187 protein-coding genes, 10 tRNA genes, 1 pseudogene and 2 riboswitches (1 of these 200 only partly in view) are annotated in these 230686 nt (G+C 49.8%); of the genes and pseudogenes, 93 read left to right on the forward strand and 105 right to left on the reverse strand.

Annotation, left to right across the window (positions count from 1 at the left end; translation table 11 throughout):
* The 3 genes from V5J35_RS01850 to V5J35_RS01860 form a co-directional block, all read right to left on the reverse strand.
* Positions 1-175: the 5' end (the start) of a NupC/NupG family nucleoside CNT transporter gene (locus V5J35_RS01850; protein ID WP_354009635.1), read on the reverse strand. It extends 1076 nt beyond the left edge of the window; only the first 175 of its 1251 coding nucleotides appear in the window; its start codon is at positions 173-175; the stop codon falls past the left edge of the window.
* A 293-nt stretch (positions 176-468) separates the two neighbouring features.
* Positions 469-633 carry a putative signal transducing protein gene (locus tag V5J35_RS01855; protein WP_354009636.1) on the reverse strand — a complete coding sequence of 55 codons (165 nt, stop codon included), beginning with the start codon at positions 631-633 and terminating at the stop codon, positions 469-471.
* 59 nt (positions 634-692) lie between these two features.
* A complete protein-coding gene (locus tag V5J35_RS01860) occupies positions 693-1295 on the reverse strand; it encodes a hypothetical protein (RefSeq protein WP_354009637.1) in 603 nt (200 codons plus the stop codon).
* A gap of 236 nt (positions 1296-1531) precedes the next feature.
* On the opposite strand from V5J35_RS01860, the gene V5J35_RS01865 reads away from it, so the two are divergent.
* The 3 genes from V5J35_RS01865 (at position 1532) to V5J35_RS01875 (ending at position 5444) form a co-directional block, all read left to right on the forward strand.
* Positions 1532-3940: an ATP-dependent helicase gene (locus V5J35_RS01865; RefSeq protein WP_354009638.1), complete on the forward strand. Its 2409-nt coding sequence runs from the start codon at positions 1532-1534 to the stop codon at positions 3938-3940.
* A 63-nt stretch (positions 3941-4003) separates the two neighbouring features.
* On the forward strand, positions 4004-4270 hold the full coding sequence (locus V5J35_RS01870; protein ID WP_354009639.1) for a hypothetical protein: 267 nt from the start codon (positions 4004-4006) through the stop codon (positions 4268-4270).
* Between the two features lie 142 nt (positions 4271-4412).
* Positions 4413-5444, forward strand: coding sequence for a metal-dependent hydrolase (locus tag V5J35_RS01875; RefSeq protein WP_354009640.1), 1032 nt, complete (start codon positions 4413-4415; stop codon positions 5442-5444).
* Positions 5445-5483: 39 nt separating this feature from the next.
* Here V5J35_RS01875 and V5J35_RS01880 read toward each other — a convergent pair whose 3' ends face one another.
* From V5J35_RS01880 to V5J35_RS01900, 5 genes are all read right to left on the reverse strand, one after another.
* The gene (locus V5J35_RS01880; protein ID WP_354009641.1) at positions 5484-6170 is read right to left on the reverse strand and encodes an NYN domain-containing protein; all 687 of its coding nucleotides are present in this window, start codon (positions 6168-6170) and stop codon (positions 5484-5486) included.
* Between the two features lie 128 nt (positions 6171-6298).
* The gene (locus tag V5J35_RS01885) at positions 6299-7108 is read right to left on the reverse strand and encodes a DNA-binding domain-containing protein (protein WP_354009642.1); all 810 of its coding nucleotides are present in this window, start codon (positions 7106-7108) and stop codon (positions 6299-6301) included.
* On the reverse strand, positions 7105-8070 hold the full coding sequence (gene bufB, locus V5J35_RS01890) for an MNIO family bufferin maturase (protein WP_354009643.1): 966 nt from the start codon (positions 8068-8070) through the stop codon (positions 7105-7107). Before bufB ends, V5J35_RS01885 begins: the two co-directional genes overlap by 4 nt.
* A 3-nt stretch (positions 8071-8073) precedes the next feature.
* Positions 8074-8712: a hypothetical protein gene (locus V5J35_RS01895; protein WP_354009644.1), complete on the reverse strand. Its 639-nt coding sequence runs from the start codon at positions 8710-8712 to the stop codon at positions 8074-8076.
* Between the two features lie 41 nt (positions 8713-8753).
* The gene (locus tag V5J35_RS01900; RefSeq protein WP_354009645.1) at positions 8754-10340 is read right to left on the reverse strand and encodes a ferritin-like domain-containing protein; all 1587 of its coding nucleotides are present in this window, start codon (positions 10338-10340) and stop codon (positions 8754-8756) included.
* 301 nt (positions 10341-10641) lie between these two features.
* On the opposite strand from V5J35_RS01900, the gene V5J35_RS01905 reads away from it, so the two are divergent.
* Complete coding sequence (locus V5J35_RS01905; protein WP_354009646.1) at positions 10642-10968, forward strand: hypothetical protein; 327 nt, start codon at positions 10642-10644, stop codon at positions 10966-10968.
* Between the two features lie 167 nt (positions 10969-11135).
* Here the strand turns inward: V5J35_RS01905 and V5J35_RS01910 are convergent, their stop codons facing one another.
* Positions 11136-12242, reverse strand: coding sequence for a Fic family protein (locus V5J35_RS01910; RefSeq protein WP_354016249.1), 1107 nt, complete (start codon positions 12240-12242; stop codon positions 11136-11138).
* A gap of 314 nt (positions 12243-12556) precedes the next feature.
* Entirely contained in the window at positions 12557-13801 is a 1245-nt protein-coding gene (locus tag V5J35_RS01915) for a hypothetical protein (protein ID WP_354009648.1), read from the reverse strand.
* Positions 13802-14190: 389 nt separating this feature from the next.
* Between V5J35_RS01915 and V5J35_RS01920 the strand changes: the two genes are divergently transcribed.
* Positions 14191-14397, forward strand: coding sequence for a hypothetical protein (locus V5J35_RS01920; RefSeq protein WP_354016250.1), 207 nt, complete (start codon positions 14191-14193; stop codon positions 14395-14397).
* 77 nt (positions 14398-14474) lie between these two features.
* Here V5J35_RS01920 and V5J35_RS01925 read toward each other — a convergent pair.
* A tRNA-Val gene (locus V5J35_RS01925) sits at positions 14475-14551 on the reverse strand.
* Between the two features lie 74 nt (positions 14552-14625).
* Complete coding sequence (gene uvrB / locus V5J35_RS01930) at positions 14626-16632, reverse strand: excinuclease ABC subunit UvrB (protein WP_354009651.1); 2007 nt, start codon at positions 16630-16632, stop codon at positions 14626-14628.
* A gap of 262 nt (positions 16633-16894) precedes the next feature.
* Between uvrB and V5J35_RS01935 the strand changes: the two genes are divergently transcribed.
* Positions 16895-18043, forward strand: a complete 1149-nt coding sequence (locus tag V5J35_RS01935) for a pyridoxal phosphate-dependent aminotransferase (RefSeq protein ID WP_354011350.1) — start codon at positions 16895-16897, stop codon at positions 18041-18043.
* Between the two features lie 212 nt (positions 18044-18255).
* Positions 18256-19542: a peptidoglycan DD-metalloendopeptidase family protein gene (locus V5J35_RS01940; RefSeq protein ID WP_354009652.1), complete on the forward strand. Its 1287-nt coding sequence runs from the start codon at positions 18256-18258 to the stop codon at positions 19540-19542.
* A gap of 81 nt (positions 19543-19623) precedes the next feature.
* Here the strand turns inward: V5J35_RS01940 and V5J35_RS01945 are convergent, their stop codons facing one another.
* Positions 19624-20946 carry a hypothetical protein gene (locus V5J35_RS01945; RefSeq protein WP_354009653.1) on the reverse strand — a complete coding sequence of 441 codons (1323 nt, stop codon included), beginning with the start codon at positions 20944-20946 and terminating at the stop codon, positions 19624-19626.
* Positions 20947-21176: 230 nt separating this feature from the next.
* Here V5J35_RS01945 and V5J35_RS01950 point away from each other — a divergent pair, with 230 nt between their 5' ends.
* Positions 21177-21680: a glycine zipper 2TM domain-containing protein gene (locus V5J35_RS01950; protein WP_354009654.1), complete on the forward strand. Its 504-nt coding sequence runs from the start codon at positions 21177-21179 to the stop codon at positions 21678-21680.
* A gap of 343 nt (positions 21681-22023) precedes the next feature.
* Here V5J35_RS01950 and cysG read toward each other — a convergent pair whose 3' ends face one another.
* Positions 22024-23415: a siroheme synthase CysG gene (gene cysG / locus V5J35_RS01955; protein ID WP_354009655.1), complete on the reverse strand. Its 1392-nt coding sequence runs from the start codon at positions 23413-23415 to the stop codon at positions 22024-22026.
* 141 nt (positions 23416-23556) lie between these two features.
* On the reverse strand, positions 23557-24444 hold the full coding sequence (locus tag V5J35_RS01960) for a hypothetical protein (RefSeq protein ID WP_354009656.1): 888 nt from the start codon (positions 24442-24444) through the stop codon (positions 23557-23559).
* 273 nt (positions 24445-24717) lie between these two features.
* On the opposite strand from V5J35_RS01960, the gene V5J35_RS01965 reads away from it, so the two are divergent.
* Together V5J35_RS01965 and V5J35_RS01970 are read left to right on the forward strand one after the other, a co-directional pair.
* Entirely contained in the window at positions 24718-26124 is a 1407-nt protein-coding gene (locus V5J35_RS01965; RefSeq protein WP_354009657.1) for an MATE family efflux transporter, read from the forward strand.
* A 158-nt stretch (positions 26125-26282) separates the two neighbouring features.
* On the forward strand, positions 26283-27161 hold the full coding sequence (locus V5J35_RS01970) for a cupin domain-containing protein (protein WP_354009658.1): 879 nt from the start codon (positions 26283-26285) through the stop codon (positions 27159-27161).
* Here the strand turns inward: V5J35_RS01970 and serS are convergent.
* Positions 27106-28389, reverse strand: coding sequence for a serine--tRNA ligase (gene serS, locus V5J35_RS01975; RefSeq protein WP_354009659.1), 1284 nt, complete (start codon positions 28387-28389; stop codon positions 27106-27108). The genes V5J35_RS01970 and serS overlap by 56 nt on opposite strands.
* 164 nt (positions 28390-28553) lie before the next feature.
* Complete coding sequence (locus V5J35_RS01980) at positions 28554-29795, reverse strand: Fic family protein (protein ID WP_354009660.1); 1242 nt, start codon at positions 29793-29795, stop codon at positions 28554-28556.
* Between the two features lie 202 nt (positions 29796-29997).
* Positions 29998-30083: riboswitch (Fluoride riboswitch) on the forward strand.
* 74 nt (positions 30084-30157) lie between these two features.
* On the opposite strand from V5J35_RS01980, the gene V5J35_RS01985 reads away from it, so the two are divergent.
* Positions 30158-31339 carry a cation:proton antiporter gene (locus V5J35_RS01985; RefSeq protein WP_354009661.1) on the forward strand — a complete coding sequence of 394 codons (1182 nt, stop codon included), beginning with the start codon at positions 30158-30160 and terminating at the stop codon, positions 31337-31339.
* A 61-nt stretch (positions 31340-31400) separates the two neighbouring features.
* Here the strand turns inward: V5J35_RS01985 and V5J35_RS01990 are convergent, their stop codons facing one another.
* The 5 genes from V5J35_RS01990 to V5J35_RS02010 form a co-directional block, all read right to left on the reverse strand.
* Positions 31401-32870, reverse strand: a complete 1470-nt coding sequence (locus tag V5J35_RS01990) for a calpain family cysteine peptidase (RefSeq protein ID WP_354009662.1) — start codon at positions 32868-32870, stop codon at positions 31401-31403.
* A 138-nt stretch (positions 32871-33008) separates the two neighbouring features.
* Positions 33009-34337 carry a replication-associated recombination protein A gene (locus tag V5J35_RS01995; RefSeq protein ID WP_354009663.1) on the reverse strand — a complete coding sequence of 443 codons (1329 nt, stop codon included), beginning with the start codon at positions 34335-34337 and terminating at the stop codon, positions 33009-33011.
* Between the two features lie 6 nt (positions 34338-34343).
* Complete coding sequence (gene lolA, locus V5J35_RS02000) at positions 34344-35039, reverse strand: outer membrane lipoprotein periplasmic chaperone LolA (RefSeq protein ID WP_354009664.1); 696 nt, start codon at positions 35037-35039, stop codon at positions 34344-34346.
* A 46-nt stretch (positions 35040-35085) separates the two neighbouring features.
* A complete protein-coding gene (locus V5J35_RS02005; protein WP_354009665.1) occupies positions 35086-37569 on the reverse strand; it encodes a DNA translocase FtsK in 2484 nt (827 codons plus the stop codon).
* A 144-nt stretch (positions 37570-37713) separates the two neighbouring features.
* Positions 37714-38922 carry an ADP-ribosylglycohydrolase family protein gene (locus tag V5J35_RS02010; RefSeq protein ID WP_354009666.1) on the reverse strand — a complete coding sequence of 403 codons (1209 nt, stop codon included), beginning with the start codon at positions 38920-38922 and terminating at the stop codon, positions 37714-37716.
* A gap of 142 nt (positions 38923-39064) precedes the next feature.
* Between V5J35_RS02010 and V5J35_RS02015 the strand changes: the two genes are divergently transcribed.
* Positions 39065-39304: a YecH family metal-binding protein gene (locus V5J35_RS02015; protein WP_354009667.1), complete on the forward strand. Its 240-nt coding sequence runs from the start codon at positions 39065-39067 to the stop codon at positions 39302-39304.
* A gap of 426 nt (positions 39305-39730) precedes the next feature.
* Entirely contained in the window at positions 39731-40036 is a 306-nt protein-coding gene (locus tag V5J35_RS02020) for an RNA recognition motif domain-containing protein (RefSeq protein WP_354009668.1), read from the forward strand.
* A gap of 50 nt (positions 40037-40086) precedes the next feature.
* Here the strand turns inward: V5J35_RS02020 and V5J35_RS02025 are convergent, their stop codons facing one another.
* From V5J35_RS02025 to gyrA, 12 genes are all read right to left on the reverse strand, one after another.
* Entirely contained in the window at positions 40087-41409 is a 1323-nt protein-coding gene (locus tag V5J35_RS02025) for a Gfo/Idh/MocA family protein (protein ID WP_354009669.1), read from the reverse strand.
* 149 nt (positions 41410-41558) lie between these two features.
* The gene (locus V5J35_RS02030) at positions 41559-41840 is read right to left on the reverse strand and encodes a ComEA family DNA-binding protein (protein ID WP_354009670.1); all 282 of its coding nucleotides are present in this window, start codon (positions 41838-41840) and stop codon (positions 41559-41561) included.
* 92 nt (positions 41841-41932) lie between these two features.
* Entirely contained in the window at positions 41933-43111 is a 1179-nt protein-coding gene (gene lapB / locus V5J35_RS02035) for a lipopolysaccharide assembly protein LapB (RefSeq protein ID WP_354009671.1), read from the reverse strand.
* Complete coding sequence (locus tag V5J35_RS02040) at positions 43111-43371, reverse strand: LapA family protein (RefSeq protein WP_354009672.1); 261 nt, start codon at positions 43369-43371, stop codon at positions 43111-43113. Before V5J35_RS02040 ends, lapB begins: the two co-directional genes overlap by 1 nt.
* A 136-nt stretch (positions 43372-43507) precedes the next feature.
* Entirely contained in the window at positions 43508-43792 is a 285-nt protein-coding gene (gene ihfB, locus V5J35_RS02045) for an integration host factor subunit beta (RefSeq protein ID WP_354011351.1), read from the reverse strand.
* Positions 43793-43997: 205 nt separating this feature from the next.
* A complete protein-coding gene (gene rpsA, locus V5J35_RS02050; protein WP_262567221.1) occupies positions 43998-45674 on the reverse strand; it encodes a 30S ribosomal protein S1 in 1677 nt (558 codons plus the stop codon).
* A 268-nt stretch (positions 45675-45942) separates the two neighbouring features.
* The gene (cmk, locus tag V5J35_RS02055) at positions 45943-46611 is read right to left on the reverse strand and encodes a (d)CMP kinase (protein WP_354011352.1); all 669 of its coding nucleotides are present in this window, start codon (positions 46609-46611) and stop codon (positions 45943-45945) included.
* Positions 46612-46718: 107 nt separating this feature from the next.
* Positions 46719-48974: a bifunctional prephenate dehydrogenase/3-phosphoshikimate 1-carboxyvinyltransferase gene (locus tag V5J35_RS02060; RefSeq protein WP_354009673.1), complete on the reverse strand. Its 2256-nt coding sequence runs from the start codon at positions 48972-48974 to the stop codon at positions 46719-46721.
* Complete coding sequence (gene hisC, locus V5J35_RS02065) at positions 48974-50089, reverse strand: histidinol-phosphate transaminase (protein WP_354009674.1); 1116 nt, start codon at positions 50087-50089, stop codon at positions 48974-48976. The genes V5J35_RS02060 and hisC overlap by 1 nt, the downstream gene beginning before the upstream one ends.
* 49 nt (positions 50090-50138) lie before the next feature.
* Positions 50139-51224 (reverse strand): prephenate dehydratase, encoded by a 1086-nt coding sequence (pheA, locus tag V5J35_RS02070; RefSeq protein WP_354009675.1) that lies wholly within the window; start codon positions 51222-51224, stop codon positions 50139-50141.
* A 135-nt stretch (positions 51225-51359) separates the two neighbouring features.
* Positions 51360-52463: a 3-phosphoserine/phosphohydroxythreonine transaminase gene (serC, locus tag V5J35_RS02075; RefSeq protein WP_354011353.1), complete on the reverse strand. Its 1104-nt coding sequence runs from the start codon at positions 52461-52463 to the stop codon at positions 51360-51362.
* A gap of 139 nt (positions 52464-52602) precedes the next feature.
* A complete protein-coding gene (gene gyrA / locus V5J35_RS02080; RefSeq protein ID WP_354009676.1) occupies positions 52603-55233 on the reverse strand; it encodes a DNA gyrase subunit A in 2631 nt (876 codons plus the stop codon).
* A gap of 379 nt (positions 55234-55612) precedes the next feature.
* On the opposite strand from gyrA, the gene V5J35_RS02085 reads away from it, so the two are divergent.
* The gene (locus V5J35_RS02085) at positions 55613-55738 is read left to right on the forward strand and encodes a hypothetical protein (RefSeq protein ID WP_354009677.1); all 126 of its coding nucleotides are present in this window, start codon (positions 55613-55615) and stop codon (positions 55736-55738) included.
* A 28-nt stretch (positions 55739-55766) separates the two neighbouring features.
* On the opposite strand, the gene V5J35_RS02090 is transcribed toward V5J35_RS02085, so the two are convergent.
* The 6 genes from V5J35_RS02090 to V5J35_RS02115 all read right to left on the reverse strand — a co-directional run bounded on the left by V5J35_RS02090 (position 55767) and on the right by V5J35_RS02115 (position 61784).
* On the reverse strand, positions 55767-56297 hold the full coding sequence (locus V5J35_RS02090) for a hypothetical protein (RefSeq protein WP_354009678.1): 531 nt from the start codon (positions 56295-56297) through the stop codon (positions 55767-55769).
* Between the two features lie 310 nt (positions 56298-56607).
* Positions 56608-57477, reverse strand: coding sequence for a Brp/Blh family beta-carotene 15,15'-dioxygenase (locus tag V5J35_RS02095; RefSeq protein WP_354009679.1), 870 nt, complete (start codon positions 57475-57477; stop codon positions 56608-56610).
* Positions 57465-58613 (reverse strand): lycopene cyclase family protein, encoded by a 1149-nt coding sequence (locus V5J35_RS02100; protein ID WP_354009680.1) that lies wholly within the window; start codon positions 58611-58613, stop codon positions 57465-57467. The genes V5J35_RS02095 and V5J35_RS02100 overlap by 13 nt, the downstream gene beginning before the upstream one ends.
* A gap of 11 nt (positions 58614-58624) precedes the next feature.
* Entirely contained in the window at positions 58625-59530 is a 906-nt protein-coding gene (locus tag V5J35_RS02105) for a phytoene/squalene synthase family protein (protein WP_354009681.1), read from the reverse strand.
* Positions 59531-59560: 30 nt separating this feature from the next.
* Positions 59561-61033, reverse strand: a complete 1473-nt coding sequence (gene crtI, locus V5J35_RS02110; RefSeq protein ID WP_354009682.1) for a phytoene desaturase family protein — start codon at positions 61031-61033, stop codon at positions 59561-59563.
* 52 nt (positions 61034-61085) lie between these two features.
* A complete protein-coding gene (locus V5J35_RS02115) occupies positions 61086-61784 on the reverse strand; it encodes a bacteriorhodopsin-like (RefSeq protein ID WP_354009683.1) in 699 nt (232 codons plus the stop codon).
* 451 nt (positions 61785-62235) lie between these two features.
* Here V5J35_RS02115 and ubiG point away from each other — a divergent pair, with 451 nt between their 5' ends.
* The 8 genes from ubiG (at position 62236) to V5J35_RS02155 (ending at position 70939) form a co-directional block, all read left to right on the forward strand.
* Positions 62236-62985: a bifunctional 2-polyprenyl-6-hydroxyphenol methylase/3-demethylubiquinol 3-O-methyltransferase UbiG gene (gene ubiG, locus V5J35_RS02120; protein ID WP_354009684.1), complete on the forward strand. Its 750-nt coding sequence runs from the start codon at positions 62236-62238 to the stop codon at positions 62983-62985.
* Between the two features lie 75 nt (positions 62986-63060).
* Entirely contained in the window at positions 63061-63804 is a 744-nt protein-coding gene (locus V5J35_RS02125) for an HAD family hydrolase (protein ID WP_354009685.1), read from the forward strand.
* The gene (locus tag V5J35_RS02130; RefSeq protein WP_354009686.1) at positions 63797-64558 is read left to right on the forward strand and encodes a YciK family oxidoreductase; all 762 of its coding nucleotides are present in this window, start codon (positions 63797-63799) and stop codon (positions 64556-64558) included. The genes V5J35_RS02125 and V5J35_RS02130 overlap by 8 nt, the downstream gene beginning before the upstream one ends.
* A gap of 92 nt (positions 64559-64650) precedes the next feature.
* On the forward strand, positions 64651-66351 hold the full coding sequence (locus V5J35_RS02135; protein ID WP_354009687.1) for an HAD family acid phosphatase: 1701 nt from the start codon (positions 64651-64653) through the stop codon (positions 66349-66351).
* Between the two features lie 29 nt (positions 66352-66380).
* On the forward strand, positions 66381-67916 hold the full coding sequence (locus tag V5J35_RS02140; RefSeq protein ID WP_354009688.1) for a hypothetical protein: 1536 nt from the start codon (positions 66381-66383) through the stop codon (positions 67914-67916).
* Positions 67917-68044: 128 nt separating this feature from the next.
* A complete protein-coding gene (locus tag V5J35_RS02145) occupies positions 68045-69586 on the forward strand; it encodes a hypothetical protein (protein ID WP_354009689.1) in 1542 nt (513 codons plus the stop codon).
* 421 nt (positions 69587-70007) lie between these two features.
* On the forward strand, positions 70008-70550 hold the full coding sequence (locus V5J35_RS02150; protein ID WP_354011354.1) for a sulfatase-like hydrolase/transferase: 543 nt from the start codon (positions 70008-70010) through the stop codon (positions 70548-70550).
* 23 nt (positions 70551-70573) lie between these two features.
* A complete protein-coding gene (locus tag V5J35_RS02155) occupies positions 70574-70939 on the forward strand; it encodes a hypothetical protein (RefSeq protein ID WP_354009690.1) in 366 nt (121 codons plus the stop codon).
* 85 nt (positions 70940-71024) lie between these two features.
* On the opposite strand, the gene V5J35_RS02160 is transcribed toward V5J35_RS02155, so the two are convergent.
* On the reverse strand, positions 71025-72626 hold the full coding sequence (locus tag V5J35_RS02160; RefSeq protein WP_354016251.1) for a BCCT family transporter: 1602 nt from the start codon (positions 72624-72626) through the stop codon (positions 71025-71027).
* Positions 72627-72764: 138 nt separating this feature from the next.
* Here V5J35_RS02160 and V5J35_RS02165 point away from each other — a divergent pair, with 138 nt between their 5' ends.
* From V5J35_RS02165 to mukB, 4 genes are all read left to right on the forward strand, one after another.
* Positions 72765-73115 carry a hypothetical protein gene (locus tag V5J35_RS02165; protein WP_354009691.1) on the forward strand — a complete coding sequence of 117 codons (351 nt, stop codon included), beginning with the start codon at positions 72765-72767 and terminating at the stop codon, positions 73113-73115.
* A 426-nt stretch (positions 73116-73541) separates the two neighbouring features.
* Entirely contained in the window at positions 73542-74912 is a 1371-nt protein-coding gene (locus tag V5J35_RS02170) for a hypothetical protein (RefSeq protein ID WP_354009692.1), read from the forward strand.
* Positions 74902-75714, forward strand: a complete 813-nt coding sequence (locus V5J35_RS02175) for a chromosome partition protein MukE (protein WP_354009693.1) — start codon at positions 74902-74904, stop codon at positions 75712-75714. The genes V5J35_RS02170 and V5J35_RS02175 overlap by 11 nt, the downstream gene beginning before the upstream one ends.
* Entirely contained in the window at positions 75711-80135 is a 4425-nt protein-coding gene (gene mukB, locus V5J35_RS02180) for a chromosome partition protein MukB (RefSeq protein WP_354009694.1), read from the forward strand. Before V5J35_RS02175 ends, mukB begins: the two co-directional genes overlap by 4 nt.
* A 172-nt stretch (positions 80136-80307) precedes the next feature.
* Here mukB and V5J35_RS02185 read toward each other — a convergent pair.
* The 9 genes from V5J35_RS02185 to V5J35_RS02225 form a co-directional block, all read right to left on the reverse strand.
* Positions 80308-80384 (reverse strand) — tRNA-Arg (locus V5J35_RS02185).
* Positions 80385-80407: 23 nt separating this feature from the next.
* A tRNA-Ser gene (locus V5J35_RS02190) sits at positions 80408-80500 on the reverse strand.
* 217 nt (positions 80501-80717) lie between these two features.
* Positions 80718-80921 carry a carbon storage regulator CsrA gene (gene csrA / locus V5J35_RS02195; RefSeq protein WP_354009695.1) on the reverse strand — a complete coding sequence of 68 codons (204 nt, stop codon included), beginning with the start codon at positions 80919-80921 and terminating at the stop codon, positions 80718-80720.
* A 458-nt stretch (positions 80922-81379) separates the two neighbouring features.
* The gene (locus V5J35_RS02200) at positions 81380-82621 is read right to left on the reverse strand and encodes an aspartate kinase (RefSeq protein ID WP_354009696.1); all 1242 of its coding nucleotides are present in this window, start codon (positions 82619-82621) and stop codon (positions 81380-81382) included.
* Positions 82622-82751: 130 nt separating this feature from the next.
* Positions 82752-85373 (reverse strand): alanine--tRNA ligase, encoded by a 2622-nt coding sequence (gene alaS / locus V5J35_RS02205; RefSeq protein ID WP_354009697.1) that lies wholly within the window; start codon positions 85371-85373, stop codon positions 82752-82754.
* Between the two features lie 129 nt (positions 85374-85502).
* The gene (locus tag V5J35_RS02210; protein ID WP_354009698.1) at positions 85503-86126 is read right to left on the reverse strand and encodes a tRNA-uridine aminocarboxypropyltransferase; all 624 of its coding nucleotides are present in this window, start codon (positions 86124-86126) and stop codon (positions 85503-85505) included.
* A 66-nt stretch (positions 86127-86192) separates the two neighbouring features.
* A complete protein-coding gene (locus tag V5J35_RS02215; protein ID WP_354009699.1) occupies positions 86193-86663 on the reverse strand; it encodes a regulatory protein RecX in 471 nt (156 codons plus the stop codon).
* Positions 86663-87706 (reverse strand): recombinase RecA, encoded by a 1044-nt coding sequence (gene recA, locus V5J35_RS02220; protein WP_354009700.1) that lies wholly within the window; start codon positions 87704-87706, stop codon positions 86663-86665. The genes V5J35_RS02215 and recA overlap by 1 nt, the downstream gene beginning before the upstream one ends.
* 110 nt (positions 87707-87816) lie before the next feature.
* Entirely contained in the window at positions 87817-88311 is a 495-nt protein-coding gene (locus tag V5J35_RS02225) for a CinA family protein (protein WP_354009701.1), read from the reverse strand.
* Between the two features lie 124 nt (positions 88312-88435).
* On the opposite strand from V5J35_RS02225, the gene V5J35_RS02230 reads away from it, so the two are divergent.
* Positions 88436-89236 (forward strand): hypothetical protein, encoded by an 801-nt coding sequence (locus V5J35_RS02230; protein WP_354009702.1) that lies wholly within the window; start codon positions 88436-88438, stop codon positions 89234-89236.
* Between the two features lie 364 nt (positions 89237-89600).
* Here the strand turns inward: V5J35_RS02230 and V5J35_RS02235 are convergent, their stop codons facing one another.
* The 5 genes from V5J35_RS02235 to V5J35_RS02255 all read right to left on the reverse strand — a co-directional run bounded on the left by V5J35_RS02235 (position 89601) and on the right by V5J35_RS02255 (position 99557).
* Entirely contained in the window at positions 89601-90362 is a 762-nt protein-coding gene (locus V5J35_RS02235; RefSeq protein ID WP_354009703.1) for a hypothetical protein, read from the reverse strand.
* Positions 90363-90812: 450 nt separating this feature from the next.
* Positions 90813-94103: a hybrid sensor histidine kinase/response regulator gene (locus tag V5J35_RS02240; RefSeq protein WP_354009704.1), complete on the reverse strand. Its 3291-nt coding sequence runs from the start codon at positions 94101-94103 to the stop codon at positions 90813-90815.
* 81 nt (positions 94104-94184) lie between these two features.
* Complete coding sequence (locus V5J35_RS02245) at positions 94185-97793, reverse strand: OTU domain-containing protein (protein ID WP_354009705.1); 3609 nt, start codon at positions 97791-97793, stop codon at positions 94185-94187.
* Between the two features lie 963 nt (positions 97794-98756).
* Positions 98757-98978, reverse strand: a complete 222-nt coding sequence (locus tag V5J35_RS02250; RefSeq protein ID WP_354009706.1) for a putative signal transducing protein — start codon at positions 98976-98978, stop codon at positions 98757-98759.
* Positions 98979-98990: 12 nt separating this feature from the next.
* Entirely contained in the window at positions 98991-99557 is a 567-nt protein-coding gene (locus V5J35_RS02255; protein WP_354009707.1) for a tetratricopeptide repeat protein, read from the reverse strand.
* A 273-nt stretch (positions 99558-99830) separates the two neighbouring features.
* On the opposite strand from V5J35_RS02255, the gene V5J35_RS02260 reads away from it, so the two are divergent.
* Both V5J35_RS02260 and V5J35_RS02265 read left to right on the forward strand, forming a co-directional pair.
* Positions 99831-100976 carry a 1-acyl-sn-glycerol-3-phosphate acyltransferase gene (locus V5J35_RS02260; protein ID WP_354009708.1) on the forward strand — a complete coding sequence of 382 codons (1146 nt, stop codon included), beginning with the start codon at positions 99831-99833 and terminating at the stop codon, positions 100974-100976.
* Between the two features lie 32 nt (positions 100977-101008).
* Entirely contained in the window at positions 101009-101341 is a 333-nt protein-coding gene (locus V5J35_RS02265; protein WP_354009709.1) for a YqfO family protein, read from the forward strand.
* Here the strand turns inward: V5J35_RS02265 and V5J35_RS02270 are convergent.
* Entirely contained in the window at positions 101307-101912 is a 606-nt protein-coding gene (locus tag V5J35_RS02270; RefSeq protein ID WP_354009710.1) for an NUDIX hydrolase, read from the reverse strand. The two genes, V5J35_RS02265 and V5J35_RS02270, sit on opposite strands and share 35 nt — an antisense overlap.
* A 213-nt stretch (positions 101913-102125) precedes the next feature.
* Here V5J35_RS02270 and V5J35_RS02275 point away from each other — a divergent pair, with 213 nt between their 5' ends.
* On the forward strand, positions 102126-102770 hold the full coding sequence (locus tag V5J35_RS02275) for a CoA pyrophosphatase (protein ID WP_354009711.1): 645 nt from the start codon (positions 102126-102128) through the stop codon (positions 102768-102770).
* A gap of 118 nt (positions 102771-102888) precedes the next feature.
* Positions 102889-104502, forward strand: a complete 1614-nt coding sequence (locus V5J35_RS02280; protein ID WP_354009712.1) for a hypothetical protein — start codon at positions 102889-102891, stop codon at positions 104500-104502.
* Positions 104503-104585: 83 nt separating this feature from the next.
* On the opposite strand, the gene V5J35_RS02285 is transcribed toward V5J35_RS02280, so the two are convergent.
* The 4 genes from V5J35_RS02285 to V5J35_RS02300 all read right to left on the reverse strand — a co-directional run bounded on the left by V5J35_RS02285 (position 104586) and on the right by V5J35_RS02300 (position 108320).
* The gene (locus V5J35_RS02285) at positions 104586-105308 is read right to left on the reverse strand and encodes a hypothetical protein (RefSeq protein ID WP_354009713.1); all 723 of its coding nucleotides are present in this window, start codon (positions 105306-105308) and stop codon (positions 104586-104588) included.
* A 20-nt stretch (positions 105309-105328) separates the two neighbouring features.
* Positions 105329-105814, reverse strand: a complete 486-nt coding sequence (locus V5J35_RS02290) for a GNAT family N-acetyltransferase (RefSeq protein ID WP_354009714.1) — start codon at positions 105812-105814, stop codon at positions 105329-105331.
* Between the two features lie 184 nt (positions 105815-105998).
* Positions 105999-107249 carry an HlyC/CorC family transporter gene (locus V5J35_RS02295; RefSeq protein ID WP_354009715.1) on the reverse strand — a complete coding sequence of 417 codons (1251 nt, stop codon included), beginning with the start codon at positions 107247-107249 and terminating at the stop codon, positions 105999-106001.
* A 249-nt stretch (positions 107250-107498) separates the two neighbouring features.
* On the reverse strand, positions 107499-108320 hold the full coding sequence (locus tag V5J35_RS02300; protein WP_354009716.1) for a cytochrome C assembly family protein: 822 nt from the start codon (positions 108318-108320) through the stop codon (positions 107499-107501).
* A gap of 548 nt (positions 108321-108868) precedes the next feature.
* Between V5J35_RS02300 and V5J35_RS02305 the strand changes: the two genes are divergently transcribed.
* The 3 genes from V5J35_RS02305 to ffh all read left to right on the forward strand — a co-directional run bounded on the left by V5J35_RS02305 (position 108869) and on the right by ffh (position 112558).
* The gene (locus V5J35_RS02305; RefSeq protein WP_354009717.1) at positions 108869-110563 is read left to right on the forward strand and encodes a hypothetical protein; all 1695 of its coding nucleotides are present in this window, start codon (positions 108869-108871) and stop codon (positions 110561-110563) included.
* Positions 110564-110569: 6 nt separating this feature from the next.
* Positions 110570-111037, forward strand: coding sequence for a hypothetical protein (locus tag V5J35_RS02310; RefSeq protein ID WP_354009718.1), 468 nt, complete (start codon positions 110570-110572; stop codon positions 111035-111037).
* A 114-nt stretch (positions 111038-111151) separates the two neighbouring features.
* Positions 111152-112558 carry a signal recognition particle protein gene (ffh, locus tag V5J35_RS02315; RefSeq protein WP_354009719.1) on the forward strand — a complete coding sequence of 469 codons (1407 nt, stop codon included), beginning with the start codon at positions 111152-111154 and terminating at the stop codon, positions 112556-112558.
* Between the two features lie 64 nt (positions 112559-112622).
* On the opposite strand, the gene V5J35_RS02320 is transcribed toward ffh, so the two are convergent.
* Complete coding sequence (locus V5J35_RS02320) at positions 112623-113819, reverse strand: S1 family serine peptidase (protein ID WP_354009720.1); 1197 nt, start codon at positions 113817-113819, stop codon at positions 112623-112625.
* Positions 113820-114143: 324 nt separating this feature from the next.
* On the opposite strand from V5J35_RS02320, the gene rpsP reads away from it, so the two are divergent.
* The 14 genes from rpsP (at position 114144) to V5J35_RS02390 (ending at position 129248) form a co-directional block, all read left to right on the forward strand.
* The gene (gene rpsP / locus V5J35_RS02325; RefSeq protein ID WP_354009721.1) at positions 114144-114392 is read left to right on the forward strand and encodes a 30S ribosomal protein S16; all 249 of its coding nucleotides are present in this window, start codon (positions 114144-114146) and stop codon (positions 114390-114392) included.
* 24 nt (positions 114393-114416) lie between these two features.
* Positions 114417-114974 (forward strand): ribosome maturation factor RimM, encoded by a 558-nt coding sequence (rimM, locus tag V5J35_RS02330; RefSeq protein ID WP_354009722.1) that lies wholly within the window; start codon positions 114417-114419, stop codon positions 114972-114974.
* 42 nt (positions 114975-115016) lie between these two features.
* The gene (gene trmD, locus V5J35_RS02335; RefSeq protein WP_354011355.1) at positions 115017-115769 is read left to right on the forward strand and encodes a tRNA (guanosine(37)-N1)-methyltransferase TrmD; all 753 of its coding nucleotides are present in this window, start codon (positions 115017-115019) and stop codon (positions 115767-115769) included.
* A gap of 46 nt (positions 115770-115815) precedes the next feature.
* A complete protein-coding gene (gene rplS, locus V5J35_RS02340) occupies positions 115816-116169 on the forward strand; it encodes a 50S ribosomal protein L19 (RefSeq protein WP_262568205.1) in 354 nt (117 codons plus the stop codon).
* A 203-nt stretch (positions 116170-116372) separates the two neighbouring features.
* Positions 116373-117278 (forward strand): site-specific tyrosine recombinase XerD, encoded by a 906-nt coding sequence (gene xerD / locus V5J35_RS02345; RefSeq protein ID WP_354009723.1) that lies wholly within the window; start codon positions 116373-116375, stop codon positions 117276-117278.
* Positions 117279-117408: 130 nt separating this feature from the next.
* Entirely contained in the window at positions 117409-118257 is an 849-nt protein-coding gene (locus tag V5J35_RS02350; protein WP_354009724.1) for a DsbC family protein, read from the forward strand.
* Between the two features lie 148 nt (positions 118258-118405).
* Positions 118406-119863, forward strand: coding sequence for a hypothetical protein (locus V5J35_RS02355; protein ID WP_354009725.1), 1458 nt, complete (start codon positions 118406-118408; stop codon positions 119861-119863).
* A 133-nt stretch (positions 119864-119996) separates the two neighbouring features.
* The gene (locus V5J35_RS02360) at positions 119997-120431 is read left to right on the forward strand and encodes a hypothetical protein (RefSeq protein ID WP_354009726.1); all 435 of its coding nucleotides are present in this window, start codon (positions 119997-119999) and stop codon (positions 120429-120431) included.
* Between the two features lie 231 nt (positions 120432-120662).
* On the forward strand, positions 120663-121964 hold the full coding sequence (locus tag V5J35_RS02365) for a homoserine dehydrogenase (RefSeq protein ID WP_354009727.1): 1302 nt from the start codon (positions 120663-120665) through the stop codon (positions 121962-121964).
* A 46-nt stretch (positions 121965-122010) separates the two neighbouring features.
* Positions 122011-123432, forward strand: a complete 1422-nt coding sequence (gene thrC, locus V5J35_RS02370; RefSeq protein ID WP_354009728.1) for a threonine synthase — start codon at positions 122011-122013, stop codon at positions 123430-123432.
* Between the two features lie 143 nt (positions 123433-123575).
* Positions 123576-125102 (forward strand): hypothetical protein, encoded by a 1527-nt coding sequence (locus V5J35_RS02375; protein ID WP_354009729.1) that lies wholly within the window; start codon positions 123576-123578, stop codon positions 125100-125102.
* A gap of 94 nt (positions 125103-125196) precedes the next feature.
* Positions 125197-126915 carry a single-stranded-DNA-specific exonuclease RecJ gene (gene recJ, locus V5J35_RS02380; RefSeq protein ID WP_354009730.1) on the forward strand — a complete coding sequence of 573 codons (1719 nt, stop codon included), beginning with the start codon at positions 125197-125199 and terminating at the stop codon, positions 126913-126915.
* A gap of 109 nt (positions 126916-127024) precedes the next feature.
* Positions 127025-127642: a paraquat-inducible protein A gene (locus V5J35_RS02385; RefSeq protein WP_354009731.1), complete on the forward strand. Its 618-nt coding sequence runs from the start codon at positions 127025-127027 to the stop codon at positions 127640-127642.
* Between the two features lie 109 nt (positions 127643-127751).
* Entirely contained in the window at positions 127752-129248 is a 1497-nt protein-coding gene (locus tag V5J35_RS02390) for a hypothetical protein (protein WP_354009732.1), read from the forward strand.
* Between the two features lie 70 nt (positions 129249-129318).
* Here the strand turns inward: V5J35_RS02390 and V5J35_RS02395 are convergent, their stop codons facing one another.
* Positions 129319-129711 (reverse strand): DUF2721 domain-containing protein, encoded by a 393-nt coding sequence (locus tag V5J35_RS02395; protein ID WP_354009733.1) that lies wholly within the window; start codon positions 129709-129711, stop codon positions 129319-129321.
* Positions 129712-129797: 86 nt separating this feature from the next.
* Positions 129798-130919, reverse strand: coding sequence for a DNA polymerase IV (gene dinB / locus V5J35_RS02400; protein WP_354009734.1), 1122 nt, complete (start codon positions 130917-130919; stop codon positions 129798-129800).
* Positions 130920-131305: 386 nt separating this feature from the next.
* On the opposite strand from dinB, the gene V5J35_RS02405 reads away from it, so the two are divergent.
* Positions 131306-131950, forward strand: a complete 645-nt coding sequence (locus V5J35_RS02405) for a lysophospholipid acyltransferase family protein (RefSeq protein ID WP_354009735.1) — start codon at positions 131306-131308, stop codon at positions 131948-131950.
* 96 nt (positions 131951-132046) lie between these two features.
* Positions 132047-132769: a response regulator transcription factor gene (locus tag V5J35_RS02410; RefSeq protein WP_354009736.1), complete on the forward strand. Its 723-nt coding sequence runs from the start codon at positions 132047-132049 to the stop codon at positions 132767-132769.
* Here V5J35_RS02410 and V5J35_RS02415 read toward each other — a convergent pair.
* The gene (locus V5J35_RS02415) at positions 132751-136230 is read right to left on the reverse strand and encodes a PAS domain-containing hybrid sensor histidine kinase/response regulator (protein ID WP_354016252.1); all 3480 of its coding nucleotides are present in this window, start codon (positions 136228-136230) and stop codon (positions 132751-132753) included. The genes V5J35_RS02410 and V5J35_RS02415 overlap by 19 nt on opposite strands.
* A 370-nt stretch (positions 136231-136600) precedes the next feature.
* On the opposite strand from V5J35_RS02415, the gene acs reads away from it, so the two are divergent.
* The 11 genes from acs to V5J35_RS02470 all read left to right on the forward strand — a co-directional run bounded on the left by acs (position 136601) and on the right by V5J35_RS02470 (position 142187).
* The gene (gene acs / locus V5J35_RS02420) at positions 136601-138562 is read left to right on the forward strand and encodes an acetate--CoA ligase (RefSeq protein ID WP_354009739.1); all 1962 of its coding nucleotides are present in this window, start codon (positions 136601-136603) and stop codon (positions 138560-138562) included.
* A gap of 217 nt (positions 138563-138779) precedes the next feature.
* Positions 138780-138856, forward strand: a tRNA-Met gene (locus tag V5J35_RS02425).
* Positions 138857-138975: 119 nt separating this feature from the next.
* Positions 138976-139052 (forward strand) — tRNA-Met (locus V5J35_RS02430).
* 119 nt (positions 139053-139171) lie between these two features.
* Positions 139172-139248: transfer RNA gene (locus V5J35_RS02435), tRNA-Met, on the forward strand.
* A 105-nt stretch (positions 139249-139353) separates the two neighbouring features.
* Positions 139354-139430, forward strand: a tRNA-Met gene (locus V5J35_RS02440).
* Between the two features lie 105 nt (positions 139431-139535).
* A tRNA-Met gene (locus V5J35_RS02445) sits at positions 139536-139612 on the forward strand.
* A gap of 105 nt (positions 139613-139717) precedes the next feature.
* Positions 139718-139794 (forward strand) — tRNA-Met (locus V5J35_RS02450).
* 64 nt (positions 139795-139858) lie between these two features.
* A tRNA-Met gene (locus V5J35_RS02455) sits at positions 139859-139935 on the forward strand.
* A 46-nt stretch (positions 139936-139981) separates the two neighbouring features.
* A complete protein-coding gene (locus V5J35_RS02460) occupies positions 139982-140872 on the forward strand; it encodes a patatin-like phospholipase family protein (RefSeq protein WP_354009740.1) in 891 nt (296 codons plus the stop codon).
* Positions 140873-141024: 152 nt separating this feature from the next.
* Positions 141025-141606, forward strand: coding sequence for a DJ-1 family glyoxalase III (locus V5J35_RS02465; RefSeq protein ID WP_354009741.1), 582 nt, complete (start codon positions 141025-141027; stop codon positions 141604-141606).
* Between the two features lie 179 nt (positions 141607-141785).
* Positions 141786-142187: a hypothetical protein gene (locus V5J35_RS02470; protein ID WP_354009742.1), complete on the forward strand. Its 402-nt coding sequence runs from the start codon at positions 141786-141788 to the stop codon at positions 142185-142187.
* A 144-nt stretch (positions 142188-142331) separates the two neighbouring features.
* Here the strand turns inward: V5J35_RS02470 and V5J35_RS02475 are convergent, their stop codons facing one another.
* Positions 142332-144032, reverse strand: a complete 1701-nt coding sequence (locus V5J35_RS02475) for an AMP-binding protein (RefSeq protein WP_354009743.1) — start codon at positions 144030-144032, stop codon at positions 142332-142334.
* 344 nt (positions 144033-144376) lie between these two features.
* Here V5J35_RS02475 and sctD point away from each other — a divergent pair, with 344 nt between their 5' ends.
* The 4 genes from sctD to V5J35_RS02495 are packed head-to-tail and all read left to right on the forward strand — an operon-like array spanning position 144377 to position 146789.
* A complete protein-coding gene (gene sctD / locus V5J35_RS02480) occupies positions 144377-145870 on the forward strand; it encodes a type III secretion system inner membrane ring subunit SctD (RefSeq protein WP_354009744.1) in 1494 nt (497 codons plus the stop codon).
* On the forward strand, positions 145848-146105 hold the full coding sequence (locus V5J35_RS02485) for an EscE/YscE/SsaE family type III secretion system needle protein co-chaperone (RefSeq protein ID WP_354009745.1): 258 nt from the start codon (positions 145848-145850) through the stop codon (positions 146103-146105). Before sctD ends, V5J35_RS02485 begins: the two co-directional genes overlap by 23 nt.
* Before the next feature lie 22 nt (positions 146106-146127).
* On the forward strand, positions 146128-146394 hold the full coding sequence (locus tag V5J35_RS02490; protein WP_354009746.1) for an EscF/YscF/HrpA family type III secretion system needle major subunit: 267 nt from the start codon (positions 146128-146130) through the stop codon (positions 146392-146394).
* 20 nt (positions 146395-146414) lie between these two features.
* Positions 146415-146789, forward strand: coding sequence for a tetratricopeptide repeat protein (locus V5J35_RS02495; RefSeq protein WP_354009747.1), 375 nt, complete (start codon positions 146415-146417; stop codon positions 146787-146789).
* Positions 146790-146795: 6 nt separating this feature from the next.
* Here the strand turns inward: V5J35_RS02495 and V5J35_RS02500 are convergent, their stop codons facing one another.
* The 6 genes from V5J35_RS02500 to V5J35_RS02525 form a co-directional block, all read right to left on the reverse strand.
* Entirely contained in the window at positions 146796-150197 is a 3402-nt protein-coding gene (locus V5J35_RS02500) for a glycosyltransferase (RefSeq protein WP_354009748.1), read from the reverse strand.
* A gap of 11 nt (positions 150198-150208) precedes the next feature.
* Positions 150209-150637 carry a CesT family type III secretion system chaperone gene (locus tag V5J35_RS02505; RefSeq protein ID WP_354009749.1) on the reverse strand — a complete coding sequence of 143 codons (429 nt, stop codon included), beginning with the start codon at positions 150635-150637 and terminating at the stop codon, positions 150209-150211.
* A 128-nt stretch (positions 150638-150765) separates the two neighbouring features.
* Positions 150766-152361 carry a Na+/H+ antiporter NhaC family protein gene (locus V5J35_RS02510; RefSeq protein WP_354009750.1) on the reverse strand — a complete coding sequence of 532 codons (1596 nt, stop codon included), beginning with the start codon at positions 152359-152361 and terminating at the stop codon, positions 150766-150768.
* A 172-nt stretch (positions 152362-152533) separates the two neighbouring features.
* A riboswitch (Lysine riboswitch) is annotated at positions 152534-152725 on the reverse strand.
* 300 nt (positions 152726-153025) lie between these two features.
* Entirely contained in the window at positions 153026-154603 is a 1578-nt protein-coding gene (gene guaA / locus V5J35_RS02515) for a glutamine-hydrolyzing GMP synthase (protein ID WP_354011356.1), read from the reverse strand.
* Positions 154604-154742: 139 nt separating this feature from the next.
* A complete protein-coding gene (guaB, locus tag V5J35_RS02520; protein WP_354009751.1) occupies positions 154743-156212 on the reverse strand; it encodes an IMP dehydrogenase in 1470 nt (489 codons plus the stop codon).
* Between the two features lie 182 nt (positions 156213-156394).
* Positions 156395-157711, reverse strand: a complete 1317-nt coding sequence (locus tag V5J35_RS02525) for an anaerobic C4-dicarboxylate transporter (RefSeq protein ID WP_354009752.1) — start codon at positions 157709-157711, stop codon at positions 156395-156397.
* A gap of 173 nt (positions 157712-157884) precedes the next feature.
* Between V5J35_RS02525 and xseA the strand changes: the two genes are divergently transcribed.
* Positions 157885-159273, forward strand: a complete 1389-nt coding sequence (gene xseA, locus V5J35_RS02530; protein ID WP_354009753.1) for an exodeoxyribonuclease VII large subunit — start codon at positions 157885-157887, stop codon at positions 159271-159273.
* A gap of 20 nt (positions 159274-159293) precedes the next feature.
* On the opposite strand, the gene V5J35_RS02535 is transcribed toward xseA, so the two are convergent.
* From V5J35_RS02535 to V5J35_RS02580, 10 genes are all read right to left on the reverse strand, one after another.
* Positions 159294-159614 carry a cupin domain-containing protein gene (locus V5J35_RS02535; protein WP_354009754.1) on the reverse strand — a complete coding sequence of 107 codons (321 nt, stop codon included), beginning with the start codon at positions 159612-159614 and terminating at the stop codon, positions 159294-159296.
* A gap of 85 nt (positions 159615-159699) precedes the next feature.
* On the reverse strand, positions 159700-161175 hold the full coding sequence (gene der / locus V5J35_RS02540) for a ribosome biogenesis GTPase Der (protein WP_354009755.1): 1476 nt from the start codon (positions 161173-161175) through the stop codon (positions 159700-159702).
* Positions 161176-161426: 251 nt separating this feature from the next.
* Positions 161427-162578 carry an outer membrane protein assembly factor BamB gene (bamB, locus tag V5J35_RS02545; protein WP_354009756.1) on the reverse strand — a complete coding sequence of 384 codons (1152 nt, stop codon included), beginning with the start codon at positions 162576-162578 and terminating at the stop codon, positions 161427-161429.
* 3 nt (positions 162579-162581) lie between these two features.
* Positions 162582-163256 (reverse strand): YfgM family protein, encoded by a 675-nt coding sequence (locus V5J35_RS02550; RefSeq protein ID WP_354009757.1) that lies wholly within the window; start codon positions 163254-163256, stop codon positions 162582-162584.
* A 75-nt stretch (positions 163257-163331) separates the two neighbouring features.
* Positions 163332-164603: a histidine--tRNA ligase gene (gene hisS / locus V5J35_RS02555; protein WP_354009758.1), complete on the reverse strand. Its 1272-nt coding sequence runs from the start codon at positions 164601-164603 to the stop codon at positions 163332-163334.
* A 107-nt stretch (positions 164604-164710) separates the two neighbouring features.
* Entirely contained in the window at positions 164711-165739 is a 1029-nt protein-coding gene (locus tag V5J35_RS02560) for a RodZ domain-containing protein (RefSeq protein ID WP_354009759.1), read from the reverse strand.
* Positions 165729-166499: a type IV pilus biogenesis/stability protein PilW gene (pilW, locus tag V5J35_RS02565; RefSeq protein WP_354009760.1), complete on the reverse strand. Its 771-nt coding sequence runs from the start codon at positions 166497-166499 to the stop codon at positions 165729-165731. Before pilW ends, V5J35_RS02560 begins: the two co-directional genes overlap by 11 nt.
* 75 nt (positions 166500-166574) lie before the next feature.
* Complete coding sequence (gene rlmN, locus V5J35_RS02570) at positions 166575-167720, reverse strand: dual-specificity RNA methyltransferase RlmN (protein WP_354009761.1); 1146 nt, start codon at positions 167718-167720, stop codon at positions 166575-166577.
* A 47-nt stretch (positions 167721-167767) separates the two neighbouring features.
* The gene (gene ndk / locus V5J35_RS02575; RefSeq protein WP_354009762.1) at positions 167768-168199 is read right to left on the reverse strand and encodes a nucleoside-diphosphate kinase; all 432 of its coding nucleotides are present in this window, start codon (positions 168197-168199) and stop codon (positions 167768-167770) included.
* A gap of 237 nt (positions 168200-168436) precedes the next feature.
* Positions 168437-169774 carry a CAP domain-containing protein gene (locus tag V5J35_RS02580; protein WP_354016253.1) on the reverse strand — a complete coding sequence of 446 codons (1338 nt, stop codon included), beginning with the start codon at positions 169772-169774 and terminating at the stop codon, positions 168437-168439.
* 209 nt (positions 169775-169983) lie between these two features.
* On the opposite strand from V5J35_RS02580, the gene V5J35_RS02585 reads away from it, so the two are divergent.
* Both V5J35_RS02585 and V5J35_RS02590 read left to right on the forward strand, forming a co-directional pair.
* Positions 169984-171462 (forward strand): coiled-coil domain-containing protein, encoded by a 1479-nt coding sequence (locus V5J35_RS02585; protein ID WP_354009764.1) that lies wholly within the window; start codon positions 169984-169986, stop codon positions 171460-171462.
* 83 nt (positions 171463-171545) lie between these two features.
* A complete protein-coding gene (locus tag V5J35_RS02590) occupies positions 171546-172796 on the forward strand; it encodes a DNA polymerase Y family protein (RefSeq protein ID WP_354009765.1) in 1251 nt (416 codons plus the stop codon).
* Between the two features lie 7 nt (positions 172797-172803).
* Here V5J35_RS02590 and V5J35_RS02595 read toward each other — a convergent pair whose 3' ends face one another.
* Both V5J35_RS02595 and V5J35_RS02600 read right to left on the reverse strand, forming a co-directional pair.
* Positions 172804-173139 carry a VOC family protein gene (locus V5J35_RS02595; RefSeq protein ID WP_354009766.1) on the reverse strand — a complete coding sequence of 112 codons (336 nt, stop codon included), beginning with the start codon at positions 173137-173139 and terminating at the stop codon, positions 172804-172806.
* A gap of 72 nt (positions 173140-173211) precedes the next feature.
* Positions 173212-173799 (reverse strand): helix-turn-helix domain-containing protein, encoded by a 588-nt coding sequence (locus V5J35_RS02600; RefSeq protein WP_354011357.1) that lies wholly within the window; start codon positions 173797-173799, stop codon positions 173212-173214.
* A gap of 338 nt (positions 173800-174137) precedes the next feature.
* Between V5J35_RS02600 and V5J35_RS02605 the strand changes: the two genes are divergently transcribed.
* Positions 174138-175520: an alanine/glycine:cation symporter family protein gene (locus V5J35_RS02605; protein WP_354009767.1), complete on the forward strand. Its 1383-nt coding sequence runs from the start codon at positions 174138-174140 to the stop codon at positions 175518-175520.
* A gap of 46 nt (positions 175521-175566) precedes the next feature.
* Here the strand turns inward: V5J35_RS02605 and V5J35_RS02610 are convergent, their stop codons facing one another.
* Positions 175567-177030, reverse strand: a complete 1464-nt coding sequence (locus V5J35_RS02610) for a sodium:solute symporter family protein (RefSeq protein ID WP_354009768.1) — start codon at positions 177028-177030, stop codon at positions 175567-175569.
* A 269-nt stretch (positions 177031-177299) separates the two neighbouring features.
* On the reverse strand, positions 177300-178502 hold the full coding sequence (locus V5J35_RS02615; protein WP_354009769.1) for a hypothetical protein: 1203 nt from the start codon (positions 178500-178502) through the stop codon (positions 177300-177302).
* A gap of 469 nt (positions 178503-178971) precedes the next feature.
* Here V5J35_RS02615 and V5J35_RS02620 point away from each other — a divergent pair, with 469 nt between their 5' ends.
* The 4 genes from V5J35_RS02620 (at position 178972) to V5J35_RS02635 (ending at position 186401) form a co-directional block, all read left to right on the forward strand.
* Complete coding sequence (locus V5J35_RS02620) at positions 178972-180351, forward strand: L-serine ammonia-lyase (protein WP_354016254.1); 1380 nt, start codon at positions 178972-178974, stop codon at positions 180349-180351.
* A gap of 128 nt (positions 180352-180479) precedes the next feature.
* Positions 180480-183392, forward strand: coding sequence for an aminomethyl-transferring glycine dehydrogenase (gene gcvP, locus V5J35_RS02625; protein ID WP_354009772.1), 2913 nt, complete (start codon positions 180480-180482; stop codon positions 183390-183392).
* Positions 183393-183501: 109 nt separating this feature from the next.
* Entirely contained in the window at positions 183502-185793 is a 2292-nt protein-coding gene (locus V5J35_RS02630; RefSeq protein ID WP_354009773.1) for a hypothetical protein, read from the forward strand.
* Between the two features lie 11 nt (positions 185794-185804).
* The gene (locus V5J35_RS02635) at positions 185805-186401 is read left to right on the forward strand and encodes a glutathione S-transferase family protein (RefSeq protein ID WP_354009774.1); all 597 of its coding nucleotides are present in this window, start codon (positions 185805-185807) and stop codon (positions 186399-186401) included.
* Between the two features lie 11 nt (positions 186402-186412).
* Here the strand turns inward: V5J35_RS02635 and V5J35_RS02640 are convergent, their stop codons facing one another.
* The 3 genes from V5J35_RS02640 to pepT all read right to left on the reverse strand — a co-directional run bounded on the left by V5J35_RS02640 (position 186413) and on the right by pepT (position 190384).
* Complete coding sequence (locus V5J35_RS02640) at positions 186413-186718, reverse strand: antibiotic biosynthesis monooxygenase family protein (protein WP_354009775.1); 306 nt, start codon at positions 186716-186718, stop codon at positions 186413-186415.
* A gap of 458 nt (positions 186719-187176) precedes the next feature.
* Positions 187177-188754: an AbgT family transporter gene (locus tag V5J35_RS02645; protein ID WP_354009776.1), complete on the reverse strand. Its 1578-nt coding sequence runs from the start codon at positions 188752-188754 to the stop codon at positions 187177-187179.
* A 412-nt stretch (positions 188755-189166) separates the two neighbouring features.
* Positions 189167-190384, reverse strand: coding sequence for a peptidase T (pepT, locus tag V5J35_RS02650; protein ID WP_354009777.1), 1218 nt, complete (start codon positions 190382-190384; stop codon positions 189167-189169).
* Between the two features lie 212 nt (positions 190385-190596).
* On the opposite strand from pepT, the gene V5J35_RS02655 reads away from it, so the two are divergent.
* The 3 genes from V5J35_RS02655 to V5J35_RS02665 all read left to right on the forward strand — a co-directional run bounded on the left by V5J35_RS02655 (position 190597) and on the right by V5J35_RS02665 (position 193521).
* Positions 190597-191499, forward strand: coding sequence for a DMT family transporter (locus V5J35_RS02655; RefSeq protein ID WP_354009778.1), 903 nt, complete (start codon positions 190597-190599; stop codon positions 191497-191499).
* A gap of 98 nt (positions 191500-191597) precedes the next feature.
* Positions 191598-192737, forward strand: a complete 1140-nt coding sequence (gcvT, locus tag V5J35_RS02660; RefSeq protein ID WP_354009779.1) for a glycine cleavage system aminomethyltransferase GcvT — start codon at positions 191598-191600, stop codon at positions 192735-192737.
* Positions 192738-192810: 73 nt separating this feature from the next.
* Complete coding sequence (locus V5J35_RS02665; protein ID WP_354009780.1) at positions 192811-193521, forward strand: putative adhesin; 711 nt, start codon at positions 192811-192813, stop codon at positions 193519-193521.
* 97 nt (positions 193522-193618) lie between these two features.
* Here the strand turns inward: V5J35_RS02665 and V5J35_RS02670 are convergent, their stop codons facing one another.
* Positions 193619-194872, reverse strand: a complete 1254-nt coding sequence (locus V5J35_RS02670; RefSeq protein WP_354009781.1) for an MFS transporter — start codon at positions 194870-194872, stop codon at positions 193619-193621.
* Between the two features lie 327 nt (positions 194873-195199).
* Between V5J35_RS02670 and V5J35_RS02675 the strand changes: the two genes are divergently transcribed.
* On the forward strand, positions 195200-198094 hold the full coding sequence (locus tag V5J35_RS02675) for an ankyrin repeat domain-containing protein (protein ID WP_354009782.1): 2895 nt from the start codon (positions 195200-195202) through the stop codon (positions 198092-198094).
* Between the two features lie 78 nt (positions 198095-198172).
* On the opposite strand, the gene V5J35_RS02680 is transcribed toward V5J35_RS02675, so the two are convergent.
* Positions 198173-199690 (reverse strand): fumarate hydratase, encoded by a 1518-nt coding sequence (locus V5J35_RS02680; RefSeq protein WP_354009783.1) that lies wholly within the window; start codon positions 199688-199690, stop codon positions 198173-198175.
* Between the two features lie 304 nt (positions 199691-199994).
* Between V5J35_RS02680 and V5J35_RS02685 the strand changes: the two genes are divergently transcribed.
* From V5J35_RS02685 to V5J35_RS02695, 3 genes are read left to right on the forward strand one after another with little or no spacing between them, the layout of a single operon-like run.
* Positions 199995-200966 carry a 2Fe-2S iron-sulfur cluster-binding protein gene (locus V5J35_RS02685; protein ID WP_354009784.1) on the forward strand — a complete coding sequence of 324 codons (972 nt, stop codon included), beginning with the start codon at positions 199995-199997 and terminating at the stop codon, positions 200964-200966.
* Between the two features lie 33 nt (positions 200967-200999).
* A complete protein-coding gene (locus tag V5J35_RS02690; RefSeq protein ID WP_354009785.1) occupies positions 201000-201314 on the forward strand; it encodes a BolA family protein in 315 nt (104 codons plus the stop codon).
* A gap of 30 nt (positions 201315-201344) precedes the next feature.
* Complete coding sequence (locus V5J35_RS02695) at positions 201345-201803, forward strand: hypothetical protein (protein WP_354009786.1); 459 nt, start codon at positions 201345-201347, stop codon at positions 201801-201803.
* Here the strand turns inward: V5J35_RS02695 and V5J35_RS02700 are convergent.
* From V5J35_RS02700 to V5J35_RS02745, 10 genes are all read right to left on the reverse strand, one after another.
* Complete coding sequence (locus tag V5J35_RS02700; protein WP_354009787.1) at positions 201788-202423, reverse strand: phosphoadenosine phosphosulfate reductase domain-containing protein; 636 nt, start codon at positions 202421-202423, stop codon at positions 201788-201790. The two genes, V5J35_RS02695 and V5J35_RS02700, sit on opposite strands and share 16 nt — an antisense overlap.
* Positions 202424-202604: 181 nt before the next feature.
* A complete protein-coding gene (locus V5J35_RS02705; protein ID WP_354009788.1) occupies positions 202605-204374 on the reverse strand; it encodes a ShlB/FhaC/HecB family hemolysin secretion/activation protein in 1770 nt (589 codons plus the stop codon).
* Entirely contained in the window at positions 204328-210519 is a 6192-nt protein-coding gene (locus V5J35_RS02710) for a beta strand repeat-containing protein (RefSeq protein WP_354016255.1), read from the reverse strand. The genes V5J35_RS02705 and V5J35_RS02710 overlap by 47 nt, the downstream gene beginning before the upstream one ends.
* Positions 210470-211837, reverse strand: coding sequence for a two-partner secretion domain-containing protein (locus tag V5J35_RS02715; protein ID WP_354016256.1), 1368 nt, complete (start codon positions 211835-211837; stop codon positions 210470-210472). Before V5J35_RS02715 ends, V5J35_RS02710 begins: the two co-directional genes overlap by 50 nt.
* Before the next feature lie 206 nt (positions 211838-212043).
* Positions 212044-213243: an ABC transporter permease gene (locus tag V5J35_RS02720; protein ID WP_354009791.1), complete on the reverse strand. Its 1200-nt coding sequence runs from the start codon at positions 213241-213243 to the stop codon at positions 212044-212046.
* Complete coding sequence (locus V5J35_RS02725; protein ID WP_354016257.1) at positions 213237-213962, reverse strand: ABC transporter ATP-binding protein; 726 nt, start codon at positions 213960-213962, stop codon at positions 213237-213239. Before V5J35_RS02725 ends, V5J35_RS02720 begins: the two co-directional genes overlap by 7 nt.
* A 20-nt stretch (positions 213963-213982) precedes the next feature.
* Positions 213983-214501 carry a ZrgA family zinc uptake protein gene (locus V5J35_RS02730; RefSeq protein WP_354009792.1) on the reverse strand — a complete coding sequence of 173 codons (519 nt, stop codon included), beginning with the start codon at positions 214499-214501 and terminating at the stop codon, positions 213983-213985.
* A gap of 2 nt (positions 214502-214503) precedes the next feature.
* A complete protein-coding gene (locus V5J35_RS02735; protein WP_354009793.1) occupies positions 214504-215025 on the reverse strand; it encodes an ATP-dependent zinc protease family protein in 522 nt (173 codons plus the stop codon).
* 102 nt (positions 215026-215127) lie between these two features.
* Complete coding sequence (locus tag V5J35_RS02740; RefSeq protein WP_354009794.1) at positions 215128-215442, reverse strand: DUF4286 family protein; 315 nt, start codon at positions 215440-215442, stop codon at positions 215128-215130.
* A 40-nt stretch (positions 215443-215482) separates the two neighbouring features.
* The gene (locus tag V5J35_RS02745; RefSeq protein WP_354009795.1) at positions 215483-216118 is read right to left on the reverse strand and encodes an O-methyltransferase; all 636 of its coding nucleotides are present in this window, start codon (positions 216116-216118) and stop codon (positions 215483-215485) included.
* Between the two features lie 181 nt (positions 216119-216299).
* On the opposite strand from V5J35_RS02745, the gene V5J35_RS02750 reads away from it, so the two are divergent.
* On the forward strand, positions 216300-216578 hold the full coding sequence (locus tag V5J35_RS02750) for an Rdx family protein (protein ID WP_354009796.1): 279 nt from the start codon (positions 216300-216302) through the stop codon (positions 216576-216578).
* Between the two features lie 62 nt (positions 216579-216640).
* On the opposite strand, the gene V5J35_RS02755 is transcribed toward V5J35_RS02750, so the two are convergent.
* From V5J35_RS02755 to ispZ, 3 genes are read right to left on the reverse strand one after another with little or no spacing between them, the layout of a single operon-like run.
* Positions 216641-217330 (reverse strand): TIGR04211 family SH3 domain-containing protein, encoded by a 690-nt coding sequence (locus V5J35_RS02755; protein WP_354009797.1) that lies wholly within the window; start codon positions 217328-217330, stop codon positions 216641-216643.
* 29 nt (positions 217331-217359) lie between these two features.
* Complete coding sequence (locus tag V5J35_RS02760; protein ID WP_354009798.1) at positions 217360-217659, reverse strand: YciI family protein; 300 nt, start codon at positions 217657-217659, stop codon at positions 217360-217362.
* Positions 217660-218304 (reverse strand): septation protein IspZ, encoded by a 645-nt coding sequence (gene ispZ, locus V5J35_RS02765; protein WP_354009799.1) that lies wholly within the window; start codon positions 218302-218304, stop codon positions 217660-217662.
* A gap of 186 nt (positions 218305-218490) precedes the next feature.
* Here ispZ and V5J35_RS02770 point away from each other — a divergent pair, with 186 nt between their 5' ends.
* The 10 genes and pseudogenes from V5J35_RS02770 (at position 218491) to V5J35_RS02815 (ending at position 227310) form a co-directional block, all read left to right on the forward strand.
* A complete protein-coding gene (locus V5J35_RS02770; RefSeq protein ID WP_354009800.1) occupies positions 218491-219408 on the forward strand; it encodes a PHP domain-containing protein in 918 nt (305 codons plus the stop codon).
* Positions 219409-219426: 18 nt separating this feature from the next.
* Positions 219427-220176, forward strand: coding sequence for a pseudouridine synthase (locus V5J35_RS02775; RefSeq protein WP_354009801.1), 750 nt, complete (start codon positions 219427-219429; stop codon positions 220174-220176).
* A 76-nt stretch (positions 220177-220252) separates the two neighbouring features.
* Complete coding sequence (locus tag V5J35_RS02780; RefSeq protein WP_354009802.1) at positions 220253-220876, forward strand: L-threonylcarbamoyladenylate synthase; 624 nt, start codon at positions 220253-220255, stop codon at positions 220874-220876.
* A 192-nt stretch (positions 220877-221068) separates the two neighbouring features.
* Positions 221069-222244, forward strand: a complete 1176-nt coding sequence (locus V5J35_RS02785) for a tryptophan--tRNA ligase (protein WP_419095786.1) — start codon at positions 221069-221071, stop codon at positions 222242-222244.
* A 108-nt stretch (positions 222245-222352) separates the two neighbouring features.
* Positions 222353-223297 carry a segregation and condensation protein A gene (locus tag V5J35_RS02790; protein WP_419095775.1) on the forward strand — a complete coding sequence of 315 codons (945 nt, stop codon included), beginning with the start codon at positions 222353-222355 and terminating at the stop codon, positions 223295-223297.
* A 15-nt stretch (positions 223298-223312) separates the two neighbouring features.
* Positions 223313-224140: an SMC-Scp complex subunit ScpB gene (gene scpB, locus V5J35_RS02795; RefSeq protein ID WP_354009804.1), complete on the forward strand. Its 828-nt coding sequence runs from the start codon at positions 223313-223315 to the stop codon at positions 224138-224140.
* Positions 224141-224226: 86 nt separating this feature from the next.
* Positions 224227-225139 (forward strand): annotated as a pseudogene (gene rluB / locus V5J35_RS02800) (23S rRNA pseudouridine(2605) synthase RluB).
* A 293-nt stretch (positions 225140-225432) separates the two neighbouring features.
* Entirely contained in the window at positions 225433-226203 is a 771-nt protein-coding gene (locus tag V5J35_RS02805; RefSeq protein WP_354009806.1) for a hypothetical protein, read from the forward strand.
* Positions 226188-226898, forward strand: a complete 711-nt coding sequence (locus V5J35_RS02810) for an AbgT family transporter (RefSeq protein ID WP_354011360.1) — start codon at positions 226188-226190, stop codon at positions 226896-226898. Before V5J35_RS02805 ends, V5J35_RS02810 begins: the two co-directional genes overlap by 16 nt.
* A complete protein-coding gene (locus V5J35_RS02815) occupies positions 226801-227310 on the forward strand; it encodes an AbgT family transporter (protein WP_354011361.1) in 510 nt (169 codons plus the stop codon). Before V5J35_RS02810 ends, V5J35_RS02815 begins: the two co-directional genes overlap by 98 nt.
* Positions 227311-227417: 107 nt before the next feature.
* On the opposite strand, the gene V5J35_RS02820 is transcribed toward V5J35_RS02815, so the two are convergent.
* Positions 227418-228254, reverse strand: a complete 837-nt coding sequence (locus tag V5J35_RS02820; protein ID WP_354009807.1) for a hypothetical protein — start codon at positions 228252-228254, stop codon at positions 227418-227420.
* 164 nt (positions 228255-228418) lie between these two features.
* Positions 228419-228958, reverse strand: a complete 540-nt coding sequence (locus V5J35_RS02825; RefSeq protein WP_354009808.1) for an FGGY-family carbohydrate kinase — start codon at positions 228956-228958, stop codon at positions 228419-228421.
* Positions 228959-229113: 155 nt separating this feature from the next.
* On the opposite strand from V5J35_RS02825, the gene V5J35_RS02830 reads away from it, so the two are divergent.
* The gene (locus tag V5J35_RS02830; RefSeq protein ID WP_354009809.1) at positions 229114-230043 is read left to right on the forward strand and encodes a hypothetical protein; all 930 of its coding nucleotides are present in this window, start codon (positions 229114-229116) and stop codon (positions 230041-230043) included.
* A 119-nt stretch (positions 230044-230162) separates the two neighbouring features.
* Positions 230163-230441, forward strand: a complete 279-nt coding sequence (locus tag V5J35_RS02835) for a YebG family protein (protein ID WP_354009810.1) — start codon at positions 230163-230165, stop codon at positions 230439-230441.
* Positions 230442-230686: the final 245 nt, after the last annotated feature.

Genomic DNA, 230686 nt, shown 5'->3' on the forward strand with positions numbered 1-230686 from the left:
TGCCAGACAGGACATCCTGACCAAATGGGATATAAAGTACGAAAGCACCCAGAAATGCCTGTATGGCAAAGGCACCACCAACAGTACGAAGGTTAATCGCTTTACGGTTGTCGGAAAGCAGGTAAGCAATACCGAGTATCGCCACCATACCAACCAGGCTCATAAGAACTTGCATGGGGAAAAAACACCTTGAAGGAGGGCAGAAACTGGCTGCGCATTATACTCAGGAGGCCAAAATTGAACAGAAAGTACTTTCCGAATGGCCTGACAGTTCGTTCAAACGCTTCGAACATTCAACAAAACCAGCCAGTTGCACCAAATACTGCCAACTTTTCCCATGTTAAAAAATGTTCAGGTACGTAGTAACAACCTGCAGATCAGCACATCCAATACTACTTATCAGTTAACCGAATCAGGATAGCACCTCCACCTCCCTTCAGCGCAATCCGACCCGCACCCTTCCCTAAGCTACCGCTGTAAATTACACGACACTGGAATCAATCCTGCATTGGAGTAGAGCCAGTTCATTGTGATCAGATGCTCATCGAAAACAAACGCAGGAATACCATGACCATCCAGCAAACCTTTTGCCAGCCGGGCGTCGTAGGGGAATGGATATCGGGCAATAGTCACAAGCAATAATCACAAGCACCAGGCAGACCTCCTCGCTTACCTGATGCTGGCAGGCCAGATTACCACTCAGCGTGTTTACGCAGGAAGAGAGACCCGGCCACAGGATTATCAATTGAGGAACTCAGCCCCTTGTGCCGGGCTTCAGGATGGGTGGTGGCCATTGTGTCCAGGACAAACAGCTCTTTGCCCAGGGTAACATCAACAATAATGACACTACCACCCGCCGCGATATGATCGTGATAGGGCTGAATCCTGTAATTGTCGCTGCTGGCACCAATCATTCCTCCCAGCCAGGTACAAAAACCCATAGCGACCAGCCCGGCAAAAACACTGACCATCGCCACTATTTCATGACCAGCCATCAGCTCCCAGACGATAAAGGCCACCAGCCCGGCTGCAAACATACCGATCAGCAAGCCACGTTCTCCCGCATGAAGGATATCCAGCTCACTGATAAAGCTGGCATCATTCAAATTGCGCTTCTGCATGGCCAGATGATCATTGTGGAAAACATGAATCTGCTTGGGCCGGATGCCGGCATTTTCCAGCGTTATAACGGCATCTTCTGCCGCCCTGAGGTCTTCTAACAGGTAGTGGTGCTGTTTCATTTCTGAGCCTCCCTGCTCCGTACTGCTTTTACCTGCTGCCACTGAGTGTGACATGCAGTATCAGGCAATCTCAGTCAATAACCCTAATACTATGACATTCCAACTGCTTCGGAGAACAATTGCCCTGACAAGTCGCTTTTTATAGCGAAAAAGTATTTCTAATTTATTTTTATTTCATTGAATTTTTATTAATTGCCAGACGGTGCTGTAACGCTGCCATTAAGATTCTGTTACGATAAACAGACTACTCAGTTTTACCCCGGTCTCTCTTTCAATCGTTATCACTCTCTATGGAACTGACGCCTCATCAGCATACTGTTGCCAGCCACCAGAATGGTCACGCCCTGTGCATCGCCGTTGCAGGCTCTGGCAAAACCACCACCCTGGCACATCTGATCAAAAATCTGCTGACATCCGGCGCAGATGCCCGGCGAATGATGGTAATGATGTTCAACAAATCGGCCCAGCTGGATTTCAGCGACAAACTGGACAGACTGGTCAGACAGTCACTGCCAGCTGAAACGCTCTCGCCCGAAGTAAGAACCTACCATTCAACCGGCCTGCGCCTGTTAAAGTCCCTCGAAAACTGGGGACTCAGAACACCCTGCGAGCGCCAGCCAATGGGAGACAAAGAGACGGAGTTGCTGATCAAGGACCTGATATTCCAGTTTGCCCCCGGCAGCATGAAAGACCGTCTGAAGAGTGATACCGCCAAATATATCGAAAGCGCTATCCAGTTTATTGATTCGGTCAAAGCCTTTCTGACAACACCAGAACAATACTTCAGGGATAATGATTACCCTGACGAATTCCGTTTTTATCAGCAGGTATTCTACGCTTTTGAGCAGTGGCGACATCAGCATCGCCGCATCACCTTCACCGACATGCTGTACGACCCTGTCTGTCTGATTGAACAGCACCCGGAAATTCTGCCGCGCGTGACCAACAAGATGGACTACATTATTGTCGATGAGTATCAGGACACCTCCACCCTGCAGCACCGGTTTACCCAGATCATTGCCGGAGACAGAGCCCGGGTGGTCGCCGTGGGCGATCCTGATCAGACCATCTACGAGTTCGCCGGAGCGAACATTGACAACATCCTCCACCATTTTGAAAATGACTTTGGCCAGCAGGCTGATGTTGACCAGCTGACCCTGCCTCACACCTTCCGCTATGGCCACAGCATTGCCATGGCTGCCAGCCATCTGATCGCCAGAAACAGAGCCCGTAAAAACGTTATCTGTCAGGCCCATCATGATAACGCTCCCTCAAACATTGAAGTTACACAGAGCCAGGATGAAACCGACAGCCTGATTAAAGCGCTGATCAACCATCTGCAACAGCCCGCGCCGGAAGCTCTGGCGATACTGGTCAGGGTCTGGGCGCAGGCGGTTCCCATTGAACTGAGCTTGCTTGAACGGGGAATACCGTACCGCCACGACGGCCCGTCACTGTTTGAACGCCCCGAGATCGACGCATTAATGGCAGCACTGGAGCTAAACAGCGGACAGTTCCATTTTATGAGCATTGATCAGCGACAGAAGCGTCTGCAGCGATTGTTGACTCTGCCTCATATCGGGCTGAAAACCCATCTTACTGAACAACTGGTCAACAATCTTAAAAGGCTTGAAGAAGGCTATGGCAAAGCATTGTCCCTTTATTCGGAGCATATCACCGGCATCTCGGACTATCAGCGAAAGAAACTGGCTATCCGGGGAAAAGTCTGGAGCTATCTGGAAAAAAGTGGCGACAGTGAAACAACAGTCAGGTTGCTGAATAACTACATTATTCAGACAGAGTTACGCGAAAGCCTGCAATCCATGAGCCTTAATGACCAGCGTACAGAAGAACAACTGCTGGCCATTGACGGGCTGCTTGCCTACATCCGGCAGTTTAATGCGTCACCATCCGAATGCTATCAGCATATTGTTTCGTTGAAGCAGAAAAACCGGGAACGATCCCGCAGCCGTTCAGACAACCAGCTGATTACCCTCAGTTCCAGCCACCGGGCCAAAGGACTGGAGTGGCCTGTCGTTTTTATTCCGGGACTGACCGGCAGGTACTGGCCCTTTGTCCGCGAAGACGATCTTGCCGGACCAACAGCCAACGACCTTGAAGCTGAACGACGACTTCTGTACGTTGCCATGACCAGAGCCAGAAAGACATTACACCTGTTCACCTGCCCGGGCGATATTAATACTCTGTCATCCAACTGGGCGCAGGATAAAAAAGTCACCCCCAGTCGTTTTCTGGCAGAGATGGCGTTACCTGCGGCTCAGACCTTCAGCCGACATCTGCATGAAAACGACAACGCTTCTCTGATAAAGGCCATGGAACAGACCGGCCTGACCCGACAAAGCCGCCTTTATCTGGAAGCGGTACGTCCGGAGCTGGCAGAAGCTATTGCCAGAATACCGTCCCGTAAAGACATTCTGAGTCAACAAAAAAAGCAGTCCTACAATAAAGCCCGGTCTCATCCTGCCAGACAGGCGGTACTGTCTTCCCTGAATCAGACAGGCATGATCTCAGACAATGAACCCTGGCAACCTGACGCAAGAGTTAGACACAGCATTTTTGGTGTTGGCAAAGTGATCGAAGTGAATGACAGCAACTTTGTCATTCTTTTCGACAGCCAGCATGGCGTAAAGCGATTTGCACGAACGGAACAGGTCAGGCACCTGTTTGAAAAAGCCTGACCAGCGAATTATTTATTGAAAGACATTGTTATACTCACTCATTTTTTTCAAGCAGTAAAAAACATGACAGATAACCAAACCCTTTTCACCGGTGACATGCTGATCGACGTTGTCCGCAATCAACTGAATGAAGGCAACCCGATAAAAGTAAAAGAAACCATGATGCGCCTCCGCATGACCGGCTTTTCAGAACAGGAAGCACTGGAGTACATCGCCTGCGCACTGGGACAGGAGATGACCCATGTGGTTGAAGACGGCATGAGTTTTGATGAAAACCGTTACGGACAGTACCTCGACACCCTGCCTGAACTTCCCTGGGCAGACGAGTAACCCGTCTCGTATGGCCCACTTTGTTTCTGGCAAAGTGAGCCATGTAGCAGCCGCTAATGCCACCTGAACCCACCGTAAATATGGCTAAAATGAGCCTGAATAAGTTACTCTTTCCCGACATCACTAACGTAAGAGATATTCTGTGGATTCAATTACACAGGCAGCCCTGGGGGCAGCGGTTGCCGGAGCCATAGCTGGCAAACGATGTAATGGCAAAGTGTTGCTGGCTGGCGCTCTTCTGGGTACCCTGCCCGATCTGGATGTCGTTATCAGTTACGGTGATGACGTCAGTAACATGATCAAACACCGGGGCTTCTCGCACTCGCTATTAACTCTGCTCCCTTTCTCCCTGTTGCTGTCCTGGTTGATTAACAGGTTCAAACCATTAGCTGGCTGGTCTTTTACACGACTATGGCTGCTGATTGCCACAGTTCTTATTACCCACCCATTACTCGATTATTTCACTAGCTACGGCACGCAGCTGACATGGCCCATTCCCGGGTATTACTCCTTATCCAGCATCTTTATTATCGATCCCCTTTACACCCTGCCCCTGCTGGTCGCTATTGGTTTCAGCCTGGTAAAACGCAGACAGGCAGCGCGGTTCTGCTCTATAGCTCTGATCGTATCAACCGCCTATCTGGGCTGGAGCCTGGTTGCCAAACAGATCATAGAGCAACGCACCCTCGATAGCCTTACAGCACTGGGCATTCCACAGGACAAGCTGTTTATAACGCCAACCCCCTTAAACACTATACTCTGGCGCATCGTGGTACTGGACGGTGACACTTACTGGGAAGGTTCGGCGTCACTGCTCGACAAGAAACGGGAAGTTCGCTTTATCCCACAAGAGCGAGGCCACTGGCCATTAGCAGAAACACCCGAACGCCTGAAAGACTTTCAGGCTTTCACACACGGCTTTCTCAGTTACCGGGTTGAGGGCAACAAACTCATTGTTTCAGACTTGCGATTAGGTATGCCAGGTAATCTGGCATTTCAGTTCCAGTTCGCCGAAAGAGACAACGACCACCAGTGGGTAGTCCACACTCCGGAGAGGGTTGGGGGAATCAGAGTACAAACCGATTTGAACAAGATGATCGACAGACTCGCCGGCAACCAGAATATTGATCCCCTGCTGGGCAACTGCAGGCTGTGTACGTCACATTCACCATAAGCCCCTGAATCACATGCCCCATAACCATCATGGGGCATATCAGAGACACAGCCTTGCCAGTGTATTATTTTCCAGCAGTTCAAAACGTCCGGTTTGAGCCAGCAATTTAGAAAACTTGGCGCTTTTGCTCAGGGCTATATCAGACTCAACTTTCAGCTGCCCCACAGGAACCGTTCCATTCTCACTTTTACTCATACCCGCGTAGGCTTTAAGTATTTTATTGACGACGGAGTCAGGGATACCCGAGCACTCTTTATCTGAAGCCAGGTCACTCAGACCAAGCCAGCTGAACTGGTTACAACATTGCACCAGTAACTTTTGCGCACGCCCATGATTTCCCATTCCGTGAACATAAGCCCCGGACTGGCGCAAGAGCTGGATAGGCGTAATAAAATCACTGTCATTTGTAACAATTACGAACGTATCAATTTTGCCACTATGGATCAGCTTGAACGCATCATGCATCATCAAAAAATCGCTACTGCTGTTTTTGCTGTTGTAGCTGAACTGATGGATTGTCCTTATCCCATGAGTCAGTGCCGGCTCCTGCCAGCCCTTGGTTTCGGGTCGGGAAAAATCAGCATAGGCACGAAGAATAGGCTTGCCATGGATACTGGCCAGAGAAAGCACCTGCTCAACGTGCTGCCAGGAGATATTTTCTGCGTCAAAAAGAATAGCGGTTTTGGGTTTCTGGTGAAGATTTGGTTGAATTTGATGTTCTCGCATTCATCAACTTCCTGTCGGACCGGGTCCTGAACGTCGTTATTAGGCTTTACTCTACCAAGCCATGTACGACAGGTACAACTCAACACCAGAAAGGGGTGAAGTACTGTTCAGTTAAGCAGATTACAGCCTTATATATTGAGTTCAACAAACACCCCAAACGACAGCCAGCGATTTCGTACACCGTCTCTGTGTTGCCAGGAACGAGTTACCCTCTCTAATGACAGGTTGAGTGAAATAGCTGTGTGTTGCAATGCGCCTGATACATCCATACCCGACTGCATGGCCTGCAGAAAAACATAATGCGCTTTAGTCAGTGACAAAATATGGGTCTGGTAGTTTTTACGAACCATCATCAGGCTAACGGGTTGGAAAGGTGGTAATTCAGGTTCCTCTTTACGGCGAACTGCCTGATAAAAATCCATCACAGGAAAACTGAAATGACCAAGCTTTATGGCTGGCTGCAGTTGCAGGTGCTGGTCATCCGTCTCTTCTGATGCACTGATCATTCCCTCAGCGCCCGGTTCATCAAATAAAACAAACAACTGTCGTTCAAACGTTGCCAGTTCCACCATAAAAGTAATCCAGGCTTCCTTGACTGAACTGTTTTTATCGGGTCGGGAGCCTGCCAGATAGGAAGGAAAACGGCTGCCTAATTCGTAGAGGGTATAACTCTGAGAAGGGTTTTTACGCAAATATTCCAGACTGAAATCATTAAAGAGCCTCTCACCCAGCGCATAACACAAAGCTGGAAACTGTTCTCTCATGCACTTCAGTAATCTGGCGTAGTAACTGCGTTGATAAATAGCCAGCCGTGCCTGTGGTGACTGTCGGGATGAAGCGGCAATTTTAGTACCCGCTGTCTGGACAGAAGTGTCGGATGAATTAATCAGCACTTTCTGCATCCAGCTCTGAAACTGGTCAAGATCAGTGACCGTCATGAGTTCTCCACTTCTTTCTCCACAGCCGTCGCTGCCATAATGTCAGGCACCATAAAATCGACGGGTGTCGATAGATAAGCAGATCTGGAAACAGCTGAACCGGAGGTTTGAAGATTGTCCGGTTGACCCGACATATACTTCCTGGCTTTCAACAGCTCCGACTGACAGACTTCAAACTCCGGTATATTGCCATCCCACTCAAGCAGGGTTGAAACCCCTCCGGTCATTTGCCAGGCCATGCGATACAACTCCCAGACTGCATCAGTAACGGGCTGATCATGGGTATCGATAATATGACTACCACAGTGAGTGTGGCCAGCCAGATGCATCTGTACCACCTTATCCATTGGGAAGCTCCGGAGGTACTGAACAGGATCAAGTTCGCTGTTAAAGCAGGTAACAAATACATTGTTCACATCCAGCAATAAACGACACCCGGTCGCCTCACTGAGATGCCTGAGAAAATCAGGCTCTGTCAGCGTAGACTCCGTAAAGCTGATATAAGAACTTGGATTCTCAAGCATCAGTGGCTGCTCAAGGTAGTCCTGAACCTGGTAGACTCTGGAAATAACATGTTCCAGAGTCTTTTCTGTCATGGGTAATGGCAACAGATCATGAGTCTGCAGGCCATTAACGCCAGTCCAGCAAAGATGGTCACTGATCCAGACCGCTTCTACCTCTCCAGCCAGTTTCTTAAGCTTGCGAAGATAATCAAAATCCAATGGGTCCGTACTGCCAATGGACATGGATACACCATGAAGAACCACCGGATAACGTTCAGCGACTGACCGGATAACGTACCCGGGACGTCCGCCGGAATCCATAAAATTTTCAGAGATGGCTTCGAACCAGTCCACTTCTGGCCAGTGGCTGAGAATGTAGTCAAAATGACAGTTACGAAGCCCCATCCCAAGTCCAAGATCAGGCATCCGGTCAGGGGAGGCGGAAAGATGATTATTCATGCTTTATGCACAACCACCAGCGCCACTCATACCACTGGCACCGCAGGCCGTCATATTCCCACGCTCCCTGTTATCATCCGATATCCATAAATAAGAAGGTCCTTCCCTGAAGATATCACCATTCTCAACAACAAAATTTTCACCTCCAACCGGAGGCAGGTTTTCAGGCAGGTCCTTATTTTTCTCCCGCAGGACTGGCCATACTTGTTCATGGAAAACAGCGCGAGCACGCTTCCAGACACTGGTTCCCTGATATTCACCATTAGTAATAAAACGCTGGGAATTAATAGGGGTTGCACAGGAGCCCAGAGACTGACAGGCATTCATGCCCGGATTGCTCATTTCTTCCGCTGTTCCATAGAGTCCGCATCCTCCCTGTCCTTTACAGTCATTCTGTACATGACAGTTGTGGTCTACAGCTGTCGAACAGAAGCCCTGTCCTGCACAGGCATTAGGATCATCACCATTAGGCCCAGCAATACCAAAACGGTCCTGACCGGCACACTGATTGAGCCCCATGCAGGCATGCAACTCAGCTCCAGGCGGCTGCTGACCAATCTCTTTTGGGAAATCAGGGGCATTATTAAATGGGTAACACTCCGGCACCGGATAACCCGGGCCTTTTTTTATGCTGTTTGACATTATCACTCCTCCATCCATAGAAAAGACGCAAAAATCATCGCTTACTTTAAGTAGTCAGCAACATCAGGAAGGTGCAGAGGGTTATTATCGCCCCCTACAGCAATTCCAACGTAGTATTCTATATCGCTGGAAACACCTGTATTTTTTCCTGCATTAATAGCAGCCTGCCCCAATCCAGTCAGTTTTTTAAATGCTTCTTTAGCATCTCCTAAACATACAAATTCGAAAGTGGGCGCCATCTTTTGCCCCGCCGTTTCGGGAAGATCAATTTTACGCATAGTCTGAATATATTTATCCAGAACCCAGATCATGGAACGGTGCAGTGAAATATTAAAATAGTGCTTTTGCTCCTGTAATTCATCATCAAGATTTGGATCGGCATACACCTGAAAAATAGTCTCGGTCATAATCAACATATATTGAAAAAGGCCATTACAGAATTGCGATATAGGTTGAAGCTCTTCCGGATAGTCCTCCGTCTTTGGATTATCCGGAAAATTAAAAACAATCTGCTCTAACACTTTCTTATTAATAGTTGGCTTAACCGGCAGGGGAGGAATGGGCTTTACGGGTAACTCTTCATCGTGATGATGAGACTGATATTCTTCAAACTGAGCCTGTAATTTCAGGAATTTATAATAATGAGATATTTCATAGTGCGATGAAACATCCCATCTTGAATGGCCCAGCCCTTCACCCTGCTCACAAATAGTATCAATGGCTTGTAATGCATCATCCCGGCAACCGATGGTCATTAACTGAGGCTCGGCATCATTGTGATGAGGACAACCCTGAGGATTTGCCGAACCCGGTTCTGATTCTGATACATAGATGTTATCGTTAGCAAACCGGGCCACCTGTGCCGCACTGTGCGCCTGCCCCGGATTTTTCCATTCATTAAAACGGGATCGGGGGCTGGCAGTATCAATATTATTGGCTGAATAATTGTATGACTGAATCTGATAGTTTACAGACCCTACTCGAAAATCACTGTCTGTCAGCTTTGGTGAGCGCAACATACAGCGAATATACGAGTAAAACTGACCAATGGATTCCCAGTCAGAATCTTTAGGTAGCAACGGTCCCTTTCCTGGCGTCTCAATCTGCAGAAAATGCCATAACTGATCATAGCTCAGCTTTCCCAGAGGAATAGATACATCCCCCTTACCATCAGGACCTAAAGGGCCAGTATATTTATGATTAGGTAACGCTGTCGGATAGCTTTGAGGTGCTTTACCATATAGCTTTGGAGATTCCCCAAAAAGAGCAAAATAAATATTGGCAGAAAGCGACATATGTAGCATTTCTTCAACAGCCACACTCATAATATTGCTACCCGCTTTGTTGGCGAATAAATTAATATCTCTGATTTGTTCGTCACTACTATCAATTGTCTTAGTGCGCGAAATAGAGTAGTAAGTAAACAGGTAAATGGGAATAGTCGCCAGCTCAATCTGGCAGGCTGTTTGCAAATCTTCCTTCAGCCGTCGTCTAATTTCAGAACGTGACCATTTACTGACCGTGTTAGCAACAAACTCATCCTCTGCTTTCTGGATAACCTTATTGATCGCCAGCTTTGCCTGATTTTCTATTATTATTGCCACGCTTCCATGCTTTAAGCTTTCCACTACCTGCTCTCCTGCTAAGTATTAGGAATCAAAATCGCACTATAAATTTTCTACTGATTATTCATGTAGCGGTCAAGTGGAACAGAAGCTTAGAGGTTAATGTGCCAGTCTGCTGACTGCGGGACAAAGAATTGAAGAGCGACATTAAACTCACGTATTAGTTTTTAGCTGATTCATCAAGCTCCTGAAAACACTCAACTCTTTGAGAAAATACGCTTTCTGCAGGAAAATACTCCAGATCCTTTCATGCCCTCACTGCTATATTTAGAGTCCTGATAAACCAGCATGGGAAATTTAAACCATGTCAGAAGATATTGCATTCAAGATCCAACTGGGCTTAATCCTTCCAAAGCTGAAAGATAAATTATCTTCAGATTTAACTGACATTGTCAGAGAACTCGTTCAGATCGTTTCCGCAGGAAGCATTGAGGACGATGACGCTCCTGATATCGATTCTGTTAAAGAAGTCATCATGAAAGACCTGGAAATTTTTCTGGATAAAGAAATATTCCCTGTTATCGAAGCTGAAATGAAGCCAGCACAGGAAGACGAGCAGGCAGAGGAAGCGACAGAAGAAGCAGAAGAAGCGACAGAAACAGAAGAAGAACCAGAGCCGGAAAGCAGCTAAAGTCAGTTTTCAGACTCGCCTTTATCACTCTAACACGGATCACCCGGCAAAGCGTAAGTTTTTTGCCCGGGTGATCCACGCAAAATGATACATAAAAGGGGGACTTTAGTATTCGGGCAAATGGCGGTTTTTTAAGGTAAGGTTTGCTGGGCGCTCACATATTTACCTCAATGGCAGAGCGATGAAAGGAGAAGCGTGCTCCTTCTGTTGGCCAACGGGGCTGATGGTCTACTTTCAGCTGCTTTAAGCGCTGACTGTTGCCGCTGCCTCTGCTGATGAAATATTTTCGCTGTCGACTTGAAAACACTTTTTTCTGAGCCTTTTGCCTGATAACCATGCAGGTAAAAACTCTTCTGGCCACCACATTCAAGTACTATCCGGGAAGCCTCGACAGAACGCTCCAACTCCTGAAGCTGCCGATCATGACTACCATAAGCAAAAATTCCGGGGCTGTCGAAAGTAGCTGGCGGGAAACCATATGCCATTAACAGATACTGCATCAGCAGACAAAATGTACGACCATTTGCTGAGTCAAACGGATGGAGGGCAATCATTTCGGAGATATGAGAACAAATCACCTTAAACAGCTGCTCCCGGCTGTTAACCTCTGACAGCGCTTTGTTCAGGCTCTTAAGACAAGCCGCCATCAAAAGTTCTACACCCTCCGAAACAGACATTGATAAAACAGTCTGACCGCCACGCTGTCTGATATGTTCTGCCCACTGGTTCAACCAATACTTCTCTTTATCTCCGTCGCCTGAGCCGCCCCCATAAAGCCTTTCCAAACGCCTGGAAATATCCACATCACGCTGGTCATATTTAAGGTGGTAAAAAATGTCCTGAAGCACTTTGAGCAAAGCTTCGGGCTGCTCTCTGTTTTCAAGCAGCGCCCTGGCCTTCCCTTCTGGCAGGGGTATAAAAACAGGCGCTCCACTACCGACCTGAGCGCTGGAGGCAAAGCAAAAAACATAGGGCAAACCACGGCTTTTTTTCTGACTCCAAAGAGTCTCCATCTGCCTTGAATGGCGTGTTTCAGCTTCAGTGAGACCGTCCAAATCGTAGAATTTAACACTCTCCAGCTTTTGATGAGCCAATGGTACATATATTGTCGAAGGCTCACCCGGTGACATTTCACTAAAAAAAATCCCTGGATTAAATCTGCTGTCATGCTCTGCGATGTTTCTATGTATCTCCTTTATAAAGGCGATATCAACCTGTGGAGTACCTTCAAGCTGGCTTAATTTTTCAGTCACATATATCCAGCCGTTGATCAAAGTCCCAAGACATCCCGGCTCTCTTCTTTCATACGCCTCAGCCCCTTTTTCCTCCCTGAGCAGGATACCGTCCACCAAAAGACGCGTCAGCTGCTTCTTTGGGTATTGCCAAAAACAGTGCAATCCCCTTTTCGGGTCTGCCGAAAGTGGCACCTCTGACGACTTGATCTTTTTCTGGGCAATACTTGTTGTTGCCTGAAGCGTCTCTGGTTGATCTGCAGCCTCTTCCGGGCGGCTGGATGTCCTTCCGGCAAAAAGAAGCTGCGCACTATTATGGGGGGTTACATTCATAGATTTCCCTCTCGTTCTCCTGTTTAATCCGTTTCATCATAGCGGTCAGGAATATAACCTTCGGTGTAATAACTGCTGAAATCGTTCATGGCGTTCCAGGCTGCATAATGCTTTTTCCAGGCTTTCAGATACCAGTGGAGCAGGTACTCATCAACAGGGTAGGGGTGCTTTCCTGTCGGTTTTGAGTAATTGACCGGGTTAACCGGGCTCATGCGGTTTAATGGCCACAGCACATAAGAGAGAACCCCGTAGCAGCGGGTGTGATAACAGACCTGTGCACTTTCCGGACGGTTTAACCACTGGGTGAGTAACTTGAATGACGTGATTGACACGTATCCGGAATACCGGGCAATGGACTGTTCAAAGCTTTTCTGTTTTGTGTTGGTATCATTAAGCCAGCGAATATACTGGTTTTCCAGCCATGAGTATTGATAAGCAGTCAGCACATAAGTGATAAACCGGATCAGGCTGTGTAAGTCACCCTGATCAACAAACTGACCCTGTTCCTCATCCAGAAACCGGTTTCTCAGCTTTATGTAATTTTTCAGGTCTAAACGGGCATTGCGGTAGAAAAAATTGGCCGTTGATATTGTGTCGTAAGTGGCTCTGTAACTTAAAGAGCTCCCCCAGCCGTGGGACGTCCTGATCAGCTCATAGATGGTGTGAGCTTTCTGATCCAGTGGCTCTTTTTCTGGAGGGTTGCCCGGCAGAAGGGCGTACAGTTCGACCGGATAAGTGCTCCACTGCCAGGGGAAAATAGCGAACTCGTTAAACAGGTTGTAGGTGTATGTTGTTTTTTTTAATGTTTCGTAAATCCTTGAGCTGATGGCTTCGGACAACAACCTGATCGCACCATTATCGTCGCTTTCCTCTATTTTTTGCTCCAGATTTCTGGACAGTCCGGGCATCATTCCGGAGAGCCCGGAGCTGACTTCTGAAGCTATGATGTAGTGTTTTAGCTGCCAGTGTGTGACCGGCATTCTTGCAGGCAGGGAGTCCTGAAGCTTCTTAAGGAAAAAGTCTATCTGCTCACGTGCATGGTTTTTGTAGGAGTGGCCTGATTGTCCGCCTCCCCGGGACTCTTTTCTGCTTTCTGCTTCTATCATGGCCATGATGCCGTTGCAGACTATTCCACCAGAGCCGACGCCATAAATGCACTCATAGAAGGACTCTTCAAAATCTGCCTGTACCAGCAGGGCCCGGCTAAGCAGTAGCAACGCAATTATAATACTGTACGGATAGTTTTTGAGCCTCTTGTTCTTATTCATTGGCACCTCGTTACTACGATTGATAGCGCAGGGTTACTGGTTGAAATACTTCCCGAAAACTGGCGGGTAATTTTTTGCACCTGAGGTCAGGTACTAAGGTTTGAAGTTTTTTTATACAAATAGTTCCTTTGTCTCAGGTTCAGTTTGAAAAAAGAGGTGGACGGGGTAAGCGGCTGGTGGGGACTATTTTGTTAACCACAAAGATCACGAAGAGCACAAAGGGAAGACTTTCTTAACGCCGTACCGGCAAGCCAGCCCTTTAGGAACCCCATCCGAGAGGACGCAAAATCAAGGAGTCATGCTCCACTCCGGAGCATGGGAGCTGAACTTAAGGCTGTAGTTCAGGAATGCCTTAAAAAGCCAGAACAGCATCTGATGCTTACCCCGGATTGAGCCCCGGAGAACTTCCCACATTGCATGAAATCCGGGCGTTGGGTTCATGGATTTATGAGTACCGGGCAGAGTTTAATCATAACTATGTACAATTACTCCCGGGACACTCAACAGGAAAAATGGCGACTGAGTATCAAGAGGGGCATGAGATAAAGTATCAGGAAGTTGAGGCAGGTTTAGCCCTGAAAGGGCTGGATATTTAAAATTTTTCCATTTTTTCCACTAACAAAAAAGCCCACCATGAAGGTGGGCTTTTTTGTTAGTGCCACAAGGGCTTGTCTGGTAGGCGATAGCAGATTCGAACTGCCGACCTCCACGATGTCAACGTGGCGCTCTAACCAACTGAGCTAACCGCCTGAAGTTGGGTGTATATTATCAACAGGAATGAAAATTTCAAGCCCTGATTACTCCAAAATGATAATTCAGTGCTTTTATTTCAATGCTTTATCCCGCAAACGGCTGATCTGGTCCCTCAACGAAGCTGCTTCCTCAAACTCAAGATTACGGGCGTGTTCCATCATCTGGTTTTCCAGCTTAGTGATCCGTTTCGTCATAGCTTCCGGTGTCAGGGCGACATCATAAACAGCCTCAGGCTCTGCCACCTTACGGGTTCTGGCTCCCTTCTTCTTACCCGGTGTCACGGCTCCTTCAAGAATATCTGACACCGATTTCTGCACGGACTTTGGCACAATGCCATGTTGCTCATTGTGGGCCAGCTGTTTCGTACGACGGCGTTCAGTCTCCTTCATCGCCCGGTCCATTGAACCTGTCACCTTATCCGCGTAAAGAATAGCCCGTCCGTTTACATTTCGTGCCGCCCGGCCAATGGTCTGGATTAAAGAGCGATCAGAACGCAGGAAACCTTCTTTATCCGCATCCAGTATTGCCACCAGCGACACTTCCGGCATATCCAGACCTTCCCGCAACAGGTTAATGCCCACCAGCACATCAAATGCGCCAATACGCAGATCCCTGATAATCTCGACCCGTTCAACCGTATCAATGTCCGAGTGCAGATACCGCACCCGAACCCCATGTTCACTCAGGTATTCGGTCAGGTCTTCCGCCATACGTTTTGTCAGCGTAGTGACTAATACTCGTTCGCCTTTCTCAACCGTATGGTTAATTTCAGACAGCAGGTCATCCACCTGGGTCGTCGCCGGACGGACCTCAATAACCGGATCAACCAGGCCGGTTGGTCGAACTACCTGATCAACGATCTGATCCTGATGCTCTTCTTCATACTTGCCGGGAGTCGCCGATACAAAAACGGTCTGTGGTCGTCTGTCTTCCCACTCTTCAAACCTTAGTGGCCGGTTATCCAGAGCCGACGGCAGACGGAAACCGAATTCCACCAGAGTCTCTTTGCGGGAACGATCGCCTTTATACATCGCCCCGATCTGTGGAACCGTGACATGGGATTCATCAATCACCAGCAGGGCGTTATCAGGAATGTAGTCAAACAGGGTCGGTGGCGGAGTCCCCGGTGGCATTTTAGTCAGGTGTCGTGAATAGTTTTCAATCCCAGTGCAATAACCCAGCTCCAGCATCATCTCAACGTCATAGCGGGTTCGCTGCTCCAGTCTCTGTGCTTCAACCAATTTGTTATTATCGCGTAATACCTGCAGACGCTCTTTTAACTCCGCCTTAATTGCATCCGTAGCATCAATAATGGTCTGCCTGGGAGTCACATAGTGGGTTTTCGGATAGATGGTGACTCTGGGCAGTTTCTGCAGTACTTCTCCCGTCAATGGATCAAACAGGCTGATCGCTTCCAGTTCGTCATCAAACAGCTCGAGCCGAACCGCTTCTTTTTCCGATTCCGCCGGGAAAATATCAATCACATCACCACGTACCCGATAGGTGGCGCGTCTCAGTTCTGTATCATTACGGGTATATTGCAGCTCCGCCAGATTGCGCAACACCTGACGTTGATCAATCTGATCGCCACGATCCAGGTGCATCATCATTTTTTTATACGACTGCGGATCACCCAAACCGTAAATCGCTGATACCGTCGCCACAATGATCGCGTCTTCACGCTCCATCAACGCTTTGGTGGCTGACAGGCGCATCTGTTCGATGTGTTCATTCACCGATGCGTCTTTTTCGATAAAGGTATCAGAGCTGGGTACATAGGCTTCCGGCTGGTAATAATCGTAGTAAGAAACAAAATACTCAACGGAGTTGTCCGGAAAGAACTCTTTGAACTCGCCGTACAACTGCGCAGCCAGCGTCTTGTTATGAGCCATTATGATGGTGGGTCTCTGGATCTTCTCGATCACATTCGCCACGGTAAAGGTTTTGCCCGACCCGGTTACCCCCAGCAACGTCTGGCATGCCAGTCCTGACTGAACCCCTGCCACCAGCTTTTCTATCGCCTCAGGCTGATCACCGGCCGGTTTGAACCCGGCTGAAACTCTAAATTCTTTTCCCATATAAACCCGACATGCAGACTTCTGAGTCCTGCGTTAAACCATTGACTCTATTATACGAAGCAAATGCTTTGGTAAGGAAACGTATGCCTGCCAAAAAACAAGCCCGTAGCATCCCCTGCGCTGGTTGTGTATTATGCGTAGCGTCAGTAGCACATAAAAAGCATAAACACCCGCATAATAAAGCTACAACGTCATTCTACATCGATATAAAGAACGATAAACGAGGAACATCGTGACTGGTCAACCTTCCCAACGCGTTCAAATGGTCAAGCCATCCCCTACTCTTGCGGTGACTGCCCGTGCTGCCGAATTAAGAGCAGCCGGTAAGGACATCATCGGACTGGGTGCCGGCGAACCTGACTTCGACACACCTGTGCATATTAAAAACGCTGCCCTGAAAGCTATCGCTGAAGGTAAAACCAAGTACACCGCAGTCGACGGCACCCCTGAACTGAAACAGGCCATTATCAATAAATTCAAGCGCGACAATGATATCAGCTATACACCGGAGCAGATTCTGGTCTCCTGCGGTGGCAAGCAGAGCTTCTTCAACCTTGCGCTGGCACTGATTAATCCCGGCGACGAGGTGGTTATTCCTGCTCCATACTGGGTGTCCTATCCTGACATGGTGACCATTGCAGAAGGCAAGCCTGTTATTGTCAAAGCGACGCTGGAAAACCGCTTCAAGCTGACTCCGGAACAGCTGGACGCTGCCATTACCGATAAAACCCGGCTTGTAGTACTAAACAGCCCGTCCAACCCCAGCGGAACCGCCTATACCCGCCTGGAGCTGGAAGCCCTCGGTGATGTACTGAGAAAATATCCGGAAGTACTGGTCGCCACTGATGATATGTACGAACACATTCTCTGGAGCGATGAGCCGTTCTGCAACATCCTGATGGCATGCCCTGATCTGTACGACAGAACCATTGTACTGAACGGTGTGTCCAAGGCTTACTCCATGACCGGCTGGCGTATTGGCTACTGTGGCGGCCCTGCCTGGCTGATCAAAAACATGAAAAAAATTCAGTCTCAGAGCACCTCCAATCCATGCTCTATCGCCCAGGCTGCCGCAACGGAAGCCCTGGACGGCCCTCAGGATTGTGTCAAAGTCATGCTGGCTGCCTTCAAAAAACGCCATGACTATGTCGTTGGTCGCCTGAACGAACTGCCCGGAGTAACAGCCATTGAAAGCGACGGCACGTTCTACGCTTTCCCGGATTTCAGTGAAGCCATGCAGAACCTCGATATCGAAAAAGATACGGACCTGGCAGAAATGCTGCTGGAGAAAGGCGTTGCCCTGGTACCCGGTTCTGCATTCGGTGCTGAAGGCTGTATGCGCCTGTCCTATGCCACCAGCGAACTGGCACTGGAGACCGCTCTGGATCGCCTTCAGGATGCCCTGTCCTGATTATTGTCTTTTAGTACCCGGGGAACACTATAGCGTTCCCCGCTTCCTGCCCTGCCAGAAACGCATGTTCATGCGTGTAATTCTCAATAGTGTACAGTTGTACCAGCTGCAATACTGAGCGCAGATCGAGCCAGCTCCCGTTCGAATTTTATCGACGCTCGTATATCTCCGACGCTCGCATCTTACCAACATAGTTAACACCCGATGCCTCCATGCTACGAAAAATAACACTGCCGTTACGCCCCTTTGCAACAGGGTTGTTACTGATTTGCAGTGGCCTGACAGCTGCACAAACTACCTATGACCTGTACGATCATGACATCCTCGGCGCTCCTGTACAGGAGTCCGTGCCAGAAGACAGTGATCACCAGGACACAGACTGGCACCAATATAACGTTAAAAACAATGACAATATCTGGACCCTGTTTAAGCACGAAAGGCTGTCTGAGTTTGACCTGATTGACCTGTTCAGTGCTTCTGGAGCCGGAAAACACCTTAGCCAACTGGAGTTGTCACCGATAGTTCACTATCGGGTCGATGAACAGAGACGACTGCTGCAACTGAAGCTCATGATGGTGACCGGAGAAAACATCATCTTTGACCGTTACCAGGACAAGTTCCTGATGACCGTTTCAGAATCCAAACAGATCGACGATGACAAACCCCGGAAGAATACACTCTACCAGCGGGTATCCGGTGAAATTTCAAACAATTTCTATAAGAGTGCAAAAGCTGTGGGACTAAGCACTGAAACCATTTTGCAGTTTTCCAGTATTTTTCAGTCGGACATCGATTTTAACCGCGCAATACAAACCGGCGATCGTTTTAAAATTCTGCTGGAACCCGGAGACAGTAGCGACTCACAAGATCAGAATACGATTGTTGCCGCCCAGTTCATACAGAGCCATCGTACCCTAACCGCCCTGCTAAGCGACGACGGGAATTATTACACGCCGACAGGCCAGCTGATTGGCGGTACCTTTTCAAGAGATCCGTTAGGCAACAGTGCGCCCATCAGTTCAGGTTTTAGCCTTAGCCGCATTCACCCCATCACTGGCGTCAAACAGCCACACTTAGGCACAGACTGGGCAACGCCTGTGGGTACGCCAGTCTATGCAGTAGCCGATGGTCGTGTAAAAAAGGCTGTCAGGGGACACCCGGCGGCAGGCAACTATATCGAGCTGCAAAATGGCGGACGCTATGTAACTCGCTATTTACACCTTGATCGCCTTAGCGTGGCGGCTGAACAACAGGTCAGAAAAGGGGACCTGATTGGTTACAGTGGCAACACCGGCCTTTCGACCGGCCCCCACCTGCACTTTGAGCTGTATATTGATGGGCAGGCTGTCGATATCATGACCGCAAAGCTGCCCGACCAGAAACAACTCAAAGGCCCGTCTCTGCAACGCTTCAGAGAAAACAGCCAGGGGCGACTGGCACAACTTCAGCAAAATTCTGACAAAAGGCTTTTGGCTTCTTTGTCCAATGCACAGGATTAACGACAGAAGGTTGGCCTGAACTCTCTTACCTGACAACAGCCAGCCTTGTTCTAAGCCCAAAATGCTATTCATAGGATTACACTAATCATCCTCCTCAGCGCTACCAGAGTTTTCTTCGGACTCATCAGATGAGGGCTTCTGTTGCTCTCGCCAGTCAAACTGTTTTTCATATTCAGATGGTACTTCAATCCCGAAAGCTGCCTGACAATCGCTGAAACCAGGCATTACGACAATTTCTTTCCAGTCATCGTCTGTAGCTTTGGCAAGCTCTTCATTAATGGTATTCCTGTCAGCAGCACCCTTACCCCTCCTTCTCGAACGTCCTACTTCATGGCTAATACGTCGAAATACGCGCCGCAATTGTTTCAGATTGGCTGACGACGTTACTGCCACTGTTTTCATTCGCCTCCCTTTTACTTTGGTATTCTTTTTAGATCCATTACCTTTATCTTCTTCCTCTTTATTTTCATCGTCTTCTTCTGCCTCATCCGGCTTCGAAGTATCGTCTTTATATCTGCGCTTGTCCTTATCCCCATCCCCATCATCACCACCTGCAGCACCGGCGCTACCTCCAGATGGCGGTGGCGGAGGTGGCGGTGCAGCTCCCCCACCTGAGGCCTTCTTATTGTTTTTTCTGGCATCACTTGCCTGACGGATTTTAGCCCTGTTAGGCCGCCCTCCTTTTACGACCTCCTGCATTGGTACCCTACCATCAGCCAGCAAGCCTGAACCGTTATAAGAGGGACAAACCGGCTTCTGGAGATTAAGTACTTCAGGGATGATCCAAGAATCGTACTCAACACCTTCGAACTCAACCTTTACGACCTCTTGGAGATAGCATCCACCGGGAGTCGACGGCAGATTGGAGGCATCCACTCGCAGATGACTCAGATTGACCACCTTTTCATACACCAGAATCAGAAAAGGATATTCAAACCCCGGTCTGGCTGAAAAAGTTAAACGGGAAGATGACTGCAAAGGAAAGCTGTTTACAGGCAGCAACCGATCCCGGGAGAGAGAGTTCCTGCCAAACCCGACCAATTGACCACTAGCCTGAACCAGGTCAGCCGGGATAAACCAGCTATTCAAGCCCTCTTCGTTAGCCACGATAGCATCTTTCAGCATTCCGGCTTCTGCTGCACTGAGCTTAAGAGGCTTATTCAGTTCCAGGGAACCCGAACCGGCAAACTGGATCTGCTTCTGGTTAATATCCGTTTCACTGAGCCTGGGGCTGGCAGGTGTAAGGTGCCGGTTTATTTTTCTGGAAAGTTCATAAGGCGACTTTGCTACCCAATTCTCAATTTCAGGGTAGTTAAGAAAGTCCACCTCTGCTGCCAGTACAAATGAAGTAAAAAAGAGCGATAAGATACAGCACCACTTCATAAACCATCGCGCAATTATCATTTCTGATTTATCCGGTTCAAAATAAGGGGCCAGTATAGTTCAGCCATCAGGCAACCCCGCCAATATCAGCCCGGTGTTTACGGAGAAATTGGTAAATGATTGTTAAAGCTTCTACAGCTTAATGCGTTTTTTTGATAAACATACCAGCAAAATGCAAGAGGTCTCCTGCACCCGAAAGGTTAAACCTTAACCTGCATTGCAGGATAAGCAGTATGCAAAAAGGATAAGATATGAAAAAGTCCATCATTGCTCTTGGCAGTTGCCTGTTAATGTCCAATATAGCGGTAGCCAGCAGCTTTTCAGATACTGCCGAGATCGTCTCGGTAAAAGAAATTTTCCGGACAGAAACCATTCGCACCCCCTATCAGGTCTGCGAAGAAAAAATGGTGATTGTTGAGGAACGAACCGGTTCCAGCCCGGTATCAACCGTGGCAGGTGCTATCGTGGGTGGCGTTGTCGGCAACCAGTTTGGCAAAGGTTCAGGCAATGTTGCCATGACCGCCGCAGGTGCCGCCCTGGGTGGGGCAATCGGTTCCGAATCCAGTGGTAACACGACCAGCTCTGCACAAACCGTTAACCAGTGCCGGACAGAGTACAACGTCGAACATCGCAATGTTCTGGACCATTATCAGGTCACCTACAATTACAATGGGCAGGTACGAACATGGGGAACCCCAAACAAACCATCCGGGAACACATTGCGGGTTAATGTGAATGTCACACCGAGCGGATAAGGCGAAAAATGCACAGTCTGACTAACAAGTTCGGAAAATAATGTCAGCATCCCTAACAAACCGAACTTACAGAGCACAGGACTGCAACTTTGTCTCACCCTCCCGGTCTTACGTTGTGAACGTCAGGCGATTATCCAGGACCGGATAACCAGGCAAAACCTTGCAGCCTGGCTTGCAACGGACTGCAGTCACTGCGTTATGCTGACAGCATTGATACCAGAAACAGGAACAAAGAGGTATTAAAGTCCATGCAAACTGTCGTTCACGTCGAAAAAGGGGCACTTTCCCTTCGATCCCTGTGACCCCTTTTTCGACACCTTTAACCATCAGGTAACCTCAAAATTCACTCATTGCCCCCCGGATGATACCAGCGCAGCTTCTCATGCAGCCTGACCACGTCGCCAACAATAATCAACGTGGGCGCACGGACATTTTTTTCTTTCAGTTCATTTTCAATGCTGCTGAGCGTTGCAGTAAATACCCTTTGTTTCTGAGTGGTACCCTGTTCGATCAGGGCAATGGGGGTAGTGGACGAACGACCATGTTTTATCAATTCAGAGCAGATGCGTGGCAGCCCCATTAAGCCCATATAAAACACCAGCGTCTGGCCGGGGTCGAGCATTTCCTGCCAGTTAAGCTGATAAGAGTCGTCTTTCAGATGACCGGTAACAAACCGTACCGACTGGGCATAGTCCCTGTGCGTCAGGGGAATACCGGCATAAGTAGAGCAGCCCGATGCGGCGGTAATACCGGGAACCACCTGAAAAGGAATGTTCTCCTGAGACAATGTATCAATTTCCTCACCACCCCGGCCAAAGATAAAGGGGTCACCGCCTTTCAGCCTGAGTACCCGCTTTCCCTGTCTGGCCTGATCCACCAGCAGCTGGTTAATATCACCCTGCGGCACTATATGCCGGTCGCGTTTCTTCCCCACATAAATGTAATCCGCGTCACGGCGACACAAATTCAGTACATCTTCAGAAACCAGACGGTCATAAAGCACAACATCGGCCTGCTGCATCAGGCGTACTGCTTTAAAGGTCAACAGGTCAGGATCCCCCGGACCACCGCCAACCAGGTACACCTCACCGATACTGGCAGGTTGTGATGCCTGCAACGTCTCCATCAGTAATTGCCCTGCTTCTTTCAGATCGCCGGACAGGGCTTTTTCAGCGACAGGCCCTTCCAGTACCCGCTCCCAGAAATAACGACGATCATTAATATGACTGAAGTGTTCTCCCACCGCGCGCCTGAACTCCCCCGCCAGTTCTGCCAGACGTCCAAAACCGGCAGGCAACAGAGATTCAAGGCGGGTGCGCAACAGTCGGGCCAGTACCGGTGCCTTTCCTCCCGTTGAAAAAGCCACCATCACCGGAGACCGGTCGACGATAGCCGGCATAACCGCAGACCCGGCTTCTGCATCGTCCACCACATTAACAAACAGATGACGGGCATTGGCTTCCGCAGCAACTCGGGTATTGATAGCCTTATCATCGGTTGCGGCAATCACCAGATAAACGTCGTTCAAATCTTCTGATTCATAGCATCGGGTTTCCAGCTGATGCCTGGAATCCTCAAGCAGCGTATACAGTTCGGGCAGAATATCAGGTGCCACCATGCGAATAGTCGCACCGGCACGGTGCAAAAGTCTGGCTTTGCGCAGGGCGATATCACCACCACCGACAATCAGGCAACGGCGCTGCCGCATCTCCAGAAACAGGGGAACATAATCCAAAGAAGTTCTCTCTTATTTATTATCTCAGTAATGCTCAAGCAGCATTCTATCAGCAGTGAATTAACTGGAGAAATGAATTATCGGCTTAAGGAAATAACACCTACCTTAAAGAGCTTTCCTATGTTTCTTATCATCAGTCAATTAACTCTGACAAAATAAAGACTGGTATGCCAACAAAAAAAGGATACTTAAACACTCCACCATTACCGCAGGGAAACTTAAACTTCCGACCCGGTCTCTGTCAGAATCTATAACGGCCTGGTTAAAACGCTCAATATGCAACCAGAGTGTTTCGAGATCAATATCACCGCTCATCTCGAACTGTTGCGACAAGTGCCCATACCGTTCATAAAAACGACTCAACGCCGGATCAATATGGCGGTTTCGTCGTAATTCACCCGTTATAAGCAAGGCTGTACCTACTTGATACCAGCCAAAGTTATACATATTTCTCGATTCCAAAGCCTTCCATGCATTATTTATGGCTCCAACAATACCTGTCAGTTCGTACGAGGCAGCATTAAACCCCAGAATAGCGGTAAAAACGTATAAACGACGAGAGTCTGTAGAAAGACGCATGCAGCAATGCCAACTGGAATAGTTTTGGATGTCCGGGTGCAGTTCATGAAAAGAACTCCAAAACTCAAATGTTGCCGGATTTGATGCCAATAGATTCTGGATATTGTTGTAAATCTCCGCAACCTGCTCGCTGCTCAGAGTATTGGTTGTCACTTGCCAAATCTCTGTTGTGCCAGCATTCTGCCCATCAGGTTGCTCTGACTCATCTTCAGCCGCAGGCTCCTCAACAGCAGGTTGCCCTGACTCATCTTCAGCCGCAGGCTCCTCAACAGCAGGTTGCCCTGACTCATCTTCAGCCGCAGACTCCTCAACAGTAAGAACATCAAATCGGTTACTGACTTGTACGTTATATTCAACAACCTCATCATCACTACCCGGTAGTCCATAACTAAATAAAAGACCCCAGAACAGGAATAAAAATAAATAACTAGAGGTTACGACTGTTTTCATAGGTATGTTGTGTTGAGTGAATGAACAAGTTTCAGCTTTATAGAATGTTTTTTTGGCAATTAGTTCAATTCAAAGCACGCCGATCTGGCACCCAGTCTACGGACAACCCCACTCATTCTGCGGCAAGCAACCAGATTATAAATTCAGCTCCAGTTCTTATAATACCCGCCGACAACCTTTGTCCGTGCGCATACTGCCCTACTGATTTATGGCTGTATTAAAACGATTAACAACGATTCATAGTCCATTCAGGGCAACCCGCAAAGGATCTGCATGATTCAGGCATTAACATCACACCCGGCTGAAAATAAGGCCTTCTTCCGTAAACTCTGGAGCCTGGCGATTCCTGTATCCATTCAGGCAATGATGTTCTCGTTGCTTGGCCTTATCGATATCATGATGGTGGGCCGTCTGGGTGAAGCCTCTGTTGCTGCGGTTGGTCTGGGTAACCGCATATTCTTCTTCAACCTGGTTCTGACCGCAGCCCTGGGCAGCGGCATGACCGTACTGGCATCCCAGTTCATTGGTGCCGGTGATAAAGGTGGCCTTCGTCGTACATTGGTTCAGGCGGTGTTTACTTCGCTGGCGGTCAGCCTGCCTTTTATTGCCATATACATGTTGTTTACTCAACAGATTCTCGGACTTGCCAGCCAGGACCCGGAACTGCTGGAACTGGCCAGCAGTTACCTGCTTATTACTGCGCCATCCATTATTTGTACGGCTATCGTCGTTCCTCTGGAATCGGCATTGCGTGCAGCAAATGATGCCAGAACACCAACACGTATTGGTTTTATTGCCATACTGGTGAACATTGCCCTGAACTATATTCTGATTTTTGGCGAACTGGGCTTTCCTGCACTGGGTGTTGCTGGCTCGGCCTGGGGAACCACTCTGTCTCGCCTGTTCCAGACCCTGTTACTGGTCAGCTATATCTACTCCAAACGGACTTTCCTGCTACCCTCATTAGACGATATCCGTCAGGCATTAAAGAGAGCAGAGCTGCGCCGCTATTACCAGATTTCCGTTCCTATCATCTTGCAGGACGGTCTCTGGGCTTTTGGTACCATTCTTTATAACCTGATTTACGCCAGCATGGGCGTTAACGAGCTGGCAGTGATGAGCGCTGTGTCCTCCATAGAAGCCATCCTGATGTCCCTGTTCATCGGTTTTGGCGTGGGCTGCTCAATCATTATCAGTCAGGACCTGGGAGCCAGCCGTTTTCAAAGTGCATGGCGACAGGGCTGGCTGGTACTGATCCTGGCTCCCATCGCAGCACTCTGTATCGGGTTACTAATGGTGGTGTTCCGGCATGATATTGTCAGCCTGTTTGGCGACTTTAATCAGACGACCATGCTGATCGCCTCTCAGGTGATGATCGCCTCCGGTCTGGCCCTTATGCTGAGAGTGATTAACTTTACCGGAATTATTGGTTTGTTACGTTCCGGCGGTGATGTTAAAGCCACCATTTATATCAATGTAGCTGGCATGTGGGGGGTTGGTTTACCCCTGGCTTATTGTGCCGCTAACTGGTGGGGCTGGCCGCTTTACCTGGTGTTTATCTGCAGCCTTGGTGAAGAGATCACCAAATCCATACTGGTGCTTGCCCGGATTGTATCCAGACGATGGCTGAATAATCTCGTTCAGGAAAAGCCCTCAACAGAACTGGTGACTCAAGACTGAAATTCATCCCCTCATGGCACTCTGGCATCGCCAGAGTGCCTGAACACCGTCCTTCAGGAAATCTGAAACAACTCACAGCCTCTCCCTCATTACGGAACCAAACCCTGTAAATGCAGTCAATATCTGACAGAGATTTCAAGAATTACAGGGCGATTGATATGAATATGAATATGATAAAAAAATGGAAGCTCCCCTGCCTCCTGCTAATGAGTAACGCAGTGTTTGGTTACAACTTTGAGGAAGTAACACCAGAAAGCTTTATGCAGGGCCTGGATCAGCTATTTACAGGCTATAGTGTCAACCCAGATATGGTGACCCGCTACCTGACCGGATTGTCTCATCTATCCAGCGGACTGGTTGACCACCCGGAAACACAAAAGATCCTGAATGCTTTTGAGCAGAAAAAAAGCGCCACACAATGCGAACAATATGATAGCCAGACCACTTATAAAGATGATGAACAAACTTACTGCGACAAAATCCTAAATGAAATCGCCGGGAATTACCTGACAATGTTTGGCCTTGATAGCTTCAAAAACCCTTATATAGCCGCCACGCTTTCTTACATTACTCCCAATGACAAGATGTCCCTTCACAACCATCTGAATAACAATGCAGTCATGGTCGTATTAAAAGGTGAATTGAGAAGCCTGAACTTTGATATTGTCTCTCCGGAGAGACAATCAAAGGTGACAGTTCAAAAGAATAAAGACATGTGGCTTCGTGAGGGCGAGGTGTCTTATTTTAGTGTCGCCAGGGATAATCTCCATGAAATCCATACGGCTGGCGAAAGTGCTATTTTTCTCTCAATTTATACTGACATCAGTGATTCTTATGACTTTGATACCCCGAAAGGCTCCTTAAAACGCAGTCAGGTACCCACCACCCATGGTTCAAGAGAGCGCTACGATGCAGGCTGGTCAGGCAATCAAAGCCAGAAGCAACCGCAGCTGCTTCGGCTTATTATCGACGAATCAGGCGCTATGCTAGCAGTTCCTTTCCACCCAGATACGGACGCAGAACTTCCGGCACAGTAATAGAACCGTCTTCATTCTGGTAGTTTTCCAGAACCGCCACCAGCGTGCGACCGACCGCCAGGCCTGAACCGTTCAGAGTATGCAGCAGTTCAGGCTTACCGGTTTCAGGGTTACGGAAACGCGCTTTCATACGACGGGCCTGGAAGTCCATGCAGTTGCTGACAGAAGAAATTTCGCGGTACTTCTCCTGAGCTGGTACCCATACTTCCAGATCATAGGTCTTGGTGGCACCAAAGCCCAGGTCACCACCGCACAGGGCCACCACTCGGTATGGCAGTTCCAGCTTCTGCAGAATCGCTTCAGCGTGCCGGGTCATTTGTTCCAGAGCTTCGAAAGAGTGGTCCGGATGAACAACCTGCACCATCTCCACTTTTTCAAACTGATGCTGACGAATCAAACCACGGGTGTCGCGGCCGTGACTGCCCGCTTCACTGCGGAAACAGAGGGTGTGGGCAGTGAACTGCATCGGCAGCTGATCAGCATCCACAATAGAGTCGCTGACAATGTTGGTCAGGGTCACTTCAGACGTTGGGATCAGGTAGAAAGGCTTGTGGCCTTCTTCAGACACTTCCGTTCTGAACAGGTCCTCACTGAACTTAGGCAGCTGACCAGTACCCAGCAGGGCTGTATCATGTACCAACGCCGGAGTGTTCACTTCTTCATATCCATGCTCAGACGTCTGTACGTCCAGCATAAACTGGGCAATAGCGCGGTGCAGGCGGGCGATCTGACCGCGCATCAGGGTAAAGCGCGCTCCTGACAGCTTGGTGCCGGTTTCAAAATCCAGCCCCAGAGGTGCGCCCAGATCCACATGATCTTTAACGTCAAAGTCAAAAGAGCGAGGAGTACCCCAGGTGCGCACTTCAACGTTATCGTCTTCATCCCGGCCTTCCGGCACAGAGTCGTGCGGCAGGTTTGGCACTTCCAGAAGCAGCTGATTGATCTCAACCTGCAGGGAAGCCAGCTCCTGTTCGGACTCTTTTACTTCCGCAGCGATTTTGTCCATTCTGGCTTTCAGTTCGGCAATGTCACCGCCCTGAGCCTTGATTTTGCCGAACTCCCTGGAACCCGACTTACGTTCACTCTGCAGCTGCTCGGTGCGAACCTGCAGGGACTTCCGACGCTCTTCCAGTGCGCTCAGTCGTTCAACATCCAGCTCGAAGTGCTTTTTACGCAATATCGCAGCGACTTCTTCAGGATTGCTACGAACGTACTTGGGATCTAACATCTCTAATCCTAATTTCAATATTCAATGAAATTATGCTCTATCCAGCGAAACTTAAAGGTTGAAAGCCATCAACCCTGAACAGAATTAAGCATTAAAGCGGAATAATACACCATGCCAGCGTGACATTCGATAATGGGGTAGGTTTCAAACAGACTAGGGTAACTTTAAACCTGCTGGCACTGTTTTTTACGAGGTGGTGCAGACTCGTCTTCTTCTGGCTCAAAGGCTTTTCTGCTTAGCTCATGGTCTTCTGCTGTACTTTTATATCTCCCCTTACCCACGACCTTGCCTGACTGCAGCCCCAATATGAAACTTTGTGTTTTACTGACAGAAGATGCCATGACTTTAGATAACTTGCCGGAGTCGTACAGATCAATAATATTCGGGTCATCCCAGACAATCGGGCAATAGCCATAATACATAAGGATTGAATCAACCAAACCTCTGATAACACGAATATTGCCATCTTCAAAGGGATGTATCTGGTCGACCTTCGAAGCAAGCTCGGACAACAGTAAAAATAGCGTTTTTTCATCCGTCACAGAAGTCAGTCTGTCCTGATACTCTGCCAACACCTTTTCTATGGCCACCTCAACCTGTTTGTGCTGAACCGGCGCAAAGTCAACCGTATATTTCTCATCTTTCAGATAAGCATACAGTTTGCTGGCAGCGGGTTTGCATCGACGAATAATCCTGCTGGACATAGGGCTGGCTGTATTATATTCATCGACATGAAAGCAGCCTTTTGTCTGCCCAGAAATGGAACGCAAGAACATTTCAGCCTGCTGTAATCCTTTCCGGGTATAGTTGGTTTTCACTCTGAAAAATACTCTTTTTTTACGAAACTCTCCTTTAGAGCCAAGCTTGATACCCAATCTGGAAGATCGTGAAGGTCTGCGAATTGTATCAAACAACTTACTGTGCAACTGCTTCAGGTAATCAGCTCTGGTCAGTTCTCCAGCATTCCGGGTACAGGGAAGCTGTTCAATAATAAATTCATACATGGACGCTCCACCCCGGAGACAGCCTGGCTCCCTGCTTTCAAACGCTTTAGCACCCTTTTCCGTCTTTAACAGCTTTTCATCAACGAGCAATCGGTAACGCTCTTCAACGGGTATCTTCTGGTACCATTTGATGCCTGCTTCCGGAGCCGGTTTCAACGTGGTCGCTGGTAAGGTTTCAGCTGGAAGAGCGACCAAAGCATCAGCCCTCCGGCTTGCCAAAGGGTTCAGAAATACCTCAATGCCGGGTAATGGCAAACTCTTACCCTGCTGACACTCTTCTGCGCCTTTGCCTCGAAAAACGCCCTTCGCCCTTTCAAGACGGCTGCTCTCATACACAGGTACAAGGACAGGTCTCCATAGAGCTTCAAGCTGTGGAAAAGGTGATTCAAAAAGTGGCCCCATAAACGTCCTCTGGTTTGATTAAGCAAGGTTATTACAGTCTGAACATTCTTTAATTGGATCAATACCTGACTGATAAGTTTCTCTCACCTGTGACAAAGTGGTCAGAAAGACTGACTTTTTACTGCTGAAGCGAACCGTACAGATTTAAACTCATGATGAAAAACCAGAATTTTATGGTAAGATTTGCCCCGGTTTGAGCCATACGGCTCAGGGTGATGGAGTTCCACCTGTTAACCGCTCCCTTAGCTGATTAACAAAGCTATGGCAGCTGATGACTCCTGTGTATTGATTCCCGACCGGGGATGGCACAGGATACTTGTAGCTGTACCTTCCCGGTCTTCGACTGACACCACGGAGACCTTATGAATCTCGGTATTCTCTTTTTCCTGATCCTGTTTGGCGGCTGGGCGGCTGGCAGGCTGACTCAGCGCATCAAACTGCCTGCCGTTCTGGGCATGGTTCTGGTGGGAGTGGCCATTGGCTATTTCTTTGGTAATAACCTGCCTGCGTCGCTTAATGAAAGTTCCAACTTTCTTAAAACCCTGGCACTGATCATTATTCTGCTTAAAGCAGGTCTGGGCATCAGTCGCTCCACACTTAACCGGGCTGGACTGTCGGCCCTGCTGATGACGTTTATCCCCTGTATTTTTGAAGGCGCTGCCCTGACGGTGATCCTGAATTACCTGTTCGGCTTTGACTGGGCGGTGGCTGGCCTGACCGGCTTTATGCTGGCAGCGGTTTCCCCTGCCGTGGTCGTTCCTTCCATGCTGGAGTTGCAGTCAAAAGGCTATGGGCAGAAAAATGCCGTACCGACGATTGTGCTGGCAGGTGCTTCGGTAGACGACGTGTTTGCCATTACCTTCTTCTCAGTCTGCATGGGGCTGGCAACCGCTGAAGAGAGCATCAGCATCGGTTCTGCGCTGCTGGCCATCCCTGTTTCCATTATTACCGGATTGCTGCCGGGTATTATTGTTGGCCTGTTTCTGGCCTGGCTGTTCAAACGCAGCAAAATGCCCGTGGTCGAAAAAGTGCTTATTCTTCTGACCGTAGCCGTTGCGATGGTGGAAATCGGTGAAATGATTGAAAGCGCCGCTTTGCTGGGCGTTATGACCGTGGGTTTTCTGTTGCTTGAACGTGCAGAAAGCAGCGCGGTTGAACTCTCCGGACAGTTTGGCAAAATCTGGTTCTTTGCCCAGATTCTTCTGTTTGTCCTGATCGGGCTGTCCGTCAATATTGAAGTGGCCCTGGGTGCAGGTTTCACGGGTCTGATGGCTATTGCCGGTGGCCTGGTATTCCGTTCCATCGGGGTATTAATCGCTACTCAATTCTCCAGCTTGTCATTTAAAGAGCGGATTTTCTGTGTGATTGCCTATTGTCCAAAAGCCACGGTTCAAGCGGCACTGGGCGGTGCGGCACTGGCGGCAGGTTTGCCGGAAGGGGAGCTGATTCTGGCTTTAGCGGTGCTTGCCATTGTGTTCACGGCACCAATGGGGCTGATCGGTATCAATGTCTTTGGAACAAAACTGTTAAGCAGGGACTATTAATACCCAGCAAAGTCATTGAAAGGGCAGTCACAGATCAACTGCCTTTTCAGGTGTTTTTCTATTAATCAGCTCGACAATAGTTGAGTCCACACTGACTGATATACAGTTCGTTAAACGTTAGCGCCAGCTCCTTTATGGTCATTTTATGCACGCCCGTTTTTATGGGTGCAGACTCACCAAAATCTTCAAAGTGTTTTCTCTTTGCTGCTACAGCCACTTGATTTTTTGATTCCATGACGACCTGAAATGCTGAGCGTACACGTACAAACGGATAATACGGATAGCCTGTAACATCTGCAAAACGGAACGGATAGCCTGCTGTAACATTGGCGAAGCTAGCTGCAAAACGCTTCGCTCCGACTGTTGAAAAACCGAATGCTTTATTATCGCCACGACCATAATCGAAATGCTCCATAAACTCAAAAACAGTCCCTCCCTGTGGTAATGCCTCGTCCTGGTGTTTGATAATGCTGAATGCACTTTTAAGGGCAGAAGACTCTCCACGAGGGTCACGGATATAAACGACTCCTTCCTGTTCATCATAGCCGATCACACTGTATGCATGATACCTGCTGACATCTTTAAAGGCTTCAAATGAAATGGGGTCAGAGTATCTGTACGCAATTCCTAAAACAGCGGCTTTTCCCTCCCGGACAAAAGAACGCAGCGCACTTTTTAACCGCTCCTCTGACTCGAATTGCGGGTTGTAATTCACAGAAGAGGAGCCTGCAAGCATTTTAAAGGCATCTTGAGGCTTTATTCCAACCAACTCTGAATATTGATGATACCACCACGACTCAGGATCGTTACCATTATGGTTGAAATGGTATTTCGACAGGTGAGCATAGGCTGCTTCCAATATTGCTACCCACTTCCCGCCATCCCGGCTGGTAGCAAAGTCTGATTTACCCTCTACTTCGCTGAAGTGAATATAAGCGCGGTCATTGGGTAACCCCGGGAACAAAACACTGACGCTTGACTTATCACTGTACTTAAAATAATTGAATATCCGTCTTTTGCCGGTTTCAGAATTGGCCATGGAAGCCAGGGTTGCAATCAGCGTGCAATCAGGAAAACGACGCTGCAAGATGTTATCCGGAGTAATGCTCGTCAGCCCTTGGGGAAATATCAATCGATAGGTAGTGGCAAAAGGCTCTCGTTCAGGCGCTGCCAGCCAGGCTTCCCAGAAAGCATTGTCCTGCTCGTGATGGTAACTTAAGGCATGCCCGGAGAGTTCCGCCAACTCAATGCTGGCCTGGTTCAGGGTAGCAGTAACAGGATCTTGCAATGCCTCAAAATTAACCAGATAAAGTCGCACTACCTGATAAAGTGTCTGGTTCAGATGGGGTGCGTGATAACCTTCAATGAGTTCCTGATAGGAAAGCCGCTCATCATTATTGGTGTCGATTGTAGCTGCCAACTCACCGTAGTAGCGGTTAGCTGTAGCGTAACCGGGAGTAAGCTCACCGCTCTCAGCGTGAACCGCAAACACACACAGAATCCCCAGCAGTAAAGTACATAACAGCTTCATGAATACCTCCTTTTACGTCTTTGAATCAGCGCCTTCCATAGCGCGGTATCAAGCCAGATAGGGCTAAATGCTTTATTGGGTTAGAACATAACAACATTCAAAAGTTCAAAAGGCCTGAACACTCTTCACATTTTCGTTTCAACGTCGCTGCTTAGGACTCCTGGCATCCAGATCTTTCAGGAAGGCCAGTTTATCCCTGATTTTAATTTCAAGACCCCGGTCGTTCGGCTGATAATACTGCCTCGGCTCCATGCTGTCCGGAAAATAGCATTCGCCCGCCGCATAAGCGCCTGTCTCGTCATGGGCATAACGGTATTCAGCACCGTACCCCAGCTCACCCATCAGCTTTGTCGGCGCATTGCGCAAATGCAGAGGCACTTCATGGGAAGGGTTGCCACGCACATCGTCCAGCGCCGCTTTCCAGGCGAGATACACGGCATTACTTTTTGCCGCACAGGCACAGTACACCGTTGCATGAGCCAGAGCCAGAAGCCCTTCCGGCGCGCCCAGCCGTTCAAAAGCCTGCCAGGCGTTCATTGTGATCTCAAGGGCTCTTGGGTCAGCGTTGCCGATATCCTCACTGGCAATCGCTACCAGACGACGAATGATGTACAAAGGATCAGCGCCACCGTCGACTATTCTTGCAGCCCAGTACAGTGCCGCATCCGGATTAGAACCTCTGACCGATTTATGAAACGCAGATATCTGGTCATAAAACACCTCTCCGCCTTTATCAAACCGGCGCCCACTGTCTGCCAGAATATCAGTGACGCTTTCAGACCTTATAACACCGTCGTCACTCAGGTCGGCAGCAACTTCCAGAATATTCAGAACCCGTCGTGCATCACCGTCGGCATAACGAATGAGGATCTGCTCCGCTTCCGGTTCCAGGGTAATATTCCGTCCCGCCAGACCTCGCTCATCATTCAGCGCCTGCTGAATAACCTGCCTGAGATCGTCCTGCTGCAATGACCGCAGAACATAGACTCTGGCGCGGGACAAAAGTGCGTTATTCAGCTCAAACGAAGGATTTTCGGTGGTCGCGCCAATAAAGATAATGGTGCCGTCTTCAATATGCGGCAGGAATGCGTCCTGCTGAGACTTGTTAAACCGATGCACCTCGTCCACAAACAGGATCGTTTTACGGTTGTGCATCAGCTGTTCATCTCTTGCCCGGTCAACCGCTGCACGTATATCTTTCACGCCCGACAACACTGCGGAGAGCGTTTCGAAGCGGGCATCACACAAACCGGCAATCAATTTAGCCAGTGTCGTTTTTCCCACACCGGGCGGCCCCCAGAATACCATCGAGTGAATAGCCCCCTGCTCCAGGGCTTCACGCAGGGGCTTACCCCGGGCAAGGATATGGGCCTGCCCAAGGTATTCATCCAGATTCCCGGGTCTCATGCGAGCCGCGAGCGGCTCGAAACGGGCATGGGTGTTTGGAGTATCAAAAAGTGATGCCATAGTAACTTATTGCTCAGTGTTACCGGTTTGATCGATTACATCATAGCCTTTGGGAATCTCAACCCTGAAATCACTGTCGCTGATCATCCCGTTGACATTGACATCGCTCAGCTCTACACGACGCCGACCACCCAGGGAGTCCCGCAACTCGATACTGTTGAGTACACCATCACGAAAGATAATATCCAGTTTTTCAAACAGGTCTGAACTTCCGGCAGGTGTCAGGGTGAACCGCTCCTGTTTGTCATCACGATACAGACCAATCTGGTAATCTTTCAGAAATTCCTTAACATCACCACTCAACAGTTGCGCTGGTGTATTGGACATGCGCTGATCCTGAATCTGAATAATGACCTGCTGCAGGTCACGATCAACCAGCCATATTTTTTTGTCGAGGGCGACGATTTCCTGCTCAAAAGGCGACGCTGTGTCCCAGCGAAACTTGCCCGGACGTTTGATCTGCATGGAGCCGGACTCAGTACGTATCCGGCCATCAGAGCCTACTGATTCCTGTTTGAACTTCGCAGAAATCGTGCGGATTTTTTCCAGCTTTCGGGTCAGCTTTTCAGCCGCTTTGGCATCATTATCCTGCACAGCGGTCGCAGCAACCGGTTTGACCGGGGCTGCCAGAACGTTGACAGGAGAACCAGCAGACAGCGCAACAGCAGAAAACAGGGCAATGACTTTTAAATGCTTAAACATAGAACTTAGCAGCAACATCAACAATAAAAACTATAAAAACAAAAGGTTAATTTTTAACCGGCGGCGGAGCGATCACTTCCCGGGTACCATTGGTTCCCGCAGGGCTGATAACCCCCGCCTGCTCCATGGCTTCAATAATATTGGCTGAACGGTTATAACCGATTTTAAACTTGCGCTGTACCGAAGAGATCGACACCCTGCGGCTCTCCGTCACAAAAGCAACGGCTTCGTCGTATAACGGATCCTGTTCGCTGTCTCCGTCCAGTCCTGCACTGAAAGCACTACCGTCGGATGAACCCGCTTCGACACCGTTAAGAATGTCATCAATGTAATCCGGCGCGCCACGTTTTTTCCAGTCAGCCACCACCCGGTGTACTTCATCATCACTGACAAAGGCGCCATGAACACGAATCGGTACACTCGTTCCCGGAGGCAGGTAGAGCATATCACCATGTCCTAGCAGTTGCTCAGCCCCACCCTGGTCAATGATGGTACGGGAGTCAATTTTACTCGATACCTGAAAACTGATACGGGTCGGAACGTTGGCCTTGATCAGGCCGGTAATGACATCCACGGAAGGCCGCTGTGTTGCAAGAATCAGGTGAATACCGGCTGCCCGGGCTTTCTGGGCAATCCGGGCAATCAGCTCTTCCACTTTTTTACCAACAATCATCATCATGTCGGCAAATTCATCCACCACCACGACGATAAATGGCAGGGTATCCAGTTCTGGCGGTGCTTCTCCGCCCAGAGACAAGGGCTCAAAGAACGGGTCTCGCAGTGGCGCCCCCTGACTGCGGGCTTCCTTTACCTTCTGGTTGTAGCCAGCAATATTACGAACCCCGAGAGCCGCCATCAGCTTATAACGACGCTCCATTTCAGCCACACACCAGCGCAGGGAGTTGGCCGCTTCTTTCATGTCGGTCACAACCGGTGCCAGCAGATGCGGAATGCCGTCATAGATAGACAGTTCCAGCATTTTCGGGTCAATCATGATCAGCCGCACATCTTCAGGACCTGCTTTAAACAGCATGGACAGAATCATGGCGTTAACGCCCACGGACTTGCCCGAGCCGGTAGTACCCGCCACCAGCAAATGGGGCATTTTTGCAAGGTTAACCACCACAGGCTGACCACTGATATCGTGACCCAGGGCAAGGGATAAGGGAGACTTGGCCTGGTCGAAGGCTTTTGCTGAAACCACTTCGCTGAAGTAAACAATCTCCCGGTCATCGTTGGGAATTTCAATACCCATCACAGATTTTCCGGGGATCACTTCCACCACACGGACACTGATCACTGCGAGAGACCGGGCCAGGTCTTTTGCCAGATTACTGATTTTGCTGGCTTTGGTACCCGGTGCCGGCTGAATCTCGTAACGGGTAATCACCGGCCCGGGGTGGGCAGCCACAACCTCAGCATCAACGCCAAAGTCTTTAAGCTTAAGCTCTAATAAACGGGATACAGCATCCAGGTCATCCTGACTGATGCCTCCGTTTGAGTTAGCCACTTCGTCCAGCAAGCCAACTGTTGGAAAACGACCTTCCGGCAGCTCTTCAAACAGAGTTTCCTGTCGTTCCTTGCGAGGGCTGTTATCGACGCTACTGTTTTCGGCGTTATTGTTTTCGGCGCTACTGTTTTCGAAGACGGTGAAAGGTTGTGGCTTTATTTTAACTTCAGGTTCCGGAGCTTCGATAACAGGCAATAAGGTTGGCTCAACCTTATCATCACGGTCTGCTGCTTTGGCTGTCTCCTTTGTCAGAGCCTTCTGCGCCCTGACTTCTGCCCGATGGTCCCGCCATTGATCCAGTGCATTCTGCAGGCGGTGGTAAGCAACCGTAGCCCAGCGACGTCCAGCCGTCAGACAGGCAGTCAGCACCCAGATCACCAGCCTGCCCACCAGGTCAATCACACGGAACCAGGAAATATCGGTATAAAGCGTTAATCCGGTGATAAACACGGCTAACAGCAACAGGCTGCTGCCCACCGCACTAAACACGGGCATAAACTGCTGCAGGATAATATGGCCGACGATCCCCCCCGTAGACGATGGCAGATCAGAGATCCCCGGAAAGTACAACCCGGCCAGTGCCGCCCCGGCACAAAGTGCCAGCACCAGACCAAAAAAGCGTACAGCAAACAGGCTGAGACTCCACGGCCAGGTTTCGTAACGGTAGCGGATAACCAGTGCCACCTTGCCAAACAGGACCAGCGGAATCATCCACGCAAAGAGTCCAAACAGAGAAAACAGAAAATCGGCAAACCAGGCTCCGGCACGTCCTGTGGCATTAATAATTTCACCGTCAAAGCCAGCATAATTCCAGCCGGGATCAACTGGCGCATAGGTCATCAATGCCACAGACAGGAAACCCGCCATGACCAGCAGCACCAGCATGCCAGCCTCCCGCAGACGCAATGCAAGGGCGTCATTCAGCGAATCACGAATGGATGACTTCACAAACTTTTTTTTGATGCTCGCCGGTTGTGAACGTGCCGTACTACTGCGTTTTTTGCTCGAATTCTCAGACATTCCCAGTCTATTAAAAAATAGCCTCGCAAGGGTCCCGGCCAGAGGGACTGTTTATATATACATTAAACGATAACACGAGGGATTCATCGGTTGCCATCCAACAGGTCAATGAAAGCTGTATCAGATTGTTTTGAGCGCATCGTGTCAGGGCAGTGAAGCCAGTTTCTCCGCCAGACGCATGTACTGCTCCGTGTGATTCAGGTCCCGTACAAAACGTTCAGGAATGCCCTGGATACCATTCATTGCACCCAGCAATGCCCCTGTCAGCGCGGCCCTTGCCATATTATTACCGCCGCCATTGGTAGCAGACAAAACCCCTTGTTCAAAGTTATCCGGGAAGCGGTGCATCAGGTAATAACTCGCTGGCAACAGGTGTGTTAACTGACAATCCATACCGTACACCTGACTGACATGCAGCGCCGGTTCAATTCGCACCACTTCCGGCTGCCAGGCAATAGCGCCATTAACCACCGTATGGACATTGTCATAACCACCGATTAAAGAACGGATCATTGGGTTCTTCAGCTGTTTGTACAGATAATCACGCAGATCTTCCAGTTGCACCCCTTTCATAAGAGCCTGAAGGGTCAGGGCATAAACCACCTGATTACCGCGGATAAAGTCGCTGCTGAAAAATGGCTGCATCATGTTATCCGCTTCAATAGCCAGAGTTTCCGGGTCGTCATAAAGAAGGGCCAGAACCACTGCCATTTGCGCACCATCACTGCTATCTGCACTGGATGCCAGCTTACGGTCCTGCCAGCTGATGCCATCATTTCGCTGCTTAACCATATGCCTCACAATGGATTCCGTGTATCGACCGGAAAAGCTCTCTCCAGACAGCTTACTGAAAAAGCCATCCAGCCGGTCATGGAAATCTGTTTCGTTGTACTGCCCCGTTGCAACGACCGATTCCAACAATAGGGTAAACAGCTGTCCGGTCTGGGAAATATCGCCAGCCCTTAAACCCTGCTCATAGCGATAGCGGCTGATATTGGCGAAACTATGACTACCGTCCGGCCTGGGGTCCTGATAACGGTCAATCCAGCTACCAAAATCCTTCTGTAGCTCACTGAGATCGTAATACCAGTGGGTACCCAGGCCCAGTGCGTCTCCGGCGAGATAACCAAAAATAGCGCCCTTGACGCGGTCGCTGCGACTGATGTTATCCGGATAGTGTTTCACAACAGGTTGAGTGGAATCGATGCGGTTCATGCTCTGATCCTCAGTAGTTGCTCCTGTATTCTGATCTTGTAACACCGGGTTGTCACACCCTGCAAGCACCATGACCCACCCTGACAATACAATGACCCTGGACAGCTGGCATAACAGCCAGTTTCCGGCAATTCTCATAGCAACTCCCGACTCACGAGTAAGCGACCGAAAAGAACTGAGCATAGAACATCCGGCAAAACTCAGTATTAGTACTTATGTTTTATTTTTAAGCCAGAGGTATGTTTACCGGTTTGATTGACTATTTCATCAGGAACGCAAGATGCAAGAATCCATTCACGGCCACAATGTTCTTAATCTGATTCGTGAGCACAACCAGCCTGCGAGCAAAGACGAACTGCTGACAGCCATTGCCCAACATTTTGGTACTGACAGCCTTTTTCACACCTGTTCTGCCGAAGGGTTGAACGCTGACCAACTGGTAGAGCTGTTTCTCGCCAAAGGGAAGTTAACACTGCAGAATGAACAGGTGCATTTTGTTGGCTGCCGCTGCAAACACTAATTGACCTGCGTCAGAAGTTCCTGCAATTACACTAAAGGCTGAAATAATAACCGGCCGGGCTGTAATTCATTGAAAAACAATAAAAAACATAAAATAACTTATTCAATTACCACCGTTGGTTCCAACACACCGCGAACCAACTCCTGCTTATGCCCTTGACATAAGTACTACAGGTTATAATCTGGTGTCATACCCAGACAGTTTAGGGTACAACTCACTAGAGCCCTGCTATGGTGCGTTATTGGATCTGTAGACAGACTCCTGTCTGGATACCGGTCAATTTAGTCCTGAGCAAAAGACTGCCAGGGTTATTTTAATAACACTCTGACTTACTGATGCCCCAGAACGACGTAATCCTGTTGACGTTCGATGTTTCTAAGGCAAATGGTCGAGTTAAAAAACGTCATTATTGGAGACCTTCTTACCATGCAACAGAACAAACTGTTTGTAGGTAACCTGCCTTTTAGCGCGAATGAAAACGACCTGCAGATTGCTTTCGAGCAATTTGGTGAAATTGATGAGATCCGTGTGATTATTGACCGCGAAACCGGTCGGTCCCGTGGTTTTGCTTTTGTCACATTTGCTGAAAAAGAATCCGCAGATTCAGCACTCAGCATGGACGGCAAAGAACTCAATGGCCGTAACATGCGGGTTAATTTTGCTACTGAAAGAAACGGTGGACGCAGAAACAACAACCAGAGCCACAACAACAATCGCCGTTTCAATCAATAATAACCCGTTGCGGATTATTAAATTGAGGGAAGGTAGCCATGAATTACGGGCTATCTTCCTGCCTCTTTTTCATCAGCATTTAACAGACTGATGACACGATTTTCCCGACGCGCCCGCTCTGCGGCAAAAACCATCTGATGACTCTCAAGGGTTTCATCAGGGCCGCTCAGAATATGTGAGGCATCATTACTGGCAACAGCAGCTATAAATGCCTTCATCACGGCTTGGTCACCGCCTGCATGCCCTCCAGCCGCAGAGCTGTCAACAAAGGCGTGAGTATCGTAAACCGTTTCCGTGCGGGAAAGAAAATCATACCTGTACAGCTTTCTGCCATCACCTTCAATCATGCCCCTGCTGCCAAACACACTGGTTTTACGGTTCGTCATGGGAGTGAAAGCGGTCATGGTAAATGAAGCAGTCATGCCGCCTTCAAACTGCATATTCACCACCTGATGATCCACAACATCGTTATCACAGGCGTAAACGCACCGGCCATAAGGACCGGTACGCAAAGCTTCAATAATCGTCTCGTAAGAAGGTTCTGGTGTCAGCACATCCCATGGCCACTGGTTAACAGAACCTTCAGTGAATAGTTTTTCCTGAGTATTTTCGCCACCGCGAGGCTGATAAACATTGCAAAGGTAAATATTCTGGGCCGAGTAGGGGCAGGTTTCGGAAAGTCTGCAATCCAGGCACCGGTCGCTGCTGCCTTCCGGTTTCTGTTCCTTGCGAAAATGACTTAGCCGTCCAAATGAAGAAATCTGCTGGCAGGGCTTACCGGCCAGGTATCTCAACCAGTCGAGGTCGTGGCAGGCCTTTGTCATCAGCATGGGAGCACTGGCTGCTTCATTGGCCCAGTTCCCTCTGACAAAAGAATGTGCCTGGTGCCAATAGCCTACGGGCTCAAGGTGTTGAATAGAGCAGACATCCCCAATAACACCACTGTCTAATAAGTTTTTCAGGCGCATGGTATAAACGGTATAGCGCAGAAGGTGACAGACACTTAACATGACCTTGTGGGTTTTAACCGCTTCAACAATCGCCCGGCAACTGTCGGGGTCAGGTGCCATGGGTTTTTCCAGAAGCAAGTGATAACCCTTCTCAGCCAGTGCCACCGCCGGCTCTTTATGCATTTCATCCTGAGTGCAAATACCAGCAGTGTCAGCCAGCTTTTCACACTCTGCCAGCGCCCGCCAGTCCCTATAAACCCGGTCCGGTCTGATATTATGCTGTTCTGCCAGATACGCCCGGTATTCTTCTCTTGGCTCCGCAACTGCCACAATTTTCAACTGTTCAGGATGGTCCAGGGCATAGCGGGCATAAGCTCTGCCGCGACTACCGGCACCAACGATAACCATGGTGACAGGCTCCATTTGAACTCTCCATTGTTCAATCTACTTATACTGTCGACTCATCAGATCCTCGACATAAGCCGTTGACCGTTTGGTTTTCAAAAGAGCCCAAAAAAAACGCCATACTCATTCATCTGAACATGGCGCCTGATATTGAATCACGATTTTATTTAATCAAATACAATTTTATCTTTATTTTTTTCTAATAATACCGAGCCTATGTATTTCACCTTATCGAGATCTTCCATTGAATGGAATGCCCCATGAGATTCACGATGATTAACAATTTCCCGGGCTATTTTCGGACCCACACCAACCAGCGATTCATTAAGCTGTTGAACCGTTGCCTGGTTAACATTAATTTTCTCGAATTTAACCGACTGTTCAGCAAAAGCAGGAATTGAAAAGGAAAGAAACAGTGAAGTAAGAAATGCAATTATTGTCTTCCTCATGGCGATACTCCTTTGATGCCTGGAAAAGAAACGAACTCATAAGCAAGTTCTTACTTAAAGGTTTAGATTAATTTAATCGACAGTGCAAAGCTTCACTCTCCTTCAATTCCCTGCACTGGTGCAATAGCTCCCCACGAATGACAACCCGGACACATCCAGTGCATTTCCTTTCCGGAAAAACCGCAGGAATTACATTGATAAACCGGCTTCAGTTCGAGCATTTTATCCGTCATCTCTTTCAGCAGACGAATACTCTGCAGACTCCCGACAGCAGGATTTCTCAGTTGCAGAGTCATAAGGGCATTCAAACCTTTCAGAGAAGGATTTTTACCCAGCTGATCGGTCAGAAACCTTAATGCCTGTTCATCTCCCCGGTCACTGGCCAGAACTTTTGTCATGGCAAGGATGACTGCCCCACCTGGTCTCTCACTGAGACAGCGTCCAAGAAAAGCAGTAAAGCCGCGAACATTACCCAGCCGGTTATAAGCCTGCTCTAATAACTCCAGAGTCAGCGGAACATACTGGCTATTCTGCAGCGCAACTTTTTCGAGCGCTTTTATACAATCCCGGTAACGACCATCATCGAACTCCATCCGTGCCAACAGCAACGAAGCCCTGACACAGTTTTTATCCCGTGTGAACGCCTGACGGATGGCCTTTCTGGCAGACATCCGGTCGTTGCGATCCAGACAGATCTGCGCGCCCTCACAGTAAAAATGTGCCAGCACCACAGCATACTTATCGCCACCGGTTTTCCGCAACTCTTCACCCACGGCAACAGCCTTAGACCACTCCCGTTCCTGCTCATAGATTTTGAGTAACTGCTGCAAAGCCTCAGGCCGATACTCATGATTATTTTTGGCCACGTCAGCCAGCATGGCTTCGGCCCGATCCAGCAAGCCGGCCTGCATAAAATCTTTTGCCAGCTCCAACTGAACCCGAAGGGATTGCGAAGAGGTAAGGCTTGGTCTGGCAAGAAGATCCTGATGCACACGAATGGACTTTTCTACTTCACCGCGCCGGGCAAACAGACTACCCAGTGCCAGATAAGTATCAACCGTGTCGTTATTCAGATCCAGCGCTTTGATAAACGTTTCAATCGCCTCATCCGTCTGTTCATTCAACAGATAATTCAGTCCAACAAAATATTCTTTGGAAAGAGGCTGGCCGGATGACTGGGATTGATTCTTTTTCCGAAGATCCCTTCGACCCAACAGATAACCTGCCAGCATGGCTACTACAATAAGAGCCAGCAGTGCAACATCAGGCATTAACTCAGTCCCTTGAGGGCATTCGCTCTCAGCTTCTGCAACTCTGCATCCCGGCGTCCCAGTTTGCGCTGGAAGCTGGCATTCGCCAGGCGCAGCCTTCCAATCGCGACCATTGATGCCAGCAGACCACAGACTCCACCAACAATGAATGCAGCAATGACGGCTGTTGAAGCCTTAAGTTCGGGCAGCTGCATACCAGCCAGTTGAAAATCAACCAGCTGCGGATTACTAATCACAAAGTTGACCAGTATGACCAACATAATAATCAGCAGAAATAATACCAGTAAGCGCTTCAGCCAAGCTCCAAGCACTGAAACCATAGTAACAACAAACTCCAGATTAAGTGACCAGTAACGGATGAACCAGTTTACTCCGGTCATACCGGTGAAAAAACGATTAAACGGAATTATTCACCCTGTCACGCATTTCCTTGCCAGGCTTGAAGTGCGGGACATATTTTCCTGCCAGAGAAACCGACTCTCCGGTTTTTGGATTTCTGCCAATTCTCGGCGCTCGATAATGAAGTGAAAAGCTGCCAAAACCACGTATTTCAACGCGTTCTCCGTTGGCCAGCGACTGTGACATTTGTTCTATTATTGCCTTGATGGCCAGCTCGACATCTTTTACAGCCAACTGCTGTTGCTGTTCTGCAAGCTGCTCAATCAATTCAGACCGGGTTATTGCCATGGTTCCTTTCCCCTGCCACTCCCTGATGGTATCCAGTACAGACGATTCCTACCCTAGCTAACCCAAATCAAGAAATCAAGCAAGCTATTGATAAGCCTGCTGAAAATCATGCCCTGCATTTTCAGCAGGCGAAAAAAAACCGCAGAATTTCTCCTGCGGTTTTTCAAGCTTTATGGCTTAACAGTCAGATCATTTGATCTTACTTGTTTTCCATCTGAGCTTTGATCAGGTCACCGATAGTGGTAGGACCGGAAGCTTCAGGAGCAGTGCTGCGCAGCTCCTTGATAGCCGCTTTATCTTCAGCTTCGTCCTTCGCTTTGATGGACAGGCTGATGTTACGGTTCTTACGATCGATGCTGATAATGCGAGCTTCTACTTCTTCGCCTTCCTTCAGAACGTTAGTCGCGTCTTCTACGCGGTCACGGCTGATTTCAGAAGCTTTCAGAGTAGCCAGTACGTCTTCGGCCAGTTCAACGGTAGCAGCCTTAGCGGTTACTTCCTTGATAACACCCTTAACGATAGAGCCCTTCTCGTTCAGACCAGCGAAGGCATTGAACGGATCTTCAGACAGCTGCTTGATACCCAGGGAGATACGCTCACGCTCAGCGTCGATAGCCAGGATAACAGCTTCAACTTCGTCACCCTTACGGTACTGACGAACAGCTTCTTCACCAGCTTCGTTCCAGGAGATGTCAGACAGGTGAACCAGGCCGTCGATACCACCGTCCAGACCGATGAAGATACCGAAGTCAGTGATAGACTTGATCTTACCAGCCAGCTTGTCGCCCTTGTTAAAGGAACCGGAGAAGTCTTCCCATGGGTTGGTCTTGCACTGCTTGATACCCAGGGAGATACGACGACGCTCTTCGTCGATGTCCAGAACCTGAACTTCAACTTCGTCACCCAGAGCAACCACTTTGGATGGGTGGATGTTCTTGTTGGTCCAGTCCATTTCGGAAACGTGTACCAGACCTTCAACACCTTCTTCCAGCTCAACGAAGCAGCCGTAGTCAGTCAGGTTGGTTACGCGACCGGAAGCACGGGTGCCTTCTGGGAAGCGGTTAGTGATAGCTACCCATGGATCTTCACCCAGCTGCTTCAGACCCAGAGATACGCGGTTGCGCTCACGGTCGAACTTCAGAACCTTAACGTTGATCTCGTCACCAACATTAACGATTTCGCTAGGATGCTTGATGCGCTTCCAGGCCATGTCAGTGATGTGCAGCAGGCCGTCAACACCACCCAGATCTACGAACGCGCCGTAGTCGGTCAGGTTCTTAACGATACCTTTAACTTCCAGACCTTCCTGCAGAGTACCCAGCAGTTCTTCACGCTCAGCGCTGTTTTCAGCTTCCAGTACGGAACGACGGGAAACAACAACGTTGTTACGCTTCTGATCCAGCTTGATTACCTTGAATTCCAGCTCTTTGCCTTCCAGGTGAGCAGTGTCACGTACTGGACGAACGTCAACCAGAGAACCAGGCAGGAACGCACGGATAGTGTTAACGTCAACAGTGAAGCCGCCTTTGACTTTACCGGAGATAACACCTTTAACAATTTCTTCAGCTTCGAAGGCTTTTTCCAGCTCGCCCCAAGCTTCCATACGCTTGGCTTTTTCACGAGACAGACGAGTTTCACCGAAACCATCTTCAACAGCGTCCAGAGCAACCTGAACTTCATCGCCAACAGCGATGGTCAGTTCGCCCTGTTCGTTCAGGAACTGAGCTTTAGGGATAACGCCTTCAGACTTCAGACCAGCGTGTACAGTCACCCAGTCGTTGTCGATATCGATTACCTGGCCGCTAACAATAGCGCCCGGCTTCATTTCGATTTCTTGCAGGCTTTCTTCAAACAGATCAGCAAAGCTTTCGCTCATGGTCATTCCTATCAATTCGACAGTGCAGTCAGAGCACCCTGGTACCAGGATGTTGTTCTACCTGCCGGCCACACCGCCAGTCAGTGTGGGTTAGTTTCATTCAGTCCGGAGCTGGAAACACTGGCATTCAGCCAATTCCGGACTCTTTGGGGTTAATACAGACAACAACCGGTCGTCTGTATTTGAAAAGTAACAGGCTGTCTGACATTGTCAGACAGCCTGTCGTTATTATCTAATGCCTGATTAAGAGCTGACTGACAGCAAAGCGTCAGATAAGACCTTTCTGTCGCATACCATCCAGAATGCGGCTAAACACTTCCTGAATCGTCAGGCGGGTGCTGTCCAGTTGCAGAGCGTCTTCAGCCGGTTTGAGCGGAGCCACCTTACGGTTCATATCCCGTTCATCCCGTGCCTGAATGTCAGCTAAAAGCTGATCAAAACTAGCATCAATCCCTTTCAGTTGCAACTGATTTCGTCGGCGCTTTGCCCGTTCTTCTGCACTGGCCGTCAGGTAAACCTTGAAGTCCGCGGCAGGGAACACCACTGTTCCCATATCACGACCATCAGCTACCAATCCCGCTCCGTGAGCAAAGTCACGCTGACGCTTCAGCAGCGCAGCACGAACTTTTGGCAGAGCCGCCACTTTTGACGCTTTGGCTCCCACCTCTTCCGTTCGCAGGTTGGCACCTACGGTTTCACCTTCGAGGATAATGGTCATCCCTTCCCCATCCTGCCCCGGCTCAAACTGGACATCAAGATGACCAGCCAGCACTTCCAGGGAAGACTCGTCAGCAAAATCCACACCATGGTTTATTGCCGCCAGCGCTGTCAGTCGGTACAGAGCGCCACTGTCCAGCAGGTGCCAGCCCAGCTCCTTGGCGAGCAGAGCTGCGACCGTACCTTTACCTGAACCGCTGGGACCGTCAATGGTCACCACGGGTGCATTCGCTTTGTATACTGCTCTATCATCAGCATTACGGCCAGCGTTACGGTCAGAGTTCTGATCAGAAGCCTGTACGCCCAGTCCAGGGTTTTCAGAGTTACTCACTCGTCTTGTCCTTCAACAGATAACTTCAGGCCGGCATGACTGGCCAGCCTGACAAAATTCGGAAATGAGGTGGCAACATTGGCACAGTCTTTAATACGGATTGCGCCTTGCGCCCGCAATGAAGCCACCGCAAAGGCCATGGCGATGCGATGATCCCCATGACTCTCAACCGTACCTGCCATAAATGGCTTACCGCCTTTGACGATCATACCATCAGGCAACGCCTCCGCATCAATGCCCAGCACCTGCAGACCATCAGCCATAGCCTGAATCCGGTCACTTTCCTTGACCCGCAACTCTTCAGCGCCGCGCAGAACAGTTTCACCTTCAGCGCAGGCTGCCGCGACAAACAGCACCGGAAACTCATCAATTGCCAGAGGTACAAGATGCTCAGGGATTTCAATACCTTTCAAAGGCGCGTATCGCACACGAATATCCGCAACAGGTTCACCACCTACCAGCTTCTCGTTGGACAGGGTGATGTCAGCACCCATGAGACGCAGAATATCCAGCACACCGGTTCGTGTTGGATTAATGCCAACATGAGGAAGCATCAGGTCGGAACCTTCGGCAATACTGGCTGCCACGAGGAAAAACGCGGCTGATGAAATATCCGCAGGTACGTCAATTCGCGTTGCCGTCAGCTTACCACCGCCCTGCACGGCCACCCGGTCACCATCAACGGCAACAGGATACCCGAACCCGGACAACATGCGATTCGTATGATCACGAACAATTCCCGGAGCAACCGTAGAGGTTTCCCCTTCAGCGTAAAGACCCGCCAGCAACAGACAGGACTGCACCTGCGCTGAAGCCACCGGCAAATCATAATGAATGCCGTTCAGTGCCTGACCGCCTTTAATCACCAGCGGTGGACGACCACCCTCTGCGGTTTCAATGCTCGCTCCCATTTCAGCAAGCGGTTTAACCACCCGGTTCATCGGGCGCCCGGACAATGACGTATCACCGGTCAGGGTTACGTCAAAAGACTGCGCTGCCATCAGCCCTGCCATAAGACGCATAGCCGTACCGGCATTACCGAGATAGAGCGGTCCCGGCGGCTGTTGCAGCCCGTGCATACCCACTCCGTGAATAGTAACCCGACCATCGTGTGGACCTTCAATATCCACACCCATATCACGGAAGGCCTGCAGCGTTGCCATGGCATCTTCACCTTCCAGGAAACCATCAACAACCGTTTCACCCTCTGCCAGAGCACCCAGCATGATGGAGCGATGGGAAACCGACTTATCTCCGGGAACGCGCAGCTCACCGGTTACTTTGCCACCCGGCTGGGCAACAAAGGTTTGTTGTACTTCATTCATAGTTTTAGAGTCATTCAGCGTGGTCATATAGGCTCTTCTTTCCAGCATACTGGTAAAATGTCGTCGAGCGGTGGATGCCCGTTCAAAAATACCCAGCATACGTTGACTGTCTTTATTTATAATGGCGTTTCGAAGCCCTTCAAGACCTTCTGTAAAACGATCCAGCGCCTGTAAAACAGCGTCCCGATTACCCAGGGCAATATCATGCCACATGGTCGGGTCACTGCCGGCAATTCGGGTAAAGTCCCGAAAACCTCCAGCCGCATAACGAAATATCTCCTGATTTTCTCGGTTACCGGCCAGAGTATCGACCAGGGAGAAAGCCAGAAAATGGGGCAGATGACTGGTCAGTGCCAGTACCTCATCGTGATGCCCGATATCCATACTGTCAACATGCGCACCGCAGGCCTGCCAGAGCGCCTTAATTAATGCAGTAGCATGAGCATCGGTGTGCGACAGTGGTGTCAGAATCACTTTATGACCTTTAAAAAGATCAGGTCTGGCTGCTGTCACACCGCTTTTTTCAGAACCAGCGATAGGGTGTCCCGGTACCAGACAGGCAGGCACTTCACCAAACAACTGTCGTGCAGATTCAACCAGTGACCCTTTGCAGCTACCCACATCAGTCACCACCTTACCCGCCAGCGGCACTTCCACAAGCTGCTGAAGCACCGCAGGCATAGCCAGCATGGGAACGGCCAGCATAACGACATCAGCGCGGGCTACACCGTCGGGCAAATCATAACAGGGGCTGTCAATCAGGCCATTCTCAAAGGCGATATCAACAGAATCGCAGCTACGGTCATAACCTGCAATCTCATGACAAATTCCTTTCTCTTTCAGTGCCGCAGCAAAAGAGCCACCAATCAGCCCCAGACCGACAACAAGCACCCTGATTCTGTTTATCTGCAATCCCTGAGCGTTCACTACGACACCACTTCTTTTACTTCTTTCAAAGCCTGCAGGAAACGTTCATTTTCTTCCGGCAGGCCAATGGATACCCGCAAATGCCCTGGCATTCCATAATTAGCAACCGGGCGAACAATCACCCCTTTTTCCAACAGTTTCCGGTAATACACCATGGCATCGCCACTGGTATCAAAGGTAATGAAGTTCCCCATGGACGGAATGTATTCAAAACCCATTGCCTGCAGACCAGCCGATACTGTTTGCAGCCCCTGAGTGTTCACATCACGGGAACGCTGCAGGTATTCATCATCATTCAGGACCGCAACCGCTGCACACTCACCCAGATTGTTGACATTAAACGGCTGACGTAGCTTATTAAGCACACCGGCAACCTCTACACTGGAGACGGCGTAACCAACCCGACTCCCCGCCAGACCATAGGCTTTGGAGAAAGTACGGGTAACCACCAGATTTGAATACTGCTTAAGCAAAGCGATACCATCCGGATGACGTTCGTCCTGCACATACTCAAAATACGCCTCATCCAGAACCACAATGACATCACTGCGCACCTTATCCAGAAAGCCTGTCAGCTCATCCCGGGGAAACGCCGTTCCGGTTGGATTATTCGGGTTTGCCAGAAACACCATTCGGGTATCATCCCGCACAGCGTCAGCCATGGCATCCAGATCATGCCCCCAGTTTCTGGCAGGCACCACAATACTCTCCGCACCCGCCGCTGTGACAGCGATCGGATAAACAACAAAGGCATACTCTGAAAAAACGGCAGACACCCCGGGCTGCAACCATGACTGAGCCAGAAGCACCAGCACGTCATTTGATCCATTCCCGAAGGTAATCTGCTCAGGCTGAACCGCCAGTTTCTGACTTAGCGCATCACGCAGGTTGAACAGATTACCATCCGGATAACGCGCCAGCTCTGACAGATGTCGCCCAATAGCATCCAGTGAAGACGGTGCCGGACCAAGCGGGTTCTCGTTACTGGCCAGCTTGACAATGGCATCCACATCAAGCCCCTGCTCTCTTGCCAGCTCTTCGACAGGCTTACCAGGCAGATAAGGGCTCAGCGACCTTACACCCGAAACGGCCAGCTCGACAAAATCACATCCCATAAATCACCTGTTATATTGTTTTACAGCACAGCTTTTTATAGCTCAGTATTTACAGCACACCCTTAGGATAAGAACCAAGCACCTTCAGGTCATTGGCCCGCTCTCCCAGCCTTTCCAGCACAATTTTGATCACCGGGTCATCAATATGCCCGGAAAAATCGATAAAGAACACATAGTTCCAGGTGCCACTGCGGGAAGGGCGCGTCTCAATTCGGGTCAGGTCGATATCATGTACCTGAAAGACTTCGAGAATAGCGTGCAGGGCGCCAGGCTGGTTACGCATACTAACGACAATAGACGTTTTATCAGCACCGCTGCTCTGCACATCCTGATTCCCAATGATCAGGAATCGGGTGGAGTTGTCAGGCTGATCCTCAATCTTCTCGGCAATCTTTTCCAGGCCGTACATTTCTGCAGCCATATCACCGGCAATCGCCGCCGAATTCCATTCACCCTTGATTCTGCGGGCGGCTTCGGCATTGGAGTTAACAGCAACACGCTCGGCCATTGGCCAGTGGGCATCCAGCCACTTACGACACTGGGCCAGTGACTGGGCATGAGAATAGATACGGGTAATATGATCCCGGCGGGTATTTTCTGATACCAGCATGTTCTGATGAATCCGCAGCACCACCTCACCACAGATTTTCAGGTTGGAATCCATAAAACTGTCGAGCGTATGACTAACGACACCTTCCGTAGAATTTTCAACCGGCACCACACCATAATTCACCGCACCGGCAGTCACCTCACGAAATACCTCATCAATGGCTGACATGGGGACGCAAACGGCCGAATGCCCAAAATGCTTTATCGCCGCCTGCTGCGTAAAGGTACCCTCAGGCCCCAGAAACGCTACATTGACAGGCTCTTCCAGTGCCAGGCAGGCCGACATAATTTCCCGAAACAGGCGCGCCATTTCTTCATCGCCCAGAGGCCCGTCGTTACGCTCCATAACACGACGCAGAACCTGCGCTTCACGCTCCGGGCGATAGTAGACAGCATCTCTGTCTTCCTGCTGCTTAACCTGCGCAACTTCCTGAGCGCACCTGGCTCTGTCACTGATCAGCTTCAGGATTTCACCATCAAGCTTATCAATACTCTTGCGCAGTCCTGTCAGCTTGTCATCTGTCATAGTTATTCTCAGCTCTTTACACTGCAATCAAAGGCCTTCAGGCAGCCCGGTTCTGCTACCCGAAAGCCGGTTAAATAGTCACGTCAGCATTCGCTTAGCCTTGTTGACCAACCACTTTTCCATCAACCTTTTTTATTAACCATAACGCCGTTCAAATTCCTGCATAAAGCTGACCAGCGCATCAACATGAGCTTCCGGAACCGCATTATAGATACTGGCCCTCATGCCTCCCACTGCCTTATGCCCTTTAAGGTACATAAACCCCTCTTTCCCGGCTTCAGCCAGAAAGACAGAATCCAGTTCCGGGTCAGCCAGGGTAAACGGCACATTCATGCGCGAGCACCAGCAGGGGTCAATATTATTGTGATAAAATCGGGTGCTTTCTATCTGACCATACAATTTACGGGCTTTACGCTCATTAATCTTGTCCATTTCTGCCAGCCCACCCTGGCGCTTCAGCCATTTAAACACCAGGCCAGCCAGATACCAGGCAAAGGTGGGCGGCGTGTTGTACATGGAGTCCTTGCCTGCCTGAGTCGCATAATCCCAGACCGCAGGACAGGCTGAAGAGTGATGCTCCAGAAGATCATCACGAACAATCACCACAGTCAGACCAGCAGGTCCAATGTTCTTTTGCGCACCGGCATAAATCACGCCAAACTTACTGACATCAATAGGCCGGGACAGAATGTTTGAAGACATATCCGCCACCAGTGGCACGTCGCCGGTTTCAGGTATAAACGGAAATTCCAGACCACCAATGGTCTCGTTCGGCGTGTAATGGACATAGGCGGCATCGCTGCTGAAGCGCCACTGTTCTTGGGAAGGCATCTGCCGGAATCCGGACAGCTTGCCATCAGCAATGATATTCACATTCAGATAACGCTGGGCTTCTTTAATGGCTGACTGCGCCCAATATCCGCTATTCACATAATCCGCACTTTTTTTACTGCCTTTCAGGTTCAGGGGAACCGCCGCGAATTGACCACGGGCGCCGCCCTGTAGAAACAGCACCTTATAGTTGGCAGGAATATTCATCAGCTCACGCAGGTCTTGCTCAGACTCTTCTGCCACCCTGATAAACTCCTTACCCCGGTGGCTGATCTCCATCACCGAAGTACCCAACCCCTGGAAGTCGAGAAGTTCTTCCCGAGCCTGCTCCAGCACCTCCCTCGGTATAGGTGCAGGGCCAGCAGAAAAATTAAATACTTGTTTATCTATCGCTGCAGGTTTATCCATCGCTATAGGACCAATAATATTGTTCACAATTAACTCTCCAGACTGACAGCCTTCTCAGGCTGTGGTATCCGCCACCTCCCCTGCGGCGACAGACAAAAACGCCAGCATTATGCGCTGGCGTTTTATTCAATCAGACCCTTCAGTCATCCTGCTCAGTAGCGTTGACATCGGCAGTGTCAGTAGCACTGCCTTCAGTTTTCACTTCGGCGTCTTGCTCTTCAGCCTCCGGGACGTCACCTTCTTCAGGCTCCTCAACCCGGGCAACCCCTACCAGCTTCTCGCCTTCCTGAACCTTAATCAGGGTAACACCCTGTGTATTACGGCTCATCACAGAAATCTCATCAATACGGGTACGAACCAGAGTACCCTGATCAGAGATCAGCATCACCTCTTCACCGTCCTGCACCTGAATCGCACCAATGAGATGTCCATTCCGGTCCGTACACTGCATGGAGATTACACCCTGACCACCTCGACCGGTAACCCGGAAGTCCTCAACACAGGTTCGCTTACCAAAGCCATTTTCACTGGCTGTCAGGATCTGGGCGCCTTCCTCCGGAATGATCAGGGAGATCACCCGTTGACCGTCCTGCAGTTTTATACCACGAACGCCACGGGCTGTACGCCCCATCTGGCGCACATCGGTCTCTTCAAAACGAATAGCTTTACCGGCGTTGGACAGCAACATGACCTGCTTTTCACCATCGGTAATCTGGGCGCCCACCAGGGTATCACCCTCTTCAAGCCCCAGTGCGATCAGGCCACTTGTACGTGGACGGGAGAACTGTTCCAGCGGCGTCTTTTTCACCGTCCCCTGGGACGTTGCCATAAAGACATAGTGACCTTCGGTGTATTCTTCCACTGGCAGCATAGCGGTAATGCGCTCACCTTCTTCCAGCGGCAGAATATTCACAATCGGACGACCACGGGACGTGCGACCCGCTTCCGGAATCTGGTACACCTTGAGCCAGTACACCTTACCCTTGCTGGAGAAACACAGTATCTGGGTATGGGTGTTCGCCACCAGCATGTGTTCAACGTAATCTTCTTCCTTTACGGAAGCCGCTGATTTACCACGACCACCACGACGCTGTGCCTGATAGGTATCCAGTGTCGTTGTTTTCGCGTAACCGCCATGAGACAGGGTCACCACCATGTCTTCTTCATCAATCAGGTCTTCAACGGTCAGGTCGCGACGGGAGCTGGTGATTTCAGTACGACGTTCATCGCCATACTCTTCTTTCACCTTCTCCAGCTCTTCACGAATCACTTCGAGCAAACGGGCAGGACTGGCAAGGATATGCAACAGTTCAGCAATTTTTTCGATAAGCTCGCGATATTCAGCCAGCAGCTTTTCGATTTCCAGACCGGTCAGGCGATGCAGGCGCATTTCCAGAATCGCCTTAGCCTGAGCCGGAGACAGATAGTACTGACCATCACGCAGACCAAACTGTTCAGGCAGATCTTCAGGGCGACAGGCGTCAGAACCCGCACGCTCTGCCATCTCCATCATATAACCCGGCTCCCAGCCTTTCGCCATAAGTTTTTCCTGGGCTTCAGCAGATGTCGGCGAGGCTTTGATCATCTCAATCATCGGGTCGATATTGGACAAGGCAACCGCCAGGCCTTCTACCAGATGACCTCGCTCACGTGCCTTACGCAGTTCATAAACGGTACGGCGGGTGACCACTTCACGGCGATGACGAATAAAGGCTTCCAGCAGTTCTTTCAGATTCAGAATTTTCGGCTGACCGTCGACCAGAGCCACTGTGTTGATACCAAACACAGATTCCAGCTGAGTCTGGGCGTACAGGTTGTTCAGAACCACATCGGCGTTTTCGCCCCGACGCAGCTCAATAACAATGCGCATACCGTCCTTGTCGGACTCATCGCGCAGTTCACTGATGCCTTCAATTTTCTTGTCTTTTACCAGCTCGGCAATCTTTTCGATCAGTCGGGCTTTGTTCAGCTGATAAGGAATTTCGGTAATGATGATGGTGCTTTTATTGCGCTTTTCATCATGTTCAATATCCGCACGGGCGCGAATATAAATCCGTCCGCGGCCGGTACGGTAGGCCTGCAGAATCCCGGCACGACCATTGATAATGGCAGAGGTCGGAAAATCAGGACCCGGGATGTACTGCATCAGGTCATCAACCGACAGCGTTTCGTCATCAATCAGTGCCAGACAGCCATTGATCACTTCGGTCAGGTTGTGAGGTGGAATGTTGGTCGCCATACCCACCGCAATACCCGCAGAACCATTGACCAGCAGGCTCGGGATGCGGGTTGGCATAACGGCAGGGATCTGCTCACTGCCATCGTAGTTGGGTACAAAATCAACGGTTTCCTTGTCGAGATCGGCCATAATGTCATGACTGATCTTCTGCATACGGATTTCCGTATAACGCATGGCCGCTGCGGAGTCGCCGTCAACGGAACCAAAGTTACCCTGACCATCCACCAGCATATAGCGCATGGAAAATGGCTGGGCCATACGAACGATGGTGTCGTATACCGCACTGTCACCGTGTGGGTGGTATTTACCAATTACATCACCCACCACACGGGCGGATTTTTTGTAGGGCTTGTTCCAGTCGTTGCCCAGTTCGTTCATCGCGAACAGTACGCGCCTGTGTACGGGCTTAAGGCCGTCACGCACATCAGGCAAGGCTCGCCCGACGATAACACTCATGGCGTAGTCCAGGTAGGACTGCTTGAGTTCGTCTTCGATGTTTACCGGAAGAATCTCTTTAGCGATATCTGTCATGGAAACCCAGTCGTCCTTTTGCTTGCGCCTGCCTGTCACCTGTTGGCATCCGTTCCGAACCCAGCTCACCCGGCAGCTCAGAGCTGTTGAGTGAAAGAGGTCTTATGCGCGGCAGACTTGAAACCCTGAGATCGAAAGATGAAAACTGCTTAACCCGGTGTTTACCCAACTGTTTATCAACAAGAGAGGCATCACGATAAAAACGGTGCAGTTTTGTGAATCTGTCGGTACTCCGGTTCCGATTCATTCGGTCATCGGGGTTTCAGAGGTAAAACCCGACCTGGATGACCGGCAACAAAATTTGGTGTCAATAAAGGCGAAATAATACCACAGACCAGCCTGAAACTGCGAGTTAAACCCACTTTAGAGCAGCTTTCAAATGAAAACTTACGTGCGACTTTCCACTGCAATGTTGGAAAACAAGGAATCTGCTGAGAGTTTTGAAGACAAAACTCTTATCGATGGCGTAGTTTTGGCTACAGAAACGCTGCCAGGTATTGAATGAACAAGCTTCAGCCCCTGAAAACAGGTTATTACCATTCATCATTCATGACCTCTTGCATAAGCTGTTGCCTGCGTCGGTGCATTGCCGCAATGGGATCAACAAACAAATGTTCGGGTAACAACCGTTTAACATTAGGCGTCAGCTGAGTATGGCGTTGCTCCACTGAAGGAAGGAAATGCCCTGAAACATGGTTCCAACTGACCAGTTTTCTATCGCTGAAGACCAGTTCTCCAGCGTATAACGCGTCAGCCCCAAGGGTAATGGAGACATGCCCCCTGACCCTCTGCACACTCCTGTAATTTTCGTTTGTACGGCCTGGCCCAACCATGACCTGTTGTGGAAAGCTTGCCAGAATGGCGTACATAAATGAACCATCCAGCAGCGGGGGAGCGGCTCTGCCAGAGTTAGCAATAAAAGGACACGGCATCAGAAAATAGTATTCACCACTTTTTTCCAGCTGAAAAATACTGTTCTCATCGCCGTGCAATTGAGACCCCAGTGCTCTCAGAGGGATAATCTTGCTTAAGTCGCTGAATAGTTTTTCTAAATCAGGATACATAACCGACTTCACCTCTTGGAACAGCAACTCAATCTGCCACCTGAGCCGATAGCTCTGAAGTACTTCGCACAAGCTGAACTCAGCACTAAAACCTATAACGAAGTATCTTCGTCGTTCCCGCGCCACCAGAAACAGTGGATCCCCGCCACTGCGGGGATGAAGGCTGTATGGTTATCATGGTTTGGAAGCACATTTTTACCCCCAAAGCGGTGATCAGAGACAGGATAAAATCGAGGAGCATGATGTTTTGCAGTCGGATGGTGAAACCAACCTGCTCCGCTATTAGCAGTCAGTTGATTATGATGCCAATTCACTCGACCAGATAAAAGCTTGAAAGCCGAGTTAACACAAAATGCAAAATAATATGTGGCATCGTCAGGGAGAACAGTCCTATAAATAACGAACTCAACTCTACTTGCAGGGTCTGTAATTTCGCCAGATAGATATATGCAACAAGGAATAACAGCGTTGTAAAAAACATCGATAAAGCCAGATAAAAGATCAATGACTTCGACTGCCCCTGAAACTGCTGAAAGGTCCTTATCATATTCACTATGGCATGCAAACCACAAAAATAGCTCGCAAAATACAATATAGGAGAGAGCAGTAAACCACCCACAACCATCATGGAAGCAGGGCAAGCAACCTCTTTCCTTAATTTCCCCATGACTACCTGTATAAGGAGTATGCAGAGCATGATAAGTGCCAGATACTGCATCCCAAGAGCAATAATGCCTGCAGCCTCACAAGGCAATAATAGCCATGCGAAAATTTGCCCCGTTTCCTCTCGATGCGTGATGGCTGGAACCACTACTGCCAGTAACCCGAGCATCAAACGCTGACATCTGCTGCTTTCAGGCTGCCAATCGCCGGAAAAGTGCCAGGCTGAGGCGACAAGAAATATGACCATACTGATAACTGGTAATTTCAGCCAGACCATAAAACTCAGCACAACAAGACCGGTATAAGACGCGATAATGACCAGTTGCTTCCCTGCTTCTTTATGGAAACAGCGGCGAATATAGAGCAGGTCAAGCCCTCCATGAGGAACACCGAAGAGGTATATCCAGAGTAAAACGATCAGGGTTGTTGAATGGGACTGTCCTAGCGAGTCAAGCAACAACATGAGCCCGGCGGTGAAACCGAACAGGTAAACGGGAACATTCTTTAAACGAGGCATTGAAACAAGGCTTTCAGGAACTGTTTTTTTTGGGGAATGGCATAGATGATGCGCAACAAATCCGTGAAGGACGCAGCTTCTGTCATAAAACGGGCAAACGGGTCTGCGTGACAACGCCGGGCAAGATTCTGAAACAAGTCCGGCGCGATAGACATATCCTTGCGCAGTACACTCAAAAACAGTCGGTCCATGAGCTGGTAACGCCAGACAATCGGGGAGGCAGATGATGGGCGTTTGCCATGCCGTAATGCGGAGGCTGCCATCTGGCTCCAGCGTTGCACCGGCAAAAAACCATACCCTGTGGATGCCCGAAGATGTCCCGCTGCTATTCCGGCTTTTAACCAATGTGACCGGGTGGCGCTGCGCTCAGAAACCTGCATGGGCAAAATACCTTCTTCTAACGACTGAATGGTCCAGAGACCCTCTGTGAACTGGCTGCCCAGATAGAGGTCGAGGTATCTGCGAAGCTGGCCCGGGTTGACTGGCGTGATCCCAAACCGGGTCACTTCAATCAGCGATAACGACGAACTTAAAGGCAGACGATAGATAAACTGCAAATCACCATCAATTACCGTCATCTCTTCCATGAGACCCACGACATCGGCATTAAATACGTTCTTTTCTGATAATACCCAGGCACCATAAAAACTTTGGAAAAGACCGCTATTGTCTGGTTCACAAACATCAATGCTGCTGTCTACGCCGTATCGGGCGTGGATTTGCCCGCCGCATGCAGAAACTCTTGCACCGAAGGCGGTATTGCCTGATAGCCCGCCCTCAATGCAGGTCGCCTGACTGTTGAAACGCACATCGATATCGCTCCGGGAAAAACACGCCTCTGCGAAGCTGAAGAAGTCCTCAGCCCGGATACAACAGTAGGGCGTGTTTTGTGACAGGGCGATATGCTGCTCTGTGGGCGTTGATACCTGCCAGTGGTTCCAGTGCCTGACGCACAACGGCCTGAGATAATCGGGAAGCGCGCCAGTGTCCCAGAAACACCAGGTTTTGTGCGTATTAAAACAGTCGCTGGCTTCCAGCATAACGATCTGCCCTCGCCAGCCGTTGTTCACCAGCGCCAGTGCCAGCGATGTACTGGCCAGCCCGGCACCAATCATCACGATATCAACCAACTCCACAAATCCACCACCTAAACCGGATAGAGTCCGGTTAATGGTTTATGAAGCTCAGGGTCATGTTCTGCAGGTTGCCCGACAGAAATACATTGCAGGGGTAACCTTGATAAAGTCAGCATGACTTTTCGCCTGACGGGTACCACCACTCGCCCCTGCCAGTAAGCGTAATTGTGATGTTCAAGACGCAGACCGATCTCCCTGTAAATTGCAAGTGCGGCGGCAATAGCCAGCCGGCTTCGGAAAGGAAGATATGCCAGCCCTACAACCGCACTGGCATAGTAGCGCTCAGCCATTTGCAACACATTCTGGATGGCTTGTTGAACCGTTGAACGGTCGTCGTCATCAAAGCGAATCAGTCGTTGTGCAGGGAAGGGACACCATATTTCTGGCAGGTAACGCCGCCCCATGGCAGCATCCTCTGCCACATCTCTGGCAATATTGGTCAACTGCATGGCAATACCCAGGTCAACACCATGAGGCCAACCGGCTTCTGCGGCACCAAGAACAGGACACATCATCAGACCAACCGTACCGGCGGCTCGATAGGCATACCGAACCAGATCCTCTTCGGACTGTACCGCCACCTTTCCCAAATCACTGCGCATACCATCCAACAGGGCAAAGGGGGCAGCATTATGAATGCCCACCTGCTTTTGCAGCGCAATAAAGTCGGACACTATGGGTTTGTCACTCCGCTGATCCGTCAATGCACGCTCGATGCTGTCCAGTTGTTCCAGAGCCAGCGGATGATCCGCGCACTGGTCTGCGAGATCATCGACCCACCGACAAAACCGGTACAGTCTGGCAGCGTCATCCAATCGTTCTTTTGATAACAGGGCTCCTGCAAACCGGAAAGACTTGCCGTGTTTCGACAGAACCTCTAATGGTTCTGAGGGAGTGGATGAGAGTGGTACCGTCATTAAACAATCTGATCAATCAATTTTGGCTAATCACGCAGAGTCTGGCAGAAGATGTTCAAGCACTTTTGCCGAACAGAGTACGCCCGGCAGACCTGCGCCCGGATGGGTTCCTGCACCCACCAGAAAAAGATTTTTGGGTCCTTCGCCCTGATTGTGATACCGGAACCAGGCCGACTGCCGAAAAGTCGGTGCAATCGAAAAACCATCACCGGCAGGGCTCATATAATCATTATGAAATTCGTTGGGTGTCATATCAAAGCGCTCGACAATGCAGGCACTGAGTTCCGGCATGATTGACGTCTCCAGGGCATGAATGATCTTGTTTCCATAGCTCCATCGCACCGTATCCCAGTCCACATTCCCCAACAGGTTAGGCACCGGAGCCAACACATAAAACGCGTCACACCCTGCAGGAGCCAAACTGGGGTCGGTTGCTGTAGGCCGATGAAGGTAGAGTGAAAAATCATCCGCCAGAATTTTTCGTTTAAATATATCATCCAGCAATGACCGGTATCGCCTGCCCAGCCAGATCGTATGATGAGCCAGGCTTTCATACTTTCTGTCTGTACCCAGATAGAGTACGAAAAGCCCCATGGACCGAGCCGCCAGATGTCCTTTCAATCGTGCGCTGAATCGCACAGACTCCCGTGGTAACAGATCACTATACAGATGGAGGGGATCGCAGTTGGCGACAAACAACTCTGCATCAAACTGCCTGCCATCGGTGGTTTCAACATGGCGGATGACCTGCTTTTCTACGGTACAGCGTTTCACTGTGGCATTGAGGTGAAGCCTCACCCCCTGCTCTTTCAATAGCCTGTGCAGGGCCACCGTTAAAGCACCCGTCCCACCCATAACAAAATGAACTCCCCATTGTAATTCCAGATAATGAATAAGACTGTAAATACAGGTGGTATCAAATGGATTGCCGCCAACCAGCAGCGGCTGGATAGAAAAAGCCTGGCGCAACTTTTCATGCTTCAAGTGTTGCGTAACCAAGTCCCATACAGAGCGATGGCAGCGCAGCCGCATCAGGTTGGGAATCTGGCGAATCATCTCGTTAAGCTGATGAAACGGTTTATCAGCCAGCAGGCTGAAACCAATGTCAAAGATCGCTTTCGATTCGGCAACCAGATCAAGATATCCCGTCCTGTCTTCCGGTGATATACGACTGATTTCCTGTAAAATTTCCTCCTGACTCCCTCCGTAATCGAAGGTATCACCATCCGGAAAACAGAATCGATACCAGGGCTTAAGTGGCACCAGGGCAACGTAGTCACTCAGTCGTTTATTGAACAGGCCAAATAACTCTTCAAACAGAAAAGGCGCTGTAATCACCGTGGGACCAGCATCAAACACATAGCCATTACGGTGGAATACCTGCGCCCTCCCGCCCGGCTCCCTACATCGGTCGATGATTTCCACCCTGTAACCTCGGGCTCGCAGCCGCAGAGCAGCTGCCAGACCTCCCAGACCGGCTCCAATCACGATGGCTCTATTCATGGACAAAAGTCACACATCAACCGTGAATCGAGACAGTTGGGCTTGAAGGAAATCACTTAGTGGATTCTGTATATGAGGTGGCCGCAGCCCAGATCACCACGCCAAAGGCAATCTTGTTCACAAAATCAGCAAGGTTATAAATACTGTTCAACCACTCTTCACTGCCAGCGCCGGTGTAACCCACCACATAGCCAACCGGATAAATTGCCCAGCCAAAGGTGACAATGGCTCGCAGCGCTGCAAATGCTTTTTGGCTAGCCCGGGACCCTTTGTTAGCATTGATCCGGCCAGCTTCCCCGGCAAAAATCTCATAAATGATATAAAGCCATGCACTGGTACTTAAAATAAATGCCAGCCACACATTCATGATATGGATTTCACCGAAGTAGCCCAGAAGCAACATAGCCAGTGATGCAAAAAGCAGCTTCCAGAACAAGGCTCCGCGTACTGTTGTGACAGCGCTGAGAATAAGAAAAAACTCAGTTATCTGTAACGGTACGGTCAGGAACCAGTCAATGTACCGATAGGTTGTAGGACTTTCACCGGTAACAACCCAGACGTTCCTCATATAAAAATAGTGGATAGCGGATATCCCGGTAACCAGCGCCGCGACCGACAGAGAAGTTTTCCATTTACCAACCGCCCTGTCACGCTCCATAAAAAAGAACAATGTCGCGGCACTCATCGCAGCCGACAGTAACCAGAAAGACACACCGACATAGTCGTTTGGTTGAAGCAAAATATCTTTCATAGCAAAACCCTTACATCTGACACCAAAGCCATTAACGATGCCGCAAGCATTCACTATCAAATTAACTCGTCGCTAAAACAGTAAGTCTCTCGGGCAGTTCAGGAACAGCTAATGCCTGATATCGACACAGCCATTGATAATCGTGTAAGCATGCAGCATTACCAAACACTTAAAGGATGACGCTTTTCAAAAATAATAAGCGTGGTTCATAAATAGTAAGAAAGCAAACTTTGTTGACATGCTCCAACTGAAGTAGAAAGCTCCTTGCTTCACAAGCTACAGGCAGCCCAAGACGACTGGGCTTACGGAGAAAATGGATAAATACTGTTCTGATCAAACCAGTACATGAACTATCACGCCAGCGTAGGTATAATCCCCAAAACAGAAATAATGACGCCCTGTAGAGCTTCTCAACACAATAGATAGCAATAAAACCGGGATCAGGAATACTATGACGCATCCTTCAGATCACTGTTCAGCCAAATCAGTAAGCCATTCATCAAACAATGTCGATCCGGCCGAGATCGCCAAGTTTGAAGAACTCGCCAGCCGCTGGTGGGATATGGAAGGAGAGTTCAAACCACTGCATGAGATCAACCCGCTGCGCCTGAATTACATCGACGAACGCGTAGGACTGGCGGGTAAAAAAGTACTGGACGTTGGCTGCGGTGGCGGCATTCTCAGCGAGTCCATGGCGCTGCGCGGTGCTGACGTTACCGGTATCGATATGGGGGAGGCACCGCTTTCGGTAGCACGCCTGCACAGCCTGGACAGTGAAGTACCCGTTACCTATCGCAAAGTCACCGTGGAAGAACTGGCCGATGAAATGCCCGGCACCTTTGATGTTGTCACTTGCCTGGAAATGCTGGAGCATGTTCCGGACCCGGGCTCGGTCATTCGCGCCTGCAATAAACTGCTGAAACCCGGCGGCCAGGTTTTCTTTGCCACCATAAACCGCACGCCTAAAGCCTGGCTGTTTGCCATTGTCGGGGCAGAATACGTGCTGAACCTGCTGCCAAAAGGTACTCACGAACACGGTAAGTTCATCAAACCCTCAGAACTCCACGCCTGGATGCGAAAAGTACAATTGCAGCTGCATCATATCACCGGCATGGTGTACAACCCATTGACAAAAACCTACCGGTTAAAAGATGGCGACACGGATGTCAACTACCTGATGTACGGCAGTAAACCCGCTTAATGTCATCAGCAGCACTGATTCCAGACTCCTGGATAGTATCAATGCAATGAAGCAGCTACCTGCACTGGAGAGACTATGCCACACACCGAATATGCCATTGAAGGCGTATTATTTGACCTTGACGGAACATTGATGGACACCGCCAGTGACTTTGTGACGGTTGTTCACCAGATGCAAACCGACGACCAGCAACCTTTACTGGACGCCAGTATCATTCGTAACAATGTTTCAGCCGGTTCCCGCCGACTGGTACAGCTGGCTTATCAGCTGGAGCCGGGGTCTGAAGAAACCGAGTTTCAGCGCAACCGCTTGCTCGACTACTACGACCGGCTGATCAAACAGGCCAATCGCAGTAATCCGGCACAATTGTACCCGGGTATTCCCGCCCTTCTGGACGAACTGGATAACAAAGACATTCCCTGGGGCATCGTCACCAACAAGCCCGAGCCCTACGCCCACATACTGGTTGAACAGAACCAGCTGATGCAGCGCTGTCACACGCTGATCTGTCCGGAGAATGTCAGCCAGGCCAAACCAGATCCCGAAGCCCTGTTGCTGGCAAGCAAACAGGCCAGATGCTCACCGAAAGCAACTATTTATGTAGGCGACCACGAGCGGGACATTATTGCGGGCAGGCGTGCAGGTATGTTTACCGTCACTGCTCATTACGGCTACATCACGCCTCAGGAGAAACCGTTCAGCTGGCAGGCCGACCTGGATATCCAGCAGGCTGACCAGCTGCTGCCCTGGCTGAACAACCATCAGTGGCACATTCCACGCCATCGATCACCCCACCCCGGAGTTACTACGGATGTTTAAATACGACGCTCCTGCTGACTTATTACAGAACAAAGTCGTACTGGTTACCGGCGCTGGCAGCGGCATAGGCCGGACAGCCGCCCTGACCTATGCCAGACACGGCGCTACGGTCATTCTTCTGGGGCGAACCACCAGCAAACTGGAAGCCGTATACGATGAAATCGAAGAAAATGGCTGGCCACAGGCGGCCATTTACCCGATGAATCTTGAAGGTGCCAGTGAACAGGACTATGCCAATCTTGCCGCCACACTGGAACAGGAGTTTGGTCATCTGGACGGACTGCTGAACAATGCTGCCCTTCTTGGCGAGCTGAAACCGGTTGCTCAGTATGATGCGGAAACCTGGAGACGGGTAATGCAGGTCAACCTCACAGCCCCCTTCCTGCTGACCAGAGAGTTGCTGCCACTGCTGCGTAATACTGAACAGGCGTCGGTCATTTTCACCTCTTCAACCGTTGGTCATGAAGGTCGTGCCAACTGGGGCGCCTACAGCGTTTCCAAATTTGCTACAGAAGGGCTGATGCAGACCATGGCTGACGAAGAAGATGGCATCAGCCATGTACGCGTTAACAGTCTGAACCCCGGTGCTACAAGAACCACCATGCGTGCTACCGCTTTCCCTGCGGAAGCACCAGACGCCAGCGCCAACCCTGAAGATATTATGCCCCTGTACCTTTATCTGATGGGTAAAGACAGTCTGGATGCAAATGGCAGGGCTTTCCACGCCCAGCGCCAACCAGGAAAGAGTCAGTAAAACCAGCTAAATATCTGACTGACCCAGGAACCCTCGACTAGTTTTATTCGTCTAACGCTTATCTCAAACGAATCAAAACTGTCGAGGCTCTTATGTTCAACACAAGGCTCAACAAGAGAACAGCGCCTTTATTCCTGCTATATATAGTCCTGTCCAGCCTGTGCTGCTATTTTCAGGCCAGCGAAGTTCAGGCCAGCGAATACTCCCAGAAAGACCTGAACGAGGAAATCGTTATTGCCGGCAACTGGCAGCAACATGCCCCGGAATACGACGCCCTGTTTTACCAGGTTTTTAATACAGCCCGACAAAACCTGCCAGCAGCCCTACAGAAAGCGCCTGAAGGTAAAAAGCTCGCTATCGTCACTGATATTGACGACACCCTGATAGACGGCACCATCTATTTCACCAGCCTTCAGGGTACTGACCAGAGCCGCAGCACAGAACGCTCTATCCGGTGGTGGAGCAACCAGACGACCTTTGCGCTGCCGGGAACCGTCCGTTTTTTCAACGATGTACACAAGCAGGGCATTGAAGTCTTCTATATCAGCGGCCGGTTTAATGAAGTCAAAGAGGTGACATTCAACAGGCTTAAAGAGTTTGGCTTCCCGGTCATCGACAAAGAGCATATTCTGCTGCAGGAAACCACCAACACAATCCTCAGCAAAGAAGGGAAGCGACAGTCCATCCGCGACCGTGGTTATCATATCCTTATGGCCTTTGGCGATCAGCTGTCTGATCTTGGTGAAGCACCTGACCACGACTATCGGCTGCGACGTCAGTGGGTTATTGATAACAAAGCCCATTTTGGCAATGACTGGTATCTTTTCCCCAATACGGTCTATGGAGCCTGGGAAGATTCGCTGGCACCCGGCTACAGCAGGATGACACCTCAGGAAAAGCATGAACGTCGCCTTGCGGCTCTGGGCGCCACCCGCTTTCATGCCATTACCGATAAAGACTATGCCCAACACCTGACCCTCGCCAGTGTCTGGACACACACTTCAGCCGATTTCACCGCCCTGTGTTACCAGGCCTACAACAGGGCTGAGCAGCTGATTAACAGAATGCCCGCAGGCAGTTACAACAATCCGGCTATCATTGCGGATATTGACGGAACGGTACTTGATTTCACGACCATCCGGGCGAACCTTACCGATGCAAACGATAAAATGCCTGTCCGGTTTGACCACAACTGGTTCCTGACTGAACACCAGCATTCCAGACCGATCCCGGGCGCTGCAGAGTTTCTTAATTCTGCCAGCCAGAAGGGTTATGAAATTTTTTACGTCTCCTCACGCCCGCTTTCAAAAATTCCGGACAGTGAAGACACCGATGTAGAAAGCGCTACGATCAAAAAGCTTACAGACTACCATTTTCCCTATGCGGACCGTCAGCATGTTCTGCTGAGGGAAGAACATTGCTCTACCCGCCACAAAAAGCACTGCGGCAAAGAGCTGAAACGAGCCGCCATCCAGAATGGCGATATCGACAATAAAAAGCACGACATTGTATTGATGATTGGCGACCTGCTATCGGACTTCAGCCTGACTGAGCAGCAACTTGACCCCCGCCTGAAAGAATCAGCTGCGACTGCAGCATCCCAGTTTGGCAACAACTATATTATTCTTCCAAACCCTTTAAATACCGTCTGGATGTGGCAGCTTTACAGCAGAGAGGCACAAAAACAGAATCAGGAACTCACTCAAATGAGCTGGAAAGAGCAGGCTGAACTCAGGCGCTCCCTGCTTCTGGACTGGCCTGAAAAGTGGTCACATGACCGTCATTCTAATTAAGCAGTCCTCATTAACGTCAGGCTTTCGAAATGAATCGTCCAAAAAAGCTTTCCCTGATTATCTGCCTGCTCCTGTCCCTGAATTTCACCCGGGCCCTGGGGCAGACAGAGGTAAGATTTACCAGTAGCAAAGATTTTCTGAATCATGATCTGACAATCAATCAGACTCTCATAAAGAAGCACTGGTTTCTCTACTACCCTCCAGAGTCTTCGAATAACAGGGAGAGCGTGAAGGATATGCATGCCGCACAGATTAACTGCATACCATCTTCCAGGGTAACAGGCCATCTGCGTTGCTCCGTGATTTACTATCTTCAGGGGCGCAATGAAGACCAGTTTTCCGGAAAAGGTTACGCTTATGAGGTCACAACAGAAATAGACCCCAATATCAGCTCTGAATCCGTGACTGTTGAAGAAGACCTTAACGCATCCAGGGTTCATAGCAGCAAACTGACAGACCCTGTTTTAATCCGATATAAAGGCTATAGCTTCGTTATCGGAAGAAAGTCCCGCGATACTGACACAATAAGTGCGGTAGAAGGCCAGACTCAGGAATCTGCCGATAAACGCAAACTCTTATTCAATGGTGTTGGGCTGAGCATGAAAAGTGACCAGGAGTCGGATGACTTGAACAGCTGGGCAGTGCTTGACGACATATCATTCTCAGAATCCGGCGATATTATCCCCGAGGTGTTCTGGAAAATTCGCGGCAATCATTTAGTGCTAGGAGGGCGCCAGTGGCATCAGGCAAGCAGCTCTGAAGAAAGCTATGAAGTCAGTACTGCAACGTATATGAAAAAGACCAACTGGGTACCGCAGATTGACAGTGCAATAAGTCTGTATAACGAGCAAAAACATGACAGCAATGCCCTGAGTGAATTCAAAGCCAGTATTTCAGAAGCGTTCAGCGATTTTGAAATTTCCTATATAACCTGGAAGGAAAGGTCATCCTCTGCTGGCAGCATTATGGACTCCACTAATTATGTAGCCCTTCAGCCGGATATTATTTTCTATGAGGACACGCCTGACCTGACCATGATTCACCTGCGTACACGCATTCAATTTCCCGGCAACAGCGCCAGAAAACAGGCACCGGCCATGTTTGCAGAACGTAATGGCATCGCATATTCAGTGATCCTGAAGTGCGATATTTACTGGGGTAGAACAATCTGCAAACCACTGTCTGTTTTTGACAATCCGTGGACTAAAAACACCCTGCAGACATTTAACGGCGATAATAAACAGCTTTATTTTATCGGCAACATAGCTCCGTCCGGAGTTTTTAAACCCGGCGACAGGAGCCAGCTCTTCTTATATAAAACCGATTTATACAAAAAATTCATTGCTAATGAGTTTTCATCAAACATCATTCATCAACACTACACCCCGGCTTTACTGAAGGTTCCCTCCGCCACCTCACAGTTTGCTTCTGATACCACCTACCCGTTTTTTGACCCACTGACGGCCAATGACCCTGAACAGAAATGCGCCCTGTTTGTGACCACTGTCAGAACAAATACACAGTCCACAATTGCCATCCTCTGCCTGGACAAAGACGCACTGTAGCCTCTGCCGCCTGCCCGGAACCACCGCAGAACCAACCCCTGAATACACAGGGCAACGCCAAGCCCTGTTGCTATCATATATAAGAGCCTGAAAAGAATATCTTTAATATCATCGAGTTATAGACCAATATGGCACAAACCATTCAGTCAGCGGGCATCTCGCCGGGCATTCAAGGCTTAAGCCCTGAAGTATCGCCCTCACCTGTAAAAAACACTTATGCACCTTCAATAAACCGAAATGTGCGACCTGTAACTGGCAAACGCATCCAGCGTCCTGCACCACCCCCTTCCGACTCTACCGGGCCTAAAACACTGAGTCAGCGACAAACAGCCAGGCTACCTGATGATCAGGTAGAAACCGTATTGCCGCGTCCACAGTCAGCTATTCAGCCAAAAGCTGAGCCCTCTTCTCAGGAACGTCAACTTTCCAGCAAATTGGATGCACTGAATACCCGGCTTGAACAAATACATGATAAATCCATCAATGTTCAAGACAAAGAAACCGTCTCTGAACACAGAAGCCAGATAAAAGCTCTGAAAGCACAGGTTAAAAGTGCCAGGTCAACGGTTAGCGACCTTCATGGCCTTATCAAGGAAATGGAAGCCTCTCAGCCACCTCCTTCTCAGGACACAGTACTGAGGGCAAAAGGAAAAGCTCTGACTGCCAGAAAAACCCTGACAACAACAGAGTTCAAATTAAAAAATGCAAAAGCAAAACTGGCATTTTTTACCTACAAGAACAAGCAGCAATCAGAGCTCAGTAAAAAGCGCCAACATTTACAACACGATTTTGATCAGTTAAACGCTAAATTAGACACAAATGCCACTTCATCAAAAGCACACAAGGTCATCGTAAAGTTCTTTGAAAAGCAAGTATCCATCGCAAAGTCTGCTATAAAAAATGCGGACAAGTTAACTAAGGCTGAAAACAAAGCACACAAAAACAAAGTCGATATGGGCAATACATTCAGAAGCGATGTGCAGAACATACAGACTGATATTAAGAACAGGAAACTGCCGCAGCTAACAAGGGAGCTAAAGAGAGCTAAAAAGAATCTGCATGAAGCCAAACACCGGGAAAACAATATAAAGCAGGAGGAGGCACAACAAAAGAAAGAGCAGAAAAAACTAAAAGCGGCAGAGAAAAAAGCAAACGAACAGCAGAAGGCTGAGCAGAAAAAAGCAACACGGCAACAGCAAGCTGAAGTAAGAAGCAGCCCGAAGCCACCGCAACAACCAAAACCGAAAAGCACTGAAAACATTGAGACACCAGTAGTGCATGCCACCAGCAATGATTCACCTGAAAAGCGCTCTGTCAGGGCGATACAACCAAGCATGAAGATTTTTTTGAGAGGTACAAACGGAATGTCTGCAACCTACGAGCCGTTAAAAGCCGTGATAAAAATTGCACGAACCCCTAATAATTTCAAGCAGGTCCTGGCCGATATTCGAGAGTCTGAAAGAACAAACACCATAAACAGTCAAACCGCTGGACGGTTACGTGACGAGCTTTGCCAGGCGGTCGCAAAAAAAATGGCAAACCCGGATTTTGTGGCGAAGATTGATAATACATTTGCAAGACACATGATGTACGGCCGGCATCAGGAAACGATGCTCGACAACTACGCCAACTCTGTACAGGAACTGGCCAACAGGATTGACAGAGAATAATTACCGCTCAGCTACCACTGATCCAGACAGAAATAAACCTGCCCCAGACTTCAAAGTAGTCCGTTTAAGCATTGCACGCAGACACGCACTTTTATATTTTTACTGCCAGAGACTCAAACAACAATAATAACAACAAGCAGGAGCAGCCCTGCAAATAACGCTTATTTTTGCAGGCAGATGAAACAACGATGAGCGATTTTCTGAACAAGGCCTTCAGCCCTGCGCGACTTCCACAAACAACTCTGCAACGGCGGTATTGGCATGACCACCCTCGCTTACTGCGCAACAGAAGCAGATGGTCGTATTAATAATAAAATGATGTATATGGGTGACCATATTTGACCACAACTGACTGACATTATTGCCGACCTGAAATGAAGGTTATTCCACTTACCTGCTGGCAGACAAAAGCTTCGAATGGATCAGGGAACGGGACAAAAGCAAACCCTTTTTCCTCTACCTGCCCTTCCTTGCGCCCCATGAGCCACTGAAAGCACCACAGGAGCTGATTGATAAATACGCCGGACTGAAAGATGAACGGGACCCTGCACGCAGCCCTTCCGATGAAATTTCCAAAGTCGCAAAAATGACCGGAAGAGAAAGCCGCAGACCACTTTATGCTGCCGTCGTTGATGCCATGGATCAGGCCGTTGGTAGGGTTCTAACCACACTGGATGAAGAAAATATTGCTGACAATACCATTGTCATGTTTTTCTCTGATAACGGTGCCACCCGGGTTCATGGTCGTGGCGGTGGCGATAATGCTCCCTACCGGGGTGGCAAGGGCGAAGTTTACGAAGGCGGTATCCGTGTGGTTTCAGTGATGCGCTGGCCGGCATTAATATGCTGCCAGCACTTACCGACGGTTCACAGGCCAGACGCAGAGAGCCGGTTTTCTTCGCTTCTGAAATACCGCTCTATAACTCCTTTGGCTTCACCTCCATCGATGGTGGCTGGAAGCTGATCCAATGGATTACCCAGGAGCCTATGTCAACGACGGTGATTCAGGAGCTGTACAATCTGGCGGATGATCCGGGCGAATACAACAACCTGTCCAGCCAGGAACCAAAACGTGTAGCAAAAATGAGTCAGCAGATCCTTGCCCGCCGAGCGCTTCATCCTGTTAACGGAGAACGGGCCCGAATATCTTCGCCTCCGGGCTGGCGCCCTCCGCTGGACTGGGCAACTTACCCCAGACCCTCAAAAGAGCTGCAGGACATTCCGGCAACCAGCATGGCTCCGACCAGAACCTCGGAGCATATGCTGGACTATCTGCACGGTGAACGTGGGCGATTGATCTACAACTGCGAACCAACCAATATTCCGTTTGTGGGTGGTGTGTGCATGCCATGATTTAAACATCAGCCTCTGACAGATAACACTCGTTGTCCACAGAGTATACGACTGAGTGTGGACAACGAGCATGTTTTCAGTCTTTTCAGCTGACCGTCGCACCAACGCTTTTTAAGCCAGCCGGACAAAGCCCCTGCTCTCTCGCCATCTTCCTTGCAATCATTGGTGCAGACCATAATGAAGGTAATAACACCAGCGACACAGGAACGGCTGTTACCACAATAAACGACTGAAGTGCAGATACCCCGCCATCGCCCACTGAAATCAGCAATGCAGCAACCACCCCCATGATAATTCCCCAGAACACCCGGACAGAAGACTGTGGACTATCATGCCCCGTCATGACCATAGAGATTGAATAAGTCATGGAGTCACCGGTGGTAGCAACAAACAGGGTAGTCAGGATCAAAAAGAGTACCGAGATCAAAGTTCCCAACGGCAGTTGCTGGGTAATGGCTATCAGTGCCGCTGGCATGTTCAAACCGGTAAAAGGCTCGGAAATCACGCCCGGGTCCAGCATCTCAAACTGCAAACCACTGCCGCCAATGATTGTGAACCAGAAACAGGTAATAACGGGAGCAACAAGGGAGATCATCAGAACCATCTGGCGAATGGTTCGACCACGGGAAATCCGGGCTACAAACATAGCCATTAACGGACCGTAACCCAGAAACCAGCCCCAGAAGAATACTGTCCACCAGCTTAGCCATTGTGGATCTTCGCGGAAGGTAGCCATCTGGACAAAATTCTCCAGATAGAGGGCAAACCCGTTAAAAAAGCCCTTGAAAATAAAAGCAGTAGGGCCAAAAACCAGTATGTAAGTGATCAATAAACCCGACAGAATAATATTCGTACGGCTCAGCAACTGGATACCCTTGTTTACACCACTGATCGCCGACAATGTGTAAATAGCAATCAGAACCGCCAGAATCATCAACTGTGTAGCAAAGGTATCAGGAATACCAAACAAAGCCTCAAGCCCGAAACTGACCTGCAAACCCAGAAAGCCAATAGGACCTACGGTTCCTGCCACCACGGCTATCACACACATGGCATCCACCGCTGAGCCTAACCAGCTGGTCATAACTTTGTCACCAAAAACAGGATAGAGCAGTGTACGGGGTTTCAGAGGCAGGCCTTTTTCATAATGGAGATACATATAAACGATCCCCGTGAGGCTGCCCAGTATTGCCCAGGCCAGAAAACCCCAGTGCATAAAGCTTTGTGCCAGTGCGTTATAAGCGGCATCGGTCGTTCCTGTGTCGCCACCAAACAGCGGTGGTGGAGAAACAAAGTGCGCCATAGGCTCTGCTGCCGCCCAAAATACGCCACCCCCAGCCAGCAGAGTACACATCAGGATAGAAAGCCATTTAAAGGTAGGTATTTCCGGAGTTTTCAGCCCTCCCAGGACCACCGGGCCGGTACGTCCAACGGCAAGCACCAGGGCAATAACAAACGTTAACAGTAGCAGTGCCTGCCAGTAGGCTCCAAAATACCGGGTCGCAATAAAGAAGGCATCATTAACCCAGCCAGTTACCAAACCAAGGTCGTACAGCGCCAGAACGGCAAAGAGCAATAACGCACCACCGCTTATCATGAACACTGACAGGTCGACACCTTCCAGCCATTTAGGTGTCGCCGGTTTGTCTATACAAACAGCAGTAGAGTTTAAAGCTATATCGCTCATATTTTCTCAATGGTTAACATTATTCAAAAGATCGACCGGGCAGAAACCGGGCCTTGTGCTGCGCAGATTATTTTCAATCGTTTATGATCAGACACACTGATACTTCAGCAGTAAACGATTAACCTCGGGGGTATGGCAGTGATCAATAATTCAGGTTGGATAGCAACGTCTGCAGGCTGCTCAGCCTGGCAGGAGGAGTTAGAGTCAGGAAGGGGTAATATACGACAAAAGCTCGGTTCAACTGATTTACGTGAGATCGAAAATACAGCACCGTCAATGGTATATAGAAGTGAGCAACAGCAGTCAGGATTAGAAATTAAGATAAAAATGCGCCAGCAGCCACACAAAATAATTCAGTCTTCATCGTTCTACCACCTTAAATTTCTGGCCAATATCAGCAGGGATTCCGGATACCAGACAGGTGTTAAACAATCTCTGGCACAATCAAAGTCGTCAATATTTCACAGTCAGAACATCAGAAAATTCTGACCCAGAATGCTATTTGACGTAATTTCAGGCGGGGTATCTTAAAGGATTTGCTTCAAATAAACAAAGCGGTCTGCTCGAAAAAAGAGTGGCTCGATACCTACCACAATATCGAGCTACTCTCACACCGTTACCGGTCGTGGTACTGCCTGCGAAGAGGCAGCTGTAAAACCCGGAGCCCATACTACCATCAGTCTTTAAATCGCCCATCGCCAGAAACCACAACCCGATGAGTTAAAAGCAACCGACAGACACGGATTTTCCCCCAGAACCCTCCGGCATCCTTCTATTAATGTGAAACCTGCCAGCCTGACAACAGTAAAAAAACTTTACGCCTCGATAGCTGTTTTTCATAATCAACTATTAACCAACATTCATACCACGTAAGCCGCTATAACAATGAGGCTTACCTGATTATCGGAGTCAGGATTGAACCCCACCCGAGACATTCCCGCGCTGGTCAGCGAAATTCTGGCCAGTGGTCAGAAGATTCTTCTTCAGCCTGCGGATATTGCCTATCTGGCTGCACTCAAATTCTGGAAAGATCAGGAATCCCAGCCCGAGTTCAGTGAAGAAGAGTTGCACCTGGTGTTTGAAACCGTTGACCGACAGAATACGGACAATCTCGAAGACAGCCGTCAGCGACGTTGCAACGACACGATTCGTCGTCTGCTGGAGCAGCATCTGCTGATCTGTCTGGAAAGTGGGGGACGGCGCCCACACGCTTATCTGCTTCCCCCGGTGTCGGAACAGATTGTTGAATCCATCTGCATCGGCTTTGATGCCTCACAAACGGCTCTGCGCACGCTGTTTATGACCATTTCCGGACATTTAAAGGAAATTCGTGATGCAGCCAGAACTGGCGGTAACGACCAGTTCTGGAAACTCCAGATCGAAGCCCCGCTGGATGTTACCGTCCGCCAACTGGTCACAGCCATCGACCACCGCCAGCGCCAGCTCGACACCGAAGCGATTGACACTCGCAAAGAGGTCGTATCACTGCTGAAGCACGACTGGCAAAACGCCATTTCGCGCTGTGAAAACCTGCTGGTTGATACCCAGGAGCGGCTGCAGGATTTACAGCAACTGCTGCTGGCTTCCTGTCACGAACTCCGGCAACTGCTCGAAAGCATTGGTCAGCAGTGTGAGCAGGCACAACGCCTGTCCGCCGTTCAGTCCGTTGTTCGACTGGAGCATCATCTTGACCGTATTGAGCACTGGAGCAGCGAGCGACTGGAACACTGGGAAAACTTCCATCAGCGTACTCACCAGTATCTGCGTCAGTTTATCAATATGGATGAGCGCAAGGCGCTGATGGAGCGCACACTGGACGCCCTGCAACGTTTCGGGCAGCAGCCCTGGTTTTTGCGCTGTGCAGGTGATGAGCCGTTAATCCGCCTGCGGGAAATTGAAACCCTCAGCCGCCAACAGGACAACACAGGCATCATTGATGAAGACGATATCATTACCGAAATGGATGACCTCGACGCCCTGAAAGAAGAAGTGGTCAGCTGGCTCAAAGCCCTTGTAAACGACAAGGGCTATCTTCCCAGTTATGAAGAAGCCATGTCCCAGCTGGCCAGTGAGGTTCCCGTTTACCGTCTGCATCAGTCCGCAGGCTGGCTGTTTGAAGCCATGACCCGACTAGGGAACCAGCAGGACAGAAAAAAAATACCTGATACCGTCTGGCATGAAATTCTAACCGGCTTTGAAGTAGAGAGCCTGACGCTGGACAGCACTATGCACCCAGCCAAAACAACGTCAGAACACGAATACAGAGAGTTCGCCCTTGAACACTGAGCACCCTATTCCTGAAACACACATTGCCGAAACACACAGCACGGAAATGCTGAACAATACGCCCTACAACAGCCTGGCTGACATTATTAATGACGACCAGTTTGCGGCGCTGGACAGTCGCCTGCGTCGTGGTGAACACATAGACAGCCGCCATACCCATTTTTATGCGATGCTACAAAATGGTGAACACTGGCTGACCCTGCATTATCGACGCTACGGCGTCGATCTGGTCAGGGCTCAGGAAGATTTTTATTACCTGCGCCCCAACCTGGGCAGCAAAAACCTTATTCGCTCCCGGAAAATAGACGAACTTGGAATGGTAACAGGTCAGCTGCTGGCGCTTTATCACCTCGACCCGGAACAACTGGAAGGCAGTGGCTGGATAACGGCCGATGCGATCTATGAACGGCTTCGTATGCTGATAGACGAAGAACGACTGGCAAAACTGCTTGATCGAAAAAAACTGGATACCCAGCTGGACCGGGATAAAGGCATGGAGGTCCTGAAACGCACTCTGCGCCAGCTGGCAAGACTCGGCATGATCCGCCTTGAAGGCATTCGTGCTGACCAGATTCAGACTCAAGCTCCCCTGATGCGCTTTATAGAGCCTGTACGCTCAGCAGCCATTACAAAAGAAGCGCTGGAGAAACTGGTAGCCACTGGCAGCGCCTGCCTTGAAGCTGACGATGAAATAGCAGACGACGAACACTCTGTATTGCCCAGCCAGAAACAGCCTCACTCTGATCAGAAGACAACAGAGCCGGAACAGAAGAAGGAAGCTATTGAGGATACCCACGCATGAGTCAGAGCAATAAACGCACAACGATCAAAAGCCTGACACTGGTCAACTTCAAGGGTATCTTTTTCAAAACCCTCTCCATGCACCATCTTATGAGCAACCTGATTGGTCACAATGGCGCAGGCAAAACCACCGTCATGGGCGCTCTGCTGATCAACCGGGTACCAGACAATCGCCTTATACGTCTGCGCAACAACTCTGATAGCGGCTCTGACCGCAGCGATAATGGCGTCTGGGGACGTATTGACCAGGGCGTCTGTTACACCGTCGTTGATTATGAGCGTTACGACGGCAAACGGGTCACTGCCGTCGTCCAGCTTAAACGTCTGGGCAAACCCAGAGTAGAGATCAAACTCTCGGCCATTACCGGTATCGACCATGATATCCCTGTCCGCGACCTGTTGATGAAACCAACCGGAGAAGGTCGTTACGAACCCATCGAAGGCAAGACCCTGAAAGGCCATATTGCACGACTGGGCGGCACTCTGGAAAACTTTAAATCGCTGGGCCTGTACATGGCCTGGCAGTTTGAGAACCGCGTACTGCCCCGCCGCATGGACAGCAGCCAGGATCGCCAGCGTTATTATCGCATGCTGGAAACCAGCCTGTATGGCGGTCTGTCCTCAGAACTGCAAAAAGGTCTGCGGGATTATCTGCTGCCTTCAGACAACAATGTTCGCACTTCTGTCAGCTCCATGCAGAATGCCCTGCAGGAAACCCGCAACACTCGACAACAGATTGATTCCAGCCGTGGCAAACGGGAGTTTATTAAAACCGTTCTCGAATCCAGCTACGCTCTTGGTGAAAATACACTGGCCCTGGCAGAGCAGCGTCATACCCGGTTACAGCAGCAGTTGCGTCATACCCTGCAGCAACAGGAGACAATGAAGCTGGAACTGGAAGCCGGTCAGCAGCAGGTCGACGCACTGGAACACCAGCTGGAGCAGTTGAATACAACCCGCGATCAGCTCAGCCAACAGGAACAACAAACCCGAAGCAGTCTTGATCAGTCCCGGGAGCTTGACCGGCTGCACAGTGAACAGCAACAGTTGACTAACGAAATAACCAATCTCAGAGAGTTCCTGAAAGAACAGCACGGCCATCAATCTCTGCTGAAAGAACAGAAAGCCCGTCAGGTGAACGTGGTTGCGGAGCTGGATGAAGACCTGAATGGCCTGGTAAAACAACTGTCTGATGCCAAACAGGCATATTCCGAAGAGCTGCGAAAAGCGGGCCTGTATCAGGAAGCTATTCGGAGTCTGGAAGAATCCCGCCTGCTGTTAAATGAGCCTTCGCTGGACAGTGATAACCTTGCCCGTTTTGTACAGGATATTACAACTGAGCGTGAAAGCCTGCAGGACAGTTATTACAGCCAGAAACCCATGCTGGAACAAATGGAACTTATTCGTCAGCGGTTTGATCAGGCTCAGGCTATTTTAGGTTCTTTTGCTGATATCGACGGACAGTCCATCACCGACGACAAAGTGGCACAGATGGCAGACCAGTGGTTGAATGCTGGCCGGGAAAAGCGGCATTTTGCCAGCAAGCTGCCACTGCACAATCAGCAACACAGGGATCTGAAACAACAATTACAGCGTCGTCAATCTCTGGCCAACGAGATAAAACGCCTGCCTAAGCCCTGGCGAGGTTCACTGAATAGCGCAGAGAGCTGGCTGACCACGCTTGCACAAGCCTGCGAACAACTGGCAGAACAGACTGCCCTGAAAGAAACCTGTGAGTTTCAATTGCAGGATAATCGCGTAAGGGAGATGCAGCTTCGTAATGACCTGAAGCGGGCAATAGAAGATCATCGTCAATGGTCAGACTTTCAGCAACTGAGTGACGCTTTCCTGAATCTTCTGCCTGAACAGCGCCTGACACAGGCAGAAGACCTGAGTCATGCCCGCCAGACCATCAGCTCGGATCAGCTCAACCTTAACCGGCTGGATGTAGAACAGGAAGAACATTTAAAAACCACCCGCAACCGTTTGCGAGGGCTGGAACAGCTGGAGTCAGAAGACGACTCGCAACTGCAACGTCTGGCTGAGTTGACAGGAGGAGAAATTGTCAGTCGCTACTTTGACGATGACGATATTTCCATTGAGGAAGCCGCCTGGCTCGAAGCAAAAATGGGACCTCTGCGGCAGGCTCTGATGGTCCGGGATATTGAGACTGCCACTGCCATTATTCGCAACGAAGCAGAACGCCCGGAACATGTCTGGCTAATGCAGGGCGCTCCCGGAAGCAGCCTCAGTGAAGACGATTTTATCAATGCCCCACTGAACCAGCCGGAAGACGGCAGTGTACTGGTTACCCTGTCTGACAGTATTGCCCGAATCAGTAAAGAACCAGAATTCCCCACCATTGGTCGCCTGGCCAGGGAGAAAGAACGACAACGACTGATTGATCTGGAAGAAGAACTGCTGGATAAACGACAGGCTATGGCCGTAAAACGCAAACAGCTTCAACAGGCCAGTGAAATCCTTGATAAGCTGGCAGCGGTTGGTCGCTGGCTGGGCGAAAGTGAGCCTCCGGTTCGTGAGCTGGAAGAACAGCTCCAGACACTTGAAAACAGGCTTCACTCCCTCACCCAGCAGCAAAACCAGTTGCAGCAACAGTTGAGCAGCCTGTTACCAGTCATTCAATTTCTGGAATATCGCCAGTCCGACGCCAGCCTGCTGGAACTGGATCAACTGGAAGAACAGATGACGACGACAGAAGAACAGATGGAACTGGCGAAAACAGCGTGCGAATGGTTGAAGCAGTTTGAGCAGCCACTCAACCAGCTTGAACAGTTGCGACTATATCTGGACAAACCTCCGGTCACTGACCTTGAGCAGTTACGTCAACAACTGAACGATATGCAGCTAAAAATCAGCCTGCTGGGCAAGCAGAAAGATCAATTGCAAAACACCGAACATAAACTGCCCTATCTGCGCTTTAAAGAATCTGAGTCGCGCAAACACCAGACCAGCGACCTGCAACAGCAAATCAGGCAGGAATGGGAAGAAAAAGACTCCCGTAAGCGCTTTCAACAACAGGAGCTGGACCAGCTGAGCGACCAGCTTCAGGCACTGGACAAGAATATTGCGACCGACGAAGAGATCATTAAACGCAATGAAGGTCAGATTCTGCTTAAACAGAATCAGATCAATGGCATCCCGCTGGAATGGTCACCCTCTCTGGTGGATGAGCATCAGGAAGCCCTTGAACAACTGCTCACCAGAAAAGACGAACACGACCGCTCTGCACAGACCCTTTCCACCACCCTGGCAGATCAGAAGCTTCAACAGAAGCAGCGGGAAGAACAGGCTTCGGTCAACGACTCAAAGCTGGCAACCCTTGAGCCTGCGAGTCAGTCCGCAAGTCAGGACTGGGCAGAGATCCTCCGGCATGCACAGGACACCAGCCTTTACACCCGCCTGTATAAACAGCATTTACAGAAAAACGACGCGGATCTTCTGGTCAACCACATCGCCAATGCCCGGGCCGCATTGCAAAATGCATTGAAGTCAGAAAGTCATTCGACGCTGTATCAGCAAATCCGTGACGCAGAAACCAGCAACCTGCCACTGCTGTTCCATCTGGTATCAGCAACACAGGTACTGCTGAATGAACGCATGGATAAAAGTCTGGCTACCGCTGATGACCCCTTGCAGGCACTGAATCAGCTGGAAGACCATCTGACCAAGCTGGAGACACGTCTCGCCGATGCCGAAAGTCGCTTTCTCACCGAGTCCGACAGCATGGGTCGCAACATTGAGCAGAAAATCAATATGCAACGGCGGCAGATTATGCAGCTGAACTCTGCCCTGTCGAGCGTCCATTTTGGAACGATCAGGGCGATTAAAGTGGAGCTGGAGGTTATTGAAACCCATGAAAAGGTGTTAAATGCCCTGCAGAACCGCTTTTATGGCGACCTGTTCAAACAGTCAGACCTGAGTATTGAAGACGCGCTGGCAGAAGTCTTTAAAAAAGAGACCGGCGGCAGCATAACCGGTGAGCGTCTGCTGGATTACCGGGAGTACATTCGCCTTAAGGTGCTGATCAAGCGTGCTGGCAGTACGCAGTTTGAACCCGCTAACCCGACCAACCTTTCCACCGGTGAAGCGATTGGTACTGGCCTTGCCGTTCTGACAATGGTTCTGCACTCCTGGGAAGTGGCCACCCAGCGCAACCACCAGAAAGGTCACTGCGCTAACCGGCTGCTGTTTCTGGATGAAGCTGCACGTCTGGATGCCAGAGCGCTTGCCACCCTGGAAGAACTGTGTAAAAACCAGTCTCTGCAACTGTTGATCGGCGCACCGGACAATGTTCAGCCAAAAAATGGCGTCACTTATCGTATGGTTCGGCTAATGGAACCCCGTGAGCATGTTATTTTCTCTGCTGTCAGAGGAAAGCTGCCTGCCGGCGAAGCAGCTTGATAACAGCCTTTCCAGCTGGCAGTTCAACTGCTGGCTGGAGAGAGCAACAAACGTCTTTAGCCGTTTTTTTACCGTGAAAAATTTTTCTTGTGCTCATGGCTGCCTATAAGAGCTTTTACAATCTGGCATAACGGAAAAAGCCCTGCTAATTCCTTAGCAGGGCTTTTTAATATGGCGCGCTCGGGAGGATTCGAACCTCCGACCGCCTGGTTCGTAGCCAGGTACTCTATCCAGCTGAGCTACGAGCGCGCAAAATCTTTTTTAAAACTGTATGGCGGTGAGGGAGGGATTCGAACCCTCGATACGGCTACAAACCGTATACTCCCTTAGCAGGGGAGCGCCTTCAGCCTCTCGGCCACCTCACCGGGAACGCTGGCTATATTACCTTCAACATCCTGAAATGCAAGCTTTTTATTAAGAAAGCTATTAAACGACAATCGCTATCTGTTTATCATCAAGGTCAATCAAATCATCAATGATTGATGTGCCAAATCCACAAACAAAAACACCTGACTAAAAAGTCAGGTGTTTTTATCAAACCGCAAATTCTCTGCCATTCGAATTGACTGTCTTTTTTAAGTATCAGTAATTCTCAGGGGTGGAAACAGGAACTCCGTGCTCTTTTTCCTTCTGGATTCGCTGGTATATCTCTTCGCGGTGAACGGCGACTTCTTTAGGGGCATTCACTCCAATACGCACCTGGTTACCTTTTACGCCCAGTACAGTGACCGTGACCTCGTCCCCAACCATCAGGGTCTCTCCTACACGGCGAGTCAGAATCAGCATTACAATCTCCTTATTTACATCTCTGTAAGTCAACGACCGTCAATCCTGAGCACGGCGGTGCAATGGCTGTATCCCCGAGCGACCCGATTTGTGGAAGAATCGCTTTGACATCACCAGACAGAGGCGAAATGACAGGGGCGGTTAGCCCTACCCTGGTTTCTACTCTTATGACTGTCTTGTTATCAGCCCGGGCATAAGTTATGCCTATCCACCGATTTATGCTTAAGAATTACTCAGCACAACAAGTCTAGTCGCCGAACTCAATATTTCCATGCGTATTTTTACTAGCAGAGAAATGTAGTCATAAATCATTCAAATTAAAACAGCATGTTTGAGCACAGACAGTCTAGTTGATATATCTGCGCCCGTTGGGAATGACGGTAGTTTTTTTCCTATCGACCTTCAGGACCGATAATACCCCGACACCATCACACCCCAGTCAAGGTATGTTCGGATGATTAGACACTGTTTTCGGCTGCTGGTTCCTTATCCAACTCAAAAACGGAGTGCAGAGCACGCACAGCCAGCTCCAGGTACTTCTCGGCAATAATCACAGACACCTTGATTTCAGAGGTGGAAATAATCTGAATATTAATCCCTTCAGAGGCCAGCGCCTGAAACATACTGGTAGCCACGCCAGCGTGAGAACGCATGCCAACCCCCACGATAGAGACTTTCGCAATTTTGCTGTCGCCATCATGCTCCCTGGCACCCAGTTCTTCACAAATCTGTGCAACAACATCCATGGTACGCTGGTAATCGTTGCGATGTACGGTGAAGGTAAAATCAGTGGTGCGATCGTCTGCCACGTTCTGTACGATCATATCGACTTCAATATTGGCAGCGCTTACAGGCCCCAGTATACGTGATGCCACACCCGGAATGTCCGGTACTCCCTTGATGGTGATTTTGGCTTCATCTCGGTTAAAGGCAATGCCGGATACAACCGGTGATTCCATGGCGACGTCCTCCTCCAGCGTGATCAATGTACCAGGTCCTTCCTGGAACGTGTGCAACACTCTTAAATTAACATTGTATTTTCCGGCAAATTCCACGGCACGAATCTGCAGCACCTTTGAACCGAGGCTGGCCATTTCCAGCATCTCTTCAAAAGTAATCTGATCCAGTCGGCGCGCACTGTCGACCACTCGCGGGTCAGTGGTATAAACACCGTCAACATCGGTGTATATCTGGCACTCATCCGCCTTCAGTGCTGCCGCCAGGGCAACAGCCGTGGTATCCGAGCCACCCCTTCCCAGGGTGGTGATATTTCCGTCTGTGTCGCAGCCCTGAAAACCAGCCACAACCAGCACACGACCTTCTGCCAGGTCGCGCTGCATGCGTTCAGTGTCAATGTTCCTGATACGGGCTTTGGTGTGAGCATCGTCGGTGGTGATGCGAACCTGCCCTCCGGTATAAGACCGGGCCGGGCAGCCTCTCTCTTCCAGAGCCATAGAGAGTAGTGCAATCGTGACCTGCTCTCCGGTGGACAGAAGGACATCCATCTCTCTGGGTGAAGGTTGCTTCTGAATGGTGGTGGCAAGATCGGTCAGACGGTTGGTTTCACCGCTCATGGCGGAAACCACCACGACAACGTCATGCCCTTTATCCCTGAATCCTTTCACCTTGTCGGCCACCCCCTGAATGCGATCCAGATCGCCCACAGAGGTGCCGCCAAACTTTTGTACTAACAGCGCCATTTTTATTTCTTTCTTACATCATTGTGCCGAGTCAGGAATTTAACACGAATGGTCATAGGTAAAAAGCTATCCGTCACAATAGATCCGGTCAGACAAGCCCCTTACCGGAGTAAGGGGCTTGCTGCTCCTGTTACAGCTTCGCTTCCAGCCAGCCCGGAATGGATTCCAGCGCGACGTTCAGGTTTTCAGGCTGAGAACCACCGCCCTGGGCGAAATCAGGTCGGCCACCACCTTTACCGCCGACCTGCTCTGCCACCATTTTCAACAGGTCGCCCGCTTTCACCTTGCCGGTCAGGTCTTTGGTGACACCTGCAGCCAGAGGGAATTTACCTTCTGCCGGTACAGCCAGGAAGACGATACCAGACCCCAGCTTATTCTTGAGCTGGTCAACCATATCGCGCAGGGATTTCGGATCAACGCCTTCCAGCACAGTAGCCAGCACCTTCACGCCATTCACTTCCACCGCCTTGCTCAACAGGTCCGCGCTGCCAGCAGACGCCAGCTTCTGCTTGAGCTGCTGCATCTCTTTTTCCAGCTTGCGGTTCTGTTCCAGCAGCCCTTTCACCTTATCCAGAACCGTGTCCTGAGAACCTTTAACCAGTGCAGCCACCGACTTCAGGGTGTCTTCCAGACTTTCCTGACGAACATCGGCATTCTGGCCAGTGACCGCCTCAATACGACGAACACCCGCAGCAATGCCCGATTCAGCCAGAATACGGATGGAACCGATATCACCCGTGCGAACAACGTGGGTACCACCACACAGCTCCACAGAGAAGTTGCCGGAGCCCATGGACAATACGCGCACTTCATCACCGTATTTTTCACCAAACAGTGCCATGGCACCTTTAGCCTGGGCCGCTTCCATATCCAGCAATTCCGTGGTGACTTCGGTATTCGCGCGGATCTGATCGTTCACCATGCGCTCAATCGTACGCAGTTCTTCCGGCTTCACCGCTTCAAAGTGGGAGAAGTCAAAGCGCAGGCGTTCCGGGTCAACCAGAGAGCCTTTCTGAGTGACATGGTCGCCCAGAACCTTACGCAGTGCTGCGTGCAGCAGGTGGGTAGCCGAGTGGTTCAACGCCGTAGCATGACGTTTTTCAGCGTTCACTTCCGCTTCTACCTTGTCACCAACTTTCAGTTCGCCAGACAAAATTTGGGCGATATGCAGATGACTGTCACCCTGCTTGAGGGTATCCAGCACCTTGATGGAACCGCCCGCAAACGTCAGGCTACCGGTATCACCCACCTGACCACCGGACTCTGCGTAAAATGGGGTCGCTTCCAGCACAACCGTTGCTTTCTGGCCTTCAGAAACAGACTCGACTTCCTGACCTTCCACAAACAGGGCTTGCACCGCTGAACCACCCTGCAGGGACTGGTAACCGGTAAATTCGGTCACACCGTCAACCGTCAGCTGTTCGTTATAGTCCATGCCAAACTTGCTGGCTGAACGGGCGCGCTCACGCTGGGCTTCCAGCGCCTGGTTGAAGCCTTCAGTATCCACCGTCAGTTCACGTTCACGGGCAATATCTTCGGTCAGGTCAACCGGGAAACCATAAGTATCATAGAGTGTGAAGACCACATCGCCCGGAATCACAGCACCTTTCAGGGTAGACAGTTTGTCTTCCAGCAGGCGCATGCCTTTATCCAGAGTCCTGGTAAACTGCTCTTCTTCCTGCAACAGGATACGTTCGATCTGGGCCTGGTTAGATTCCAGCTCCGGATAAGCATCGCCCATCTCGCGCACCAGAGATCCCACCAGCTTGTAGAAGAAAGTCTCGGTGGCCCCCAGTTTATGACCATGACGACAGGCACGACGAATGATTCGACGCAGGGTGTAGCCACGGCTTTCGTTGGATGGCATCACACCATCAGAGATCAGGAAAGCACTGGAACGAATGTGGTCAGCAATAACACGCAGGGAGCCAACCGTTGTATCAACGCCACCCAGCACCCCGGAGGCGTCTTTCAGCAAGCCCTGGAAGATATCAATATCGTAGTTGCTGTGGCCGCCCTGCAGAATGGTGGAGATACGCTCCAGCCCCATACCGGTATCGACAGATGGTTTTGGCAGAGGCTCCATGGTTCCGTCAGCCTGACGGTTGTACTGCATAAATACGATGTTCCAGATTTCAATGAAACGGTCGCCATCTTCTTCCGGAGTACCGGGACGCCCACCCCAGATGTGTTCGCCATGGTCGTAGAACACTTCGGTACATGGACCACACGGACCGGTATCGCCCATTTGCCAGAAGTTATCCGATGCGTAAGGTGCGCCTTTGTTGTCACCAATACGGATGATGTTTTCAGCCGGCACACCGACTTCATTCAGCCAGATGTTATAGGCTTCGTCATCGGTTTCATAAACTGTGACGCACAGCTTTTCAGCAGGCAGGTTCAGGGTGCCAGTCAGGAAATCCCAGGCGTAGCGGATGGCATCCTGCTTGAAGTAGTCACCAAAGCTGAAGTTACCCAGCATTTCAAAAAAGGTGTGGTGACGAGCGGTGTAACCCACGTTTTCCAGGTCATTGTGTTTACCACCGGCACGAACACATTTCTGGGAAGTGGTCGCCCGGGTGTAAGCCCTGTTTTCACGTCCAAGAAATGCATCCTTGAACTGATTCATCCCGGCATTGGTGAACAGCAGGGTTGGATCATCGTGAGGCACCAGCGAACTGCTTGGCACAATTTCATGCCCTTTTTCCTTAAAGAAGTTAAGGAAGGCAGATCGTATCTCAGAGCTTTTCATACAGGTCTTCCGTCAGGGAGGTTCAAATAGCAATAGTAAACCGGTCATTATATAGAAGCAGACGATAGAATCAGCAGGAAATATCAATCTATGCGTGCATTTTCTTTAAAGAACCTGATAAATACGCACTTATTGGTTTAGCTTTCCCGCCAGCTGAAGTTGCTGGTAATGGTTGCAAAAGTCAGACACTGATTGATGAAGCCTGCGTGAAGCCTCGGGCATCCCTACATTTTTCAGGACTTCAGCCGCCACCTCTGCGGTACAAAGATGTCCCGCCTGCTGATTTCTACGCAAACTGTAACCCGATTCTGGCACATTATTCAGCGATATCAGGGGTAAGCTGTGCAGATAAGGGCTTTGTCGGTACATTTTCCGTGCCTGCTGCCAGGTAGCGTCTAACAGAATAAACAGCTTTCCGGAGGACGTTGCCTTTTCTTCAGTCCCTTTTTGCGGATAAATAGTTTGCGGATAAGCAGTTTGCTGATAAATAGCGTAAGCTTCAGGCATCAACAGAACCGGCTCCCATTGTGGGTCATCCAGCAATGTCAGTAACTCTTCTGAAGGTTCAACCCGGCTCCAGTTCACCACCAGCGTGTCCGGGAGCATCGCCCTGACCAGTTTTCCGGTATTGCTGATTTTGGCAAACTCTACCGGATGAGTTATCAGGCAAAATCGATGCTGACAACTGAGTACAGGCAGTGACGGGCAGAAACAGCAGGACGGTTCAAAACCACAGCGGGAACAACAGGACATGGATCAACTCTCAAATACAGCCATGAGCAAAAAAAGGATATGAGCAAAAAAATGGATCTGCACATTTTATCCCAGGCAGGCATTGATATGACTGGATAAAAAGCCTCTTTGTGCAAGGAAGCGGTATACTTTCATACGATCTTTTGGTGAAAGTTTTTTCTGTTCTCCAATTTTTTTATCTTTTAACCGACTCGCTTCAGAAAACCATTTCTCATCGTCGTCAAACAGATAGTTCGCCAGCAGATTCTGTGAAACGCCTTTCTGTATCAATTCATTGCGGATACGTGCCGGACCATAGCCTTTATTACTACGGGAATAAACATAGGCTTCAGTAAAGCGTTCATCACTCTGCAAGCCTTCATCAACCAGCCTCTGCAGGGCATTTTCAATACGCTCAGGAGGAAAACGTTTTCGAAGCTTATAAGACAGCTCGGCATAGCTATGTTCACGCCGGGCCAGCAAATCCATTGCTGCCCGACGAACATCCTGTTCAGCTAGCCCTTGTTCAGCTAGCGCCTGTTCAGAGAATTCCTGCATTATTCTGCTAACAGTTGTTCCTGACCTGCCTTTTCTGAACCTTTTGTCTCGGGATCTGTATTCAGGAGTTCAGCCCGAATCTGCGTCTCAATTTCATCCGCAATTTCCGGATTTTCTGTCAGGTATTTGCAGGCGTTTGCCTTACCCTGACCAATCTTGGTGCCTTTATAGGCATACCAGGCACCGGACTTTTCAACCAGCTTCAACTTCACACCCAGATCAATCACCTCACCCATGTGGTAAATACCCTGCCCATAGAGAATCTGGAATTCCGCCTGTTTGAACGGAGGTGAAACCTTGTTTTTAACCACCTTGACCCGGGTTTCATTACCAATAATCTCATCGCCCTGCTTCACTGCGCCGGTACGACGAATATCCAGTCGCACAGAAGAGTAGAATTTCAGAGCATTACCACCGGTGGTGGTTTCCGGGTTGCCAAACATCACTCCAATCTTCATACGAATCTGGTTAATGAAGATCACCATGCAGTTGGTCTGCTTGATGGAACCGGTCAGTTTCCGCAGTGCCTGGGACATCAGGCGCGCCTGCAGGCCTACATGAGAATCACCCATATCGCCTTCAATCTCTGCTTTTGGCACCAGCGCCGCAACAGAGTCTACAACAATGACATCAACCGCTCCGGAACGAACCAGCATGTCGGTAATCTCCAGAGCCTGTTCACCGGTATCTGGCTGGGATACGTACAGGTCATCAACATTAACCCCAAGTTTACCGGCATACTGAGGATCAAGGGCGTGTTCGGCGTCAACAAAAGCACAGGTGGCACCCTGCTTCTGGGCTTCGGCAATAGCACTAAGAGTCAGAGTCGTTTTACCGGAGGACTCCGGTCCGTAAATTTCAACAATCCGGCCTTTGGGCAAACCACCAATACCCAGAGCGATATCCAGCTGCAGAGAGCCTGTAGAAATGGCGGGAATGGCCTCCTGCTTCTGGTCACCCATTCGCATGACAGCACCTTTACCAAATTGGCGGTCAATCTGGCTCAGAGCCGCTGCCAGTGCTTTCTTTCTGTTCTCATCCATTGTCTGATTCCATCCTCAGTGCTTGCCTGCGCAGGGCATGGCGAGTATAAACGCTACACATACTGTATATTTAAACACTATATGTATATTTGTCCAGTATATTTATTGATTTAAGTAGCTGATTGTTGCAGAAGCCTTATAAGCTCGGACAGCGCAACCTCTACAGATTGCTCTCGCACCTGCTGCCGGTCACCTGCAAACCGGAAGGCTTCGGAAAAGGTTTTTTCCCGACAATACCATGCGATATGAACAGTGCCTACCGGTTTATCCCGGGAACCTCCACCAGGACCGGCAATACCACTGATGGCAATACTGACGGGAACGTCCAGGTTCATGGCAACACCACGCGCCATTTGTTCAACAACAGGCTGGCTGACCGCACCGTATTTATCCAATAGCTCACAGGGAACATCGAGAAGCCGGTGTTTCATGGCATTGGAATAACTGACCACTGCGCCTTCAAACCAGTCTGAGCTGCCCGGAATAGCCGTTAATACCTGGCTGACCCATCCGCCGGTGCAGGATTCAGCCGTTGCCATTTTCAATGACTGTCTGCCTAACTCAAGCGACAGTTGCAGAGCCAGATCGGATAATTTGTCAGTCACTACCATCTCCTGAGTCCTGTTGTGAGAGACAGTTATACTATGCCTGTTGTGCAGATAACAGAAGTTGTACGCATTGTCTGCAGAACCTGAAACGTCTGACTTCTCAGAATCAACTTCTGACATAATGCCCATAACCAGTTCGACTGAACCTGCTCCGCTGCAGGCTGAAACAGAAGATTTATCAGACTCTGCTAGTGCAAGTGCTAATAGTAGAGCATCAGGCGGTGAACATCTGGCTCCGGCCATTACCGAAGCCTTAACCGCTATCGAGAACGGCCAGCCACTCAGTAAAGTTTCAGATATTCTCAATCCATTAATCGAGAGCCCAACAGCCAGCCGGATGGATAAGGCTCAGGCTCATTATGCTAAAGCCCTAACAATAAAAACTCTATTACATAATCAGGTAAAAACCATTGGCGGGCATGTATGCTCTGTCTATAACTATGGACAATTAATACGACAGTACGCAGTTTTGGAAGAAGCAACAGGACAATTACAGTTACCGGATATTGAACAACTAAGAGAATATACCAGAGCGATCGAAGAGCTTTCCACCATTCAGCCTCTGTATGCATCCATCCAAAATATGACAGCATCCTATGCCAAAACACTGGATGCCATAGCTGATGAACAAAATACAAACCCCGCTTTTATGCAACAACTCAATCAGCTTCGGGAAGACATTAAACAACTGAGCTCCAGTACCCGCCTAATTTACAATGGCTGCATGGACGCTCAGATTATTTATGGTGAAAGAGGGGCGCTTCTGCAAAAAACCCAACAAAAAACGGGGAAAGACCGAAGAAAGAATAAAATCGTGAGAGAACACCGGCATATCCATAAAGATATACAAAGCCTGAGAAGTGTTGGCAATGAACTCAAACGTTACCTGAAGCCATTAGATGAAAGGCTCACATCGTCCTAATAGTATTCCCAATCAACAACCATGCTCTGAGGGGCCGAACATTCGACCCACAGAGATTAAGCTGTGTGAAAGAGCATGGAGTAGCGTAAGCATTGCCTCTTAGGGTAGACATTAAGCACAAAAAAACAGTTTTCCCAGCAGCAGAACTCACCTTGAACAGAAAAGCGGAACCCATTTATTTGGCAATATGATTTCATCTTTGATGGAGTCTGGAAAACGGCTGATGCCCTGTATCAGAAAGCTCCTTTTATTCTGCGAACAGAACGCTAAACAAGAACACCCTACACGGGACGTCTATTCTGGGCGTACACGGCTGGGATTATACTTACTGGGTGGGGCTTAATGTCTACCCTAAGAGCATTGCCTAAGGACCAGCGACTTCAATAAAATCGTGATTGTGATTGGGATCAATATAAAGATGATCAAATGTTAACGGCCCCACAACTCCCCTTTGCTCAGGTATAAAGTGCTGTTCCAAATCATGCGTGCCATAACTAAAGCATTTTTCCCCCTGCGCTAATAACGAACCGGGAATTGCCATATCACATAATAATAAATAGTTATTTATAGTTTGGATGCACCGACCGGACAGTGTATTCTGGTCGTCAATCGTCTCTACAAACACTGTATTCACATAGGGTATTAAGGCTCTCCAGACAAACCCTTCCGGAATTTTGTCAACTTCTGTTGTCGCTGGACAGTCTTTTAAACTCAGCATTTTCTTAGCTCTGGGCATTGCAGCCCAAAGCCCTAAAACAATTAATTGAAGACTTGCAACCCCACACAACTTACTTTCAAATCCAACTGCGCAGACTAAATTGACAGTCGCTGCGGCCATGGCAGAAAAGTAGAGCTTACCAGCATGGGGGTGGTAGCTGTAATAGTTGTCTACGTAGAGACACTGCCCGGTTAGCTCTCCATCTTCAACAGACTTTTGTTGTAAAAGAAAAGGATGCTGGCCGTTTATCCGACCTGTTTTCCGGATAGTTCTCTGAAAGGCAGCGCCATCAGCGGGGCAAGTTAGTTCGGTTGTGTTTGCGGGGCAATAAAGAGTTTGAGGACTTGCCGGAAGCGAGGTCAAAAGCACCAATAAGCTCATTGATTGCAGACACAACTGGAATTTCATTATTTTGTCTTTGCACTTTATTTATAAATTAACGAGCAAGCATAGTACAAAAAATTAAGTTATTCACAACAGATGACGTTGCACCGAAAATAATTAGCACAGTCCGATCATTATAGAACGAACTCATGCACGTGTCCTTTTCACTGCGTTACACGTTATTAAGGTAGTTGATGGCAGTCCTGATAATTTCAGTGCCCTGTAATCCGTCAATGTTATCAGGCTGATACGATACACTTTTTAGCCGCTCTTTCAATGAACTCAGCTGTTCGTCAAGAGATTTCTGAGGCATATCAGCATGACTCGAACCTGCCATCTGGGAACGACGGAATCGCCGGTATGCTGCCTGAGTGATGTGAGTGACGGATTCTTTCCACTGGCTTATATAAATATAATACTCCGCCGCAATAAAGGCTCTTAATGGTGACTCTCAATGGTCGCTTTTCATGAGAACTACGCTTTCACATTCAACTTATTAAGCAGACATTCCAGCTGTTCAAGATCCATTGCTTCACACAGCTGCACTATATATTGATTCAGTTCGTCAAAATCCGGATTCTCACCAAACGGCTTAACCCGCTCCTGCAGGGATTCCAGATCTCCCATCTCAACCGCTTCACGAATGCACCGGGTGAACTCCTCTCGCTTGTCACTGTCCAGTTTTGCAATCAACTCATCAAGGTCAGTAGACAACATCTGTTTACTGCGAGTCAGCTTGAACTCTATTCCCAGCTGCCTTTCAATCAGCTCGTACAGCTCTGCTGCATCAAAAGGTTTACCGATAAAGCCGTCAAACCCTTTCATGATCAGCCCTGAGCGAGCTTCCTGACTAACACTGGCGGTAACAGCAACCACCTTTATACGACGCCCATGCGGTCTTTGCCTGATACGACGCAACGCCTCAATACCATCCAGTACGGGCATACGAATATCCATAAGCACCATAACGAAGTCATTCTGATCAAGCGCTTCCAGTGCTTCTGCGCCATTACAGGCCAGCTGCACCGAAAATCCGGGGATCTCCAGCAAACGCGCCAGCATGTCCCGGTTGCTGTCGATATCGTCCACCACCAGGATTGACTGCCCCTTCCAGCTTTCCGGCAGTTCCGGACAATAGGAATCGCGATGTACCCTGTAACGTCCCTGAAGGTCTTCAACATTTCCAGCTTCCAGAGGAATGGCAAACTCAAAACAACTGCCTTTGCCCACCTCACTCGATACAGTCAACTCTCCCCCCATGGCGGCTACCAGGTGTCGGCTGATCGCCAGCCCCAGCCCGGTTCCTCCTGCCATATATTCAGATTTCAATTGCCTGAAAGGTTCAAATACCCGCTGCAAACCCGATTCATCAATACCAATACCCGTGTCTTCTACGGCAAAATGCAAACTCTCACCGCTTTGTTCAACCAGCATTCTGACCCAGCCCGACTTCGTATATTTCACTCCGTTACTCATCAGATTAAGCAAAACCTGTCGTACTTTTATTTCATCCGCCACGATAACCGATGGTAAATCAGATGCCGATTCAACCTTTAATACCAGTCCTTTGCTGTTTGCTTTTTCCAGCAACATGTTCCGCACATCGGTTAGCATTTCCCGCAAGTCCATAGTTACCGGATGCAACTCAATCTGGCTGGATTCGATTTTGGTCAAGTCAAGGATGTCGTTTATTAAAGACAACAGATGCCTTCCACTTGATTCGATGGTTCGCAGGCTTTTCTCATGCCCTTCCCGGACTTCCCGATCCTGCAGCAACACTTGCGTGTACCCCAGCACACCATTGAGCGGTGTCCGGAGTTCGTGACTCATATTGGAAAGAAACAAGCCTTTGGCGCGGTTGGCACGCTCAGCCTGTTCCTTTGCTTCCGTCAGTTCGCGCTCTATACGCTTGCGCTCGGTAATATCCCTGACCACCATAGAAATCAGTAGTCCATCATCGGTTTCCAGTGGATTGCTGGTGATATCGACAGGAAAGACCCTGCCCCCCCGGTCAATACCATGAGACTCAAAGCCCGTCAGGCAAAACTGCTCCCAGCTGACGGCTCCAAGGTCCCCCAGCAAGGGGTGAGTAGCACGAAAGTTCAGCGGGGTCAGTAAACGCAGAGGCATATTGACCAGTTCCTGCTGCTCAAAACCAAACATGGTTTCAGCCCGGCCATTAATCATGCTGATAATGCCTTCCGGCGTGGAAATCACCGTCGCATCCGGTGCTGAATCCAGCAAAGCCTTGAATTTGCGCGTATCGTTAATGCGTTCGGTAATGTCGTTGGCCATGCCTTCTATAATCGAGTAGCTGCCTTTGACATCGAACATATCACTCCAGAAAATTTCCAGGCGGCGGTGCCGGCCATCGCTGTGTAACACCTCCAGCTCAAAAGTAGAGGCATTGCCCGACAACACGCCCTGAAGCTGCTCCTTGAACAGGGTTCGCTGTGAGGCATCGACAATAAAGCGGTTTAAAGGGCCTAAGAATTCAACGGGCTTATACCCCAGAATCGATTGAATTGACGGGCTGACATGGATGATTCGCCCCTGCTCATCCAGATTAAAATAAAAGTACTGTCCCCTGAGTTTCTGCACCAGATGCCCGATGTTATTCGCCCGCATGTCATGAAGCGTCTGATCCCGGTCAGCCAGCTTCTCCAGCAACTCCTGAAAGCTTTCCGCCAGGCTTCCCACTTCATCATCAGACATTTTGGCAATCACCGGATAACTCTGCCGGTAGGTAAATTCATCCATCGACTGTTTTAACTGCGTCAACGGTCTGGTAATACGGTCAGAAACCAGGCAGGCACAGGTAAAAATCAGCAACAGGGAAACCAGCATCACCAGGGCATCGACCTTGGCCTGCTCCCTGACCATCCCAAGAGCGACATCCCGCCGGATATGAGTAATCAGCCACCAGGGGCCTGCCCTGATCGGGGCTCCAAAAAACCAGTACTCATGCTCGCGCATGGGAATCCAGGATTTGCGCAGAACCGGCTTGCCTTCATCAATAAGCTCAGACAAATCATCCCATAACCCCGGAGTTCCGTAGATCTCAAGTGTTTCAAATATCTTATGGTGATGGGCTCTTCTCGCGGTTTTGCTGTCGGTATGCAGGTAATTCCCCTGCCGACTGATAATGGAGAACTTCGGCTGCCCCATCTGGGTGTCAATGACCCGGACCCGCAGGTCACTGAGACAAACATCCAGCTTTAAAACACCCAGTCGCCTGCCTGCTTTATACAATGGCAGGACATGGCTGATGATTTTTTCACCGTTCTGCAACGAGCCGGACTCGAGCCATATACCTTGCTGGCTGTCATTCACTCCTGGCCAGGCTTTTACCATTAACGGGCCAAAGGTTTCGACACCCTCCACTATTTTTATGGATTGTCCATAACGCAATGCCTGAGTACCTTCCAGCTGTCTGGAACTGTGGTCATACCAGACCAGGCCAATACCTCTTAACAACGTGTTGCTTTCCAGTGTTTCCAGCAACAAATCCGCGGGGAGCCAGTTCAACCCATCACTGTTAGACCCGATCACGCCTGCTACGATGTTAGCCTGCTGCATAAGGTTGACGATGTAAGCGTCAACTTCATTGGCATAGTGCCAGACCTGCTCAGTCAGACGTTTGGCCACCGTATCCGTTGCATGCCGAATGGATAGATAAAGATGGATGCCAAAAATCAGGTTATAAAGCAGCGTGACAGGAACGACCGTAAAAAATATGATTTTTTTGCGAATTGAGAACAGCACAACTCAACTGTCACGTCATTAGATTTGAACGCTAAGAATAGACCATATTTCTATGGATAAAACGCTTCAAGCCCTTGTGCGCTATTGCTTAGGCAGTATTGATGTGGACTTACCCTGAAGGAGAGCCAGTACAGCAGCCAGACCATGTTCCCTGACTATTTCCGGTAAAGCCACTTCCAATATAGAGCTGCCCACTGGAGCATGCGGTTCAGCAGCTTCCCAGTGTGGCGCTCCCGTAAAAAACACGACGGACTCATAAGGTAACATCGACAGAACCTGGGTATCCTGAGCCGGATACACCTGCACAATATGCGGTGCCGCATCTTCAGTGGTCTGAACAGGTGCAGTGTAAGGTACAACAAAAGTCAGGTCAGTCTGAAAAGCATTGGCTGCAATAATAATCATACTGTAATCGTTCCAGACACCTTCGACATTTATCTCTGCGTCCAGCAAGTCAAGCTGAGGGCCCAGCATATTCAGCAGGTACAGCTCTTCACTGGTATAAGGCTCAACAACATGAGGGTCCTGATTATTGTTGGCACCGAGATTAAGCTGAAACTTGTGTTTCAGAGTTGCCAGAAATCGCCTGATTCTCGATTTCACTTCATCAGCACCCACCGGCCTGCCCAGCTTGCGTGTCAATACTTCAGCAATGGCGTGATACAGGCAGGAGTTATCGCCAGGTGTATGGATCATTGTGAAACTGGCAGCAGTAAATAATGTATTCAGATTTTGAACATATTCTTCAAGATGAACAGGGTTGTGCGCGACAGCCTGGTTTAACCGGGCCGGATCAACCGAATACTGTGCATCAGGCACGTCCATAGGGTCCTGATCCTGTATCCCATCAATATCCGGGTCGGCTTGCGAGGGGGGCTGATGTATTCCAACACTGTACCAGTTTTTCTGAGGCTTCTGCCCCGGTACTTTTTGAGGAATATTGTGAAATAAAATATACGTCTGTCTCTGTTCCCGGGGAGCGAACAATGAGAGATCGACCTGCCCGGGGGGAATAAAGTGATTGTGTTCAACCCACTGCTTGTTTTCGTTATAGCTCATCCCCAGTTCCCTTATTCCGGCAAACTGACCTTTTATAAATTCAAAAACATGAATCCTCTCCTTCAGGAAAAGTCCTGAAAACAAAGCTAATAGCCTGTAATCATTATCATCAGTCACCACACCCGGATCAAACCACTGTTGCAGCTCATAAAGCCACTGAGTGGCCAGCTCAGCCCCGCCGCCCTGCACTGTGAACAATAAACGGTGTATCAATGCCCTGGTACGGCTAAAGCTCAAACCAAACAGTTGCGCCAAGGCTGGCTGTGGGTGGTGAAAGCTACTAAATTCTAACGTACTTTTCCAAGGAGCATTCAGAGTACGGAATAACTCTTCCATACCCTTCCCTCTGGCAGTCTTGCCTATGGCAGCTTTCGAGGGTGGTGTATTTTTGCGTCCTGATGCCGTTCCACACTGTAACCGCACTTGCCTCCAGGCGTCCCACCAGCTATGGAAAAAGGCATGCTCGACTGTATTTAAAAATGGCAGTCGGGCCCATAGGCAGTAAGAGGCGTAAGCATCCTTAAAATCCTGCTGCGAGCGTTCCGATGAATGGAGAGAGTCTTCCACTTTAAAATTTTGTCTGAGCAAGCTTTCCGATGTATGAAGAAATTCATCGACCATCGCATCCAGGGCCGATACTACAGGATGACCGGCATACAGCCGGTTCATGTAATCGGAAAAGCGGGAACCAGCCCACTCATCCAGCATCCGCATACGAGCCAGGAAATCCAATAACCAGGAATCTGAAGTTAACGGTATATCAGAAGGACTGTCCGTTTCGTGGTTAAGAATCGACTGCAGAAGCTGATCCAGCTTATCAAACCGATTCTGCAGAATCAGACCGGCTACAACATGCCTGTATTTATTCTGAATGCCCTCAAGCCACTCTTTCTGGTCATGATTCACCGGAATAAAGGCGGGGGGCACATTAACGCGCCCGGGCTGCAGTTGAGCCGCCATCTGGCACGCCCAGACGTAGAGTCGGAATGCCCTGTGAGATTTCTTGCTTTTTTGCATGTATTGTTCAATCTCACTCCAGGTGACAGGTGTTTCACTCACTTCCTGACTTTTAGCTTCATAATTAATCAAGTCAATAAACCACTGTAAATCGACTTTCGCAGTTGCCTGAACTTTAAAATAATCTGCTGCAATACTGGCCAGAAGTTTTTTCAGCAAGCTGCGAAATACCGTTATTTTTTGTATCCGGTCTACAAAGTCTTCCTGTAAACGGGATTCCGGGAACAATCTGGAAATAAGGTCGTATAATGGCCCCCCGCGATACAGTGGCTCACCTCCATTCAGCAGCTTGAGATTGGGTGGTTCATTATCAAAATTTTTAAGGTCTGCCCTCAGCGAGCCATCCAGCCCCAGATAAAAAGACACATAATAATTGGGCAACTTGGAGTCAACACCAATACTGACGGGGATATTCCTCAACGACCTGAAGTCCTCCAGCGTACCGGTAAACTGAGCCAGCTGACTGATCAGTGCTTCAAAAATTTCAGCCAGAATGTCTCTCAGGGTATATTGCATTAATTCAGTTCTTAGTACCGACCAGGTCTCCTTAACTGGCTCACCATAGAAGCTCGGAACAGTCATCACAGCTTCATCTCTGTAAACCACAGGAATCTCAACTCTGTGATCCAGCCCGTGGGTCAACGCCAGCCTGATATAAGTCTGGGCAAGATGTTCAGGCTGTATTCGGTGCTGTATTTCCACAACCGTTATCAAATCGTCCGCAGCCGGAATAAGGCGGTAAACTGAGGGCATTCGGGTAGAATCGATGCTTTTATGAGCCGGTTTTTTAATCTGGTCGGTATCCACCAGAGTCCCGGTTCTTTGGTTCCAGCCCATGGCCAGCTCTTCATAAACGGTCAGGCTTGCCCCCTGAAGCCCTTCAAGCAGCAGGGCACTTTCCATTGAATGTCCGCGCTGCCAGGAAAATGCCAGTCCGGGAAACAGCTCAGGAAACTCAAAGACCGCTTTACACTGCCCCCGCCCAATACAACGCACTCGAACTTTACCGTAAGGCGCTACGTCAACCCTCAGCTCGTCATGCTCGTTGCACATTTCGAACTTTGCAGCCGCTTCAAACGCGCGTAGAAAACTATCCACCTTTTCATCAAAAGCTTTATCGTCGCTGCTGGCATTATCAACCGGAATAAACTCATTTCTGGCCAGTGCTGAGAGGCTGTAACGGTCGTACCGCTGAAACCTTACACACAGCTCAAAGGTCATGGGCATCACCGGATCGTTGACAGGCTTCACAATACACAACAGGTCATCATGGATATAAGCTCTTTCGGTCTGGAAACTGGTTCCATCAATCGCCCTGACAAACACCTCGATAAAATCAGCCTGCCGGTCTGATGGCAGAGGAGAGCCATGAAAAAATCGACACTGACGTGCATATTCCTCATATGAACTGCCAAATTTAGCCGGATTAAACAGATCAACCGTATTACAGTCAAAAACGGTTTGCCTGCCGCCCGGCCGAATAAACCAGCCAGGAGCGGAGTGCGAAATCGTGTCTACTGAATCCTGACCAACACTCTGCGAACTTCTACGATTTTTATTGCGGGTACGTCGCTTCTTCGCCTGTTTCTCATCATACAACCGGCCCGTTTTCATACTGGACAGCCGTGCAGGGCTTATCCCCAAAGGACTGCTGCTCAAGCGTTCCATAGAGCCAGAAAACGGGGGTGATTTTACGCCATCTCCCGGCACAGAATCCGTCTCCTCTTCCCCGGCATACCCCTTTTCAATAAAAAAACGAAGATTTGAACCTGCATCCTTTTTAACTTTTTTTGTATTTTCATTTTTTACACCACTATGTACGTTCCCCCTTTTCTTAGACAAACAAGGGCTCAAAGGATTCACCTCCTGTTTTACTGACACAGGAGGACTCAAAAAGTCCATTCCCTGAAAAAAAACATCCTCCTCAAGGTAGACTTGACTGACATTAGTTTTTGACTCCGTCGATTCTGGCGGAGAAGACCCCAGCCTCAGCCTTTCTAAACGCAGCCTGAGTTCATCCCCAAAGTATTGAGTTCCTGTGTTCTGATCGAATGGAGCGCTCATCGTTGGCGCGCTTGACTGAGAGATACCCCGGACACCAGAACGCAGTGGCATCTGTGCCGGGCTGTCCTGTCGAAAAAAAGATAAGGGTTGAAGGAACGGGGGTGAACCATGAGGCGGGGACAGGTATGAAGGTGACGAAAATTGACTGGCAGGTTTCTTCTTATCCGGCGTCTCTTCAGACACGGCCTCATTTCTGGGCACCATCACGATCATCCGATGATAGCGAGATGAGTTAATCAGAACCTCTTCCCGCCTGCGCCGGCACATTAACTCAAATAATGCATTGATAATCTCATTATCACGATTTCCCAGAAACTGCAGGGTGGAGAGAAAATTGAAAGGAGTCCCCCCCTCTCCAGCCCTGACTGGTGCCACAACAGCTATCAAGCTAGACGAAAGTAACAACGCCAGAACATGGTGGCACAGGCAGCCACCCGTTCTCTCCCACTCATTACTGTCTGGTTTCATCAAGTTGTTTTTAGAATCTGATTTTCAATCAAGATAGCTTATAATTTATAAGACAGGTGTCGCATTAAGGTAATCACTGATCAGATGTCTGGCCAGACCCGCATCCATATCTTCAACATACAGCCCCAGCAAACCAGCCATGGGCAACTCTCCTATGGCTCCAACCAGATACTGGCCACCGATAAAACAGGGAATATGCCGCTGTTCAAGAAAGTCTTTCAGACATTGGGCTTCGATGACGTTTTCCGGGCTGTATATCTTGATCATAACCAGACGGTGTCAGGGCTGTTTCAGATAGATAGAGTGTAACTGTTCCACCAGCTCCTTTGCTTTTTCCAGCTGGGCAGATGTGAGCCTGTCCTGCAATGCCTTCCGTTGTTTAATGGCTTTACTGGTCCAGCTCCCTTGCTGTTCAGCACTCAACGCTGTCCACATATAAGCGGCTATCAGATTTCTATCGGTTCCCTCGCCATTCATGTAGGCTCGCCCCAGCTCCATCTGGGCTTCAGGATTCATGCCCTCACGACCTCCAGCCAGCTCAAAGTACCGGAAAGACCTGTTAATGTCTTTCCCGATTCCACCAAGACCGTCGCGATAAGCACGTCCCAGCCATAACTGAGCCTGAGTGTTACCGTTATCAGCCAGTGGCTGCAACAAAGCTTCCGCCTGGTCAGAATCCGGTCTCTCCTGGCGTTGCAACAGACTGATACCGGCTTCCAGAATCGCTGCCTGGTCACCCGATCCAGCCTTTTCCATCAACTGCTGAAAATCTGAACTCACGCCTGCCATTGAAAATAGCATCAAACCTGCAAAGACTCCGCACTGGCACTGTGTTTTTATAGACATTTTTTTATTGACCTTACTGCTCTGCTGACTACGCTGAATTGTCGTCTGAACCTATTGGGTACACCACTTTCACGAGAATAATACGTATAATGCCCCAGCAAAGCCACTATCGCCTGCCCTGGTCTCATCCTGAGAATGTATTGTGCCAGTTACCTGCACAGCTTCAGTTACATTGCTTCAGTTACAAAGTGGCACACGTTGACTACAGACCAGTAAAAAAACAGGCTATATAATTCGAAAGAGCCATTAACCTGACCGTAGAATAACGACCTGATGGAACGCTTCGACGAAATAAGACCTTATCACGATGATGAAGTGCGCCCGACACTGGATCGCCTGCTTCAGGATGCTGAACTACTGCATCTGCTGTCACATCATCAGTTCCCACGCCTCTCTCAGTGGCTGGGTGGTATCATGTACTGGCTGACCGGACGAGGTTTACGATCCCGTCTTAAAGGGGTCGACAATATTGATGCGCTTCAGAAAATCATCGAGCCGTATCTGTCCAGTGTGATCGAATCCAGCACCAGCCGTATCACCTATTCTGGCATAGAAAACCTGAAACCAGGCGAGGCGTATACCTATCTGTCCAACCACCGTGATATTGTCATGGACCCCGCTTTTGTTAATTACGGCGTCTACAAAAACGGTATGGACACCGCCCGAATAGCCATTGGTGATAACCTGCTGCAACGCCCGTTTGTCAGCGACCTGATGCGCCTGAACAAAAGCTTTATTGTCAAGCGCTCTCTGTCGGGTCGCAGAGAAAGGCTGAAGGCGTACCAGACCCTGTCAGCCTACATCCACCACTCTATTGATACCGGCCATTCCGTCTGGATTGCCCAGAGTGAAGGCCGGGCAAAAGACGGTAACGACCTGACCGACAGTGCTATTATCAAGATGTTTCACATGAGCCGAAAAGCCGCAGATACGTCATTTTCCGAGAGCATTCGTTCCATGAACATTGTGCCTGTGTCTATCTCTTACGAGTACGACCCATGCGATAACATGAAAGCCAGAGAACTGTACGAAACGGAAAAAAATGGCCATTACACCAAGTCTGAAGGCGAGGACATGTACAGTATCGTCAAAGGCATTGAAGGTCAGAAAGGCCATGTTCATATTGCCTTCGGAGAACCTCTGAAGGATCACTATGACTCAGCTAACGAGGTGGTGAGCGAAGTCGACCGCCAGATTCATAAAAACTACCAGTTGCAGCCCTCCAACCTTTTCGCCTGGGAAGCATTGAAAGACCAGCACACAGGAGCAGCCGTTCCTGGCCTTGAAACCCTGTTTCCCAATGAAAACCTGGATGACAAGCGTGCCATCTTCGAACAGAGACTGGCTACCGCCAACAAGCAGCATCGGGACTGGCTGTTAAAAATGTACGCGACACCAGTCTTTAATCGCTATCTTTAACCACTATTTTTAACAACTATGTTTTAACAACTATGCATAAACTGTGTTTCTTCGTACCCGCTTCTCACCTTGAAGCTGTCAAAGACGCCGTCTTTAACGCTGGCGCAGGACACTTCGGAAACTATGATCGATGCTGCTGGCAGACACTGGGACAGGGGCAGTTCCGGGGTCTGGAAAACAGCACCCCGTTTCTGGGGGTACCCGGCGAACTGGAATACGTTGGAGAGTACAAGGTCGAGGTCATTTGCCCGGACGAAAAGGTTGATGCTGCCGTGTCAGCTCTCAGGCAGGCTCACCCTTATGAGGAACCGGCATTTGAAGTATGGCCTGTCAGGCAGTTCCCACTGTCCGGGGCTGAGTCATAGCGTTTTTGTAATCAATATCCTGAATACGCTGGATAAACTCCCCCTGCCTACGGTCGGAAAAAAAATACTCCAGCGTCTGACGTATGGTGGTAAAAGCCAGTTCATCCCAGGGGATATCCTGTTCTTCAAACAGTTGCACATCAAGGCTTTCCTCACCGGCGGCAAATACCGGTGAATCCATCTCGGCCAGAAAGAAAAGCGACAGCTGACCAACATGCAACACATTAAACAGAGTATAGAGCTGAGTCACTCTGACATCAGCACCGGCTTCTTCAAAGGTTTCCCGGACAGCCCCCTGCTCAATGGATTCACCCAACTCCAGAAAACCTCCGGGCAGAGTCCAGAGCCCTTTACGCGGCTCAATAGCACGTCTGCACAGTAAAACCTTATTGTCGTATACAGGCAGACAACCAGCGACGATCCGGGGGTTCTGGTAATGAATCATGCCACATTCGGTACAAACGTCCCGCAGTCGATTATCACCTGCAGGTATTTCCTGCCGAATCGTGGCACCACAGTGGCTGCAATAATTCACATTCACTCCCTTTCTCACCTCGCTTTCATTCCACATTAAAACGAGGAGCTCCTGCTTGTCTATAGAGAGCTGAAGAAAAGCGTCAACACAAAAAACAGGACATTTCAAAAGACTGTGTTAGTATCAAAAGATACCACTAAAAAGCATCTTTTATATCACTCACAAATAAACGACAGACCTGAAACGTAAGTTGCTTTTTGCTTTGCTGGAAACAACAACAAACACGGACGAAAATCGCATTTATATCGTATGCTTAGAGAATTAGAACAAAGGTTCCAGAGTTACCCCTATCGAAGCCTGAATACCAACCTGCCACAGGCAGCCGTTCTTATTCCTCTGGTCAAACAAGATAACGGCTTCCACCTGATATTGACCCGGCGTGCTTCCCATATGAACACCCATAGCGGTGAAGTGGCATTTCCCGGAGGGAAAAAGGACGCAACGGATTCAGACCTGCTATTCACCGCGCTAAGAGAGTCCTGGGAAGAGATCCACCTCGAACCACAGCTGGTGCGCATTGTTGGACGATGCAGCAGTGTTATATCGCGCTATGGCCTGGAAGTGACACCTTTTGTGGGCATCATTTCGCAAACGCCGGAACTCAGTGCCAACACCGATGAACTGGACAGAATATTCTCTATCCCTCTGGAGTTTCTGCTGAACCCGGACAATCTGGAAACCGACCTCTGGCAGATGAGTGACCACACTTACCAGATGCCTTTCTTCCGCTATGGGGAATACCGCGTCTGGGGATTGACGGCCATAATGCTGGCAGAGTTTCTCAATATTGGTTTTGATGCCAGCATTCCTTTGGATGTTCCTCACTTCGACAGCGATTTTGGCCTGCGCCCCCGACAACGCGTCAGATCTCCAGCTTCCCAGCCCAGGTCTTAAAAACCGTTTGCAAAGCAAGTTCTGGTTACTTTCCTGAACTTGCTTTGCTGTGAAATGTCACAAACAGTCTGTTTAACACTAAACTTGTAGCCCGTTATCCAAAACTGATGTAAATGTTATGAACTCACTTCAATACTGGGTACTTGTGACATTGCTAAACGTGACCACTGTTTTTGCATTTTCCCCCAATAACACCTCCCCCTGCCCTGACCCAACCACCGCTGAAATCTATTTCGATAACAATGAAGACACATCGGACGCTGAAAATGATAAAAGAAAACATCTGTTGTCTGATGGGGTAGGCATTGCGCTTTCTGGCGGAGGAACCCGCGCTGTCGCTCTCTCCGAGGGACAGCTGGCCCTGTTCATGCAGAAAGAACAATACCGTCAGCAGATTACCCGTGTTTCAGCCACCTCAGGGGGAGCCTGGGCCATTATCCCTTACTACATGCAGACAACAGAACAACAGAAAGTATTTCTGGGGCATAATACAGCGGAGCTTGAGCAACTGTACTGGGGCAGCTCCGATGATAAAAACAGATACAATATTGTCTGGATGAACCCGGGGCGCCTGGCTTCAGTACCGCAGCGAATGGGCTATTACTCGGCTGCACTGTCTTTTTTCATCTCAAAGCATTATCCGTATTTATTACCCCGTTACCAGGGATGGAAAAATTATCTGGCAGACGCCACTCTGCAACCATACCAGCTGAACAGGGATGCTCCATATAATCCTACGCAACTTCCGGGACAAACCAATAATACCGAGCTTATTGTCAATACCTACCTCAAAGGCAAGCAGGGTGAAAAAATACCTTTCGAGATGACACCGGACAGAGTCGGCGGTACAAAAACACAGTTTCAGGAAGCTGATTACGCAATGGCACCCTGTGGGTTTAACCGCAAGACCCGGTCTTCAAAGATATCCTGCCATGGTCAGCATTGCTGGGTTTCCCTGAAGCCCGGTGAAGGACTTATTACCTCCGATGTCATGGCAACAACAGGTGCCAACTATGTTAACAAATTCCCATTCTCTTTATTTCCACCTATGTTCACTTACCTGGAGCCAAACCAAAAGAAAAAAACCGTTGAAGCGTCCAGCCGGATGTTCGCAGACAGTGGCAATGAAGATTTTGTCAGCATTATGCCGCTACTGCACAGAGGCCAGAAAAAAATCATTGCTTTTGTGAACACCGGCATTCCCCTTAAACAGGGTGTTTCAGGCGTTATTGGTATGGAAAAAGTGATACCAAGCTATTTTGGCGTGATCCCTGATGAATCCGCTGAAATGGCAGACTATTCCGAATTTAAAGAGGACAGCAGCCTGAATGAAAAAGACTGCACAACCCTTAGCTCAAGAAACCAAGTATTCGACAGCAGTCACTTCAGGGAACTGGCCAATGCCCTGTGGCAGGCAAAAACTGACGGTACTCCCATTGTCTACCTGCAAAAAAAATTAACCATTCTCAATAACAGCTGTTACGGCATCAGAGGAGGTTCAACGGTCGATATATTCTGGGTATATAACGATTTGCCCAAAAACTGGTTCAACCACCTTCAACCCGCGCTCAAAGAGAAAATAACCGGGAATAAAGACTTTGACTTATTCCCTATTTATGACTTCACAAAGCTTTATCTCTCCGCCCCTGTAGCAAACATGATGTCAGCACTGGCGAAGTGGACCATCGAAAATTCCAGTCATCAGTGGGGTGAGCTTTTTCGGAAAGAATAGCCACATAAATCAGCGTGCAAGAAAATTGAAGGTCTGGCTATTGCCAGACCTTCACTGACTGCCGGGTTATAAACGTTTAAAGCTTAGAGCTTCCAGATCACACGATACGGCATAAAGCCTAACTTGCGCTTGAATCGCTTCAGATTCTCACTGGCACCATAATATTTATCGTAAACATAATAGACAGTGTGGGGATAATGCTTGTAGCGGTATTCCGCGATCCCTGAAAAAAGGTAGGGAACCAATCCATCAGACTTGTATTTGTCATGGCCAAAAAACGTGGCATTCAACAGCATCTCTCCTGCAACGAGACAACCTGCGTAGGCCAATAGCTTATCGTCCTTCAGCACGCCAAAATACGGATAATCATGAACATTGGTCTTTGAGGGAGGGTTTTCGACAGGCTTTAACTCACCGTGAAGCAACTCATCAGGCATTTTCCCCTGACGCACCGAGGTAGACCGGTGAATTTCCTGAATATCTGCAAGGTAATCGTTGTAGTTTATTTTCTCAAACCGGTAACCTTTTCGAATCGCTTTTTTTATATTGCGGCGAGCTGAACCTTCAATGCTCTTCAACCACTCTTCATGACTTTCCGGAAAAGGATTGACAGCTACGCCATACTCAAGGAAACCGATAACGAGCAGTTTGGGGTGGGGGCGTTTAGCATCCTTATAAAAGTCTTCAACCACTCTCAGGTAGAACGGGTCATTATCAACAGCAGCCCGCTTTCCCATCAAATCAATAGTGATTTTCGGAATATGCCCTGCCTCATTGATCATGTTCCATAATTTTTTCAAACTCACAACAAGACCCTCTTTTATTCTCAGGACTCATAAGAGTCGATGGACTCACCAAAACCCAGCTTTTCTATAGCTCGAAGCATGGGCTTGTTGGTCACTTGAGTATCGATATAGAACGTCTTATAACCTTTGAGATACATAGCATGGATGGCATGGCGTATTGACCGTGTTGCAAGATTTCTGCCACGCAATTTCTCTTCAGTCCACACCGAACCAATAACAACATCTCCATCTTTAACGGAGTAAAACCGACAGAATCCAATAGCTAAAGTGCCACAGGCTGCAACAGAACCTTCAACAGAAAGGTAATAAAACACTCTGTTGCCCACAAAAGACTTGAGGAATGTTTTAACGGATTCTTTAAACCCAAAATGCCTGAAAAGAACCGTGATGTTCGATAGAAAAGCACCTGGCGAGTCAATCAAAGTAAAATCCTGACTATTTTCCAGATTCTTGTAATCCTCCGACAATCCATCGGACAGTGACAGTTTAAAAATCAGTTCCCGCATCCCTTCACCTGCTAAAGCATCATTTATTCAATACCAGGGGCTTGAAAACGGCTGACCACCGAGCTTGAACTGTCAACGTAAATTGCTTTTCAACTTATGTATCTGCCAGAAAGTTAATCGCTTTAGAACCTGTCGAAAGCTGAAAATGCCACACAAACCAATGTGCAATAAAGTGAAGATCCGGCTATTGCCAGACCTTCACTGACTTCACCCGATTGTCCTTCACCAGCATGATTTCCAGCTTATAGTCCCCGACTTTCAGGCAGACACTGGAGTCAGGAATGGTTTCCATCTCTTCGGTAATCAAACCATTCAGGGTGCGGGCTTCTTCCGTCGGCAAAGCCCAGCCCAGTGCCCGGTTGATGTCACGCAGGGACGCCGAGCCATCAATAATATAAGTGTCATCATCCTGAGGCGTAATGTCCTGACTGCTGTCAGAAACGTCGGTGGTAAAGTCGCCGACAATCTCTTCCAGAATATCTTCCAGCGTGACGAGTCCGAGGATATCGCCGTATTCATCCACCACCAGCGCAACCCGCTCTTTGGTTTTCTGGAAGTTAAACAGCTGGGTGTGCAGAGGCGTGCTTTCCGGCACATAGTAAGGCTCGATGGTTTCCTGCATCAGCGTTGCCTTATTGACCTCTTCCTGACTCAGAAGACGCGCAACTTTACGCATGTGCAGCATACCAACAATGTTGTTGACATCGCCCCGGAACACCGGAAGCCGTGTATGCTGAGTGTCGTGCAGCTGATCAATGATGTCTTTGATATCGTCATCCAGATCAATTCCCACCACTTCATTGCGGGGAACCATAATGTCATCGACCCGCACCTTTTCCAGATCCAGAATACCCAGCAACATGCCACGGCGCTTCTGGGGCAGTAACATACCAGGGTCGTTAACCAGGGTGCGCAGCTCTTCCGCATTCAACTGATCCTGACTGCTTTCACCCGGTTTAATCCCAAAAGGCCGCAGCAGCATGCCGCAAATCCAGTTAAGCGCCACCACTGCCGGGTACAAAACCTTCAGCAGCGGAGCCAGAATAATCGACGCAGGGAAAGCCACCCGTTCAGGAAACATGGCTGCAAGGGTTTTCGGTGTTACCTCACCAAAAATCAGAACCAGCAGCGTCAAACCAAAGGTGGCAATGGCAATACCGCTATCTCCCCAGATACGCGTTGCAATCACGGTGGCCAGCGCCGAGGCAAGAATATTAACGAAGTTATTGCCGATCAGAATCACCCCGATCAGACGATCCGGACGTTCAAGCAGGTGGTGAGTTCGCCTGGCTGCACGATGCCCTTTGCGCACCAGGTGCCGCAGACGATAGCGATTGATCGCCATCATGCCGGTTTCAGAACTGGAAAAAAAAGCGGAAAGCAGCAGCAGAACAATAAGAATGCCCACCAGAATACTCAGGGATGCTTCACTCAAGGGGGATAACGCCTCGTTTATGGATGATTTACCAGGAGCCTGTCGGACTTAAGGCTGTCCTACTGCGGTTGCAATAAATTGGTCTAAAAATTCCTGCTTTCTCGTTGAATAGCTCGCTATTCGCCTCAAAATCAGAAATTTTTATCCTCAATTTCTTGCAATCCTCGCTACGGACGCTTAAGTCCGACAGGCTCCTAAACCCGCATTCTAACGTCGGAATGACAAAAAATGCAGCCCTGTCAGAACTGATTAAGTACTCGTCAGCAATAACTCAACAATCAGATGCCAGCCAAAGTAAGCCACCATCAACATCACCAGACCGGCAACCGTCCAGCGCATGGCGGTCTGACCCCGCCAACCATAGAGCCTCCTCCCGATCAGCAGGGTGGCAAACAGCACCCACGCCAGAATCGACAGAATCGTTTTATGAATAATACGTGTAGCAAACATATCATCCATAAACAGAAATCCGGACACTAATGCCAGCGTCAGCAGAATCAACCCCACCGCCACGTACTCAAACAGCAGCTTTTCCATGGTTTGCAGAGGCGGCAGCGCCTGCATAATTTTACGACGATTGTGGTGTTTAAGCTGCCGCTCCTGATAGGACAGCATCAGTGCCTGAAACGCTGCCACCATGAGAATCCCGTAAGCCAGAACCGACAGCAGTACATGCGCGACCATCATCGAGGGCGGCTGCCAGACAATATGGTCAACCGGCGCCAGCCAGGCCAGCAGCACCGTTAGAATGGTGAAAGGAAGAATCAGCAGAAAAAGGCTTTCAGAGGGCTTGCGCAGGCTGCTGAGCAGCACCACCATGGTCACCATCAGAGAACTCAGTGAGGTTATATTAAATAAACCCAGATTTATACCACCAGGCCCATGCAGCGAGAGATACAGGGCAACCGTCTGAAAAATTGCTCCCACAGCCGTAGCAGCCAGCACCACCTGACGAGACCCGGACTGGCTGAAAACCCTGCGCCCCTGGGTCACAGCCCCCAGAGAATAAAACACAAACGCCCCGATACTCGCCAGCATAACATTCATTTTGCCCGTGACATCCTCAACCATGCGGTATTGTTATCGGGTGAGTGTGTCATACTTGGCCGCAAGACACAAAGCTGCAAATTTAATTGAAACTGCCCACCAGAAGCAAAATACAACCGAAACAAACGTTGATATGAGTCACTTGATTTATCCTCCCAAAATCAAAACAATACAAAACTTACAAAAGTCCTCTAGAACTCAAGCCTTTTCGCTGCATTGAACAGTCAATACAGCGCGTGCGCACAACTTTTCCAAATAAAAAAAACAACAAGCGAACAGTGATTCACTGGGTATTTTTGTAACATTTTTAATTAGGAATTTGAGAGCACACACATGGAATTCAAAAAAGTTGTATTGGCAACCATGGTTGCAGCGGCTCTGGCTGGCTGTAACAGTAGTTCAGACTCCAGCTCGGGGGGGGGGGGGGGGGGGACAATGGCGGGGGAGGAGGAGATTCAACCATCCCGAAAGTGACTGCAGTTTTTAGCGATTCACGAGTAATAGAGGGGGCTGGCTTCAACTGTAAAAACGGTGACACAACTGAAGCAGGCACCACTGACTCAAAAGGTGAAATGACCGTTGCTTCCGGTTCTGTTTGCACCATGAGCCTTGATGGCTTCAACCTGGGCATAACCCAGCCGGTGACTGCTCAAAACTCAGTTATCAGCACAATGCAGTTAACCGAAACCGGCCAGCGCGCGACAAAACGTAAAAACTCAGGCAATGGCAGCATGAATTACAACGCAAGAGTTTCTTCGTTACTTCAGTCTGTCGATGCCAATAGTAGTTTCAATAGTTATGGCAGTATAGATACACGCAATGTAAAGGGTGACACTATACCCACCGACCTGCTGACCAACCCTGATATCGATGAAGATGAATTCGTCGCAAAGCTGGAAACCATTGAGAACAACGATGGCAGCTCAGCGACAGGTGGAAGCACCGTTCCTCCATCAGAAGCCGAAGGCAATGTCCGTGCAGGTTACGAAAGCGTAGCCGTTCACATGGCTATTTCCAAAATAAAAGTGCTTTTGGAAAGCGACATTACGGAACTTCACCTTGAGAATGAGCTGGCTGATATTCGCCACCTTTTAGAAAGCTCCGACGCCAGTAATGGCTACCACAAAGAAGCTCTGCTCGCTATTCTGGAAATCGCAGAAGTACTCAACGAGCCCGAAGTTGCTGAGCGAATTGATTTCGAAGGCAGCCTTTTTGACTACCAGAGTATACTACCTAAAGCATTGGATTTTGCCTTCAATGACGAAGCAGAAATAGTACTTTCTGAAGCCAAAGGCACAACAGACGACATTGCAGAGCTACTATTTGAATCAGCAAATCGTCTGATTAATGCCAGTGAGAAGCTAAGCAAAGCTATGCCTTCAGAATCTTACATCTTGCCTTATGAAGAGCTTGAAGGGTTTACCTATCAGGACTCACTTGCTGTACAAGCTGCCGCACTTCAGGCAGCTAACACGATCTCAGTTATGTCGGCTTACCAGCTTGGGGACGACAAGTACTATATTCCACAATCACACAAGGTTGATGAATTACCCGCCTATGAAAGCTGGTATGACTATGAGTTGCAAAGATATATCGTCCAACCAGTCATTCTGAAAAATTTCGAAAGTGAATATATACAGCTGACCACCGACCCCGTTGACTTCCTCAACAGTAACAGCACTCTACTGTCGTTACGCAGTGACAACAAATACCTCAACCTTGCCAAACAAGCATTAACTGATAGCGTACCTGTCATGCAGGCTATTGATCTGGAACGATTCATGTCTGCTGAAGAAGCAGAAGAGTTTACCAAAATACTAACCAGCCTGGATAATCACCTCAAATCTGAAGATGGTGATGCCACACCTTTCGTTCTTGACAGTGAAGATGGCACTTATTACGCCAATCTACATGCTTTTTATGACAACAACACAGGTATTGACCGAAACTCATTCTCTATCACGATAAATGGTTACAGCTGCCGAGATGACTTGGGGGCATACGATCTGGACACCTCCAAACTGCTCTCGTATCCACTGTGCCCTCATGATGAAAGCATTCTTAATGACTGGGGTAACATAGATTACAGAAAGACTCAGGAAGTGGGCTACTACTTTAATGAGAATCTGGGAACGCATGTATATCAAGACATAGCCGCCGTACCAGCCAGAGACAATACTGAATTCACTCCCATCTACGACCGCATCAACCGTGTAATCTGGTGCGACGAAGACGAAGCAGGCAACAAAGTCTCTTGTGAATTTTAACCGCCCATGAAAAAAAGCCTGTTCATTTTGTGCTTTTTTATCGCAACTTTCCGGGCCGATGCCCGGGAGGTTGCCTTAAATTACGAAAACATACGACTCACCCAGTACCAGCAACACAACGATGGTGAATCCCGTCTTCAATACACCATCCGGGCAAATCAACTCAACGAAATAATAAGCCTTCAGGCAACACTAGGAAGCTTCAACCGTGCAGGAGCCTCGCAAAAAAAACATTTCAATGATGGAACGTTAACGCTGAAAAACTCAGAAATTCAGTTCGAACGCGCTTATTTCCACCGCGGACAGCTAATTATGGAAAACTGTCGGGGAATAATTCAGGAAACTGCTTTCCTGTCCAAAGAGATCGTTTACGACAGTCAAAATAACCAGATCCTCTCACCCAGAATCACCTTCTCTTCAGGCTCAAGCCTGAGAAGCAAAATGAATTACTCCACGCAAATCGACCCGGCCTGATGAACTCTCAGTGACTCTCTGCCCCTTTTCTTCGAATTTTGGATATAATGCCTCACAACCTGCTTCACACCTTCTATGAGTCGCCCGCTTATACAGCGACTCCGGGAATACAGAATGTTTGAGAATTTAACCGAACGCCTGTCGCAAACGTTAAAAAACGTGACCGGCAAGGCCAAGCTGTCTGAAGACAATATCAAAGAAACCCTGCGCGAAGTGCGCATGGCACTGCTGGAAGCGGATGTTGCCCTGCCAGTGGTCAGAGAATTCACCCATCGCATCAGGGAACGTGCGATTGGTCAGGAAGTCCAGTCAAGTCTGAGTCCCGGCCAGGCGTTTGTAAAAATCGTTCAGGCTGAACTGATCGAGGTCATGGGCGCAGCCAACGACGAGCTGAACCTGTCTACCCAGCCTCCGGCGGTTATTCTGATGGCGGGTCTTCAGGGTGCGGGTAAAACCACCTCTGTCGCCAAGCTATCCAAATTCCTGAAAGAACGCCACAAGAAAAAAGTCATGGTGGTGTCTGCCGACGTTTACCGTCCGGCAGCGATTAAACAGCTGGAAACCCTGGCAGGCGAGGTCGGTGTTGACTTCTTCCCGTCTGACATCCAGCAAAAGCCAGTGGATATCGCCAACGCTGCCATTCAGGAAGCCCGTATCGGTCATTACGACGTACTGATTGTCGACACCGCCGGTCGTTTGCATATCGATGCCGGGATGATGGAAGAGATCCAGTCTCTGCATTCAGCCATCAACCCGGTAGAAACCCTGTTTGTGGTGGACGCCATGACAGGTCAGGACGCTGCCAACACCGCCAAAGCGTTTGGTGATGCCCTGCCTCTGACCGGTGTCATCCTGACCAAGGCAGACGGTGATGCCCGTGGTGGTGCAGCCCTGTCCGTTCGCCATATTACCGGCAAACCCATCAAGTTTATCGGTGTGGGTGAAAAAACCGATGCCCTGGACCCGTTCCATCCGGATCGTATTGCTTCCCGGATTCTCGGCATGGGCGACGTTCTGTCCCTGATCGAAGAAGCCGAACAGAAGCTTGATAAGAAAAAAGCCGACAAACTGGCCACAAAGCTGAAAAAAGGTAAAGGCTTCGATCTCGAAGACTTCCGTGATCAGCTGCAGCAAATGAAGAAAATGGGCGGCCTTGCCGGTGTAATGGACAAACTGCCGGGCATGCCTGGTATGCCTGGCAACATGCCGGGACAGATGGACAACAAGATATTTGTCCAGATGGAAGCCATCATCAACTCCATGACACCGGCTGAGCGTGCCAATCCGGATATCATGAACGGTTCCCGTAAGAAGCGTATCGCAGCGGGTTCCGGCACACAGATTCAGGACATTAATCGTCTGATCAAGCAGCACAAGCAAATGTCCAAGATGATGAAGAAGGTGTCCAAAAAAGGCGGCATGAACAAACTGATGCGCGGCCTTGGCGGCATGAAAGGACAAATGCCGGGAGGAATGGGCGGCATGATGCCACCGGGCGGCGGTAAGAAGTTCCCTTTCTGACCTTAGCTTTCCCTATCGGATTGCTGCATGGCAGCAATCCGACCGCTTGCACCCCTGAAAATAATTATTCAGGCTGCCTTACCAATGGGTCAGAATGACTGCTAAAGATCGCTGATACTTTCTCTCGTTGCCGCTCAGTAAGGAAGTTATAGACGTAGTCACAATCGACACCGTCTCTAAGAATACTCTTCCCAAAGTGCTCAAAGTGGGAAAGCCTCGCATAAATCCCTGGCCTCCGCTTCTTACCACAACGTTCACCATGAGTAACAATACCGATCAGATAAGCCTCGGTTTCTTCGGTTTCCGGATTCATTTTATTTTTAAACAGAGGGCCGCCACTGTCGCCATAGCAGGCATCTTTTTTTTCTACAATATTGCCTGCACAGAGTTCAGAGTCCGAAAAACTGATGAATCCCTGATGTTTAAAAGGGTTATAATGCTTATTGCAGAGTTTTCCTGTTACCAGATTCAGCGAAGCGCATTGTAAACGATCCGGGTCAACATCCTTTCTGGCTTCTTTTCGCCCCCATCCACACACTTTTGCTTTAGGCTTGTCTGATTCAATGAAATCGTCAGAAATGTTTCTCCAGTCTATTTTTACCGGAGTGATATTATCGACAGGCTTATCCAGCAAAATAAAAGCAATATCATTACGATCACTCTTATCCCTGAAGTCTGGGTGACGTAAATAGAAACGACTGGTTCTTACCATCGTTTTATCTTTGGCAGTGTCCAGAAAGGTCAGTTTGACAAATTTGCTCAGTGCCTTCTTTTTGTTGTCATCCACACAGTGGGCAGCGGTCATGGCCCAGGATCGATGAACCAGAACAGCAGAGCAATTAAAATCCGATGTTTCCTTATATTTTTTTATCTTCAAAACAGAGGGTAGAGCACCCGTCGGAACAGAACTCTTTAATAAGGCGGTCGTGGTTGTGATAGGGGTTGTGGTTGATAAGTCAGGCTCGCTGGTGGTTGATAAAACAGGAGCTGGTGAGGTTTCAAGTAATTTTGTTCGCTCCTTCCTGCTTATCTGCTCCAGCCCGGCCAGCCAGGGATATTGGCTCCAGTTTTCAGGTTGTCCTCCAACTACACGCCGAACCCTGTGATGCGAATCAGACCGCTCTTCCGTTAAGGGGGAAGTGGCAACACCGTCACCAATTTGCACTGGCGCTCCAGTCCCGGAAGTGGAAACAAACAACAAGCCAGCCAGCATCCAGGGCAGGCAATATTGCCAACTGGATAATTGGATATATTTATTCATGGCCAAAACAATACCTGTCATGAACTATGTAGGGATTAGGAGTCTATGCCAGCACAAGTCAGGCATCAGATTCTTTTGTTATTGAAACGATATTCCCTTATCTTTCATCCTCCCGTTCCCTTTTACCCCCCTCTTTGCGCCATTAATAAACCACTCGCAGTTGTCAGCATTGATTTTATTCCTTAGAATATGCGCCCTTTGTGATGGGGTTTACCCCGTCAAGGTAGTCTGTGTCTGCAGAAAATGCTTATTTCATAAGCATCGGAAGCAAGCCAGAATACCAATGCAAAAGTTGCCGGACCACGATTACAGGAAACCCATTCCATGGTAACAATTCGTCTCGCTCGCGGCGGTTCCAAGAAGCGCCCATTTTACCACCTGACCGTAGCTGACAGCCGTAAGGCTAACGGCGGCCGTTTCATCGAGCGCGTAGGTTTCTTCAACCCTACCGCCCGTGGTCAGGAAGAGCGTCTGCGTGTAAACAACGAACGTGTTGAGTTCTGGCTGGGCCAGGGCGCAGGCATGTCCGATCGCGTAGCTCAGCTGGTTAAAGAAGCTCAGAAAGCTGCTTAATCCGCTGTTTGAAGGAATTTACCAGTGACAAAAGCTGCAGTTGAAGCATCCAGCAAGAGTCTGGTGACTCTGGGAAAAATCACTGCTGTATACGGGATCAAGGGCTGGGTAAAAGTGTATTCACACACTGACCCCATGACCAACATCCTGGATTACAAGCACTGGATTCTGGATCACAATGGTCGCCAGCAGACCATTGAAGTCGATCAGGGCCGCCGTCAGGCAAAGGGCTTGATCGCACACATCGCAGGCTGTGATGACCGCGATATCGCCCGCCAGTATTGTGGCGCCGAGATCAAGGTATACGCCAGCGAACTGCCCGAGGCAGCCGATGATGAAATTTATTGGCACGAACTCGAAGGACTGAATGTCATCACCCGCAGCGATGCAGGCGAAGATCTTCTTCTGGGCAGAGTCAGTCATCTGATGGAAACCGGAGCTAACGATGTTCTGGTGATTCGCCCCTGCAGGGGCAGCATCGACAAGTCCGAACGCCTTGTGCCGTGGCTGGTCGATCAGGTGATTGAAGAAGTGAATCCTGAAGCAGGGTTCATTCGGATTGACTGGGATCCGGAATTTTAATCCGTTATGGAACATCACAACGATGATGCCATAACGGCAGATATGTGGTTCGGTGTGGTCACACTGTTTCCTGAAATGTTTCGCGCGATTACCGAACACGGTATTTCCGGGCGGGCCGTTAAGGAAGGCAGTGTAGCGGTAGAAACCTGGAATCCCCGGGACTTTACCCACGACAAACACCGGACTGTGGATGACCGACCTTATGGCGGTGGTCCCGGCATGTTGATGAAAATTCAACCTCTGCGTGACGCCATCCATGCAGCCAGACAGGCTGCTGGAACCGATGCCACAGTGATATACCTGTCTCCCCAGGGACGCCCGTTAGATCAGGCAGGGGTTCAGGAACTCGCCGCAAAAAAGCGGATCATTCTGGTAGCGGGGCGGTATGAAGGTATTGATGAGCGCGTAATCAACAGCGAAATCGACGAGGAATGGTCGATTGGGGATTACGTATTAAGTGGTGGCGAACTCGCCTCCATGACCCTGATTGATGCAGTATCACGCTTTGTACCGGGCACCCTGGGTCATAAGGATTCCGCCCAAGAAGACTCCTTTGCGGACGGCCTTCTTGACTGCCCGCACTACACCCGTCCGGAAGTATTTGAAGGACAGGATGTGCCGGAAGTACTGATGTCAGGCAACCACCAGCGAATTCGCGAATGGCGCCTGAAACAGTCTCTGGGCAGAACCTGGCTGCGACGCCCTGACCTGCTTGAAGGTCGTGAGCTGACCGGCGAGGAAAAGAAATTACTCGCTGAGTTCCAGCGTGAACACAGTGAAGCCAGCAAAGGGTAAACCCCTTACTTGGCGGAAATCTTGACTATCGGGAGCAAAAGCTAAAATGAGCAAGAACAGAATTATTGAAGCGCTCGAAAACGAGCAAATGAACAAGGAAATCCCTGCCTTTGCACAGGGTGACACCGTTGTTGTACAAGTTAAGGTAAAAGAAGGCAACCGTGAGCGTCTGCAGGCGTTTGAAGGTGTTGTTATCGCTATCCGTAAGCGTGGCCTGAACTCTGCTTTCACCGTTCGTAAAATCTCCAGCGGTGTTGGCGTTGAGCGTGTATTCCAGACTTACAGCCCACTGATCGACTCCATCACTGTTAAGCGCCGTGGTGACGTTCGTCAAGCCAAGCTGTACTACCTGCGTGAGCGTAGCGGTAAGGCTGCTCGCATCAAGGAAAAGCTCAAGTAAGATCGCTTTGATCCCGGCCCAAACCGGGACCAGAAAAATCTTTATTTATTGTTCTGACAATCCGGCAACTTTTGTTAGACATCAGAGAAAGCGACTTCGGTCGCTTTTTTTGTACCCGATCTCTGCCCCCAATTTCCCGCGCCATTTGCCTGCCAGGACAAAATTCCTATACCATCAACTCAATACACCAACCAGTCTTACCAATGCCTGCACACCCTCAAACCAACGACCCCGTTACCCAGTTTCTCCAGCATCTCTGGCTGGAAAAAGGCCTGAGTGAGAATACCCGCTCATCTTATCAACGAGACCTCAGACAATTTCAGGAATGGCTGCAGGAACACGAACAAAAGTCGGTTACCGAAGCAACCCGTGACAGCCTCAGCCACTACCTTGCCTGGCGCTATGAACAACACTACAAGCCCTCCTCAACCGCCCGAAGCCTGTCGAGCCTGCGTGGTTTTTATCGTTTCCTGCTCAGAGAAGGTGAGCTGGACAGGGACATCACCGCCAATATAGAACTGCCCAGACAAGGTCGTCCATTGCCCAAAACCCTGACAGAATCAGACGTCGAAACCCTTCTGAATGCGCCGGATACCGATACAACACTGGGCCTTCGTGACCGATGCATGCTGGAACTGCTTTATGCCTGCGGTTTACGGGTGTCAGAACTGGTGACGCTGACGGTAGACCAGATCAACCTGCGACAGGGCATTGTTCGAATCAGCGGCAAAGGCGGCAAAGAACGTTTAAGCCCAATGGGTGAAGAAGCCCTGACCTGGGTTCTGGAATATATGAAACGTGCCAGACCCGAACTGCTCAATGACATTGACAGCCCGGTCATGTTTCCGGGGCGACGGAGCCAGCCCATGACCCGTCAGACCTTCTGGCACCGGATCAAACACCATCAGCAGACAGCAGGCATAACAGCGGATGTATCCCCCCATGTGTTACGTCATGCCTTCGCTACTCACCTGCTTAACCACGGTGCCGACCTGCGGGTGGTTCAGTTACTGCTTGGACACAGCGACCTCTCCACCACCCAGATCTACACCCATGTGGCGCGACACCGACTGGAAACACTTCACGCGGAACACCACCCCCGGGGATGACAAAGCCTCAACAGCGACTAAACTTCTGTGCCATACAATCCGATCAACTCTGTTAGCAATAACGATTTAGCAAAAACAATCAAACCAGCCAAAAGGCCTGGACCAAAAACAATAGAAACGAGGAACCCTCATGCGGCACAGCGCACTGCTCCTTCTGGCTGGACTGATAGCCACACAACCTCTTCTGGCAGAAGAAAAAACCAGCCAAAAGCCTGAAACAACGGCTGTTGCCCCCTACGACAAAGAACTGGCTGAAATCCGCCAGGCGATAGAAATCCAGCTTAAGTCCCGTGACCCCAACATTCCTATCGAACGTGTTGAGCGAACCGGGTGGCCTGATGTCTACATGGTGGTTCTGACTGGAGGGCTGGTCATCTATGCCAGCAAAGACGGCCGCATGATCCTCAGGGGCGATATGCTGCGGCTGGAAGACGACGGCGGCATTACCAATTTGACAGAAAGTGTTCGTAATACCGCCGTAGCTCAGCAGCTGGACAAAATAAAGCCTGCCGATATGATCAGCTTCAAGCCTAAAGGCAAAGTCAAAGGTGTCGTTTATGTATTCACTGACGTTGACTGCGGTTACTGCCGGAAACTCCATCAGGAAGTGCAGGCAATGAATGACCTGGGTATCGAACTGCGCTATCTTGCCTTTCCAAGAGGCGGGGCGAATTCCCCGGCCTACAACAAGATGATCAGTGCCTGGTGTGCAAAAGACCGTAAAAAGGCCATTACTGACCTTAAAACCGGCAACGATATACAAACCACGGCGCTTGCCAAAAAAGGCGAACCACAGCCTGAAGGTTCCTGCGGAGCGCTGGTTGATCAGCAGTATCAACTGGGGAATAAGCTTGGCGTCAATGGCACACCGGCCATGTTTCTTGAAGATGGCCGGGCCATTCCGGGTTACCGTCCTGCAGCTGAACTGGCAAAAATCATGGGCATTACCCCACCAGCTCTCCCCGCAGCGTCTCAATAATGTATGACTCTTAATGAGTAGCTCTTAATGAATAGCTGCCCTGCAAGGCTGGCAGGGCAACTTCCCCCCCTCTCTATATTGGCCGTTGAACTTTCTCAGATCAGAGCTGTCTGTACAGTATCTGGATAACCAAACGGACTTGCATACGATGGAAGGACAAAACACTACCCCAGCTACTTCACCAAGCTGGTACAGCTACTTGCCCGACTTCCCCGGCCTGAGAAAGAAATCGGTGGATTCCGGCGAACCGACGAATGTTTCCGTCGTTCCTCCGGAATCTTCCCTGACGACTGCCAGATCACCCTCCGATCCTGCCCTTACGGAAAATAAAGACGTAAGACAAAGAGATGTTGTTTCTACCCATAGCTCCATACATAGCTCTACGAATAGTCCCGAGCCTGTTGCCCACTTTGCGGAAAACTTCACTGAATTGCTTAAGGATGCAATCTGGAACAAGTACACACCTGAAGATGAACCCCAACCCAAGCCTCGGCTCCCATCTCCCACCGTATCGGGCAATATTGCTCTGGGAACAGTACCAACAGAAGAAGACGAGAACGAAAAACTGGAACAGTTACTGCAAAGTTATGACGTTGTTGATCTGCAAGATTCAGATAGACAGGTCTGTAATCTCCTCCAGTACTATACAAGCAGTGTCAACATAATCTGCCAGAAAGAATGGAGGCTTCTGAACGAAGCAGAGCAACAAGACGCCCTAAAGAACATAAGAGCCTTTGCCCAGCTGCTTAACACCTTTTCATCGGACGATCTGGCAACAATACTGGTCAGAGAAAGCTCAAGACCGGAAGCTGCCCAAAGAATTAAACACCTTCAATCCCGGCTTGAGGAAATCTACGAAAGTTACCGGGGGCTGGCCGCCCTACTGCTACCCACTGAAGCGGTCATCCAACATACCAGAGCCTTATGTAACGCCCTGCGTCCCAGAATTCAACAGCTGCAGGTAAACCAGCTGGCAGGCTCCCATAAAGCCAGCGAATCCAGTTGGGCATCCTGCAACAATGTTGCCTGCGGTAATCCAGGCAAGGCTGACTCAGAAGGCATATCTGAACAGTTTGACAGGGATATTCTGCGAAACTCCAACTTCGCCATTTTCAATCAGGAGGAAGAGCTACAGTTCCATTCAGCAGTGAAAAACTATGAGTATCAACAGGAACACACTGAAAACAGCAGGGAGTGCTTCAAGAAAGACTGCCACAGGGAACTGATACAATTATGCGCTGGCTACCCCGTTAATATGCTGACCGTCGTGTCTGATCTGGCCAGCCAGAGTCCATACAATCCTCTGTGCCACACCATGAACCAGTTGCTTAAAGAAAAATTGGAACCCGGCTACGTTGTTGCCCCGCAGGAACGCAAAACAGAAACACGTTTGCTACCAAAACCGGACGGCAAACTGGTCGTTGAATTAACCCTCGCTTTTAACCAGTACAAACTCAATGCTCCGGACGGACGACAGTATCTGATTGATCAACCCACACTGATCCAGTCTCGCACCACTCTGGATCCGGACAGACTGGATGAACGAAAGCTGGGTGATATTGAGCTGCACCTTCTCTCTGCTGACCGCTGTATTAACTTTACGTAATACCTCTTAGCTTTGCACCAGGACAAACAACGGTCAGACCTATAATTTCATAAAGTGTCGTCTATAGTACAAGTCGGATGTTGTCTGAACTATATTCAGATTAAGAGCTTTTTAGTCAATCCGGCCTTGCATCATGAAGCTTCACTCAAAAGTTAAAGTTCTAAATAAATACAAAAGCCCCCGGGAACTCGAAGATGATTTGCCCAACATAATTAATACGGTAAAAGGAATGGGCTATAGGAAAGAGGATGTAAAGATACTTGAAATTAATTTAAAAATGAATTTCCCATTGCATATCCGCAGACAACTTCAAGAGCTGTTTGTTGATAATTTCACCAAAAAAATACCTGTCCGGGCAGCTCACTATATCAGTCGTGACCAGTTCAGTCCCGATCCCAGTCTGTTGAGCAGGCTGGCTATACGTATTGTTACATTGAGCCACCCTATCGCTGTTATCGTTGCATCGAATACACTGATTTTTTTATTTAACAAACAGTTTGTATGGGGACACCAGATCACTAAAACCTCTTTTTTGGACAAAAGTGTCATTAATGTTGATTTAATGTAGCCATGCTGCGCCACTACCAGACATGAGGTAGCGACAAAGCTCGCATCAGCCCCGTATTTATAGCTATAATCAGCCCCTGTTATACAAACCTGAATAATACAACTCTGCCCGGGAAGTCAGCACTGTATCAATCCAGACTCTACAGCAATAACACTCTTTCAGGCTTCCTGCAGAAGTTCACAACAACGAATAAACCATTAACAATAAGCTTTAATAAGAGGGTGAAACACCTTGAAACCGGTTAAGGTAGGAATATGCGGTCTGGGCACCGTCGGCAGCGGTACCTTCAATGTATTAACCCGTAACTCTGAAAGTATTACTGCCCGAACTGGCAGACCGATTATTATTGAACAGGTAGGGACCCGTCGCGGCAACCCAACCTGCGACACCAGCCGTACATCTGTCACCACGGACATCTTTGATGTTGCGCGCAATCCGGACATTGATATCGTTGTTGAGCTGATTGGCGGTTACGACGTAGCCAAAGACCTGATCTTGACAGCCATCAGCAACGGCAAACACGTTGTGACCGCAAATAAGGCTCTGATTGCCGAACACGGCAATGAGATTTTCCACGCCGCCCGGGAAAATAATGTCATTGTCGCTTATGAAGCCGCTGTGGCCGGGGGAATTCCAGTTATCAAAACCCTGCGTGAAGGTCTGTCAGCCAATGATGTCAACTGGCTGGCCGGAATCATCAACGGTACCGGTAACTTTATCCTGACCGAAATGGGCGACAAAAACCGTCCGTTCGAAGAGGTACTGAAAGAAGCCCAGGAGCTGGGTTACGCCGAAGCTGACCCAACCTTTGACGTGGAAGGCATTGATGCCTGTCATAAACTAACCATTATGGCTTCCATCGCTTTCGGTATGCCACTGCAGTTTAACAAAGCATTTACCGAAGGCATCAGCCAGGTAACACCAGGCGATATCCAGTACGCTGAAGAACTGGGTTACCGAATCAAGCATCTGGGCATTTCCAGAAAAACAACGAAAGGCGTTGAGCTTCGGGTACATCCGGCACTGATCCCTGCTGATCGTCCGATGGCCAATATCAATGGCGTACTCAATTCCGTTGTGATCAATGCAGATGCCATTGGTGAAACCATGCTGGTAGGCCCCGGAGCAGGCGCAGAGCCTACCGCCTCTTCCGTTGTGGCTGATATCATCGACATTGCCCGCAACCTGGAAACACCTCAGTCCATGCCCTTCCCTCTCGGCTACAGTTCGGATGCCATGCAACCAGTGGAAGTGCTGTCTGTTGATGAAATCGAGTGCGCCTACTACCTGCGTATTCATGTAAACGACCACCCCGGTGTGATCACGGCACTGAGTTCTGTGCTGGGCGAAAACAATATCAATATTTCTGCAATGACCCAGAAAGCCGGCCGTGAACACGACATGCATGCCGATGTGGTGATTCTCACTGAAACCGTCAGGGAGTCTGTTATGAAGCAGGCTCTGACAAAGATTGAAGCCCTGCAAGATGTACAGTCTCCGGTTGCCCATATTCGTGTCGAAGCGCTTTCCTGAGCCATGACCTGAACGATGGGCGTGATAACGGATCACAGAGGACAACATGAAATATATTACAACCCGATCCAGCACCAGCGAGATGAAGGGTGAGGCAAAAGGATTTCAGGACGTACTGCTAACAGGTCTTGCCAGCGATGGCGGGCTTTATGTACCCGCTGAACTGCCGCAGTTCTCAAAAGAAGACATTCGTCAACTAAGGGGGCTGCCTTATAACGAGCTGGCATATACGATCATCAAGCCTTTTGTTGGTGGCGAAATTGATGACGCCACGCTGAAACAGCTGATTGACGACAGTTACAGCACAACAGATACCTTCAGCCATAATGCGGTTGCCCCTCTGCACCAGATTGGCAGCAACGAATGGATTATGGAGCTGTTTCACGGCCCAACACTGGCGTTCAAGGATTTTGCCCTGCAACTGCTTGGCCGGCTACTGAACCATGTACTGACAGAGCGTGGCGAAAAAGCCATTGTACTGGGAGCCACCTCTGGCGACACCGGTTCGGCAGCCATTGAAGGCTGCCGCCATAGCGATGCACTGGATATTTTTATCCTGCACCCTTATCAGAGGGTTTCAGAAGTCCAGCGTCGCCAGATGACCAGCGTACTGGCTGACAACGTCAATAACATTGCTGTCAAAGGTAATTTTGATGACTGTCAGGCAATGGTGAAACAATCCTTTGCCAACCAGTCATTCCTGCCAGACAATACACGACTGGTAGCCGTTAACTCCATTAACTGGGCGCGCATCATGGCGCAGGTGGTGTATTACTTCTATGCCGCACTGCTGCTGGGCGCTCCGGATCGTGAAATCGCCTTCTCAGTTCCTACCGGCAACTTTGGCGATATCTTTGCCGGTTACATTGCCCGGGGTATGGGTCTTCCGATTGGCAAGCTGGTCGTCGCCACCAATCAAAACGACATTCTGCACCGCTTCTTCAAAGATAACGATTACCGTAAGCAGCAACTGGAACACACCCTGTCGCCGAGTATGGATATCATGGTGTCCAGCAACTTTGAACGTCTGCTGTTTGATATGCTGGGGCGGGATGGAAACCGGCTGGCACAGTTGATGGAAACCTTCCAGGCTACCGGTAAGCTGCAGGCACCTGAAGCAGACTGGCTGGAAATCAAAGCACTGTTTGAAAGCTGTCGTACTGACGACACTGGCACCTGTTCAACCATTGCACAGCTGCACAGGGAAACCGGCTATCTTGCCGACCCGCACACCGCCACCGGTGTTCGGGCATTGCAGGAGCTTAACCTTGCCCCCCGTACGCCAAAGGTAGTTCTGGCGACAGCCCATCCGGTAAAATTCCCGGAAGCTGTGGAAAAGGCAGGTCTGCAATCACCTTCCCTGCCTCCCCACATGAGCGACCTGTTGCAACGCGAAGAGCGCTATAGCGTGCTTGAGAATGACCTGCCAGAGCTGCAGGCTTTTATCAGGCAGCAAACCCGCCATTAAACCGGGAATTCAGCAGGATCTGTCAAAGACCCTGCTGAATTCCTCTCCCCCTCAAGCAAAGACATAACCTCCTGCCCATCCTGACTCAGCTTGCGACCTCCCTGCCGATATGTTCTGTAATAATTTTGTTCAGGACAGTCATCATGCCAGAATCCGCACAGGCTTCTTTTCGTTTAAATCTCAGCGAACGCATTCAGATATTTGCCAAAGCAAAAAACTGGAATAATTTCAAAGCTATTTTTTCAGGCCGCAAAGTCACCACCTCTGACCCGGTCATTCATCTGCTGAAGCAAAAATCCACAGCGTCTTCTAACTCTGCAAAAAGCCCTGACAAAGCATTACTGGATCGCAAAGCCAAACATTTTAACAATGGCCTGAACAAAGCCCTGCCTTCTAACGATAAATCAGTCTGGAAAGCTGAACACCCGGGTGTTCATCCAGGTGGAGATCCCGGCTCAGCCGAAAAAAAATGGGCCTTACAGCTAGTCCTGCAAGGCAAACACACCCAACTGGATGCCATGCTGAGCAAAATAGATGAAACCACTGATGAGGGCGAATCACAGTACCTTGAATTGCGTAATCACCTGCTCAGCTGTGGCGCGATGTATGACTGGGTTGGTGCTGATGGAAAGAAACACAAAGGTGCAGAAGTGCAGTTCAGACACCACTCTAAACGTTTTGATGGACCTGAAACCCGGAAACTCAAAGAGCTTGCGGAAACGAAAAAAAGCGATCTGCAACAGCAACTGGAGAGTCAGTTCAGTGACAGAGAAGACTTCGAAGCCCTGCGCAACGACCTCTTTAATGAAGGCTATTTCTCCCAACCCCGCGTTCGCAACCAGATAAAATCGTTTTCAATGCGGTTTGATAACGAGTCCGTCATTTCAGCCAAACAACGACTTCTGAATAACGATATTGACGGTTTTAAAGATTATGTGGCGAAAAGGTTCACAACCCCGGAAGCTATTGCCGGACTGAAAGAAAACCTTGAAAATAATGGGTTTCTTTTTACAGAAGCCATGACTCCGGCAACCCAAAAAATAGATATCGACCAGGCCAAACCTGTGACCCACTTTCTGGACACTCTCCATAATCAGAAGGCTTCCCAGACACTCAACAGTGAAAAACAAAACATACTACAGGATAATTCAGAACAAGCCATCAGGGACTGGATTGCTGAGAATATTCCTACCCGGGACGCCATGGAGCAATTAGCGGGTGAAGCAAGCACGTCAAAGACATACTCTATCACTGCAAAGCAGCTTATTGACTCAGCTTACACAAAGGTGTTCGAAGACGATCTTCTTACGCCCCTGCTGAACGCAGCCCAGTCATTTGGCAACAGTAAGCTTGCGGAAAAGAGTCGCGAACGGTATACCAATCTTCTGAAGGTTGCCGGGAAATCACCCAATAGATCCAAACCGTTAGAAGCATTGGAAAAGCAACTGGCAGAAGATTCCGAAGAACTACAGGATCTCAGGCAACAATTCAGCGATGGACTGTGGCAACCCGATGAGGACGGGCAGTTAACTGTCCTGATTGTCCCCCCCAGCGTTAGAGAAGTAGAGCAACTCATTAAGTCGTTGCAGGAAAATAAAAACCTTGACCCTTTGGCAAAAGGTGTTGCAACACGATGGCTGAAAGTGATTAGCAAACCGTATGATAGCTGACTCTAGAGAACGACTAATTAGCGAATAGAACTATTGAGTATCGGGCAGTGATTCCGCATTATTAAGCAGATCACTGTCCTGCTTTCTGGCTACCATGCAAAAACAGATTATCCGTCGAGACGTCACTGAATTATTGTCTTCCTCTCTCCCTCCTCTGCTGGCGCGTATTTACGCCGCCCGGGGGATCACCTGTGAAGACGAAATAGCGCGCCAGCTAAAGGGGTTGCACCATTACACCCATCTGAAAGATATTGATGTCGCAGCCCGCATCCTTGCCGATGCCATTGTCGAGCAGAAGAAAATCCTGATTGTTGGTGATTTTGACTGCGATGGTGCCACTAGCAGCGCCCTCGGTGTACTGGCTATTCGCGCCATGGGCGGACAGGTGGATTACCTGGTACCCAACCGTTTTGAATACGGCTATGGCTTAACCCCAGAAATTGTCACAGCCGCAGAATGCTTTCAGCCAAAGGTTCTGGTAACCGTCGATAACGGCATTTCCAGCCTTTCAGGTGTTGCAGCTGCCAGGGAAAGGGGCTGGCAGGTCGTTGTCACCGATCACCACCTGGCAGGGCGAGAGCTGCCTGACGCAGACGCTATTGTGAACCCAAACCAACCCGGCTGCCCGTTCCCGGGCAAAAACACGGCAGGTGTCGGCATTATCTTTTATGTCATGTGCGCCCTGCGTACCGAGCTGAACCAGCGCGGCTGGTTTGATCATCATCCTGCCTTCAACCCTTTTGACCTGCTGGATCTGGTGGCGCTCGGCACTGTTGCTGACGTTGTCAGCCTGGATAAAAACAACCGCATCCTTGCCCATCAGGGACTGGCAAGAATTCGAGCCGGTCATTGTCGTCCCGGTATCAAAGCGTTGATCGACGTATCCGGTCGCAGCCAGCCCAGACTGGTCGCCAGCGATCTTGGCTTTGCCCTGGGACCAAGGCTCAATGCGGCTGGCCGACTGGACGATATGTCCACCGGCATCGAACTGCTGCTCACTCCACATATAGAGCAGGCCAGAGAGATTGCCTCTGAGCTGGACAGCCTGAACCGGGACAGAAAGGATATTGAGGCCGGAATGCAGCAGGAAGCACTGGCCGAACTGGCCAAACTCAACCTGGACAGTGATACAGAACTGCCCTGGGGAGTCAGCCTGTATCAGCAGGGCTGGCATCAGGGCGTTATTGGTATTCTGGCTTCACGGATCAAAGATAAACTGCACCGCCCGGTCATTGCCTTTGCTGCGGCAGATAATGGTGAACTGAAAGGTTCTGCCCGCTCTGTCAAAGGGCTGCACATGCGTGACGCCCTTGATGCCATCGCCAGAGAACATCCGGACTTAATTATAAAATTTGGCGGCCACGCCATGGCTGCAGGATTAAGCATTAAGCAGGATGGATTTACAGCCTTCTCAGAGTGTTTTGACAAAATCGTTCGGGAACAGCTGGATGCCGACGACCTGGAGGCGGAAATCCACACCGATGGAACACTGGAAAGCCATGACTTCACCCTGCAGACCGCACAGATGCTCAGAGATGCCGGCCCCTGGGGGCAAAGCTTTCCCGAACCCTGTTTTGATGGCCGTTTTCAGCTGATACAACAGCGACTGGTGGGGCAGAAACACCTGAAGATGGTATTAAAAATTCCGGACAGTGAATTCTATCTGGACGGCATCGCCTTCAATATCGACCCCCAGCTCTGGCCGAACCCTGCCATCAACCGTATCCGTGCCGTCTACAAACTGGATATCAACGAATTCCGTGGACAGCAATCCCTGCAATTACTGGTTGATTATTTTGAACCAGTAGCCTGAGCCCTTTAGCCCGAAAAAGCTGTTTTTCCGGAACCGCCAGCGTTTGCATAACCTGCTTTTTACTCTACCCTGATGAAATCAGGACACAAGTTAACCGCTGGCTATAACAATGACGACAACAACAAACCGAACAAAAAAACTGGCACCACTGATTATTCTGCTGCTCTCCCTTGCCCTGCTTATACCGGGCATTACTCAGCCATTAATCACCCTGCAGGCATCACTCAGCCACCAGGCCCTGGTGGAAACAGGTAAGACTCTGGTTGAACAGCAGGACATGCACCCTGCCATGAAATCCATGGCCAGCCAGTTTCTGGGTAGCCTGAGAGTCAGCGGTGACAGCCTGGTTTACGACAAGACCCGCAGCATCCTGGGAACCGCTGAAGACCTCTGGCAATTTGGCTATCGCTTTGTTGCTATTCTGATTCTGGTGTTCAGCGTCGTGATTCCAGCCATTAAGTCTGTTCTGCTGATGGCCGTCTGTTTTTCACAATCATCTGCCACCCTGCTCAAAATCAACGCCATGCTAAGCAAATGGTCCATGGCGGATGTCTTTGCCATGGGAGTGATTATTGCCCTGCTGGCAGCCAATGCCGCCTCGTCGGAAAGTGCTGCGATTAACTTCAATGCACAGTTACACAACGGCTTCTACTGGTTTGTTGCCTACTGCCTTTTATCCAGTGCTGGATCTCAGGTTCTGGTCAGAAACAGTTCTGAGATAAACTGACCATGGCTGTGTAAATTCCAATGCAATCGACTCCATGAACTAGACTTCTCTTCGTGTCATCAAACGATGACGTTTACTTCTACAAAGTCCAGTTCAAGGAGTCCAGTTTATGCACACTCCTAAAGTGCTGTCTGTATTTGCAGCGTTTTTTGTTTTCATACTCAATACGGCGTATGGAGGGTCTCTTTCAGGCAGGGTCGAAGACGATATTGTTTTTAGTTTAATTGTCACAAATGACGGCAATATAAAAGTGATATCCGAATATACACCTCCAAATGTCAGCAATTCAGAACCGCCAGCTCCTTCACCCGACTCCCGCTCAGAAGAAGAGCAACCCGCAACAGAGGAAGAACCTGGAAATGAAGAAAAAGAAGTTCCCGATACAGAAAAAGAGGCTTCAGATCAGGTAGTTAATGCTCCTCAGGAAGGAGAAGAGCCTTCCGAAGGCTCTTCTGATGAGATAACTACAGAAGCTCAGAAAGAAGAATTGCTTGCAAATGAAGCGACAGATCAGACTGGCGCAGAGCCTCAGGGGACGCCCAGTGTTATCAATGACATCGACCAGGTCTTATTAAGCTTTTACGGCAACCTGGAGAATCTGACACTCAGGCCAGTGCCTGATGCTGATGGCTGGTTCTCAGTCGTTGATGAGGAAAACCCATCAAGCAACCCTGTGTATCTTTCCATCGCTGATTCTCAGGGAGACCAGAACGGCTCCGATAGCGAGAATTCTGGTGAGTCGTTTTTCAGTCGAGTCAGCAGCTTTTTACGGGAAGACAACCACTCTGAAAATAACAACGCGGCTGCCCAAGCTCTTGCAACCGTACTATTGACTCCTGCAATAATCCAACAAGTTCAAAACATGATGGCTCAGGCAGCGGTTCAATCGTACAGCCTGCGCCGGACTCGAATCGGCACCACCATTCATAGTTGCTTAGGGAGATGCTTTAACAGTTATTCTGGTTTGGCGGTCACAACTGTAGAGGTAAGGGTGCCAAGACCCGGCCAGGGGTATACGCACAGCCATGAAGCATTCTCACATTCCGTTTCAGAATCCGGCGATGGTACCCAAATCGTTTACAGCTCCAGCCAGGGAACAGGGAATTATAATACGATGAACGTCACCATTGTCATTCCATACTCTTACGATGCACATGCTCTTGGTGTAACAACCGCTTACTGTAGCGATGGCAAGGAATGTGCTAGCAAGAAGAAGGACAAAGAGGATGACGATGGAAACCCGGATGGGAAAGCACCTGGTGAAGGGCTCCTGCGTCGTACATATAATTATGCCTCAACTTTACTCAGCAGAATGGCAGGAAAAGGTAATAAATCAAACCAACAAGAAACTTCATCCAATACAGGAAAGGAAAAGCAAAGCTCTATGCATCCAGTCAACTCTGTCCTCGATCTACATAATTCCCTTACCGGCAATCACTACGACACCAGTTATCCAAACACGGAAGAATTGACACTATTAACGTTAAAACACGAAATCAAAGCTAATAATTTGCTTAATAAGGCCGCGAGAGCCCATTCTGCTGTCGGTTTAAATTCAGGTTTAAACCCTGCCAATCAGGCAAAGCCCGGGATCATGGGCTTTTAAGAGAAACGTCATCCCATTATTACAACACCTGATCACTAAACCTTGATTGATCAGGTGTTGTGCAAATCATTTAATGGTCCATCTGCTGAACCTGCAGCTCCAGCGCATCAATCGATATTTTGATTTCCATCAGGCAGATCACCAGAGAAACCAGCAGAAAAAGCAGGCTCAGTCCGAAAATAATAAACCCCCACTGAAACAGGTTTAAATGCAGCAAAAACATCACCAGCACACAACTGATAAAACTCATGATTCCGGCTCCCTGCATGTGTTTAATCAGCTTCATTCGCCGCCGCAGGTTTTCCAGCTGTCCCCTGATCACATGACTGTCCGGATTATTCTGGTCTTCTTCGTGTAACGTTCGGATCAGAGAGGCAAGTGCCAGAAACTTGTTGGTATAAGAGAGAAACAGCAGAGAAATTGCCGGGAACAACAAAGCTGGCGTGGTAAGGGTCAACTGCATAAAACAACCAGTAAGGCCAAATAAAAAAACTATTATTTCGATAAATACTTAACTGTCAAATCATTTCAAACAGCTTTTCATACTTATCAAAGCCCTGGCCTCTTCCGCTTAAAGAGCTCCAGCTGCAAAAATCGCTCTGGCGCACGCAGATCAATCAGCCGCACCCCCAGACCCAGCAACCGGACCGGCTTATTACCCCGTTCCCATGCCCTGATCATCAGGGTTTTGAAATGCTCTTCAGCATCCTGGTCATCCCGGTCTGGAATCTCTTCCAGTGTCGTCTGACTGAAGTCTGAAAATTTAACTTTTACAAAACGCTTCTGCACAGCGTATTCAGAGTTGATTCCGGAAAACCGTTGCGCCAGATCATCCAGCAGAGGCTTTACCTTCGCGACAATATCAGCCTCGCCGAGAAGATCAGTGTCGTAGGTATGTTCAACCGAAAGGGATTTACGCCGCCGCCCGGTTTCCACCGGACGTTCATCCACCCCGCGAGCCATTTCCCAGAGACGCTCACCAAAAGTGCCAAACCAGCGACACAGTTCCAGGGGAGAATACTGTCGTAACTGACCACAGGTAAAAATACCTTTGTTGTGCATTTTTTCAGCGGTTACTTTACCAACGCCATGTATCCGTTCAACCGGAAGCTCAAAAACAAAGTTCTCAATATCTGTGGGCGGGATAACAAATAAACCATTTGGCTTATTCCAGTCGCTGGCAATTTTGGCAAGAAACTTATTGGGTGCAGCGCCTACTGAAACGGTTATACCCACCTCTTCCCTGACCGCCCGCATAATGTCCTGTGCCATAAGTGTGGCACTGCCTTTGCATAACTCAACGCCCGTAACATCAAGGTATGCTTCATCAAGCGACAGAGGTTCGATAAGAGAGGTATAACGCTGAAAGATGTCGTGCATCTTCTTCGAGGCTTCTTTATAAATATCAAATCGTGGAGGAATAATTTTTAATTCAGGACATAACCTGATGGCCTGAAACGACGCCATGGCAGAACGGACTCCCGCCTCTCTGGCCGCATAACTGCAGGTGGCGATCACTCCACGTCGTTCTGGCCTGCCTCCAACGGCAAAAGCCTTTCCTTTTAACGAAATATCTTCACGCTCTTCCACCGAGCAATAAAATGCATCTGCATCTACGTGCAGAATTTTACGATTTTCTCCGGGTAATGAAGTAGAAAGCTGATCAGACATAACAGGTCAGTTACACAACAGGTTCATTACATCTATGTTACTGATTCATTGGCTTAATACGCAAGAAAAACTGTTTTTTTATACAGTACAAAAAACCTGCTCAGACAAATATGGAACAAAAGTACTCATTTTTGGCAATAGCCACTTCCCCGTATTCCCATGTTATCCAGAAAGGCGTTGAATGCGCTCCACTGACTTCATTGCCGGGCCAGAAGACCAACATTCATCCAAAGTCCGATGATGACTCAGGCAGGTTCCTTTACCGAGCCATTCCTCATAAGTGTGCTGAGCCAGTGTACTTATGAGGAATGCCTCATAAACCTTGTTGTTTAAACAACATTGCTATTTCAACAACGTTTTCCAACGAGAGAATCACGGCACTGCAAATGCGCTTTACGATTTTCAATACACCGGTTATTCGCCCGTTATTTGTCCTGATTGCCAGACTGGGACTGTTTTTGTCCGGCTGGAAAGTGGAAGGTAAAAAGCCCAAGGCGCCAAGGTTTATCCTTGTTGCTGCACCACATACCAGCAACTGGGATTTTTTCTATGGTATTGCCATTGGCCTGTGTACTGGCGTTCACTGTTACTGGATGGGCAAATCCAGCCTGTTCTGGGGACCTTTTGGACCCATCATGCGCTGGCTTGGCGGCATTGCCGTCGACCGCACAAAACCGAAAAGCATGGTAGAGCAGACGGTTTGTGCCTTCAAAGGCAACAAACAGCTCCGTCTGGTTATCTGCCCGGAAGGCACCCGTGCCAGAGGGGATCGCTGGCGCACCGGTTTTTATCATGTGGCTAAAAACGCTAATATTCCCATTGTTCTGGGATATCTGGACTTCAAGCGCAAAGTAGGTGGCTTTGGTCCAATAGTGAAACCGACCGACAACATGGAAAAAGACCTGTGTGAAATTCAGGCCTTCTATGAGGGAATTACCGGCAAGTTTCCGGAGCGCTTCAGCCCGGTACAATCCCAAAGCTGCTGCACCCAGTACGCAGACACACCAGCAAAAGCTGTGATCGCAAAATAATTCTATTGCCGTTTCGTAACTGCAGATTATGAAAACGGCATTTTCATAGCAAACTAGCGCTTTACACTCCCCTGACAAGATGGCAATCTCAATGGTATGGAACACACCATAATAATTGCTGACGACCACCCCCTCTTCCGGGCTGCACTGCAGGCAGCGTTACGGCAGGGGCTGATAAATCCCGAGATACACGAGGCGGGCTCGATAGCGGCGCTACAGTCAGTGCTGGGACAGGTTCCCAGCCCTGACCTGATCCTGCTTGATCTGCACATGCCCGGCGCTCATGGTTTGTCTGGCCTTATCTTTCTTCGGGGACACTACCCCGAGGTACCGGTTGCCATCGTTTCAGCCTCCGACGACCAGCAGGTCATCCAGCGCGCCATGCAGCACGGTGCTCACGGTTTCATTCCAAAATCCTCACCACTGGATACCCTGAAAGAAGCGATCGGCAGAATACTGGATGGCGAAGTCTGGCTACCCGGCAATATGGCAGGTATCGCCACGCAGCAGGAAACACCGGATATCGAACAAAAGCTTGCTTCCCTGACTCCGCAGCAGTTCCGGGTACTGGGCATGATCAGTGAAGGTCTGCTGAACAAGCAGATCGCCTACGATCTGGAAGTGTCAGAAGCCACGATCAAGGCTCACGTTACCGCTATTTTCAAAAAGCTGGGGGTTCGTAACCGCACCCAGGCGGTTATTGCCATGAAAGAGCTGGAAATTGATCAACCCGGTAGCAATTCACCCAGCGAGTCACCTGGCGAGTCACCCAGCAATTCACCCAACGAGCCAGATAACAATCAGGCTCCGGATATTTGAGCGACAGATGTCAACAATGCCCTGAGAGCTGCCGGTTTAACCGGTTTGCTGAGAAAACGAATTCCCAGCTCCAGACATTGTTCACGCAGATTCTGGCGGGTAGTCGCCGTGATCAATACCGCCGGAATATCATGTTCGCTGAGTTCCCGAAGCTGCCGGATCAGTTCTATACCGTTGCAACACTCTTCCAACTGATAATCCATCAGCAACACATCAGGAATCTGTCGTTCAATAAGTCGAACGGCCTGATCACGCCCATCAGCACACTCAACCGTACAGCCCCATCGCTGTAACAGACTGGACATTCCCACAAGGATGTCTTCTTCATTATCAACACAGAGAACCTTCAGGTGACTCAGGGAGCTGGCTGGCAGCATGACCCGATGCTGTTGCACAATCCTGCGCTCGACCGTATCCAGGCAAACCGAAAAAACCGTTCCTTTCCCGGACAAAGAACGTAACCGCAGTTGGTGCCCCAGTACATCGGCAATGCCTTTAGCAATGGAAAGACCCAACCCCAGCCCTTTGCCATCCTGACGCAGTCGTTCAAACTCACTGAAAATCAGTTCCTGTTTATCTTCCGGAATGCCAGGACCATTATCCCGAACCTCTATTCGCAACTGTCGGCTACTGGTACGACGTACGACCAGCATGACTCTGCCAGGGCTACCATTAGAGCTACCATCAGAGCCGCTGTAACGAAATGCATTGGTGAGAAAGTTCTGCAACAGCCTGCGCAAAAGATTTGGATCGCTGCGTACCCAGGCGACTGTCGACACCAGTCTGAAATCCAGCCCTTCCTGCTCAGCCAGTAAATCAAATTCAGACTTCAATGGCCCCAGAACCTCTGACAGACAAAACTCACGAATACTGGCCCGTAACTTCCCGGCCTCAAGCCTCGACATATCCAGAATATCTTTCAACAGCCGCTCGGCGGATTCCAGAGAACTGTTTAAATGAGCGGTCAGGGCATGGGCTTCATCCGGCAGCTGAGACGATTCCAGCGATGCCGCAAACAGGCGCGCCGCATTCATTGGCTGCATCAGGTCATGGCTGACCGCCGCAAAAAAACGCGACCGGGAACGGTTAGCCGCTTCGGCCTGAGCCCTGGCCTGCTCCAGCGCCCGGTTAAGCTCAGACAGCTCCATCGTACGTTCCTGAACCCGCTGTTCAAGACTTTCATTCACGTCTTTAAGAGCTTGCTCAACCTGTCTGAATTCGGTGATATCGGTGAAACTCATAACAAAACCACCGCCCGGCATCGGGTTGCCGCGAATCTCAATCACCTTGCCATCAGGATGCCTGCGTTCGGACTTATGCGCACAACCTTGCTGCATAAAACCTACGCGTTTCAGCACATGCTCTTCTGCCGAACCGGGGCCACACAGCCCTCGCCGGGCATTATGGAAAATAATCTCCTCAACCGGACGACCCACCGTAATCAATGATTCCGGATACTTAAACAGTTCGACGTAACGACGGTTCCATGCCACCAGTTGCAGGTTTTTATCGACAACGCTTACCCCCTGTTCCAGATTTTCAATAGCGCCCTGCAACAGCTCACGGTTAAACTGCAGCACTTCTGATGCCTCATCAACAATCGCCTCAACATCCTCAAGGCGCATCTGTCCACCAGCCAGTGACGCTTTCATGACCACCTTGGCAGAAGTTGCCCCCATAACACCTGCCAGCAGACGTTCAGAGGCCAGCAGCACTTCCCTGTCCACCAGGGCGGTTCCGGATACGCCGTTGAGCTGCCTTTCCATCAGCGCTTCAACCTTACCGGCATCCACGAAACGTACCAGCAACGCCTGTAACTCCTCTTTCGTGACTCTGGCATTGCGATAAGATTCCGTATCACCCTCTGACACATTCATAAACTGATGCGCCTGACGCAGCTCCACACCGGAAGGCCGGAAACAAAAACAACCGGCAATATACAGCAGGCTGTTAACAACAAAAGCGATCAGAGTTCCACTGAAAGGGCGGGAGGTGGCTTCAAAACCAAACAGCGACTGAGGCTTTAACGCAGACAAACCGAACAGGCCATCCTGCATGATTGAAACAGGCAGCCAGCCACTCTGAACAAACAATGGCACAACCAGCGTAAAGAGCCATACCGAAGCGCCTCCCAGCAACCCCAGATAGACCGCTTTGTGGTTACTGTCACGGATATACAACCCACCCAGAACAGCAGGCAACAACTGAATAGCGGCCCCAAGTGACAGCTGCCCCAGCCCCGCCAGCCCCGGTATGCCAGTACTGCTCTCCATAAGCCGGTAGAGCATGTACGTCAGCAGCAGAAGTGCAATGATGACTGTGCGACGAACATTCAGCAGCAAACCACTGAAACGATAAAAGTTGCGCTCATCATTCCGGGAGCTGCGCAAAATAATTGGCATTAGTATTTCATTGGACACCATGGTGGACAGTGAAAGGGTTGCGACAATCACCATGCTGATGGCTGCCGACACACCTCCCATATAAACCAGAACCGACATAACTTCTGAACCAAGAGCCTGAGGCAGAAGAATGACGTAGCTGTCGGCCGATACCGTGTTCCCAAGTACCTGTTGACCGGCATAAGTCAGTGGCAGTATCAGGACACTGATCAGCACCAGATACAGGGGGAACAACCAGCGGGAACGATGAAAATCTTTAATATCCGAATTCTCTACAACAATCGTGTGGAACTCTCTGGGTAGGCAGATTACGGAAGCCATCATGATAAAAGTGGGAAAAATCAGGACATCAAACCAGTTGCCGGGCGGCTGCATCCAGTCACGGGTATCCGGTAGCTGAAACGACGATTCTCCCGCGCCAAATACCTTCCAGCAAACCCAGCCCCCCACCACCAGAAACGCCGTCAGCTTCAGAACAGACTCGAAAGCAATAGCCGTCATAACACCCTGCTGATGCTCGGTTGTGTCTATCCGCCGGGTGCCAAAGATAATGACAAACACTGCCAGCAGTGCTGTAACCACCAGCACCAGATCCTGAAAGTTAATACCGCCCTCTCCCCGAAAAGACAACAGATCAAACCCCATGACAATGGCTTTCAGTTGCAGGGCAATATAAGGCAGAGACCCCAGCACCAGAATAAAGGTCACCAGTGCGGCAAGCCCCCGGGACTTACCGTGGCGGGAAGCAATGAAATCAGCAATAGAGGTAATATTGGCTTTTTTACTGACCAGAATAAGCTTGTTCAGCACTTTCCAGAACAGTGTGAACATCAGCATCGGTCCCAGAAAGACCGGTACAAACGACCATGGTTCAGTACTGGCCTGCCCCACTGTGCCAAAAAAAGACCACGAAGAACAATAAACCGCCAGCGACAAGCCATAAATATAAGATCGCCATTGTGTTTTTTTTCTGAGGTCAATGCGATCCCCGTACCAGGCCACTCCAAACAAGCCTGCCACATACAACATAGCAATCAGTGCCAGTAACCAACCCGTCATATCAGTAATTTTTCAGTTCATGTTTTTTACAGGCAGTTATACACGGGTCTTCGACTAAAGTCTCATGGTGATATGACCTTTGACTGCTAATTTTCTGTCTCGTAACCGGATTGTACAGTGTGAACTCAGTTCACAAACTAACGCCCTGTGCGATTCTGGTTACTAGCAAGTAGGTGCTATTGGCGGCAGGTTTTACCCACCGCCTTTTTTGTTTGTAAATTGTCCATAACTATACAAACAGCTGCACAAAGGGCTAAACAATGGCCTGTCAGGAATAAGACAAAGGTCTAATTCCCCGGAGCGATACCATCCGTAAGATTAGTCACTGACATCCGAACACTATAAAAATAACAACATCAGGATACATTGTATGAGTACCGGTACCTCCCACGGCACTGTTTACCCTGTCTCTCCAGAACTCAAGGCTCGTTCACTGGTTGATAACGAGCGCTATCTGGCCATGTATCAGCAGTCGATTATTAACCCTGAAGGCTTCTGGCGTGAACATGGCCAGCGGATCGACTGGTTTAACCCATTTACAAAAGTAAAAAAAGTTTCATTTGACGATCACTTTGTTGATATCAACTGGTTTTACGACGGTACCACCAATGCTTCCTACAACTGTCTGGACCGTCATCTGGACACCAGAGGCGATCAGGTAGCCATTATCTGGGAGCCTGATGAAGAAGGCGAAGCACGCAAGGTTACCTACAAAGAACTGCACGAACAGGTTTGCCGCTTTGCTAACGCCCTGAAAAGTCAGGGTGTTCGTCAGGGTGATGTAGTCGCCATCTATATGCCAATGATTGTTGAGGCCATTGTAGCCATGCAGGCCTGCAGCCGCATAGGTGCTGTTCACTCTGTGGTATTTGGAGGTTTCTCACCGGAGGCTCTGGCTGGACGAATTATCGACTCCAGCGCCAAAGTGGTGATTACTGCCGATGAAGGCGTCCGTGGTGGCAAGAAAGTCCCACTCAAAGAAAACGTTGACGAAGCCCTGACCCACCCCGGTATCAAGTCCATCGAAAAAGTCATCGTTTATCGCCATACGCAAGCCGACATTGCCTGGCACGAACACCGGGACGTTTCCTGGACTGATATGACCGCCATTGCGTCTCCTTACTGTCAGCCCCGGGAAATGAATGCCGAAGACCCTCTGTTTATCCTTTATACCTCAGGCTCTACCGGCAAACCTAAAGGCGTTCAGCACACAACTGGTGGCTATCTCGTTTATGCTTCCATGACCCACGAATACGTCTTTGACTATAAACCGGGAGAAGTTTTCTGGTGCAACGCTGATGTCGGCTGGGTAACGGGTCATTCCTACGTCACTTACGGCCCGCTGCTTAATGGTGCCACCATCGTTATGCACGAAGGCTTACCCAACTACCCTGAAGTGAACCGGATCAGTAAAATCGTCGATAAGCACAACGTTAATATCCTCTATATTGCTCCAACGGCCATTCGGGCATTGATGGCGGAAGGCGACAAAGCGGTAGAAGGTACAAGCCGCCAGAGCCTGAGATTGCTGGGTACCGTGGGAGAGCCCATTAACCCTGAAGCCTGGCACTGGTATTACAAAACAGTGGGGGAAGAACGCTGCGCCATTGTTGATACCTGGTGGCAAACCGAAACCGGTGCTGCCATGCTGACACCCTTGCCTGGCGCAACAGACCTGAAGCCAGGTTCTGCGACCCGTCCTTTCTTCGGTGTACAACCCGCCCTGGTGGACAACGCAGGCCTGTTAATTGAGGGAGAAGGAGAAGGCAATCTGGTTATCCTCGACAGCTGGCCAGGCCAGGCAAGAACGGTATTTGGCGACCATGACCGCTTTATCCAGACCTACTTCACTCACTTTAAAGGCATGTATACCACGGGGGATGGTGCGCGCCGGGACAAAGATGGCTATTACTGGATCACAGGTCGTGTTGACGATGTACTGAACGTTTCAGGTCATCGCATGGGGACAGCAGAAATTGAGTCCGCCATGGTCGCCCATAAGAGTGTTGCTGAAGCGGCGGTGGTTGGCTTCCCTCACAACATCAAGGGCGAAGGTATCTATGTCTATGTTACTTTGAACTCCGGTACCGAATATTCAGACGAGCTGAAATCTGATTTACGACAGTGGGTTCGTAAAGAGATCGGCCCTATCGCCACACCCGATATTATCCAGTGGGCGCCAGGTCTGCCAAAAACCCGTTCAGGAAAGATCATGCGTCGGATTCTGCGCAAAATTGCCTCAGGCGATTACGACAACCTGGGGGACACTTCCACCCTGGCCGACCCGACTGTAGTCGATCATCTGATCCGCGACCGGGCTCTGGCCAGCTAAACAGGCACTGCGGCCGGTGGAGAATACCACCGGCTAGCGCCTCTGCCTGATTACTCACTCATCGCCGTATAGCTCGTTGTATAGCTCCATACTTTAATGCCCTCCTGTGTAAACCAGTTAATTATCCAGTCACAATAAAAATCTTATATTTTTCAATAAAAAAGAAACTTATTATTGACTTTAAGAATGATCGTCCATAAGATTCGCACCTCGTTGATGCGGGGTGGAGCAGCCTGGTAGCTCGTCGGGCTCATAACCCGAAGGTCGTCAGTTCGAATCTGGCCCCCGCTACCAATTTTATACAACAGTGTTTTTTACTGTTGTAACAACGACGGTCACACTTACCAGTGCAGTGATCAGTCTACAGACTCTTTTATAGACGCGTTTTATAAACTCGTTTTATAAAGAATGGATGCGGGGTGGAGCAGCCTGGTAGCTCGTCGGGCTCATAACCCGAAGGTCGTCAGTTCGAATCTGGCCCCCGCTACCAATTTTATACAACAGTGTTTTTTACTGTTGTAACAACGACGGTCACACTTACCAGTGCAGTGATCAGTCTACAGACTCTTTTATAGACGCGTTTTATAAACTCGTTTTATAAAGAATGGATGCGGGGTGGAGCAGCCTGGTAGCTCGTCGGGCTCATAACCCGAAGGTCGTCAGTTCGAATCTGGCCCCCGCTACCAATGTTATACAACAGTGTTTTTACTGTTGTAACAACGACGATCACATTGACCAGTGCAGTGATCAGTCTACAGACTCTTTTATAAACTCGTTTTATAAAGAATGGATGCGGGGTGGAGCAGCCTGGTAGCTCGTCGGGCTCATAACCCGAAGGTCGTCAGTTCGAATCTGGCCCCCGCTACCAATTTTGCACAACAGTGTTTTTACTGTTGAAACAACGACGATCACATTGACCAGTGCAGTGATCAGTCTACAAACTCTTTTATAAACTCGTTTTATAAAGAATGGATGCGGGGTGGAGCAGCCTGGTAGCTCGTCGGGCTCATAACCCGAAGGTCGTCAGTTCGAATCTGGCCCCCGCTACCAATGTTATACAACAGTGTTTTTACTGTTGTAACAATGACGATCACATTGACCAGTGCAGTGATCAGTCTACAGACTCTTTTATAGACTCGTTTTATAAAGAATGGATGCGGGGTGGAGCAGCCTGGTAGCTCGTCGGGCTCATAACCCGAAGGTCGTCAGTTCGAATCTGGCCCCCGCTACCAATTTATTGATATTTCAGACATCAATGTCAGATCTGATTTTCAATTGAAAATTTTCAAATTTAGATGCGGGGTGGAGCAGTCTGGTAGCTCGTCGGGCTCATAACCCGAAGGTCGTCGGTTCGAATCCGGCCCCCGCTACCACCATTTGATCAAATCGGCTTGTCCGGTTTTTTTGTTCTTCAGGTCAATGCAATCCTCCGATCTCTCCAATCAGCCCAAAACCGCTCTCATTGTTGAAGGCGGTGGTATGCGAGGCGTATTTGCTGCCGGCGTGCTTGATGCTTTTGCCGACAAGAGACACAAGCCTTTTGCTGGCTACTACGGCGTTTCAGCTGGCGCTCTCAATCTGCTCTCATTCCTTTCCGGTCAGCGAGGACGAAACCTCGACATTTATACCAGTACCTGTCTGGAACCCAACTTCATCAGCCTTGCCCGTCATATTCGCGGTGGCAACCTGTTCGATCTGGACTGGTTTTTTGAAAGAATCAGCAAGCAGTTTACCATTGACAGCCGTCGCTTCTATCAGACTCTCGAAAGCAGTCACATGACTGTGGTGACAACCTGCACCCGCACCGGCTATCCGGTTTATCACGAAATAACACCGGATACTGACAGGGACGACCTGTTCAATATCCTGAAAGCGTCCAGTGCATTGCCTATGATTTATCGCTCTCCAATCCATGTTGACGAGCGAACATTGATGGATGGCAGCCTTTCCGACCCTTTGCCTGTCATCAAGGCCATTGAAGACGGCTTCAAAGACCTGGTCATTATTCGAACCAGAGAAAGCAACTATCGGAAAACGACATCGTCCAGCAATCGCCTTCTGGCCTGGCAGTTTCGCAAGCAGCCCGCGCTGTCCAGCCTGATTCGCCAGCAGTACGCTATCTATAACGAAACGCTCGACCAGCTTGATGATTTTCGGGAAAAAGGTATTTCTATCACCGAAATTTGCCCGGAGACGCCACTTAATTCGACCCGTAGTACACGCAACCGCAATCGACTGGTGGCTGACTATCATCGAGGTTATGCCATTGGGTATAACCTGCTGGGTCAGGACACCCCTTTAACGGAGTGACAGGCATTCAGCCTGTCCCCCCCCTTTCTTCAGACACCTTACCTCTTCATAAAAAAACAACCCTCTGGCGTTCTTGTAATTCCCGACTAGGCTATGTACTGCCAGCATTCTCGACAGTAATTTACGGTCTATGCCGTTACGAGAGGTTACTTATGTCCAGACCCGTTCTCGTCCCCATTGCACAAGGCTGCGAAGAAATTGAAGCAGTGACCATCATAGACACTCTGCGCCGGGCTGGAGCTAAGGTAACGGTTGCAGCCTGTACCAGCGATGACAGTCTGGATATCGAAGCTTCCAGAGGCGTAAAACTGACCGCTGACACGCATATCAACCATTGTCGCGACAATACTTTCCATATGATAGCGCTCCCCGGCGGCATGCCCGGCGCAGCGAACCTGAGAGACTGCGAACCTCTGATTCAGTTATTACATGAACAACAGCAGGCTTCCCGATGGTACACCGCTATTTGTGCTTCACCCGCCGTTGTACTGGCACACCATTCATTGCTGGATAATGTCAGTGCCACCTGCTACCCCAGCTTTCTTGACCAGCTTGAAGGCGCGCTTCCCCGACCAACCGATCCGGTTGTTATCGACCAGAAAAACAAAGTTATCACAGCCCAGGGACCAGGCAATGCCATGAGCTTCAGCTTTGCTCTCATTGACGCTCTGTATGGCAAAGACACCCACAGACCTGTCGCAAAACAGATGATCGCCGACTGGGCCATTCACTAAGAGTCAATTCACTGAAGATTGAGTAATGTTGAAGCCGTGGCCGGAAGTGCTTGAGCAATGAATCCGAGTTCAGGATTTCATTTGATCGACTACTTATGCTTATATTGGAAATAAGGGTTTAGAAAAAGCCAGTACGGACGCTAGCACTACCAATAATAAACCTGAGAGGTATGCCATCAATGGAAAGCGTTATCTTAATCGCAATCAGTGCTTTTGCTCTTTATTATCTCAGCCTTAAGCAGGATCACATGGCTGACACCATGCTTGCCGAAGCGTTTGATCGGTTCGAACGCCGATACAACAACGTGACTTATTCCTGTCACGAATCAACAGTCGTCAAAAAAAAACTGTTCAGCTTTCCAGACGTACCCTGCATTCCTTCTATTAACTTCAATGTTCGCGCCCTGTGCCTGACAGAAAGCGGGGACTGGTTCTGGTTTGACGCCAGCATTCGTCTGATGAAAATCCATTCTACCAGTATTACACCGGCAACCAGCCAGGAAGCCAGCGAAGCCCTGAAGGATGACCCGGAATGTTTCAGCCGCTATTTTTCTGACAAAAAGCCAGCCAACCATGCATAGCCATACAAACGACAGTACAATAACAACAGGATGATAACTACGAACAGGTAGCGGAAAGAATGGTTCCTTTAGCTGTTTACGCCACCAGCAAAGTACTGAGTGGCGTTTTTTTCAGGAAGCCGCTTCTAATACCAATCGCAATAATTAGCTATTCAACTCCTCACTGCGCAGCTCTTTTCTCAGAATTTTCCCAACCGGCGTCATGGGAAGCTCATCACGAAACTCAACCTGCTTCGGCACTTTGTAGGCGGCAAGGTGCTGGCGACAATATTCAACCACTTCGTCTTTGCCCAGTTCTTTATCCCGGGCAATAACAAACAGCTTTACCGCTTCTCCGGTTTTCTCATCAGGCACCCCAATGGCCGCACAGTTATCTACCTTGTCAAAACCACTGACAACATCTTCAACTTCGTTAGGGTATACATTAAATCCGGACACCAGGATCATATCCTTGATGCGATCAACAATGCGCACAAAGCCGTCTTCCTGAATAACAGCCACATCTCCCGTTTTCAGCCAGCCATTCTCATCAAGCACCTCTCTGGTGGCGTCTTCATTTTTCCAATAGCCTTTCATTACCTGCGGCCCTCTGACGCACAGCTCTCCGACTTCATTGACGGGTAATTCATTACCACTGTCGTCCAGTATCTTCAGGGCAGTATCTGGAACAGGCAAACCGGCTGTTCCCAGCTGCGACAATTCCCCGATTGGGTTAATGCACACCGCCGGGGTACATTCAGTGAGTCCGTAGGCTTCTGAAACACGACAACCGGTTACCTTATGCCAGCGCAGACCAGTGTCTTCCTGCAGTGCTGTTCCTCCAGACAGTGTGAACTTCAACCCCGAAAAGTCACACTGACTGAAATCAGGGTGATTCATCAAACTGACAAACAGCGTGTTAAGCCCAACAAACCCTGTAAATCGCCAGGGCTTGATAAATTTAATAAAGGTTGCCGTATCCCTTGGATTAGCAATAAGAATATTGCGATTCCCAAGGTACGGCATACACAACAGATGTACGGTAAAGGCATAGATATGATAAAGCGGCAGAGGCGCAACAATAATCTCTTTGCCCACTTCCAGCCCCTGCTGTCCGGAACCCATTTTCTGCGACAGAACCTCCTTGGCCTGTAGCATATTGGCAATAAGATTACGATGGGTCAGTACGGCTCCCTTTGCCACCCCGGTGGTACCACCGGTATATTGCAACACCGCCGGATCATTCAGGTCAGCCGCTTCCGGCGGCTGATAGGGCAAAAGACTCCCTTTTTTCAACACCTCACGAAAAGTAATGGAAGGTTTCAGCCCATGAGGCGGAACCATTTTTTTCACATACTTTGCTGCAAAGTTAATCAGTTGCCTTTTGGGCGCAGGCAACATATCTGCCAGCTGGGTGGCAATCAATACTTCAATACTGGTTTCTGAAACCACTTCTTCAACCAGATGCGCAAAGTTTTCCAGATACACCAGCGCTTTTACATCAGAGTCCCTGAACTGATGCAGCATTTCCCTGGCGGTATAAAGAGGATTGGTATTCACTACCACCAGCCCGGCTCTGAACGCGCCATAAACCGCAATGCAATACTGCAACAGGTTGGGCATCTGGATGGCAATCCTGTCCCCGGGCTTCAGGGCAGGACAGCTTTGAAGCCAGGCAGCAAAATGCTGGCTGTATTGATCAACATCAGCAAAACTCAGAGTATGTCCAATGCTGGTAAACGCCGGGCGACTTGCATTTTTGGCAAGCATACTGTTTATCAGCGCCAGCACATTTGGATAACTGTCAGGGTTAACAGAGTTATCAACCCCTTCGGGTCGCTTGTCATTCCAGAAACTGGTTTCCATTGGTTACTGCCCCATTATATTATTTTTATCGTTATGGATGGTCAAATTACCAGCGCCTCAGGCTGCTGAACATCAGGAAACTACCGCGACAATATTAAAAGCAACCGACAAAATATTCCAGAAAACATCATCATTCACCCACAAAATATCACCTATACACCTCTATGACTTCAGGGTGGTAAAGCCCTGCGTATTCACTTACTCTAATATTGAGTACCACTATTAAGTACCAGCACGGCTCCGGATCAGGATGATCAGATCAAACGACAGGGACTGCAAATCACCGCATTCAGCCATTGATTCCTTCCCTCTCGCCCGCGTTATAACTACGGCGAGGTGCTGCCGTGGGTGAATACTATCTGAAGATTCTGTCCGGCAATCACATTGGTGCTGAAATACCTCTGGAACCGGGACAGTATTCACTGGGGAAAGATGAAAGCTGTGACCTGGTTCTTAGCGATGCCTCTCTTCGTGACAATGAGCTGATTATCCAGATCACTCCTGAAGGACAGCTCAATATTTTTCCTAAACACGAGGAAGAACCGCTTTATCACAACGGGCAGCCTGTTGAAAAACCATTCACCATGGCGGCCTTTGAGGTCATCACTGCCAGCAATCTTTTTTTTACACTTGGACCGGCTGATGCAGACTGGCCAGATATCACGCTGCCCGAGCTGCAGCGACCAGAGCCTGAGGCAAAGTCAGAAGAAATCGATAGTGACTCCACCTCTGAAGGAGAAGACAGTGATGACGGACTTCCCGACGTTGACCTGGACGAAGATGATGGCAATGAAGATGATGTCGACGACGATCTTGAACTGGGCGATGAAGCGGACTTCCTGACCAGTGAGGAAGATTCTGACGATGAGAGCAACAAGCCAGCCCCTCCCCCTGCGATCATCAAGAAAATTCTGATCGGGCTACCTCTTGGCCTGATACTCATCATTATACTGCTGGCAGTCTTTCTCATAACTGAAGAAGCCCCCCAAACTACCGCCCCCGAAAACCAGCCCATTGATTACGCTCAGCAGGCGAAAACCGTCAGGGATGAACTCAACCAAAAACATGTTCGGGTCAAGAAACTACCTGACAAAAGCGTTCTGCTGACAGGCTACACCAACACCCTGAAAGACAAACAAAACTTTCTGCGTAACCTGCGCGAGCAGAACATTCCCTTCACCTCACAGCTGGTGATTATGAACGAGCTGCGAGCGAGTGCTGACGCTCTGCTGCAAAACCGGGGCTATAGCGATATACGTCTGGAACTGGACAATACGCCCGGCTCTCTGGTCATGACCGGTTATGTCGCCAGTGCCGAAGAATTGACGAATTTGATCGATATGCTCAAACAGGAAATCCATGGTCTGGTATCTATTGTCGACCAGGTAGAAAATCAGTCGAGCCGACTGAATACGCTCAAGTCCATGCTCAGGGAAAAAAACCTGAGCTCCCGCATTCATCTGGTGCAAAAACCCAATCTTATTACTCTAGAAGGCCACCTTTTGGACGATGAACAGGTATATAACCTGAATGATGTTGTCTCTCGTTTCAGGAAAAGGTATCGGGACAACCCTGTACTAAAGGTCGCCACTCGCTCTGCGAACAACAATAAAGACCAGAAAGCGGGGCTGCTGCCCTCCCTGAGAATCCGGGGAATCAGTATGGGAAGGGTTCCGTATGTCATTATGGAAGATGGGGGCAAGTACCTGATCGGGGCAAAACTGGCGAACGGGTATATAATTGAAGATATTAACCTCGACTATCTTTTATTAATAAAAGGAACTGATCGGGTCAAATACCGTCTTGGAGGGAACCGTGACGGACAAAAAAAACAGTGAGATTATCAACCTTTCCGGAACTGAAGATCTCCTGCTCAATGACAAAAGCGGCGAATATCGTGAACAGCTCCTAAAGCAGCTGATGGATGAAGCATTTCGCCTTAAAACGCTTGTCGATCAGGGCAACGCTCCCGACGAATTTGAAAAAAACACCAGTATGATGCTGGCGTTACTGGCGGCTGCCGACGTGGTAGACCACACCTGGGAAAAACATCACAAACAGCCCTCAGGCTGACAGCTCAAAGGGAGCATAAACTATGGCTCAAGGCGGAACAGGTGGATCAACGGGCGGCGCTACTGGTAATAACTTCAATTTCGACCAGATACAGTCTACATTCGGCCAGAAAGCGAACGAGCTGGATATAGAGCTGAAAAACAAAATCTCCACCATGGACCCGAACAGCACCAAAGACATGGTCGCTTTTCAGGTCGACTTTAACAAATACATGATTATTGAAGGTCTGCGATCCAGTATTATCAAGTCCATCAAAGATACCATCCAGAGTATTATCCAGAAACTGTAGGCACAGGGAGAGCTTAAGTCATGGCTGACGATTCACTGATTAAAACATTGGCAGACATCGGCTTTATGGCCACCTCCAATAATATGTCCAAGCAGGCCTTTGCTATTTTTTATGGACTGGAAAAAGCTCGCCCTGACAGCCCTGTTTCCCACATCGGTTACGCCTTCCAGTATATGAACAAGAAACTGCACAAGGATGCACTGGATATTCTGCACAAAAAAGCCCTGCCTCTGGATAAAGACAACCCGACTACCAAAGCGTTTATTGGTCTGGCACTGATGTTTGAAGGAAGAAACAAGGAAAGCGAAGACTTTCTATCCGAAGTATCTGCTCAGGACGACGACAGCGCCAGAATCATGGCCAAAGAACTTCTGGCTCACATTCGGCAAAGCTAAGCCCCACTAACCAGACAGCGACTCTCTGATGGCCTGTCTGACATCTTCAGGCATATTCCAGCCCGGTACCAGCTGTTGTGTAAACCAGACATCAAGCATACCGACATAGGCTTCAACAAAACGATGCCTGACCGCCTCATCTTTCAGACCGTCCAATAACTCCCTGACGCTGTCCATGACATCGGTATTGAAGTATTCCCCGGCAACCGATTCTGTAAATCCATCGTATAGCCGAACAGAAAGCTCTCGTCCTCCCATCAGGCTGGTGTAGATAGGAAGCTCAAGCCCGAGGATGCTCTCTGCCAGAGAATCATCCAGAAGCGTCACCGCTTCCTGCCACTCGGGCTCAACCCATCTCTGACTCACCTCCCCGGCCAAAGTCATCCTTCTGGTCAACCGATGCACAAAAGCATCAATACGCTTATTATCCAGCGATTGCAGGGCTGAAGCTGTTTGAATGTCACACAATAATTTCTTGGCTTCATTAAGGTTCATAAACGGCTGGTAGCGAATCTGATAACCCTCAAGCCCGGACAACAATGCCTTACATTCATCACTATGCTCTGCCATAGCCGCTATAACCTCAGCGAACCCAGCCAATATATCCTCAGCAAACCGGGGCATGGGATTGCAATCCAGGCTATTCTGCCCCTCTATCGTCAGCAGATGCATCAGCACAGGCTTGAATTGCTGGGGCTCAACCTCAAGCAATTCACCATTCACCAGCTTAACAGAACAGGAGGCAAGCCTGGCTATATGAAAGTCCTGCCACAGATGGTTCAGCCCGGTCACCTCTAAGCTACTGCCATCAAACCCTCTTAAGAAAGCCGTTTCTGGCTGCTTCAACTCATTCAGCAACCTGTGATAGCACCCCCTGTGAAAGGCGGTTTTCGGGTCAATCAAATAAATCATGCCATTACGGCTGATCAGGTTTTGCTGGTGTAAATCCGCCACCCCCAGCAGCAACACATAAGCCAGAAGACCACCCGTTTGACGGTAATAATTCCTGGCCTCATCCGTCGACAGAGTTAGCCCCGATTCATCATAATCCAGAAATTCTGCATAACCATAGTGAACCTGCCTATCAGCAACAGACTCCTGTCGACACAGAAGCTGGTGTGTACCTATCTGAACCTGTGACTGAACCTGTATCAACCACTGATTAACCTGCTTAACCACCTGTCCATCCGGATCAGTCAGTGCATGATCCACTCGCATATCTCTTGCCTTGTAAACGAGCTTCTGGCCATTATCAAAAGTCAGCAAAAAGACCGAGTATTCCCGATGATGCGAAAAGAAATCGACCCCGGCCAGAGCGCCAGCCTGACTGCCCCAGACCTCGCCGTAGGTCGATTGAATACTCTCCATATCCTGCTGCACCCTGCGCAACAGGCAGCGAACACTGCGTAAATACCTGAAAACCAGCACCCGATGGGAACGATACCAGTACGGCCAGGACCGGGCCAGAAACTCAACCCCACCCGCCTGCTCCAGCGCTTCAAGCACTTCGCTGTAGGCGGTCATTTTCTGCTCCCGGGCAAACCAGCCAATGGCCTGAAGCAGCGCACCATCCAGAATACTGACCAGCTCATTCCCCAGAGCCAGCAGCAACAAAGGTTTATGCTCATTAAATGGAGCAACAGCCTTCGACAAAACAGCCATACCGGAAGCCAGAAAGGGTTGCAAAAGATGTGCTCGTCTCTGCTCAGGAAAAGTCAGCTTATAATCATCACCTGAATCATCAGAGTGAATCATTTTGACAAAAGAAGCGCTTTCAGACCCGGCTTCCGACAACTTTAACAGCTGGTATTTCAGCATCCACGCAAGGGTAAAACGAATCGACTGCCCCTCATGCAACGCCTCCAGGGATGCAACTGTTCTGGACTGAATACATTGTTCCAGCAACTGATAGATAACGTCCTGATCCAGCCATCCCTTAAGCTCGGAGAAATGAAAACCATGTTCCGACTGAATCAGAACCCTCAACCCACGATCGGTTGTAACAAGATTTCGGGACAGCTCCAGCTGTTCAGAAGGGTAGTGACCAAACACATTATGAAATGCCAGACCGGCAGGCCGCCCCTGACGATAAGCGACTGAAGCCGCCTCTTTTCCCAGCGCCACCGCCATTTGCTGATAAGCATCAATCAGTCCTGGCCAGGCAAACTGCTCAACAAAATGCCGCCTTCCGGCTTTACCTGCCTGTTGTCGTAAACCATCATCCGTCAACAGACCTGCAAGCACATTGACCAGAGCCTCGATATCAACAGATACACTCTGAGCTTCGATCAACCGGGCCTGCGGCGCATGCAAAAGACTCAAAGAACGATTAACAGCCTCATTATTCACACCCATCGTGGGAATCAGGTAACCATTCACTTCGTTCTCTACCAGCTCACGGTAGCCATTCCAGTCAGACAGAACGACAGGCACTTCATCACGCATGGCTTCCAGAGGCGTTATTCCAAAGCTTTCCTGCACATTATCAGCAAGAGACACAAAAACATCCGCCGCCTTATAAAGCTGATGTTTTTTGCTTTCATCAATCGACAACTCAAAGCGAAGATGGTCTTCAAGGTTTAGCTCATAGGCTCGCTTCAGCAGCGACTGCACATAAGGGCCACCAGCATCCCCGGAACCGGCGATCACCAGCAGAAAATCATCAATCCGCCACGCTTCAACCAACTCATTCAGGGCAAGGAGCAACGGGTGAATGTCCATTTTATCGAATGGCGATAAGCGCCCAAGACAGAGAAGTATTTTCTTATCATCTGGCAGGTTCAACGACTTTCTTACAGCGTCTTTACTCTCCTGACATTCAGAATCCACTTCAAGACCCAGCCCCTGCTGCTCAAGCCGCCCACGATAAGGAAGCGCAATCCCCAGACTGTCACTGATCGACGCCGAAGCGGTCGAGAGCAAACGCTTGACCACCTGCCTCTGGGAAACAGAACTGCACAGAATGGCATCGCAGCTTTTCACCGGCGACATCACCAGGTCCTTAATTCTGGAGAGCCCCGGATCATCACTCATCGTATGAGCTCTGCCCACCACAGGAAAACACTTCGGGGCATGGTGGTCGCGCAAAGCCACCAGGTCTGAAATATACGGATCACCGCAATGAAAAACGGCATAAAAGCATTGGGAAAAATAATCCGGTAACTGGTGAACGCTGATCAGCCTGATCACCTTATCTGAACCATAGGCATCAAAATGCGGTTGCCATGCAGATCGAAACCCTTCAATCTCCGCTGGCATCAGAAACAGGTGCAACTCGGTAAACTGACTGTGGCGAACAATCGCTTTCAAAAAAGAATCATTAGCATTCTGAAGCCCGTTATACCCCAACTGCTTTCCGGGCCTGTGGGTAACGAGACAACCAAACAAACCATTTTGCAAAACGCTCATCAGGCCTCCCGTCAGGGCATGATCATAACGGGCGCAGAAGGCATAGTCAGCGCATCTTCATTAATCAGTGTCAGAATATATTCAAAGTTATTCGCGAACTCAGCCAGGGCTTCTTCAATAATATCTTCATTAAGCCCAAGCGCCGTTCGGGTCGTTGACAATGAGAGTTCGTCCGAATCCGGTTCAATACATAAGCTGATTCTTTGGGTCTGGATCAACCCCAGATGCTTCTGCAGAAGCTTCTTGAGAAGTTCTTCCTGCTCATCGGCTCTGGAAGGTAATTTGGCGATAACGCCGTGGAGATAGAACTTGCCATTCGCCTGAAAGCAGGCAAGCTCAATACGATCATCAACGGAAATGTAGTAACGGTTGTCTCTGAACTCCAGCTCCCCCATCTGGTTGCGCCGGGCTACAGACTTAATCAGATTATCAAAGCTCATAGCATCCCTGCTTGCTTGATACCCCACCCACCTCCCGGATAACCTGACGGAATTCCGGAACTGTGTATCGAGGTAGAACGAATGAAAGACATCCTTGTCTTTCGCCTTCATTCTTTCAGTGTAGGGGGTTATTCCTTGACAAGTACAGTATCTTCAGGGGTGTTTGAATAGCCTGACAACTTGCGGAACAACATCAGAAGCAGACCAAAGACCACCAGAGCTGTAGTAAAGCCTGCAGCTGCAGAATCTGCCATACCCATGACCAGGTAGCCCGACATGGCAACCACTGCGACACCCAGAGCATAAGGCAGCTGAGTCGTTACATGGTCAATATGGTGGCAGGAAGCACCGGTGGAAGAGAGGATCGTCGTATCAGAGATCGGAGAACAGTGATCACCAAATACCGCACCCGCCAGAACCGAAGCCAGCATCGGCAACATCATGGAGATCTCTGCCGCAGCAGCCATATCACCCGCGATAGGCAGCATGATACCAAAGGTACCCCAGCTGGTTCCGGTAGCAAATGCCATGGCGCCGGACACCAGAAACAGAATCATTGGCAGATAGCTGGGTTCCAGAGAAGAGCTGCTGACCAGTCCTGCCAGATAACGGCCGGTTTCCAGAGAGCTGATCACATCCACCAGCATCCAGGCAAAGACCAGAATGTAAATCGCTGGCAACATGGAGCGCACACCTTCAATAATGGCCTTGCTCCAGGCCGGACCGTCCAGGTCATGACGAATCATGCGCACCATGGTAACCGCCAGACCAATCAGGCCACCGTATACCAGAGAGTGAACCACATCCGTATTTTCAAACGCGCCCAGGACAGAGAATGCCTCACCCGCTTCGGACAGGGCTACACCGCCGGTAGCAATCAAAGAGGCGGTCGTTGCAATGACCAGAGTAACCACCGGAATCACCAGGTCAGATACCGTACCTTTAGAGCTTCTGCCCAGCTCAGCGCTGGCACCAGGAGGAGTGCCTTTGCGGGCATCATACAGTTCACCTGCACGGGCACGACGCTCGTGGGTACGCATGGGACCAACATTCAGATCCATCCAGGCACTGCAGATAACAAGCGCCAGAGCAAATACTGCGTACAGATTCATCGGCACCATGGCAACGAAAGCAGAAATCGCACTGATATCGGTGATTTCATGAGTCGCCAGAATCGTACCTATCAGGGCAATAATGTAGGCACCCCAGCTGGACACCGGCGTAATCACACAGACAGGCGCCGCTGTAGAGTCAATCAGGTAGGACAGCTTGGCACGGGATACACCATGGCGATCGGTCAGGGGACGGCTTATATTACCCACAGCCAGACTGTTAAAGTAGTCATCAATAAAGATAATCACACCAAGCAGAACCGTCAGCAGCTGAGAACCCTGGCGAGTCTTAACCCGCTCACGAGCCCAGTCTCCGAAAGCACGGGCACCACCGGAAATATCAATCAGGGTGGTGATAACCCCCAGCAACATCAGGAACAGCAGAATAAAAACACTGTCAACATTAACGCCTTCATCCCAGAAAACACCAATAAAACTCTTACCGATGTAGGTAAGGGAATCCAGGGGGCTGTAACCGGTCAACAAAAGGGCACCGGTCAGGATACCTGCCCCCAGGGACAAAAGTACTTTACGGGTAACAATCGCCAGTAAAATAGCGACGACAGGGGCTGCCAGAGATAACGGCGAGTGACTAAAACTTAATAAATCCATAAAACTGATCTCGTAATAACAAGTCATTCCATAAGGCCGTTATCCTTAACAGGCTATTATTCAGTTTGACTTGCAGGTGTCAGATCAGGAGGCAGTTGGATGAGAAGCACGACAGGTCAGTTCATACTTCTAAGTGTGATTTGCCGACCGTTTACAGAGTCGGTTCACACAGATTTCCAGTAGCTCTCCACAGTTCAAAACCGTGACAGTGATACACCTCTTCGATGCACCACCAGCGGGTAGATATGACATTCATACCCACTTCGGCACTTTTTCCTTTCATCCGGCTTACTGGCTGAAGGCTCAACCAACGGAGTCACCCTACTCCGGATTACTATTAAAACAGTGCGCCTCTACTTTTCGTTTAAGAGTTTCTCGTTTAAGAGCTTCTCGTTTAAGAGGATCACAGGCAGGGACGTAGCGACGGCTTCCTGCCACGTCACCCCTGATAGAAGACTATTATGCACACTGCCAGCAGCCTGACAACCACAGCCAGTACAAAAACATCTTCCACTCCCTGCAATAGATCAATTTTTCAGCAAAAAGTTTCATAAATTGATGTTTTTTAACCCTTTTTTACAAAAAATCCCCCGCCATACAGGATGACGGGGGATTTTTTTACAACATCAATGTCTTTTACTGAGCAAACGCCCTGCTGAAGGGATCATTCCCACTCAATAGTTGCAGGCGGTTTACTGGATACGTCATAGGTAACACGGGAAACGTGCTCAATTTCGTTGATAATACGACCCGACACTTTTTCCAGCAGCTCATAAGGCAGGTGCGCCCAGCGGGCCGTCATAAAGTCAACGGTTTCAACAGCACGCAGGGCAATAACGTATTCGTAGCGACGGCCGTCACCCACAACACCCACAGACTTCACTGGCAGGAACACAGCAAATGCCTGGCTGGTCTTGTGGTACCAGTCTGCCTTGCGTAGCTCTTCAATAAAGATGGCATCAGCCCTGCGCAGGATATCACAGTACTCTTTCTTAACTTCACTCAGCACTCGCACACCCAGCCCTGGCCCGGGGAACGGGTGACGGTACACCATGTCGTAAGGCAGACCCAGTTCCAGACCAATCTTGCGCACTTCGTCCTTGAACAATTCACGCAATGGCTCAACCAGCTCCATCTTCATCTCTTCCGGCAGGCCGCCCACATTGTGGTGGGACTTGATCACGTGCGCCTTGCCACTTTCTGCACCGGCAGACTCAATCACGTCCGGATAGATGGTACCCTGCGCCAGGAACTCAATACCGTTCAGTGCCGTAGCCTGCTCGTCAAACACCTCAATAAAGGTGTTACCGATAACTTTGCGCTTGGCTTCAGGTTCATCCACACCTTTCAGCTTGCCCAGGAACAGGTCTTCAGAATCGGCACGAATCACGCGCACACCCATGTTTTCAGCAAACATGGACATCACCTGATCGCCTTCATTCAGGCGCAGCAGACCGTTATCAACAAACACACAGACCAGCTGATCGCCAATCGCCTTGTGCAACAGCGCTGCTACCACACTGGAGTCAACACCACCGGACAGCCCCAGCAGTACCTGCTTGTCACCTACCTGCTCACGCACACGGGCAATAGCGTCTTCAATAATCTGTCCCGGAGTCCACAGCTTTTCACAGCCAGCGATATCCACCACAAAACGCTCAAGAATGCGATGACCCTGTTTGGTGTGGGTCACTTCAGGGTGGAACTGAATGCCATAGTACTGCTTCTCTTCACAGGCCATGGCAGCGATCGGGCAGGAGTCCGTAGAAGCCGCGAGAACAAAGCCTTCCGGCATCTCACTGACTTTATCGCCATGGCTCATCCACACATCCAGACTCATGCGGCCGTGTTCACAGATATGGTCTTCAATACCGTCAAACAGGCGGACTTTCTCTTCCAGGGTTACCTGGGCATAACCAAACTCACGCAGGTTAGAAGTGGACACCTTGCCACCCATCTGCTCAGCCATGGTCTGCATGCCATAGCAAATACCCAGAACTGGCACACCCAGGTCAAAAACAACGTCAGGTGCTCTAGGCGAGTCATCACCGGTAACGGATTCAGGACCACCGGACAGAATCACAGCTTTAGGGGCGAATTCACGGATTTTCTGCTCATCCATATCAAACGGATGCAGCTCACAGTAAACACCGATTTCACGCACACGACGGGCAATCAGCTGCGTGTACTGAGAACCGAAATCCAGAATCAGAATTCGTTCAGCGTGAATATCCTTGGACATTGCGTTAGACATAGTCTTCTCAAACAGCCTTGGGCAAAAGAAAATGCAGCGCCATCAGCGAGCATTTTCATCATTTATGGAAACTAAAAGCAAAACAGCCGGATAAAAATCCGACTGTTCTTATCAGGTCAACAATCTGTTAACCAACACGATAGTTTGGCGCTTCTTTGGTAATCGTCACGTCGTGTACGTGAGATTCCTTCATACCGGCATTGGTCACACGAACAAACTCCGGTACAGAGCGCATGGTGAGAATATCGGCAGAACCGGTATAACCCATGGCAGCGCGCAGACCACCGACCATCTGGTGAATGATGGCGCTCAATGGCCCCTTGTAAGGCACCCGGCCTTCAATACCTTCAGGTACCAGCTTTTCAGTACCGTCTTCAGTACTCTGGAAGTAACGGTCACTGGAGCCGGAAGCCTGGGCCATAGCACCCAGGGAACCCATACCACGGTAAGCCTTATAGCTTCGACCCTGGAACAGTTCAACCTCGCCCGGCGCTTCCTCGGTACCCGCCAGCATACTGCCAAGCATAACGGTACTGGCACCGGCAACAACTGCCTTGGCAAGATCGCCGGAGAAACGGATACCGCCGTCAGCTATCACAGGAACATTGGTATCTTTCAGGGCTTCAACCACATTAGCCACCGCTGAAATTTGCGGCACACCAATACCGGTAACAATACGGGTGGTACAGATAGAACCCGGCCCGATACCGACCTTGACACCGTCTGCACCGGCTTCCGCCAGAGCTCGCGCTGCAGCACCAGTGGCGATATTACCACCAATTACCTGAACGTGCGGATAAGTGTCCTTAACCCAGCGAACACGTTCAATCACTCCCTTAGAGTGACCATGAGCGGTATCAACAATGACCACGTCAACACCAGCATCCACCAGTGCGGCTACACGCTCAGGGGTTTCTGGTCCGGTACCAACCGCTGCACCTACGCGCAACTGACCATGATCGTCTTTACTGGCCAGAGGGTAGTCCTGGGCTTTCTTGATATCCTTAACGGTCATCATGCCTACCAGACCAAAATTGTCATTAACTACCAGCACCTTTTCAATGCGATGCTTGTGCAGCAATTTGCGAACCGTTTCCTGGTCGGTACCTTCCAGCACTGTCACCAGACGGTCTTTTGGCGTCATGATCTGGGAAACAATTTTGTCCAGGTTAGAGACAAAACGCACGTCACGACTGGTGACAATACCCACCAAATCGTCGCCATCCAGCACCGGAACGCCGGAAATTTTATGCTTGCCGGTCAGTTCCAGCAGATCACGCACTGTGGCAGATGAGTCGATAGTGATCGGGTCTTTCACCACGCCACTTTCATGCTTCTTAACCTTACGAACCTCGTTGGCCTGCTGGGCAACGGTCATATTCTTGTGAATAATACCAATGCCACCTTCCTGAGCCATGGCAATCGCCAGACGGGCTTCAGTAACGGTATCCATGGCAGCAGAGATCAGCGGAATATTCAGTTCAATGTCGCGGGTCAGGCGGGTCTTGAGAGAAACATCTTTCGGGAGGACTTCGGAATAGCCTGGCAAAAGCAGGACATCGTCGAAGGTGAGGGCTTCTTGGGCAATTCTCAGCATTACCTGTTACCAATCCAGTACGTTGATAAAATTGCGGATAAAATTTCTGGGATTTTACCGCAGTCCGCATTCCTATCACACGCAGAATACCTTGAAATTATTAGAATGCCAATACAAAAAAACCGCAACTTCTCAGCTGCGGTTTTTCAACACTCAATGTTTTTTTCTTTTACATCAGACAGTTACAGCACAATTCCAGAGATCACAAAACCAGCAACCACGGAGAAGATAATAGACATCAGACCCGGCAGCATAAAGCTGTGGTTAAACACATACTTACCGATTTTAGTCGTACCCGTGCTGTCAAAGTCGATGGAGGCAATGATCGGGCCGTAGTTAGGTACAAAGAAGTAACCGTTTACCGCCGGGAACATAGCGATCAGGGCAGGAGCCGGCAGACCCAGGGCAACACCCAGAGGCATCAGAGTACCTGTGGTCGCGCCCTGACTGTTCACCATCACAGACAGTACGAACAGGGCAATAGCAAAGGCCCATGGGTACATGCTGACCATTTCGCCGATACCGGACTTCAGCATGGCATCGTGAGCACCAAAGAATGTATCACCCAGCCACGCGATACCGAAGATCGCAATAACAGCACGCATACCCGCAATAAATACGTCACCACGAGTTACCTCGGCAACATTAACGCCACACAGTGCCACCATGGCTGCACCCGCACACAGCATAACAATTTCGATGGTATGAGCCATACCCATTCTTGCGCCGGACTCAAACACAGGACGCAGGGACGGGAAGGCACCCATAACAACAACCGTTACAGCCGCCAGCAGGAAGATCCCAACAGACTTCTTCGCACCCGGCTTCAGCTCTGTAACCAGCTCACCGCTTTCCTCTTCCATTTTGGCGCGGAAAGCAGGGTCCTGCATACGCTTCTGGAATTCAGGATCATCTTTCAGCTCTTTACCCAGCTTGTTAGTCACCAGAGCCGCCAGACCCAGACCAATAACAGTAGAAGGGATGGTAACACTCAGAATACCTGCCAGAGTGATATCAAAGTCACCCAGGAAACCCAGCAGTGCAACCGTAGCCGCAGCGATCGGACTGGCAACAATACCCACCTGGGAAGCAATCACCGCCATGGAAAGAGGACGCTCAGGACGAACCCCGGTACGACGGGATACTTCAGCGATAACCGGCAGTACAGAGTAAGCAACATGGCCGGTACCGGCAAACATGGTGAATACGTAGGTAACCGCTGGAGCCATAAAGGTGATACGCTTAGGGTTCTTACGCAGAATCTTCTCAGCCACCTGAACCAGATAGTCAAGACCTCCGGCAGCCTGCATACAGGCAGCTGCGGACACCACCGCGACGATCATCAGCATAACGTCAATCGGCGGGCTGGTTGGCTGCAGACCAAACACAAAGCTCAGAATAGCGAGGCCAACCCCTCCCATCAAACCAAGACCAACGCCACCAATGCGCGCACCAATCAGAATACAGGCCAGAACGACCAGAAGTTGCACAAGAAACATAACAACCCTTAACAGGAAATGAGAAAACAGTTAACGTCTAAATTGTAATCACTACGTATTAATTAATATATTAGTGACAACATATTAACCATTAAGTGATTTCCGTTAATTCTCAGCAATTTAGACGGGGTATCGAAATCTTCACTGCAACACCACCTGACTTGAGTCAAACAATGCACGGTCAAAACCTATACAACTTTTCAGACGACTCATTCTCACAATCGTCAACACATCGCCCGCTGACTGTCACAGAATTGAACAGTCGTACTCGCCGCATGCTGGAAACGCATTTTGGCAATGTTCGCGTAGAAGGCGAACTCTCAGCTCTTGCACGTCCGCGCTCGGGCCACTGGTATTTCACCTTAAAAGACTCCAGTGCGCAGATACGCTGCGCCATGTTCAAAAACCGTAACAACAGCCTGAAGTTCACTCCGGTCGAAGGCATGCAACTACTGCTACGGGGACGGGTCAGCCTGTATGAGGGTCGCGGCGACTACCAGTTAATCGTAGATCATATGGAAGAAGCCGGCGCCGGAGCGCTGCAGCGGGCTTTTGAAGAGCTGAAGACAAAACTGGCCAGTGAAGGTTTGTTCAGCGCCGGGCGCAAACGAGATATCCCAACACTGCCCGGGCATATCGGGGTGGTCACTTCCCCCACCGGAGCGGCCATCAAAGATATTCTCGCCGTACTTAAACGACGCTTTCCTGCTATTAAGGTGACAGTGATACCGGCTGCCGTTCAGGGTAAAAAAGCCAGCGGGGAGATTGTGAATGCCATCCAACTGGCTAACCGGATGCCCGACCTTGATGTATTAATTGTTGGCCGGGGCGGTGGTTCTCTGGAAGACCTCTGGCCTTTCAACGAAGAACCCGTTGCCAGGGCAATAGCCAGCAGCGCACTGCCTGTTGTCAGCGCTGTCGGGCATGAAATTGATTTTACCATTGCAGACTTTGTGGCGGACTACAGAGCCCCAACGCCTTCGGCGGCTGCCGAAATTCTTAGCCCGGATCGTCAGGAATGGCTGCATAAACTGGATATGCTGAACCGCAAACTCAACACCCACATTCAGCACAAACTGCAGACGACCAGCCAGTCACTGGACAATATCAGCCTGCGCCTGCGACACCCGGGAGAGCGTTTAAGGGAACATAATCAACGACTGGACGACCTTGAAATCCGACTGCAGCAGGCCATGACCATCACCCTGCAGAACCAGCATTCAAACACTCAACAATTACAAAGCAGGCTGCTGCAGCAATCCCCTGCCAGGCTGGTTGAAAAAATCAGACATCGAACAGAGTATCTGTCTGAAAATCTTCAACACCAGATACAGAAAAAACTGGAACGCCAAAACCATCAGCTGCAACAGCTATCCGGACACCTGAACGTCGTCAGCCCTCTTGCCACCCTGTCGAGGGGTTACTCTATTGTGCAGAAAGGTGAAGACATAATAAGGGATGTGAACACACTGAACCCGGGCGACCAGATCACCACCCGCTTCAGCTCAGGCTCTGCAAGCTGCACCGTGGATTCGCTACACCCGGAAAGCCCGAAGGCCTGACCATCAGCCCTGCCAGCAACTTACTGTTGCTGGTAGTGAACCGCAATCCACAAAGAATCCTGATCCGGGTCGGTCCACTCTACCCGATGCCTTAAATGAGCAGGCAGATGAAGGCTATCACCGGGCGACAACTGAATCAGTTCCTGCTTCCCTTCAATTTTCAGCGACGCCGCCCCGGTCAGCAGCACCACCCACTCATCCCTGTCCTGGTCATACCACTCACCTTCCGGCGTCACATGCCCCCTGGAAACAATGCGCTCTATCGTCACCCCTTTGCCTTCAGCCAGAACCTCAATAAACTCCTGTGGTAATGACCGGGGAATATTGTCAAACAGATTCATCACTGCCTCCGGGAAGCCTTTAAACCATGACAGCTACTATGTTACAGCTACCACCTTGCGACTATCACCTTAAAAAATGACAACCTCAGGAAGTCCCTTTTCTGCGAGTTTGCACCTTCTTCTTTTTCTTGTTCAGTTTTTTCTCGCTGACCTCAATGGTACGACGCTTATGAGTCACCTTGCGACCGTCACCCGTATTCTTCCGGTGCTCACGTTTACGGTCTTCATAAGGGTTCTCGCTGGTACGGAACTCAATACGAATAGGCGTCCCCATAATTTTCAGCACTTTGCGGAAAGTATTTTCCAGATAGCGCTTGTAAGAAGCCGGCACTTCTTCCGTCTGATTACCATGGATAATAATCGTTGGCGGATTCATTGCGCCCGCATGGCAGTAACGCAACTTGATACGGCGGTTGCGAACCATGGGCGGCTGATGAATTTTTACTGCGTCTTCCAGAATACGGGTCAGCTGGTTTGTGGACAGCTTACGGGTGGCACACTCGTACGCTTCATCAATCGACTCATAGAGATGTCCTACATTTGTACCATGCAGTGCGGAAATCATGTGAATCCGGGCGAAGTTAATAAACTCCAGGCGGCGCGACAACTCTTCCTTCACCCGTTTGCGGGCTTCTTCCTTCATGCCGTCCCACTTGTTGACCGCAATCACCACCGCGCGACCAGCATCCAGAACAAAGCCCAGCATGTGCAGATCCTGCTCCACAATACCTTCGCGGGCATCCACCACCAGCACAACCACATTGGCATCTTCGATGGCTTTCAGGGTTTTGACCACCGAGAACTTCTCGGCAATCTCATGCACTTTACCGCGACGACGCACACCGGCCGTATCGATCAGGGTGTATTCCTGCCCAAAACGCTCATAAGGAATGTACACACTGTCACGGGTGGTACCCGCCTGATCATAAACCACCACACGATCTTCACCCAGCAGGCGGTTAACGAGGGTCGACTTGCCTACATTCGGACGACCGACAATACCAATCTTGATACCGCGCGCTTTTACTGTTTCCGTCTCGTATTCTTCATCGAACTCTTCCGGGTTCAGCGCCTTGTTCTCTTCCAGGACATCATCAATCATGCCTCGCACACCACGGCCGTGAACGGCAGCGATATGGAATGCTTCACCAAAGCCCAGTACAGCAAAGTCTGCTTCTGCCTGATCGGCATCAATACTGTCAGTCTTGTTGAGTACCAGATGATAACGCTTGTTCTGCTTGCGCAGATGATCAGCAATCATCTCATCCGCCGCTGTCAGCCCCGCACGGGCATCCACCAGAAACAGAACAATATCCGCCTCCTGAATAGCCGCCAGAGACTGCTCAGCCATAACGGAATCAATGCCTTCCTCATCACCACTGATACCACCGGTATCAACAACAATATAGGGACTGGCACCAATTTTTCCTTCACCGTATTTACGGTCACGGGTCAGGCCAGCGACATTAGCCACCAGCGCATCACGTGAACGCGTCAGGCGATTAAACAGGGTGGACTTGCCCACATTGGGACGCCCCACCAGAGCAATAACAGGAACCATACTTCTCTTACCATCAACGCTGCCGGGCTTTTTCCCGAATAGAAAATCGCTGAACAGAAAGCCTCTAAAACAGAAAGCCTCTAAAACAGAAAGCTTCTAAACAGAAAACAAACCAGCAACATTTTAAAACGAACCGCTGCAAGCACTATGGTTTTCACAGCAGTTTTAAAAACACAAAACGGGCTGAACCTGTTCAGGATTCAGCCCGATGAGAAACTAACGGTCAGAACCCGCAGGGTTCTGACTAAGTATTATTTTCTGTCCAGCGCGTACAGCTTGCCTTTGGCATCCAGCACAAACAGCAGATCACCAGCGGATACCGGTTGCGCCTTAATGGCTGTCCCTACCTTGTAGCGACCCGCCATACTGCCATCCACCTGAGACAACAGGTGAACATAACCATCCAGATCACCCACTGCAACATAGCTGCTATAAGCAGCCGGCGCACTGACCTGACGATATTCCAGCTGATCCTGACGCCAGCCAACCGCACCGGTACGCTGATCAATGGAGCTGACATAACTGTCCTGATCCGTCAGGTACAGGGAGCCAAACCCGGAAGACATGGACTTGTAACTGGAAATTTCACGATTCCAGCGCACCCGGCCACTGTACATATCCAGCGCGGCAGCATTGCCCTGATAGCTGACCATAAACACGTTATCACCCACAATCAGCGGTGACGCGTTAATATCAACCATACGCTCCAGCTCAGAGGAACCTTTCGGCAAAGCTACTTTACTGGCCCATAACGGTGTGCCGTCTTCAATACGGTAAGCCCGGGCCTCACCACTGTGGAAACCGGCAAAAACAGCACCGTTTTCAATACGTGGTGAACTGGAGCCCCGGAGCGTCAGAGCTGGCTGCAGATTTTCCTGCGCCCAGATTATTTGGCCGCTTTCAGCGTTAATAGCGGTTACGGTATCGTCAATGCTTTGCACAACCACCGTATTGCCGCTCACCTGAGGGACAGAAATCACTTCACTGCTAACACGGGTTTCCCAGAGATCACTGCCATCTTCAGCGCTCAGAGCCAGCACGCGACCATCCAGGGTACCCAGCAGCAACATGCCCTGCATGGCGTTAATGCCACCGCCAACCTGAACGCCCAGCTTGCGATTCCAGACCCGCTTACCGGTCTCCGCCTCCAACGCTGTAATGGTACCTTCAGCGCCCGCTGAATAGATCACATCTCCAAAAACAGAAGGCTTCAGCTGTTCATACCCACCACGAACACCTTCACCAATGTTCTGGGACCAGACCTGTTTCATTTCAACACTGGCTTCAAAACTGGTCAGCGGTTTGGGGGTACGAACCTCTTCTTCATCCTTGGAGAACATACCACAGGCCGTCAAACCCAGCGACAGGGTGACAACCAGCAGCGATCTGAAAAACCTTTCCATGCATTAGCCCTCTTTTACGTTAGCTGCCAGATCGTCCAGTTTGAATTGCAGAACAGGCAGGGACTCACCGTGGTCACGGGCAGCCTCCAGTGCTTTCTGGTAGGCGGCGCGCGCCTTGTCCAGCTGCCCCAGAGCAACATAGGCGTCACCACGCACACCTTCAACGGTTGCAGTGAATGCCTCGTCCGCTTTTCCAGCAGCCAGCACATCCAGGGCAACCTGCGCATTCTCATCGCCCTGCCCCAGAATAACGCGCGCCAGACGCGTACGGGCCACCTGCTCTACTTCCGCTTCAGGCTTGTTGTCCAGCACCCACTCCAGAGAAGCACGGGCAGAGTCAAGATCATTCTCCAGCACCTGCTGTTGAGCCTGAATCATGGTGGCGAACGATGCGTAACGGGTACCACTGTAGTCGTCCTGCAGATTGCTGACCACATGAGTCATCGTGGTTTTCTGTTCTTCTGACAGGGCTTCAGCCATCTGGCCTGCCTGAGTGGTTTCCAGCAGATTCTGATACAGGGCAGAAGCCGCAGAGGCGGTTTCATGCTGATGCTTCTGATAAGCCTTATAGCCAAAAATAACCGCCATGGTAATGGCTACACCGTAAACAGCCGGCTTGCCATATTCAGACCAGACGCGTTTAAGCAGCTCAATTTCTTCTTCGTCAGTACGGTTCACACTCTTACTCCCGAGAAACCTTTTCCAATCATCTCAGCCACCTGCACCTGACAGTCGCAGATGCAGGCATCAGGGTTATTTTGCCTGCAGGTACTCAATCGCTGCATTAACGTCCATGGTCTGCTGAGGCTCGTCACCGGCCAGAGGCTTAACGGTGACAGCACCGGCTGCCAGCTCGTCTTCACCAATAATCAGGGCAACTTCTGCGCCGCTGCTGTAGGCGCGCTTCATCTGCCCCTTGAAACCACCACCGCAGTTCACCTGCATACGAAGATCAGGCAGACGGTTGCGAATGGTTTCCAGCACCGGCATGGCTCGTCCGCTTACGCCTTCACCCCGGGTGACCACAGCAACATCAATGGTCTTGTTAACGCTGTCCGGAATCAGGTTCAGGGTTTCCAGCAGCAGAACCAGTCGCTCCTGCCCCATGGCAAAACCAACGGCGGGCGTTGGTTTGCCACCCAGCAGTTCCACCAGGGCATCATAACGACCACCGCCACATACGGTTCCCTGGGCGCCCAGGCTGTCTGTAATCCATTCAAACACGGTTCGACTGTAGTAATCCAGCCCCCGCACCAGGGTTGGATTTACAACATAGTTAACACCTGCCGCATCCAGAATATTCTTCAATGTTTCAAAATGCTCGCGGGACTCATCATCCAGATAATCCTGCAGGACAGGCGCATCTTTAACGATTTCCTGAGTACGTGCATCTTTACTGTCGAGAATACGCATCGGGTTGATGCTCAGGCGACGCTGGCTGTCTTCATCCAGTTCGGATTCATACTGAGTCAGGTACTCAACCAGAGCGGTACGATAGTTCTGGCGAGCCTCCAGCGTACCCAGTGAATTCAATTCCAACCGAACATGTTCAGTCAACCCAAGTTCCTTCCAGAAGCGGGCTGTAAGAAGGATCAGCTCTGCATCTATATCCGCACCCGCCATGCCAAAGGTTTCCACACTAAACTGGTGAAACTGGCGATAACGCCCTTTCTGCGGACGCTCGTAACGAAACATTGGACCCGATGTCCACAGTCGCTGAACCTGATTGTAAAGCAGCCCATGCTGGATCGCCGCCCTTACACAACTCGCGGTCGATTCAGGACGCAATGAAAGACTTTCACCATTACGATCATCAAAGGTGTACATCTCTTTTTCTACAACATCGGTACCGGCACCAATGCCACGGCTGAACAAGCCACTGGGCTCGACAATGGGCATGCGCATCTCGCTGTAGCCGTAGTTAGCCATCAGCTGCCGGAATTTACCTTCAAGATATTGCCATGCCGGACTCTGATCTGGCAGGAGATCGTTCATGCCACGAATAGCTTTCAGTTGCTTTGCCAACTTCTGACGCCCTCTAAATCCTCAACTGTGCCGACCAGACAGGGCTGGCCGGACAAAAAGGAGCAACTATAACGGTTCCGGCTTAATGATAACAGTCAAAATGCAGATTAACCGGCATCTTCAGAACCAAGCACCAGACTCACCACATTACGGCCAGGTTCAGTAGCCTTCACCTCGACCGGTTCTCCATGAAAGGTCACAGACTGAACACCCGCTACGTTGCCAAAGCGAACCTGAATGGTATCAGGGACTTCCAGATCCAGGGTGGAGCCTGCTTTCTGCACATCGGTATAAAGGCTTTTGCCTGCCATATCACGCACCTGAATCCAGCAATCCTCAATAAAGCGAATCACCAGATGCGTCTCATCCGGCAGTGCCGGTTCGACGGGGGCAATACCCGCGACTTCCTGCTCTGTCGTCTGAGCGGCCTCATTATTCAATGCTTCCCCGGGGGCATTTTCAGACATCGCCGGCGCTGTCAGGTCTTCATCAAGCGGAACGGACTCTACAGCCTGCTCTTCCTGACCAACCTGTTCTGATGCTGCCTCTTCCACCGGAGGTGCCAGATTGTCAACAGTAAGCTCTGGCTCAGGTACTGCCAGGGTTCCTGAGATTTCAGCAGCCGCCGGGACTTCGGCTTCACGCCCACCACCCCAGTAGTAATAACTGAATGCCACCACCAGCAGAATTGAAATAACACTGACTGCACCGCCAATACTCACAACAGGAGAAACCTGACGACGGATCTCTACATCTTTTCCTTCAGACAGTCTGGGTGTCTCTTTACCGCTGTCCCCGGTGAACTGATCAAACCGGTGAATAATGTCATCCGGATCAAGACCCACCAGGCGGGCATAACTCCGAAGATAACCCCGGACAAACATCAGCCCCGGCATTTTATCAAACGCACTGCATTCAATGGCATCAATATACGACGCAGGAATTTTAAGAGCCTCGCCTACCTCTTCGGTTGTCAGCCCCTTCCGCTCACGGAATCGTTGCAGTCGCTCGCCTGGAGATTGCAAGCCTTCTTCTCTTTCCTGTTCGTGTGTCGACTGAGCATCGACCTGTGCGGATTCATCCAAGAGGCTTTCGCTTTTTGTATCGGTCTTTGTTTCTAATAAGTCAGTAGTCATAACTGCTTCGACTCCGGGTATCCCGTCCCGTTTCCGGACTGGAATAATAACGCTGCAGCTCATTAGCATAACGGGCTGCCGCGTTGTTGTCGCCGTTGGCTCTGGCCAGCCTGATGCCCAGCTGCAGGCTACGCTCATTTTGCGACGACAGTGTGACAAATGTCTGGTAATGCTCCCAGGCCAGAAGGGACTCCCCCTGCTCATACAGCAGAGACGCCAGCTCCAGCCGGGATCTGGGCAAATTGGCATTAAGTTTCAGGGATTTTTCAAAATTCTGCCGGGCAAGACTGCGTCGCCCCTGTTGCAGCGCAACCCGCCCCATATTCTCGAAAACACGACTGCGCTGAGAATAGCGAACATCATCTCCAGCCAGTGTAAACTGACGGTAAGCTTCGCTCAAACGGTTCTGGCTGAAAAGAAATGCACCATAGTTATTGTGTATTTCTGCCGAACCGGAACTGAGGGAGAGCGCCTTGCGAAACGACTGTTCAGCCAGTTTGTCTTCACCCTGCAGCTGATACACCAGGGCAAACATAGCATGTACATCAGGCGAGCCAGGTCGAAGTTCCAGAGCCCGGTTCAGAGGTTTGATGGCATTTTCGGTATAACCCTGCTGCACATACCCCCTGGCCAGATCGATATAACTCCGGACTGCCTGGTTTTCATCCGTCGGCCGGCCTCCAGTGGACACACACCCCGACAACATCATACTCAGCAATGCGAACATGAAAGCTGAACAAAGCTTCCGTTTTGCAGCCATGTCACTCCCCTGATTATTAGTACTGCCCGTCAGGGCAGCACACATTCAGGAGGCGCACTGCTCTGCAAAGGCTTATTAGGCTTCCAGCTGCCTGGCTTCGATATAACGCTGGCTCCGGCGGGTACGGTCATTGACCTGACCCACCAGCTGGCCACAGGCAGCATCGATATCATCCCCCCGGGTTTTGCGCACGGTTGTATTGAAACCCGCAGCCTGCATTTTCTCCTGAAAACGGCGAACGGCATTATTGCTGGGTCGCTCATAACCGGAATGGGGGAATGGGTTAAAGGGTATCAGATTCAGCTTGCATGGCACATCTTTAAGCAGCTGAATCAGTTGCTCTGCATGTTCCGGCTGGTCGTTCACACCCGCCAGCAGAGTGTACTCGATGGTCACTACGCGACGGTTGTCGGGCAAAGAGTTCATGTAAAAATCAATGGCATCCATCAACTGAGCCAGTGGGTACTTTTTGTTGATGGGAACCAGCACATTACGCAGTTCGTCGTTCGGCGCATGCAGAGACACCGCCAGTGAAACATCCGTCACCTCGCCCAGCTTACGCAACATAGGCACAACACCGGAAGTACTCAGGGTTACCCGACGCTTGGACAGGCCATAGCCAAAATCATCCATCATCAGGTTCATGGCATCCACGACATTGTCGAAGTTCATCAATGGCTCGCCCATCCCCATCATCACCACATTGGTAATACGGCGATCTATCCTGGCAGGTACATTGCCAAAATGACGGGCAGCCACCCAGACCTGACCAATAATTTCAGCCACAGTCAGGTCCGAGTTAAAACCCTGCTTGCCGGTTGAACAGAAGCTGCAGTCCAGGGAACAACCTGCCTGAGAGGAAACACACAGCGTGCCACGGTCCCCTTCAGGGATATAAACGGTTTCAACACAGCTGCCACTGGTGACCCTCACGACCCATTTGCAGGTGCCGTCTTCGGAAAAGTGGCTGCTGACGATTTCAGGCCCGCGAATTTCAGCGACTTGCTTCAGTCGCTCACGCAGGGCCTTGCTGACATTGGTCATGTCGTCGAAGCTGTCAACACGCTCATGGTGAATCCACTTCAGTACCTGCTGGGCGCGGAACTTCTTTTCACCAATGCTGACAAAAAAGGCTTCCATCTTACTGCGGGACAGACCCAGCAGGTTGGTTTTAGCCATTTCATTTACTTCAGAGACGGACTGACCGACTGTTTCTGACATTTTTACACCTCAAAATCGCCGGGTATTCCTACCCGGCAATCGTACTATCATCTCGTTCGCGGACAGAGTTCCGCTTCATCAAAGAAATAAGCGATCTCCCGAGCTGCTGATGTTGGAGAGTCAGAACCGTGTACGGCGTTTTCGTCAATGGTTTGAGCAAAATCCGCACGAATGGTTCCTGGCGCTGCTTCAGCCGGATTGGTGGCTCCCATCAGTTCCCTGTGCAGGACAACAGCATTGTCTCCTTCCAGGACCGACACCACGACCGGGCCAGACGTCATAAAGGCCACCAGATCAGGAAAAAATGGCCGTTCTTTATGTTCTGCATAAAAGCCTTCTGCTTTCTCCTGACTCAAATGGATCATCCGTGAGCCAACGATATTCAGACCTGCTTTTTCAAAGCGCTTGTAAATTTTACCGATTACATTTTTGGCAACAGCGTCCGGCTTAATAATCGACAAAGTGCGTTCTACGGCCATTTACACTCTCCAAACTTGTTTTTGTTCGTGACCCGTTATTCCGAAGAACAGGGCCGTTCTTATAATTCAGTTCGAGACACTCTTTACGACTATCTGTAAGCTATAGAGCCTTACTTACAGGAGCATCGCTACAGAATGGCATGGCGGCATTGTAAACGATGACAGTGGAACTGTCAGTCTTTATGACCCGCAGCTCGCCGTCGGATTACACTGTTGCAGGCATCGGGGCTATCACATTCATTGACAGGGTCCATCAGCCTCCGTACAGTCTAATCCTGTGCATAAACTGTTGATCGCCATGTTATTGGCAGCATTTTTGATAATCAGCCTGTCTATGTTGGACTGAACTTTGATCAGATTATCCCCCAGAGCTTCAATCTCATAGTTGTTTGATCCCCAGTAAGTAATCTCAATATTATTGATTGCCTTCTGCGGGGTCAGATTCCAGTCAATAACAAACAGATTCTCCTCTCCCTTTTTGACCGACACTGTCTGTTGAAGGTTTGAAATATTTACCACTCTCCCTTCCGGCTTCCGGACGCTAAATTCAAATTTCCGCTCCTGCCATCCGTCGCCGGGGTCGTTATACTGCATCACCATGCGGTATTGACCGCCCCACTTCAGGGGTGATTCTGGCAACCAGGCTCTTATTCCCGATCGGCTTGGGGGCAAACCATTACTCACGGCACCCATTGGCACAATTTCACCCGAACTGGTGTCTACCAACATCATCAGCAGGCCAGAAATCTGTTTTTGTGTCTCAGGAAGCAGCTCAACACTGATCATCTGCCCCCTTAACTGTCCCGAATAGTCATCATAAGGGCCATGATTTGAAGCCAGTGGCTCAACCACAGCACCATCAAACGGATACATCACAAAGCCGCTGTCCTGCTGCTGAACCAGACTGGCTGTTTCAGTACTGACGCGCGACTTCAGGACTCCCAGACCATTATCACAACGAATGACCGTACAGCTCGTCATACCCGCAGGGCAGTACTTCAACCCTTCTTTTGTGCAGAGTTCCTTTGTCTTTTCATCGAACACGCGACCATAGTCACTGCCCATCATAAAGACATAAAGCGTTGCTCCTTCACCGGGAAAGACTGACTTAACACGGCAGCCATAAAACCCAATATCATTAAATGCAGGATTCAGAAAGTTCAACCTGTGTCCCATCGAACTCATTAAGCCACTAATGGCTCCAGCCCAGCTTTTGCTACCTAACTGAAGGTTCTCAGCAACACCGGAAGTATACCCCTGCTTTTGCGCCCGTTCTCGCATTTTGCCTGCGTAGTATTCAGAACCTTCTATGTCCCGCTCATCATGCCAGCTGATTTCACCTGCCATCAGGTTCTGTCTCAGCTGGTCATAATGTTCAGCCCAGTAAAGACAGTGCCTGCGTGAAGCTTCTGTCAGGGCTGTATTAAATTTATAAGTGGATTCAATACCTGCGCTTTTCCGCTCACTGTTCAGCCTTTCCAGTACCGTTTCCGGACTTTCTGTATCTTCAGCAATCAACCATGCAGAGTTAATTGCGACAAGGAGCACCAACAACCATTTAACAGCAGACTTCATTGTGTATGCATACCTGTTCAAACCATAATCAAGCATGGACTATAGCCTGAACAACAAGTTCCGGTGTCTGCAATTTTTTATAGCCCGCCGGCTGACGGCAGGCACCATAGCTGCCCGTCGAAGCTTTTCAAAAATCACTCATCTCGATTATGGAACCTACTGGTAAAAAAAGAGTCCTAAGTCAGGATAACAATCAGGGACGAGAACCTATGGATATTACAGCCTGCACCAGAACCGCTTCACTGCCAGAGTCGTGGCAGCCTCTCAACGTCGCCGCAAAACGCAGCTTTGTCGGTCATGCTGTCGATATCATTACCGGTGGCTTCAGTAGTCTGTTGCAGCAACTGAATCACTACCTCCCTGCCAACAAAGCAATAGAAACCGCATTCAGTATTACCCCGGTTATCGGCCCTGTCTCCCGCATGATACTTCAGGAGAACAGGCTTGCCCGGGAGGTCACCGATTTGCAACAGGCAAATCACAAAGTGCTGACTGAAGCCGGTTCACTGATAAACACCATGGAACCTGACCAGGCCATTAACCGGGTCAGGGATCAGGCCAGAAAAGTGGATTCAATGGCTGACAGCCACGAACTCAACGCCCGGTCCGGTTCTTCGGTCACGGCCTCAGCGGCGGCTGCAGGCCTGCCATTACTGGGGACTTTCATCATTGGCGCTCCTCTCTCACTGCTCAGCAGCGCCATTAACTACGCATTGCACAGCCTTGCCTGTGACCAGGTCAATGCTTCTGAAGCCAGGCTTGCCAGCGAAGAAAAACAGATAAGCCAGAGACTTTCTGAACAGGCAGACAGGTGGCAGCAGGACAAGGACCGCCGCGATAAACAGAAAGCATCGAACCTTCGCGTATTCGCTGGCAGGAAAAAAGCAGAGGAAAAGCTGAAGGCGTCACAACACGATCTGAAAATCGACCAGCTTAATCAGACGACACTAAATCAGCTGTATGCTGAGCTGGAGCAGTCACATTCTGAAACACTGCACCAGTTAGAGCAGAAAGCAGCAGAGCTTGCACAGGCAGAAAAGAAATTATTACACCTGCAACGGAAACTGAATAGAGCAACCGTCTCCACTCAGCACCTTCAGGCAAAAGCGTTTGAGGCAGAGGAAGCATTAAACTGCGCCCTGACAACCAGTCAGGCTCGCCAGGAATCACTGGAGAGAAGTCTCTCAACACTAAGAAAAAAACGCTGGCAGCTGGCTGCCGAACTGGCATTGAGTAAAAATCAGTGTTCAGAACTCTCGACACAGCTGGACACTGCCCAGCAACTTTGCCAGCGAAAATCGACCGGCCTGAAGCTGGCCAGAAAAAAAACAACCCAATTAGAAACCGAACTGAATGAAGCCTCTGAAAGACTGAGCCAGAAGACGGCTGATTCTGAGAAAATGCTTGAAGAAATGAAAAAACTGGAAGCTCTTCAGGCACAAACTGCCCGTGAACGAGACCTGGAAGCAGAATTAACAAACAACGCTCTATCCGATAACAGGCAGATGGCAAAAGCTATCGAAGACTACAGCCGTCAACATGATGCAGATGTAGAAGAGATTGAGACATTCTCCAGACTTCTCTACGAAGCCGATACTCAAAAGTCGGATCTGAGACAGAAAGTTGCAGAGCTTGAACAGCAACTTAAGGAGGCCGATGAACTCCTGTTTGAACTCAACCCGACTTAACGCCAGTCGCCCTTTCACCCCCTATTGGAAATTTCAATCATCATTGACTTGCCTTTAATGCCTAAATACAAAATACTGTATGCATGAACAGTATCACTATAAAGCAGCAACCATGGTCCAGAATGATCGCCCTGGTTGACATGAATGCTTTCTTCGCTTCCATTGAACAGCTGGACCGCCCGGACTGGCGACACCGCCCGGTGTGTGTCACCAACGGGCGTACCGGAACCTGTATCATCACGGCATCTTATGAAGCCCGGGCTGTGGGTATCAAAACCGGTATGCGTCTGCGGGAAGCCCGCACGCTGGCACCGGATTTAATACAGGCCCCGTCACGCCCGGAACGATATGGCCAGGTGTCATCCAGCATCATGTCGGCACTGGAAACCCTTACCCCGGAGCTGGAAATCTTTTCCGTGGACGAAGCCTTCCTTGATATCACCAGCTGTCAGCAGGTGTACGACTGTACCGTGGAAGAGCTGGGAGAGCGTATTAAAACCTGTGTGTTTAACGCCTCCGGCCTGACCTGCTCGGTCGGCATCAGTGGCGATAAAACCACGGCAAAGTGGGCTGCTAAACAGCAGAAGCCTGACGGACTGACGGTGGTCCTGCCGGAAACGAGACAGGAGCGGCTGGCACCGGTTCCCGTCACAGAGCTGTGTGGCATTGGCTCAGGCATTGGCCGCTTTCTTGCTCAGTACGGCGTACACCGGTGCGGTGATATGAAGCAGATTCCCATCAGTGTGCTGGCACAACGCTTTGGTAATCTCGGTCGCCGCATCTGGCTGATGGCTCAGGGCATGGACCCGGACCCGATCCATAAAGAGACCAAAGCGCCCCAGTCCATCGGACACGGCAAGGTGATCCCACCGAACACCACGGATAAACAGGTTCTACACACTTACCTGCTGCACATGGCAGAAAAGGTGGCGGCACGTCTGCGCCGTTATGAACTTCAGGCACAAACCTTTGCCATTGGTGTCAACACCCGTCGTGGCTGGATTCATCGTAAACTGCAAAGCCTGCACCCAACTGCCGATGGTGACCTGATCATGGCGCTGGCAAACTTTTTTCTGGAGGTTTACTGGGATGGGCGGGGAGTACATCAGGTTCATATTGGTGCGCTGGACCCTCAGCCTAAAGACCATCAGGGCGAACTGTTCAGTGAGGATCATGCCCGCAAAGACAAGTTGCTGGCGACACTGGACGCCGTCAATCATCGCTTTGGTGAATTTGCCCTGTGCAAAGCGCCTCTGCTTAACCGTTCAGATATGCCAAACGTTATCTCCCCGGCCTGGCGTCCTACCGGGCATCGCAACACCCTGGAATCCTGACAGCACTTTATATACCGTCCTCTGCAATCGTCCGGTCCACCTGCAAAAATTCTATCGGCGCACCGTTATCCTCAATAAAAGCGACCCACACTCCGGGGCTGGGACTGTTTGGCTCAATAATGACATGCTTGTCCTTAATAGCAGCCTGCAGATCATCCACCTCAAAGCAGACATGAGGTACGGTCTTCACCAGTTCAGGGTAGTCGGCGTCTTCTTCAAAGCGCATCCATTCCACCCCATAAGGGTTACGCCCAAAGCCGCTGACATACATTTTCAGGTGAGGCAGGTGTTTCTCGTCCTTTAGCTTTTCTTGAGTAGGAATACCAAGATGATGGTATTTCATGCTTTTTTTCTCCTGTAGATTCTGCCCACAGTATGGCACCACTCCCTTCCGGCTGCCTTAACCAGGCGATAATCAGGCAGTCACCCACAACACCACAGCGTCTTCTTCACCGAGCGATACCAGCACATGCCCCATTTCGGCATCATAATAAGCGCTGTCGCCTTCGCCCAGTTCAACAGGCTGGTAGAACTCGGTAAACAGCGCCAGTCGGCCGCTCAGTACCAGCAGAAATTCCTCCCCCTCATGGCGCACCCAGTCCTGATAGTCATCAAAAGAGCGGGCAAACACGGTGGTCCGGTAGGGAATCATGCGTTTACCCGACAACTCATCGGCCAGCAGCTCATGTTCGTAGGTCGTGGTAGGGTGCAACTGCCCTTCCCCTTTACGGGTTATGGCACGCCTGCCAGTGGCAGTGGTCCGGGTATCGGGCTGAGTAAATAGCTGTGGAATATCAATCCCCAGTCCGGTGACCAGTTTGGTGACCGCTGCAAAGGTGGGGGAAATCTGTTCATTTTCGATCTTCGACAGGGTGGAACGTGCCAGCCCGGACAGTTTGCTGGCTTCTTCCAGGGTCAGGTTCTTGCTCTTGCGAATCTCCCGAACCCGCTGCCCCAGCTGCAGAGGTTCAACAGACGCTTCCCTGTCGCTGCGCGTAACCATTACTGACTGTTTTTCGCGTTGTAAAAAATGGGCCTGCTCAGTCATTGTAATTTTTTACCTGCATGATTTTATCCAGCTTATGGGCAACTGAAGAAGTATCGGAATAGTAACCAAGCGAAGCCGTGAATTAAAGAAAGACTCCCTGATTAGCAACAATCGTTTCTTATATGAAACCAGCCAATCACTTTGCAGCTCACGTCTGCGTTGAATTTGCCCGCCTCATCCATTAAGTTAAAACGACCTGCGAGCGAACGATTTTTGCCGGAATTTTCACAGGGTTAGTGATGTTTCTCCGGTCTGTGACGCAGCTGAACAATAAGCTAACAGCGGATAAAAATATGGAACAAATAACGAATATTGTGAACGCCATTAACGGGGTCGTCTGGGGACCGTTAATGCTTGTTCTTATTCTGGGGGTAGGGCTATTCCTGATGCTGGGTCTGCGGCTGATGCCACTGCTCAAACTGGGAACCGGCTTCAAACTATTATGGAGTGGTCGTACACCGGCAGAGGGCGACGACAAGGCGGGGGAAATCTCACCGTTTCAGGCGTTGATGACGGCCCTGTCGGCTACTGTTGGTACCGGTAATATTGCCGGCGTTGCCACGGCGGTCTTCCTTGGTGGCCCCGGAGCCCTGTTCTGGATGTGGTGTACAGCACTGGTGGGTATGGCCACCAAGTTTGCGGAAGCTGTGCTGGCCGTAAAATTCCGGGAAGCAGACGACAAAGGCAACCATTACGGCGGCCCTATGTACTACATCAAGAATGGTCTGGGTTCCCGCTGGGCATGGCTCGGCACACTGTTTGCCCTGTTCGGTGCTATCGCAGGCTTTGGTATCGGTAACACGGTGCAATCCAACTCGGTCGCTGCGGTTCTGGAAGCCAATTTCAGTCTGCCAACCTGGATAACCGGTGTAGCCCTGATGGTTCTGGTGGGACTGGTGTTAATTGGCGGCATCCGTCGTATTGGTCAGGTCGCTGGCGCACTGGTGCCTTTTATGGCCATTACCTATCTGTTAGCCGGGCTGGGTGTTCTGGCGATTAATGCTGCTGCCATTCCTGAAGCTCTGTCACTGGTCTTCACCTATGCCTTCTCGCCGGTGGCCGCTACCGGTGGTTTCGCCGGTGCAGCCGTGTGGGCAGCTATTCGCTTTGGTGTTGCCCGGGGTGTTTTCTCCAACGAGGCTGGTCTGGGTTCTGCCCCGATTGCCCACGCTGCGGCAAAAACCAAAGACCCGGTTCGTCAGGGTATGATTGCCATGCTGGGTACTTTTATCGATACCATTATTATCTGTACCATTACCGGTCTGGTGATTATCACTTCTGGTCTCTGGACTTCCGGTGAATCCGGTGCAGCCCTGACCTCCATGGCATTTGCCAAAGCCATGCCGGGTGTTGGCAACTACATCGTTACGTTCTCGCTGGCCATCTTCGCCTTTACTACTACTCTGGGATGGAGTTTTTACGGTGAGCGTTGCCTCGTGTACCTGTTTGGCCCTCGTTCCGTGAAGCCTTACCGGATTCTGTGGATCATTGCCCTGCCCATTGGGGCGACTCTGAACCTTAACTTCATCTGGCTGGTGGCTGACACCCTGAATGCCATGATGGCCATACCTAACCTGATCGCTCTCGTACTGTTAAGCCCTGTAGTGTTCAGACTGGTACGCGACTATATGGCAAAAGAAGTCGCCGAAAAAGAAGGCAAGACCATCGCCGAATAGTCTTTTACTGCATCTGTAACAGAAAAGACCATGAACCCCGCAAGGGTCATGGTCTTTTCTTTGTCATGAAGGTAACGGCAAAGTGATGCATAAAAATACCGCCAACGTTGGCGGCCAGTGCCACCATGCCGTTATTAATGCCATAAACAGAGCGAACCCCCAGAATCAGCTCGATGCTCAGCACCACCAGACCGGTGACCAACCCCAGAAAAACAGAAGACGCCCTGAGAGAAGGTCTGTGCAGTGCCAGAGCAAACCCCGGAAAACATTGCACCAGCAATTCCAGCTTGAGTTCAAGCAGATGCCACAGCGTAATATCCCGGTAAAGTGCTGCAAGAGAACAAAGCGTCATGACCACAACCGCAATCAGATAGTCCTGTCGAAGGCCGGTTCGAACAGACGTTTGAGTAAAGTCGTGCTTGATAATGGACACCAGCGATAGCAGTACCGAGTCAGCCGTTGACATAATTGCGGCCATCACCGCCATCAGCACCAGAGAGGCTGCGAAATAGTTAACAGCACTGCTGCCAGCCCACTCTTTTAACACCACAGTCAACACCTGATCCACATCGATATCGGCACTACCAAGCAGTGACAGAGACGACCAGCCCGCAAAAATAAGAACCACTCCGCAGATGACAAGAAACATATTGGACAGTGCCAGTGAACGGTAGAGAACCCGCCTGGATGACGCCGCAAAAACACGCTGCAGCCCCTGCGGGTACACACAGACAGCCAATCCTCCCATTAACATAAGGCTGAACCAGCGAGCCTGAAAGGTGTAATCGGGAACCCTGGCACTCTCTGGCCTGTGCTCAGTAACACCGAAAACGATTTGCTGCAAACCACCAGAGTTGCTGGTAATCCAGTAGCACAGGCTGACAATTCCGATAATGGTCACCAGCCCCTGAATCACATCGGTCCAGGCCACAGCGCGCAAACCGCCAATCGAATCATAGAGTAGAATAATCAGACCAAACAGCGGGACAGCAATGCCATAGGGAAGCTTGTTGTCCGTCAGCACGACCATGATTTCACCCGCTGCTTTGAGTTGGGCAAACAGATAGTTGGTCAGACAGAGGCAGAAGCAGAGCGTAAGCAGTTGCCTCAGCGGGGCTGCCCACGGCTGGGCAGTAAACCGAAACCGTATCCAGTCCCCGGGGGTAACAAAACGGTTAGCCAGGGCAATCGGTCTCAGCCCGGGAACAATCCAGCGATAACTGACGCTGATGGCAGCCCATAACCCCATCGCCATGATCCAGTGATAACCAAGCAGGTAGGCTTGCCCGGTGTTGGCCAGCAGTGTTTGTCCACTGGCTATGGTGGCAAAAAGCGTCAGGGACAATACAAACATCCCCAGGGAACGGTCAGCCAGATAATGATCCGATGCCGTATGTCTGGTGCTGGATTTTTTTGCTTTCAGACACACCGGTATAAGTAGCAGGAAATAAGCGATAACCAGTGTCAGCTGAAGCGTCATTCCGTCGCGCTCTCGGCAAACCACAACCATACGTTAATGCCGGTGGCTATGGCGAAGCAGAGCAGTGCTGTAAGCACCCAGTCAGGAAAACCTTCAAAGGTACAGGCTAACTGCCCGGGGGGTCTGTACCAGGGAATGGATATAAGAAACAGGGAATACATGCCTGACTTCAAAAGAGTCTGACGAATTGGCCAGAGCTTGTGCCTTAACATCACAGTTACTCAATTAAGCTGGAAATAAACTATCCCACCCCGGATGGCAGGGTATAAAGACTCACGACAGGGGTTACCGCTCAGGGTCTACAGGTCGGTATGAGGCTTATGCTGCTCCTCTGGTTCAGGAATAGCAGTGACAAAAGATTTAAGCAAAACACCTAATGTCCAGTCTGATTTATAGGCCATACTTGAAGCCGTTTTGATAGGAACACCTCCAAGATTTATCCGATACCCAAGTGTTAACAAATCCTTCTCCAGAGCTGCATCAAAACAGATATGCCATAGAAAAGGTGTGGCCAGATAGGAAGTTTTCCCACTCTTCAAGTCTTTCCAGCTTTGTTCGCAAAAGTCCCTACCCTTCTTACCCAGGTTTGCAATGGAATAACTCTTGCTGATATTTAACTCCGATGCGGTGTAGTTAAATCCTGCAACAAGAAGGAAATTGCACGTATTTATGGCAGGGTGTGATGTAATGTAGTTGTGAACTTTTTGCACACCTGTAATCAGCGGCGCAATTGCCTCACTACAGGCATCAAAATCACCCGTTCCTTTTTTGCGGTTAGGTAAAGTGAAATCTTTAGGGAAACATTCTGGCTGATCCAGGTACTGGTTGATTGCCACATCAAGCCCTAAGCCTAAAAAGCTTTCTGTATTAAGCTTGTAAGTTTTGCTGTTTATCTGAACAATAAAATTCGCGTTATCATCAACTTCATAAGCAATCTGCGTAGACGCTCCACCCATATCGAGAACGCCTTCTGTTTTTCCCTGGAATTTTAATAGTTTGTTGTCATAATTTAATGCCAGCCAGTTATACAGAGCCTCTTCCCGGCCTGTTATTATTTGTACGTCAATGTCTGATGAAGGGAATTCTGCTTTCAACCATCTTTCAATACCCTCATTCAGGGACGCTTTTTTATCAGGTTCGGCTTGTCGCATACCAGCGGTCGAATAAAAATAAATATTATTAATGTTTTCTTTATTGACTGCGCTAAACAGATTCTTCAAATAAGTTTCCAGATTATCTGCATCTACGTCTTGAATTCCTCCTTTTTGCTTGCTTGACGTTTGCTTCTCTATAACAGGAAGCCCGCTGCCCGGGTTAGACGAATGCTCATAGATATAGAGCCTTGAACCGGTACTGCCCGCATTGACTACCGCCGTTTTCTTTTCCGAACCAGAACTATAATCTGCCATGACTATTGAGCACAAAATAGCAAAAATACTGGTGAACTTACCTGACAACATAATAGTCACACCATGCTTTTTTTGGTGGGTAGCACCCGCCATTGAAACCAGATAACGGACTTTCTCCAGGGAGCCCCGGGGCAGAGTGGATTCCAAATGTCTGATATCCCAAGCTAAAGGGCATTGATATGGATTAACAAAGCGACGGTTTAAGCAATGACGGAATAAAAACTGAACAACATGCGATCAGTGATACTAGCAGAGCTTCGGGAGCATGAAGGTGCTGTATTTTAATTTTTTTAATCCGGACGACCTGAGTCATATTTCCGGGTGTTTCCTATAAGAAACATTCATCTTGATATGAAACAGAACGATTGTTACCCTTCCTGCATACTTACCCAACCCGGTTGACCGATGTAACCGGTGTTCGCAGACAGCTGCTAATGCTTTCATAATAAAACAGCCATGAGCTAATAAAGAACCACGAGCTAATCATGGCATTTTTCGTCACTACCAATGATGAAAAAATGTTTATGATAAAAAGTTAGTGGAACCTGATGGAGTGAACCCCATGGGCCTGAGTATCTTTGACCTGTTCAAAATTGGCATTGGGCCTTCCTCATCCCACACTGTTGGGCCGATGGTGGCTGCCAACCGCTTTCTTAACGAACTGTCCGACAAACAGTTGCTGAACCAGGTCGCCAGTATCAAGATCGACCTGTTCGGCGCACTGGCGATGACGGGTTCCGGCCATGCGACCGATACAGCCGTACTTCTGGGGTTACTGGGTGAACAGCCTGACCGTCTTGACCCGGACAAAGCACCAGAGTTGCTCAGGGCCATAAAAGACTCAGGGCAGATTCGTCTTGCCGGACAACACCCCATTGCCTTCAGTCAGGAACAACACCTGCAGTTTCACTTCGGGCAGTCATTGCCAGCCCATCCCAATGGCATGACTCTGACCGTCAGAGACCATGCCGGCATCGTTCTGCACAACAACAACTACTACTCCGTCGGGGGCGGCTTTGTACTGGACGAACAGGAAGCCAGCACAGATCAGACCCTCCCCGCCCAGCCCAGAACCATTCCCTACCCCTTCGACAATGGCAGAGAGCTTCTGCAGCGCTGCGAAGAGAATAACCTGACCATTGCCGAACTGGTGATGGCCAATGAGCATCACCTCGCCCGTCACCCTGATATAGAACAGCAGATTCTACACATCTGGAAAGTCATGGACCAATGTATTGACCGGGGGTGTGCAAAAGACGGGGAACTGCCGGGGGGGTTGCATGTAGTCCGTCGAGCCCGCGGCCTGCATCAGAAACTGCTGAATCGTAAGGCTCACCAGAAAGACCTGCTGGAGCTGATGGACTGGGTCAGCCTGTTTGCCCTGGCCGTTAATGAAGAAAATGCCGTGGGTGGTCGTGTTGTCACAGCCCCCACCAACGGTGCCGCCGGAGTGATCCCTGCGGTTCTGGCCTACTACGTGCGTTTTGTAGACAGCAGCGATGAACAGGGCATCGTCACTTTTATTGCAACAGCCGCAGCTATTGGCATGCTTTATAAAAAGAACGCATCCATCTCAGCCGCTGAAGTCGGCTGTCAGGGAGAAATCGGCGTAGCCTGCTCCATGGCTGCCGGAGGCTTGTGTGCGGTACTGGGTGGCTCACCGTTACAGATTGAGAACGCGGCAGAAATCGGCATGGAACACAACCTCGGGCTGACCTGTGACCCAATTGGGGGGCTGGTTCAGGTACCCTGTATCGAACGCAATACCATGGGCGCAGTCAAAGCGATCAATGCCGCCCGGCTGGCTCTGAGTGGTACCGGAGAACACCGGGTATCACTGGACGATGTGATAGAAACCATGCACCAGACCGGGCTGGATATGCAGGACAAATACAAAGAAACAGCCACCGGTGGACTGGCTGTTAATGTGGTGATGTGCTGACCTCTGGCACATGACCGGGAGCCTGTTTACAGTCAGGCTTCTGTGGCACCTGATAATAGCATTTAACCATCCACGACAGAGTCACCTCCGTAAAGGATGCGGGTGACTGCCAGAAGAAAGGTAGAAACATGGCCGTTGAAAAACAGGCACTTGAGCAGCTGGAGCATAACCATGCATTTACCGGACGCCACATTGGCCCGGACACCAAAGAGCAACAGGCTATGTTAAACCTGCTCGGCGCAGACTCGCTGGAAGCGCTGATTAAAGAGACTGTCCCCGGGACGATCCACATGCAGCAGCCGCTGAACGTCAGCAACAGCATGACTGAACAGCAGGCACTCGCTTACCTGCGCTCTCTTGCAGACCAGAACAGGGTGTTCAAATCGTACATTGGCATGGGCTACCACAACACGCATGTGCCGCCTGTTATCCAACGCAATGTGCTGGAAAACCCTGGCTGGTACACGGCTTATACCCCTTACCAGCCAGAAATATCCCAGGGGCGTCTGGAAGCCCTGCTGAACTATCAGCAGATGGTCATGGATCTGACCGGTATGGAAGTGGCTAACGCTTCGCTTCTGGACGAATCAACGGCAGCCGCTGAAGCCATGGCACTGTGCCGAAGGGCGAATCGCAGCAAACATTCCGTTTTCTTTGTTGCCGACGATGTTCACCCTCAAACCATCGAAGTGATTCAGACCCGCGCGGCAAATATGGGTATTCAGGTCGTGGTCGGCAACCCGTATACCGACCTTGATCAACACGAAATCTTTGGTGTACAGCTGCAATACCCGGGTACCTACGGCGAAATAGGCGACATTGCCAGCATTATTAAACAGGCCCGGCAGCAGAAAGCCATGGTATCAGTGGCGGCAGACCTGCTGGCACTGGTGCTACTGAAGTCACCGGGTGAACTGGGTGCCGATATTGCGCTTGGCAACACCCAGCGCTTTGGGGTTCCCATGGGCTTTGGCGGCCCCCATGCTGCCTACTTTGCCACCAGCGCCAGACTGAAGCGCTCCATTCCCGGCCGGATTATTGGCGTTTCGGTAGACAGCCGTGGCAATCAGGCATTGCGTATGGCCATGCAGACCCGTGAGCAACATATACGACGGGAAAAGGCAACGTCCAACATCTGTACTGCCCAGGCTCTGCTGGCCAATATGGCAGGCTTTTATGCAATTTATCACGGCGCCAGAGGGCTGAAGATAATTGCCGAACGTGTGCATCGTCTGACTACTATTCTGGCCAAAGGTCTGACCACTTTCGGGGTAAACTGTAATACTTCGTACTTTGACACACTGACCATCCAGGTCGGCAGCGATCAGAATACTGTCTATAAAAAAGCTCTGGATTCAGGCTGCAACCTGCGAAGAGTCGGCAATGACCAGCTTGGCATCAGTCTGGACGAAACCACCACCCGCGAAGATATCAGTCAGCTGTTTGATATTATCCTGGGCGCAGGCAACGATCTTGATATCGAACAGCTTGATATCAAACAGACAGATGCCCGGATAAACGACTCTGGCATTCAACCGGAGCAGCGTCGCACCGATGCCATTCTGACTCACCCGACCTTCAGCCGTTACCACTCAGAAACGAATATGCTGCGTTACCTGAAACAGCTGGAGAACAAGGACTACTCCCTGACCCATGGCATGATTCCGCTGGGTTCCTGCACCATGAAACTGAATGCCTCGGCTGAAATGCTGCCGGTTTCATGGCCGGAGTTTGCCAATATCCACCCCTTTGCCCCGAGAGATCAGGTGCAGGGTTATATGACCATGATCCGGGAACTGGAACAGGACCTGATCAATATTACCGGTTATGATGCGCTGTCCATGCAGCCAAACTCTGGCGCCCAGGGTGAATATGCGGGCCTGCTGGCGATACGCAACTATCAGAAAGCCAATGGTCAGGCACACCGCAATATCTGCCTGATTCCATCCTCTGCCCACGGCACCAACCCGGCTTCTGCCGTCATGTCAGGGCTCGAAGTGGTGATTGTTGAGTGCGACAGTAACGGCAATGTCGATATTAACGACCTGCGAGCCAGGGCAGAACAATACAGCGAACGACTGTCCACCCTGATGATCACCTACCCGTCGACCCACGGCGTCTTCGAAGAAGACATTCGTACTATCTGCTCGATTATTCATGAACACGGCGGACAAGTTTATATGGACGGTGCCAATATGAACGCCCTGGTTGGCATTGCCCAGCCCGGACAGTTTGGTTCTGACGTCTCGCACCTGAACCTGCATAAAACCTTCGCCATTCCACACGGTGGCGGTGGTCCGGGCATGGGGCCAATTGGCGTTAAACAGCATCTGGCGCCTTATCTGCCCAATCATCGTGTCAGCCCAATAGATCGAGTCAGCCCGGTTGAAAGGAAACATGAAGGCACAGGGGCTGTGGCAGCAGCACCGTTTGGCAGTTCATCCATTCTTCCAATCAGCTGGATGTATATAAAGATGCTGGGACAGACTGGTTTGAAAAAGTCGTCAGAAGTCGCCATTCTCAGCGCCAACTACATTGCCGGGCGACTGTCAGAGCATTACAGCGTACTTTACCGCGGTCGCAATAATCGTGTTGCTCATGAGTGCATTATTGATATTCGCCCGATTAAAGACGACAGCGGCATTACAGAGGAAGACATTGCTAAACGACTGATGGATTACGGTTTTCATGCACCCACCATGTCCTTTCCTGTGGCAGGTACCCTGATGATCGAACCAACAGAGTCCGAGTCCAAAGCAGAAATTGACCGCTTTGTTGATGCCCTGATTGCCATTCGCCAGGAGGTCAGAAAAGTCGAGAACGGCGAGTGGCCAGTGGATAACAACCCGCTGGTTCATGCCCCACACACTCTGGCCGATCTGGCTGACTCCGGCTGGGATCGCCCGTACTCAAGAGAAGACGCTGTATTCCCCGCCGGTACTCAGGCCGGAAAGTACTGGCCTGCCGTAAACCGGGTCGATAACGCTTTCGGTGACAGGCATTTTGTCTGCAGCTGTCCTTCGACGGAGGTTTACAGGTAACGCTTTACCAAACTACTACACCCGATGGGATTATCAGCCAGGCCCCCGAACGATAAAGACTGCTACATCTATACTCCACGTATGACTTAAGAGCAGCCAGGGGGCAAGGATGTCCGGGATCAAAGGGTTTGGTAAGCGCGGGAGCTATGATCTGCCCGGAACACCTCCTGAAAAAGCCAAAACCACCAGCGAAAAGCAGGAAACTCCAGAGAAAAATAGCAAAACAGGCAAAAAAAACGGAAGACGGATTTTTAGCTTCCTGCCTTTTATGAGAAAGAAAGCCAAACCTGTAGAAAAGCCTGATACATTCCGTCCTCTGGATGACAGGTCAGTCAAACCAAATACACCCTCCAGAAACGTTCACACTGCCGAAAAAACAGCCCCCTCCACGGATAAAAGCAATAAGCAGCCTCTTGCTGATGCTCTGCCAGGTATGGCCGGAGGAAGCGCAGGCGTAGTCATTAATACGGCGAATGCAGGAACAGCAGAAGGCAGCACCGGAATGACACCGGGAATTGTTGAAGCAATAGAAGGGTTCGGTGAAGTGGCCTCACTGGCAGGAGACGCCGGAGATATTTCAGCCCTGACAGAAAGCTCCAAAGGTGTCGCAGCCTCGGCGGGTTCGGGGCATATCGTCGCAGGGCCTCATGCATTTTCAAACGGAGTTGAATCAGAGTTTTCAGAGATTCAACAAAGTGCGGCAAACCAGCTGACACCGGAAGACCTTACAGCTTTTCAGCAGGAAGGGGTTTCAGCGGATGACATTGAGTCGGTATTTACACACGCGGAAGAGCAGTTTTTTGACCAACTGAGTACACACGATCTTGATCAGTTTACCACGCAGGATTATGAGGCTCTGCAGGCTGATTACAGCACCGTTCAGGAAGGCACGCTGTCAGACCCCGAAATAACGGATGGTGCAGTCAAACAATCAGTAGAGCATTCAGGAGCCTCAGAGTACATTGAAGGACTGCTGGATCCGGTCAGCGTCGGCGTTGACGTTGGCGTAGGCATCGTTTCTCACAGCATCACCCTTGGACTTAACCTGCATAAGCTTTCAAAACTCCGGCACAGAAAAGAAGCGTTCGAGGCGTGTGGAAAACTGGTTGAGAACTGGGAATCTGCTTCTTTCGGGGATACTGAGCAAATATCCGTACAGGATATGAAAGATTATGCACTGATTGCCAGGCTGAGAGGGAATGAAAGCGACAGCAATCCTTTACTCACAGTGCTTGGTGAACAGCATTGCCACTATGGCAATGACCAGCAAATCCTTGCATTAATAGACCAGATGATAAAACTGACTGAAAACCGAAAAGACAACACCAGTCAGGACGTCCACAGGCGTCTAATCGCATGGAAAAGTGAGTTTAACGAAAGAGCAGCCCACTTTGAGAAAAGGCTTAAGAAAGGCTCTGCTGACAAAGAAAGCACTCCGCTGAAGGCTGCTCACCAGTCTAAAAAGATGATGGCTCAGCTAAATGATATTATGAAACCGGTTGGCGTTAAGGTCGACTACTCCACCCCGCTGAAGAAAGGCAAGTCTGCCCTGGCCTCAAAGCATAAACTGGTCATTAATGAAAACCGATTGCACCGTTACCTGAAGAAATCCGAACAGCTTCCTTACAAGTCTGATGTCCGGAATTATATTACGGATTACTCAGGCGATACCGATACGCTTGAAGCATTTTCCAGCTATGAGGGCCGGAAAATAAAACATCAAAAAAGTCAGGCCCGATGGACGGTAGGAGCAATGGTAACGTCTGCGATCCCGGTTCTGAAAGCCGACTATATGGTTCGCAGTGCAAGGGAGTTTAAAGAACGGAACTACCGGAGAAAAAGTAATGGTATTCTCGATGCCAAACTGGCCTGGCTGGGCGGGTTTATTAACAGGAATTTTGCAATCGTAGAAACAAAACCCTCTCTTAAAAATGCCCTGGAAGTGGCAGTGAAAGTGATCAGTGCGAAAAAAGACCGTACTCTGGTAAAATCTGAGGCTGCCGCAGCCAATAGTGCGATTGACATGACCGGAGCTGTTGCCGGTACAGCGGCAGCAACCGCCGCTCCGGGGATCGGAAGTCTGATTGCCGACTCCCTTGTCGGTGGCGCAAGGTTAGGGGTAACGGTTAAATCTGCTTTTAAGAGGCGGAGCGTCGATAAAAGACATCAGCAGTTTGGTCGCATTGAAACCGGTGTCTATTCGGAACTCAAAAAAGTTCATAACAACGCTCCGGAAGGGAAAGAAGGCGAAGCGGAAAGAGAAGCAATCAAAGAGGTTGCCGTGCAGCTTTTCGATGTCTCTGACGAACAGATAAATCTGTTATTTTCCCAGCCTGACAGCCGGGACCTGGTCTCTCAGAAAGGCATTATCCGTCTGCGGTTTAATAATTCTGATCAGTAATGAGAATAACAATGATAGTTTACGGTGACATACAGTCAGGCAACTGCTACAAAATAAAACTGCTAACTTCACTCCTTGGCATTGAGCATCAATGGGTTGATGTTGATATTTTAAACGACGAGACTCAGACAAAATCCTTTCTTGAGAAAAATCCTGTGGCCAAAATACCGGTTCTTGAACTGGATGATGGCCGTTGCCTGTCTGAGTCCAATGCTATTTTAAACTACCTTGCCAACGGCTCTGACCTGCTGCCAGACGACCGTTTCCAATATGCAAAAGTCCAGCAGTGGCAGTTTTTTGAGCAGTACAGCCATGAGCCTTATATTGCCGTCGCCCGGTTTATTGCAAAATATCTGGGGCTGCCCGACAGCCGCAGGGAAGAATACCAGTCAAAACAGGAAGGTGGTCACAAGGCGCTAACCGTTATGGAGCAACAGCTGAATACCAGCCCGTTTCTTACTGGCGAGGCGATCACCACGGCAGATATTTCGCTGTACGGTTACACTCATGTTGCCCACGAAGGCGGTTTTGATTTATCGGCCTACCCCGCTGTTCAGGGCTGGCTTGAGCAAATCCGGTCACTTCCGGGCTACGTTGCCATGAGTTGAACGCTCTGCGGCTACCGTCCGGTCGTAGCTGCGAAGTCGTATTCTCGTAACACTTCTACAATCTGAACCTGATAGGAACTGTACCATTGCCCCTGACCAGCCTTCTGGGCTGCCAGATGCACAGGGTCCGATTTCCATGCCTGAATCTGTTCCAGTGATGGCCAGTAAGAGATGGCCACTTCACTGGAACCTTCTGTAAAACTGTCAAAGCCCTGACAACCATAGTGTTCAAATGCAAGCTTACGCAGACGCTCAGCCATTGCGAAGTATTCTTCATCAAACTGTTCAACACTGGCTTTAAAGATCACTGCATACATTTTGGTCAGCCTCCCCGTGCATAAGTACTCAACCATATAAAATCATATTTTCTGACTTATTGTTCAGGCACCCTCGCCTTTGCGCCTTTATGCCCTTCAGGGTATTGCATAGCACCTGCCCAATAAGCCTTAATGCTTGAGCGATTTATGGAGAGATTGTTTTATACGGTTAAGCTCAATGACAACCAGTTAAACCACCAACTAGCGTCTGCGAAACGGACTTACAACAGCTGGACGACTTTCTGCTGGGAAAATGGGGAGACGACTATTTTTCTGTTCTACATCAGGATGCCACATCTCCGGAAAACAACACGTTACGGCTGGGTTTAATGAAACTGACGACGCAGGACTGGCAACGGATTCAAAAAGCAGATCAGTGAAGCAAAAAAAACGGGCAGTGTAATAGCTGCCCGTTTTTTACAAAGCGACGGTATCGCTTAACTGTAACCGATAAAAAGTTACATAAACATCACTGCACCCGGACCCAGAGGCAGGTTCAGCATACTCCAGATGATGAACAGAACAATCCAGCCACCCAGGAAGAAGAAAGTGTATGGCATCATCATGGAAATCACCGTACCCATACCGATCTTAGGACCATTCTCTTCCTGGTAGCGAGCCGCAAAGCTGGCAATAATCGGGAAGTAAGTCATCAGCGGGGTGATGATGTTCGTCGTAGAGTCACCAATACGGTACGCCACCTGAGTGTATTCCGGAGTGAAACCCAGCTGCATGAACATTGGGATAAAGACCGGCGCCATGATCAGCCACTTGGAGCTGGCACCACCCATAAACAGGTTAACGACAGCGGACAGAATCACCATGGCAACCGCCAGAGGCAGGCCAGTAAAGCCGATGTTCTGCAGCAGGTCAGCACCGGATACCGCAGCCACGATGCCCAGGTTGGAGTAGGTGAAGTAAGACACAAACTGCGCAGAGACGAAGATAATAACCAGTACGCTGGCCATGGTAGACATGGACTTTACCATGCCCTTCACAACGCCGTCAGCGCTTTCAAAGGTTTTGGAACCAAAGCCGTAAGCAGCGCCCGGTATCAGGAACACAGCAGTCAGGATCAGAATGATAGACTGCATGAACGGTGAGTTACCCAGAATCTGACCGGTCGCAGGATCACGCAGTGGTGCCGCTTCAGGAATGATCAGGGCACACAGCAGGGCAACCAGGGCAAAGAAAGACCATTTTGCACGCTTCAGGCCAGCCAGTTCTTCCGGCGTCATGGCATCGGCTTTTTCACCCATGTCACCACCGTAAGAACCCAGACGTGGCTCAACGATCTTGTCGGTAACAATGGTACCCAGAATCGTGATCAGGAAGGTAGACACGACCATGAAGTAGTAGTTTGCTACCGGAGTCACCATGTAAGTCGGGTCCATGATGCGCGCCGCTTCCGTGGAGATACCACCCAGCAGCGGGTCGGTAGAACCGATCACCAGGTTGGCAGAGAAACCACCGGATACACCGGCAAACGCTGCAGCAATACCCGCCAGAGGGTGACGGCCAAAGCTCATGAATACAATCGCACCCAGAGGTACCAGCACTACATAGCCAGCGTCGGATGCAATGTTGGACATAATACCGGCAAACACCAGAATAGGCGTCAACAGACTTTTAGGAGTCGCCAGAACCATACGCTTCAGCATGGCGCTGATCAGGCCGGAGTATTCGGCAACACCCACACCCAGCATCGCCACCAGAATGGTACCCAGTGCGGCATGACCAGTGAACGCATCGATGGCATTGGTAAACATAAAACGAATGCCGTCAGCGGTCAGCAGGCTCTTGATCGCCACCGTGGTTGGCACCAGCTCACCACTGGCACGATCCATAGCGTCATAGGTAACGGATACGCCAATAAGGCTCAGCAGCGCAGACAGTGCTACTGTACCTACTGCAAAGTAGAAGAACATGATGATTGGATGAGGAAGCGCGTTACCACCGCGCTCAACAATATCCAGGAAGCGCTGAAGTGCTCCTTTCTGACCCACAGACGGGCTCGAACTCACTGCAGTGTTCATGAAAAATTCCTTATTTGAGGGAAATAACCCCTGCCCTGATGAACACTTTTCCAGGCTCAGCCAGCCATTGCTAAAACCTTCGGCTTACCACTTTTTACAAATGAAAACTGTCTTATAGAAAACGGCTTACACTTACATCCGGTGGTCGAATATCCATCAGACAGGGGGTAGCTATTTTCCGCATTTCATTTTCAACGGTGCTGACATACGTCAATCTCATGTCAATTAAGAGTGTTTTTTTTGACCAAACAGCGTAATAAAAGTATTTATTTCTTAATAACTTACTTATTTCAGGATTATTTCATGCGCATTCGTACAGATAATGTACGACCATAAAAAAAACAGGGACATCCGCCGTAGCCGGACATCCCTGTTTAAAGACAGATGAAGCTGCCAGTCAGTGATTGACTGTTTACTTCACCGCCAGACGAGCAATATTCACAATCACTTCAACGGCTTTTTCCATATCTTCCAGGGCAATAAACTCATAAGGGCCGTGGAAGTTATAACCACCCGTAAAGACGTTCGGGCACGGCAAGCCTTTAAACGACAGGCGTGCGCCATCAGTACCACCACGGATCGGCTTTATAAGCGGCTTCACCTCAGACGCCTCCATTGCGCACTTTGCCAGTTCAATAATCTCCTGACGCGGCTCAACCATTTCCCGCATATTGCGGTAGTTATCCTTTATCTCAAGGGTCAGGGTTCCGTCACCGTGTTGTTCATTGAACTGTGCAACCCTGTTTTCAATAAGCGCTTTGCGTCGTTCCAGACCATCTTTGTCAAAATCACGGATCAGCCAGTGCATAAAGGTTTCACTGATGCTGCTGTCCATGCTGTTCAGATGGAAAAAGCCCTGGTATTCATCCGTGGTTGCCGGTGTTTCATCTTTCGGCATACTGTCGATGAATTCCGCAGCAATCAGCATGGCATTCACCATTTTGTTTTTGGAATGTCCCGGATGCACACTCTTGCCATGAACGGTAATCTGCGCCTGCGCTGCATTGAAGTTTTCAAATTGCAGTTCGCCAACCGGCCCGCCATCAATCGTGTAGGCAAATTCAGCACCAAACTGCTCAACATCAAAGTGGTTGGCACCACGACCTATTTCTTCATCCGGTGTAAAGCCAATGCAGATATCACCATGTTTAATCTCAGGATGCTCAATCAAATATTCAATCGCCGTGAGAATTTCAGCAATGCCTGCCTTGTTATCAGCGCCCAGCAGAGTAGTGCCATCGGTGGTAATCAGGGTTTTTCCCAGACAGGTATCCAGCTCAGGAAATTCAGCAGGCGACAGTGTCAGAGTGGTTCCCAGGGCAATGGCCTTGCCGTCGTAGTTTTTGATGATCTGCGGTTTAACATTCTCACCGGAATAATCGAACGCAGTGTCCATGTGGGCAACAAAACCAATGGGAGTCACAGGCTGTTCGGTATTTGATGGCAGACGGGCCATCAAATAACAGTTGTCGTCCAGAGAAATATCAGACAATCCCAGTGTTTCCAGCTCTGTCTTCAGAAATTTCGCCAGCTCAAACTGTTTACTGGTGCTGGGTACCGTGTCGAACCCGGGATTGGATTGTGTATCAAATTGAACGTAGTTCAGGAAGCGATCCAGAAGTTTGCTCATAGCGTATTACAACTCGCAGCAGAGGGTTATGCACACAGACGTCCATGATGGTCGCCGGGCAAGGGAGTTCTGCATGCTAGTGCAGGGGTGGAGGGAATGTGTTGATATCGGTCAAATAACAGTCCGCCCGAAAGGTTTACATTCCTGCCCCCGCGCTTACAATTAAGCACAGTTTCCGGTTCAGTGGATTAAAAACAACAACAGGGACGGCTGTGAAAGAAAATACCCCAAAAGGCGTTGCTTATGCAGTGGCGACTGCCGTTATTGCCAGTACTGCCGCAGCCTCGACCAAGTTAATCGCTGTCGATGTGCCTGTACCGATGATCGTTCTGGTACAGTATTCAATTTGTCTGGTGGTCATGTTGCCATGGTTGCTGCGCAACGGTTCCGGGGTTCTGAAAACTCAGCGGCCTGCTGCCCACCTTATGCGTGGCCTGACCGGCTGGTTATGCTTCTATGTTTATTATCTGGCCCTGGCCCATATTCCACTGGTCGATGCAACGCTGCTGCGTAACACCGGCCCGCTGTTTGTGCCACTGGCTATCTGGCTGTGGCTGAAGGTTGTTATCCCCCGCAAGTCATGGGGACCCATGATACTGGGCTTTTGTGGCGTTCTGCTGATATTGAGACCACAGTTTAACGGCATCAATCCCTGGCATATTGTCGGCCTGCTGTCTGGTTTTTTCCTTGCCTTTTCCATGGTGGGAACAAGAACATTGTCGACGACAGAACCGTCCAGCCTGATCCTGTTCTATTATTTTGCAATCTCCTTCCTCTGCAGCCTGCCACTGGCCATTGCTAACTGGCAGGCCATTCCATTGTGGACCCTGCCCTGGCTTGCCTATGTTGGCTTATCCATATTCATCACCATGTGGTTGTATACGCAGGCTTACACCTGGGCAAAAGCAACAGTTGTGGCACCAGTCAACTATCTGGGTGTGGTGTTTGCCGGTTTTCTGGGCTGGCTGATGTGGGGGCATGTACCCGACACGGTTGCCCTGAGCGGCATGGTGCTTGTGGTTGGAGCAGGGCTGTTGTCTATCTATCTGGGCGCAACGGCCAGCAGACAGAAAACCGGTTCGTCAGTATCTAAACAAACAGTGTCGTCAGGCTAACGGTTTACTTTTGTCTCTGCAGACCTACAATTGGATGACAAAGCGCAGTAACAAAAACGCCAGAAACGCTGGCACCATTATTATAATCCGGGGGCTTCATGACCGCAGTAACGCCTGCCAGTCCAGACCTGCAACAGACACCGTTGCACGCTTTACACCTTGAACAGGGAGCACGAATGGTTCCCTTTGCGGGCTACGATATGCCCGTACAGTACCCTTTGGGTATAAAAGCTGAACATCTGCATACCAGAAAGCAGGCTGGCCTGTTTGATGTCTCCCATATGGGGCAGCTGTTTCTAAAGGGTGAGAAAGCCGCTGAATGGCTGGAATCCCTGGTGCCTGTCGACATCATTGACCTGCCTGAGGGCCGCCAACGCTACGCCCTGTTTACCAATGAACAGGGCGGTATCATGGACGACCTGATGGTCAGCCGTTTTGCTGATGACTGCCTCTACCTTGTCGTGAACGCCGCCTGCAAAGAACAGGATATTGCCCATCTGCAATCCCACCTGACCAATGATATTCAGCTTGAACGTCTGGATAACCGGGCCTTGCTGGCACTGCAGGGACCGGAAGCTGCCGAAGTACTGGGTCGTTTTGCACCGGAAGTGAGAAGTATGATCTTTATGGATTCCCGCCGGGTTGCCATAGAGGATATTGAATGCTTTGTCAGTCGCTCCGGGTATACCGGTGAGGATGGTTATGAGCTGTCAGTCCCGGCTTCCGAATCAGAAAAAATAGGTCGTTTACTTCTGGAGCAACCCGAAGTTGAACTGATTGGACTCGGAGCCCGTGATTCGTTGCGTCTGGAATCCGGATTATGCCTGTATGGGCATGATATCACCTCGTCAACCACACCGGTTGAGGCCAGCCTGAACTGGGCCATCAGCAAAGTTCGTCGTAACGGTGGCACCAGGGCGGGTGGCTTTCCCGGTGCGGATATCATTCTCCAGCCGACAGACACTAAAGCGTTGCTGAACAGGCGGGTCGGATTGTTGGGCAGTAGTCGTGCGCCCGTCAGGGAAGGAACTGTTTTAATGAATGCTGAAGGAGAAACCATTGGCAGGGTAACGTCCGGCACTTTTGGTCCAACGGTTGGCCGCCCTGTTGCCATGGCTTATCTTGCAAAAGACTATGCCACCATCAATACTGAAGTCTTCGCTTCTGTCAGAGGCAAGGCTCTGCCCATGACTGTCAGCCAGATGCCATTCATTGAACAACGTTACTTCCGGGGCTGACGTTCAGCATCCAGCCGTCCTGAATTACAGCTGTGTAGATATTAAATGACAGGTAGTAAGAGGAGGGCGTATTTTGCCTTATACCGGTGTAAAAACACGATTTTTCTACAACCGCAATCATTTTTTTTTGTTTTCGGGCCGATCATTCAGAAGTGCCGAGGTCCAGAACCTGATTATTGATTGTGAATACGGAGAGCTCCCAAAACGGTATCCTCCCAGCCATATGTTCAGCATACCAGCGGAACGTCGTTTGCTGTTTTATTGTCCCCATGGAACAATTTTAGAGCCCTACATAGCAAGCCCGATCCCTTTAATGCAGGGGTCGTTTGAAGCCTGTGAAGTAGTCACCAGAGGTCAGTACTCCTTTAACTACAGGCTAACTCCCAGAGACCCTTTCTTAGGTCTTGGTACTACCGCCTGCAGGAAGACAAAGGCGCATACTATATACAAATCAATCATTCAGGCTGACAGACTAGAGAGGCGCGAAACGGGAGAAACACGCGCTGCAAACGTGTACGATATTCTTGTACCAAGTTGCAAAGTGCGCTTGAAGAAGTTATTGACAGAGATAGAGCTCAGATTTCCTCATTACCGGAATATCCACTGTCTGTTTAGCCGCAAAATAGCGGGTGAAAAATCAGACAGCTACGACCCTTATACACTTCCTTCACGCTTTGTCCAGGGCCAACTCGGTCACTGGGAGCTTCTTGAAGAAAACGATGGGGACTTCACTATTACTGAGCCATGGGTGTTTATTGAAATTACTGATCCCAATCAAAGTTAGTGCAGTAAAACTGCTGATATCCATACACACAAATATATACTTTTATGCACATCTATTTTTCGAATAACAGTAGCACCGGGACCATCAAAACACACCATTACTCTGCAGGAATACGCGACAATTCATCCTGATAGCGGTCCTCCCAGCCACAGGTACTCAGCAATAACAGCATGGCATAGAAAGCTACCAGGTACGCTGGCGCCATCACCAGCCCAAGACTGCAGAACCATTCCAGCAACATGGGGGTGGAACCGGCAAACAGGGCGAATGCCAGATTGTGACAAAATGCTACGCCTGAATAGCGTGACCGGGTGGGAAATAACTCAACCATCGAGGCTTCATAAGCCCCCATAACCATTGAGCAGGATATAAACAATGGCATAAGGGCCCAGAAAGGGCTGATACCAATAGAATTGAAGGTCACCACAATAGGCAGGGCAAGACAACACCCCAGCCTGATCATGGGTATTCGACCCGTTTTATCCGTCACTACCGCCATAAACAGTGTGACCACTGTCAGAATCAGAAAGCCCCAGAAGCTGATAGAAAATACCCGTTCCGGATCGATGTTCTGGAACTGCAACTGATATCGGGGCATAAACAGCAGGATAGACGTCGTAACCGCTGGAAAAATAGCCACCAGGCACCCCCGAATCAGGCTGATACGGTGCGACCTGAGCAGATGGATGACAGGAACCACAGGGCGGTGACCGGAAACAGACTCTTTGAATACAGGCGTTTCTTCCAGCGACAACCTCAACCAGAGGCTGATCAGCCCCAGTATTCCCCCCGTCATAAAGGCGACCCGCCAGCCCCACTCAACCACCTGATCATCACTCAGATAATGGTACAAAGCCGTGACGGTTGCTGTCGCCAACACATTGCCAAAGGTTACGCCACTGATGACCAGACCGGTCACCTGACCTCTGCGTCCGGGGCGGGTATGTTCGGCGGCAAAAACCACAGCGCCGGGAATCTCCCCGCCAAGGGACAACCCCTGAATAATCCGCAACACCAGAAGAGACAGGGGCGCAAAAACTCCCCATTCATCGGCTCCTGGCAGCACTGCAATGCACGGGGTCGCCAGTGACATCAGCAGCACTGAGTATATATAAGGTTTTTTGCGCCCATACCGGTCACCGAAGTGGCTGTACATCAGCCCACCAGCAAAGCGGGCCAGATAACCGGCAAAAAACAGTATTAAAACCGGCATCACGCCACTCATCGCAGAGCCTTCCGGGAAGAAGACCCTGGCTATCACCCCGGACAGAAAGATCAAAAGGGTAAAGTCGTAAAACTCCAGTGTGGCACTGAGGGTGGTGATGCAGCGGATCTTAACTGCCGAATCCATTGTTCACTGACCGGTTGACTAAACATCGCGACAGTTTAGACCCTCTACAAATTAGCCTCCTGAGCCTTGCCTTTAGGGCTGGTAAGTACTTATGGATTTTTCAGGCAGTTTTATTGCTATCAACTATCTTTTCCTGATTAAAAGCCTCATAGAGCTAAAAAGAACAAGGTAGGAACTAAGCTATGGCTCACAGTGTCTTATTTACAATTCCCCCTGTTCTCATTAATAGCAAGACAGGCCATAGGTTTTATTGCATCGGCGCGGAGCATAGTCGGGTTAAAAATAGTCGGGTTAAAAATAACCGGACTATAAGGAAGTAAAGAAATTATGAGGTTAAAACCGTCAGGATGCCGGGCTTTATATCTTTGCCTGATTCTCTGGTGCTTTGCTGGTAACAGCGTTACCTATGGGGATGGCCGGCCTGGGGCTAACCCGGTGTTTTACCGACCTGCCAAGCCCCACTGCAAAGTCCCGGACAGGCACACCACAAAAAACCTCTGGCATGCCGCCCGATACCTCCGACAGGGTAAGCTGGACAAAGTCAAAGAAGTCATCAAACAGGGTTTGCCTGTGAATGCGGTATTTGAAGATCAATTTGGCATTCTCGGCCAGACCTATATAGCTCAGGTCGGTCTGCTGGATATGGCAGTCATGTACAATAAGCACGATGTTCTGGATCTGTTATTAGAATATGGTGCCAACCCTGACGGTTGCGGTACCCAGGAGCTTGACCCAGCCTATCTTGCGATTACTTATAAACACTTCAAAGCCCTGAACAAGCTCACTGAAGCCGGAGCCACCCCTGATAAGTGGATAGGGCCAGAACAGAATAAGCAAACCGCCCTGCATTATCTCGTCACCCATCCTGACTCCTGTGCCAGTGAGCCTGTCAGTCGGGAGGCTGCAGGGGCGATGCAGACACTGCTCACCCACGGTGCAAATGTCAATGCCCTGAACGTTAGGGGTGAAACACCACTGATACAGTCGGTACAGAACTGTCAGTATAATTCTGCGTATACCCTGATCCCCCTTCTACTGATCACCCACGCTGCAAACCCCTTTGTCTACCCTGCGGGAGGCTTTAATATTTTTCACAAAATGGTCTCCCACGGCAATCTCAGTCGTGACAAAGATTTATGGTTGTTACTGGCAGGCTACGTCCGGGCAGGTGGTGATAAAATGATGGAAATTGCCAGAAGCCATCCCTACTTCCGAGCCCGGCTGGACGCGATTCAGAACGATATCTCCTCTCCGGAGGGGGTTTTAAGCTGGTTCTGGAACCGGACGCATTCATACGGCACACTGCGTGATCATGTTTCCGAAATGATTGACATGTTCAATGACCAGAGGGTCATCAGACACGATCTCAAAAAAGTACACCGCCTCGTAACCTGTCGCAAAGATTCTGACTGTTTCACGCCACTGCATTATGCTGGTCATACTATTCTGACACCCCTGGCTATGGAATGGTTAGACAGGCTGGGCAGTGACTTTTCAACTCTCAGTTACGAAGGCAATACTGTACTGCACTACGCCATCAAGAATCATCTGACCGAGAGTCTGGATACTCTGAAACCTTATTCAATTGACCCGATGCAGCGTAATAATGAAGGCATGACCAGCTTTGATGTCGCCATGGCCTTCACACGCGATGAAGAAAAGCATTCTGTGTTCGAAAGTCTGTGCAGTATGCCTCTGAACAATGATGAACCAGAGATCTGTAGTGCTTACTTCGACCTGCTTAATGCCCGTTGTACACAGATAATGGCACCTGAAAACATTACCCTCTCTGCTTATCCGGAACGGGAGCAGCGCTACCTAAGCAGCTTTGCCATGAAAAACTGCCAGGATAGCAGTCACCAACGGCTCAGCACACGACAAAAACTGGAAATACTGACCGAATCCCCGGATACCACTTCCCAACGCATCAATGCCCACGACACCATCTGGGTAAAGCCTGAACATCTGCTTCAATATGATATGGAAGATTATCCGGAGTTAAGGAATTTCCTGGTGCAAAAATACCCCGGACAGGCTGCTCATCTCATACACAAGAATCGCTGGCTGCCAGAAAGCACTGTCGAACTGCCAGAGTCACTGACTAACCACTTCACAAAACTGAACCGCAGGGCTGACTGGTACTCTCCAACCAGTCAGCATTTACAGCAATTGCAGAGCTTTACCCAACTGAAACACTATCTGAAGTACGATCACTCGCCAGAAAAAGACTCTATCCAAACCTGGCTGGTTCAGCGGGACGCCCCTGCACTGTTTATGTACACGCTGACCATGGGCATGAAACCCGCAGTCGTCGATTCACCATGTAATCTGCCGGAACACCTGACTTACCTGTGCCAGTCACCCATTGCCGCCATGAACAACACGCACTCCCAAACTTATACTGCGCTTTTATCGCTCTATGGTCACTATGATTTTATGACTTTGCCTCTTCAAAATCAGACAATAGATCTTTGGCTTTATCATGCCGTTCATAGCGGGAAACCTTATTGGGTTGAGCTGTATCTCAGCGCAGGCGCTAATCCTAATGCTTTCATTTCACGTCACCAGTATGCACAGATGAAACACAACCTGCACCAAAACAGGCGGGAGCTACTGACCCCAATGCCGTCCTGTGGACTTCTGGCTGACGCTCTGCGTTTAGAGAAAGACCAGGCTGAAGCAACAATGTCCCGACTGCTGTTATTATACGGAGCCAGTGTTGACCCCGTTATTCCCCATGGCTGTTCATTCGTTGAAAACGATCTGCAAATCCCGCCTCTCGGCTGGGCTGGACATATTAAGGATCAGGAGGTGACTGAGCTACTGAATTATTTTGACCCGACAGAAGTGTCCCATCGAGCCTGGGAAAACAAGCCCGTTAACGAATGGTACACAAACGAGCAGATTGCCACCAATGCTCTCAGGTTGACCTCGGAACAGTATTCCCTGATTTTGGGTAATGAGATACAAACGCCGCTTTGTACCTGTTTCGGACTGCAAAAGATAGCGAATGAAAACCAATCACTGGCCGCTTCCTGTGCATCCGATCAATACTCACTGATTCAGGGTGATAAAATAAAATCACCGTCCCCTGCCTGTATGGAACAGCTTAAGATCATAACGAAAGACAATCCGTCATTTGTCCCTTACTGTCAGCTACAGATAAACGAGCTGCCAGACGAGGTTAAACTGTCGATCTGCAGCCCCGACCTGTTTCAGTAGCATCCATCATTAATACGCCAAAAAAAAGGCAGCTGATTCAGCTGCCCTTAAACACACATTGCACATTGCCGTGGAAGTTTATTTTACTTCCAGAATCTGCTCCTCAATCTTTTGTTTCCAGATTTGAGGGCCGGTGGTGTGAACAGAGTCTCCGGTGTGATCAACCGCCACGGTTACCGGCATGTCTTTCACTTCAAACTCATAGATCGCTTCCATACCCAGTTCCGGGAATGCCAGAACTTCGGCTTTTTTCACAGCCTGAGAAACCAGATATGCCGCACCACCGACTGCAATCAGGTAAACAGACTCGTTGTCCCTGATCGCTTCAATCGTTGCAGCACCGCGCTCCGCTTTACCGATAGTACCGGCCAGACCACCTTTCTCCAGCAGCGTACGGGTAAATTTGTCCATTCGGGTAGACGTGGTTGGGCCTGCCGGGCCTACGACTTCATCACGAACCGGGTCAACCGGACCCACGTAGTAAATGAAGCGACCTTTCAGGTCAACCGGCAGCTCTTCGCCACGCTCCATCATCTCAATCATGCGCTTGTGCGCGGCATCACGACCAGTAAGGATTTTACCCGACAGCAGAATCGTATCGCCCGGCTTCCAGCTCTTGATGTCGTCTTTGGTGATATTGTCAATATCCACCTTCAACACACCTTCGCTCATATCCAGCTCCACTTCCGGATACTCATCCAGGCTTGGTGGTGTCTGGAATACCGGACCATTCCCCTTCAGAGTGAAGTGTGCGTGGCGGGTTGCCGCGCAGTTTGGAATCATCGCTACCGGCAAGGACGCGGCATGAGTCGGGTAGTCTTTAATCTTGATATCCAGAACCGTAGTCAGGCCACCCAGACCCTGAGCACCAATACCCAGGTTGTTAACAGCATCCATGAGTTCCAGACGCAGTTCTTCAACCCGGTTTTGTGGACCTCGTTCACGCAGTTCATGAATATCTACCGGGTCCATCAGGGACTCTTTGGCCATAACCATGGCTTTCTCGGCAGTACCACCAATACCGATACCCAGCATACCGGGAGGACACCAGCCCGCCCCCATGGTTGGAACCGTCTTCCTGATCCATTCAACAATATCGTCAGACGGATTCAGCATAGCCAGCTTGGACTTGTTCTCAGAGCCACCACCTTTGGCAGCTACCTGAACTTCCACTTTGTCGCCAGGCACCAGTTCAGTATGAATAACGGCCGGAGTGTTGTCTTTGGTGTTCTTGCGGGCTCCGGCAGGGTCTTCCAGCACAGAGGCGCGCAGAACATTGTCCGGATGAGTGTAAGCCCGGCGAACACCTTCGTTCACCAGATCATCCAGAGGCTTGTCGGTATCAAAACGAACGTTCATCCCCACTTTCAGGAAGATGGTCACAATACCGGTATCCTGACAGATCGGGCGCTTACCCATGGCACACATTCTGGAATTAATCAGAATCTGGGCCATGGCGTCTTTCGCCGCTTTAGAAGATTCCTTCTTCCATGCTTCATGCACGGCCTGAACAAAATCAATCGGATGATAATAGGAGATAAATTGCAGAGCATCAGCAACGCTCTCAATCAAATCTTCTTCGCGAATAACAGTCATTAAAGCTCCCCAGCTCCTATGATCGTCCTCTTGATGTTTCGGCAAAACATCAAGCAACTCTTAAGCAACAGTAATCTCTCCAAAAAAATTACGGCTATCACCTTTAAAAAGGCAAAAAACACCGCCCGTCGAATTAAAACCGACCAAACAATGTACTAACCGCTAATTTCGAGCGCATAATATCAACAACTTTCCGGCCAAAACATTGATCAATAACAATATATTTTCGACCAACCCTTAATTTATCCGTAAAATACCCTAACTGTGTACAATTTTTATACGTACAGACCATATTTTAAACAACATGCCTTTAATTACATTTGCAGGCCGTACCTATCAAGCCAGTTCACAGAGGCCATTACTGGAAACATTGCTGTCACACAGACTGACTGTCCCCCATTCATGCCGGTCAGGCTACTGCCACTCCTGCCTGATGAAGGTCGAAAAAGGAAAGGTTCCAGCCTGCAGCCAGCAATCACTGAACATCGACAAAGTCCAGCAGGGTTACTTTCTGGCCTGCCTGTGCAGGCCCGAACAGGATATGGAAATATCTCTGGCAAAAAGAGATACAGTTCCGGGCATTATCACTGGCAAAACCAGGCTGACGTCCACGCTTATCGCCCTGGATATAGCACCCCGACATCCTGTTGACTATCAGCCGGGGCAACTGATTACGCTGTGGACAACAGATTCGCCACCTTCAGCCAGTCAGCCCTCAGGCCGTTCAAACAACAGCAATGAACTGGCCCGCCCCTGTTATCTTGCCTCGCTGGCTGAACAGGACAAACCGTTAACCGTCCATATCCAGCGCAGAGCGAATGATCAGTTCAGCCAGTGGGCTCATGATTGTACACAAATCGGTCAAAAAATCAGTATCAGTGATGTACGAGGGACAAAAATTTATCAAAATTTGTCATCAAACAACCTGATTGTTGTACAGGACGGCTGCCTCGCTCCCATTCTGCCCCTGTTGCGCAAACTCTACGCCTCCTCTGCAACCACCAGAAAGTCTGTACAACTGATCCTTCAGGTTGACCATAAAGACAACCTTTATGGTATGACACTGATTAACAGACTTGCGCAGCAACAGCCTGACTTTACTGTCCAGGTTTGTTGTGGTTTACAGGGAAAGAAACAACTTGAGACAATACTGGGGAAATCCGGGTCATCCTCAGAATTACCCGACAGCCGCTTGATAATTTCCGGCTATCAGGATTTCATAAAACAATACACACAACAGGTTCAGATGGACATTCTGCTTCTGCCTTATTCCTGATAACCTGTTTTTACCCCGCATAGGAAATGAAGTATGAGCATGCTCGAACACATTCAAGACAAGCTATCCTCGTCTTTGTCGCTGGAACATATTGAAGTCATTAACGAGAGTCATCTGCACAACACGCCACCAGGTTCGGAGTCCCATTTTAAAGCCATTCTGGTCAGCAGTGAGTTCTGTCAGAAAATGCCGGTCAAACGACACCAGATGGTTTACTGCCTGCTAACCGACGAAATGCAGAACAGTATTCACGCCCTGGCTTTGCACACTTACACACCGGAAGAATGGGCGTCACGCCAGCAGCAGGCACCTGATACACCGGACTGTCGCGGAGGCAGCAAGCACTAAAATGGGTCACTGAGAGAAAGGGGCTTTGAAATGTGCGGTGGCGTGCAGTTTGATTACGAAGGTCAGACGATAAAAACCTTCTTTCCCAATCCAAAGGCAAGGTTACCCGTTCTGACCCGACAGGGACAAAGCGTGCTGGTTCCCTGGGGCAGACGTGAAGACCAGTCCGGTCGTTCACCTCAGGGTGGCTGGGCCAGGCTGGAGTCCATTCAGCAGGGAGCCTGGAACCGGTTCAGTCCCCGCCCGGTAAAAATCGTAGTTGATGCCTTTATGGAAAAAGACATCAAAGGCAAAAGCCACTGGTTTATGCTGGAACCAGACCAGTTCATTCAGGGGCTGATTGCAACAGACGGTCCTTTTACCCGCCTGTATGTGGTGACAGAAGAAAACGAACAGAGTTGCCATGAAAAACGTCGCTGGCCCCGGTTGATTAAAACCAGCAACGGCGAGCTGAAGGGGAAAGCCAGAAATCCTCAGTCTTTATTCTGACGACCGACCGACGTATGCAAACCACACTCCCTGTGTCCCAGTATTTTGGTTGGGTCGTAATAGTCTTCTTCAATGGGCAGGTCGTGCTCAACCAGATATTCCTCAACATCCAGTTCTGTCCAGTTCAATAATGGGGCAATCCTCAGGTAACCGTCCTTTGTTTCTGACGCCACCTCCAGCCCCTGCCGAAACGCCGTCTGATCTTTACGAATGGCTGTCAGCCAGACATCCGGGGCTTCAGACGCCATGGCTCTGGCAAAAGGCTCCAGTTTAACCTGACGGGTAAATTCATCGTGTTCGGGGGTATCGACTTCCGGAACCCCTCCCATCACAGCACTGCGATAAGCGCGACTGTATTCAGGGTGATAGATGCGGATATTCAAACCCAGTCGATCAATCAGCTGTCTGGCAAAACGATAGGTTGCCTCTGTACCATAACCCGAATCAATCCATACCACCGGTATATCAGGTCTTACCTGTGTCACCATGTGCAGGATAGCGGCTTCATGTGGACCAAAGTTGGTGGTCAGCACGGGCGCTTTGGCATCAGCCAGTGCTGAGGCAATGATGTCCTGAGGCGATAGCGCAGTCAGGTCTCTGTTGATCGCATCCAGATTCATTCTTATTCCTGTTCTGATTTAATCAATGCTTAATAAGTAATGAGCAGACTATAGGAAAAGTCATCTGGACAGAATCGTCTAAGGGAGGGTGGCAAGATTGATTTTGACCATGCTTATAACCGGCAGGCAGCTACGCAGAGGGGTAACCATAGGGGAACTGCATTGCAGTCCCCCTATGATTTCAGTAGCTCAGCTCAATGGCAGCATGAAGCTGTTCCCCACGACCAACACCCGGACTGACTTCCAGCAACTGCCAGCCGTAATCAAGGCGCACAGTCAGGTAACGGTCAAGACTGTACCTTAACCCAAGCCCTGCCGAAGCCAGATTGGTAGCCCGTTCGCCTGCGAGCCGGTTGTTGTTACCAAGGGTGGCGTAGTCGTAAAAGGCTAGTAGCTGCACCTGATCCTGAAGGCCTGACTGCTCCGCCAGCAGAGACCGGGCGGGACTGCGCAGTTCATTGCGTAGAATTAACCCCTGATCACCCAGAACAGCAAACTGGTCGTAGCCACGTACCGTTGAATAACCACCTGCCGCCATCTGTTCAGTAGGTAACAGGCTGTCTCCGGTTCCCTGAACATTCAGCTCGGCCTGCCAGACCAAATCCATAGGCAATGGAGTCTGCCTCTTGAGGCTCAGGCGGGCATACTGATAATCGGCAGAGGCGTTTGCCCGTGCCTGCTGGTAGTCATGGTCATCATTGTACCGGGTCATGCCACCGGGACTGACCACAGCCCTGAGATTAATCTCGGTCAACCCATAAGGATCGAGAATACCCAGCAGATAACCGATTTCGAACTGGGAAACATCCGTATCGGATGAAAAGACATTAACGCCACCAAATTCCAGGTCGCTGTTACCCCGTTTGAAGACATAGCCCAGCTTTAACTCATGACGTCGAAGCCGGTCACTACCTGACAGAGGAATGGTGTAGTTGCCTCCCAGTCTCCAGCTTCTTCCCTGCTGGTTAAAGCTGTTAAGCCCTTCGGGCTTCGATTCAGCGTAAGCGCCAGAGAAATCCACTATATGCCGCCAGGAAAGCGGTGCCTGATAGTCAAAAGCGTGTGCCTGCAGATACTTGCTATGAAAAGCCCTGGTGTACTGGTAGCTGAACAGGTGGTCTCGCTGCCAGAGGTTGCCCAGATTAAAACCGGCGATCCAGCGATCGAGATCAGTTGTGGGTGTACCGCTGTTCTCATAACGGGTATAGAATCGTCGGGGAGGCCGGTCTTCCACGTTAAGAATAATGTCGGTTTGACCAAACTCTGCCCCCGCTGCCAACAGGGCGCTGACTTCCCTGAACGGGTCACGGTTGAGCCAGCCAAGGTTATCATTCAGGACTTTAGACGACAGCAATTCACCAGAACTCAGCCCCAGTGATCTGACCAACCTCCCCGGATCATTATATTTAGCACCTTCAACCCTGATGTCACCCAGCCGGCCAGTGACTACCACATACTGTACCACCCCGGAGGTAATATCCTGCCCCGGCGGGGCAATCACCTGAATCACCGGTAAATCATGCTGACTGAACCAGTTTTCCATCAGACGACGAATATCGTTCAGCCCGGCAAAGGTCAGTGGCTGACCAAGGTAGGGCTTAAGTTCTGCAAGAAGAGCCTGCTGGTCACCGGGAATATCAACCCGGTCCATCACCACACCGACCTCCCCCTGCCAACCATCAGTCAGCAGAGTATCGGGGGAGCCGTGAAACACCAGCCCCTTTAATGCATTGAGTACAACCTTGTCACTGCCTGTGGCTGTGTCTGGTTCCGGCAATACCTCCAGAAGCCTTTCAGGCATGGTAGATTCCGGAAGGCTTGGCTCATACAGCTCTTCACTGCGAGCTGTATTCGATGCCAGCATCGACAGGCACGATGTTGCGAACAATGTTGCAAGCAATGTTTTATTCATCATTGCCACCTTCGCTGTCTTCTTCTTTTTCTTCTTCATCTTCGTCGTCGTCTTCGTCATCCGACTCACTGGAGTCATCCGATTCGCTGGAGTCATCTGATTCACTGGAGTCATCTGATTCACTGGAGTCATCTGATTCACTGGAGTCATCTGATCCACTGGAGTCATCTGATTCGCTGGAGCCATCCGATTCACTGGAGCTTTCTGATTCGCTGGAGCTTTCTGATGAATCTGAGTCACCGGAATCACCTGCATCGGCACTGTCACTACCCTGGGATTCTTCCTGAGTGCTGTCCTGAGCACTGCTGCCCTGATCAGTAGTTTCAGATGACTCACTGCTTTCAGCCATCTCTCCGGGAGCTTCCTCGGTATTTTCCATTTCAAATTCAGTGGGTGACTCACCGCTGCCAGCGGTTTCTTCCGGAGCTACTTCAGTATTTTCAGCTTCGAACTCAACAGGCGAGCCTGTACTCAAATCTGAAGAAACCGAGACCCCACCTCCGCCTGCGGCAGCACCGCTGGTTCCTGAAAACTCCTGAGAAATCGTATTATTGAGGAGCTGTCCACTATTGTTGTCCTGAGGCTCTTCAGGTTGCTCAGACTGATAGATAAATCCACTGCCATTTCCCGAAAGAACAGGATTTTGCGGATCAAAAACAGTGCTATAAGCCAAAATTTCATCGGTGATGGTATTGTTACGATTTACAACCGGATTCGTGGAATACACCATCCAGCGACCATTACTGTTCAGGGGAGCGCCGCTGCCCGAGTCGTTATGGAAGTTCGTACCAGCCAGAACAAGATCACCAGTACCCGCATTATTCACACCTGCGCCACTACCGAGAATGACATCACCATTTTCACTGCGCAGCAGCAATGTATTGTTACTGGTGTAATTGAGCGCACTTCCAAGCTGCAGGTCACTGCCGGTCAGGTTAATGCTGACATTACCTCCATTCATGGCGGCTGCCAGCATGGCACTGATACTTTCATCGAATACGCTGGTATTGTTGTTTACGTTCCAGCCTGTTGCGGTAATGCTGACATTGCTGTTGGAAACCGGGTTGCCGGCCTCTTCAGCTGATACGCCGCTGGAAGAATGCCCAATCGCTGCAGTGGTGGCGTGACTTTCAGTGTTACTGGGATCAGTGGTTACATGGAAGCCATTGCGGGTTAAGATTTCACCCCTTGAGTTAATGATAATATTGCCCTGACGCAGGCCATAGGCTTTATCGTCATCGTGTTCAAACTCTTTTGCGGGGTCTTTAAAGCGGTTGACACTGTCGTGAACAGCGCCATGGCCAATCTGGGCGTAACTGTTATTACCATTCCCCCCGACAATAGAGACATTACCAACATCGTTCAGGCTGATATTGCCGGAGAAATTACCGGAAAGCTCAGAACCGCCATGTCCAAGCTGGGCATAAGCGAAGCGACCACCGCCTCCAGTAAACTCAAGGTTCCCCGATTCTTCAATGGTGATATCGCCGGAAAGCACACTGTCAGGACGGGCGTAACTGCTATTACTACCAACAGGGGGCGCACTTCTTCCGCCATGGCCTAGCTGGGCATAGGCATCATCACCGCTTTCCCCGGCAGTGAACCGGATATCTCCTGCTTTCGTAATCGTAATATCGCCGGACTGATTGCCGTTGGCGTCTTCCCCACCGTGTCCAAGCTGGGCATAAGCATTTCTTTCCGTTCCGCCACTGAACGTAATGTCATCTGCCTTTGTAATGGTGATATTGCCAGCATGGGTACCATTGGCGTTTTCACCGCCATGCCCAAGTTGAGCGTAGGAAGTAAAACCGGTTCCACCGGTAAAGGCTATTGAACCTACATCCACGAGGTGGATATCACCGGAACTGTTAAAGTTGTTGGTATCACTGTTGCCTCGCTCATTCCCCACATGCCCGAGCTGGGCAAAAGCACCGTGCTTGGAAGCTCCGCCGGTAAAGTTAATGTCCCCTGCTTTTTCGATAGTGATATTACCGTTAAAATCGCCACTGGCATTCTCACCACCGTGTCCAAGCAGGGCGTAAGAACCATAAGTGCCGCCTTCAGGAGTGCCGTCTCCACTGCTGCTTACGAAGTTCAGATCCCCAAGCGCCCTCAGGGTGATGTCTGCACCGATTACCGTTGCCTCTCTGTCATTCTCCCAGCGTCCGGCATCTTTCCCTACATGGCCAATCTGGACATAACTGCCTGCCTCAGATCCGGCGGTGGCATCAAGGCCTCCTTTGAGGGAAACATCAATATCACCGGATACGGTGTAATCAGCCCCCTGGTCACTGACTTTGTAACCCAGCTGGGCATAGGCATCAGTATTGGTATCACTTCCCTTCAGCGTCAGGTCATTGCCATACACCCGTGTAGCACCACTGCGGGAGCCAACACTGATGCCTGCTGTCTGATTGCCGTCGCCTATAAAGACAGAACCGCTGTTGGCTCCATTTGAGTTACCGAAAAGAGTGGTACTTTCAAGGTTTGAATTATCAAAGGTTTCCGCATCAAATGCTGTAGCAGCATCCCAACCCGCAACAACATTAATATTGCCGCCAGTTTCATTGCTGTTTTGTAAGGAGGCATCAAAGTGGATATCGTTCCGAACCAGCAATGTCAGGTCATTGCTGCTGTCGTAGTTAAGCGCACTCGTGTTGCCCAACCGCAAGCTGGTGTCGGTCAGACTAATCCCGACATTTCCTCCAGCCATAGCGGCTGCCAGCATGGCGCTGATATCTTCACCAAATACACTGGTACCGTTGTCTACGTTCCAGCCTGTTGCGGTAATGGTGACATTGCTGTCAGAAACCGGATTGCCGACCTCTTCAGCTGATACGCCACTGGAATAATGCCCGATAACCGCTGCCGTATCGTGATCAATGGCATCGTCTACGTCATCATAGATACCGCTTAGAGTGGTAATTTCACCCCTAGAGTTGATGGTGATATTGCCCTGCCGTGTGCCATAAGCTTTGTCGTCGAACTCATGATTATAATTACTCTGACCTGAACCATGACCAATCTGGGCATAAGTATTATTGCCACTGCCTCCGGTAAGGGAAACACTGCCAACGTCGTTCAAAGAGATATCGCCAGAGAAACCACCGGACAGTTCTGCCCCACCGTGACCAAGCTGGGCGTAGTTGAAACGACCCTCTCCCCCTGTAAACCCTATATTTCCGGCCTGACCAATTGTGATACTGCCGGAAAGGTCACTGACATTACGTCCCACGGGACCACTTCTGCCACCATGCCCCAGCTGGGCATAAGCATCTTCACCGGCACTTCCTCCGGTAAACTGAATATCGCCAGCTTCATTGATGGTGATATTCCCGAACTGTGTGCCGTTGGCATCTTCTCCGCCATGTCCGAGCTGGGCGTAGGCATTGGCATTACTGCCTGCGGTAAACGTGAGGTTCCCAGCCGTACCTATTGTGATATCGCCCGAATGGGTGCCGATAGCGTTTTCGCCACCGTGTCCAAGCTGGGCGTAGGAGGTGATTCCTGTTCCCCCCTGGAAGGTGATTGAACCTACCTCCACAAGATCAATATTGCCAGAACCGTTAAAGTTAATCCGCTCATTTCCTACATGACCAAGCTGGGCAAAAGCACCATGCTTTGAAGCTCCGCCGGTAAAGTTAATGTCCCCTGCTTGTTCAACGGTGATATTACCGTTGAAATCGCCACTGGCATTCTCACCACCATGACCAAGTAAAGCGTAAGAACCGTAGGTACCTCCCCCATCAGTACCATCGCCACTGCTGCTCTGGAAATTCAGACTGCCAAGCGCCCTCAGGGTGATGTCTGCGCCATTTACCTTAGCTTCTATGGCGCTGTCCCAACCGCCAACATCTTTCCCGACATGACCAACCTGGACATAACTGCCTGCTTCGGAACCTGCGGTAGCATCAAGGTTTCCTTTGAGGGAAACATCAATATCACCGGATACGATGTAATCAGCCCCCTGGTCACTGACCTTGTAACCCAGCTGAGCATTAGCATCAGTATTGGTATCACTTCCCTTCAGCGTCAGGTTATTGCCATACACCCTTGTTGTTCCACTGCGGGAACCGACATTGATGCCAGCAGTCTGGTTACCGTCGCCTATAAAGACAGAACCGCTGCTGTCTCCATTGGAGTTACCGAAAAGAGTGGTACTTTCAAGGTTTGAATTATCAAAGGTTTCCGCATCAAATGCTGTAGCAGCATCCCAACCCGCAACAACATTAATATTGCCGCCAGTTTCATTGCTGTTTTGTAAGGAGGCATCAAAGTGGATATCGTTCCGAACCAGCAATGTCAGGTCATTGCTGCTGTCGTAGTTAAGCGCACTCGTGTTGCCCAACCGCAAGCTGGTGTCGGTCAGACTAATCCCGACATTTCCTCCAGCCATAGCGGCTGCCAGCATGGCGCTGATATCTTCACCAAATACACTGGTACCGTTGTCTACGTTCCAGCCTGTTGCGGTAATGGTGACATTGCTGTCAGAAACCGGATTGCCGACCTCTTCAGCTGATACGCCACTGGAATAATGCCCGATAACCGCTGCCGTATCGTGATCAATGGCATCGTCTACGTCATCATAGATACCGCTTAGAGTGGTAATTTCACCCCTAGAGTTGATGGTGATATTGCCCTGCCGTGTGCCATAAGCTTTGTCGTCGAACTCATGATTATAATTACTCTGACCTGAACCATGACCAATCTGGGCATAAGTATTATTGCCACTGCCTCCGGTAAGGGAAACATTGCCAACGTCGTTCAAAGAGATATCGCCTGAGAAGACACCGGACAGTTCTGCGCCACCGTGACCGAGCTGGGCGTAGTTAAACCGTTCGCTGCCACCGGTAAAACTTACATCGCCTGCCTGCTCGATCGTAATATCACCGGAAAGCGTACTGGTGTGACGGTTTTTGCTGGCAGGTCCCGCCCTGCCGCCATGACCCAGCTGGGCGTAAGCATCTTCGCTGTCGCTCCCTGCCGTAAATTCGATGTTCTCTGCTTTTAGAATAGTAATTTTGCCGGACTGAGAGCCATGAGCATCTTCACCACCATGACCCAGCTGGGCGTAGGCATTGGCATTACTGCCAGCGTTAAAGGTAATGTCCCCCGCATCAGTAATGGTAATATCGCCAGTATGGTTACCGCTGGCATTTTCACCACCGTGTCCTAACTGTGCGTAAGAGGTTTTTCCGGTTCCTCCTTCGAATATAATGGAACCTACATCGACAAGATCAATATTGCCTGAACCACTGAAGTTGCTGGTAATGCTTTCATCTGTACCAGGCTCATTTCCTACATGGCCAAGCTGTGCATAAGCGCCGTGTGCGCCACTTCCACCGGCGAAGTGAATGTCGCCTGACTGTTCAACAGTGATATTACCGGAGAAATCACCGCTGGCATTTTCACCACCATGTCCAAGCAGGGCGTAAGCACCCTCACTACCGTCACCACCTTCAAAAGTTATATTACCGAGTGTCCGCAAGTTAATATCAGAATTCTCGACTACTGCCTCTTCAATAACATCATCTTTCCCGCCCCTGAAGTCCCTTCCTACATGACCAATCTGGACATAGGCATCTTTCGAACCCGCTATGGCATTAATATCTCCTTTGGCGGAAATATTAATATCGCCATGCACTTTGTAATTCCCACCCTGATTTCTTGCTCTGAAACCTAGTTGTGCATGGCCATTAGTCCCACCGCCATTAAGCGTCAGGTTGTTAGCATAAATCCGTGTCGTTCCGCTGCGGGAACCAACATTAATTCCCTCGGTCTGACTACCATCACCTATAAAGACAGAACCGCCAATGCCTCCATTGCTGTTACCGAAAAGCGTGGTACTTTCAAGGTTTGCATTGCTGAAGGTATCAACATTAAAGCCTGTTGAACCATCCCAACCTGACACGATATTAATATCGCCGCCATTCCTGTCTCTATTCTGTACCGATGCATTGAAATAAATATTGTTATGAGCGAGGAATGTCAGGTCATAGGTGGTGCCAATGTCATCTGCGTTTTCGAAACCATAAATAATATCGGTGTTAACAGTGATGTTACCTTCATCATTACCAACATCATCTCCCGACTCGACTCCGCCCGTTTTGGTATTAAGAACCACATGGTTATCATCAATCAACCCGATCAGGGGTTTCGGAATCCATCGTATCGTCAGCGCCATCACCAATCACAATATTGGTTGGATCAAGCAACAAGGTTCCGCCACCGGTGTCAACATCGCCTCTGAACTTCAGGTTCTGCTTACCGGATACTTCCACAAAGCCGCCACGGCTGCCTTCAGCCCCTCTGGTACTGATCTCACCGGCAAAATGTGTATCACCATCAGCCCAGACAATAACACGGCCACCGTCGCCAGCATGGGCATCGGCACTAATCTGTGCGCCTGCTTCTATGGTGGTGGTTTGTGCGGTTTGAAGATCTCCCTTACCCTGAAAGTCACCACCTATCAGAATGGTTCCGGCTTCATTGCCACTGGCGTCAATACGGGCTGAATCCGTAAGCTGTACATGATCACCAAGAACCTGAACTTCTCCGCCACTGGCAATAATGCTGCCAGACACGCTGGTTGTTCCGCCTGTGGCAGACAGATATACTCGTCCAGCCTTTTCCTCAACACCATTGGCCTGTATAAGACCACTGTTGTTTACTGCCAGAGCATAAGGGTTATTGCCAACCGCTTTCAGCTCAGCCTGAATCGCCTGAATATGTCCGGCATTGTCTACGGAGCTGCCTTCACCGCCCAGTTTTACCGCCAGCCGCTGATCGCCGGAACGGGTCAGTAAAATCTCCTGACCTGCTGCCATGCCAACTGTGCCATCGGTTGCGGTAATGGTACCTTCATTGCTGACTTTGCGGGCAATCAGGAAGACATCACCACCATCCGCTGCAATCGTACCCATATTGATCAGGGTCGCATCACTGTTACCACTGAACAGCAGGTCATTGCCTTCCATAAACCGGGCATCGCTGACATCAAGGGTGGACGCCATAAAGCTCTGGGTATTAATCATCCCGTCAGCACCCACTACAATGCCGTTGGGATTAATCAGGTAGACCTGACCATTGGCATTCAGGGTTCCGAATATCGTACTGAGATTGTCTCCGAAAACCCGGTTCAGTACAGCAGAACTGCTTGAGGGCATATTAAAGGTCGTGATTTCACCATGACCAATAGAAAAGTCCCGCCAGTTAATAATGGCGCGATCAGAACCCTGATTGATGATTAAGTGATTGCCGTTATCAGTAAAAGAAGCATCCCCATGAATCACGGTTCCGCCCAGGGGGTTGGCCTGTGCCTGAATACCAACCAGACCTGCCAGCAGAAAGCTGCTCAGTAGCCGGAAGGTTCCTGTCCGCAGAATATTAAGTTTTGGAGGTCCCGGAGCAGCGAGTTGATCCTGTTTGGTGTCACTGCCGGTAGCCAAAGCACCACAGGCACCCTCGTAAAAGAGTTTTGAACTGAGATGGTCGGGGTTCATAAACATCCATGCTCGAAAATATTATTGTTTTACAGCTATTCCTGCTTTTTATACGACCAAGCACATGTAACAATATCAATCAACTGAGACCAGAGCAAAGCTTTGTATCTTTTTTATTCGCGCGTACGAAATACAAACAGCCTAAGTGTGTACAGGAAGGAAATAATCAGGAGGGAGTTTCAGTGAAACAGAACCGTGTCGTTTAGTTACCTCCTTTCCGAAGGCTGGCGAACCGGCTCGATCGCTGATTTCCATGCCTGAACAAAGGCCAGCAGGCAACCTGTCAGCAGGATAAATAATAAAAATTTCACTTCCCCAAAAGATACCGGGCGCTCAGTCATCCATAACTTCCACTCTTCCGGCAGCAGTGACTCAGCACCAGAAGCCGCTAGTTGGAACAGCAGGAAGCCGACCACGGTCGCCAGAAAAATAATCAACACCGGCTCCAGAAGCCCGACAACAATAACCTGATGCGAGCGGGCACCCAGCATCCTGAGGGTATCTATCTCACTGCGACGTTCAGACAGATTACTGCTGACACTGAAAAACACTGTGATTAATGCCATCACAGCCGTCAGCATAACAATACCAATCATCAGACTGCCAAAGCGGTTACTGATTCGCTGGATAAAGGCCAGCTCCTGATCGGGTATCACTATTTCCAGCGGCTCTGAAAACTGTTGTCCGATCTCACGCTGCAAAGGCAACAAAGCCTGACGGTTATGCAGCCGTACCAGAATAAGGTTAATGCCATCGGCTTTGTCCGGTTCATTATTAAAGCGTCCCCGAATTGAAGCCAGATCATTCAGAGAGGCAATAAAGCTGTTGTCCAGTACAGTGCCTGTAGAAGACAGTATTCCTGTAATCGTAAACAGTTCCTGATATTCGTCCTCTATGGTCGGTTCTGACCCTTTGGCGATGGTAATCATTTCTCCAATGTTATATCCGGTCTGCTGCGCTACTTCATACCCTAATACGACACTGGCTGCCTGAGTAAAACCACCACCTGACGCAAAAGCCAGTGGACCGGCTGGATCAAATGAATCAAACAGGACGTTGGTGGTACCCGTCACGGAAAACCCTTTATGGCTTTCCATCATACTGAGCGGTATCGCAGCAGAGACTTCCGGATGCACCCGGAGATTGTCATACACGTTAAAACTGATAGCCGGTGGCGTGTTACCCATTCTGAACAACCCGTACATCGCAAGGTGTACAGGTTGGGAAGGCGCGCCAACTATAAGGTCTGATTGCCCTGTTACACGCTCCAGAGTGTTAAACACACTGTTTTTTACATGCACCAGCATCAGCAGCAGAGCAAGGCTTAAGGCCAGTCCAGCCATGGATACCAGTGCTTTCACCTTACGCCGACCCAGACTTTTTTTAACCAGTTGCAGAATTACCATAATGGGTTAGTCTCCGCACTTATGTTGATGTCTTTCATATTCAGTCGCCGGTCAAAAAGAGGGTCCATCTCTTTATTGTGACTGATGCAGATCAGGGTGGCGTTGGTCTCTCTGGCATGGTTTATCATCAGCTCATAAACCAGACGCTGACTGTAACTGCCCATAGCCGACGCTGGTTCGTCAGCCAGTATCAGGCTGGGGTTGCCAATCAGGGCGCGCGCAACCGCAATGCGTTGTCGCAGGCCTTTGCTGAGCTGAGACGTTTTGTGGCGCAGACGTGCAGGGTCTTCTACTTTTAACTTGGCCATGAGTTGATAAGCTTCGTACTCCCGGGTCATTTCCCCGCTGTCGACAATTTTCTGCTTGCGGGAAGAAAAGCCACAGGGCAGCAGAATATTTTCAAGGGCGGTTAAATAGGGCATAAGATTCGAGTTTTGAAAGACATAACCTATATGGTCACCACGAAAATAGTCTTTTGCACGACTACTCATTCTATTCAGATCATGACCCAGAACCTGAAGCTCTCCCGAATCCGGCCTCAATAAACCAGACAATAACCGGAACAGTGTTGTTTTCCCCGAACCGTTTTCTCCAAACAGAAGAATGATTTCTCCACTGTGGATTTCCAGAGAAGGTATATCAATACTGTTGTAGCCATGAAAGGCCAGTTTCAGGTCTTTTATATTGACAGCCGGATTGTCGCTCACGGAGTTTTTCACGATGGTCGCTCCCTGCCTGATCAACTACCGGGCTTTATGGCAATTTTGCCATCACCCGGCAGTATCAGTGATTGCTTGTTTTGCCAGCTATCGGTGGTCAGCCAGATATTCAGCTGCTTCAAACCCGGCAACGTATTGAGAACATTGGGACGAATAGAATGCAGGGACTGTGGGTTCAGACAGTTAAAATCATAAAAACCCTGAATGTCCCCCAGCATCTCTTCAGCGGCCTCGTGTTCGCTATGAAATACCCTCTGACTGCTCAGGGTACACCCGGCACCGGTGTCCGGAAGCCAGAGATCCTGAGTTTCGGTTAACAAGTTAACAATGTCTTTATGTTCATGATTGGTAACCAGCAGGGAAGATGCAGAGGCTGGAATGGTCAGATACAGTGTCAGGCTGCTCTCTTTTAATGTAATGTCCAGCAACATCTGGGCTGGCTCTACAGCACGATGAATAACCGGCCCGGCATAAACTGTCAGACTCAATAGCAGGGTCACGATGAATGCGGCAGCTTTTTTATACCATTCGTTTTTCATAGTTATTGCTTCCTGCTCTGAAGATACGATCTTGCCGAATCAACCAGCCCTGATTTTTTAAGGTAGTTCCTGCCAATCAGAAGCTGCTGAGGAAAATTGCCGCGATTGATCAATGAGGTTTCCAGTAAATGACGGGTTGACCCGATACTGATAGTATTCCGAACGACAGCCCGTTCCTTTGGAGAACCAGAGTGGGTAATGACCCGCGCAACCCTGCTGACAGGCTGGTGCATGGACACGGTTTTTCCACTCGGTTTATGGTAAAAATCGTAATAAACCCAGCGACGCCCCTTGCGGTTGACATACATTTTTATATTTCGGGCATCAAGGGACGTGGTGGTCGCTCCGGTATCGATTAATGTTGAGACTTTAAGCTGCTGAATATCTTCCAGAGTGGCTGTTTCATAAAGACCGAAAATGACCTTGTCACCAGGACAGTCGCAGGCTTCTGCTGCCCTGGCGGCGGACAGCTGCAAACTGACAACAAGAACAGGCAGCAGCATTAAATGAATGAGCTTACTCACAAATGAATCATCCGGAACCTACTGTGTAATACCTTTATCGGATTCAGTTCGTAAAGTTAAAGTCCCGGACAATGACAAGAACGCCCGCTCAGCAGCAGGGGATTAACTGGAAAATACGGGTCTGGACATCAGGCGGCGGTAAATTTTCAGATCACTGCCAAAACGATTCGCACCGTCTTCCCGCATGGCTGGCGCATAATCTGTAATGTAACGGTCAAAGACAGACTGATCCTCCAGAAAGTACTGAACACAGAAACCAACGTGTGCTTCAGGCAGGCGGTCATCTTCCTGCAGCCGGGAAATCGTGGCATCTTCAAATCCGTCAATCCTGAGTAGCTGTTTGACGTGCGATTCCAGCCAGGCAAGAAATTCATCCTGCCGGGACTGGGGGATCATGCAGTTCACTTCGTAGATCATTCTCCCTCCGGGTCTTAAACAATGCTTAGTTATAGCTTTGTTATAGCTTTCGAATAATATTCAGGCCATGCCGGACAGGCAGTAACACATTCTCCACATCCTTGCGCTCACAAATATGCTGGTTCAGGTCTGCAATGGCCTGCGCCCGTTCATCCTGAGGAGCCAGAACCTTTCCTTTCCAGAGAGCGTCATCAATAATAATCAGCCCGCCCTGACGCACCATGGGTAGCGTCATTTCAAGATAGTCCTGATACTTTTTTTTGTCGGCATCAATAAACACCATATCCAGCTCCCCCTCAATGGTGGGAATCGTCTCCAGTGCCATGCCAAACAAAACGTTCAGTTTGTGCGATAAGCCCGCCTGCTCAAAAAACTCCTCTGCAATAGCAATGGCTCTCGGGTTACTTTCGCAGCACATAATTTCGCCGTCCTCAGGCAATGCTTCGGCAATCGACAACGCGGCATAACCGGTAAACATGCCAATTTCCAAAACCCGCCGGGCGTTACTGATCGCTGTCAGCATTTTCAGTGTCTGGCCGACCAGACGACCGGACATATTATCCGGGTAGCGGGTCCGGTCACGGGTGGCCTGCGCCAGAGCCTGCAATACAGCCGACTCCTGCCCGGTCATTTCATGACAATACTGTTCCAGCTCTGGAGTGACTATATCCGTCATTGGTCTACCTTAATTCTCAAACATTCAAACCGCGCTGGATTTTATAGCAATTTCTGAAGCTTGCAATTTGCAACTCGGCCAACTGCAGCACCATTGACGTTTACCTGAACCCGCTTTATGTTCTGGCTGAACGGATTTCAGGGAATACAACCCGGGGTATACACTCCCAAGGAATACAAGAATGCCAACAAAACCAGTGATTGAAATTCAGTATTGCAGCCAGTGCCAGTGGCTGCTTCGTTCAGCCTGGCTGGCTCAGGAGCTGCTGAGTACCTTTGCGACGGACCTGCAGGAAGTCCGGTTGCAACCCGGTACCGGCGGGGTGTTTAAGATCAGGCTGAATAATGAAGAAATATGGGAAAGGAAGAAAGATGGCGGTTTTCCACAACCTAAACAGATCAAACAGAAGGTGCGGGACCTGATTGACCCTGACAGGGATCTGGGTCATAACGATCGTTGAAAATAAGGTTACAGCCCTGCTGTCAGGGCTGTAACCTCTTCAGGAGCCTGTTAGACCGAGGATCAAACCCAGTCAGACGCAGGCTTCTTGCGCAGTTTCACCATAGGCAGGAACAGACCTAACAGAATGCCAACCAGAATGGTGCCACCACCATACAGATACCAGCGAATACTGTTATTTCTGACCAGCTGGGTATTTTCAGCCTCAACCACTTCAACCCGGTTTTTGTAACGCAGGTTTTCTTCCATCAGCTGCTTGTTACGACGGTCAAGCGCCAGAGGTTCAGCAGTCGCTTCCCGCAAACTCACCAGTTCAGTGGTTTTCTCATCCAGCATTGACGACGTATTTTTCAGGTTGTCTCTGGCAGACTGCAGCTCGGTTTCCCGTTGTTGCAGCTCAGCCTGAAGTTGTTTCAACTGTGCCGACAACTGCTGGTTTTTCTCCTGCTCCTGTGGCAACCGGTCACGGGCTGGTTGCAGATCCATAAGGTACTGGGTTCGAATAAAACCTTCAGTACCGTCGGACATGCGAACCTGACTAAAACCCTCTCCGGCATTTTCTTCCAGTACCGTCATCCGGGTACCGGTTCTTAAACCCTGGTTCAGAATCCGGTACTGGTTTCCCGGCCCTGCCCGCAGGGGAACATATACAACATCAGTGATATACTTATCAGCCGCCTGCACATCTGCAGCATTGCCCGAGAGCCATACTGCAGCCAGTGCAAACATCATGGTTTTTACAATCAGCTTCATGCGCTTAATACAATTATCTGCGTGCCACCTCAAGGCAGCACTTTCTTAAACGGTTTGACCACCACCTTCCGGTAGACACCTGCTTCCCCATAGGGATCAGCGTCAGCCCAGATCTGGGCGGCAGCCAGAGAATCAAATTCAGCAACCACCAGGCTGCCGGTAAACCCGGCTTCACCGGGATCATTGCTGTCAATAGCTGGCAGAGGCCCTGCCAGCACCAGGCGTCCCTGTTCTTTTAACTGTTCCAGACGTGCCAGATGGGCAGGCCGCACCTCTTTGCGTAAAGGCAGGCTGTTATCAACATCTTCACTGATTACTGCATACAGCATTTATTTTTCCTCTGAGCTTTTTATACCACCGCTTTCTATTCCGCCTTCGATTCCGCTATCCGTTTCATTGGCAGCGGCATCGGTATTAATGTACTTAGACAGAAATACAAACTGCAGGATGACAAAACCAAAAGTAAGAATCAAACTGCCAAAGACCTTAAAGTCCACCCAGATGTCGTGGAAAGTGAATGCAACAAACAGGTTCGCTGCGCCGAGCAGGGTAAAGAATACGACCCAGCTCATATTCAGCCGTGTCCAGATGGCTTCAGGCAGAGTCATCACATGCCCCATCATACGCTGAACCAGCGTCTTGCTACCGATAAACTGACTGCCCAGAAATGCGACGGCAAAGATCCAGTTAACAATGGGGGCTTTCCATTTCAGAAATATTTCATCATGAAAAACCAGTGTCATGCCACCAAAAAGAATAACGGCACCCAGAGTAATCATCTGGCTTTTTTCAAGGTGACGGGACTTGAGGTACATCCCCCCGTAGACAATGACAGAAGCGACCATCAAGGCCAGTGTTGCACTGAATGGTCCACCCAGTTCAAAGCTCTGCCCTGCAAACTCCATTGCACGCGGATCCATTTTATAGATTGTAAAAAAGACAATCAGGGGAATAAAATCAATCAATTGTTTCATAGTTAAGCAGTCAGATTACCGTTCTGGTGATAAAACCATATAAGGAGATGGCTGTTTTTACCATTCTGACAGAACCTGCATTACACAACACTGACGAAAAATCAGCCGTTCAAAGGTATGATCAGGTACTTAAGCAGCCAGAAGATACAGAAAGTGTAATCAGACCCGGGAGATTTTTGAATAACGATGAGTATTAATGCGGACCTTCACTGTCATACCACCGCTTCAGACGGAACCCTCGGTCCGCTTGAGCTATACCGCCGGGCGGCAGACCAGGGCGTTGAACTGCTCGCCATTACCGACCATGACTCGGTGGCAGCCCATCGATTTTTGCAGCAGCACTTTTTGCAGCAGCGCCCACTCGACGGGCCACGCCTGATTGCCGGTATTGAGCTGTCCACTACCTGGTCCGGTGTCGAAATTCATATTGTCGGGCTGAACTTTGCTCTGGATCATCCGGATCTCGACCGCATCATCAGGAATCAGGACAACGCCCGTCGGCAGCGATCACTGCACATTGCGAAAAAACTGGTCAAACTGTTACGACTGAGCATCACGGAAGATCAACTGTTTGCCGAGGTTGTGGGTATCGCACTATCGCGCCAGAAAAGCACCAGCGACGGCTTCACCCTGACAAAAGAAACCGTCCAGACCGGTCGACCGCATTTTGCACAATGGCTGATCAATAAAGGCTACGTCAAAGACGCTAACGCAGCTTTCGATCACTATCTGAATGACAAAAAGCTTGGCAACCTGCGTCAGTTCTGGCCCCCCATGAGCCAGGCCGTGGCCTGGTTGCGCGCGCTGGGCGGCAAAGCGGTTCTGGCTCATCCGGGGAAATACAAAATGACCCGAACCAAACTCCGGGCGCTGGTTAAAGACTTCAAACTCGCGGGCGGTCATGCGCTGGAAGTAGTAGGCGGCGTCATGGTACCGGGGCAAACCGAGCAGTTTGTAGAATTGTGCCAGACTTTTGAGTTACAAGCCTCCAGGGGCAGCGACTTTCATTCACCGGATTATCGCTGGGTTGAACTGGGCAGACTGCGCCCTGTTCCTGATTCACTACCAGCCGTATGGCAGGACTGGCAACAGGCTGAGAAGTAACGAACCCTATAACGAACTATGATTCGAATTGCCAAGTACATCGCAGACTCCGGATTATGCTCCAGACGAGCCGCCTGTCGCCTGATTGAATCGGGGCAGGTTCAATTAAACGACAGAGTAGCCATACACACCGACCGGGTCAGCAATGACGATACCATCGTCGTCAATGGACAAACCATTTCGCCACCAGCAGAGCATCGCTATTACCTGTACAACAAACCCGTTGGCATTGACTGTGTCTGCAACCCTCAGGATGCTGACAGTATTGTTCACCAGATCAACACACCGGTTCGTGTCTTTCCGGTTGGACGACTGGATAAAGATTCCCATGGACTGATGTTACTGACCAACGATGGCGAGCTTTGCCAGCGGCTGCTGCACCCGGACTATTACCATGAGAAAGAGTACCGGGTTACCGTCGATAAGCGACTGACCGACCCGTTTCTGGAAACCATGTCCCTTGGTGTCTCCTACAATATTTCTGGCAAAAAGGTAACGACCCTGCCCTGTCAGATTAAACGACAGTCAGACAGTATATTCCTGATTACCCTGACTCAGGGCATGAACCGACAGATTCGTCGCATGTGCAAGGTACTGGGTTATCGGGTGACTGGCCTGCAACGACTGCGCATGGAGTCCCTGCAACTGGGCGACCTGCCGTTTAATCAGCTTCAACCACTCTCCAGTGATCAGGTTCTGCAACTTAAGAGACAAACCGTTGATCTCCCCCAACGCAATGGTATGATGCCCAACCTTATCTTCACCTGAGCGGAAACTTGCCGACACCTGCTTTATCTGCCCGTCAGAAAAGCTTAAGGCGCAAGGGACCATGATTTGGATAACCATGAGTCAATTTTTTCAGATTCACCCTGACAACCCGCAACCAAGGCTGGTACGTCAGGCGGTTGAGATCATGCGTAACGGCGGTGTGATCGCGTACCCCACCGATTCGGCTTATGCCCTGGGCTGTCTGATTGGCGAAAAGAAAGCCGTTGACCGGATTCGCAGCATTCGTCATCTGGACGATAAGCATAACTTCACGCTGGTCTGTCGTGACCTGTCGGAACTGGCTATTTATGCCCAGGTCAACAACAGTCAGTACCGGTTACTGAAAAGCGCCACACCGGGGCCTTACACCTTTATCCTGAAAGGTTCCCGGGAAGTTCCCCGACGGCTGATGCACCCCAAGCGTCGAACCATTGGTATCAGGGTACCGGAGTGCGCCATTGTCAATGCACTGCTTGCCGAACTGGACGCACCCATCATGAGTACAACCCTGCAACTGCCGGCTGATGACCAGCCCATGACGGATGCTTACGACATTCGTCAATTGCTCGAAAGTCAGCTGGATCTGGTCATTGACGGCGGATACCGGGACGGCATCCCAACCACGGTGGTCAGTCTGCTGGAAGACACGCCTGAAATCTTGCGGGAAGGTAAAGGTGATACCACTCTGTTCTCTGCCTGAACCTTATCGGCAGACCTTTTGCCAGCACGCCATTTACCAGCAGACTATTTGTCAGCACGCCATTTACCAGCAGACAATAGTGCAGCAAAAGTGCTTTTCCCGGTCATTAATCTATCGTAACCTGACGGATCAGGAATTCCACAGGAGAGACTCTTGAGCGCAGTAGATTCCCAGTCGCGCATATTATCAGGGATGCGACCCACCGGCCGACTGCATCTGGGCCACTACCACGGCGTACTGAAAAACTGGCTAACCCTGCAGCATGAATATGAATGCTTCTTTTTTGTAGCCGACTGGCATGCGCTGACCACCCATTACGAAAATCCGGCACTGATTGAAGAAAATGTCTGGGAAATGGTGATCGACTGGCTGGCAGCCGGTGTCAACCCCGGATCAGCCACCCTGTTTATTCAGTCCCGGGTACCTGAGCACGCAGAACTGAATCTGCTGCTGTCGATGATCACTCCCCTTTCATGGCTGGAGCGGGTACCCAGCTATAAGGATCAACAGGAAAAACTGCGCGAGCGGGATCTCTCTACTCACGGTTTTCTCGGCTACCCTCTGCTGCAAAGCGCTGATATCCTGCTCTATCGTGCCGGACTGGTGCCAGTGGGTGCGGACCAGGAAGCTCATATTGAAATCACCCGCGAAATCGCCAGACGGTTCAACCATCTCTATGGCCGGGAACCCGGTTTCGAAGATAACGCGGAAGCCGCCATTCGCAAAATGGGCAAAAAGACCGGCACACTATATCGCAACCTGCGCCGGGCTTATCTGGAAAAAGGCGATGATGAAGCACTGGAAACCGCCAGAGCCCTGCTAAAAGAACAGTCCAACATTACACTGGGTGACCAGGAGCGACTGTTTGGATATCTGGAAGGTACCGGCAAGGTAATTCTACCGGAGCCACAGGCATTGCTGGCACCGCAGGCTAAAATGCCGGGGCTGGACGGGCAGAAGATGTCCAAATCCTACGGCAATACCATCACCCTGCGTGAAGACCCGGATGATATTGCCAGTAAAATCCGCAAGATGCCGACCGACCCGGCACGCCAGCGTCGCAACGACCCGGGCGAACCGGAAAAATGCCCGGTTTGGCAGCTGCACAAGGTGTATTCTGATGAAGCTCGACAGGAATGGGTTCAGGAAGGTTGCCGCAATGCTGGCATCGGCTGCCTTGACTGCAAAAAACCGGTGATCGAAGCCTGTCAGGCAGAACTGGAACCGATTCGTATGGAAGCCATGGAACTTGAACGCAATCAGGATGTCGTAAAAAACATCATTGCAGAAGGTTGCGAACAGGCCCGGGACGAAGCGCAGGACACCCTGCGTGACGTGCGCGAAGCCATTGGCCTTGATTATCGCTGATAGCGTCAACCCCTCCTGATGGTTGATTCCTGACCAGCAATGTAAGACATTATTAGTAACCTGTTCTTGGCAGTACCCTTTCCATCGATGGTGGAAAGGGTATTTTCAATGAAAGGAGCCCGAAAAGGTGATAGCCCGATGACCACGACGGAAGCCGTGGCCGACAATTCGTCAGACAACTATCCGTCAGGCGATTCAGCGCCAGATAATTCAATACCGGATGAGCAGCAACCGGCGCAGACTGATGCCTTCGATCTGAATGAAGCATCAGAAGCCGCTCTGGAAAACCGTATTCTGGTTATGGGTCAGCCCATGGCCAAACTGCCTGACGACCTCTATATCCCTCCTGAAGCACTGGAAGTATTTCTGGATGCCTTTGAAGGGCCGCTTGACCTGTTGTTGTACCTGATCAAACGCAACAACATGGATATTCTCAATATTCGGGTCTACACCATTACCCAGCAGTACATGGAGTACGTTGAGCTGATGGAGTCTTCACAGTTCGAGCTGGCGGCAGAATATCTGGTGATGGCAGCCACCCTGGCTGAAATCAAATCCAGAATGCTTCTGCCCCGTGTCAGTGAAGATGAGGAAGAAGAGGAAGACCCCAGGGCGGAGCTGATCCGCAGACTGCAGGAATATGAACGTTTCAAGCAGGCAGCGGAAGACATTGACGAGCTACCAAGGCTGAACCGTAACATCTATCTCGTCAGCGCCGAGCCACCCAATGTTGATCTGGAACGCCCACATCCCGATGTGGACCTGAAAGAGGTCATGCTGGCCCTGGGCGAAGTGCTGCGACGGGCGGATATGTACGAAAACCATCAGATCGAGCAGGAAGCCCTGTCGACCCGTGAGCGAATGAGCCAGGTGTTGTCGCAGCTGTCTTCAGACCGTTTTACACCGTTTGTCGCTCTGTTCCGGGTGGACGAGGGACGACTGGGGGTTGTGGTCACCTTTATGGCAGTGATGGAACTGATCAAGGAATCCCTGATCGAACTGATACAAAATGAACCTTACGGCCCGATTCACGTTAAGGCCAGGATTGACTGACAAACAGACCCACTTATGGACATTGAACAACTGCAACGCATTCTGGAAGGCGCACTGCTGGCCAGCAACAAGCCTCTGACACTGGAACAGATGATGGCACTGTTTCCGGAAGAAGAAGCACCCGACGCCAATGCGTTTCGCGACGCTCTGGTCGCCCTGTCTGAAAGCTGTGAAGGACGAGGGTTTGAACTGAAGCAGGTCGCTTCCGGCTACCGCTTTCAGGTGCGTCAGGAACTGGCTCCCTGGGTTGGACGTTTATGGGAAGAAAAGCCACAGCGTTACACCCGGGCCATGCTGGAAACACTGGCTCTCATTGCCTACCGTCAACCCATTACCCGGGGCGAGATTGAAGAGATTCGCGGGGTCAGCGTCAGCAGTAACATTATCCGTACCCTGCAGGAGCGGGAGTGGATTCGGGTTGTTGGTCATCGTGATGTACCGGGGCGTCCTGCCATGTTTGCCACCACCCGACAGTTTCTGGACTACTTCAACCTGCAAAACCTGACTGAACTGCCACCACTGTCCGAAATCCGTGATCTTGAGGAAATGGCAAAACAGCTGAACGAAGCACCGGAACAGGGTTCTCTGGATGTCGAAACCACTGGGGCAACGGACGCCAGTGAAGTCCATGAGGTCATTGAAGTGGAGGAACAGTCCGCCGCAGCCCTGTTTGCTGAACTGGATGAAATGGAAGCCGACCTGCCGGATAACTTTGATGACATGATTAAAAAACAGAAAGTTGAAGCCCTGGAACTGAGCGAATCAACACCTACGTCAGATACCGCAGACAGTCCTGCAGAAACCCCCGAACCCACCAGCGAAACCCCGGAAGATTCTCTATAGAATCTTCTGTCGGCCTTATTTATACTCCCCGCCTTTCGACAACTTTCTTCAAAGAATGAGGTGGCAATGCCACCTGGTATAGAGCAATGACTACTGAAACAACTCCTCCCCAGGGTGAGAAACTGCAAAAAATCCTGGCGGGCGCTGGCATCGGCTCGCGCCGTGAGATGGAACGCTGGATCAGCGAAGGTCGTGTCTCCGTTAACGGTGAAACGGCCTCCCTGGGTGATCGCGCTTCGGCAGAAGACCGCATTTCTGTGGATGGTCGCCCGGTAAAACTCGACAACTACGCCTCCAAAGTTCGTCGCGTAATTGCCTACAACAAACCAGAAGGTGAAATCTGCAGCCTGTTCCGATCCGGAAGGCCGTCCGACGGTCTTTGACCGCCTGCCCAAGCTGAGCGGTGAACGCTGGATTGCCGTTGGCCGTCTTGACCTCAACACCTCCGGCCTGATTCTGTTCACCACCGACGGTGAACTCGCCAGCCGCCTGATGCACCCGTCCCATGAAATCGAGCGTGAATACGCGGTACGTGTGATGGGTAATGTGACCGAGCAAAAGGTTAAAAACCTGTTTGAAGGCGTTGAGCTGGAAGACGGTCCGGCACGCTTCACCGATATCGTTGATTCCGGTGGTGCAGGCATCAACCGTTGGTTCCACGTCTGCATTATGGAAGGCCGCAACCGAGAAGTACGCCGTCTGTGGGAATCTCAGGAACTGACCGTCAGCCGCCTGAAGCGGGTCCGCTTTGCCAATGTGATTATTCCTGACCACCTGCGTATGGGTCAGTGGGAAGAGTTGGACAAAGACACCATCGACACTCTGGCAGCAAATGTTGACCTGACTCCGGCACCTCTGCCGACGGTTCGCAAGCAGGCCCGTACCACCAGTACCGGCCTGAAAGGCCCTCGTGGCAGAACCGCTCCTCAGAAGAAAGGCAAGAAACGCCCATCTCCTCACAAGAAAGCCGCTCCACACAAACGCAATCGTTTTTCCTGACAATCAGGTGCAAGAACGTCGGGCTTCACAGCCCGCGTTTTTACAGCAAATCCATCAATTCTGACCTATGCTTCCCTCCCATTACTGAAAGCCGGAAGGCCTGACAGGCTATCAGGAAATAGCTTCGTACCGGCAGCAAAGAGGGTTATAAGCGATTCTCAAAAATAATAACGTCACTGGCCATCAGCGCAGCATCACTGCTTGTTTGCCAATATCTTCCTGCCAGTACAGAGGCCTATCTGCACGCTCTGGCAACCGGTAAAGACAACCGGCAGATCGTTGTAAGACTGCCAATGGACAAACCTGAAAATGGTTCTTTACCACTGGTAGGAAGAAAGAGGCTCAGCGACCCTGACCGATTTGGTTCGGAAACCATCCAGGGCTACACGGGAGGTAATGGCTTTGCCTGGGAGCTGGTCGGTGAGTATGAAGAAGTCTGCCCTACAGTTTATGACTTTAAACTGGAACAGAATACAAAAGAGCACAAAAAAACCAAAGAGGACGTGGATGTTCTGGAAAGCACTTCAAAGCTTCCGAAAAGTCAGAACCTTATTGTTCTGAAGGATGGTAGTCTTCTGTTCACCTGCTCTCGCTCCCGTATTATTTTAAAACACCCCAATCGTAATGGGGCTAATAAAGCTTACAAATATCCAGAATTCAACCTGGACATTACCGATTTTCTCAGCGCTGGCTTTGACGAAGCACAAAACAACAATCATGAACACGGCATTTCACTGGCGTACAACAAAATAAACAACGTCGTTTATGTTGGCATTGAAGACCTGATCTTTGGCCTTGATCTTGACGCGATGACAAAGTCGATAACAAAGGAGCAGGCAAAGAGCTTTTCCTTTAAAACGAAGGTTGACATCACAGCCTGGGAACAAACTGAGCGCTACCAAAACCTGAAGCATAATTTTGCTCAGGCAAACCAAAGCTCAGGCCAAACACTTTCTTATGATGCCAGTGATTTTTTCACTCCATTGACCACTATGCCCTGCCTCATCCGATCATCATCTTCTTCTACTTTGCAGCAGGCACCATTGCTCTGTCAGCCGTGCTGAACATGCTGGGCGTATCGGTGACCTACGATGCCATGGACCGGACAACCGGCGAACTGATGCCAACCACAGTGACCATCCAAAGTCTGCTGACGGCAGACGGCGTTCGTTTCATGTTTACCAATGCCATTCGAGCCTTCACCGGCCATGCCGCACTGGGGACGATTCTGGTCGCTATGCTGGGTGTCGGTGTTGCAGAATCGTCCGGCCTGATCAGTGCCATGCTCAAGCGAGTGGTACTGGCCACACCTAAACGACTGATTACTCCTATTCTGGTGTTTGCCGGTATTATGTCCAACGTTGCATCCAACGTTGGCTATGTGGTGCTGGTTCCTCTGGGTGCAATTGTCTTTATGAGCTTTGGCCGTCATCCGCTGGCGGGTATTGCAGCAGCGTTTGCCGGTGTATCCGGGGGATTCTCTGCCAACCTGGTGGTTGGTTCTACCGACCCTCTGTTGGGCGGTATATCCACAGAAGCAGCCCGTATTCTTGACCCGACCTACATGGTCACTCCGGTGGCAAACTACTACTTTATGTTTGTCTCAACCTTCCTGATCACCATTGTACGTGGTCAAAGATCTGGTCAAAGCTATGTCGTCCATGGGCAGTGTGCTGGTCATTATTTTTGTTTCCGCACAGTTTGTCTCTTACTTTGCTTACTCAAACCTTGGCATTGTTGCTGCCGTGTCTGGTGCTGAAATGCTGCACGGTATTGGTTTTACCAGCATTCCACTGGCCGTTGCCATGGTGGTTCTGGCGGCGGTAACGAACCTGTTTATGGGGGGTGCCAGCTCTAAATGGCTGATTATGGCACCGGTATTTATCCCAATGTTCATGCAGATGGGTTTCAGCCCTGAGTATACTCAGGTGGCTTACCGTATTGGTGACTCCACCACCAATGTCATTACCCCGCTGATGACCTATTTCCCAATCATCGCCAGTTTTGCCGCGCGTTATGAAGAGAAAAATGGTCCGAAGATTGGTATTGGTACCGTGATCTCTATAATGATGCCATACACCTTCTTCTTCCTTGGTGGCTGGATTGTGATGTTTATTATCTGGAGCATGCTGAACCTGCCGCTGGGTCCGGGTGCTGCCATTATGTTGTAAGTTTTTGGTGCAGGAAGGTGGGATTGCTCTCACCTTCCTGTCCATCAAATGGATTCTCAGGGTCTGTCAGGTCTGCCTGCTTTTTCAGGGCAGAAGGGATGCCCGGACTATCTGGACGTCCACCAGAGCATAAAGCGCCTGAGAAATGGTTCAAAACAAGAGTGGCAGGTGCTGTCATCCTCCTCAGTCCGGTCGTTATCCTCTTCCTCAGTCCAGTCGCTCTCGTCTTCTGAAGAACGTCTTGATGAATCGTATGGCGTAATAACACCTGCATCCCCCTCTAAAGTCAGTGAAATGAAGGCCCCTGTATAAGCATCAATCCGGAACAAGCCTGACAGCGGCGAAATCCTCCCACCACCAGCCGAATATTCGAATGTAACGTGAAAAGTAATGTCTTCCGAATGATCGGTGCTCTGGTTATCAGAGGCGCTATCAGAGGGACTATCAGAGGCGCTATCAGAGTGGAGTCTTGCACTGGAAATAATGGGCAGGTATAAATCTTCTCCATCGGAGGATGGAATGGCAGGAAAGTTTTCTAAAAGAAATAAACCATTGTGATCGTCTGTTATTTCTCCGACAAAGGGAGTCACCTCCATAGCGAACACATCATTTAAGGGATATAAAAATAATCTGTGAACAAAAGGCTTCTCTTTCTTTTGTTTTTTCTTGCCTGCTCCTGTGTATTCCCTCATTTCAACTATGGAATAAAAAGTGCATACCTGATCCAAAATTGTTCCATATAAGAGTTGGAGTCTTGGATTTTCAGACTCGCTTAACGGGCTGTCTTCGTCCACATCTTCCATAAAAGTGATTTGTTGATCAGCACCGTTTTTATATAAATTAAATATTTTTCTTTTCTCACCCAGGGCAGTGGTTACAAACAACGATAGAAACAGCAACAAACCAAGATTATGAAATCTAAGCAGCTTACTGAAAGTGTTCATAATTCAATGTAATCCTCAATAAAATGAACGTCCAGTTTAGCTGCCGTTTGTGATACTGCACCTTTATCGTCTCTCCCAAAGAATGATTTTGAATCAATAACTGATTGACGATTTACTTAAATAATCATTTCACGCCAGCACCGTAACGTTTCTGCCTGGCTGAATTAAACGTCTTTCATCATGGCCTTGTACTTCATCTGGTCTTCGTACATTTCATGGAAGACCCTGTACTTTGCATCGTGGAATGCCCTGGTCTTTCTATCGGGCTGAATCACTTCCCCTTTGGAGGACATGGCTGCCATCGCTTCTTTCAGATCAGAAAAGTCACCACATGCAGTGGCAGCCAGCATGGCGGAACCGAGAATAACGGCTTCATCTTCCGCACTCAGGACAATTTCACAATCCGTCACGTTGGCGTGCTCTCTCAGCCACAGAGGGTTTTTGGTACCACCACCGCACATATGGATGCGGATAATCTGATGACCTGCGTTATTCATTGCTTCAATAATATGACGAGTGCCGTAAGACACTGACTGAATAGCTGCCAGGTATATTTTGGCCAGTTCGGTCAAATCGTTATTCATTGACAGGCCTGATACCATGCCTTTCAGGTGTGGGCTTGCCCTTGGTGAACGGTTACCGTGGTGATAGCCCAGCAGGTGGAAGTTAGCCAGAAAATTTGAATTTTCAGCCTCTGTTAACAAAGGCTACTCAATCATCAGCCTTGCAGTTGTTTACCGTGGAGAACATAACACGCCTTTTCTGTTTGTCAGTGCCGCTACACCTGATTATATAGAAGCACCGATACCCCTTGAAATGCACTGGCTGGGAGCCAACGGACGATCAATTTATCACGCTCATGAAACTGCTTTACACAGGACTCCAGTACGGTCGCTTTGACTACAAAGACGGAGAGCCAGAGCCAGGCAAAGGTGTCAAAGGTGACTTAACCTTTATTTCTGCTGAAACCGATCCGCACTCAACGCCAGTGCTGGGAATGCACACCCATCATAACAATCCGGTGTTTGCCTACTACCCCTACTACACCAGCGAGCCTCTTGAGATGATGACCGAAAGACTCACAGATCAGGGCAGGCTGGACATGTTTACCATGACGCCAGACATTATCAATTACCTTGTCAGGGGAGGCGGAACACGCCTGACTAATCCAAAAGGCAATGCTGCCCTGTTTCATATTTTTCGCATTCACAATCATCCGATTTTTCGTTCTGACTTTGCCCCGAATAAACACACTATGTATGAGCGCGTTAACTCAAGAGAGCGCTTAGGCAAAGGGGCAAAAGAGTGGCTGAATAACGACTTCTTTTCGGTTTTCAAAAATGTCTTTTACTCTTATCCCTACAAGAGCGATATCTCTCTGAAAGTCGCGGCACATATACTGCCCAAAGCAGGCGACCAAAGCTCTGCCGGTTGGGAAAAGCTATTCGATGATCAATGGGTTGAAGTGGCTGAACTGCCTGACATGCTTGTCAGAACAACCGATGACGGTTCTCTTGGAGCTCTGGTCAACCAATACGACGCCTTAGCAGCAAAGAAGAAACTCGATGATAAGGAACAGGCAAAACTGAATGCTACCATTCTGGCGATAGAGCACTCTCCTTTCAGGAAGGGCAACATGTCTGACTTCTTTGAAGGGAAAAGAGATGAGGACTGGGACCCGGAAAAACATTTCCAGCAGGCAGAAGATAACTTTCAGAGATTTAAATACGCCCCGCTCTGGCCGGGTGGTCTCTACTGGTCAGCTTTCTATCTGGATGAACCCAGATAGAAAGTAATTGGCATAAAAAAACCGGGGAATCCGGTTTTTTTATGCTCTGGACAAAACAACTGTAATTATATACAGTACTAAAAGCTATTAATAACCCCTATGCCAAACAGGAGAGGGCCATGTCAATTACCCCTATGTGGCGAGTTGATCGGGACGGGAGTATGTTTACAGACAAAAAAGCCGCTGAAGAACATGACCGCATGCTGGAGCTGGCAGCTAACCTGACCACGCTGCTGGAAGATCACTTTACCATCGACGAACAGCTGGCAGAAGAGATCGGTCTGTTGCTGTCCCGCAACAAGGATGTGCTGTCCAAAGCGTTCAAGGGCAAGCCTGACCTGGTGCTTGAAATTGGCAGGAGTTCTGAAGAGAAAACATCAGAGTCCGAAGCCGCCTGACTCTTAATAATTCCGCCTTTATCCCCCCAACCACCGAAGCTGGGTCCACTCAACTTCGGTTTCTGTCTATAATTCAATGGCTCTCCGCACTGGTACAGTACTCGTATGCACAACGTTCAAACGTAAAAAGGCAGCAAATCTAGCACTTGTACTGGTTGCTTATAGAAGTAATTCCGCTAATATAGCGCCCTTTTTTGTCTGGCAAGGTATGTAGTCACGACATGACGAGCTTCGTTCCTGGACAA

The sequence above is a fragment of the Endozoicomonas sp. NE40 genome, assembly GCF_040549045.1.
GTDB classification, from domain to species: Bacteria; Pseudomonadota; Gammaproteobacteria; order Pseudomonadales; family Endozoicomonadaceae; genus Endozoicomonas_A; species Endozoicomonas_A lisbonensis.

What these genes read in the sequence shown, in the direction of transcription:
- V5J35_RS01860 (WP_354009637.1), bottom strand. Translation starts at nt 1,295, where the DNA reads ATGTCACACTCAGTGGCAGCAGGTAAAAGCAGTACGGAGCAGGGAGGC.
- V5J35_RS01865 (WP_354009638.1), top strand. Translation starts at nt 1,532, where the DNA reads ATGGAACTGACGCCTCATCAGCATACTGTTGCCAGCCACCAGAATGGT.
- V5J35_RS01870 (WP_354009639.1), top strand. Translation starts at nt 4,004, where the DNA reads ATGACAGATAACCAAACCCTTTTCACCGGTGACATGCTGATCGACGTT.
- V5J35_RS01880 (WP_354009641.1), bottom strand. Translation starts at nt 6,170, where the DNA reads ATGCGAGAACATCAAATTCAACCAAATCTTCACCAGAAACCCAAAACC.
- V5J35_RS01885 (WP_354009642.1), bottom strand. Translation starts at nt 7,108, where the DNA reads ATGACGGTCACTGATCTTGACCAGTTTCAGAGCTGGATGCAGAAAGTG.
- bufB (WP_354009643.1), bottom strand. Translation starts at nt 8,070, where the DNA reads ATGAATAATCATCTTTCCGCCTCCCCTGACCGGATGCCTGATCTTGGA.
- V5J35_RS01895 (WP_354009644.1), bottom strand. Translation starts at nt 8,712, where the DNA reads ATGTCAAACAGCATAAAAAAAGGCCCGGGTTATCCGGTGCCGGAGTGT.
- V5J35_RS01905 (WP_354009646.1), top strand. Translation starts at nt 10,642, where the DNA reads ATGTCAGAAGATATTGCATTCAAGATCCAACTGGGCTTAATCCTTCCA.
- V5J35_RS01915 (WP_354009648.1), bottom strand. Translation starts at nt 13,801, where the DNA reads ATGAATAAGAACAAGAGGCTCAAAAACTATCCGTACAGTATTATAATT.
- uvrB (WP_354009651.1), bottom strand. Translation starts at nt 16,632, where the DNA reads ATGGGAAAAGAATTTAGAGTTTCAGCCGGGTTCAAACCGGCCGGTGAT.
- V5J35_RS01935 (WP_354011350.1), top strand. Translation starts at nt 16,895, where the DNA reads ATGGTCAAGCCATCCCCTACTCTTGCGGTGACTGCCCGTGCTGCCGAA.
- V5J35_RS01940 (WP_354009652.1), top strand. Translation starts at nt 18,256, where the DNA reads ATGCTACGAAAAATAACACTGCCGTTACGCCCCTTTGCAACAGGGTTG.
- V5J35_RS01945 (WP_354009653.1), bottom strand. Translation starts at nt 20,946, where the DNA reads ATGATAATTGCGCGATGGTTTATGAAGTGGTGCTGTATCTTATCGCTC.
- V5J35_RS01950 (WP_354009654.1), top strand. Translation starts at nt 21,177, where the DNA reads ATGAAAAAGTCCATCATTGCTCTTGGCAGTTGCCTGTTAATGTCCAAT.
- V5J35_RS01960 (WP_354009656.1), bottom strand. Translation starts at nt 24,444, where the DNA reads ATGAAAACAGTCGTAACCTCTAGTTATTTATTTTTATTCCTGTTCTGG.
- V5J35_RS01965 (WP_354009657.1), top strand. Translation starts at nt 24,718, where the DNA reads ATGATTCAGGCATTAACATCACACCCGGCTGAAAATAAGGCCTTCTTC.
- V5J35_RS01970 (WP_354009658.1), top strand. Translation starts at nt 26,283, where the DNA reads ATGAATATGAATATGATAAAAAAATGGAAGCTCCCCTGCCTCCTGCTA.
- serS (WP_354009659.1), bottom strand. Translation starts at nt 28,389, where the DNA reads ATGTTAGATCCCAAGTACGTTCGTAGCAATCCTGAAGAAGTCGCTGCG.
- V5J35_RS01980 (WP_354009660.1), bottom strand. Translation starts at nt 29,795, where the DNA reads ATGGGGCCACTTTTTGAATCACCTTTTCCACAGCTTGAAGCTCTATGG.
- V5J35_RS01985 (WP_354009661.1), top strand. Translation starts at nt 30,158, where the DNA reads ATGAATCTCGGTATTCTCTTTTTCCTGATCCTGTTTGGCGGCTGGGCG.
- V5J35_RS01990 (WP_354009662.1), bottom strand. Translation starts at nt 32,870, where the DNA reads ATGAAGCTGTTATGTACTTTACTGCTGGGGATTCTGTGTGTGTTTGCG.
- V5J35_RS01995 (WP_354009663.1), bottom strand. Translation starts at nt 34,337, where the DNA reads ATGGCATCACTTTTTGATACTCCAAACACCCATGCCCGTTTCGAGCCG.
- lolA (WP_354009664.1), bottom strand. Translation starts at nt 35,039, where the DNA reads ATGTTTAAGCATTTAAAAGTCATTGCCCTGTTTTCTGCTGTTGCGCTG.
- V5J35_RS02005 (WP_354009665.1), bottom strand. Translation starts at nt 37,569, where the DNA reads ATGTCTGAGAATTCGAGCAAAAAACGCAGTAGTACGGCACGTTCACAA.
- V5J35_RS02010 (WP_354009666.1), bottom strand. Translation starts at nt 38,922, where the DNA reads ATGAGAATTGCCGGAAACTGGCTGTTATGCCAGCTGTCCAGGGTCATT.
- V5J35_RS02015 (WP_354009667.1), top strand. Translation starts at nt 39,065, where the DNA reads ATGCAAGAATCCATTCACGGCCACAATGTTCTTAATCTGATTCGTGAG.
- V5J35_RS02020 (WP_354009668.1), top strand. Translation starts at nt 39,731, where the DNA reads ATGCAACAGAACAAACTGTTTGTAGGTAACCTGCCTTTTAGCGCGAAT.
- V5J35_RS02025 (WP_354009669.1), bottom strand. Translation starts at nt 41,409, where the DNA reads ATGGAGCCTGTCACCATGGTTATCGTTGGTGCCGGTAGTCGCGGCAGA.
- V5J35_RS02030 (WP_354009670.1), bottom strand. Translation starts at nt 41,840, where the DNA reads ATGAGGAAGACAATAATTGCATTTCTTACTTCACTGTTTCTTTCCTTT.
- lapB (WP_354009671.1), bottom strand. Translation starts at nt 43,111, where the DNA reads ATGCCTGATGTTGCACTGCTGGCTCTTATTGTAGTAGCCATGCTGGCA.
- V5J35_RS02040 (WP_354009672.1), bottom strand. Translation starts at nt 43,371, where the DNA reads ATGTTGGTCATACTGGTCAACTTTGTGATTAGTAATCCGCAGCTGGTT.
- rpsA (WP_262567221.1), bottom strand. Translation starts at nt 45,674, where the DNA reads ATGAGCGAAAGCTTTGCTGATCTGTTTGAAGAAAGCCTGCAAGAAATC.
- hisC (WP_354009674.1), bottom strand. Translation starts at nt 50,089, where the DNA reads ATGGGATGTGATTTTGTCGAGCTGGCCGTTTCGGGTGTAAGGTCGCTG.
- pheA (WP_354009675.1), bottom strand. Translation starts at nt 51,224, where the DNA reads ATGACAGATGACAAGCTGACAGGACTGCGCAAGAGTATTGATAAGCTT.
- serC (WP_354011353.1), bottom strand. Translation starts at nt 52,463, where the DNA reads ATGGATAAACCTGCAGCGATAGATAAACAAGTATTTAATTTTTCTGCT.
- gyrA (WP_354009676.1), bottom strand. Translation starts at nt 55,233, where the DNA reads ATGACAGATATCGCTAAAGAGATTCTTCCGGTAAACATCGAAGACGAA.
- V5J35_RS02085 (WP_354009677.1), top strand. Translation starts at nt 55,613, where the DNA reads ATGAAAACTTACGTGCGACTTTCCACTGCAATGTTGGAAAACAAGGAA.
- V5J35_RS02090 (WP_354009678.1), bottom strand. Translation starts at nt 56,297, where the DNA reads ATGTATCCTGATTTAGAAAAACTATTCAGCGACTTAAGCAAGATTATC.
- V5J35_RS02095 (WP_354009679.1), bottom strand. Translation starts at nt 57,477, where the DNA reads ATGCCTCGTTTAAAGAATGTTCCCGTTTACCTGTTCGGTTTCACCGCC.
- V5J35_RS02105 (WP_354009681.1), bottom strand. Translation starts at nt 59,530, where the DNA reads ATGACGGTACCACTCTCATCCACTCCCTCAGAACCATTAGAGGTTCTG.
- crtI (WP_354009682.1), bottom strand. Translation starts at nt 61,033, where the DNA reads ATGAATAGAGCCATCGTGATTGGAGCCGGTCTGGGAGGTCTGGCAGCT.
- V5J35_RS02115 (WP_354009683.1), bottom strand. Translation starts at nt 61,784, where the DNA reads ATGAAAGATATTTTGCTTCAACCAAACGACTATGTCGGTGTGTCTTTC.
- ubiG (WP_354009684.1), top strand. Translation starts at nt 62,236, where the DNA reads ATGACGCATCCTTCAGATCACTGTTCAGCCAAATCAGTAAGCCATTCA.
- V5J35_RS02125 (WP_354009685.1), top strand. Translation starts at nt 63,061, where the DNA reads ATGCCACACACCGAATATGCCATTGAAGGCGTATTATTTGACCTTGAC.
- V5J35_RS02130 (WP_354009686.1), top strand. Translation starts at nt 63,797, where the DNA reads ATGTTTAAATACGACGCTCCTGCTGACTTATTACAGAACAAAGTCGTA.
- V5J35_RS02135 (WP_354009687.1), top strand. Translation starts at nt 64,651, where the DNA reads ATGTTCAACACAAGGCTCAACAAGAGAACAGCGCCTTTATTCCTGCTA.
- V5J35_RS02140 (WP_354009688.1), top strand. Translation starts at nt 66,381, where the DNA reads ATGAATCGTCCAAAAAAGCTTTCCCTGATTATCTGCCTGCTCCTGTCC.
- V5J35_RS02145 (WP_354009689.1), top strand. Translation starts at nt 68,045, where the DNA reads ATGGCACAAACCATTCAGTCAGCGGGCATCTCGCCGGGCATTCAAGGC.
- V5J35_RS02155 (WP_354009690.1), top strand. Translation starts at nt 70,574, where the DNA reads ATGTCAACGACGGTGATTCAGGAGCTGTACAATCTGGCGGATGATCCG.
- V5J35_RS02160 (WP_354016251.1), bottom strand. Translation starts at nt 72,626, where the DNA reads ATGAGCGATATAGCTTTAAACTCTACTGCTGTTTGTATAGACAAACCG.
- mukB (WP_354009694.1), top strand. Translation starts at nt 75,711, where the DNA reads ATGAGTCAGAGCAATAAACGCACAACGATCAAAAGCCTGACACTGGTC.
- csrA (WP_354009695.1), bottom strand. Translation starts at nt 80,921, where the DNA reads ATGCTGATTCTGACTCGCCGTGTAGGAGAGACCCTGATGGTTGGGGAC.
- V5J35_RS02200 (WP_354009696.1), bottom strand. Translation starts at nt 82,621, where the DNA reads ATGGCGCTGTTAGTACAAAAGTTTGGCGGCACCTCTGTGGGCGATCTG.
- alaS (WP_354009697.1), bottom strand. Translation starts at nt 85,373, where the DNA reads ATGAAAAGCTCTGAGATACGATCTGCCTTCCTTAACTTCTTTAAGGAA.
- V5J35_RS02210 (WP_354009698.1), bottom strand. Translation starts at nt 86,126, where the DNA reads ATGTCCTGTTGTTCCCGCTGTGGTTTTGAACCGTCCTGCTGTTTCTGC.
- V5J35_RS02215 (WP_354009699.1), bottom strand. Translation starts at nt 86,663, where the DNA reads ATGCAGGAATTCTCTGAACAGGCGCTAGCTGAACAAGGGCTAGCTGAA.
- recA (WP_354009700.1), bottom strand. Translation starts at nt 87,706, where the DNA reads ATGGATGAGAACAGAAAGAAAGCACTGGCAGCGGCTCTGAGCCAGATT.
- V5J35_RS02230 (WP_354009702.1), top strand. Translation starts at nt 88,436, where the DNA reads ATGCCCATAACCAGTTCGACTGAACCTGCTCCGCTGCAGGCTGAAACA.
- V5J35_RS02235 (WP_354009703.1), bottom strand. Translation starts at nt 90,362, where the DNA reads ATGAAATTCCAGTTGTGTCTGCAATCAATGAGCTTATTGGTGCTTTTG.
- V5J35_RS02245 (WP_354009705.1), bottom strand. Translation starts at nt 97,793, where the DNA reads ATGAAAACGGGCCGGTTGTATGATGAGAAACAGGCGAAGAAGCGACGT.
- V5J35_RS02250 (WP_354009706.1), bottom strand. Translation starts at nt 98,978, where the DNA reads ATGATCAAGATATACAGCCCGGAAAACGTCATCGAAGCCCAATGTCTG.
- V5J35_RS02255 (WP_354009707.1), bottom strand. Translation starts at nt 99,557, where the DNA reads ATGTCTATAAAAACACAGTGCCAGTGCGGAGTCTTTGCAGGTTTGATG.
- V5J35_RS02260 (WP_354009708.1), top strand. Translation starts at nt 99,831, where the DNA reads ATGGAACGCTTCGACGAAATAAGACCTTATCACGATGATGAAGTGCGC.
- V5J35_RS02265 (WP_354009709.1), top strand. Translation starts at nt 101,009, where the DNA reads ATGCATAAACTGTGTTTCTTCGTACCCGCTTCTCACCTTGAAGCTGTC.
- V5J35_RS02270 (WP_354009710.1), bottom strand. Translation starts at nt 101,912, where the DNA reads ATGTGGAATGAAAGCGAGGTGAGAAAGGGAGTGAATGTGAATTATTGC.
- V5J35_RS02275 (WP_354009711.1), top strand. Translation starts at nt 102,126, where the DNA reads ATGCTTAGAGAATTAGAACAAAGGTTCCAGAGTTACCCCTATCGAAGC.
- V5J35_RS02280 (WP_354009712.1), top strand. Translation starts at nt 102,889, where the DNA reads ATGAACTCACTTCAATACTGGGTACTTGTGACATTGCTAAACGTGACC.
- V5J35_RS02290 (WP_354009714.1), bottom strand. Translation starts at nt 105,814, where the DNA reads ATGCGGGAACTGATTTTTAAACTGTCACTGTCCGATGGATTGTCGGAG.
- V5J35_RS02300 (WP_354009716.1), bottom strand. Translation starts at nt 108,320, where the DNA reads ATGGTTGAGGATGTCACGGGCAAAATGAATGTTATGCTGGCGAGTATC.
- V5J35_RS02305 (WP_354009717.1), top strand. Translation starts at nt 108,869, where the DNA reads ATGACCGTTGCTTCCGGTTCTGTTTGCACCATGAGCCTTGATGGCTTC.
- V5J35_RS02310 (WP_354009718.1), top strand. Translation starts at nt 110,570, where the DNA reads ATGAAAAAAAGCCTGTTCATTTTGTGCTTTTTTATCGCAACTTTCCGG.
- ffh (WP_354009719.1), top strand. Translation starts at nt 111,152, where the DNA reads ATGTTTGAGAATTTAACCGAACGCCTGTCGCAAACGTTAAAAAACGTG.
- V5J35_RS02320 (WP_354009720.1), bottom strand. Translation starts at nt 113,819, where the DNA reads ATGAATAAATATATCCAATTATCCAGTTGGCAATATTGCCTGCCCTGG.
- rpsP (WP_354009721.1), top strand. Translation starts at nt 114,144, where the DNA reads ATGGTAACAATTCGTCTCGCTCGCGGCGGTTCCAAGAAGCGCCCATTT.
- trmD (WP_354011355.1), top strand. Translation starts at nt 115,017, where the DNA reads ATGTGGTTCGGTGTGGTCACACTGTTTCCTGAAATGTTTCGCGCGATT.
- rplS (WP_262568205.1), top strand. Translation starts at nt 115,816, where the DNA reads ATGAGCAAGAACAGAATTATTGAAGCGCTCGAAAACGAGCAAATGAAC.
- xerD (WP_354009723.1), top strand. Translation starts at nt 116,373, where the DNA reads ATGCCTGCACACCCTCAAACCAACGACCCCGTTACCCAGTTTCTCCAG.
- V5J35_RS02350 (WP_354009724.1), top strand. Translation starts at nt 117,409, where the DNA reads ATGCGGCACAGCGCACTGCTCCTTCTGGCTGGACTGATAGCCACACAA.
- V5J35_RS02355 (WP_354009725.1), top strand. Translation starts at nt 118,406, where the DNA reads ATGGAAGGACAAAACACTACCCCAGCTACTTCACCAAGCTGGTACAGC.
- V5J35_RS02360 (WP_354009726.1), top strand. Translation starts at nt 119,997, where the DNA reads ATGAAGCTTCACTCAAAAGTTAAAGTTCTAAATAAATACAAAAGCCCC.
- thrC (WP_354009728.1), top strand. Translation starts at nt 122,011, where the DNA reads ATGAAATATATTACAACCCGATCCAGCACCAGCGAGATGAAGGGTGAG.
- V5J35_RS02375 (WP_354009729.1), top strand. Translation starts at nt 123,576, where the DNA reads ATGCCAGAATCCGCACAGGCTTCTTTTCGTTTAAATCTCAGCGAACGC.
- recJ (WP_354009730.1), top strand. Translation starts at nt 125,197, where the DNA reads ATGCAAAAACAGATTATCCGTCGAGACGTCACTGAATTATTGTCTTCC.
- V5J35_RS02385 (WP_354009731.1), top strand. Translation starts at nt 127,025, where the DNA reads ATGACGACAACAACAAACCGAACAAAAAAACTGGCACCACTGATTATT.
- V5J35_RS02390 (WP_354009732.1), top strand. Translation starts at nt 127,752, where the DNA reads ATGCACACTCCTAAAGTGCTGTCTGTATTTGCAGCGTTTTTTGTTTTC.
- V5J35_RS02395 (WP_354009733.1), bottom strand. Translation starts at nt 129,711, where the DNA reads ATGCAGTTGACCCTTACCACGCCAGCTTTGTTGTTCCCGGCAATTTCT.
- dinB (WP_354009734.1), bottom strand. Translation starts at nt 130,919, where the DNA reads ATGTCTGATCAGCTTTCTACTTCATTACCCGGAGAAAATCGTAAAATT.
- V5J35_RS02405 (WP_354009735.1), top strand. Translation starts at nt 131,306, where the DNA reads ATGCGCTTTACGATTTTCAATACACCGGTTATTCGCCCGTTATTTGTC.
- V5J35_RS02410 (WP_354009736.1), top strand. Translation starts at nt 132,047, where the DNA reads ATGGAACACACCATAATAATTGCTGACGACCACCCCCTCTTCCGGGCT.
- V5J35_RS02415 (WP_354016252.1), bottom strand. Translation starts at nt 136,230, where the DNA reads ATGACGGGTTGGTTACTGGCACTGATTGCTATGTTGTATGTGGCAGGC.
- acs (WP_354009739.1), top strand. Translation starts at nt 136,601, where the DNA reads ATGAGTACCGGTACCTCCCACGGCACTGTTTACCCTGTCTCTCCAGAA.
- V5J35_RS02460 (WP_354009740.1), top strand. Translation starts at nt 139,982, where the DNA reads ATGCAATCCTCCGATCTCTCCAATCAGCCCAAAACCGCTCTCATTGTT.
- V5J35_RS02465 (WP_354009741.1), top strand. Translation starts at nt 141,025, where the DNA reads ATGTCCAGACCCGTTCTCGTCCCCATTGCACAAGGCTGCGAAGAAATT.
- V5J35_RS02470 (WP_354009742.1), top strand. Translation starts at nt 141,786, where the DNA reads ATGGAAAGCGTTATCTTAATCGCAATCAGTGCTTTTGCTCTTTATTAT.
- V5J35_RS02475 (WP_354009743.1), bottom strand. Translation starts at nt 144,032, where the DNA reads ATGGAAACCAGTTTCTGGAATGACAAGCGACCCGAAGGGGTTGATAAC.
- V5J35_RS02490 (WP_354009746.1), top strand. Translation starts at nt 146,128, where the DNA reads ATGGCTCAAGGCGGAACAGGTGGATCAACGGGCGGCGCTACTGGTAAT.
- V5J35_RS02495 (WP_354009747.1), top strand. Translation starts at nt 146,415, where the DNA reads ATGGCTGACGATTCACTGATTAAAACATTGGCAGACATCGGCTTTATG.
- V5J35_RS02500 (WP_354009748.1), bottom strand. Translation starts at nt 150,197, where the DNA reads ATGAGCGTTTTGCAAAATGGTTTGTTTGGTTGTCTCGTTACCCACAGG.
- V5J35_RS02505 (WP_354009749.1), bottom strand. Translation starts at nt 150,637, where the DNA reads ATGAGCTTTGATAATCTGATTAAGTCTGTAGCCCGGCGCAACCAGATG.
- V5J35_RS02510 (WP_354009750.1), bottom strand. Translation starts at nt 152,361, where the DNA reads ATGGATTTATTAAGTTTTAGTCACTCGCCGTTATCTCTGGCAGCCCCT.
- guaA (WP_354011356.1), bottom strand. Translation starts at nt 154,603, where the DNA reads ATGTCCAAGGATATTCACGCTGAACGAATTCTGATTCTGGATTTCGGT.
- guaB (WP_354009751.1), bottom strand. Translation starts at nt 156,212, where the DNA reads ATGCTGAGAATTGCCCAAGAAGCCCTCACCTTCGACGATGTCCTGCTT.
- V5J35_RS02525 (WP_354009752.1), bottom strand. Translation starts at nt 157,711, where the DNA reads ATGTTTCTTGTGCAACTTCTGGTCGTTCTGGCCTGTATTCTGATTGGT.
- xseA (WP_354009753.1), top strand. Translation starts at nt 157,885, where the DNA reads ATGCACGGTCAAAACCTATACAACTTTTCAGACGACTCATTCTCACAA.
- V5J35_RS02535 (WP_354009754.1), bottom strand. Translation starts at nt 159,614, where the DNA reads ATGAATCTGTTTGACAATATTCCCCGGTCATTACCACAGGAGTTTATT.
- der (WP_354009755.1), bottom strand. Translation starts at nt 161,175, where the DNA reads ATGGTTCCTGTTATTGCTCTGGTGGGGCGTCCCAATGTGGGCAAGTCC.
- bamB (WP_354009756.1), bottom strand. Translation starts at nt 162,578, where the DNA reads ATGGAAAGGTTTTTCAGATCGCTGCTGGTTGTCACCCTGTCGCTGGGT.
- V5J35_RS02560 (WP_354009759.1), bottom strand. Translation starts at nt 165,739, where the DNA reads ATGACTACTGACTTATTAGAAACAAAGACCGATACAAAAAGCGAAAGC.
- pilW (WP_354009760.1), bottom strand. Translation starts at nt 166,499, where the DNA reads ATGGCTGCAAAACGGAAGCTTTGTTCAGCTTTCATGTTCGCATTGCTG.
- rlmN (WP_354009761.1), bottom strand. Translation starts at nt 167,720, where the DNA reads ATGTCAGAAACAGTCGGTCAGTCCGTCTCTGAAGTAAATGAAATGGCT.
- ndk (WP_354009762.1), bottom strand. Translation starts at nt 168,199, where the DNA reads ATGGCCGTAGAACGCACTTTGTCGATTATTAAGCCGGACGCTGTTGCC.
- V5J35_RS02580 (WP_354016253.1), bottom strand. Translation starts at nt 169,774, where the DNA reads ATGAAGTCTGCTGTTAAATGGTTGTTGGTGCTCCTTGTCGCAATTAAC.
- V5J35_RS02585 (WP_354009764.1), top strand. Translation starts at nt 169,984, where the DNA reads ATGGATATTACAGCCTGCACCAGAACCGCTTCACTGCCAGAGTCGTGG.
- V5J35_RS02590 (WP_354009765.1), top strand. Translation starts at nt 171,546, where the DNA reads ATGAACAGTATCACTATAAAGCAGCAACCATGGTCCAGAATGATCGCC.
- V5J35_RS02595 (WP_354009766.1), bottom strand. Translation starts at nt 173,139, where the DNA reads ATGAAATACCATCATCTTGGTATTCCTACTCAAGAAAAGCTAAAGGAC.
- V5J35_RS02600 (WP_354011357.1), bottom strand. Translation starts at nt 173,799, where the DNA reads ATGGTTACGCGCAGCGACAGGGAAGCGTCTGTTGAACCTCTGCAGCTG.
- V5J35_RS02605 (WP_354009767.1), top strand. Translation starts at nt 174,138, where the DNA reads ATGGAACAAATAACGAATATTGTGAACGCCATTAACGGGGTCGTCTGG.
- V5J35_RS02610 (WP_354009768.1), bottom strand. Translation starts at nt 177,030, where the DNA reads ATGGTTGTGGTTTGCCGAGAGCGCGACGGAATGACGCTTCAGCTGACA.
- V5J35_RS02615 (WP_354009769.1), bottom strand. Translation starts at nt 178,502, where the DNA reads ATGGCGGGTGCTACCCACCAAAAAAAGCATGGTGTGACTATTATGTTG.
- V5J35_RS02620 (WP_354016254.1), top strand. Translation starts at nt 178,972, where the DNA reads ATGGGCCTGAGTATCTTTGACCTGTTCAAAATTGGCATTGGGCCTTCC.
- gcvP (WP_354009772.1), top strand. Translation starts at nt 180,480, where the DNA reads ATGGCCGTTGAAAAACAGGCACTTGAGCAGCTGGAGCATAACCATGCA.
- V5J35_RS02630 (WP_354009773.1), top strand. Translation starts at nt 183,502, where the DNA reads ATGTCCGGGATCAAAGGGTTTGGTAAGCGCGGGAGCTATGATCTGCCC.
- V5J35_RS02635 (WP_354009774.1), top strand. Translation starts at nt 185,805, where the DNA reads ATGATAGTTTACGGTGACATACAGTCAGGCAACTGCTACAAAATAAAA.
- V5J35_RS02640 (WP_354009775.1), bottom strand. Translation starts at nt 186,718, where the DNA reads ATGTATGCAGTGATCTTTAAAGCCAGTGTTGAACAGTTTGATGAAGAA.
- V5J35_RS02645 (WP_354009776.1), bottom strand. Translation starts at nt 188,754, where the DNA reads ATGAACACTGCAGTGAGTTCGAGCCCGTCTGTGGGTCAGAAAGGAGCA.
- pepT (WP_354009777.1), bottom strand. Translation starts at nt 190,384, where the DNA reads ATGAGCAAACTTCTGGATCGCTTCCTGAACTACGTTCAATTTGATACA.
- gcvT (WP_354009779.1), top strand. Translation starts at nt 191,598, where the DNA reads ATGACCGCAGTAACGCCTGCCAGTCCAGACCTGCAACAGACACCGTTG.
- V5J35_RS02670 (WP_354009781.1), bottom strand. Translation starts at nt 194,872, where the DNA reads ATGGATTCGGCAGTTAAGATCCGCTGCATCACCACCCTCAGTGCCACA.
- V5J35_RS02675 (WP_354009782.1), top strand. Translation starts at nt 195,200, where the DNA reads ATGAGGTTAAAACCGTCAGGATGCCGGGCTTTATATCTTTGCCTGATT.
- V5J35_RS02680 (WP_354009783.1), bottom strand. Translation starts at nt 199,690, where the DNA reads ATGACTGTTATTCGCGAAGAAGATTTGATTGAGAGCGTTGCTGATGCT.
- V5J35_RS02685 (WP_354009784.1), top strand. Translation starts at nt 199,995, where the DNA reads ATGCCTTTAATTACATTTGCAGGCCGTACCTATCAAGCCAGTTCACAG.
- V5J35_RS02690 (WP_354009785.1), top strand. Translation starts at nt 201,000, where the DNA reads ATGAGCATGCTCGAACACATTCAAGACAAGCTATCCTCGTCTTTGTCG.
- V5J35_RS02695 (WP_354009786.1), top strand. Translation starts at nt 201,345, where the DNA reads ATGTGCGGTGGCGTGCAGTTTGATTACGAAGGTCAGACGATAAAAACC.
- V5J35_RS02700 (WP_354009787.1), bottom strand. Translation starts at nt 202,423, where the DNA reads ATGAATCTGGATGCGATCAACAGAGACCTGACTGCGCTATCGCCTCAG.
- V5J35_RS02705 (WP_354009788.1), bottom strand. Translation starts at nt 204,374, where the DNA reads ATGAAGAAGAAAAAGAAGAAGACAGCGAAGGTGGCAATGATGAATAAA.
- V5J35_RS02710 (WP_354016255.1), bottom strand. Translation starts at nt 210,519, where the DNA reads ATGGCGCTGACGATACGATGGATTCCGAAACCCCTGATCGGGTTGATT.
- V5J35_RS02715 (WP_354016256.1), bottom strand. Translation starts at nt 211,837, where the DNA reads ATGAACCCCGACCATCTCAGTTCAAAACTCTTTTACGAGGGTGCCTGT.
- V5J35_RS02720 (WP_354009791.1), bottom strand. Translation starts at nt 213,243, where the DNA reads ATGGTAATTCTGCAACTGGTTAAAAAAAGTCTGGGTCGGCGTAAGGTG.
- V5J35_RS02730 (WP_354009792.1), bottom strand. Translation starts at nt 214,501, where the DNA reads ATGAAAAACGAATGGTATAAAAAAGCTGCCGCATTCATCGTGACCCTG.
- V5J35_RS02740 (WP_354009794.1), bottom strand. Translation starts at nt 215,442, where the DNA reads ATGATCTACGAAGTGAACTGCATGATCCCCCAGTCCCGGCAGGATGAA.
- V5J35_RS02745 (WP_354009795.1), bottom strand. Translation starts at nt 216,118, where the DNA reads ATGACGGATATAGTCACTCCAGAGCTGGAACAGTATTGTCATGAAATG.
- V5J35_RS02750 (WP_354009796.1), top strand. Translation starts at nt 216,300, where the DNA reads ATGCCAACAAAACCAGTGATTGAAATTCAGTATTGCAGCCAGTGCCAG.
- V5J35_RS02755 (WP_354009797.1), bottom strand. Translation starts at nt 217,330, where the DNA reads ATGAAGCTGATTGTAAAAACCATGATGTTTGCACTGGCTGCAGTATGG.
- V5J35_RS02760 (WP_354009798.1), bottom strand. Translation starts at nt 217,659, where the DNA reads ATGCTGTATGCAGTAATCAGTGAAGATGTTGATAACAGCCTGCCTTTA.
- ispZ (WP_354009799.1), bottom strand. Translation starts at nt 218,304, where the DNA reads ATGAAACAATTGATTGATTTTATTCCCCTGATTGTCTTTTTTACAATC.
- V5J35_RS02770 (WP_354009800.1), top strand. Translation starts at nt 218,491, where the DNA reads ATGAGTATTAATGCGGACCTTCACTGTCATACCACCGCTTCAGACGGA.
- V5J35_RS02775 (WP_354009801.1), top strand. Translation starts at nt 219,427, where the DNA reads ATGATTCGAATTGCCAAGTACATCGCAGACTCCGGATTATGCTCCAGA.
- V5J35_RS02780 (WP_354009802.1), top strand. Translation starts at nt 220,253, where the DNA reads ATGAGTCAATTTTTTCAGATTCACCCTGACAACCCGCAACCAAGGCTG.
- V5J35_RS02785 (WP_419095786.1), top strand. Translation starts at nt 221,069, where the DNA reads ATGCGACCCACCGGCCGACTGCATCTGGGCCACTACCACGGCGTACTG.
- V5J35_RS02790 (WP_419095775.1), top strand. Translation starts at nt 222,353, where the DNA reads ATGAAAGGAGCCCGAAAAGGTGATAGCCCGATGACCACGACGGAAGCC.
- scpB (WP_354009804.1), top strand. Translation starts at nt 223,313, where the DNA reads ATGGACATTGAACAACTGCAACGCATTCTGGAAGGCGCACTGCTGGCC.
- V5J35_RS02805 (WP_354009806.1), top strand. Translation starts at nt 225,433, where the DNA reads ATGGACAAACCTGAAAATGGTTCTTTACCACTGGTAGGAAGAAAGAGG.
- V5J35_RS02815 (WP_354011361.1), top strand. Translation starts at nt 226,801, where the DNA reads ATGGGCAGTGTGCTGGTCATTATTTTTGTTTCCGCACAGTTTGTCTCT.
- V5J35_RS02820 (WP_354009807.1), bottom strand. Translation starts at nt 228,254, where the DNA reads ATGAACACTTTCAGTAAGCTGCTTAGATTTCATAATCTTGGTTTGTTG.
- V5J35_RS02830 (WP_354009809.1), top strand. Translation starts at nt 229,114, where the DNA reads ATGAAACTGCTTTACACAGGACTCCAGTACGGTCGCTTTGACTACAAA.
- V5J35_RS02835 (WP_354009810.1), top strand. Translation starts at nt 230,163, where the DNA reads ATGTCAATTACCCCTATGTGGCGAGTTGATCGGGACGGGAGTATGTTT.